Source organism: Rhizobium sp. BK212 (assembly GCF_014197475.1).
GTDB classification, from domain to species: Bacteria; Pseudomonadota; Alphaproteobacteria; order Rhizobiales; family Rhizobiaceae; genus Rhizobium; species Rhizobium anhuiense.
The window spans coordinates 672903-901460 of record NZ_JACIFS010000002.1; the positions used below are offsets into that span (position 1 = coordinate 672903).

At 60.3% G+C, this 228558-nt stretch carries 210 protein-coding genes, 1 tRNA gene and 4 pseudogenes (2 of these 215 running past the window's edge); 117 read left to right on the forward strand and 98 right to left on the reverse strand.

All coding sequences use genetic code 11. The features are described from left to right. Nucleotides 1–1644 carry the 5' portion of a TonB-dependent hemoglobin/transferrin/lactoferrin family receptor gene (locus tag FHT79_RS08335; protein WP_063474511.1) on the reverse strand. It extends 591 nt beyond the left edge of the window, so the window shows 1644 of its 2235 coding nt (coding positions 1–1644); its start codon is at nt 1642–1644; the stop codon falls past the left edge of the window. 270 nt (nt 1645–1914) lie between these two features. Here FHT79_RS08335 and FHT79_RS08340 point away from each other — a divergent pair, with 270 nt between their 5' ends. Next, nucleotides 1915–2862 (forward strand): extensin family protein, encoded by a 948-nt coding sequence (locus FHT79_RS08340; protein ID WP_183903229.1) that lies wholly within the window; start codon nt 1915–1917, stop codon nt 2860–2862. A gap of 67 nt (nt 2863–2929) precedes the next feature. Here FHT79_RS08340 and FHT79_RS08345 read toward each other — a convergent pair whose 3' ends face one another. Continuing rightward, complete coding sequence (locus FHT79_RS08345; protein WP_183903230.1) at nt 2930–4609, reverse strand: formate--tetrahydrofolate ligase; 1680 nt, start codon at nt 4607–4609, stop codon at nt 2930–2932. Between the two features lie 157 nt (nt 4610–4766). On the opposite strand from FHT79_RS08345, the gene FHT79_RS08350 reads away from it, so the two are divergent. Next, a complete protein-coding gene (locus FHT79_RS08350) occupies nt 4767–5297 on the forward strand; it encodes a TIGR00645 family protein (RefSeq protein ID WP_080759844.1) in 531 nt (176 codons plus the stop codon). Nucleotides 5298–5357: 60 nt separating this feature from the next. Here FHT79_RS08350 and FHT79_RS08355 read toward each other — a convergent pair whose 3' ends face one another. Further along, on the reverse strand, nt 5358–7007 hold the full coding sequence (locus tag FHT79_RS08355) for a hypothetical protein (protein ID WP_132572755.1): 1650 nt from the start codon (nt 7005–7007) through the stop codon (nt 5358–5360). A 332-nt stretch (nt 7008–7339) separates the two neighbouring features. Between FHT79_RS08355 and FHT79_RS08360 the strand changes: the two genes are divergently transcribed. Next, nucleotides 7340–8065: a LuxR family transcriptional regulator gene (locus tag FHT79_RS08360; RefSeq protein WP_183903322.1), complete on the forward strand. Its 726-nt coding sequence runs from the start codon at nt 7340–7342 to the stop codon at nt 8063–8065. 46 nt (nt 8066–8111) lie between these two features. Beyond that, complete coding sequence (locus FHT79_RS08365) at nt 8112–8573, forward strand: PAS domain-containing protein (protein ID WP_132572758.1); 462 nt, start codon at nt 8112–8114, stop codon at nt 8571–8573. A gap of 47 nt (nt 8574–8620) precedes the next feature. On the opposite strand, the gene FHT79_RS08370 is transcribed toward FHT79_RS08365, so the two are convergent. From FHT79_RS08370 to FHT79_RS08380, 3 genes are all read right to left on the reverse strand, one after another. After that, nucleotides 8621–9751, reverse strand: a complete 1131-nt coding sequence (locus FHT79_RS08370) for a DUF2333 family protein (protein ID WP_183903231.1) — start codon at nt 9749–9751, stop codon at nt 8621–8623. 148 nt (nt 9752–9899) lie between these two features. Next, complete coding sequence (locus FHT79_RS08375) at nt 9900–10973, reverse strand: hypothetical protein (protein ID WP_183903232.1); 1074 nt, start codon at nt 10971–10973, stop codon at nt 9900–9902. A gap of 65 nt (nt 10974–11038) precedes the next feature. After that, the gene (locus tag FHT79_RS08380) at nt 11039–11641 is read right to left on the reverse strand and encodes a thymidine kinase (RefSeq protein WP_047611321.1); all 603 of its coding nucleotides are present in this window, start codon (nt 11639–11641) and stop codon (nt 11039–11041) included. A 237-nt stretch (nt 11642–11878) separates the two neighbouring features. Here FHT79_RS08380 and FHT79_RS08385 point away from each other — a divergent pair, with 237 nt between their 5' ends. From FHT79_RS08385 to FHT79_RS08410, 6 genes are all read left to right on the forward strand, one after another. After that, nucleotides 11879–12835, forward strand: a complete 957-nt coding sequence (locus FHT79_RS08385) for a choline ABC transporter substrate-binding protein (RefSeq protein ID WP_183903233.1) — start codon at nt 11879–11881, stop codon at nt 12833–12835. A gap of 73 nt (nt 12836–12908) precedes the next feature. After that, complete coding sequence (gene choW, locus FHT79_RS08390) at nt 12909–13754, forward strand: choline ABC transporter permease subunit (protein ID WP_024319499.1); 846 nt, start codon at nt 12909–12911, stop codon at nt 13752–13754. Next, on the forward strand, nt 13751–14803 hold the full coding sequence (gene choV, locus FHT79_RS08395) for a choline ABC transporter ATP-binding protein (RefSeq protein ID WP_029867902.1): 1053 nt from the start codon (nt 13751–13753) through the stop codon (nt 14801–14803). Before choW ends, choV begins: the two co-directional genes overlap by 4 nt. Nucleotides 14804–14834: 31 nt before the next feature. Beyond that, on the forward strand, nt 14835–15584 hold the full coding sequence (locus tag FHT79_RS08400; RefSeq protein ID WP_183903234.1) for a pyridoxamine 5'-phosphate oxidase family protein: 750 nt from the start codon (nt 14835–14837) through the stop codon (nt 15582–15584). A gap of 116 nt (nt 15585–15700) precedes the next feature. After that, nucleotides 15701–16018, forward strand: a complete 318-nt coding sequence (locus tag FHT79_RS08405; protein WP_003561417.1) for a metalloregulator ArsR/SmtB family transcription factor — start codon at nt 15701–15703, stop codon at nt 16016–16018. A 357-nt stretch (nt 16019–16375) separates the two neighbouring features. After that, complete coding sequence (locus tag FHT79_RS08410) at nt 16376–17701, forward strand: aspartate aminotransferase family protein (protein ID WP_183903235.1); 1326 nt, start codon at nt 16376–16378, stop codon at nt 17699–17701. Between the two features lie 104 nt (nt 17702–17805). Here the strand turns inward: FHT79_RS08410 and FHT79_RS08415 are convergent, their stop codons facing one another. Then, on the reverse strand, nt 17806–18720 hold the full coding sequence (locus FHT79_RS08415; protein ID WP_047614315.1) for an HD-GYP domain-containing protein: 915 nt from the start codon (nt 18718–18720) through the stop codon (nt 17806–17808). A gap of 486 nt (nt 18721–19206) precedes the next feature. Between FHT79_RS08415 and FHT79_RS08420 the strand changes: the two genes are divergently transcribed. Both FHT79_RS08420 and ade read left to right on the forward strand, forming a co-directional pair. Beyond that, the gene (locus tag FHT79_RS08420) at nt 19207–20295 is read left to right on the forward strand and encodes a branched-chain amino acid ABC transporter substrate-binding protein (RefSeq protein WP_183903236.1); all 1089 of its coding nucleotides are present in this window, start codon (nt 19207–19209) and stop codon (nt 20293–20295) included. Nucleotides 20296–20414: 119 nt separating this feature from the next. Next, nucleotides 20415–22112, forward strand: coding sequence for an adenine deaminase (ade, locus tag FHT79_RS08425; RefSeq protein ID WP_183903237.1), 1698 nt, complete (start codon nt 20415–20417; stop codon nt 22110–22112). Nucleotides 22113–22183: 71 nt separating this feature from the next. On the opposite strand, the gene FHT79_RS08430 is transcribed toward ade, so the two are convergent. After that, a complete protein-coding gene (locus FHT79_RS08430; protein WP_183903238.1) occupies nt 22184–23830 on the reverse strand; it encodes an alpha-glucosidase family protein in 1647 nt (548 codons plus the stop codon). 285 nt (nt 23831–24115) lie between these two features. On the opposite strand from FHT79_RS08430, the gene FHT79_RS08435 reads away from it, so the two are divergent. The 7 genes from FHT79_RS08435 (at nt 24116) to FHT79_RS08465 (ending at nt 31178) form a co-directional block, all read left to right on the forward strand. After that, on the forward strand, nt 24116–25696 hold the full coding sequence (locus FHT79_RS08435) for a peptide ABC transporter substrate-binding protein (protein WP_132572770.1): 1581 nt from the start codon (nt 24116–24118) through the stop codon (nt 25694–25696). A 48-nt stretch (nt 25697–25744) separates the two neighbouring features. Further along, nucleotides 25745–26668, forward strand: coding sequence for an ABC transporter permease subunit (locus FHT79_RS08440; protein WP_132572773.1), 924 nt, complete (start codon nt 25745–25747; stop codon nt 26666–26668). Then, on the forward strand, nt 26665–27582 hold the full coding sequence (locus tag FHT79_RS08445; protein ID WP_183903239.1) for an ABC transporter permease subunit: 918 nt from the start codon (nt 26665–26667) through the stop codon (nt 27580–27582). The genes FHT79_RS08440 and FHT79_RS08445 overlap by 4 nt, the downstream gene beginning before the upstream one ends. Further along, on the forward strand, nt 27583–28575 hold the full coding sequence (locus FHT79_RS08450; protein ID WP_047611339.1) for an ABC transporter ATP-binding protein: 993 nt from the start codon (nt 27583–27585) through the stop codon (nt 28573–28575). Then, nucleotides 28568–29554 (forward strand): oligopeptide/dipeptide ABC transporter ATP-binding protein, encoded by a 987-nt coding sequence (locus tag FHT79_RS08455; protein ID WP_132572779.1) that lies wholly within the window; start codon nt 28568–28570, stop codon nt 29552–29554. Before FHT79_RS08450 ends, FHT79_RS08455 begins: the two co-directional genes overlap by 8 nt. A gap of 166 nt (nt 29555–29720) precedes the next feature. Further along, a complete protein-coding gene (locus FHT79_RS08460) occupies nt 29721–30062 on the forward strand; it encodes a hypothetical protein (protein WP_183903240.1) in 342 nt (113 codons plus the stop codon). A 195-nt stretch (nt 30063–30257) separates the two neighbouring features. Next, nucleotides 30258–31178 (forward strand): sugar kinase, encoded by a 921-nt coding sequence (locus FHT79_RS08465; RefSeq protein ID WP_127430172.1) that lies wholly within the window; start codon nt 30258–30260, stop codon nt 31176–31178. A gap of 143 nt (nt 31179–31321) precedes the next feature. On the opposite strand, the gene gstI is transcribed toward FHT79_RS08465, so the two are convergent. Then, nucleotides 31322–31510 carry a glutamine synthetase translation inhibitor GstI gene (gene gstI / locus FHT79_RS08470; RefSeq protein WP_063474502.1) on the reverse strand — a complete coding sequence of 63 codons (189 nt, stop codon included), beginning with the start codon at nt 31508–31510 and terminating at the stop codon, nt 31322–31324. A gap of 433 nt (nt 31511–31943) precedes the next feature. On the opposite strand from gstI, the gene FHT79_RS08475 reads away from it, so the two are divergent. Together FHT79_RS08475 and FHT79_RS08480 are read left to right on the forward strand one after the other, a co-directional pair. Beyond that, nucleotides 31944–32984, forward strand: a complete 1041-nt coding sequence (locus FHT79_RS08475; protein ID WP_047611346.1) for a glutamine synthetase beta-grasp domain-containing protein — start codon at nt 31944–31946, stop codon at nt 32982–32984. A 238-nt stretch (nt 32985–33222) separates the two neighbouring features. Continuing rightward, complete coding sequence (locus FHT79_RS08480) at nt 33223–34404, forward strand: glycosyltransferase family 1 protein (protein ID WP_183903241.1); 1182 nt, start codon at nt 33223–33225, stop codon at nt 34402–34404. A 5-nt stretch (nt 34405–34409) separates the two neighbouring features. Here FHT79_RS08480 and FHT79_RS08485 read toward each other — a convergent pair whose 3' ends face one another. Beyond that, complete coding sequence (locus FHT79_RS08485) at nt 34410–35423, reverse strand: alpha/beta hydrolase (protein WP_183903242.1); 1014 nt, start codon at nt 35421–35423, stop codon at nt 34410–34412. A 161-nt stretch (nt 35424–35584) separates the two neighbouring features. Between FHT79_RS08485 and FHT79_RS08490 the strand changes: the two genes are divergently transcribed. Beyond that, nucleotides 35585–36022 (forward strand): MarR family transcriptional regulator, encoded by a 438-nt coding sequence (locus FHT79_RS08490; protein ID WP_183903243.1) that lies wholly within the window; start codon nt 35585–35587, stop codon nt 36020–36022. A 290-nt stretch (nt 36023–36312) separates the two neighbouring features. On the opposite strand, the gene der is transcribed toward FHT79_RS08490, so the two are convergent. The 3 genes from der to FHT79_RS08505 form a co-directional block, all read right to left on the reverse strand. After that, nucleotides 36313–37734 (reverse strand): ribosome biogenesis GTPase Der, encoded by a 1422-nt coding sequence (gene der / locus FHT79_RS08495; RefSeq protein ID WP_183903244.1) that lies wholly within the window; start codon nt 37732–37734, stop codon nt 36313–36315. A gap of 16 nt (nt 37735–37750) precedes the next feature. Further along, a complete protein-coding gene (locus tag FHT79_RS08500) occupies nt 37751–38434 on the reverse strand; it encodes a tetratricopeptide repeat protein (RefSeq protein WP_183903245.1) in 684 nt (227 codons plus the stop codon). 206 nt (nt 38435–38640) lie between these two features. After that, entirely contained in the window at nt 38641–39225 is a 585-nt protein-coding gene (locus FHT79_RS08505; RefSeq protein ID WP_183903246.1) for an NnrU family protein, read from the reverse strand. A 121-nt stretch (nt 39226–39346) separates the two neighbouring features. Here FHT79_RS08505 and FHT79_RS08510 point away from each other — a divergent pair, with 121 nt between their 5' ends. After that, nucleotides 39347–40336, forward strand: a complete 990-nt coding sequence (locus FHT79_RS08510) for a polysaccharide deacetylase (RefSeq protein ID WP_183903247.1) — start codon at nt 39347–39349, stop codon at nt 40334–40336. Nucleotides 40337–40562: 226 nt separating this feature from the next. On the opposite strand, the gene sbmA is transcribed toward FHT79_RS08510, so the two are convergent. Next, nucleotides 40563–41828 (reverse strand): peptide antibiotic transporter SbmA, encoded by a 1266-nt coding sequence (gene sbmA / locus FHT79_RS08515; protein ID WP_047611359.1) that lies wholly within the window; start codon nt 41826–41828, stop codon nt 40563–40565. Between the two features lie 126 nt (nt 41829–41954). Further along, nucleotides 41955–43139, reverse strand: coding sequence for a YbfB/YjiJ family MFS transporter (locus FHT79_RS08520; RefSeq protein WP_183903248.1), 1185 nt, complete (start codon nt 43137–43139; stop codon nt 41955–41957). Between the two features lie 166 nt (nt 43140–43305). On the opposite strand from FHT79_RS08520, the gene FHT79_RS08525 reads away from it, so the two are divergent. Beyond that, a complete protein-coding gene (locus FHT79_RS08525) occupies nt 43306–43881 on the forward strand; it encodes a PadR family transcriptional regulator (RefSeq protein ID WP_047611365.1) in 576 nt (191 codons plus the stop codon). 231 nt (nt 43882–44112) lie between these two features. On the opposite strand, the gene map is transcribed toward FHT79_RS08525, so the two are convergent. From map to glpK, 6 genes and pseudogenes are all read right to left on the reverse strand, one after another. Continuing rightward, complete coding sequence (gene map / locus FHT79_RS08530) at nt 44113–44871, reverse strand: type I methionyl aminopeptidase (RefSeq protein WP_047611367.1); 759 nt, start codon at nt 44869–44871, stop codon at nt 44113–44115. 39 nt (nt 44872–44910) lie between these two features. Further along, complete coding sequence (locus tag FHT79_RS08535; RefSeq protein ID WP_183903249.1) at nt 44911–45972, reverse strand: LLM class flavin-dependent oxidoreductase; 1062 nt, start codon at nt 45970–45972, stop codon at nt 44911–44913. A gap of 239 nt (nt 45973–46211) precedes the next feature. Further along, nucleotides 46212–46680: pseudogene (locus FHT79_RS08540) on the reverse strand (SRPBCC family protein). Nucleotides 46681–46780: 100 nt separating this feature from the next. After that, nucleotides 46781–48040 carry an RNA polymerase sigma factor gene (locus FHT79_RS08545; protein WP_047611372.1) on the reverse strand — a complete coding sequence of 420 codons (1260 nt, stop codon included), beginning with the start codon at nt 48038–48040 and terminating at the stop codon, nt 46781–46783. Beyond that, nucleotides 48037–48411, reverse strand: a complete 375-nt coding sequence (locus tag FHT79_RS08550) for a YciI family protein (protein ID WP_011653034.1) — start codon at nt 48409–48411, stop codon at nt 48037–48039. The genes FHT79_RS08545 and FHT79_RS08550 overlap by 4 nt, the downstream gene beginning before the upstream one ends. A gap of 160 nt (nt 48412–48571) precedes the next feature. After that, nucleotides 48572–50065 (reverse strand): glycerol kinase GlpK, encoded by a 1494-nt coding sequence (gene glpK, locus FHT79_RS08555; protein WP_063474492.1) that lies wholly within the window; start codon nt 50063–50065, stop codon nt 48572–48574. 159 nt (nt 50066–50224) lie between these two features. Here glpK and FHT79_RS08560 point away from each other — a divergent pair, with 159 nt between their 5' ends. From FHT79_RS08560 to xdhC, 4 genes are all read left to right on the forward strand, one after another. After that, nucleotides 50225–51001, forward strand: a complete 777-nt coding sequence (locus FHT79_RS08560) for a 3-hydroxybutyrate dehydrogenase (protein WP_183903250.1) — start codon at nt 50225–50227, stop codon at nt 50999–51001. A gap of 28 nt (nt 51002–51029) precedes the next feature. After that, entirely contained in the window at nt 51030–52496 is a 1467-nt protein-coding gene (xdhA, locus tag FHT79_RS08565) for a xanthine dehydrogenase small subunit (protein WP_183903251.1), read from the forward strand. 79 nt (nt 52497–52575) lie between these two features. Continuing rightward, the gene (gene xdhB / locus FHT79_RS08570) at nt 52576–54915 is read left to right on the forward strand and encodes a xanthine dehydrogenase molybdopterin binding subunit (protein WP_183903252.1); all 2340 of its coding nucleotides are present in this window, start codon (nt 52576–52578) and stop codon (nt 54913–54915) included. Between the two features lie 107 nt (nt 54916–55022). After that, on the forward strand, nt 55023–55841 hold the full coding sequence (gene xdhC, locus FHT79_RS08575; protein ID WP_183903253.1) for a xanthine dehydrogenase accessory protein XdhC: 819 nt from the start codon (nt 55023–55025) through the stop codon (nt 55839–55841). Here the strand turns inward: xdhC and FHT79_RS08580 are convergent. Next, a complete protein-coding gene (locus FHT79_RS08580) occupies nt 55814–56005 on the reverse strand; it encodes a hypothetical protein (RefSeq protein WP_047611388.1) in 192 nt (63 codons plus the stop codon). The genes xdhC and FHT79_RS08580 overlap by 28 nt on opposite strands. Nucleotides 56006–56106: 101 nt before the next feature. Here FHT79_RS08580 and FHT79_RS08585 point away from each other — a divergent pair, with 101 nt between their 5' ends. Then, nucleotides 56107–57003 carry a LysR substrate-binding domain-containing protein gene (locus FHT79_RS08585; RefSeq protein ID WP_183903254.1) on the forward strand — a complete coding sequence of 299 codons (897 nt, stop codon included), beginning with the start codon at nt 56107–56109 and terminating at the stop codon, nt 57001–57003. An 87-nt stretch (nt 57004–57090) separates the two neighbouring features. Here FHT79_RS08585 and FHT79_RS08590 read toward each other — a convergent pair whose 3' ends face one another. Then, on the reverse strand, nt 57091–57423 hold the full coding sequence (locus FHT79_RS08590; protein ID WP_018243137.1) for a hypothetical protein: 333 nt from the start codon (nt 57421–57423) through the stop codon (nt 57091–57093). Between the two features lie 368 nt (nt 57424–57791). Here FHT79_RS08590 and puuD point away from each other — a divergent pair, with 368 nt between their 5' ends. The 3 genes from puuD (at nt 57792) to FHT79_RS08605 (ending at nt 61602) form a co-directional block, all read left to right on the forward strand. Continuing rightward, nucleotides 57792–59030 carry a urate hydroxylase PuuD gene (gene puuD / locus FHT79_RS08595; RefSeq protein ID WP_183903255.1) on the forward strand — a complete coding sequence of 413 codons (1239 nt, stop codon included), beginning with the start codon at nt 57792–57794 and terminating at the stop codon, nt 59028–59030. Continuing rightward, the gene (gene guaD, locus FHT79_RS08600) at nt 59027–60337 is read left to right on the forward strand and encodes a guanine deaminase (RefSeq protein ID WP_183903256.1); all 1311 of its coding nucleotides are present in this window, start codon (nt 59027–59029) and stop codon (nt 60335–60337) included. Before puuD ends, guaD begins: the two co-directional genes overlap by 4 nt. Before the next feature lie 122 nt (nt 60338–60459). Continuing rightward, on the forward strand, nt 60460–61602 hold the full coding sequence (locus FHT79_RS08605; protein WP_183903257.1) for an alpha-hydroxy acid oxidase: 1143 nt from the start codon (nt 60460–60462) through the stop codon (nt 61600–61602). 221 nt (nt 61603–61823) lie between these two features. Here FHT79_RS08605 and FHT79_RS08610 read toward each other — a convergent pair whose 3' ends face one another. From FHT79_RS08610 to FHT79_RS08620, 3 genes are read right to left on the reverse strand one after another with little or no spacing between them, the layout of a single operon-like run. Next, the gene (locus tag FHT79_RS08610) at nt 61824–62264 is read right to left on the reverse strand and encodes a hypothetical protein (RefSeq protein WP_183903258.1); all 441 of its coding nucleotides are present in this window, start codon (nt 62262–62264) and stop codon (nt 61824–61826) included. Continuing rightward, nucleotides 62261–63589 carry a phosphatase PAP2/dual specificity phosphatase family protein gene (locus FHT79_RS08615; protein WP_183903259.1) on the reverse strand — a complete coding sequence of 443 codons (1329 nt, stop codon included), beginning with the start codon at nt 63587–63589 and terminating at the stop codon, nt 62261–62263. Before FHT79_RS08615 ends, FHT79_RS08610 begins: the two co-directional genes overlap by 4 nt. A 9-nt stretch (nt 63590–63598) precedes the next feature. Then, nucleotides 63599–65383 carry a bifunctional alpha/beta hydrolase/class I SAM-dependent methyltransferase gene (locus FHT79_RS08620; RefSeq protein ID WP_183903260.1) on the reverse strand — a complete coding sequence of 595 codons (1785 nt, stop codon included), beginning with the start codon at nt 65381–65383 and terminating at the stop codon, nt 63599–63601. Nucleotides 65384–65586: 203 nt separating this feature from the next. Between FHT79_RS08620 and FHT79_RS08625 the strand changes: the two genes are divergently transcribed. From FHT79_RS08625 to FHT79_RS08640, 4 genes are all read left to right on the forward strand, one after another. After that, on the forward strand, nt 65587–66198 hold the full coding sequence (locus tag FHT79_RS08625; RefSeq protein WP_097542052.1) for a CDP-alcohol phosphatidyltransferase family protein: 612 nt from the start codon (nt 65587–65589) through the stop codon (nt 66196–66198). Nucleotides 66199–66281: 83 nt separating this feature from the next. Beyond that, nucleotides 66282–67433 (forward strand): PspA/IM30 family protein, encoded by a 1152-nt coding sequence (locus FHT79_RS08630; RefSeq protein WP_028759151.1) that lies wholly within the window; start codon nt 66282–66284, stop codon nt 67431–67433. A gap of 5 nt (nt 67434–67438) precedes the next feature. After that, nucleotides 67439–68086 carry an OB-fold-containig protein gene (locus tag FHT79_RS08635; RefSeq protein WP_028759150.1) on the forward strand — a complete coding sequence of 216 codons (648 nt, stop codon included), beginning with the start codon at nt 67439–67441 and terminating at the stop codon, nt 68084–68086. Continuing rightward, the gene (locus tag FHT79_RS08640) at nt 68083–69828 is read left to right on the forward strand and encodes a flotillin domain-containing protein (protein ID WP_047611406.1); all 1746 of its coding nucleotides are present in this window, start codon (nt 68083–68085) and stop codon (nt 69826–69828) included. The genes FHT79_RS08635 and FHT79_RS08640 overlap by 4 nt, the downstream gene beginning before the upstream one ends. Nucleotides 69829–69948: 120 nt before the next feature. Here FHT79_RS08640 and FHT79_RS08645 read toward each other — a convergent pair whose 3' ends face one another. The 8 genes from FHT79_RS08645 to FHT79_RS08680 form a co-directional block, all read right to left on the reverse strand. After that, nucleotides 69949–70689, reverse strand: a complete 741-nt coding sequence (locus FHT79_RS08645; RefSeq protein ID WP_063474476.1) for a metallophosphoesterase family protein — start codon at nt 70687–70689, stop codon at nt 69949–69951. A 273-nt stretch (nt 70690–70962) separates the two neighbouring features. Continuing rightward, nucleotides 70963–71319: a hydroxyisourate hydrolase gene (gene uraH, locus FHT79_RS08650; RefSeq protein WP_028759000.1), complete on the reverse strand. Its 357-nt coding sequence runs from the start codon at nt 71317–71319 to the stop codon at nt 70963–70965. Further along, entirely contained in the window at nt 71316–71837 is a 522-nt protein-coding gene (locus FHT79_RS08655; protein WP_174824437.1) for an ureidoglycolate lyase, read from the reverse strand. Before FHT79_RS08655 ends, uraH begins: the two co-directional genes overlap by 4 nt. Then, nucleotides 71821–72183 (reverse strand): HepT-like ribonuclease domain-containing protein, encoded by a 363-nt coding sequence (locus tag FHT79_RS08660; protein ID WP_047611413.1) that lies wholly within the window; start codon nt 72181–72183, stop codon nt 71821–71823. Before FHT79_RS08660 ends, FHT79_RS08655 begins: the two co-directional genes overlap by 17 nt. Beyond that, the gene (gene uraD / locus FHT79_RS08665; protein ID WP_028758997.1) at nt 72180–72680 is read right to left on the reverse strand and encodes a 2-oxo-4-hydroxy-4-carboxy-5-ureidoimidazoline decarboxylase; all 501 of its coding nucleotides are present in this window, start codon (nt 72678–72680) and stop codon (nt 72180–72182) included. The genes FHT79_RS08660 and uraD overlap by 4 nt, the downstream gene beginning before the upstream one ends. Continuing rightward, entirely contained in the window at nt 72680–73603 is a 924-nt protein-coding gene (gene puuE / locus FHT79_RS08670; RefSeq protein WP_028758996.1) for an allantoinase PuuE, read from the reverse strand. Before puuE ends, uraD begins: the two co-directional genes overlap by 1 nt. A 111-nt stretch (nt 73604–73714) precedes the next feature. Continuing rightward, complete coding sequence (locus tag FHT79_RS08675; RefSeq protein ID WP_028758995.1) at nt 73715–74422, reverse strand: DUF1045 domain-containing protein; 708 nt, start codon at nt 74420–74422, stop codon at nt 73715–73717. 114 nt (nt 74423–74536) lie between these two features. Next, on the reverse strand, nt 74537–75715 hold the full coding sequence (locus FHT79_RS08680) for an FAD-dependent oxidoreductase (protein WP_028758994.1): 1179 nt from the start codon (nt 75713–75715) through the stop codon (nt 74537–74539). On the opposite strand from FHT79_RS08680, the gene mnmD reads away from it, so the two are divergent. Continuing rightward, a complete protein-coding gene (gene mnmD, locus FHT79_RS08685) occupies nt 75714–76454 on the forward strand; it encodes a tRNA (5-methylaminomethyl-2-thiouridine)(34)-methyltransferase MnmD (RefSeq protein WP_168332795.1) in 741 nt (246 codons plus the stop codon). The genes FHT79_RS08680 and mnmD overlap by 2 nt on opposite strands. Here the strand turns inward: mnmD and FHT79_RS08690 are convergent. Further along, nucleotides 76451–79816, reverse strand: a complete 3366-nt coding sequence (locus FHT79_RS08690) for a response regulator (RefSeq protein WP_183903261.1) — start codon at nt 79814–79816, stop codon at nt 76451–76453. The two genes, mnmD and FHT79_RS08690, sit on opposite strands and share 4 nt — an antisense overlap. A 295-nt stretch (nt 79817–80111) precedes the next feature. Here FHT79_RS08690 and FHT79_RS08695 point away from each other — a divergent pair, with 295 nt between their 5' ends. Then, nucleotides 80112–80420, forward strand: a complete 309-nt coding sequence (locus tag FHT79_RS08695; RefSeq protein WP_047611419.1) for a hypothetical protein — start codon at nt 80112–80114, stop codon at nt 80418–80420. 172 nt (nt 80421–80592) lie between these two features. On the opposite strand, the gene FHT79_RS08700 is transcribed toward FHT79_RS08695, so the two are convergent. Continuing rightward, the gene (locus FHT79_RS08700; protein ID WP_097542045.1) at nt 80593–81978 is read right to left on the reverse strand and encodes an MFS transporter; all 1386 of its coding nucleotides are present in this window, start codon (nt 81976–81978) and stop codon (nt 80593–80595) included. A 197-nt stretch (nt 81979–82175) separates the two neighbouring features. Then, nucleotides 82176–83123, reverse strand: a complete 948-nt coding sequence (locus tag FHT79_RS08705) for a dihydrodipicolinate synthase family protein (protein ID WP_047611424.1) — start codon at nt 83121–83123, stop codon at nt 82176–82178. A gap of 160 nt (nt 83124–83283) precedes the next feature. Here FHT79_RS08705 and FHT79_RS08710 point away from each other — a divergent pair, with 160 nt between their 5' ends. From FHT79_RS08710 to FHT79_RS08720, 3 genes are all read left to right on the forward strand, one after another. Continuing rightward, the gene (locus tag FHT79_RS08710) at nt 83284–84312 is read left to right on the forward strand and encodes a LacI family DNA-binding transcriptional regulator (RefSeq protein WP_183903262.1); all 1029 of its coding nucleotides are present in this window, start codon (nt 83284–83286) and stop codon (nt 84310–84312) included. Nucleotides 84313–84451: 139 nt separating this feature from the next. After that, a complete protein-coding gene (locus FHT79_RS08715; RefSeq protein ID WP_183903263.1) occupies nt 84452–85567 on the forward strand; it encodes a DNA alkylation repair protein in 1116 nt (371 codons plus the stop codon). Nucleotides 85568–85813: 246 nt separating this feature from the next. Then, entirely contained in the window at nt 85814–87493 is a 1680-nt protein-coding gene (locus FHT79_RS08720) for a DEAD/DEAH box helicase (RefSeq protein WP_063474464.1), read from the forward strand. 160 nt (nt 87494–87653) lie between these two features. Here the strand turns inward: FHT79_RS08720 and FHT79_RS08725 are convergent, their stop codons facing one another. After that, nucleotides 87654–88556 carry a DMT family transporter gene (locus FHT79_RS08725; protein WP_183903264.1) on the reverse strand — a complete coding sequence of 301 codons (903 nt, stop codon included), beginning with the start codon at nt 88554–88556 and terminating at the stop codon, nt 87654–87656. A gap of 362 nt (nt 88557–88918) precedes the next feature. On the opposite strand from FHT79_RS08725, the gene FHT79_RS08730 reads away from it, so the two are divergent. The 3 genes from FHT79_RS08730 to FHT79_RS08740 are packed head-to-tail and all read left to right on the forward strand — an operon-like array spanning nt 88919 to nt 92106. After that, nucleotides 88919–90328 (forward strand): circularly permuted type 2 ATP-grasp protein, encoded by a 1410-nt coding sequence (locus FHT79_RS08730; protein WP_047611432.1) that lies wholly within the window; start codon nt 88919–88921, stop codon nt 90326–90328. After that, nucleotides 90328–91269, forward strand: a complete 942-nt coding sequence (locus tag FHT79_RS08735) for an alpha-E domain-containing protein (protein ID WP_047611433.1) — start codon at nt 90328–90330, stop codon at nt 91267–91269. The genes FHT79_RS08730 and FHT79_RS08735 overlap by 1 nt, the downstream gene beginning before the upstream one ends. A gap of 12 nt (nt 91270–91281) precedes the next feature. Continuing rightward, the gene (locus tag FHT79_RS08740) at nt 91282–92106 is read left to right on the forward strand and encodes a transglutaminase family protein (protein ID WP_063474461.1); all 825 of its coding nucleotides are present in this window, start codon (nt 91282–91284) and stop codon (nt 92104–92106) included. A gap of 136 nt (nt 92107–92242) precedes the next feature. On the opposite strand, the gene araD is transcribed toward FHT79_RS08740, so the two are convergent. The 6 genes from araD to chvE all read right to left on the reverse strand — a co-directional run bounded on the left by araD (nt 92243) and on the right by chvE (nt 100568). Next, nucleotides 92243–93982, reverse strand: coding sequence for an L-arabinonate dehydratase (gene araD, locus FHT79_RS08745; protein WP_047611438.1), 1740 nt, complete (start codon nt 93980–93982; stop codon nt 92243–92245). 61 nt (nt 93983–94043) lie between these two features. Continuing rightward, nucleotides 94044–95477 carry an aldehyde dehydrogenase family protein gene (locus tag FHT79_RS08750; protein WP_047614342.1) on the reverse strand — a complete coding sequence of 478 codons (1434 nt, stop codon included), beginning with the start codon at nt 95475–95477 and terminating at the stop codon, nt 94044–94046. Between the two features lie 68 nt (nt 95478–95545). Then, on the reverse strand, nt 95546–96541 hold the full coding sequence (gene araD1 / locus FHT79_RS08755) for an AraD1 family protein (protein ID WP_183903265.1): 996 nt from the start codon (nt 96539–96541) through the stop codon (nt 95546–95548). 119 nt (nt 96542–96660) lie between these two features. Continuing rightward, nucleotides 96661–97872: a multiple monosaccharide ABC transporter permease gene (mmsB, locus tag FHT79_RS08760; RefSeq protein ID WP_047614346.1), complete on the reverse strand. Its 1212-nt coding sequence runs from the start codon at nt 97870–97872 to the stop codon at nt 96661–96663. Continuing rightward, nucleotides 97869–99407 carry a multiple monosaccharide ABC transporter ATP-binding protein gene (gene mmsA / locus FHT79_RS08765; RefSeq protein WP_047611458.1) on the reverse strand — a complete coding sequence of 513 codons (1539 nt, stop codon included), beginning with the start codon at nt 99405–99407 and terminating at the stop codon, nt 97869–97871. Before mmsA ends, mmsB begins: the two co-directional genes overlap by 4 nt. Before the next feature lie 96 nt (nt 99408–99503). Continuing rightward, nucleotides 99504–100568, reverse strand: coding sequence for a multiple monosaccharide ABC transporter substrate-binding protein (chvE, locus tag FHT79_RS08770; protein WP_047611463.1), 1065 nt, complete (start codon nt 100566–100568; stop codon nt 99504–99506). Between the two features lie 271 nt (nt 100569–100839). On the opposite strand from chvE, the gene FHT79_RS08775 reads away from it, so the two are divergent. After that, entirely contained in the window at nt 100840–101844 is a 1005-nt protein-coding gene (locus FHT79_RS08775; protein WP_047614481.1) for a LysR family transcriptional regulator, read from the forward strand. Between the two features lie 184 nt (nt 101845–102028). Beyond that, on the forward strand, nt 102029–102499 hold the full coding sequence (locus FHT79_RS08780; RefSeq protein WP_132573001.1) for a hypothetical protein: 471 nt from the start codon (nt 102029–102031) through the stop codon (nt 102497–102499). Here the strand turns inward: FHT79_RS08780 and FHT79_RS08785 are convergent, their stop codons facing one another. Continuing rightward, the gene (locus FHT79_RS08785; RefSeq protein WP_097542039.1) at nt 102500–102787 is read right to left on the reverse strand and encodes a hypothetical protein; all 288 of its coding nucleotides are present in this window, start codon (nt 102785–102787) and stop codon (nt 102500–102502) included. A 313-nt stretch (nt 102788–103100) separates the two neighbouring features. Here FHT79_RS08785 and iolG point away from each other — a divergent pair, with 313 nt between their 5' ends. Then, the gene (gene iolG, locus FHT79_RS08790) at nt 103101–104093 is read left to right on the forward strand and encodes an inositol 2-dehydrogenase (protein ID WP_047614355.1); all 993 of its coding nucleotides are present in this window, start codon (nt 103101–103103) and stop codon (nt 104091–104093) included. Between the two features lie 129 nt (nt 104094–104222). Here iolG and FHT79_RS08795 read toward each other — a convergent pair whose 3' ends face one another. Further along, nucleotides 104223–105446, reverse strand: a complete 1224-nt coding sequence (locus tag FHT79_RS08795) for an ROK family protein (RefSeq protein ID WP_132573004.1) — start codon at nt 105444–105446, stop codon at nt 104223–104225. A gap of 229 nt (nt 105447–105675) precedes the next feature. Here FHT79_RS08795 and xylF point away from each other — a divergent pair, with 229 nt between their 5' ends. The 5 genes from xylF (at nt 105676) to FHT79_RS08820 (ending at nt 111896) form a co-directional block, all read left to right on the forward strand. Further along, complete coding sequence (gene xylF, locus FHT79_RS08800; RefSeq protein WP_047614359.1) at nt 105676–106716, forward strand: D-xylose ABC transporter substrate-binding protein; 1041 nt, start codon at nt 105676–105678, stop codon at nt 106714–106716. Nucleotides 106717–106980: 264 nt separating this feature from the next. Beyond that, nucleotides 106981–108294: a sugar ABC transporter permease gene (locus tag FHT79_RS08805; RefSeq protein ID WP_047611475.1), complete on the forward strand. Its 1314-nt coding sequence runs from the start codon at nt 106981–106983 to the stop codon at nt 108292–108294. A 14-nt stretch (nt 108295–108308) separates the two neighbouring features. Then, a complete protein-coding gene (locus FHT79_RS08810) occupies nt 108309–109091 on the forward strand; it encodes an ATP-binding cassette domain-containing protein (protein ID WP_047611477.1) in 783 nt (260 codons plus the stop codon). A gap of 205 nt (nt 109092–109296) precedes the next feature. Beyond that, nucleotides 109297–109373 (forward strand) — tRNA-Arg (locus tag FHT79_RS08815). Nucleotides 109374–109820: 447 nt separating this feature from the next. Beyond that, entirely contained in the window at nt 109821–111896 is a 2076-nt protein-coding gene (locus FHT79_RS08820) for an ATP-binding protein (RefSeq protein WP_183903266.1), read from the forward strand. A 717-nt stretch (nt 111897–112613) separates the two neighbouring features. Here FHT79_RS08820 and FHT79_RS08825 read toward each other — a convergent pair. From FHT79_RS08825 to FHT79_RS08850, 6 genes are all read right to left on the reverse strand, one after another. After that, nucleotides 112614–113414, reverse strand: coding sequence for a hypothetical protein (locus FHT79_RS08825; protein WP_348649668.1), 801 nt, complete (start codon nt 113412–113414; stop codon nt 112614–112616). Nucleotides 113415–113449: 35 nt separating this feature from the next. Beyond that, nucleotides 113450–114997 (reverse strand): AAA family ATPase, encoded by a 1548-nt coding sequence (locus FHT79_RS08830; RefSeq protein ID WP_183903268.1) that lies wholly within the window; start codon nt 114995–114997, stop codon nt 113450–113452. Nucleotides 114998–115167: 170 nt separating this feature from the next. Next, entirely contained in the window at nt 115168–115497 is a 330-nt protein-coding gene (locus FHT79_RS08835; RefSeq protein ID WP_183903269.1) for a hypothetical protein, read from the reverse strand. Next, complete coding sequence (locus FHT79_RS08840) at nt 115485–115703, reverse strand: dehydrogenase (protein WP_183903270.1); 219 nt, start codon at nt 115701–115703, stop codon at nt 115485–115487. Before FHT79_RS08840 ends, FHT79_RS08835 begins: the two co-directional genes overlap by 13 nt. 794 nt (nt 115704–116497) lie before the next feature. Continuing rightward, complete coding sequence (locus FHT79_RS08845; RefSeq protein WP_183903271.1) at nt 116498–116989, reverse strand: type II toxin-antitoxin system YhaV family toxin; 492 nt, start codon at nt 116987–116989, stop codon at nt 116498–116500. A 2-nt stretch (nt 116990–116991) separates the two neighbouring features. After that, nucleotides 116992–117324 (reverse strand): type II toxin-antitoxin system PrlF family antitoxin, encoded by a 333-nt coding sequence (locus FHT79_RS08850; RefSeq protein ID WP_183903272.1) that lies wholly within the window; start codon nt 117322–117324, stop codon nt 116992–116994. 346 nt (nt 117325–117670) lie between these two features. On the opposite strand from FHT79_RS08850, the pseudogene FHT79_RS08855 reads away from it, so the two are divergent. From FHT79_RS08855 to FHT79_RS08865, 3 genes and pseudogenes are all read left to right on the forward strand, one after another. Beyond that, nucleotides 117671–118363, forward strand: a pseudogene (locus tag FHT79_RS08855) (class I tRNA ligase family protein); the annotation flags it as partial. A gap of 97 nt (nt 118364–118460) precedes the next feature. After that, entirely contained in the window at nt 118461–118946 is a 486-nt protein-coding gene (locus tag FHT79_RS08860) for a DUF4231 domain-containing protein (protein WP_183903273.1), read from the forward strand. Nucleotides 118947–119769: 823 nt separating this feature from the next. Continuing rightward, nucleotides 119770–119934, forward strand: coding sequence for a hypothetical protein (locus FHT79_RS08865; RefSeq protein ID WP_183903274.1), 165 nt, complete (start codon nt 119770–119772; stop codon nt 119932–119934). A gap of 369 nt (nt 119935–120303) precedes the next feature. Here the strand turns inward: FHT79_RS08865 and FHT79_RS08870 are convergent. Both FHT79_RS08870 and FHT79_RS08875 read right to left on the reverse strand, forming a co-directional pair. Then, nucleotides 120304–120444: pseudogene (locus FHT79_RS08870) on the reverse strand (transposase domain-containing protein); the annotation flags it as partial. A gap of 64 nt (nt 120445–120508) precedes the next feature. Next, complete coding sequence (locus FHT79_RS08875) at nt 120509–120958, reverse strand: hypothetical protein (protein ID WP_183903323.1); 450 nt, start codon at nt 120956–120958, stop codon at nt 120509–120511. Between the two features lie 224 nt (nt 120959–121182). Here FHT79_RS08875 and FHT79_RS08880 point away from each other — a divergent pair, with 224 nt between their 5' ends. Further along, nucleotides 121183–121509 (forward strand): RT0821/Lpp0805 family surface protein, encoded by a 327-nt coding sequence (locus FHT79_RS08880; RefSeq protein WP_244604773.1) that lies wholly within the window; start codon nt 121183–121185, stop codon nt 121507–121509. A 324-nt stretch (nt 121510–121833) separates the two neighbouring features. Here the strand turns inward: FHT79_RS08880 and FHT79_RS08885 are convergent, their stop codons facing one another. Beyond that, nucleotides 121834–122070: a hypothetical protein gene (locus FHT79_RS08885; RefSeq protein ID WP_183903275.1), complete on the reverse strand. Its 237-nt coding sequence runs from the start codon at nt 122068–122070 to the stop codon at nt 121834–121836. A 209-nt stretch (nt 122071–122279) separates the two neighbouring features. Here FHT79_RS08885 and FHT79_RS08890 point away from each other — a divergent pair, with 209 nt between their 5' ends. Together FHT79_RS08890 and FHT79_RS32070 are read left to right on the forward strand one after the other, a co-directional pair. Next, entirely contained in the window at nt 122280–124262 is a 1983-nt protein-coding gene (locus FHT79_RS08890; RefSeq protein ID WP_348649669.1) for an alpha/beta fold hydrolase, read from the forward strand. A 1071-nt stretch (nt 124263–125333) separates the two neighbouring features. Continuing rightward, nucleotides 125334–125660 carry a hypothetical protein gene (locus FHT79_RS32070; protein ID WP_047614374.1) on the forward strand — a complete coding sequence of 109 codons (327 nt, stop codon included), beginning with the start codon at nt 125334–125336 and terminating at the stop codon, nt 125658–125660. A 74-nt stretch (nt 125661–125734) separates the two neighbouring features. On the opposite strand, the gene FHT79_RS08895 is transcribed toward FHT79_RS32070, so the two are convergent. Then, complete coding sequence (locus FHT79_RS08895) at nt 125735–126673, reverse strand: sialate O-acetylesterase (protein WP_127430163.1); 939 nt, start codon at nt 126671–126673, stop codon at nt 125735–125737. A gap of 416 nt (nt 126674–127089) precedes the next feature. Between FHT79_RS08895 and FHT79_RS08900 the strand changes: the two genes are divergently transcribed. Further along, nucleotides 127090–128466, forward strand: coding sequence for a DUF882 domain-containing protein (locus FHT79_RS08900; RefSeq protein ID WP_132573130.1), 1377 nt, complete (start codon nt 127090–127092; stop codon nt 128464–128466). Nucleotides 128467–128511: 45 nt separating this feature from the next. Here the strand turns inward: FHT79_RS08900 and FHT79_RS08905 are convergent, their stop codons facing one another. Then, nucleotides 128512–128787 (reverse strand): DUF982 domain-containing protein, encoded by a 276-nt coding sequence (locus FHT79_RS08905; protein WP_047611492.1) that lies wholly within the window; start codon nt 128785–128787, stop codon nt 128512–128514. A gap of 244 nt (nt 128788–129031) precedes the next feature. Between FHT79_RS08905 and FHT79_RS08910 the strand changes: the two genes are divergently transcribed. The 11 genes and pseudogenes from FHT79_RS08910 (at nt 129032) to FHT79_RS08955 (ending at nt 142274) form a co-directional block, all read left to right on the forward strand. After that, entirely contained in the window at nt 129032–129304 is a 273-nt protein-coding gene (locus FHT79_RS08910) for a BON domain-containing protein (RefSeq protein WP_063474447.1), read from the forward strand. A gap of 140 nt (nt 129305–129444) precedes the next feature. Continuing rightward, nucleotides 129445–129840, forward strand: a complete 396-nt coding sequence (locus FHT79_RS08915; RefSeq protein WP_063474446.1) for a DUF1236 domain-containing protein — start codon at nt 129445–129447, stop codon at nt 129838–129840. Nucleotides 129841–129939: 99 nt separating this feature from the next. Beyond that, entirely contained in the window at nt 129940–130800 is an 861-nt protein-coding gene (locus FHT79_RS08920; protein WP_028759114.1) for a DUF1236 domain-containing protein, read from the forward strand. A 329-nt stretch (nt 130801–131129) separates the two neighbouring features. Beyond that, nucleotides 131130–131258: pseudogene (locus FHT79_RS32495) on the forward strand (UDP-glucose 4-epimerase); the annotation flags it as partial. A 373-nt stretch (nt 131259–131631) separates the two neighbouring features. Then, nucleotides 131632–132588, forward strand: coding sequence for an NAD-dependent epimerase/dehydratase family protein (locus FHT79_RS08925; protein ID WP_028759115.1), 957 nt, complete (start codon nt 131632–131634; stop codon nt 132586–132588). Between the two features lie 31 nt (nt 132589–132619). Continuing rightward, nucleotides 132620–133840 carry a glycosyltransferase gene (locus FHT79_RS08930; protein ID WP_183903324.1) on the forward strand — a complete coding sequence of 407 codons (1221 nt, stop codon included), beginning with the start codon at nt 132620–132622 and terminating at the stop codon, nt 133838–133840. Further along, nucleotides 133834–136836 carry a trifunctional glycosyltransferase/class I SAM-dependent methyltransferase/polysaccharide deacetylase gene (locus FHT79_RS08935; RefSeq protein WP_028758121.1) on the forward strand — a complete coding sequence of 1001 codons (3003 nt, stop codon included), beginning with the start codon at nt 133834–133836 and terminating at the stop codon, nt 136834–136836. Before FHT79_RS08930 ends, FHT79_RS08935 begins: the two co-directional genes overlap by 7 nt. 2 nt (nt 136837–136838) lie before the next feature. Then, complete coding sequence (locus tag FHT79_RS08940; RefSeq protein WP_028758122.1) at nt 136839–137912, forward strand: glycosyltransferase family 2 protein; 1074 nt, start codon at nt 136839–136841, stop codon at nt 137910–137912. After that, the gene (locus tag FHT79_RS08945) at nt 137905–139656 is read left to right on the forward strand and encodes an ABC transporter ATP-binding protein (RefSeq protein WP_028758123.1); all 1752 of its coding nucleotides are present in this window, start codon (nt 137905–137907) and stop codon (nt 139654–139656) included. The genes FHT79_RS08940 and FHT79_RS08945 overlap by 8 nt, the downstream gene beginning before the upstream one ends. Continuing rightward, entirely contained in the window at nt 139653–140777 is a 1125-nt protein-coding gene (locus tag FHT79_RS08950) for a glycosyltransferase family 2 protein (protein WP_183903277.1), read from the forward strand. The genes FHT79_RS08945 and FHT79_RS08950 overlap by 4 nt, the downstream gene beginning before the upstream one ends. Before the next feature lie 1290 nt (nt 140778–142067). Next, nucleotides 142068–142274 (forward strand): hypothetical protein, encoded by a 207-nt coding sequence (locus FHT79_RS08955; protein ID WP_028758125.1) that lies wholly within the window; start codon nt 142068–142070, stop codon nt 142272–142274. Nucleotides 142275–142682: 408 nt separating this feature from the next. Here the strand turns inward: FHT79_RS08955 and FHT79_RS08960 are convergent, their stop codons facing one another. The 7 genes from FHT79_RS08960 to FHT79_RS08990 form a co-directional block, all read right to left on the reverse strand. Then, a complete protein-coding gene (locus FHT79_RS08960; RefSeq protein WP_028758126.1) occupies nt 142683–142931 on the reverse strand; it encodes a hypothetical protein in 249 nt (82 codons plus the stop codon). 102 nt (nt 142932–143033) lie between these two features. Then, the gene (locus tag FHT79_RS08965) at nt 143034–143741 is read right to left on the reverse strand and encodes a TfuA-like protein (RefSeq protein WP_028758127.1); all 708 of its coding nucleotides are present in this window, start codon (nt 143739–143741) and stop codon (nt 143034–143036) included. Next, complete coding sequence (locus FHT79_RS08970) at nt 143738–144910, reverse strand: YcaO-like family protein (RefSeq protein ID WP_028758128.1); 1173 nt, start codon at nt 144908–144910, stop codon at nt 143738–143740. The genes FHT79_RS08965 and FHT79_RS08970 overlap by 4 nt, the downstream gene beginning before the upstream one ends. A 42-nt stretch (nt 144911–144952) precedes the next feature. Continuing rightward, entirely contained in the window at nt 144953–145165 is a 213-nt protein-coding gene (locus FHT79_RS08975) for a hypothetical protein (RefSeq protein ID WP_028758129.1), read from the reverse strand. A 20-nt stretch (nt 145166–145185) separates the two neighbouring features. After that, entirely contained in the window at nt 145186–147030 is a 1845-nt protein-coding gene (locus tag FHT79_RS08980) for a peptide antibiotic resistance protein (protein ID WP_028758130.1), read from the reverse strand. A gap of 9 nt (nt 147031–147039) precedes the next feature. After that, nucleotides 147040–147465, reverse strand: a complete 426-nt coding sequence (locus tag FHT79_RS08985) for a helix-turn-helix transcriptional regulator (RefSeq protein ID WP_028758131.1) — start codon at nt 147463–147465, stop codon at nt 147040–147042. Nucleotides 147466–147636: 171 nt separating this feature from the next. Beyond that, on the reverse strand, nt 147637–148329 hold the full coding sequence (locus FHT79_RS08990) for a class I SAM-dependent methyltransferase (RefSeq protein WP_246713958.1): 693 nt from the start codon (nt 148327–148329) through the stop codon (nt 147637–147639). Between the two features lie 514 nt (nt 148330–148843). Here FHT79_RS08990 and FHT79_RS08995 point away from each other — a divergent pair. After that, the gene (locus FHT79_RS08995; RefSeq protein WP_028758132.1) at nt 148844–149731 is read left to right on the forward strand and encodes a DUF6030 family protein; all 888 of its coding nucleotides are present in this window, start codon (nt 148844–148846) and stop codon (nt 149729–149731) included. Between the two features lie 8 nt (nt 149732–149739). On the opposite strand, the gene FHT79_RS09000 is transcribed toward FHT79_RS08995, so the two are convergent. Beyond that, nucleotides 149740–150114: a hypothetical protein gene (locus tag FHT79_RS09000; RefSeq protein WP_028758133.1), complete on the reverse strand. Its 375-nt coding sequence runs from the start codon at nt 150112–150114 to the stop codon at nt 149740–149742. Between the two features lie 204 nt (nt 150115–150318). Here FHT79_RS09000 and FHT79_RS09005 point away from each other — a divergent pair, with 204 nt between their 5' ends. From FHT79_RS09005 to FHT79_RS09060, 12 genes are all read left to right on the forward strand, one after another. Next, entirely contained in the window at nt 150319–151392 is a 1074-nt protein-coding gene (locus tag FHT79_RS09005; protein ID WP_028758134.1) for an endo-1,4-beta-xylanase, read from the forward strand. 31 nt (nt 151393–151423) lie between these two features. After that, the gene (locus FHT79_RS09010) at nt 151424–152575 is read left to right on the forward strand and encodes a glycosyltransferase (protein WP_028758135.1); all 1152 of its coding nucleotides are present in this window, start codon (nt 151424–151426) and stop codon (nt 152573–152575) included. Beyond that, nucleotides 152575–153081: an acyltransferase gene (locus FHT79_RS09015; RefSeq protein ID WP_028758136.1), complete on the forward strand. Its 507-nt coding sequence runs from the start codon at nt 152575–152577 to the stop codon at nt 153079–153081. Before FHT79_RS09010 ends, FHT79_RS09015 begins: the two co-directional genes overlap by 1 nt. Continuing rightward, complete coding sequence (pssM, locus tag FHT79_RS09020) at nt 153078–153980, forward strand: exopolysaccharide glucosyl ketal-pyruvate-transferase (RefSeq protein WP_028758137.1); 903 nt, start codon at nt 153078–153080, stop codon at nt 153978–153980. The genes FHT79_RS09015 and pssM overlap by 4 nt, the downstream gene beginning before the upstream one ends. 151 nt (nt 153981–154131) lie before the next feature. Next, nucleotides 154132–155634 (forward strand): lipopolysaccharide biosynthesis protein, encoded by a 1503-nt coding sequence (locus tag FHT79_RS09025; protein WP_028758138.1) that lies wholly within the window; start codon nt 154132–154134, stop codon nt 155632–155634. 30 nt (nt 155635–155664) lie between these two features. Next, complete coding sequence (locus FHT79_RS09030; protein ID WP_183903278.1) at nt 155665–156696, forward strand: polysaccharide pyruvyl transferase family protein; 1032 nt, start codon at nt 155665–155667, stop codon at nt 156694–156696. A 12-nt stretch (nt 156697–156708) separates the two neighbouring features. Further along, nucleotides 156709–157530, forward strand: a complete 822-nt coding sequence (locus FHT79_RS09035; RefSeq protein WP_028758140.1) for a galactosyl transferase — start codon at nt 156709–156711, stop codon at nt 157528–157530. 84 nt (nt 157531–157614) lie between these two features. Further along, the gene (locus tag FHT79_RS09040) at nt 157615–158559 is read left to right on the forward strand and encodes a glycosyltransferase family A protein (protein WP_028758141.1); all 945 of its coding nucleotides are present in this window, start codon (nt 157615–157617) and stop codon (nt 158557–158559) included. Between the two features lie 24 nt (nt 158560–158583). Next, on the forward strand, nt 158584–159468 hold the full coding sequence (locus FHT79_RS09045; RefSeq protein WP_028758142.1) for a glycosyltransferase family 2 protein: 885 nt from the start codon (nt 158584–158586) through the stop codon (nt 159466–159468). Then, entirely contained in the window at nt 159465–160448 is a 984-nt protein-coding gene (locus FHT79_RS09050; RefSeq protein ID WP_028758143.1) for a glycosyltransferase family A protein, read from the forward strand. Before FHT79_RS09045 ends, FHT79_RS09050 begins: the two co-directional genes overlap by 4 nt. Nucleotides 160449–160658: 210 nt before the next feature. After that, a complete protein-coding gene (locus tag FHT79_RS09055) occupies nt 160659–161117 on the forward strand; it encodes a glucuronosyltransferase (RefSeq protein WP_025554622.1) in 459 nt (152 codons plus the stop codon). Beyond that, nucleotides 161114–161590: a glycosyltransferase gene (locus tag FHT79_RS09060; RefSeq protein ID WP_025554624.1), complete on the forward strand. Its 477-nt coding sequence runs from the start codon at nt 161114–161116 to the stop codon at nt 161588–161590. The genes FHT79_RS09055 and FHT79_RS09060 overlap by 4 nt, the downstream gene beginning before the upstream one ends. 43 nt (nt 161591–161633) lie before the next feature. On the opposite strand, the gene FHT79_RS09065 is transcribed toward FHT79_RS09060, so the two are convergent. The 4 genes from FHT79_RS09065 to FHT79_RS09080 all read right to left on the reverse strand — a co-directional run bounded on the left by FHT79_RS09065 (nt 161634) and on the right by FHT79_RS09080 (nt 167784). Then, nucleotides 161634–162329: an SGNH/GDSL hydrolase family protein gene (locus FHT79_RS09065; RefSeq protein ID WP_028758144.1), complete on the reverse strand. Its 696-nt coding sequence runs from the start codon at nt 162327–162329 to the stop codon at nt 161634–161636. Nucleotides 162330–162571: 242 nt separating this feature from the next. Continuing rightward, the gene (locus FHT79_RS09070; RefSeq protein WP_025554628.1) at nt 162572–163882 is read right to left on the reverse strand and encodes an HlyD family type I secretion periplasmic adaptor subunit; all 1311 of its coding nucleotides are present in this window, start codon (nt 163880–163882) and stop codon (nt 162572–162574) included. Nucleotides 163883–163897: 15 nt separating this feature from the next. Further along, the gene (locus FHT79_RS09075; protein ID WP_028758145.1) at nt 163898–165664 is read right to left on the reverse strand and encodes a type I secretion system permease/ATPase; all 1767 of its coding nucleotides are present in this window, start codon (nt 165662–165664) and stop codon (nt 163898–163900) included. A 494-nt stretch (nt 165665–166158) separates the two neighbouring features. Then, on the reverse strand, nt 166159–167784 hold the full coding sequence (locus FHT79_RS09080) for a right-handed parallel beta-helix repeat-containing protein (protein WP_183903279.1): 1626 nt from the start codon (nt 167782–167784) through the stop codon (nt 166159–166161). Nucleotides 167785–168474: 690 nt separating this feature from the next. On the opposite strand from FHT79_RS09080, the gene FHT79_RS09085 reads away from it, so the two are divergent. Beyond that, complete coding sequence (locus FHT79_RS09085) at nt 168475–169185, forward strand: Ig-like domain-containing protein (RefSeq protein WP_028758148.1); 711 nt, start codon at nt 168475–168477, stop codon at nt 169183–169185. A 117-nt stretch (nt 169186–169302) separates the two neighbouring features. Here the strand turns inward: FHT79_RS09085 and FHT79_RS09090 are convergent, their stop codons facing one another. The 5 genes from FHT79_RS09090 to FHT79_RS09110 all read right to left on the reverse strand — a co-directional run bounded on the left by FHT79_RS09090 (nt 169303) and on the right by FHT79_RS09110 (nt 176062). Then, a complete protein-coding gene (locus FHT79_RS09090) occupies nt 169303–170007 on the reverse strand; it encodes a hypothetical protein (protein WP_028758147.1) in 705 nt (234 codons plus the stop codon). Continuing rightward, the gene (locus tag FHT79_RS09095) at nt 170007–172283 is read right to left on the reverse strand and encodes a polysaccharide biosynthesis tyrosine autokinase (RefSeq protein ID WP_183903280.1); all 2277 of its coding nucleotides are present in this window, start codon (nt 172281–172283) and stop codon (nt 170007–170009) included. The genes FHT79_RS09090 and FHT79_RS09095 overlap by 1 nt, the downstream gene beginning before the upstream one ends. A 51-nt stretch (nt 172284–172334) precedes the next feature. Beyond that, nucleotides 172335–173063 carry a sugar transporter gene (locus tag FHT79_RS09100; RefSeq protein WP_183903281.1) on the reverse strand — a complete coding sequence of 243 codons (729 nt, stop codon included), beginning with the start codon at nt 173061–173063 and terminating at the stop codon, nt 172335–172337. A gap of 73 nt (nt 173064–173136) precedes the next feature. Then, the gene (locus FHT79_RS09105) at nt 173137–174348 is read right to left on the reverse strand and encodes a polysaccharide biosynthesis/export family protein (protein WP_047611536.1); all 1212 of its coding nucleotides are present in this window, start codon (nt 174346–174348) and stop codon (nt 173137–173139) included. A 289-nt stretch (nt 174349–174637) separates the two neighbouring features. Next, nucleotides 174638–176062, reverse strand: a complete 1425-nt coding sequence (locus FHT79_RS09110; protein WP_183903282.1) for an O-antigen ligase family protein — start codon at nt 176060–176062, stop codon at nt 174638–174640. 309 nt (nt 176063–176371) lie between these two features. On the opposite strand from FHT79_RS09110, the gene FHT79_RS09115 reads away from it, so the two are divergent. Continuing rightward, a complete protein-coding gene (locus FHT79_RS09115) occupies nt 176372–176971 on the forward strand; it encodes a transglutaminase-like cysteine peptidase (protein WP_047611539.1) in 600 nt (199 codons plus the stop codon). A 267-nt stretch (nt 176972–177238) separates the two neighbouring features. Next, nucleotides 177239–178567 carry a UDP-glucose/GDP-mannose dehydrogenase family protein gene (locus FHT79_RS09120; RefSeq protein WP_183903283.1) on the forward strand — a complete coding sequence of 443 codons (1329 nt, stop codon included), beginning with the start codon at nt 177239–177241 and terminating at the stop codon, nt 178565–178567. A 223-nt stretch (nt 178568–178790) separates the two neighbouring features. Here FHT79_RS09120 and FHT79_RS09125 read toward each other — a convergent pair whose 3' ends face one another. Beyond that, complete coding sequence (locus FHT79_RS09125; RefSeq protein WP_168332820.1) at nt 178791–179582, reverse strand: metallophosphoesterase; 792 nt, start codon at nt 179580–179582, stop codon at nt 178791–178793. Nucleotides 179583–180195: 613 nt separating this feature from the next. Between FHT79_RS09125 and FHT79_RS09130 the strand changes: the two genes are divergently transcribed. Then, entirely contained in the window at nt 180196–180447 is a 252-nt protein-coding gene (locus tag FHT79_RS09130) for a KTSC domain-containing protein (protein ID WP_029868399.1), read from the forward strand. 208 nt (nt 180448–180655) lie between these two features. On the opposite strand, the gene FHT79_RS09135 is transcribed toward FHT79_RS09130, so the two are convergent. The 3 genes from FHT79_RS09135 to ung all read right to left on the reverse strand — a co-directional run bounded on the left by FHT79_RS09135 (nt 180656) and on the right by ung (nt 183042). Continuing rightward, complete coding sequence (locus tag FHT79_RS09135) at nt 180656–181261, reverse strand: alpha/beta hydrolase (RefSeq protein ID WP_183903284.1); 606 nt, start codon at nt 181259–181261, stop codon at nt 180656–180658. Nucleotides 181262–181272: 11 nt separating this feature from the next. Beyond that, nucleotides 181273–182205: a VOC family protein gene (locus FHT79_RS09140; protein WP_183903285.1), complete on the reverse strand. Its 933-nt coding sequence runs from the start codon at nt 182203–182205 to the stop codon at nt 181273–181275. Between the two features lie 135 nt (nt 182206–182340). Continuing rightward, complete coding sequence (gene ung / locus FHT79_RS09145) at nt 182341–183042, reverse strand: uracil-DNA glycosylase (RefSeq protein WP_063474424.1); 702 nt, start codon at nt 183040–183042, stop codon at nt 182341–182343. Nucleotides 183043–183281: 239 nt separating this feature from the next. Here ung and FHT79_RS09150 point away from each other — a divergent pair, with 239 nt between their 5' ends. The 3 genes from FHT79_RS09150 (at nt 183282) to FHT79_RS09160 (ending at nt 186595) form a co-directional block, all read left to right on the forward strand. Beyond that, on the forward strand, nt 183282–184706 hold the full coding sequence (locus FHT79_RS09150; protein ID WP_183903286.1) for a phosphomannomutase: 1425 nt from the start codon (nt 183282–183284) through the stop codon (nt 184704–184706). A gap of 39 nt (nt 184707–184745) precedes the next feature. Further along, nucleotides 184746–186173: a mannose-1-phosphate guanylyltransferase/mannose-6-phosphate isomerase gene (locus FHT79_RS09155; protein ID WP_028758581.1), complete on the forward strand. Its 1428-nt coding sequence runs from the start codon at nt 184746–184748 to the stop codon at nt 186171–186173. Between the two features lie 116 nt (nt 186174–186289). After that, a complete protein-coding gene (locus tag FHT79_RS09160; RefSeq protein WP_028758582.1) occupies nt 186290–186595 on the forward strand; it encodes a hypothetical protein in 306 nt (101 codons plus the stop codon). A gap of 56 nt (nt 186596–186651) precedes the next feature. Here FHT79_RS09160 and FHT79_RS09165 read toward each other — a convergent pair whose 3' ends face one another. Next, entirely contained in the window at nt 186652–187608 is a 957-nt protein-coding gene (locus FHT79_RS09165; protein ID WP_028758583.1) for an endonuclease/exonuclease/phosphatase family protein, read from the reverse strand. A 282-nt stretch (nt 187609–187890) separates the two neighbouring features. On the opposite strand from FHT79_RS09165, the gene FHT79_RS09170 reads away from it, so the two are divergent. After that, the gene (locus FHT79_RS09170; protein ID WP_028758584.1) at nt 187891–188907 is read left to right on the forward strand and encodes an NAD-dependent epimerase/dehydratase family protein; all 1017 of its coding nucleotides are present in this window, start codon (nt 187891–187893) and stop codon (nt 188905–188907) included. Between the two features lie 30 nt (nt 188908–188937). On the opposite strand, the gene FHT79_RS09175 is transcribed toward FHT79_RS09170, so the two are convergent. Next, complete coding sequence (locus FHT79_RS09175; protein ID WP_028758585.1) at nt 188938–189252, reverse strand: hypothetical protein; 315 nt, start codon at nt 189250–189252, stop codon at nt 188938–188940. Between the two features lie 248 nt (nt 189253–189500). After that, a complete protein-coding gene (locus FHT79_RS09180) occupies nt 189501–189653 on the reverse strand; it encodes a hypothetical protein (protein ID WP_009988813.1) in 153 nt (50 codons plus the stop codon). A gap of 448 nt (nt 189654–190101) precedes the next feature. Here FHT79_RS09180 and FHT79_RS09185 point away from each other — a divergent pair, with 448 nt between their 5' ends. The 6 genes from FHT79_RS09185 (at nt 190102) to FHT79_RS09210 (ending at nt 196327) form a co-directional block, all read left to right on the forward strand. Continuing rightward, nucleotides 190102–190803 (forward strand): CerR family C-terminal domain-containing protein, encoded by a 702-nt coding sequence (locus FHT79_RS09185; RefSeq protein WP_028758586.1) that lies wholly within the window; start codon nt 190102–190104, stop codon nt 190801–190803. Then, complete coding sequence (hlyD, locus tag FHT79_RS09190) at nt 190800–191810, forward strand: secretion protein HlyD (protein ID WP_028758587.1); 1011 nt, start codon at nt 190800–190802, stop codon at nt 191808–191810. The genes FHT79_RS09185 and hlyD overlap by 4 nt, the downstream gene beginning before the upstream one ends. Then, nucleotides 191807–193564 (forward strand): ATP-binding cassette domain-containing protein, encoded by a 1758-nt coding sequence (locus FHT79_RS09195; RefSeq protein WP_028758588.1) that lies wholly within the window; start codon nt 191807–191809, stop codon nt 193562–193564. The genes hlyD and FHT79_RS09195 overlap by 4 nt, the downstream gene beginning before the upstream one ends. Continuing rightward, complete coding sequence (locus FHT79_RS09200; RefSeq protein ID WP_183903287.1) at nt 193561–194688, forward strand: ABC transporter permease; 1128 nt, start codon at nt 193561–193563, stop codon at nt 194686–194688. Before FHT79_RS09195 ends, FHT79_RS09200 begins: the two co-directional genes overlap by 4 nt. A 1-nt stretch (nt 194689) precedes the next feature. After that, complete coding sequence (locus FHT79_RS09205) at nt 194690–195802, forward strand: ABC transporter permease (protein WP_028758590.1); 1113 nt, start codon at nt 194690–194692, stop codon at nt 195800–195802. A 129-nt stretch (nt 195803–195931) separates the two neighbouring features. Then, the gene (locus tag FHT79_RS09210; protein WP_028758591.1) at nt 195932–196327 is read left to right on the forward strand and encodes a DUF1236 domain-containing protein; all 396 of its coding nucleotides are present in this window, start codon (nt 195932–195934) and stop codon (nt 196325–196327) included. Here FHT79_RS09210 and FHT79_RS09215 read toward each other — a convergent pair whose 3' ends face one another. The 6 genes from FHT79_RS09215 to FHT79_RS09240 all read right to left on the reverse strand — a co-directional run bounded on the left by FHT79_RS09215 (nt 196328) and on the right by FHT79_RS09240 (nt 201231). Next, entirely contained in the window at nt 196328–196540 is a 213-nt protein-coding gene (locus FHT79_RS09215) for a hypothetical protein (RefSeq protein WP_028758592.1), read from the reverse strand. 98 nt (nt 196541–196638) lie between these two features. Beyond that, complete coding sequence (locus FHT79_RS09220) at nt 196639–198174, reverse strand: winged helix-turn-helix domain-containing protein (RefSeq protein ID WP_028758593.1); 1536 nt, start codon at nt 198172–198174, stop codon at nt 196639–196641. Between the two features lie 103 nt (nt 198175–198277). Beyond that, nucleotides 198278–199321, reverse strand: coding sequence for a Gfo/Idh/MocA family oxidoreductase (locus FHT79_RS09225; RefSeq protein WP_028758594.1), 1044 nt, complete (start codon nt 199319–199321; stop codon nt 198278–198280). Nucleotides 199322–199330: 9 nt separating this feature from the next. Beyond that, nucleotides 199331–200116: a ThuA domain-containing protein gene (locus FHT79_RS09230; protein WP_183903288.1), complete on the reverse strand. Its 786-nt coding sequence runs from the start codon at nt 200114–200116 to the stop codon at nt 199331–199333. Between the two features lie 192 nt (nt 200117–200308). After that, nucleotides 200309–200650, reverse strand: coding sequence for an SMR family transporter (locus FHT79_RS09235; protein WP_028758875.1), 342 nt, complete (start codon nt 200648–200650; stop codon nt 200309–200311). A gap of 17 nt (nt 200651–200667) precedes the next feature. Further along, nucleotides 200668–201231 carry a TetR/AcrR family transcriptional regulator gene (locus FHT79_RS09240; protein ID WP_028758874.1) on the reverse strand — a complete coding sequence of 188 codons (564 nt, stop codon included), beginning with the start codon at nt 201229–201231 and terminating at the stop codon, nt 200668–200670. A gap of 166 nt (nt 201232–201397) precedes the next feature. Here FHT79_RS09240 and FHT79_RS09245 point away from each other — a divergent pair, with 166 nt between their 5' ends. Both FHT79_RS09245 and FHT79_RS09250 read left to right on the forward strand, forming a co-directional pair. After that, nucleotides 201398–201811: a group II truncated hemoglobin gene (locus FHT79_RS09245; RefSeq protein WP_183903325.1), complete on the forward strand. Its 414-nt coding sequence runs from the start codon at nt 201398–201400 to the stop codon at nt 201809–201811. A gap of 9 nt (nt 201812–201820) precedes the next feature. Then, nucleotides 201821–202192, forward strand: a complete 372-nt coding sequence (locus FHT79_RS09250; protein ID WP_028758872.1) for a DUF423 domain-containing protein — start codon at nt 201821–201823, stop codon at nt 202190–202192. Between the two features lie 137 nt (nt 202193–202329). Here the strand turns inward: FHT79_RS09250 and FHT79_RS09255 are convergent, their stop codons facing one another. The 5 genes from FHT79_RS09255 to FHT79_RS09275 all read right to left on the reverse strand — a co-directional run bounded on the left by FHT79_RS09255 (nt 202330) and on the right by FHT79_RS09275 (nt 205250). After that, on the reverse strand, nt 202330–202644 hold the full coding sequence (locus FHT79_RS09255; RefSeq protein ID WP_028758871.1) for an antibiotic biosynthesis monooxygenase: 315 nt from the start codon (nt 202642–202644) through the stop codon (nt 202330–202332). Nucleotides 202645–202653: 9 nt separating this feature from the next. Beyond that, a complete protein-coding gene (locus FHT79_RS09260; RefSeq protein ID WP_028758870.1) occupies nt 202654–202926 on the reverse strand; it encodes a hypothetical protein in 273 nt (90 codons plus the stop codon). Further along, entirely contained in the window at nt 202923–203330 is a 408-nt protein-coding gene (locus FHT79_RS09265; protein ID WP_028758869.1) for a DUF2325 domain-containing protein, read from the reverse strand. Before FHT79_RS09265 ends, FHT79_RS09260 begins: the two co-directional genes overlap by 4 nt. Nucleotides 203331–203438: 108 nt before the next feature. Continuing rightward, a complete protein-coding gene (locus tag FHT79_RS09270) occupies nt 203439–204770 on the reverse strand; it encodes a TonB C-terminal domain-containing protein (RefSeq protein WP_028758868.1) in 1332 nt (443 codons plus the stop codon). Nucleotides 204771–204827: 57 nt separating this feature from the next. Further along, entirely contained in the window at nt 204828–205250 is a 423-nt protein-coding gene (locus FHT79_RS09275; RefSeq protein WP_028758867.1) for a hypothetical protein, read from the reverse strand. 156 nt (nt 205251–205406) lie between these two features. Between FHT79_RS09275 and FHT79_RS09280 the strand changes: the two genes are divergently transcribed. From FHT79_RS09280 to FHT79_RS09310, 7 genes are all read left to right on the forward strand, one after another. Continuing rightward, on the forward strand, nt 205407–205589 hold the full coding sequence (locus FHT79_RS09280) for a hemin uptake protein HemP (protein WP_028758866.1): 183 nt from the start codon (nt 205407–205409) through the stop codon (nt 205587–205589). 8 nt (nt 205590–205597) lie between these two features. Continuing rightward, nucleotides 205598–206647, forward strand: coding sequence for a hemin-degrading factor (locus tag FHT79_RS09285; RefSeq protein ID WP_028758865.1), 1050 nt, complete (start codon nt 205598–205600; stop codon nt 206645–206647). Between the two features lie 11 nt (nt 206648–206658). Then, a complete protein-coding gene (locus tag FHT79_RS09290; RefSeq protein ID WP_028758864.1) occupies nt 206659–207588 on the forward strand; it encodes an ABC transporter substrate-binding protein in 930 nt (309 codons plus the stop codon). A 2-nt stretch (nt 207589–207590) separates the two neighbouring features. Beyond that, a complete protein-coding gene (locus FHT79_RS09295) occupies nt 207591–208700 on the forward strand; it encodes an iron ABC transporter permease (RefSeq protein WP_183903289.1) in 1110 nt (369 codons plus the stop codon). 24 nt (nt 208701–208724) lie between these two features. Then, a complete protein-coding gene (locus tag FHT79_RS09300) occupies nt 208725–209519 on the forward strand; it encodes a heme ABC transporter ATP-binding protein (protein WP_132573189.1) in 795 nt (264 codons plus the stop codon). A gap of 147 nt (nt 209520–209666) precedes the next feature. After that, complete coding sequence (locus tag FHT79_RS09305) at nt 209667–210011, forward strand: DUF883 family protein (RefSeq protein WP_132573191.1); 345 nt, start codon at nt 209667–209669, stop codon at nt 210009–210011. Nucleotides 210012–210020: 9 nt separating this feature from the next. Continuing rightward, the gene (locus tag FHT79_RS09310; RefSeq protein WP_132573193.1) at nt 210021–210422 is read left to right on the forward strand and encodes a hypothetical protein; all 402 of its coding nucleotides are present in this window, start codon (nt 210021–210023) and stop codon (nt 210420–210422) included. Nucleotides 210423–210805: 383 nt separating this feature from the next. Here FHT79_RS09310 and FHT79_RS09315 read toward each other — a convergent pair whose 3' ends face one another. Both FHT79_RS09315 and FHT79_RS09320 read right to left on the reverse strand, forming a co-directional pair. Further along, the gene (locus FHT79_RS09315) at nt 210806–211363 is read right to left on the reverse strand and encodes an RNA polymerase sigma factor (protein ID WP_007630757.1); all 558 of its coding nucleotides are present in this window, start codon (nt 211361–211363) and stop codon (nt 210806–210808) included. Between the two features lie 9 nt (nt 211364–211372). Further along, a complete protein-coding gene (locus FHT79_RS09320) occupies nt 211373–211579 on the reverse strand; it encodes a NepR family anti-sigma factor (RefSeq protein WP_024319398.1) in 207 nt (68 codons plus the stop codon). A 256-nt stretch (nt 211580–211835) separates the two neighbouring features. Between FHT79_RS09320 and FHT79_RS09325 the strand changes: the two genes are divergently transcribed. The 4 genes from FHT79_RS09325 (at nt 211836) to preA (ending at nt 216914) form a co-directional block, all read left to right on the forward strand. Then, nucleotides 211836–212630, forward strand: coding sequence for a response regulator (locus FHT79_RS09325; protein WP_047618726.1), 795 nt, complete (start codon nt 211836–211838; stop codon nt 212628–212630). A 190-nt stretch (nt 212631–212820) separates the two neighbouring features. Then, on the forward strand, nt 212821–213816 hold the full coding sequence (locus FHT79_RS09330; RefSeq protein WP_047618776.1) for a sensor histidine kinase: 996 nt from the start codon (nt 212821–212823) through the stop codon (nt 213814–213816). Between the two features lie 407 nt (nt 213817–214223). Then, nucleotides 214224–215585, forward strand: a complete 1362-nt coding sequence (locus FHT79_RS09335; RefSeq protein WP_132573195.1) for an NAD(P)-dependent oxidoreductase — start codon at nt 214224–214226, stop codon at nt 215583–215585. Between the two features lie 15 nt (nt 215586–215600). Further along, nucleotides 215601–216914 carry an NAD-dependent dihydropyrimidine dehydrogenase subunit PreA gene (gene preA, locus FHT79_RS09340; protein WP_047618719.1) on the forward strand — a complete coding sequence of 438 codons (1314 nt, stop codon included), beginning with the start codon at nt 215601–215603 and terminating at the stop codon, nt 216912–216914. Between the two features lie 64 nt (nt 216915–216978). On the opposite strand, the gene ftrA is transcribed toward preA, so the two are convergent. Beyond that, on the reverse strand, nt 216979–217980 hold the full coding sequence (ftrA, locus tag FHT79_RS09345; protein WP_183903290.1) for a transcriptional regulator FtrA: 1002 nt from the start codon (nt 217978–217980) through the stop codon (nt 216979–216981). Nucleotides 217981–218051: 71 nt separating this feature from the next. On the opposite strand from ftrA, the gene FHT79_RS09350 reads away from it, so the two are divergent. Beyond that, complete coding sequence (locus FHT79_RS09350; RefSeq protein ID WP_047618717.1) at nt 218052–218462, forward strand: rhodanese-like domain-containing protein; 411 nt, start codon at nt 218052–218054, stop codon at nt 218460–218462. 103 nt (nt 218463–218565) lie between these two features. On the opposite strand, the gene FHT79_RS09355 is transcribed toward FHT79_RS09350, so the two are convergent. Next, nucleotides 218566–219588, reverse strand: coding sequence for an NAD(P)-dependent alcohol dehydrogenase (locus FHT79_RS09355; protein ID WP_168333385.1), 1023 nt, complete (start codon nt 219586–219588; stop codon nt 218566–218568). Nucleotides 219589–219689: 101 nt separating this feature from the next. On the opposite strand from FHT79_RS09355, the gene FHT79_RS09360 reads away from it, so the two are divergent. The 3 genes from FHT79_RS09360 to FHT79_RS09370 all read left to right on the forward strand — a co-directional run bounded on the left by FHT79_RS09360 (nt 219690) and on the right by FHT79_RS09370 (nt 223878). Beyond that, nucleotides 219690–220589, forward strand: coding sequence for a LysR family transcriptional regulator (locus FHT79_RS09360; protein ID WP_025570381.1), 900 nt, complete (start codon nt 219690–219692; stop codon nt 220587–220589). 158 nt (nt 220590–220747) lie between these two features. Next, on the forward strand, nt 220748–221314 hold the full coding sequence (locus tag FHT79_RS09365; RefSeq protein WP_025570383.1) for a biliverdin-producing heme oxygenase: 567 nt from the start codon (nt 220748–220750) through the stop codon (nt 221312–221314). Further along, nucleotides 221311–223878: an HWE histidine kinase domain-containing protein gene (locus FHT79_RS09370; RefSeq protein ID WP_025570385.1), complete on the forward strand. Its 2568-nt coding sequence runs from the start codon at nt 221311–221313 to the stop codon at nt 223876–223878. The genes FHT79_RS09365 and FHT79_RS09370 overlap by 4 nt, the downstream gene beginning before the upstream one ends. Nucleotides 223879–223881: 3 nt before the next feature. Here the strand turns inward: FHT79_RS09370 and FHT79_RS09375 are convergent, their stop codons facing one another. Beyond that, nucleotides 223882–224532: a TetR family transcriptional regulator C-terminal domain-containing protein gene (locus tag FHT79_RS09375; protein ID WP_025570386.1), complete on the reverse strand. Its 651-nt coding sequence runs from the start codon at nt 224530–224532 to the stop codon at nt 223882–223884. 301 nt (nt 224533–224833) lie between these two features. Between FHT79_RS09375 and FHT79_RS09380 the strand changes: the two genes are divergently transcribed. Both FHT79_RS09380 and hydA read left to right on the forward strand, forming a co-directional pair. After that, nucleotides 224834–226087, forward strand: a complete 1254-nt coding sequence (locus FHT79_RS09380) for a Zn-dependent hydrolase (protein ID WP_025570388.1) — start codon at nt 224834–224836, stop codon at nt 226085–226087. Between the two features lie 52 nt (nt 226088–226139). Next, on the forward strand, nt 226140–227594 hold the full coding sequence (hydA, locus tag FHT79_RS09385; protein ID WP_025570390.1) for a dihydropyrimidinase: 1455 nt from the start codon (nt 226140–226142) through the stop codon (nt 227592–227594). Nucleotides 227595–227652: 58 nt separating this feature from the next. Here hydA and FHT79_RS09390 read toward each other — a convergent pair whose 3' ends face one another. Further along, nucleotides 227653–228066 (reverse strand): cupin domain-containing protein, encoded by a 414-nt coding sequence (locus FHT79_RS09390; protein WP_025570392.1) that lies wholly within the window; start codon nt 228064–228066, stop codon nt 227653–227655. Nucleotides 228067–228160: 94 nt separating this feature from the next. Here FHT79_RS09390 and FHT79_RS09395 point away from each other — a divergent pair, with 94 nt between their 5' ends. Continuing rightward, nucleotides 228161–228558 carry the 5' portion of an ABC transporter ATP-binding protein gene (locus FHT79_RS09395; RefSeq protein ID WP_025570393.1) on the forward strand. Its footprint extends 388 nt past the window's final position, so the window shows 398 of its 786 coding nt (coding positions 1–398); its start codon is at nt 228161–228163; the stop codon falls past the right edge of the window.

The following is a 228558-nucleotide window of genomic DNA, read 5'->3' on the forward strand; positions in this document are numbered from 1 at the left end:
GCCGATTTCGACGCCGCGGCCGATTTCCGGCTCCAGATCGGGATTGCCGAGCTGGGCGTAGCGGCCCGTCGGGTTATAGAAGCGGCTGTAGAGCTCGTCCACGGTGGGTGCGCGGAAGCCAACGGCCAGCTGTGCGTAAAGCTGCACGTCGGGCGTCAGGTCATATGTGGCAAGGATCTTCGGCGATAGGCCGGCTTCCGTCCGGTCGTTCAGGTCCCCGAAACGAGTAAGCCCGGTATTGCTTGCGAAACTTCCGCCGGTCGACGGATTGTAGTTGAACCAGTCGAAGCGGAAGCCGGGTGTCAACGCTAAGCCGGTATTGCCGATTTCGATCTTGTCTTCGAAGGTCAGCCCCAGGTTCTGGCTGTCGACATTGGGCACTTCCGCCTGGTTGTTCAGCGCCGGGCACGTTGTGGGCGTCGGGCAAAGTGCCCAGCTATACTGGCTCCAGCTGGAAATGCCGACGTCGAGGCCCACGCGAACGGAGTGGCTGAGACCGGAATATTCGAAATCCTTCGTCGCCGTGCCGCTGAAGCCCCAGGTTTCGTTTTCTATCTGGTTGTTACGGCCATAGGCCACATTGGCGGTCGTACGGCCCCGGCTGCCGGCTTCCTTCTTCAAATCCAGCCAATAAAGCGTTGCGCGCGCACTGCTGAAGAATGCGTCGGAAGACTGCGCCTCATAATCGTAATCGAGAGAAACGCGGTCGCGGTCGCGCAGTTCGCGGCCGTCATAATTGTCGATCCGGAAGTTGCGCGGCGTCGTGCCGCCCTGGAGCTCGCGCAGGTCGGTCTTGAGATCGCGGCGGAAGCGTTCGGCCGTCAGGCCGATGCGATGACCGCCTTCCAGCTCCTGTCGCAGCTTGAAGAGCAGGTTGTGCTGGTCGAAATCGGCGGGATCCGCCTCGGTGCGAGAGCGGCCATAGCTGTCGTTGTCGCCCATATTGTCGCGTTCATGGCCCTTGCGGTAGCCGCCCTGAAACAGGATCGACGTGTTGCCGATCTTCTTGGCAGCGGCGGCCGAGCTGGAAATGCTGCGATCCTCGCTGTCATATGTCGACTTGACGATCGCACCCCAATCCCGGCCTTCGGGAATGAGATCCTCCGGCTCGAGCGTATTGAGAACGATGGCGCCACCGAGCATGCCCGAGCCGCCCTTGCTCGAATCTGCGCCGCGCACGATATCGAGCGACGACAGCGAATCGAAATCGAAGGTATCGCCGCCGCCATTGGCGTTGGCCGGCGCGAAAGCACCCTGGCGCGAACTGTTCGAAATATACGGGATCGGAATGCCGTCAATGGTGGTCAGGATGCGAGCGCCGGAGAGGCCGCGCAGGTTGAAGCCCGCGTCGCCACGCGAGTAGTTCACACCTGCATCGACGCTGCGGCCAATATCGTCGAAATTGGTGACCTGCTTCTCTTCGAGCGTCTTGGCGGTGATCTCGGTCGCAAGCGGCGTGTCGGCGACGCTGCCCGGCGCCACGCGTTTGCCCTTGACGACGATCTTCTGCAGGACGGTGCTGTCTTCTGCGGTGGCTTGCGGCGTCGTTGCCGGAGCGCTTTGCGCGAAGGACTGCGAAACAGGAAAAACAACTGTGGCTGCCGTGCAGACCAACAAAACCGAACGCCAATGCCGGACGATCATAACCTACCCTCTAATGATGATTACCGGGCTGGCTGGTCGTGGCGCGTCAAACGCTCGAGGGGCTGGCTGGGCTTTTGCGGATGAAGGCGACGCAGAATTTCGCATTCTTTTTGCCGCATAAAAAACATGAGTTCTATTGTCAACATAATCCGGCGATTTATGTTGAATAATATTATCAAGTTTTAACGATCTTCCTAAACGTTGCGCATTTGCAACGAAAACCGCCCTCGCGCATTATCCCTAACTATCGGCAGCAGGGAATCGGATGCGTTGAGAAAACTTTCGATACTGGCGATCCTGATCGCCGCTACCGCCTTTCTTGCCGGCGCCCGCTTGCCCCCACAAGGTCCATTGCCCCAACCTCGGCCCGATGCCAGCGAGACGAGCAGCCCCACCTCTGTCCCGCCTTCGGAGGCGGAACCGCCCGCGCCTGAAGAGGTGCCGGCCCCTCAGCCGAAACCTGATGTAAAGGCTCCGGAGGCACCGAGCCAGTCGTCGACGCCGGGGGCCGAACCGGCACAGCCTGCGCCGGCCGAACCCATGCAAGGCCCGCCGCTGCCCCCGGGCAAGCTCGAAAGCCCGCAGACCCCGACTGAAGAAAACAAGCCGCCAGCCGAGCAGACGCTCGAAGAACAGCATCTGACGATCGAACCCGAAAGCGACACCGAGCACGCCGAATGCACGGCCACACTCCGGGCCTTGGGCGTCGCCTTCAAGGAAACGCCGCGCATCGACGACGGCAACGGCTGCGGCATCGACAAACCGATCATCGTCTCCGAAGCCCTGCCCGGCATCAGCCTGAAGCCGGAAGCGACGCTCCGCTGCCCGGCAGCACTCGCCCTTGCCCGCTGGATGAAGGAGAGCGTCATCCCGGCCGCCTCCGCCGCCTTGCCGGAGCAGGGCCGCATCACCACCGTCAACCAGGCAACGGCCTATATGTGCCGCCTGCGTAATGGCGCCGGAACAGGCAAGATCTCCGAACATGCCCGCGGCAACGCCATCGATATTGCGAGCTTCCATTTCGAAAAGGGCGAGGATGTCGCCGTCCGCTCCCGCCGCGAGGATCCGACGCTCACCGGCGCCTTCCAGCGCACCGTCAGCGCCGCCGGCTGCCTCTATTTCACCACCGTCCTCGACCCCGAAAGCGACGCGGCCCACGAGACCCATTTCCATCTCGACGTCATCGAGAGGAAGGGCGGCTATCGCTATTGCCACTAATCATTTCAACGAGTTGCGGTTCACGCTTGAATCAGGCCGTCGAACAGATGAGCAAGCGTTCTGAAGATCAGAACAAGCCCTCGATATAACCCTGATCGTTCAGGAAAATCCGCTCCGCCGACGGCGATTTCGGCAGGCCGGGCATCGTCATGATCTCGCCGGTGATGGCGACGACGAAGCCGGCGCCCGCCGAAAGCCGCACCTCCCGCACGGTGACGACATGGCCTTCCGGCGCGCCGCGCAGGTTCGGATCGGTGGAGAAGGAATATTGCGTCTTCGCCATGCAGATCGGCAGATTGCCGTAGCCCTGCTCCTCCCATGTCTGTAGCTGGTCGCGCACCGCCTTGTCGGCCGTCACCTCGCCGGCATGGTAGATCTTCGAGGCGACGATCTCGATCTTCTCGAACAGCGAAATGTCGTCGCCATAGAGCGGCTGGAATTTCGCTTGGCCGGATTCAGCCAGTTCCACCACCTTGTGCGCCAGTTCCTCGATGCCGGCCGAACCCAGCGCCCAGTGGCGGCAGAGGATCGCCTCGGCGCCGAGTCTTGAGACGAATTCCTTGACCGCCGCAATCTCGGCGTCGGCATCCGAGACGAAATGATTGATCGCCACGACGACGGGCACGCCGAACCGGCGCACATTGGCGACGTGCCGTCCAAGATTGGCGCAGCCCTTCTTCAACGCCGCCACGTCCTCGGTGCCGAGATTCTCCTTCTTCACCCCGCCATTCATCTTCAGCGCCCGGACGGTCGCGACGATGACCGCCGCATCCGGTTTCAGCCCGGCCTTGCGGCATTTGATGTCGAAGAATTTCTCCGCTCCGAGATCGGCCCCGAAGCCTGCTTCCGTCACCACATAGTCGCCGAGCTTCAGCGCCGTCTTCGTCGCCGTTACCGAATTGCAGCCATGGGCGATGTTGGCGAAGGGTCCGCCATGCACGAAGGCCGGATTGTTCTCCAGCGTCTGCACGAGGTTCGGCTGCATCGCATCCTTCAAGAGCACCGCCATGGCGCCGTCGGCTTTCAGGTCGCGCGCATGCACCGGCGTGCGGTCGAAGCGATAGCCGATGATGATGTCGCCGAGCCGCCGCTCCAGATCCTTGAGATCGGTGGCGAGGCAGAGGATCGCCATCACCTCGGAAGCGACGGTGATGTCGAACCCGCCCTGGCGCGGGAAACCGTTGGCGACACCGCCGAGCGAGGAGACCATGCTTCTGAGCGCCCGGTCGTTCATGTCCATGACCCGCCGCCAGGTGATGCGGCGAATGTCGATATTCTCTTCGTTGCCCCAGTAGATATGGTTGTCGATCATCGCCGCCAACAGATTGTGCGCCGAGGTGATCGCATGGAAATCGCCGGTGAAATGCAGGTTGATGTCTTCCATCGGCACGACCTGCGCATAACCGCCGCCGGCCGCCCCGCCCTTGACGCCGAAACAGGGGCCGAGAGAAGCCTCGCGGATGCAGATGATGGCTTTCTTGCCGATCCGGTTCAGCCCGTCGCCGAGCCCGACGGTGGTCGTCGTCTTGCCCTCACCCGCCGGTGTCGGATTGATCGCAGTGACGAGGATCAGCCTGCCGTCCTTCTTGCCTGCCTGCGCCGCGATGAACTCAGCGCTGACCTTCGCCTTGTCGTGACCATAGGGAGCGAGTTGCTCAACCGGAATGCCGAGTTTCGCCCCGATCTCGAAGATCGGCTTCTTGGCAGCTGCGCGCGCGATTTCGATATCGGATTTGATGGCTGGCATGGATGTCTCCCGTCCGACCTCCGCGGACGCAGAGTCGTTGTTTTCCCCTTATCGAGATAGCGAAATATCGGCGAAGTGTGAATAGCGCCACGCCTTGCGGCAGCCACGCTGGGCGTTTATGTGGCGGTCAACGATTGCGGTTTCACAGGGTGAAAACATGAAGTCACTGGAACTCATCATTGAGCGCATCATCCTGTCGAGCCGCTGGCTCCTCGTCGCCTTCTATATCGGCCTGGTAGCGGCGCTCGCCGTCTATGCCGTTTCCTTCGCCTACAAGCTCCTGAAGATCGCCTCCGGCGTCTTCGAGCTCGACGAAGCGGAGATGATCCTTGCCATGCTCAGTCTGATCGACGCAGCCCTCGTCGCCAGCCTGATCGTCATGGTGATGATCTCGGGCTACGAGAATTTCGTCAGCCGCTTCGATGAGGCCAGTGAGGCTGACAACGAGGTTTCCTTCCTCGGCAAGCTCGATTCAGGCAGCCTGAAGATCAAGGTCGCCTCCTCGATCGTCGCCATTTCCTCCATCCATCTGCTGCAGGTCTTCCTTAATGCCGACAAATATGCCGACGGCAAGATCATGTGGCTGACCTTCATGCACCTCGCCTTCGTCGCCTCCGCCGTCATGCTCGGCTTCCTGGAGAAGCTGATGAGCGTGACGTCGAAAAATGATTTGAAGGACAAGGGGTAAAGGGACGACGAACTGATTGTCCCACGTCAGTGAGTGGGCACACCGGCGTTCTTTTCCGCATCAATTCGAGGCCGCAGCAACAGGAGCGATCTCTGCCTCAGCTTTTCTGGGGCATCGAAGACTTTCCTTGGCATCGGGTCCACATAGGCGATCACCGGGCTCATCACCGTAAGGGATGATCCCGTTGACGATGCCAAGCTCGAGCGCCTGAGAACGAGGAATATTCTTTCGCTCAATCGAGGTCGCGAGCATCATCGTCTCGAAAGACTCGGCATTAACGCCCATCTCGTCGAAATAGGCGAAGAATTTCCTATCTTCAGCCGTCGTGGGTCTGACAAGGCCGATATCGGAATATCCGACAATCCGCGGCGTTCCGCTCATCAAGACGAGAGTACAGGTCGAAAGGCAGTATGCACCGCCGGCAGAGACCTCCCCCTCCGTCGGACCGCTTTTGGCCATGCTCGCCTTGCAACGCGGATCGAGCGTCGGGCAATTCGGCAACCGCGTTCTGCCAATCGAGGTCTCCAGACCTGCCGCACGGATCACACGCCCCATCGCGAAAGCCGCATCCATGTCCCCGCCATTGGACTGAAGAACGAGCGGCAGCTTTCTTTCGCCGAGCGTCTTCAAGATTGCCGCCAGCCGAGCCGGGGTATCCGGCGTGATGTCTCCTTCCGCAGAAATCCACTGCGTGCACTCCTCCTGGCAATTGCCATGATACATCAGGAGAAAGTCCATCGGCAGGGTTGTCGGCTGTTTCTCGCTTGTGTCTGCAGTTGCGGGCGCCCCAGCCGCTTCGACCGCCGAATGGCCGTGGCAGGCGGCATCAGTGGCTGCACCCGCCACGCAGAGCGGCATGCCCGGCCACTCATTGTAAGCCAACATGTCGGTGTTCAGCCCCATGCGAAGTGCATCTGCTGGCGGTACGATAGTGATGCGATCAGGAGGGGTACTCATCATCAAACCGATCAGATCGGCACTGACGCCCATCTCCTTCAAATAGCCCGTCAGGGCAGCGGCCGCCTTCTTTCCAAGTTTAGTGGAACTACTCTGCCCCGCGGATTTGCGTCCAACCTCCTTGCGGGAAATTTCCGTCTTCTTGCCATTCACGATCTTGTATTCGATGCGATAGGAGACACGCTCTCTCTTGTAGACAGTCGTGATCTGGTGGACACCGATGAAAGCCCATTGCGACGAGACGCGCGAGGTACCGCCGGCGAAAGCCAGAGGACATGCGGAAAAGCAGTATGCGCCATCCGAATAGGTGACGCCGACCGAGCTGCCATCCTTTTCGATAGCGGCGGCGCAGCGCGTATCGTCCGCTGGGCAATCCTTCAGTCGCGTGCCTCCTACGGCTGTTTCCAGACCGGCCTTGCGGATCATCCGGCCCATCGCATAGGCAGCATCGACCTCACCACCTTCCGACTGAAAGACCACCGGCAATTTCCGATCCCCGATTTTCTTCAGAATTTTTCGGAGCTGGCCGGGAGTATCGGTGGTTATGCGCCCCTCTGCCGATATCCATTCAGGACAGTCTTCCATGCAGAGGAGGCTTCGTACGATGATGAAACGCATTGGCGCCTGCCCCGCCTGCTTCTTCTTCTCGGCAGCCTGTGAGATCGCGGCACCGATCGGCAAGCTCAAAAATAACAGGGCAAGTAATATAAGGAAAAACAGATGCTTGCTAAAAACAAAAATTGCAAAGCGCACGATTAAATCGCCTCAGTTATACATGAGATTACGATTAGCAATTGCACCGAACCGCAGCAAGCCAGATTTCGCTGGTGGTTACCGCCCAACCTCTTTCCCGAAGTGATTCTCTTCCTGTCCAGCTGCGTGAGATCCATCGCTCTGCGGCCACGCGGAAGCCAAAGATACCGCAACGCTATTTTTGCAAGTCGAAACTCAACCAAGACGCGATCTACTGTGACTAATTTTTCACAATTTGAATGAATCGGCTTGCGCCAAGTCGGTTGGGACTAGCATCCCGCCGCTTTTCTGTGTTTGATAGCGGTAACATTGGGGCTGCCGGAGGCGTACAAATGTCTTACATGACTACCTCTGAAAGACAGTCATTGCTTTCGGCAGAGCTTGCGACTGCACGAACACGTGGCCTCTTTGCACAGGCGCTCGGCAGAATCTCCACAGCCTTCGGATTGTCGCATGCGACGCTGATGCACGCCCCTTCTCCCGAAGACCTTCTTTTGAAACCGCTGCTGATCGAGAGTTCGCTTCCGGCCGCCTATGTCAGGGAGTTTGATCGCGCCCACATGATGCGCGGTTGTCCATTTGGCGTGCGGCTGAGAGAGTCCGCTGTGCCGCCGGTCTGGCACCTCAACGACACCGTCAATGGTCAGGCCTTTCCTGCCGAACTGCGTGCCCTGATGCTGCGCCATGCCATACCGGCAGGCGTCGCCATGCCGACCATCGCAGCCGATGGCCAACGGTTGGTCTTCTGGTTCTGCGGCGACCGCGTCGCACTCGGCCAGAGCGAGATCAATGAGTTGGCAATGATCATTCTGCATGCACTCGATGCATACAATGCAGTCAAACGCAACGAGGAATGCGCGCATAACGCGCTGTCGACTCGCGAACTAGAAGTTGTGCGCTGGACTGCCCAAGGCAAAACCTCGATCGAAATCGGCCAGATCCTGGCGCTCTCGGACCATACGGTGAACGCCTACATGACGAACGCGATCAAAAAACTCGATTGCGTCAACCGCACCCAGTTGGTAGCTAAGGCAATTCGATTGAAGCTGATCAACTGAGGCATCAGAAGAGAGTCGGCACGTCGTCCCGTGATCTGGGGGAATCGTGTCTCTTCGTTTCGAACAGCCCGTCATTGACAAGACAGCGCAATCCCGCGCCCACATCGGCATCACCGATGCGGAAATTGTCCAGATGCTTGCTGCCTATCGCCTTTTCGGCTTCTGGCGCATCGACATCGAGACTGGACATTTCTTTGCAAGCGAGGATGTGCACGCGATCTTCGATCTCCCCTACAGCGACGGCCCCGTCAATCTGACAGAGCTGATGTCGCGCATTCATGAGGAGGACCGCAGCCTCATCGCGCAAACCTTCGAAGAGGCGAGCCTTCACCGCGCCGGTTTCCATTTTGTCTATCGTGTCGACAACCGGCTTGGCGGCTACAAGGTGGTGCGCAGCGTCGGCCGCTTCCGTGACGATGAAAGTGGCAGCGGCATCGTCGGCATCACCTATGAATTCGTCGAGAAACTGCGTGTCGTCGGCTTCGAGGACAACACGGCGTTTCGCTGACTCGACAGCGATAACGCCTGATTAGCTCGTCTGTTGGACGCGCGGCACTAGCGGTCGAGCACCGAGCGGATTTCGACGAGGTTCGAGCGCACCCTCAGAATATAAAAGCCCATGGTGGCGAGATGGCTCGGCATGATCCAGCCATCCTCGCGCCCGTTCGAGATGATCGCCGGCTGGATGCGCAGCGCCGCCTGGAACTGTCGCATGGTCCCGCCCCAGATCGCTCCGAGATTGCGCTCCGACACAACTTGCGAGAAATCGGCCTGGGCAGCCGCCATGATCGCGTAATAGCCGTAGAGCTGGCCGTAGGCGAACCAGAACCGGTCGTCGGCGCGGGTATCGAACCAGCCGCGATTGTGGTTTTCCGAGCGCTCGGCAAGCATGTCCGAGGTGCCGCCGAGATCGTTGGCGATGCGGTCGATGAACTGCACCAGATTGTCGGCACGGCCATCGAAAATGGCGTTGCAGAGGGCGAGATCAGTGTTGAACTTGCGCAGGCTGCCGATCGCCGAGCGGTAATAGGAAGGCGTCGGCGTCTTCGGCCCGAAGGGATTGAACCCGAAATACCAACTATATTCGTCGAACTGCAGATTGCCCCGCGCGCGCTGCAAGTCGTTGTTGATACCCGATGTGCCGCGCACGCGCCCGAGCGTGTCGACAAGCTCCACCGAGGTCCGCCGGACCGCCTGGTTGACGCCGCGCTGGAACGACGCCTTGTTGTCGAGGAAGGGCGTGTGATCCCAGTCGATGCCGAAGAAGCCCATCTTGTAGAGCAGCATGGAGGAAATCCATGCGTTCTGGTTGACATTGAAATCGGTCAGATCGGCCGCGACGTCGACGATCGCCGAGCGCTGGCAGGTCTTTGGCGCGGTCGCATCGGCTCCTTCAGCGACCGGCACGTCCTGCCCGGCGGCAACCTTGCGTTCGGAAAGCCGGTACTGGTCGACGAAGGCGGTGTTGAAATTCGTCCAGATCTGCGTCTGCCAGAAGAAATAGCCGTAAAGCACGACGAACAGCGCCACGAACGCGATGACCGGCAATCGGATCATCCAGCTCCGGCGCTGATACCAGCCATGCGCGGCAAGAAAAGGCCAGAAGGCCCAAGCGGCAAACAGGCGGGCCCAGCGGCCGATCGTCTGGCCGATCAGCCTGAAAAAACCGGCAATCCGGTCAAGCATCGTCGTCTCCTGTCAGGGCGAGGCGAACATCGGGACATTGCCGCCCCGCTGCTTCCACATATGCGCTCGATGGCCCGAGCACAACAAGAGCCTCTCGATTTTTCGGATTGAAGTTATGGCGAAAAAGGGCGCGCAACGCGCCCGGCGATCAGGAACGCAGGAAAGGCAGGTTGAAACGGAAGGACCTGCGCGCCGCGTCGATCAGAGGTGCTCCCGATTTTGCCGGCAGCGGCTCGGCATAGGTCGGAAACCTCCTGGCGAATTCGAGATCGGCGCGGCTCTTGCGCCGCTCCAGATCCTGGGCGACCAGCATGCCCTTTTCGAACAGCCGGATCGGCGCGGCGATATCGGGAAAGAGTTCCGGCTTGATCCGCATCTTCATGCCCGGCCGGTCGGTATCGACCTGCGCCTGGTAGATGATCAGCCGCTCCTCGACATCGATCATCAGCTTGCGCAGCAGCACGTTGCAGGCGGCGATCCGGCCGTTCAGCGAATCGACAAAAGCCTGGAACAGGCCGATGAAGCGCTCGCGCCGCTGGCTATCGTCGCGCATCTCGTGCTCGCCGGCGGAAATCCGCTCGGCCTCCGCCTTCAACGCCCGCCGCTCCGCCTCCATCTGCTCCCAATGCGCCCTGTTGCCATAGACGCCGATACGGCCCTGCGTCGTCAGCGCCTTGGCATTGAGCTCCTTCATCTTGAGGCGGGCGATATCGATGGAAACGACCAGCCGGCGCCGCTGCTCGACAATGTCGACGAGGCTGAGTTCGGCTGCCTTGTGCCGTTCGGTGAGCAAGGCGCGCTGGCCGGCGATCAGCCTGGCGAGCGCGTCCGATTTCGCCAAAAGATCGAGCAGCCGTTCGATGACGGGCGCCTCACGTACACGTGAGGTATACATGCGCCACATCCGCTGGCGCGACAGCCAGCCGGCCATCTTCTCGCGCAGCGTCAGCCCCCGGAAGCTGTCGAGATCGGCCGAAACCTCGGCCGTCAGCCGGTCGAGGGCAAAGACCAGCTCGGCCAGTTGGGCGTCGAGCCCCGCAGCATCGGCGATATGGGCCTGGAAGCGGACATTCTGCTCGATGAAGATCTCGTCGGCCGACCGTGTTTCGTCACCGCTAAAGGCGCCGATCGCAGCCACGCAATAGGCTCCCTCCGCCGCAATGCTGTCGGCAAGTCTGCCTGCGACTTCGTACTGGCCGTCGAATGGCGGGGGTTTGCGCACCTGATCTCTCCAGGGAATCTCCTGCTCAAGCTAGTCGCTTGCGGCGCCAAAGAAAACAGGCGGCTTCAGACCGGCTCGGCGATCCAGGCACCGTTCATCGCGTCGTCCCAATGCCTGCGGCAGAGCGAGACATATTTCTCGTTTCCGCCGACATCGATCTGCGCGCCTTCGTGCAACACTTTTCCGTCTGCGTCGTGTCGCACCACCATCGTCGCCTTGCGCCCGCAATGGCAGATGGTGCGCACCTCGCGCATTTCGTCGGCGATCGCCAGCAGTTCCTGCGAGGCCGGAAACAGCTTGCCCTGGAAATCGGTTCTCAGCCCGTAGACCATGACGGGGATACCGAGCCTGTCGACAACCCTGGCAAGCTGCCAGACATGGACCGGCGTCATGAAATGCGCCTCGTCGACGAAGATGCAGGATATCGGCGCCCCTTCGCCGCTCAACGTCGCGACCAGCCGAAACAGATCCTCGTGCGGCTCGAAGGGAATGGCGCTGGCCTCCAAGCCGATCCGCGAGCCGATGACGCCCCGGCCCGCGCGCTCGTCGAAGGCGGCGATCAACTGCACGGTGCGCATGCCGCGCTCCTGATAATTATAGGAGGCCTGCAGCAGCATCGTCGACTTGCCGGCATTCATCGTCGAGTAGTTGAAATAGAGTTTTGCCATCCGATTTCTCCTTGATCGGCTTATTGAAAGCTCGGAATGGCAAAGAAAAGCCCCGTGGCGGCGATAATCACAGGAATCCACCCTCAAAAACCGCCGAAAGCCCCGAAAACAGGGCGTCGCGAAAAAATCCGCCGACGTCGCAATCGCATGGGTCGATACGACGCAAACGCACTGAGGTCGCTTGTCAAACTCGGTTATTGATGGTTGGCTTGGGAACTTAAAGACTGGGAGTCTAAAATGAAAACAACAAGCACATTCAAACTCGTCACTGCTACTGCCGTCGCCGCCCTCTCCGCTGCGACCGCCGCCTTCGCCGCAGATCCAGACAGCTGCTCTACGGTGCATTTCTCTGATGTCGGCTGGACTGACATCACTGCCACCACCGCCACCGCATCCGTCATTCTGAAGAGCATCGGCTATCAGACCGATGTTAAGGTCCTTTCGGTGCCGGTCACCTACACCTCGCTGAAGAACAAGGACATCGACATCTTCCTCGGCAACTGGATGCCGACACAGGAAAAGGATGTCCGTCCCTACCTCGACGATAAGTCGGTCGAATCCTTCGGCCCCAACCTTGTCGGCGCCAAGTACACGCTCGCCACCAACGCCAAGGGCGCCGAGCTCGGCATCAAGGACTTCAAGGACATCGCCGCTCACAAGGACGATCTCGACGGCAAGATCTATGGCATCGAGCCTGGCAATGACGGCAACCGCCTCGTCATGGACATGATCGAAAAGAACACTTTTGACCTGAAGGATATGGAAGTCGTCGAATCCTCCGAGCAGGGCATGCTCGCTCAGGTCGCGCGTGCCGACAAATCCGGCAAGCCCGTTGTCTTCCTCGGCTGGGAACCCCATCCGATGAACACCAACTTCAAGCTGACCTACCTCACCGGCGGTGACGATATATTCGGTCCGGATTTCGGCGGCGCCAAGGTCTACACCAACGTGCGGGCCGGTTACCTCGACGAATGCCCGAATGTCGGCGCGATGCTGAAGAACCTGACGTTCTCCCTCGACATGGAGAACCACATCATGGGCAAGATCCTCAACGACGGCAAGGAGCCGGAGGCTGCGGCTTCCGAATGGCTGAAGGCGAACCCCTCGGCGATCGAACCCTGGCTTGCGGGCGTCAAGACCCGCGACGGCAAGGGCGACGCGCTGGCGGCCGCCAAGACCGGCCTCGGTCTCTGATGACATGAACGGGGCGGCTCGCCGCCCCGTTTCATTTTTGTCCGATTGTTGTTTTTCTGGATAGGCGCGCCCCTTGAATTGGATCACCGAATTTAAGATTCCCGTTGGCCCCTGGGCCAAATCCTTCGTGGACTGGCTGACCTCGAACGGCGAATGGTTCTTCAACCAGATCGCCTTCCTGCTATCGAGCGCCATAGACGGCCTGCTCTTCGTGCTGCAGAAGCCTCATCCGCTGATCGTCATCGCTGCCATCACCGCCATCGCCTTCTGGCTGCGCCGGTCGATCGCGGTCGCCGTCTTCACCTGTCTCGGGCTGCTGCTCATCGTCAACCAGGACTATTGGAAGGAAACGACGGAGACGCTCGCCCTCGTGCTCGCCGCCACCTTCGTCTGTATGGTGATCGGCATTCCGCTCGGGATTGCCGCCGCCCGCCGCCCTTGGGTCTATGCCGCCATGCGCCCGGTGCTCGATCTCATGCAGACCATCCCGACATTCGTTTATCTGATCCCGGCGCTGATCCTGTTCGGCCTCGGCATGGTGCCCGGGCTGATCGCCACCGTCATCTTCGCAATCCCCGCACCGATCCGGCTGACGCGGCTCGGCATCATCTCGACGCCGCCTTCGCTCGTCGAAGCCGCCGTCGCTTTCGGCGCGACGCCGATACAGGTGCTACGCAAGATCGAGCTTCCGTTCGCCACGCCGCAGATCATGGCGGGCCTCACCCAGACCATCATGCTGTCGCTGTCGATGGTCGTCATCGCCGCCCTTGTCGGCGCTCCCGGGCTTGGCGTGCCGGTCGTCCGCGCGCTGAATACCGTCAATATCGCCAAGGGTTTCGAGGCGGGTTTCTGCATCGTCATCCTGGCGATCATTCTCGACCGGATGTTCCGCACGGCGGGTGAAGGAGGCGGCGCATGACCGCGGTAAGCTTTAACAATGTCAGCATCATCTTCGGCGACCGGCCGGAAACCGCGCTTGCCATGGTCGACCAGGGCAAAACGCGCGACGAAATCGGCGCCACGACCGGCCTGGTGCTCGGTGTCGCCAATGCCTCGCTGACGATCGAGGAGGGCGAGATCCTGGTGCTGATGGGCCTTTCCGGCTCCGGCAAATCGACGTTGCTGCGCGCCGTCAACGGGCTCGCGCCCGTGGTCCGCGGCGATGTCGCAGTCTCGGCCGCCACCGGCTCCGTCAACCCCTACAAATGCAATGCCAAAGCCCTGCGCGACCTGCGCACCCACACCGTCTCCATGGTGTTCCAGCAGTTCGCCCTCCTGCCCTGGCGCACCGTCGCCGACAATGTCGGCTTCGGTCTCGAGCTCGCGGGCATGCCGGAGGCCGAACGCAAGGTCCGCGTCGGTGAGCAGCTCGAACTCGTGAACCTGACGAAATGGGCGGACCGCAAGGTCAACGAACTGTCAGGCGGCATGCAGCAGCGTGTCGGCCTTGCCCGCGCCTTTGCCACCGGCGCCCCGATCCTGCTGATGGACGAGCCCTTCTCGGCACTCGACCCATTGATCCGCACCCGCTTGCAGGACGAACTCCTGGAGTTCCAGCGGCGGCTGAAGAAGACCATCCTCTTCGTCAGCCATGATCTCGACGAGGCCTTCCGCATCGGCAACCGCATCGCCATCATGGAGGGCGGCCGCATCATCCAGTGCGGAACGCCGCATGACATCGTCAAGAACCCGGCCGATCAGTATGTCGCGGATTTCGTGCAGAACCTCAATCCGATCAATATGCTGACGGCGGCCGACGTGATGCAGCCCGGCCTCGGCCAGACTGCCGCCGGTATGAGCGTCAGCGCCACGGCCCGCGCCGCGACGCCACTCGTCGATGTCCTCGATGCCCTTGCCCGCCAGCCGGGCAGTATCGGCATCGTCGAGAACGGTGCGATCGTCGGCACCATCTCGGCCCAGGATATCGTCGCCGGCCTCACCCGCCATCGCCGCAAGCAGGACGCTTGATGTTTTCCATCCGCTTTGCCACAAAGCGGATATGAAAGATCAGCCCTCGCCTTTACGCGAAACCGACGACGAGGCCCGCAAGCTCGCCCGCGTGCTGCTGCGCTCCGCGCGGCACGCGGCGATTGCCGTTCTCGACCCCGAGACCGGCTTTCCCTTCGCCAGCCGCGTGCTGGTAGCGACCGATATCGACGGCACACCGGTCATCCTGGTTTCGAAGCTGTCGGCCCATACCAGGGCGCTCGGCAGCGATCCGCGCGCCTCGCTCCTGACCGGTGAGCCCGGCAAGGGCGATCCCCTCGCCCACGGCCGCCTGACGACCCAATGCCTGGCGGAAGCCGTCGAGCGCGGTCACCCGTTTTACGAACGTATCCGCACACGTTTTCTCGATCGCCACACCAAGGCAAAGCTTTATATCGACTTCCCTGATTTCCTCTTCTTCCGTCTCAAGCCGCAGCAGGCCAGCCTCAATGCCGGCTTCGGCCGCGCCTACCAACTCGATGGCAACGATCTGGTAATCCAGTCGGCCGCGAATGAGGAGATCGCCGCCGCAGCGGCAGCAACAGTGCGAGATTTAGTAGAACGTCACCCCGATGTGGCGGAAAGGCTCGCTGACCACCTAAAGGCGCCGGAATCGGGTTCTTGGCGCATTTGTGGTATCGATCCCTCAGGTTTCGACATGATTTCCGGCGATTTTTTGCTGCGATACGAGTTCGAAACCCTCACTGTGGATGCCGATCACATTTGTTCAAACATATCTAAAATAGCATACTCGATACCTTAAATTTAGGTATATACAATCTTCGACCCCAGTTGCTAGTTTTTGGCATCAGTCAAAATCCCGGCTGAGGGGCCAGTGCCAGCACGCATGATGTACGTTTCGCATTAGGAAGATAACATATGGAAACCTCTGATTTGGCCGATCACACGAACGTGGCGGCAGCTTTATTGTCGGCCATGGCCAACCCGAAGAGATTGCTGATCCTGTGCAGCCTCGTGAAGGGCGAAGTCGCCGTCGGCGTGCTGGCGACACAAGTCGGCCTCAGCCAGTCGGCTCTCTCTCAGCACCTGTCGAAACTGCGCGCTCAAAAGCTGGTCAAGACCCGGCGGGACGCACAAACCATATACTATTCGAGCACCTCCGAGCCGGTCATGAAAATTCTGGCAACGCTCGAAGACATCTACCTCGTGCAAAACAGGAATAGATCCGCCGCTTGATGATAGCGCTGACATGAATGTCGGCCGATGCCCTGCCGCAAGGGGATGTTCCCGGAGGCGTGGCAGCGATATTTCAGCACCTGAACCTTAATGGCACGACCGGCAAATTTGCGATTTGCCGGTCGTGCTTTTTTCTTGAAAGCCATATTCTTCCTGCTCCCCTCGCCGGAAAGTCTTGCAGCATGACCGCGCCGAGGCGCTCGCCCGTGATCGAGCGAAGCAGCTTGAGCCTGCCGTCAGGAGGGGCTTCGGGACTTTTCCCGTTGACGCCTTGGGAAGCCCTGATAATTTGACCGGGCAGTAAAAATATGGGCGAGAAGCCCCCGGGAAAGGGCCGTCAGCGGCCAGGAGAACAGCATGTCCAACCGCCTCAACGCACCGAACGATCTTCGCGCCTTCTGGATGCCGTTTACGGCAAACCGCCAGTTCAAGAAGGAGCCGCGTTTGTTCGTCGGCGCCAAGGACATGTATTATACGACCCATGACGGCCGTCAGGTGCTGGACGGCACGGCTGGCCTCTGGTGCGTCAATGCCGGCCACTGCCGTCCGAAGATCACCGAGGCGATCCGCGAGCAGGCCGGCGAACTCGATTACGCGCCGGCCTTCCAGCTCGGCCACCCCAAGGCCTTCGAACTGGCAAACCGGCTGGTCGACATCGCCCCGGAAGGCCTGAACCACGTTCTCTACACCAATTCCGGTTCTGAATCCGTCGAGACTGCGCTCAAGGTGGCGCTCGCCTATCACCGGGTGAAGGGCAATGGTTCACGCTTCCGCCTGATCGGCCGCGAGCGCGGCTATCACGGCGTCAATTTCGGCGGGATCTCGGTCGGCGGCATCGTCACCAACCGCAAGATGTTCGGCACGCTTCTGACCGGCGTCGATCACATGCCGCACACCCACCAGCCCGGCAAGAACAGCTTCACCCGCGGCGAGCCCGAGCATGGCGGCGACATCGCCACCGAACTCGAACGTATCGTTACTCTGCATGACGCCTCTACCGTCGCCGCCGTCATCGTCGAGCCGGTGGCCGGCTCCACCGGCGTCTTGATCCCGCCGAAGGGCTACCTGCAGAAGCTGCGCGAGATCTGCACCAAGCATGGCATCCTTCTGATCTTCGACGAGGTCATCACCGGCTTCGGACGCCTCGGCGCCCCCTTCGCCGCGCAATATTACGACGTCAAGCCTGACATGATCACCGCCGCCAAGGGGTTGACCAATGGCGTCATTCCGATGGGCGCCGTCTTCGTCACCTCCGAGATCCATGATGCCTTCATGAACGGCCCGGAGCACATGATCGAGTTCTTCCACGGCTATACCTATTCCGGCAACCCGATCGCGTCTGCCGCAGCACTCGCCACGCTCGACACCTACAAGGAAGAGGGTCTGCTGACACGCGCCGCCGAGCTCTCCGACTACTGGGCCGATGCTCTGCACTCGCTGAAGGACTGCCCCAATGTCAGCGACATCCGCAACACCGGCCTGATCGGCGCGATCGAACTCGACCCGATCGCCGGCGAACCGACCAAGCGCGCCTTCACCGCTTTCCTGAAAGCCTATGAAAGCGGCCTGCTGATCCGCACCACCGGCGATATCATCGCGCTCTCTCCGCCACTGATCATCGAGAAGCAACACATCGACGAGCTCTTCGGCAAGCTGCGGACGATCCTGCAAAACAACATCTGAAAAAGCTCGCAAGCTTCCGGCAACAGCGCCTGCGTCGCGCGTCAGAAAAGAGGCGCGGCGCTGTAAGCCCGTGCAGGCCCTTTTGTTGCGAAGATGGGTAGATTTCAGTTCACGGCGGCGACGGAAAGGCAGAGGGCGAATTTCTTCAGGAGCCGGCGATCAAAATGCCCTTCATTGCCAAGCATCCACTTCAATGCCTGGCTCGCGCTCCATGGCGCTCTGTATGGCCGCACGGAGGTGATGGCGTCATAGACGTCGCAAATCGCGGCAAGGCGCGAATGGAAGCTGACCTGCTCTTCGGAAAGCTTGCGGGGATAACCCTTGCCGTCGATACGCTCATGATGATTGAGGCAGACGTCTAGAACGATCTCCGATATGCCTTCCTGGCGTGACAGGATTGCGTGTCCCTTTTCCGGATGGTCGCGGATCATCTTGATCTCGTCCTCGTCCAAGGGACCTTCCTTGTTCAGTATCTCGAGCGGAATTTCGAGTTTACCGACATCGTGCAGCAATCCCGCCGTGCCGAGCGCCTGCACGGTTGCCTCGTCAAGCCCGAGATGACGGCTGAAAAGGATCATCAGCGCACTCACCGAAATGGAATGCAGGAATGTCGCCTCGTCCCTGGATTTCAGACGCGTAACGCTCAAAAAGACAGTGGGATTCTGATCTATCGACTTGGAGACCGAGGAAATCACCGGAGCCACCTGATCGATGCTGATCCCGTCGCCGTGCTGGAGTCGACCAAAAACACTTTCCAGCACCTGCACGGATTTCTGGATGGTCTCGCGTGCCGCCTTGGTATCGATCTCGATATTGCCGCCCGGCAGGCCATCAATGTCGAGGCCTCTGCTGGTGTTGATGATAACACCTGTCATGCCGCTCTTGCGAAGCTTCTGGGCATCGATTTCACGGCGCAGGAGAAATCTTCGTTTAGACAAAAGAGGATCCTGCCAGGCACCCTCGATCGCCTCTACAAACATTCCGGTGCGCACCTGTCTGGCTTCGACCCGCTTGAGCATCCAGCTCTCTATTCCTGAAAATATCTCTCTGTTTATTTCGACCGCTCTTTTGCATCGCAGCAATATATGCGCGCACAATGGTTCTACACTAACTGGTAGAATCAAGTGTTAATCTCAAAGCGGAATTCAAATAGTCAGACAGATAGAGAGCTTCCGCGAAATTCGGGAGGGTTCATCGGCACGCCGCTGACGCGGGGTACCAGCACCCCGTAAAAATAGGAAAACGGCGCCGAGATCGATGATTTTTCGACGATTCGCGCCGAATCGGCTCGATTTTCGTTTCATTTTGTTATCATCTTGCGGAATCTCACCAAAATTTCTAGAAATCTTGGCGTTGCGCCCGTTCGAGCCAAACATGGCCGGAGGGCGCATTGATCGCGCCGATATCGATCGTCCTTGGCACGGCCTGAGGGTCGTTGAACGATCCGGAAAAACCGGCGCGGCACCTCATCGTGGGTCGAATGACCCCATCCAAGGAGACAGACATTGACGGCGACCCTCGTCGCGTCACTCGCCTTTGCGCCGCTCGCCCATGCCGATATCACCATCGGCCTGATCGCGCCGCTGACCGGCCCCGTCGCGGCCTATGGCGATCAGGTGAAGAACGGCGCTCAGACCGCCGTCGACGAGATCAACAAGAAGGGCGGGATTCTCGGCGAGAAGGTCGTCCTCGAACTGGCCGACGATGCCGGCGAACCGAAACAGGGCGTTTCCGCCGCCAACAAGGTCGTCGGCGACGGCATCCGTTTCGTTGTCGGCCCGGTGACCTCGGGCGTCGCCATCCCGGTTTCGGACGTGCTTGCTGAAAACGGCGTGCTGATGGTCACTCCGACTGCGACGGCCCCTGACCTGACAAAGCGCGGTCTCACCAACGTGCTGCGCACCTGCGGCCGCGACGACCAGCAGGCCGAAGTCGCCGCCCAATATGTGCTGAAGAATTTCAAGGACAAGCGCGTCGCCATCGTCAACGACAAGGGCGCCTACGGCAAGGGCCTTGCCGACGCCTTCAAGGCGACGCTGAACGCCGGTGGCATCACCGAAGTGGTCAATGACGCGATCACCCCAGGCGACAAGGATTTCAGCGCGCTCACCACCCGCATCAAGTCCGAGAAGGTCGACCTCGTCTATTTCGGCGGTTATCACCCGGAAGGCGGTCTGCTCGCCCGCCAACTGCATGACCTCGCCGCCAACGCGACGATCATCGGCGGCGACGGCCTCTCCAACACCGAATTCTGGGCAATCGGCACGGATGCCGCCGCCGGCACCATCTTCACCAATGCCTCGGACGCCACCAAGAACCCGGACTCCAAGGCCGCAGCCGAGGCGCTCGCCGCCAAGAACATCCCGGCCGAAGCCTTCACCCTGAACGCCTATGCCGCCGTCGAAGTGCTGAAGGCTGGCATCGAGAAGGCTGGCAGCGCCGAGGATGCGGAAGCCGTCGCGACCGCGCTGAAGGGCGGCCAGGAGATCCCGACCGCCATCGGCAAAGTCACCTACGGCGAAACCGGCGACCTGACCTCGCAGAGCTTCTCGCTCTACAAATGGGAAGCCGGCAAGATCGTTGCTGCCGAATAAACCATCGCTGACCGTCGACGACCGGGCGCCCTTACGGCGCCCGGTTTCGTTTTGCGGCACTCGCTTGTGGCGGCAGATCGGTTATAAGTTTCGGAATCGGTTGTAATGTGAGCAATGCCATGACCACCAAGCTCGAACGTCTCATCGACCAGGGCGTCGGCCGCGTGCCGGCCGATATCGTGCTGAAGGGTGGCCGCTTCTTCGATCTCGTCACCGGCGAACTCGTCCTCTCCGACATTGCCATCGGCGCCGATCGCATCGTCGGCACCTCAGGCAATTATGATGGCGAGACCGAGGTCGATATTTCGGGCAGGATCGTCGTTCCCGGCTTCATCGACACGCATCTGCACATCGAATCCTCGCTGGTGACGCCGCATGAATTCGATCGCTGCGTCTTGCCCTATGGCGTCACCACCGCGATCTGCGATCCGCACGAGATCGCCAATGTGCTCGGAAGCGCCGGCATCGAATTCTTTCTCGAATCGGCGCTGGAGACGATCATGGACATCCGCGTCCAGCTCTCCTCCTGCGTTCCGGCGACCCATCTCGAAACCTCCGGCGCCGATCTGCCGATCGAGCGCCTCCTGCCCTACCGCCACCATCCGAAAGTCATCGGCCTTGCCGAATTCATGAATTTCCCCGGCGTGATCCACAAGGATCCCGTCTGCATGGCCAAGCTCGAGGCCTTCCAGGGTGGCCATATCGACGGTCACGCGCCGCTGCTGTCCGGCAACGACCTCAACGGCTACCTCTCGGCCGGCATCCGCACCGAGCACGAATGCACGACGGCCCGCGAAGCACTGGAAAAGATCCGCAAGGGCATGCATATCCTCGTGCGCGAAGGTTCGGTCTCCAAGGATCTCGCCGCGCTGATACCCATAATCACCGAGCGGCTGTCGCCCTATCTGGCGCTCTGCACCGACGACCGCAATCCGCTCGATATCGCCGAACAGGGCCATCTCGATCACATGATCCGCACGGCGATCGCAAGCGGCGTCGAGCCCCTGGCGATCTACCGCGCCGCCTCGATCTCGGCTGCCCGCGCCTTCGGCCTCAGGGATCGCGGTCTGGTCGCACCGGGCTGGCGCGCCGATCTTGTGGTTCTCGACAGCCTGGAAAATTGTCGCGCCGACATGGTCTTCTCCGCCGGCCGCCGGGTCACCGATGCACTCTTTTCCTCGCGCAGACCGGTTGCTCCGATCGGCCTCGACAGCGTCAAGGCCCGGCCCGTCAACGCCGCCCATTTCGGCGTGCCGGTCGCCGAGGGTGAAACGCCTGTCATCGGCGTCATGCCGGGCAAGATCATCACCGAACATCGCCGCTACCGCCTGCCGGTCAGGGGCAACGAGACGACGGTCGATCTTGCCAATGATATCATCAAGGTCGCCGTCATCGAGCGCCATGGCAAGAACGGCAACCATGCCAACGGCTTCGTCCAGGGCTTCGGCCTGAAGAAGGGCGCGATCGCCTCCACCGTCGGCCATGACAGCCACAACATCTGCGTCGTCGGCGTCAGCGAGGACGATATGGCGCGCGCGGCAAACCGTCTCGGCGAGATCAAGGGCGGCTTCGTCGTCGTCGAAGACGGCAAGGTCACCGGCGAAATCGCCCTGCCCATCGCCGGCCTGATGAGCCTTGAGCCCTATGAGACGGTCCGCGATACACTGCACCACCTGCGCAAAGCCGCCTTCGCGCTCGGCGCCACGCTGGAGGAACCCTTCCTCCAACTCGCCTTCCTGCCGCTGCCGGTCATTCCGCACTTGAAAATATCCGACCGCGGCATGGTTGACGTGGACAAGTTCGCGCTGATCGGGTGATGCAATTCCGGGGTTGATTCCGCAGTGGGCGACCTTTGACTGTCGCCTTCATGGTTACGGCAGCAAGAACATCAAACCCGCGCGCAAAACCCGTCGAGCGCCGCAAGCTTCACCGATCCCACGCCAGCCACCGCCGCGAAGCCCGGCATCTCGAGCGGTTCCTCAAGCACCACGCCATCAGGCAGGTGGAATTCCGCCGGTTCGCGCGTCAGGTTGAAGACGAAGAGCAGTTTTTCTCCGTCCTTTTCGCGGGTGAAGGCGAGCAGATCCTGGTTGGTGCCGATGAAGGTCATATCGCCGTCGATCAGTGCCGGATGGCTCCTCCGGAAAGCAAGCGTCCTGCGGTAGTGATGCAGCACCGAGCCGTCGCTTGCCTCCTGCATATCCACGGAAAGTGCTGCCTGCTCGTAAGGCACCGGCAGCCAGCTCTTTTCCGCCGAGGTGAAGCCCGCATGCGCTTTGCCGGCCTCCCAGGGCATTGGCGTGCGGCATCCGTCGCGGCCCTTGAAGGCCGGCCAGAAGCGGATGCCATAGGGGTCACGCAGATCCTCGAAGGCGAGTTCGGCCTCCGGAAGCCCGAGTTCCTCGCCTTGGTAGAGGCAGATCGAGCCGCGCAGCGCCGCAAGCACCGAGATCGCCAGCTTGGCGATGACAGGCCGCTCTTCCTCCGTCCGCGCAAAGCGGCTGACATGGCGCATGACGTCGTGGTTGGAAAAAGCCCAGCAGACCCAGCCGTCGGTCACCGCTTTCTGAAAAGCCTCAACGCAGCCGCGAATATGCTCGGCAGTGAAATCCGGTCCGAGCAGATCGAATGTGTAGCACATGTGCAGCTTGTCGCCGCCGCTTGTATAGGCGCCAACCGTCTTCAGCGAACGCGCGCCGTCGCCGACCTCGCCGACGGTCGTGCGATCCTCGTATTGGTCGAGCAGCGCCCGGAAGCGCTTGAGGAAATCGACATTTTCCGGCTGCGTCTTGTCGTAGAGATGGTTCTGCATGCCGTAGGGGTTGGTGTCGGGCGCATCGAGGCCTGCGTCGTCCTCATCCGGCTCGTGCGGCGGATTGCTCCTGAGCTGCTTGTCGCAGAAATAATAGTTCACTGTGTCCAGCCGGAAGCCGTCGACGCCGCGGTCGAGCCAGAACCTCACTGTCTCCAGTACCGCATCCTGCACTGCCTTGCTGTGGAAGTTGAGGTCCGGCTGTGAGGTCAGGAAATTATGCTGGTAATATTGGCGACGCACGCCATCCCATTCCCAGCCCGGTCCGCCGAAGATCGACAGCCAGTTGTTCGGCGCCGTACCGTCAGGCTTCGGATCGGCCCAGACATACCAATCCGCCTTGGAATTGGTCCGGCTCGACCGGCTCTCGACGAACCAGGGATGCCGGTCTGATGTGTGCGAGATCACCTGGTCGATGACGACCTTGATGCCGAGCCTGTGCGCCTCGGCCATCATCTCGTCGAAATCGGCGAGCGTCCCGAAGATCGGATCGACATCGCAATAATCGGAAACGTCGTAGCCCATATCGGCCATCGGCGACTTGAAGAAGGGCGAGAGCCAGATCGCGTCGACGCCGAGGCTGGCAATATGCGGCAGCCGGCGGGTGATTCCCCTGAGATCGCCGAGCCCGTCGCTGTTGGTATCCTGAAACGATCGCGGATAGACCTGATAGATCACCGCGCCGCGCCACCAGTCCGCACTCCCGCCTGCCTGCAATGCCATCGGCTACATCTCCTGCCTCGTTTGCGCCCGCCACACTAAAGCGGAAGAAACAAAAGACAACCATGTGAAGCCGTTATGAAGGCGCTGCGAAGGCCGGGAGGCATCGTCGCGATCCGACAAGGGGGAGACGTATATAGGCTTGTCCACAACCCCTTTCCACCCACCGGATTTGGGGTTGCAACGCAAAGCCTTTGCGATAATGTGCGCACTGACCTGCACGTAAGAGGTCAAACACCGGGAACAAATGTCTAATAAAGGCGCAAAGCCTAGAAAGGTGGACCCACCATGAACCAATTCACGAAAAAATTTCTCGCCTCTGCAATGCTTGGCACATTGCTGGCGTTTTCGGCGCATGCGGCCACGCTGAACATTCACAATGGTGGCGACCCGCAGTCGCTCGATCCGCAGAAACTGTCAGGCGACTGGGAGAACCGTATCGCCGGTGACATCTTCGAGGGCCTCGTCACCGAGGACGCCAAGGACAATCCGATCCCAGGCCAGGCCGAAAGCTGGACGATTTCGCCTGATGGCAAGGTCTACACCTTCAAGCTTCGCGACGGCATCAAGTGGTCCGATGGCCAGCCGGTAACGGCAGGAGACTTCGTCTTCGCCTTCCAGCGCCTCGTCGACCCGAAGAACGCCGCTGACTATGCCTATCTGCAATTCACCATCAAGAATGCGGAAAAGATCAACAAGGGCGAGATCACCGATCTCAACCAGCTCGGCGTCAAGGCGATCGACGACAAGACGCTCGAAATCACGCTCGAAAATGCCACGCCCTATTTCCTCAATGCCCTGATGCATTACACCGCCTATCCGCTGCCGAAGCATGTCGTCGAGGCGAAGGGTCAGGATTGGGTCAAGATCGGCAACATCGTCACTAACGGCCCTTACAAGCCGGTCGAATGGGTTCCGGGCTCGCATGTCACGACGGTCAAGAACGACCAGTGGTACGACACCAAGGACCTGAAGATCGACGGCGCGAAGTTCTTCGTGCTCGAAGACCAGGAAGCCGCGCTGAAACGCTATCGCGCCGGCGAATTCGACATCCTCACCGACTTCCCGACCGACCAGTATGAATGGATGAAGAAGAACCTGCCCGGCCAGGCGCACGTCGCCCCCTTCTCCGGCCTCTACTATTACGTCGTCAACTCGCAGAAGCCGCCCTTCAGCGACAAGCGCGTCCGCCAGGCTCTCTCCATGGCGATCAACCGTGAAGTGATCGGCCCGCAGATCCTCGGCACCGGCGAATTGCCGGCCTATTCCTGGGTTCCGCCGGGCACAGCGAATTACGGCGAGCCGGCCTATGTCAGCTGGAAGGACCTGCCCTATAGCGAGAAGGTCGCCGAAGCCAAGAAGCTTCTGACCGAAGCCGGTTTCGGCCCGGACAAGCCGCTGCACGCGGTGCTCAGCTACAACACCAACGACAACCACAAGCGCATCGCCGTCGCCATTGCCTCCATGTGGAAGCCGCTCGGCGTCGATGTCGAGCTTGTCAATGCCGAAACCAAGGTGCATTACGACCAGATGCAGCGTGGCCAGGTGGAAATCGGCCGCGCCGGCTGGCTCGCCGACTATAACGACCCGGACAACTTCCTGAACCTCCTGGTGACAGGCGTACAGATGAACTATGGCCGCTGGTCCAATCCCGAATACGACAAGCTGATCAAGGAAGGCAACGCCGAGACGGACCTCACCAAGCGTGCGGCGATCTTCAAGAAGGCCGAACAACTGGCGCTGGATGAATCCGCCGCCCTGCCGATCTACTACTATGTCTCGAAGAACGTCGTTTCGCCGAAGATCGAAGGCTTCGTCGACAATATTCAGGACATCCACCGCACCCGCTGGCTGTCGATGAAAGAGTAAGGGAAAACGGTCCTTTCCGCGCATTGCGGAAAGGACCGGCCCACGATCATGATCAAATACGCCCTCCGTCGCCTGCTATCGACGATCCCCGTTCTGTGGATCGCCGTCACAGCCTGCTTTTTTGTTTTGCGCCTTGCCCCCGGCGGCCCTTTCGATGGCGAAAGGCCATTGCCGCCGGTGATCCTGAAGAACCTTGCGATCCACTACAATCTCGATAAGCCGCTCATCCAGCAGTACCTGATCTATGTCGGTGACCTGCTCCGGGGCGATCTCGGCCCCTCCTTCGCCAGCGAGGATTTCACCGTCGCCCAGCAGATCATGATCGGTCTGCCCTACACCTTCACCATCGGTACGGCTGCCTTCCTGATTGCCATCATTGTCGGCGTGGCCGTCGGCTGTCTTGGGGCTCTCTATCAGAACAAGGCACCGGATTATATTCTGGGCGCGCTCATTCTGGTGGGCGTCGTGCTGCCGAACTTCCTGATTGCGCCCATCCTGCAGCTCGTCTTCGGCATCCATCTCGCTTGGTTTCCGGTCGGCGGCTGGGGTGACGGCTCGATCAAATACCTCATCTTGCCGATCGTCGTTCTGGCGCTGCCGCATGCCGGCCGTATCTCGCGCATCACCCGCGGCTCGATGATCGAGGTGATGAATCAGAACTTCATTCGCACCGCCAAGGCCAAAGGCATCGGTCCCCGCCTGACAGTCATGCGCCATGCGCTGAAGCCCGCCATGATGCCTGTCGTCTCCTATCTGGGTCCAGCGGCAAGTTACCTTCTCACCGGCTCGCTGGTTGTCGAGAGCATCTTCGGATTGCCCGGCATCGGCCGCTATTTCGTCAACGCAGCGCTGAACCGTGACTACGGCATGGTTCTCGGCACGGTCATCTTCTACATGGTGCTGATCGTGTTCCTGAACCTTCTCGTCGATATCGCCTATGCGTGGCTCGATCCGAAAGTGAGAAACCGATGATTCTCAATCCCGCAAAACGCGAGTTGCTCGCCCAGGAACTGCTGGAGGCGGAGGGCCTTGCGCCCGAAAGCCGTTCGCTCACCAGGGATGCGTTACGCCGCCTCGGGCGCAACAAGGCAGCCGTCCTGTCGATTTTCGTCCTGGCGCTGCTGATCCTTGCGGCCTTCCTCGGCCCCTGGTTCATTCCCTTCAACTATGAGGATCCGGATTGGGCGGCCTTCCGCATACCGCCCTCGATCGAAACCGGCCACTATTTCGGTACCGACCCGAACGGCCGCGACCTTCTCGCCCGCGTCTTTTACGGCACCCGCGTCTCGCTTGCCGTGGCGCTGACGGCGACCGTCGTCTCCGTCTTCATCGGCGTGCTCTACGGCGCGGTATCGGGCTATATCGGCGGCAGGCTGGATGCGATCATGATGCGCTTCGTCGACATCATGTATGCGCTTCCCTATATCCTCTTCGTCATCCTGCTGATGGTGATCTTCGGCCGCAACGTCTATCTGCTCTTTGCGGCGATCGGCGCGCTGGAATGGCTGACCATGGCCCGCATCGTGCGCGGCCAGACGCTGTCGATCAAGCATCGCGAATTCATCGAGGCGGCCCGCGCATCCGGGCAGCGGCCGTTCAAGATCATCATCAAGCACATCATCCCGAACCTCGTTGGCCCCGTGGTCATCTTCGCGGCGCTGACGGTGCCTGAAATCATCGCCACCGAAAGCTTCCTTTCCTATCTCGGCTTCGGCGTGCAGGAGCCGCTGACCTCGCTCGGCACGCTGATCGCCGAGGGGACCGATGCCATGGAAAGCATGCCCTGGCTGCTGGTCTTCCCGGCCAGCTTCCTCGTGGCCCTGCTGCTCAGCCTGCTGTTCATCGGCGACGGCCTGCGCGACGCGTTCGACCCGAAGGATCGTTAAATGACGGACACCCTCCTCGAACTCAAAGACTACTCGATCACCTTCAAGACGCCGGATGGAGAGGTGAAGGCGGTCTCGAACATGAACCTGACGGTCAAGCGCGGCGAGCGCATCGCCATCGTCGGCGAATCCGGCTCCGGCAAGAGCCAGACCTTCCTCGGCATCATGGGCCTGCTCGCCAAGAACGGCAGAACGACGGGACAGGCGCTGCTCGAAGGCAAGGACGTGCTGGCGCTGAAACCGCGCGAACTCGACCAGATCCGCGGCAAGGACATGGCGATGGTCTTCCAGGACCCGATGACCGCCCTCAATCCATCGCTGAAGATCTCCCGGCAGTTGACGGAGCAGCTCGAGGTTCACGGCGGGCTCACGGCGCGCGCCGCATCCGCCGCCGCACTCGACATGCTGAAACGCGTCGGCATTCCCGACCCGACCCGGCGCTTCCACCTCTATCCGCACGAGCTATCCGGCGGCATGCGCCAGCGCATCGTCATCGCCATGGCGCTGCTCACCCGGCCGAAACTTCTGATCGCCGACGAACCGACGACGGCGCTCGACGTCACCATCCAGGCGCAGATCCTCGATCTCTTCAACGACCTGACGGCGGAGATGAACACGGCGCTCGTCATGATCACCCACGATCTCGGCGTCGTTGCCGGCCTCGCCGACCGCGTCGCCGTCATGTATGCCGGCCGCATCGTCGAGGAGGCTCCCGTCGACGAGCTCTTCGACAACCCGGCCCATCCCTATACCGCAGCACTGCATGCCTCGATCCCGCGCCCGGACCAGGATGTCGACGACCTCGTCGTCATCCCGGGCCGCCCGCCGAACCTGCAGCACCTGCCGAAGGGCTGCAATTTCTCGCCGCGCTGCTCGCAGGTCCAGGACGATTGCATCGATCGCCCGCCGCCGCTCGAAACGCTGGCGCCGCACCATTGCGCCGCCTGTTACCACCCTTTCCCGCGTCGCGAGGAGCTGCTCAACCATGGCTGAACGATCGCTTCTGAGGGTCGAGAACCTGACGACCCAATTCGAACTGCCGGCGAAAGGCCTCTTCAAGCCGCCGATCTTCCTGACTGCCGTCAACAATGTCAGCTTCGACCTCAGCGAAGGCCGCACGCTCGGCATCGTCGGCGAATCCGGCTGCGGCAAGTCTACGCTCGGCCGCTCCATCCTGCGGCTGCTGAAATCGCAGAAGGGCCGCATCCTCTGGCAGGGCCGCAACCTTCTCGACCTCACGGACGAGGAAATGCGCGCCGCCCGCCGCGACATGCAGATCATCTTTCAGGATCCGATCGCCTCGCTCGACCCGCGCATGACGGTCGGAGACATCATCGCCGAGCCGCTCACCGTCTTCGAGCCGAAACTCTCCAAAACCGAGCGCACCGAGCGTGTCCGCGAGATCATGACCGCCGTCGGCCTGGTGCCGGAAATGATCAACCGCTATCCGCACGAATTCTCCGGCGGCCAGGCGCAACGCATCGGCATTGCCCGCGCGGTCGTCACCAAACCGAAACTCATCATCTGCGACGAGCCGGTTTCGGCCCTCGACGTCTCGATCCAGGGTCAGGTCATCACGCTTCTGCGCAAGCTGCGCAAGGAGTTCGGCCTGACGCTGATCTTCATCAGCCATGACCTTTCCGTCGTGCGCCTGATCTCCGACGATGTGCTGGTGCTCTATCTCGGCAGGGTTGTCGAAGCCGGCGACTGCGCCACCGTCTTTGACCATCCCGCCCATCCCTATACGCAGGCACTCTTCTCCGCCGCGCCGATCCCGGATCCGAAGCTCGCGCGCCTGCGCACCCGGATCCGGCTGCAGGGTGATCCACCTTCACCGCTCAACCCACCGAAAGGCTGCGTCTTCTCACCGCGCTGCTGGAAGGCGACCGACATCTGTCGCACCGAAATGCCGCCGACCGAGGAGGTCCGTCCCGGCCAGAAGGCCGCCTGTTATCATATGGACAGGCCATGAACGGAACGAGGGCCGCGTGAGAGCGGCCTTCGCCCTGGATGCCTGATGCGCCATCCATTGTCAGAACGAAGCGGACTATTTTTGGATCTAAAGTCCCCAATAAGAAAGATTTTATGAGCGCGTGCTATCCCATTTCGGCCTAATCGCAAGCCAGGGGAACGCTTACATGAAATCGAAAATATCAGCTTTGATCGCACTCGCCGCCACGATGATCGCCGCCTCCGCCGGTTCGTCGCATGCCGAAGATCTGAAGTTCAAGCTCACCAACGGAACGAACTCCGTCCTGACGCGCTTCTACAGTTCGCCGACCGGCGTCGGCGAATGGGAAGAAGACGTCTTCGGCGACGACGTTCTCAATCCGGGCGAGAGCATCGATATCACCATCGCCGATGGCCGCACCGTCTGCAAATACGACATGCGCTTCGAATTCGAGGAAGGCTCAAACCTCGCAACCACAGAAGATACGCAGGATCTTTGCGCGATGGGCAGCTATACCATCCACGAATAGGCATCCTTCTGAAAGCCCGCCTTCGCCTCGTCGGTGAAGGCGGGCTTTCATCTCCCGTGATATCGGCGCTTGTCACTCCGCCCGGCTCCGCGTATCAGCGAATGAAGAGCAGCGGATAATCCGCCAATTCAAAGTGATAGAGCGTCCGTAGCGTGTCCTGTTGGATCTGCAGCGCTCTCATGCCGGGAGGACAAGGTGAGCAGACGGTTTCTATCGATCGGTGAATGCATGGTGGAGCTCTCGCAGGCAGGCGATGGCCTGCTGCGCAAAGGCTTCGCCGGCGATACCTTCAACACCGCCTGGTATGCCCGCGCCTGCCTTGCCGCCGATTGGTCGGTCGATTATTTCACCGCTCTCGGCGACGATGCCATGTCGGACGAGATGCTGGCCTTCATCGACAAATCAGGCATCGGCACGAGCCTGATCCGCCGCATCAGGGGCAGGACGCCCGGCCTCTATATGATCAACCTGAAAGACGGCGAACGCTCCTTCAGCTATTGGCGCGACAGCTCTGCCGCCCGCAGCCTGGCCGCCGACCCGGATCGTCTGCGCGAGGCGGTGGAAAGCGCTGCCGTTATCTATTTCTCGGGCATCACCCTTGCCATCCTGCCGCATGAGGATGCTGAGACGTTGCTCGCCGAGGTCCGCCGCGCCAAGGCCGCCGGCAAGCTCGTCGTGTTCGATCCGAACATCCGTCCCCGCCTCTGGTCGAGCTACGACGTCATGCATACGACGATCAGCGAGGGCGCCCGCTCCTCCGTGATCGTCATGCCGAGCTTCGACGACGAGGCCGCCCATTTCGGCGACGATTCCATCGAGGCAACGATCCACCGCTATCGCACGCTGGGCGCTGTCGATATCGTCGTCAAGAACGGCGCAGACGGAGTAAGGTTGAATTTTGCCGGCGAGGAGACCTTCGTTCCAGCCGAAAAGGTAAAGAAAGTGGTGGACACCACCAGCGCCGGCGACAGTTTCAACGGCGCCTTCCTTGCCCGCTACCTTGAGACCTCGGACGCACTGGCCGCCGCCCGCTTCGCCGCAAAGGTCGCAGCCCGCGTCGTCAGCGAACACGGCGCATTGGTCGCAAAGGAAAAGCTTGGATTGGATCGCGGCTGAACCCGCGCTGACAACACCCTACGAACGCTGCCCCCGCCTTGTCGGCATCTCCTGCACCGCGCGCCAGGGAAGCACCGCTGCCTTAGATCCCCGCACGAGCCAAAAACTCCGCTTTACCGGGTCGGGTGCCAGGAAAATCGAAATCAGGACTTCTTCGGCCGATCGGACTCGCGAACCGCCTCGTCATGATACCAGCAGCTGTCGAGCGCATCGCAGACATCGGCCGCCTCACGCTCCATCAGCCGGGCGCGTTCGAACCGGTTGGTGGCCCGCATCGGCTTGACGGGAAACTGGTAGATCGTTGCGGATTCACGATGGAAACCGGTGGGCATGAGATCGCCTCCATTCAGCACGGCGCATCAATATTCAGGACCATTACCATAGCACGATGCACATAGTTTATGCAAATTGCACAATATATATGCATTGTTGTAATTATAGCCGCTCAACATGCTGACCAGGCCGAAAGCTTCCGCCTATTTGTTCAACACTTCATCATTTCAGCCCTAACGCCTCAAATTTCATCCGGTTCCGAAGCGGAAAAGCCGCGTTCTGCTTGAAGATAGGGCCCTCGACCGTCAAATCGGGCTGTTTTTGGAAAAAGAAAAATGCGCGTCGACTGGCTGATTCGCGATTTTTCTTTGGCCCGGCAGCTGAACTGGCACGCTACATGCTTTTAAAGCGTCATCCCCTGGCGGTCGGATGCGCTTGCGCGCCGAGATCGTCTCCGGATTTGCTCACCTTCGTAGCATTGAGAGAGTCACGATGACAAAATATAAGCTCGAGTATATTTGGCTCGATGGGTACACTCCGGTACCGAACCTGCGTGGCAAGACGCAGATCAAGGAATTCGACGCATTCCCGACGCTGGAACAGCTTCCGCTCTGGGGCTTTGACGGCTCCTCGACGCAGCAGGCTGAAGGCCGTAGCTCCGATTGCGTGCTGAAGCCGGTCGCCATCTATCCCGACCCGGCCCGCACCAACGGCGCTCTCGTCATGTGCGAAGTCATGATGCCGGATGGCGTCACGCCGCACGCATCGAATGCCCGCGCCACCATCCTCGACGACGAAGATGCCTGGTTCGGCTTCGAGCAGGAATATTTCTTCTACCAGAACGGCCGTCCGCTCGGCTTCCCCGAGCAGGGCTACCCAGCTCCGCAGGGTCCGTACTACACCGGCGTCGGCTATTCGAACGTCGGCGACGTTGCCCGCGAAATCGTCGAAGAGCATCTCGACCTCTGCCTCGCTGCCGGCATCAATCACGAAGGCATCAACGCCGAAGTGGCCAAGGGCCAGTGGGAATTCCAGATTTTCGGCAAGGGCTCCAAGAAGGCGGCCGACCAGATCTGGATGGCACGCTACCTCTTGCAGCGCCTGACCGAAAAGTACGGCATCGACATCGAGTATCATTGCAAGCCGCTCGGTGACACCGACTGGAACGGCTCGGGCATGCATTGCAATTTCTCGACCAAGTACATGCGCGAAGTCGGCGGCAAGGCCTATTTCGAAGCGCTGATGGCGCAGTTCGAAAAGAACCTGATGGACCACATCAACGTCTACGGTCCTGACAACGACAAGCGCCTGACCGGCAAGCACGAAACGGCTCCGTGGAACAAGTTCTCCTACGGCGTTGCCGACCGTGGTGCTTCGATCCGCGTTCCGCACTCCTTCGTCAAGAACGACTACAAGGGCTATCTGGAAGATCGCCGCCCGAACTCGCAGGGCTGCCCCTACCAGATCGCTTCGCAGGTTCTGAAGACGATTTCGGAAGTTCCGACAGCAAGCTCGGCTTCCGCTGCCGCTTAACCTCCCAAACGGCGCCGGTCCACGACCGGCGCCGTCATCCTTTCCGTAAGAGAATTGCGATCGACCGCTGACATATTCGCGGGGATCGAGCCGCTAAGGCCCTCTAGATGCTGGCATGCGGCTGTAATATTTCCATCATGGTCATGCCTCAAAATAGAGAAGCGGGAATCGCCGTTCCGGAACCCCGCTTTGGGGTTGAGCGTTGCCAGATCACTGCAACGCAGATGGAAATCGTGACATGTTGCAACGTCCGGCAAACACTTATAGCGGCGAAAGCTGGGCCAATGCCGCAGCCGCCGGCAATCTGCCGGAACGGCTGGTAATCGTCACCGACGCCTGGCATCCGCAGGTCAACGGCGTCGTGCGCTCGATCGAGAACACCAATCGCGAGCTGGCGAAGATGGGCGTCGAGGTTTCGATGGTGACGCCGGAGCGCTTCCACAGCATCCCCTGCCCGACCTATCCCGAGATCCGCCTGTCGATCGCCAATTACCGCCGCGTCGCCCGCGAGATCGAAAAGCACAATCCTTCCTACGTGCATATCGCCACCGAAGGCCCGCTGGGGCTCACTGCCCGGCGCTGGTGCCTGCGCAAGCGCATGCCCTTCTCGACCAGCTATCACACGCGTTTTCCGGAGTATGTTTCTGCCCGCTTGCCGATCCCGCAGAGCTGGCTCTATGCCTTCGTGCGCTGGTTCCATAATGGCGGTGCCGGCTGCATGGTGGCGACACCGAGCCTTGCCCGCGAGCTATCGGCGCGCGGCATCAAGAACCTGATGCCTTGGACCCGTGGCATCGACGCCTCGCAATTCCACCCCATGCCGCTTGAAGACGAGCCTTTCGGCCTCCCCCGTCCGATCTTCATGACGGTCGGTCGCGTCGCCTTGGAAAAGAACCTGCCGGCCTTTCTCGATCTCGACCTGCCCGGCTCGAAAGTCGTCGTCGGCGACGGCCCGGCGCGCGCCGAACTGGAGCAACGCTATCCCCAGGTACACTTCACCGGCGTGAAATTCGGTGAGGATCTGGCGAAAATCTATGCCCAGGCCGATGTCTTCGTCTTTCCCTCGCTCACCGACACCTTCGGCAATACCATCCTCGAGGCGCTGGCATCGGGCGTTCCGGTCGCAGCTTATCCGGTCACCGGCCCGCTCGACATCATCGGTGAGGACAGCGAAGTCGGGGCACTCGATGCCAACCTGCAGGTCGCCTGCCTTGCCGCCCTCTCCGCCTCGCGGCAGAAGGCGCGTGAGCTCGCCATGCAATATTCCTGGGAAGCAGCGACCCTGCAGTTCATCAACAATATCCGCGCCGCCAACGGCGTCATCACGCCGAAATGGAAGAAGGCCTGGCAATTTGCCAAATCGCTTCCAAGAAGCAGAAAGCCCGGCGAAACCGCCGGGCCTCTCCCGTCCGCAGACTGATTGGTTTATTTGTGAAGCGCGCTGCGAAGCGTGTCGTTGGCGACCGCAATCGCGCTGCGTGCGGCAGGCGTTTCGGCAATCGCGTTCAGCAGCACGAAGTCATGGATCGTGCCGTTATAGCGCATCGACGTGACCTTGACGCCAGCTTGGCTGAGCTTGCGGGCATAAGCCTCGCCCTCGTCGCGCAGCACGTCGTTCTCGTCGACGATGACGAGCGCCGGCGGCAGGCCGTTCAACTGCTCCAGCGACGCCTGCAGCGGTGAGGCCGTCGGCTCCTTGCGCTTGGCTTCATCAGGCAAATAGGCGTTCCAGAACCACTTCATCGCTTCCTTGGTCAGCCACGGGCCATCGGCGAACTGCTTGTAGGACCCGTTGTCGAAATTGGCGTCGGTGACGGGGTAGAACAGCACCTGCTGATCGATGGCAGGACCGCCGCGTTCCTTGGCAAGCAGTGTCACCACCGCCGCCATGTTGCCGCCGACGCTATCGCCGGCGACCGCGAGCCTGCTGGCGTCGACCTTGAACTCCTTGGCATGTTCGGCGACATATTTGGTAGCGGCATAGGCCTGCTCGATGGCGACGGGATAGCGGGCTTCCGGCGAGCGTTCGTAATCGACGAAGACGACGACGGCATCGGCGCCGTTGGCGATCTCGCGCACCAGCCGGTCATGTGTATCCGCATCGCCCAAAACCCAGCCGCCGCCATGGAAATAGAGAATGACCGGCAGCGTGCCCTTGGCATGTTCCGGGCGGACGATGCGCAGCTTGATGCTGCCTGTCGGGCCTGTCTTGATGACCCTGTCCTCTTCCTGGGCAGCAAGCATCTTTACGTCGCCCTTCTGCGCCCCGGCTAGGACATTGCGGGCATCGGCCGGCGACAGCGTGTAGATCGGCGCGCCGCCGGCAAGCCCGTCGATGAATTTCTGCGTTGCCGGTTCCAGTACCGGATCGGCAAGCGCGCCAGCGGCGGAAGCTGCGAGCAGTGCGACTGCGGAAACTGCGGTCTTGATGGTCGACATTGTCTTGTCCTCTCGGTTTCGATGTTCGTTGTGAACACCGGATTTATATCGCGCGCGATTATTTATTGAGCAATTTAAATTTACGCATAGCTGCCATGCATAAAAATCGCTTCCGATTATTTATTGCACGATATAAATTTCGCCAGTTCTGGAGACAAGCCATGCAGGATCAGCTGAAGCTCGACAATTTCATCTGCTTCGCCGTCTATACGGCAGGCCACGCACTGAACCGCGTCTACAAGCCGCTGCTCGATGCTCTGGGCCTCACCTATCCGCAATATCTGGCGATGGTTTCTCTCTGGGAGCAGGACGGCCAGACCGTCGGAGGCCTCGGCGAAAAGCTCTTCCTGGAGTCGAGCACGCTGACCCCGCTGCTGAAACGCCTGGAAACCGCTGGTTATGTCAGACGCGAACGAAGCCGGGAGGACGAACGCGTCGTCGTCATCCGCTTGAGCGAAGAAGGCCTCCGCCTGAAGGAAAAAGCGATCGGCATTCCCGGCTGCATCGCCGCTGCCAGCGGCCGCGATGCCGTCGATCTCACCCGGTTGCAGGCCGAGATCGTGGCGCTGCGCGAGGCGTTGAATAGAAGCGTGGCTTAGCTGCTGAAAAGCAGATGGCTATCACAGAGCTTGTGATACCCCCCTCTGCCCTGCCGGGCATCTCCCCCACAGGTGGGAGGTGGGGAGATCGGCTGGGCGTGATGGCTTTCCCAAACAACTGGCCATCACATGAACCGCAAATTTAGGGCGAGGTATAGCTTTTGCCGATCTCCCCCTTGTGGGGGGTCCGAAGGACGGGTCGAGACCCGTGGCTCGACCCCGGGGCCTGGCAGGGCAGAGGGGGGGTGGCCACACGACGTGCCGTCAGACCAATCAGCGCAAGCCCAGCCCTACGTCCGCCTCTTCTTGCCTTCGAACGGATTGTCAGGTGAGCGGAAATGGATGCGGATCGGCACGCTCGGCATGTCGAAATCGGCGCGCAACCCATTGATCAGATAGCGCGTATAGGATTCCGGCAGCGCATCGGAGCGGGTGCAGGAGATCATGAAAGCCGGCGGGCGGGCTTTGACCTGCGTCATGTATTTCAGCTTGATCCGACGGCCGGAAACGGCCGGTGGCGGATGCTGGATCTGCTGCGTCTCCAGCCAGCGATTGAGCCGCGCCGTCGAAATCCGCTTGTTCCAGACCCTGTCGGTGTCGATGATCGACTGCATCAGCTTGTCGAGTCCCCAGCCGGTCTGGCCGGAGATCGGCACGGCGCGGATGCCGCGCGCCTGCGGCAGCAGCCGGTCGGTCTTTTCGCGGAGATCCGCAAGCACCGCCTGTCGGTCTTCAATCATGTCCCACTTGTTGAAGGCGAGTACCGCCGCACGGCCCTCGCGCAGCACCAGGTCGACGATCTGCAGGTCCTGCTTCTCGAAGGGGATCGTCGCATCGAAGACGATGACGACGGTTTCGGCGAAGCGGATGGCGCGCAGCGCATCGGCGACCGAGAGCTTCTCCAGCTTCTCGATCACCCGCGCCTTGCGGCGCATGCCTGCGGTGTCGAACATCTTGATGGTGCGGCCACGCCAGTCCCATTCGACCGAGATGGAGTCGCGGGTGATGCCGGCCTCCGGCCCGGTCAAAAGCCTGTCCTCGCCGAGGAAGCGGTTGATCAGCGTCGATTTGCCGGCGTTCGGCCGGCCGACGATCGCCACCCTGAGCGGCTTGGTGTCGTCATAGGCGGGCTCTTCGTCCTCGTCCTCACCCTCGCCCGCAGTCTCGGAAATGTCGACGTCGGTGACGGCAACATCTTCCTTCGCATAGGCCCGGTCCTCGCCGATCGCCGCGACGATCGCGTCGCGCAGGTCGATCATGCCCTGTCCGTGTTCGGCCGAAATCGGCGTCGGTTCACCGAGGCCGAGTGTATAGGCGTCGTAAAAGCCGCTGTCGGATCCGCGCGCTTCGGATTTGTTGGCGACCAGCACCACCGGCTTGCCGCGCCGGCGCAGCATTTCCGCAAGGGCGGTGTCCACGGGCGTCAGCCCGCTTTTGGCGTCTACGACAAAAAGCGAAAGATCTGCCTCATCGATCGCCGCTTCCGTCTGCGCGCGCATCCGGCCCTGCAGGCTTTCCTCGTCAGCCTCTTCCAGACCGGCGGTATCGATGATCGTGAAGGTCAGGCCCATCAGCCGCGCATCGCCCGGCCGGCGGTCGCGGGTCACGCCCGGCGTGTCATCGACAAGCGCCAGCTTCTTCCCCACCAGTCGGTTGAAAAGCGTCGACTTGCCGACATTCGGACGACCGACGATGGCGACCGTGAAACTCATTCTTTTTCCTTAAAACTCAGCCCTGTGCGGCGGGCGCCTTGCCGGATGCGGTAATGAGATCAAGCATCATATGGGCGCGATTGGCAACATTGCGCGGGCTATCGGTATCATTGACGATCGACTGGAACCACTGGCGCGCCTGCGCCATGTTGCCGGCCTTATAGGAGGCAAGGCCGAGCGCTTCGCGCGCCGAATGCCGGAAGGCGTCGCCCGGCACGGCCATTTCCTCGATCGCAGCCGAAACCTGCTCGTAGCTGCCATTTTCGATGAGCAGCCAGCCGGCGCGCATTCTGGCGGCATCGCGCACGGCGGCAGGAACACCATTGTCCTTGCCGATCTCGTTGAAGGCGGCGATCGCCGCGCTAGCGTCGCCCTTTTGCGCCTGGACCGTCGCGGCCCGCATGCGCGCCAGCACCGGATAGGCGCCGTGGCCTTCCTTCTCAAGCTTGTCGAGCGCGGCCAGCGCCTCGTCGTTCTTATTCTCGTCGGCAAGCTTCATCGCCGCCAGGAACTGGTCGCCGGTGCCGGAGGAGCGGTTGTTGTCCCAATATTCGTAGACGACCTTGCCGGCGGTGCCGACGACGATCAGGATGGCGACGGCAATGATATAGCGGCCGAACCGGCGCCAGACGCCCTTCATCTGGTCGGATCGCAATTCCTCATTGACTTCACGGATGAAGCTGTCGTCGTTGAATGCCATTCTCGTCTCCGGCCGCGGAAATACCTATACGCTGTGCAAAAAGCACATTGTCGGGCCTTCTACTCCATTTTGCCGCCGTTGTAAGGGGGATGTGAAAGATTAGAGCGCCGCGTGTCCAACAGGACGCGCTGAGGACGCTCTAACACCTTGAATCCGCGTATAAGCCTTTCCAAAAATCACAATCGATTTTTGGAGTTATGCGCAGGTCACATGACGAGCGGCGAAACCCCGATCAACCATTCATGCAGCTTCCAGATGATCAGCGCCCAGACGACGATGCCGATGACGATGGCGTAGAGGTCGTATTTGGCCGAGACGAACGGCCGGAGCGTGATCTCGCCCGCCCGCTGCCGCCGTTTCAGCGAGATGCGGAGGATAACACCCCAGGCGAGAAAGGCGGCAAACAGCAGAACCGACGAGGTCTCGCCATTGGCGAGCAGGTGCGCCAGCGCCCAGATCTTCACCGACAGCACCATCGGATGTTTGGTCTTGGTCGCGATGTGCCCCGCCGGCAACAGCGAGGCGACGAGACAGATCATCGCGATCAGCATCAGCGTGATTGCTATATGCGCCGTCCAGATCGGCGGATTGTAGAGCATGCCGGTAACCTGTCGTGCCTGCCCGAAGCCGTAGATCAAGAGGATCAGCGTGGCCAGACTCGCGATCGAATAGGCCGCCCGCCAGCCCGTCTCGCCGAGGCTTGCGATCATCGAACGCCGGAAACCGGGAGCCACCACCCGCACCAGATGCACTCCGAGGAAAAGTATGATGCCGACGATAAGCAATGTCATTGCGGGTCCCTTCCGTGCGGTTTGTCATGGCTTAGCTGCTGACGCGAAAAAATGCCAGTAAGACCGCAGCTTCGCCGCAATTCTATCGGAGGGAAACCGCGAACAAATTGTCGCGGTGTCCATGTCTCGTCTCGCCCTCTCCGCCTGTCTGTCTGCCTCCTTCCTCCTGCCTGTCATGGTGCAAGCGGCCGACCGGCCGAAACAGCTCGTCATCATTTCCTTCGACGGCGCCCACGACAATGCGCTCTGGTTGAAGAGCCGCGAGATGGCCGCAAAGAACGGCGCCCACTTCACCTATTTCCTCTCCTGCACCTTCCTGATGAACGATGCGGCGAAGAAGGCCTATCAGGCACCGCACCAGAAACGCGGAAAATCCAATGTCGGCTTCGCCCAGAGCGACGACGAGATCCGCGAACGCCTTGGCAATATCTGGCACGCCCATCTTGAAGGCCACGACATATCGAGCCATGCCTGCGGCCACTTCGACGGCCGCCAGTGGAGCGAGGCCGACTGGTCGGCCGAATACGCGACCTTTCATGCGACGCTGAAGAATGCCTGGAAGAGCGTCGGCCTCGAGGAGCCGGCCGGCTGGCAGGACCTGGTCGACCACGGCGTCAAGGGCTTTCGCGCCCCCTATCTCTCGGCGACAGCGGGCGCTGACATGATCGCCGCCGAAAAGAAGGCGGGCTTCACCTATGATGCGAGCCTCGTCACCAAAGGCCCGGCCATGCCCGTCGAGGAAGACGGCATCATCCGCTTCGGCCTGCCGCTGATCCCCGAAGGTCCGAATGAAAAGCCGATCATCGGCATGGACTACAATCTCTTCGTCCGCCATTCCAAGGGCGAGGAAGACACGGCCGATTCCGCCGAATTCGAGGCTCGCGCCTATGCCGCCTTCAAGGAGGCATTCGACAAGCAGTATGCCGGCGCCCGCATCCCGCTCCAGCTCGGCTTCCACTTCGTCGAAATGAACGGCGGCGCCTATTGGCGCGCCCTCGACCGATTGGTCAGCGACGTCTGCCACCGGGCTGACGTCGCCTGCGTCAGCTATTCGGAAGCGATCCCGATGATCGAGGCGCGCGGGAAACTGGAGCGCGCGTCGGCGCTCTGACGACGGCCATAGGGACTGCCGAGACGACAAGGTATCCGCGGGTTCCATTGAATGAAATGCCGTGCGGCCCCCTCATCCGCCTGCCGGCACCTTCTCCCCGCTGGGGCGAAGGGGATGTGTCGCGAGGTCTCGATCCCTCTTCTCCCCAGCGGGGAGAAGGTGCCCGTAGGGCGGATGAGGGGGCCGCAAACGCCAACCTTTCGATCGCTGCGAAATCCCCCGTCCATCAACCGTCAGCATGCACGACGCCCGCGTCACGCTCCAGGTAGCGCTGGTCGATATCCGGCAGCGGCTCGTCGTCGATTGCCGCTTCGAAGGCCTTGAGGCGCTTGTGGATGGAGAGCAGCTCGATGATCGTCGTCCAGGAGTTGACGAGATACTGGAACGAGTTGCTGACCTGTCCGAAGGCGGTCGAGATCTGCTGGAAGATCCCGTAGGTGATGGCGCCCGCCACGATCGTCGGCACCAGCATGAAGACCACGAAGAGCGCGTCGGCCTGGATATAGAAATAGCGGGCGACATTGAAATACATGTAATGAAAATACATGCGGTAATAGTTCCGGCGAACGTTGCCGAAGAGCTCACTGACTGTCAGCGGCTGAGCCCGTTCCGCATGGTCCTCGCCATAGACCAGTTCCTTGCGATAGGCTGCTTCGACGCGCTGGTTGCGGAAGTTCAGGCCCGGCAGCTTGACACCGGCGACCGCCAGCAGAACCGTGCCGAACGCCGACCAGAAGAGCGCCAGCCAGAAGAGTGAATTCGCCACCGGCCCGACGAATGGCAGTTCCGTCACATAGTGCGATAGCGCCAGAAGGATCGGCAGGAATACCACAAGCGTCATCACCGAGTTGATGAGGCTGATACCAAGACCTTCGAGCGTGCTCGAAAAGCGCATCGTGTCTTCCTGAACGCGCTGTGAGGCACCTTCGATGTGACGCAGCTTTTCCCACTTCGACATATAGAAATTGTTCATCGCCGTTCGCCAGCGGAAGATATAGTGGCTGGTGAAGAAGTCGGTCATGATCGACACGAACATGCTGAGAAATGCGATCTGACAAAAGATCCACATCAGGCTGTAGAAATTGTCGACGGAAATGCCCGGCTGCTTCGACAATGCGTTCTGCAGAAGATCGCCGAACGGCCGGCGCCAGTTGTTGATCACCACGGTAATCTGAACGCCGAAATAGGTCACGAAGATGATTAGTGCCGAACCCCAGATCGACCACAGTTTCCAGGGGTGGCGCAGCGCCTTTAAATGCCATGCGCCGCAGAAGATCACTGCTGAAAGGAGGAAATAGCTGTAAAACCAGACGTTTTCTGGGAGCAGGAAAAACGAGAGATCAATCGGCTGCTGCTCTTCGGGAACGGGTGCGAAGCCCAGCGATGCACCGAGACCGGAGGCGAAAAGGTACCAGCCGGCAATGGAAATCAGAGTCCAAACGACGAGCGAAGTAAAGAACGCCTTTGGCTGCGGAAAAAACGAATGAAACACGGGAGGGCTTTGCTTTCCTGAACTGTGAGTCTCGGGAGTGTCGTGGAACACTGATTGTGCCGGAAACTAAGGCAGTTCCAAGGAAGCAGCAATGGGTTCGGCCCATTGTTACAGAGATGTAACCGGTTAAGCGATTTTCCTGATCACCGGCATGACAAGCGCTGCGCAGGTGACGAGCGCGATGGCGGCAATCACCGTCGGGACGGTGAAACTGCCGCTGCGCTCGGCAATCCAGCCGGCAACAACAGGCCCGACAATCTGGCCGACGCCGAAGGCGGCCGTCATCATCGCCAGGATCCGCCGCGGGCTCTGTGGCGAAAGCTTGCGGCCGATCTGCAGCCCGTAAGCCGTGATCGCCAGGAAGGTCGCCCCAAACAGCGCCCCGCCAATCAGCGGTGCCACGGCAGGCGGCAGCGCCACGGTCGCGGCCACGCCCGCGGCCTCGACCAGAAGGGCCGCGACATAGACGCCGCCAAGCCCCAGCGGTCTGACCAGTGGCTTCCAGGCAAACAGCGCCACCGCCGCCGTCAGGCCGGCGATGAACCAGCAGAGGAATTCGACGAAGGGCCCGGTTGCAGAAAGGCGCGCGATGGTGACGAGGAAGGTCGCGGTGATGACGTAGCCGAAACCGAACAGGCCGTAGGAGAGCGTCAGCAGCACCATCGGCCGGTTCCAGACCAGCGCCGGTTCCCTGCCCGCCTGCGCCGATTGCGCCGGCGCCGCCGGCAGCAGCAGGAAAACGACGACGAGGCTTGCCGCGCAATAGAGCGCCCCGCCGATCCAGTCGGCCCGCCAGCCGCCCGACCCATCGTGAAAGCCGAGGCCGATCAGAAACACCATGACTGAGGACAGCGCGATACCCACTCCCGGCCCACCAAAATGCGCCGCCTGCACGTGGTCATTGCCGGCAGCAGCTCCGTGACTGAGCACGATCGACGAGGTGAAGACCAGCGCAAAAGCGCTGGCGAGGCCGGCCAGGAAGCGGATGACAGAGAAGATCGCGACGGAATCGGTGGCAGCCATGGCGGCAAGCAGGATCGCCGTTGCCAGCAGCGACAGCAGCGCAACCAGCCGCTCCCGACCCGCCGCCCAGCCATAGGCGGCAAGCACGGCGCCGACGAGATAACCGACGAAATTCGCCGACGCAATGAAGCCGGCATCCGCGGCCGAAAGCGGCACGCCGCTGATCATGCCCGGCAGGATGGGCGTATAGGAGAAGCGCCCGAAGCCCATGGCGGCGGCCATCGCAACGGCGCCGGCAGCGGCAGTGGAGACAAGGTTCGGCCGGGAGTGACGGGTGCGCTCGAGCATGCAGCGCTTATCGCGCCGCAACATCCGCACCACAATCAAGTAATTCTGATCGATCGATCAATTTCCCCGAACATCAAGAATTCTCGGCCGCACTTGAAAGCAGTTATCGTAAGATATATGTTTTACGACATAGCTAACGATACATCCAACGATGAAAGGAAGGGCAATGAGAGGTTTTAAAGGCGGCATGTTCGGCGGAGATTTCCGCATGGGCCGCAAATTCGCGGCGGGCGATCTGCAGCTCGTCATCCTGGCACTGCTCGCTGAGCAGCCGCGCCACGGCTACGAATTGATAAAGATATTGGAAGAACGTTCGGGCGGCTTCTATGTGCCGAGCCCAGGCGTCATCTATCCCGCACTCACCTATCTCGAGGAAACTGGCCTTGCCGAGGTGGAGGCTGAGGGCGCCAAGAAGCTCTACCGCATCACCGAGGCCGGCCGCAGCCGCGTCGAGGAAAACCGCGCCATGATCCTGCATACCTTCGCCAAGCTGGAACGCATCGGCGAGAAGATGGCCCATGTGAAGCGCGTCTTCGAAACCGATCGCCACGGCGCCGACGAGGGCGATGACGGCGATTTCATGCAGGATGGCGGCGATATTCGCGCCGCCCGCATGCTGCTGCGCTCAGCCCTGCGCATGCGCTATCCCTGGTCGAAACCCGAAGCCGCCCGCATCGCCGGCATATTGGAACGTGCCGCCACCGAAATTCTGCAGGGCGGCAGGCCGGAAACGCGGGGGTGAAGACGGGGTTGGCGCCGACGTGCGTCGGGTTCGAGGACGCCGCGCCGCGCCCCCAAGAGAGCCTCTCATCCTGGTGCGCCCCGCAGGGGCCTCGAAGGGCGAGGCGGGTGTACTGACGCCGGATGAATGCAAGAAGCGACAAGCAAGTATGATCCTTCGAGGCTCCGCCCTACAGGCTGCGCACCTCAGCAACGGCAACCTACAAGGATGAGGAACGTTGGCGAGCTGCCCCTACCCCCGCGCATCCGGCAAGGTCAAAACCACCGGGCCGTTGCGAGTCGCCACCACCGTGTGCTCATATTGCACGGTCGGCGCCTTGGGATCGGCATAGAGTGTCCAGGCATCGTCGCCGCCCTCGGCCCATGTCGCGCCGAGCGAAAGGAACGGCTCGACGGTGAAGACGAGGCCTTCCGTCATCATCCGCTTTTCCGAAGGGTCCGGCCAGGTCGAGAGCTCGGCCGGCTCCTCGTGCAGCGATCGCCCGACCCCGTGGCTCGCCAGATTGGCGACCAGCGTATAGCGGTTCTTCTGCGCAAAGGCGCCGACTGCGGTGCCGATCTTGGCCAGCGGTTCGCCCGATTTCACCTGGTTGAGCCCGACCCAAAGCGCCCGCTTGCCGTCGCGGCAAAGCCGTTCGATCTTCGGCTTGACCGGCGGCATCGCGAAGGAGGCGCCGGTATCGGCGAAGAAACCGTCCTTCTCCGCCGAAACGTCGATATTGATGAGATCGCCGGCCCGGATGACGCGCGGGCCGGGAATGCCGTGGGCGATTTCCTCATTGATGCTGATGCAGGTCGCACCCGGAAACTGGTAGCAGAACTCCGGCGCCGAGCGCGCACCTGAATCCTCGAGCACCTTGCGGCCGATCCCGTCGAGCTCCAGCGTCGTCATGCCGGGCTCCATCGCTGCCGCCATCACCTGGATGGCGTTGGCGCAGATGCGGCCGATCTCCTTGAGCTTCGTCAGTTCGTCGTCGTTTGCGATAACCATTCGTCTGTCCCGGCCGTGCGCAGGGCGGCCGCGGCCACCTCAAGCTGAGGCTTTCGCCCCTTCACCCTTTTCAGTCAATGCCTTTCTGACGATCGGCGCGACTTTCGTCCCGTACAGTTCGATACCGCGCATGATCTGATCATGCGGCATCAGGCCGATCGCCATCTGCAGCAGGAAGCGATCGTTCCTGAAAAGCGCGTGATGGGCGATGATCTTTTCGGCGACCACCTCGGGATCGCCGACGAAGAGCGCGCCGTTCGGCCCGCGCGACATATCGAAATGCGCCCGGTTCGTCGGCCCCCAGCCGCGCTCGCGGCCGATGCGGTTCATCACTTCGGCCTGCGGCCCGTAAAACTGGTCGGCGGCGGCCTCCGTCGTATCGGCGATAAAGCCATGGACATTGATGCTGGTCTTCAGCTTCGCCTGGTCCTGCCCCGCCCGGCGCGCAGCCTCGCGGTAGAGATCGAAGAGCGGCGCGAAACGGCGTGGCTCACCACCGATGATCGCCAGCGCCACCGGCAGCCCGAGCGCGCCGGCGCGCGCCACCGACTGCGGCGTGCCGCCGACGGCGACCCAAAGCGGCAGCGCATCCTGCAGCGGTCTGGGATAAACGCCGCGCCCGTTGATCGGCGCGCGAAGCTCGCCTTTCCACTCCACAACCTCGCTGTCGCGCAGCGCCAGCAGCAGATCGAGCTTCTCCTCGAAAAGCTGGTCGTAGTCTTCGAGATTATAGCCGAACAGCGGGAAGGACTCGATGAAGGAGCCACGCCCGGCCATGATCTCGGCCCGGCCGTTTGAGAGCAGGTCGAGCGTCGAAAACTGCTGGAACACTCGCACCGGATCGTCGGAGGAGAGCACGGTGACCGCACTGGTCAGCCGGATGTTCTTGGTTTTGACCGCGGCCGCGGCCAATACGACAGCAGGAGCGGATGCCGCATAGTCCGGCCGATGATGCTCGCCGAGCCCAAAGACATCGAGTCCCACCTGATCGGCGAGCTCGATTTCCTCGATCAGGTTCTTCAGCCGCTCCGCCCCTTCGACACCTCTGCTGCCGGCAGGGCTCGGATTGACGTCGGCAAATGTGTAAAGCCCCAGTTCCATCATCGGCATCCTGTTGAATTCCCGGCTGAGATAAGGATGGCTGGGATGGAGCGCAAATACAAATTGTGGAACGGAATGTTCGAGAATTTCGATGGCGGCATGATGTGTTTGGTGATCAGGCAGAGCGATCGATTAATTCGAATCTGAATTCAACCACTTCGAAGCGCCGGCGGATTCATCTTTCGAACCGCCTTAGATCGTACTTGAAGCGGCTGGACGGCGCACCGTCCAGCCGCCGCTCACATCTTCGCCAGCAGCTCCGCCAGCTGATCGGCAGCCTTGCCCCACCCTTCGTGGAAGCCCATCTTCTCATGCGCTTCCTTGTCCTCGGCGCGCCAGTGCAGCGCCTTGGCCGTATATCTGGTGCGACCGTTGCCGATATCCTCGAGCAGGATGACACCTGTGAAGAAAGGTTTCTCGGATGGTACCCAGCCGCTGGCATAGGCATCGGTGAAGACGATCTTCTCATTCTCGATAACCTCGAGATAGACCGCCGCGGTTCGGGTATTGATTGCCCTCGGGATCATGCATGACGACGACACTGGAACCGCCGGGGCGGACGTCGAGCGTTGCTTCCGCCACACCCCAGGGACGCGGCACGAACCACTGCTTCAACAGATCGGGATCGGTCCATGCCCTGTAGATCTTCTCGCGTGGCGCGTCGAATTCGCGAACGAGGACGAGTTCATGTTGCGTGCTGGCGGTCATTGCGACATCTCTCCATTTGAATGAAACCTGTCTCCTGTCAGGTTGTTACAAGGACGTATCGACGTTCGCCGTTCCGACAGCGTACCGGCCTTTTCGCATTTTATTTTGCGATCGGCTGCGTGGCCTCTTCCTGCATCTTGTCGATCTGCCTGCGGATATGGGCGGCCTCGGCAGCCGAGTGGGCCAGGGCAATGGCGCGGTCGAAGGCTTCGCGCGCCTGGCTGGTCAGGCCAAGCTGCTTCAGCAGCCCGCCCCGTAAGCCGTGGTAGTAAAAATAGCCGCCGAGTTTTTCGCCAAGCGGATCGATGAGATCGAGCGCATCCTGTGCACCTTGGAGCTTGGAGACGACGACGGCCCGGTTGAGCGTTATTACAGGCGACGGCTGAAGGCGCTCCAGCGCGCGATAGAGCAGGTCGATCTCTACCCAGTCGGTATCCCCAGCGCGTTTTGCCCGGGAGTGAACGGCGGCGATGGCTGCCTGCAACTGATAGGGGCCGGGCCGACGATGGCGCAGCGCCTTGTCAAGCAGCGCTAAGGCCTCGTTGATGAAGGGCTGGTTCCAGAGCGACCGGTCCTGATCCTCGAGCAACACGATCTCGTCCTCGGCGCTGAAGCGCGCCGGCCGGCGCGAGATCTGCAGGAGCATGAGCGCAAGCAGCCCCATCAGCTCCGGTTCCGACGGGAAGATATGCAGCATCAACCGAGCCAGCCGGATCGCCTCGTCGCTGAAGGCAGCCGCCTCATGCCGGGGATCGGCCTGGCTGTAGCCCTCGTTGAAGATCAGATAGATCATCGTGCTGACGATCGAGAGCCGTTCGGCCCTTTCCTCAGGGCTCGGCGTTTCGAAAGGCACCCCTGCCTTGGCGACGCGCGCCTTGGCCCGGGTGATGCGCTGCTCCATGGCGCTTTCGGACACCAGGAAGGCACGCGCGATCTGCGGCACCGAAAGGCCGGAGACGATGCGCAGCGCCAGGGCGATCTGTTGGGTCGCCGGCAGGTCCGGGTGGCAGCAGATGAAGAGAAGCCGCAGAATATCGTCGCGATAATGGGAATCATCGAGCCGCTCGACAATATCGCTTTCGGCATCCTCGGTATCGGAGATGACGTCCTCATCCGGCAGAGCCTGGGTCTTCGCCCGCTTGCGCACAGCATCGATGCCGCTGTTTCGACCGACGAAGATCAGCCAGGCTGTGGGGTCACGTGGCGGCCCTTTCTCCGGCCATGTCCGGATCGCCCTCAGGCACGCCTCCTGAAACGCCTCTTCCGCGATATCGAGATTGCGGAAATAGCGCAGCAGCGCGCCGAGCGCCTTCGGGCGGGCCGATGCAAGCGCGAGGTCGATCCAGGCAATGTCTGTCATGATGAAGCATCTCCGGGCCTGAAGACGTAGAAAGGCCGAATTTCGTAAGAGGTGGAACCTGGATTGACGGATGAAAGCTGCTTCGAGAAGGCGATCGCCTCGTCGAGCGTTTCGAAGTCGACCACATAGAAGCCGAGAAGCGCCTCCTTCGTTTCCGCAAAGGGCCCGTCGATGACCAAGGGTTCGTCCTTGCCCTTGCGCACGGTGGTCGCAGCGGTCGTCGGCATCAACCGGCCGACGGGGCCGAGTTTGCCGGATGCGGCAAGCGGCTCCTGCACGGCATAGAGTTTCTCCATGACGGCAGCTTCCTCCTCCTTGCTCCAGGCAAAGACGGTTTCCTCATGGGCGTAACAAAGGATTGCATAAAGCATCGCTCACTCCTCTTTCCGAATGACGAAGGAGTACCGCCTTGACCGACAGCGCGCATCAAAAAATTATGGGCGGAGATTCGTGATCTCCGGAGCACGGGCGGCGCCGTAGCTGAAGAATAGCGGTGCATCTCCTGGGACGAACGGAACTACATCCCGCTGATCACCCCTCGCTCAAGGTCCGCTTGACCGCGTTCTTCCAGCCCTTGAGCTTTGCCGCCCGCAGCTTCTCATCCATATCGGGCTCGAACCGCCGATCCCGCTTCCACCTCGCCGAAAAACCGTCCTTGTCCGGCCACACCCCTGCCCGGCTGCCGGCGAGCCAGGCGGCCCCCAGCGCCGTCGTCTCGAGAATGACCGGGCGGTCGACCGGGGCATCGAGCAGGTCGGCAAGGCGCTGCATCGTCCAGGTTGAAGCGACCATGCCGCCGTCGACGCGCAGCACCGTGTCTTCCGTGCCGTTCTTCCAGTCCTTTTGCATGGCGTCGAGCAGGTCACGGGTCTGGTAGCAGACGGCTTCCAGTGCCGCCCGGGAGAGCTCCGCCGGACCGCTGTTGCGCGTCAGCCCGAAAATTGCACCGCGCGCCTTGGCATCCCAGTGCGGCGCGCCGAGGCCGGTGAAGGCGGGCACGAGATAGACTTCCTGTGTCGGATCGGCCTTTTCGGCCAGCGCGTTGGTTTCGGCGGCGCTGTCGATGATGCCGAGCCCGTCCCGCAGCCATTGCACGGCGGCACCCGCGATAAAGATCGAACCCTCCAGCGCATAGGTCGTCTCCCCGTTCAGGCGATAGGCGATGGTGGTCAGCAGCCGGTTTCTGGAACGCACCATATCGGCGCCGGTGTTGAGCAGCGCGAAACAGCCGGTACCGTAGGTCGATTTCATCATGCCCGGCGCAAAACACGCCTGGCCGATGGTCGCCGCCTGCTGGTCACCGGCAACACCGAGAATCGGGATCGCTGCACCGAAGATGTCGGGATTGACCGTGCCGAAATCGGCGGCGCAATCCTTGACCTCCGGCAGCATGGCGGCCGGCACCCTCAGAATATCGAGCAGATCCTCGTCCCACGCATTTTCGGCAATATTGTACATCAATGTGCGCGAGGCATTGGTGGCATCGGTGACGAAGCTCTTGCCACCCGTCAGGCGCCAGATCAGGAAAGTGTCGATCGTGCCGAAGCAGAGATCGCCCCTGGCGGCGCGTGCCCGCGCGCCTTTTACGTTAGCCAGCATCCAGGAAAGCTTCGTGCCGGAAAAATAGGGATCGAGGATCAGGCCGGTCTTCTTGGTGAACAGCCGCTCCAGATCCTGCCTTTTCAGATTGTCGCAATAGCTTGCCGTGCGCCGGTCCTGCCAGACGATGGCATTCTGGATCGGTCGCCCTGTTTCGCGCTCCCAGACGACGACGGTCTCGCGCTGGTTGGTGATGCCGAGTGCTGCGAGATCCTTGGCCTCGATCCCGGCGTCGCGCAACGCCATGTGGACGGTGGAGACGACCGAATCCCAGATTTCCTCGGGATCATGCTCGACCCAGCCGGAACGCGGATAGATCTGGGTGAATTCCTTCTGGCCCTTGCCGGCGATACGCATATCGCCGTCAAAGACGATCGCCCGCGTCGATGTCGTTCCCTGATCGATCGCCAGAACATATCCGCTCATGAAAACCCTCCCTCAACATGTCAATTGTCGAGGCAAATCAATAGGACACGGATGCGGGCGAGAAAAGCGAATAAAGCGGAATTGCCAGCCCGACGGCTTTGGGCATAACCTCGCAAATAACGCTGCAACGCAGCATCGCGATTTCAGGGAGTGAAAAGCATGAGCAGAACAGTCGTCGTCACCGGCTCCACCAGCGGCATCGGCCTTGCGATCGCCACGGCCTTCGCCGAAATGGGCGACAACGTCGTCATCAACGGCTTCGGAAAGGCCGATGAAATCAAGGCGATCGTCGAGCGGCTTGAATCATTGTCCAAAGGCCGGGCGATCTATCATCCGGCCGACATGACGAAGCCCGCCGAGATCGCCGACCTGATCGAAACGGCTGACAAGACCTTCGACACCGTCGACGTCCTGGTCAACAATGCCGGCATCCAGCATGTCGAGAAGATCGAGGATTTCCCGATCGAAAAATGGGATCAGATCATCGCGATCAATCTGTCGAGCTCCTTTCATACCATGCGCGCCGCGATCCCGCTGATGAAGGCCAGGAAGTACGGCCGCATCATCAACATCGCCTCGGCCCACGGGCTCGTCGCCTCCCCCTTCAAATCCGCCTATGTCGCGGCAAAACATGGTATATTAGGCCTGACGAAGACGGCAGCGCTTGAACTTGCCGAATTCGGCGTGACCGTAAACGCCATCTGCCCCGGCTATGTGCTGACACCGCTCGTCGAGAAGCAGATCCCGGATACCGCCAAAGCCCGCGGCATGACCGAGGAGCAGGTGAAGAGCGAAGTCATCCTCAAGGCGCAGCCGACGCGTGAATTCGTCAAGGCCGAGGAAATCGGTGCACTGTCGCTCTACCTCGCCAGCGACGCGGCCCGCCAGGTGACCGGAACGCATATCTCGATTGACGGTGGCTGGACGGCGGCTTAACCATTTGGAAAAAATAACCGGGAATATCATGAACGACAGCATCCGCTTCATCCTGAATGGCGAGGACATCACGCTCACCGATGTCAAGCCGACCGAGACGCTTCTCGATTTTCTGCGGTTGAAGCGACGGCTGACAGGCACCAAGGAAGGATGTGCGGAAGGCGATTGCGGCGCCTGCACCGTGCTCGTCGGGCGGCTTGCCGACGGTAAGCTCGCCTATGAATCCGTCAATGCCTGCATCCGTTTCATCGGTTCACTGCACGCCACCCATGTGGTGACGGTCGAGCATCTCGCCGGTAGGGACGGCGCGCTGCATCCGGTGCAACAGGCATTGGTCGATTGTCACGGCTCGCAATGCGGCTTCTGCACCCCGGGCTTCGTCATGTCGCTCTATGGCCTGTGGCTGACCAGGGAAAACCCCAGCCGCTACGAGATCGAAAAGGCGCTGCAAGGCAACCTCTGTCGTTGCACCGGCTATGAGCCGATCGTCAAGGCTGCCGAGCAGGTGAGCCTGATGCGGCCAAGCACCCTCTTCGATCCGCTGGAACGGACGCGATCCGAAATCGTCGCCCGGCTCTGGGCGATGCAGGCGAGCGGCACGATCCGGATTGCCAATGGCGACGACCGGCTGATCGTGCCGGCTTCGGTCCAGGCGCTCGCCGAAGTCCTCTCGCAGGAGCCTGATGCGATTATCGTCGCCGGCGCGACGGATGTCGGCCTCTGGGTGACGAAGCAGATGCGCAGGCTGAGCCCGGTGGTTTTCATCAGCCACCTCAGCGAATTGCAGTCGGTTGGGGAAGGCGAGGACGGCATCACCATCGGCGCCGGCGTCAGTTACACCAAGGCTTTCGAGGCGATCTCCAAGAAAATCCCGGCGCTCGGGCGGCTGATCGACCGCATCGGCGGCGAGCAGGTGCGCAATATGGGCACGATCGGCGGCAATATCGCAAACGGCTCGCCGATCGGCGATAGCCCACCGCCGCTGATCGCGCTCGGCGCGACGCTGACGCTGCGGTCCCTGCAAGGCCAGCGCAGAATGCCGCTCGAGGATTTCTTCATCGCCTATGGCAAGCAGGACCGGAAACCCGGCGAATTCGTCGAAAGCGTTTTCGTGCCCTATCCGGCAGCAAACAGCCGCTTTGCCGCCTACAAGATCACCAAGCGTCGCGACGAGGACATCACCGCCGTGCTCGGCGCCTTCCTGTTGACGCTCAACGATGCCGAGATGATCACCGACATCCGCATCGCCTACGGTGGCATGGCGGCAACGCCGAAACGCGCCCGCACGCTGGAGGCCGAACTGATCGGCAAACCATGGACGGAAGCGACGATCGAGGCGGCTCGCCCCGCCTTCGACGCCGATTACCAGCCGCTGACCGACTGGCGCGCCTCGGCGGAATACCGCCAGCTGACGGCAAAGAACCTGCTGACGCGATTCTATCTCGAGACCGTCGGTGCGCCGGCCGAGTTGAAGCGGTTCGAGGAGATGGCGTGATGGAAAGATTGACCGTCGGCGCTGAGCCGCGAGCGCCCGGAGCATCGGCTGCGGGCAATCTCTCGACAGGGAGGCGCTAATGGACAAGTCCACCTTCGACGACCGCAAGGTTATCATATCAGGCCCGATGCACGGCGCGCTGCGGCATGATTCCGCGCATAAGCACGTCACCGGAACCGCCGATTATATCGACGACATTCCGGAACCCGCAGGCCTGCTGCACGGCGCCCTCGGCCTCTCCGACCGGGCGCATGCCGAAATCGCCGGCATCGACCTTTCCGCCGTCGCCGCCTATCCCGGCGTCGTATGGGTCTTCACCGGCAAGGACGTGCCCGGCGTCAACGACGTCAGCTCGAACGGCAGCCATGACGAACCGCTGCTGGCCGAAACTTTAGTTCAGTTCCACGGCCAGCCGATCTTTGCCGTCATCGCCGAAACGCGCGACGCTGCCCGCCGCGCCGCGCGGCTGGCAAAGATCGACTATCGCGACCTGCAGCACTGGAGCGATATCGATGGTGCGCTCGCCAATGGCAGCCCGCTGGTCATCACCCCGATGACGCTCAGGCGCGGCGAGCCGGAAACGGAAATGACCAATGCCGCCATGCGTCTGAAGGGTCAGATGCGCATCGGCGGACAGGAGCATTTCTACCTCGAAGGCCATATCGCCGTAGCGATCCCCGGCGAGGACGACGAGGTCACCGTCTGGTCCTCGACGCAGCATCCGAGTGAAATCCAGCACATCGTCGGCCATGTGCTTGATGTCCCGTCCAACGCTGTGACCGTTAATGTGCGCCGCATGGGAGGCGGCTTCGGCGGCAAGGAGACGCAGGGCAATCAGTTCGCAGCACTCGCCGCCATCGCCGCCAAGAAGCTCGGCCGCGCGGTCAAGTTCCGCCCGGACCGCGACGAGGACATGAGCGCCACCGGCAAGCGCCACGATTTCCTTGTCGATTACGAACTCGGCTTCGACGCCGAAGGTCGCATCCACGCCGTCGACGCGACCTATGCGGCCCGCTGCGGCTTCTCCTCCGACCTCTCCGGACCGGTGACCGACCGCGCCCTCTTCCATGCCGATTCCAGCTACTTCTATCCCCATGTGCATCTGGTCTCGAAACCGCTGAAAACGCACACCGTTTCCAACACCGCCTTCCGCGGTTTCGGCGGGCCGCAGGGCATGCTCGGCGCCGAGCGCTTCATCGAGGAGATCGCCTATGCCCTCGGCAAGGATCCGCTCGACGTCCGCAAGCAGAATTTTTACGGCCAGCCGGGCTCCGGGCGCACGCTCACCCCTTACCATCAGGAGGTCGAGGACAATATCATCGCCCGCGTCGTCGAGGAGCTGGAAGAGACCGCCGGATACCAGGCGCGGCGCAACGCCATCATCGCCTTCAACCGCGACAGCCGCTATATCAGAAAGGGTATCGCGCTGACGCCGGTCAAATTCGGCATCTCCTTCACCATGACCGCCTTCAACCAGGCCGGCGCCCTCGTCCATATCTATCAGGACGGCTCGATCCATCTGAATCATGGTGGCACCGAAATGGGCCAGGGCCTCTACACCAAGGTGGCGCAGGTACTGGCCGACAGCTTCCAGGTCGATATCGACAGGGTGAAGATCACCGCGACGACGACGGGCAAGGTGCCGAACACTTCGGCGACGGCGGCCTCCTCCGGCTCGGATTTGAACGGCATGGCAGCCTTCGACGCCGCCCGCCAGATCAAGGAACGGCTGGTGGCGTTTGCTGCCGAAAAATGGGATGTGGCGCCTTCCGACATCGTCTTCCTCCCGAACCGGGTGCGCGCCGGCGAGATCGAGATTCCCTTTCCCGATTTCATCAAGCAGGCCTATTTCGCCCGCGTCCAGCTTTCCGCCGCCGGCTTCTACAAGACGCCGAAGATCCACTGGGACCGCAAGGCCGGCCGTGGCACGCCCTTCTATTATTTCGCCTACGGCGCCTCCTGCACCGAGGTCTCGATCGACACGCTGACGGGCGAATATCTGATCGACCGCACCGACATCCTCCATGATGTCGGCCGCTCGCTGAACCCGGCGATCGACATGGGCCAGGTCGAAGGCGCCTTCGTGCAGGGCCTGGGCTGGCTGACGACGGAAGAACTCTGGTGGGACGACAAGGGCCGGCTGCGCACCCATGCCCCCTCGACCTACAAGATTCCGCTCGCCTCCGACCGTCCAAAGATCTTCAACGTGCGCCTCGCCGAATGGTCGGAGAATACCGAAGCCACCATCGGCCGCTCCAAGGCGGTCGGCGAACCACCCTTCATGCTGGCGATCTCGGTGCTGGAGGCACTGTCGATGGCGGTGGCGAGTGTGGCCAACTACAAGGTCTGCCCGAGGCTGGATGCGCCGGCGACGCCCGAGCGGGTACTGATGGCAGTCGAGCGGATGAAGCGGGTGTAGGAGATGCGAATGCGTCCCGCTTGTTTATTGGCCTCGGCGGCTGATCGGGGCGGGCAGAGAGACTGGAACCGCCGTGAGACACCCACGAACCTGTCGGTCATTCACCCATGACCGCCATCCGCCGCTTCCTCGCCGCCCACCCGGACAGCATCCTCATCGACATCACCGGCACACAAGGTTCGACCCCGCGTGAGGTGGGCGCTTTCATGCTGGTCTCGCAAACCGCCTTATGGGGCACGATCGGCGGCGGCCAGTTCGAGTTCATGGCGATCGGCAATGCGCGAGACATGCTGGCGGGAACCGGCGGGATGGCGGAGATGGATATCCCGCTCGGGCCCGACATCGGCCAGTGCTGCGGCGGGCGCACGCAATTGCGGTTTCGCCGGGTGACACAGGCGGTTGCCGAAGAAATCGAAGTCAGGCTTGCCGGCGAGACCGAGCGTCTGCCGGAGGTCTATCTCTTCGGCGCCGGTCATGTCGGTCGGGCGCTGGCCGCGGCCTTGGTGCCGTTGCCGCTGTCAATCACGGTCGTCGAGACGCGGCAGGAAGAAATGACCAGCCTGCCTCCCGAAACGAAGACGCGGCTCGTGCCGATGCCGGAAGCGCTGGTGAAGGATGTTGCGGCCGGCGGCGCGCTGGTCATCCTGACGCACGACCATGCGCTGGATTTCCTCATCGCCCGCGAGGCGCTGGAACGGACCGACCTCGCCTATATCGGCATGATCGGCTCGGCGACGAAGCGCGCCACGTTCGTAAGCTGGCTTTCCCGCGAGGGCGGCGGAGAACGTGGCTGGACAGAACGCCTGACGCTGCCGATCGGCGGCTCGGCGGTCAGGGACAAGCGCCCTGAGGTGATCGCCGCCATGACCGCCGCCGAAATCCTGACGGCGCTTGCGGTCTACCGCATGCGTTCGTCCTCGCAGTAGGGATCGCGCCCGTCGAGGAAACCGAGATCGCGCTTTACGCGATCCGGCGCCGTGTCGAGATCGAGGCTGGGCATGCGCCAGATCCGCGCCAGCTGGCCGCCGATGCGCCGGAAAATTCCGATGGTCGGCTGCGGCGGGCTTTGTTCGATAGCATAGCAATCCATGACATCACCTCAATGGTTTGATGGTATGAGTTGCAGTTTGCAGCTAAAAATGCTGCAATTCCAATCGAACGACCGTCTGCATGCATCAAGAGAGCTTATCCATGAAACTTTCCAAACAATTTCCACTGAATGCGCTGCGCGTCTTCGAGACCGCTGCCCGGCTCGGAAGTTTCACCAAGGCAGGCGACGAACTCGGTATGACGCAGACGGCCGTCAGCTACCAGATCAAGCTGTTGGAGGAGAATGTCGGCGAGCCGCTCTTCCTGCGCCGTCCCCGCCAGATCGCGCTGACGGAGACCGGCGAGCGACTGGCGCCGAAGGTAACCGAAGCCTTTGCCATGCTGCACGACGCGATGGCGACGGCCCGTGACAGCGTCGAAGGCACGCTCGCCATCAGCTCGACGCATACCTTCGCCTCGAAATGGCTGGCGCCGCGCCTCGGCTCTTTCCACTTGAAGCATCCGGCGATCGCGGTGCGCTTTCAGGCAAGCTCTGACATCATCGATTTCACCCGCGAGCAGATCGATGTCGGCATCCGCTGGGGCGACGGCAACTGGCCGGGGCTGACGCTGCACCGGCTGATGGGGCTGGAGTTCACGCCGATGCTGAGCCCGAAGCTGGCGGAATCCGCCGGCGGCATCAAGGAGCCGCGCGATCTCCTGAAGCTCGATCTCTTCGACGCCGGCGATATCTGGTGGAAACAATGGTTCGAGGCAGCCGGCGTCACGGAGACGGATCTCGATCGGCGCCCGCGCAACCAGCTTGGCTCCCAGGCCGTGGAAGCCGATGCGGCCATCGCCGGCCATGGCGTCGCCATCCTCCATCCGGCCTTCTATGAGGCCGAGATCGCGCTCGGCCGGCTCTACCAGCCCTTCGAACTGACCCGCAGCGACGGCAAGGCCTACTGGCTCGCCTACCCCGAAAACCGTCGCAACGTGCCGAAGATCAAGGCCTTCCGCAACTGGATCCTCGAGGAGATGAAGGCAGCCGGAAATTGATGCACGCCGCCTGAATTGTGCGGTGATTTTCTGACGACGCCATGTCGGACCCGGTTCGCGAGCCGGGTCCGGTCCCGTGGTCCGCCTTTAATATCCCATTTCCGGCGCATAGAAACAGCGCGGCGTATCCTCGTTCGGGAACAGACAGAGATGATAGTCGTTATCGCCGGATTGCATCGCCTTCGTCATCGGCAGCAGGAAGACATGAGCATGCGTGACCAACCGGTGGTCGCCAGGCATCAACGTCACACGATATCCGCCCGGCGTCACCGCCACGCTTTTCGAAGGGATCATCTGGCAATCGCCATTATGACTGTCGCCGTTGCAACAATAGGGGTCATAACTCCACCCCGAAGGTGCGTCGTGGGCCGTCGCCAACGACGCATACGCAATCATCACACACGTCAGAATGCTGCGCATGGGCATCTTCTCCGTCGATGAATGCGCCGCCGATGATCCAACGGTTCTTATTTTATTCCGGCGGCCTGCAAAAATAATTGTAATCGAGTCGTCGTAGTTCAAGGCCTGCTATTTTAGCAAGCGCAGTATAAGTCAGGGATAATGCACAGTCTTCTCGGCAGCTTTTAGGCACGCGACAGCAGATCGGCGGCTTCGGCATAACCGCGGCAAATCATCAGTGGGGTGCGAAGATCTCGACGAGGGCGGTGATCATTCCCTTGCTCCTTTGGCCACGCCGGTCGTCGCGCGTGTGCAGTCCTTCAATCTCCTCTTCCCTCTCCGCCAAAATTTCCGCAATGTCACGAGTCGGAGGAAGATAGGGGAACTCGATGTATGAATATGCCATAGCATGGGAATGGTTCGCCTTCGCGGCGCGCTGGTTTCATGTCATCACCGCGATCGCCTGGATCGGATCGTCCTTTTATTTCATCGCGCTCGATCTCGGACTGGTGAAACGCCCGCATCTGCCGCCCGGCGCTTATGGCGAGGAGTGGCAGGTCCATGGCGGCGGCTTCTACCATATCCAGAAATATCTGGTGGCGCCCGCTCAGATGCCCGAGCATCTGACCTGGTTCAAATATGAGAGCTATTTCACCTGGCTTTCCGGCTTCCTGATGCTGTGTATCGTCTATTACGGCGGCGCCGATCTCTTCCTGATCGATCGGCATGTGCTCGATATCAGCCCGCCCGTCGCGATCCTGATCTCGCTGGCGTCGCTGGCGCTCGGCTGGGTCGTCTACGATCTGCTTTGCAAATCCCCGCTTGGGCGGCACACCTGGGGACTGATGGCGGTGCTCTATATCGTGCTCGTCTTCATGGCCTGGGGCTATACGCAGCTTTTCACCGGCCGCGCCGCCTTCCTGCATCTCGGCGCCTTCACCGCGACGATCATGTCGGCCAACGTCTTCATGATCATCATCCCGAACCAGAAGATCGTCGTCGCCGATCTCATCGCCGGCCGCACGCCCGACCCCAAATATGGACAGATCGCCAAGCAGCGCTCGCTGCACAACAACTACCTGACGCTGCCCGTCATCTTCTTCATGCTGTCGAACCACTATCCCCTGGCCTTCGGCACGGCGTTCAACTGGGTGATCGCCGCCCTGGTCTTCCTGATGGGCGTCACCATCCGCCACTGGTTCAACACCACGCATGCCAGGAAGGGCCGACCAACCTGGACCTGGATCGTCACCGTCATCCTCTTCATCCTGGTCATGTGGCTTTCGACCGCGCCGAAGCTGCTGACCGGCGAGACGGATGCGGCAGCGGTCGCGCCCGCCTTCCAGCAATTCGCCGGCGACCCGCATTTTCCCGCCGTCAAGCAACTGGTCTCGACGCGCTGTTCCATGTGCCACGCCGCCGAGCCGGTCTATGAGGGCATCGTGCGGCCGCCAAAGGGCGTAATCCTTGAAAACGACGCCGAAATCGCCGCCCATGCCCGTGAAATCTATATACAGGCAGGCCGCAGCCATGCCATGCCGCCCGGCAACATCACCGACATCACGCCGGACGAGCGCAAGCTGCTCGTCGCCTGGTTCGAAAGCGCAGTCGAAGGCAAGAAACAATGACGACGACACTCCTGCGCGGCCGCCTGCTGTCCTTCCATCGCGCGCCGCTGAGCCTGACCGACAGCCAAAGCTATCTCTATGAGGAGGATGGCGGCCTGCTGATTACGGACGGGCTGATCTCGGCAATCGGCCCCTATGCCGATGTCAAGGCAAAAGCAGCCGCTGATGTGGCCGAGATCGACCACCGCCCGCATCTGATCATGCCTGGCTTCATCGACATGCACTTGCATTTTCCGCAGATGCAGGTGATTGCCTCCTATGCCGCCAACCTGCTCGAATGGCTGAACACCTACACTTTTCCCGAGGAATGCCGCTTCGTCGAAAGCAGGCATGCTGAAAGGATCGCCGTGCATTTCTACGACGAGCTGATCCGCCACGGCACGACGACGGCGGTTGCCTATTGCTCCGTGCACAAGACCTCGGCCGACGCCTTCTTCGCCGAGGCGATGAAGCGCAACATGCGCATGGTCGGCGGCAAGGTGATGATGGACCGCAATGCCCCGCAGGGCCTGCTCGACACCCCCGAGATGGGTTATGACGAAACCCGCCAGGTGATATCGGACTGGCACGGCAAGGGCCGCAATCACGTCGCCATCACCCCGCGCTTCGCCATCACCTCGACGCCGGCGCAGATGGAGGCGACATCGGCCCTGGCCCGTGAATTTCCCGACCTGCATATCCAGACGCATCTTTCGGAAAACCACGACGAGATCAAATTCACCTGCGAGCTTTATCCCGAGGCGCTCGATTATACCGACATCTACGCCCGCTACGGCCTGCTCGGGGCGAAAAGCCTCTTCGGCCATGCCATCCACCTGTCCGAGCGCGAAGCCGATGCCATGAGCGAGGCGGGCGCCGTCGCCGTCCACTGCCCGACCTCGAACCTCTTCCTCGGCTCGGGCCTGTTTCCGCTGAAGGCGCTGGCGCGGCGCCAAAAGCCGGTCCGTATCGGCGTCGCCACCGATATCGGCGGCGGCTCCAGCTATTCGATGCTCAGGACGATGGACGAGGCCTATAAGATCCAGCAGTTGCTTGGCGAACGGCTGAACCCGCTGGAAAGCTATTACCTGATGACGCGCGGCAATGCCGAAGCGCTGTCGCTGACAGACCGGATTGGCACCATGGAACCTGGCACCGAAGCCGATCTCGTCGTGCTCGATGCGACGGCGACACCGGCCATGGCGCTGAAGATGGAGGTGGTGAAGACGCTGCCCGAGGAGCTATTCCTGCTGCAGACGATGGGCGACGACCGGGCGATTGCCGAGACCTATGTTGCAGGTGTGGCGCTGAAGGCGGGACTTCGATAACGCGCGCCGTTGCTCTCGAAATCGGTCCGTGAAAAGCTGCCTCACACGGCCAATTTCCCATAACACTGCCGCCAAATTCATGTTATGGCCGATGGCCGCATTCAGATGTGAAGGTTCAATTCATGGCCACCCCGCTCACCATCGCCGACCTGAAAAAACTCGCACAGCGCCGCGTGCCGAAGATGTTCTTCGACTATGCGGATTCGGGCGCCTGGACGGAATCGACCTACGCGGCGAATGAGAGCGATTTCAATCAGATCAAGCTGCGCCAGCGGGTGATGGTCGACATGACCGACCGCACGCTGGCAACGACGATGGTTGGCCAGAAAGTGTCGATGCCGGTGGCTCTGGCGCCGACGGGCCTGACCGGCATGCAGCATGCCGACGGCGAGATGCTGGCGGCGCGCGCCGCCGAAGAATTCGGTGTTCCCTTCACGCTCTCGACGATGAGCATCTGCTCGATCGAGGATGTCGCTTCGGTGACGACCCGCCCCTTCTGGTTCCAGCTCTACGTGATGAGGGACAAGGATTTCGTCCTCAACCTCATCAACCGCGCCAAGGCGGCCAAATGCTCGGCGCTGGTGCTGACGGCCGATCTGCAGATTCTTGGCCAGCGCCACAAGGATCTGCGCAACGGCCTGTCGGCGCCGCCGAAATTCACGCCGAAGCATATCTGGCAGATGGCGACCCGGCCCTTCTGGTGCCTTGAGATGCTGCAGACCAAGCGCCGCACCTTCGGCAATATCGTCGGCCATGCGAAGAATGTTTCCGACCTCTCGTCCCTCTCTTCCTGGACGGCCGAACAGTTCGATCCGCGGCTGTCTTGGGCGGATGTCGCCTGGATCAAGGAACAATGGGGCGGCCCGCTGATCATCAAGGGCATACTCGATCCGGAGGATGCGAAGGCAGCCGCCGATACCGGCGCCGATGCGATCGTCGTCTCCAATCATGGCGGTCGGCAGCTTGACGGCGCCTCCTCCTCGATCAGCATGCTGCCGAAGATCGTCGACGCCGTCGGCGACCGTATCGAGGTCCATCTCGACGGCGGCATCCGCTCTGGCCAGGACGTGCTGAAGGCCGTGGCGCTCGGCGCCAAAGGCACCTATATCGGCCGCCCCTTCCTCTACGGCCTCGGCGCCATGGGCAAGGAAGGCGTGTCGCTGGCGCTCGGCATCATCCGCAAGGAGATGGACATCACCATGGCGCTCTGCGGCAAGCGCGACATCAACGACGTGAATTCGTCGATCATCGACGGACGGCAGTGAAGCTGCTGGAGAAGCCAGCTGAGAGCGGTTCAACTTTTCATGGAAACGCAAAACCGCTCTAAGCTCTTGTTTTGACGCAATTCCAGCCGGAATACCGCTTCGCACTTTTCCTGGAATTGCTCTAGAAGGGTCACGGATCCCGGAATCGCCGTCGCGTTTGGCGCGCGCAAGACCTGCCGCACACGTGCCGGAGCGCTTGCATCAATCGCCTGCCGTCATATTCAGCAGAGCGGCTGCCCATCGGTCGCATCGAGCACCAGGATCGCGAAAATCACGAGACAGATGGCGAGCGCAAAACGCTGCCGCCAGATGATGCGGCGCGATCCGGCAATCCGCCTCTCGAGCCCAGACGGTGTCCCGTCAGGCTTGCGAAGCCGCATGCGGGACAACAGGTCGTCGACGGCAGCAAGACCGGCCGTCTCGGTCTCGTGGCTCGCCGCGAGGCGAAACAACAGCGCATCGAAGAGAAGATGGATCGCCAGCGCAAGAACAATCACGCAGAAAACCAGCATCAAGAGCCAGCCGAGCTGTGGAACGAAGCCTCGATATCCCGCGGTGATCGGGCCGACAATTAGTGGCAACAGTGCCGTCAGCCCGCAAAAGATTGAATTGCGGCCGAGATTTCGCGCCGCCGCCGAGGCCGTGCTATTCCACTGCGTCATTGCACGCCCTCCGTCACGGCATGGATACTTTCCGCGGGCAGATGAACACGCCGCCCCGCCCGTTCGATTAGCCGCACTGCTTCGGCCGGATCTTCGCAACGTCGGCTGATGAGCAGCCAACGCAGGATGACGCAAGCGCTCCGCTGGAAACCTAGCGCACAGCAGACGAGAACCGGTCCCTGCTCGCGCGCAGCCTCGACGAGGTTCGCCGCGGCGAGCGTCTGGATCTTGTCGAGGGCGGTAAGATCAAGGGTGGGAAAGCTGCACCAGCGCGCGCGTGTCGTGCCGGGGCGCTGAAGTTCGCCGGTAATGTCGATCACCGTGGCAAAACGGTCGGCCTCGTAGCGACGCGGAAAACGACCGAGATGGACGCCGTCGGCGATCGCCACCGATGCCGGCATTCTCCGGGTCCAGAGCCAAATATTGATGTGAGCGCCGAGCCGGTAGGGTGCCAGCAGCCAGCGGCTGGCAAGCGTGGCCCGGCCATCGACGCGTTTCTGGAATATCTGCGGGCCGGCGCCGAAATATCCGAGCGAGACGATCGCCAGCGCAACAGCCGGCCAGAGCAACAGCAGGGCCGCGGCCGATAGAGGAGTGCAGAGCGTTGCAAGGCCGAGAAATGCGATGGCACCGCACAGATAATAGGTGCCGAGACGGCGCGACTTCGGATCGCCGCTCATCGCAAAATTCGCGAGAGGGGAACCGGCATCGCGCGGAAAAAGCCAGGCGGCAAACAGGCCGAGCAGCATGCCGGTCGGTATGTCGATGGCGTGATGCTGCCACGTGGTCAGCACGGAGGCGCCGATCAGGAGGCACCAGAAGTGCCACAGAAGCCGTGCCTTGCGCGGCAGCCGGCCGCGCAGATGGTCCCAGATCACAACCAGGAGCGCGATATGCAGCGACGGCGCCTGGTTGAACGGCTTATCGAAGCCGCCGAGCACGGCGAACATGAAACCGGGCAGGCCGCTCGTTGCCGGCCGCACGAAGGTCGCTTCAAGCGGAAACGCGACAAAGCAGGCGACGGCTATTATCTGGATCGTTAGATAACGCCTCGCCAGCATATCCACACCGCGCGGCGTCGTGTTGATGAACAGGCAGAGTGCATAGAACAGATTGATCGACCAATAGGGAATGATCGTCCATCCGAGGAACGGAATGGCGCTTTCCCATGCGAAGGCGACGTTCGGCACATGAGCGCGCTGCGACGCCAGCCAATTGGCGCCGCCATAGCTCAGATAGAAGAACGGTCCCAGGAAGACGAGCCAGAGCGCCGCCCGTTTCGGCACCGGTGCTGCCCGGGAAAAAGGTGAACGTGCCTTCTCCACGCTTTGCCCTCAGACTCTTTCGGCCAGCGAGACAGTGAAAATGCCCCACTGGTCGATGCGCTGTTCGATCTTGCGGAAACCGGCTGCGGCGACCAGTTGGTCCATTTCCTCTTGCGTCCGCCGCCGCATCACCCACGCCTCGCCGCCGCGGTGGGAGGTCAGGGCGCGGGCAATCATCTCCAATTGTGGATGCCATGGCTGGTTGGTGTAGACTAGCAGACCACCGGGCCGCATCGCGCGGGCGATCCCGTTGAGGGAAGCGGCGATCATCGCATTGTCGGAAAACAGCTCGTAAAGGCCGGAGACGATCGCGAGATCCGGAGCCGGCGTGGTTGCAGCCAGCCCCTCGCCATCAAAGGCATCCTGCTGGCGGAAGTTGACGAAATCGCCCAGTCCACGTGCGGCAATGCTGTTGCGGCCGGCGTCGACGTTAATGGGGGAATAGTCCTGCAGCCGCGCACTGTCGGGACGCACGGCAGCCGTCTCGATCGCATCAAGCACATAACGGCCGTGCCCGGCCGCTATGTCGAGCATATGGGTGCTGCGGCCGGCTGCTTTGAGGCGCTGCAGCGCGCGGTCGATCAGTTCCTGCAAGTGCAGCTTTCGCTGCCTGATACCGCGCCAGCCGATCGCCTCGAGGAACACCTTGTCGATCAAACGCCCGCCGGGACCGAGCCCGCGCGGCTTGTTCTCGTAGACGTAGTCGAGCGTCGAGCCGGAATCAAAGCCGGTCTTGACCCCGGTCTTGATGCCCTCGGACACCAAGGCGCCGATCTTGATGTTGAGGCGGCTGAGGGCCCAGTAGATGCCACGTGGGGATGTCGCGTCCAGCGGGCTCGCAAGCCGGTCGGCCTCGTCCTTTGTATAGCCCTGGATATGGGCGTTGCGAAGGTCGGCAGGTGCCCGGGGCTCGGCAAAACGCGCATCTATAAAACGGCGGACCTCGGCGAGCGCAATCGCGCGGTCCTTTTCGCCAAGCGTATCATGGTAGAAGCCGGCAAGCACATGCCGTTCCTTGATCCGGCTGCCGAGGTTTTCGTAAAACCGGTGCTGCGGCGCGTGTCGCACCACCCAGTCGCTGCCGGAGATCAGCAGTTGGGTCGGGACGGTGATGGCGCGGGCGTCGCCGACGACGCGGGCTGCCGCCTCATAGAGCTGCACCAGGATGTTGGAGGCAATCGGCCTAGATATCAATGGGTCGGTTTCGTAGGAGGCGATGCGCTCGGGATCATGCGTCAGGAACCTCGCCTTGACATAGGAATTGACGAAGAATGTACCTTTGAGCTTTTCCCAGAACGCGATGCCTTCTTTGGCAAAAGGCACGTAGAGCTTGACGCTGAAGGCCGGCGAGGCAAGCACGAGCGCACGGATCGGCGGCGCATAGTCGTGCACCCAGGTGCTGGCGAGGACCGCGCCGACACTCTGCGCAATGACGGCGATGTCTTCGACTGAAGTACCGCTTATCTCGCTGACATGGCGGACGAAGCAATCGAGATCATGCGCCGAGGCAGCAAAGGATGGAGAATAACCGCGCTCTCCCGGTGAACGCCCGTGGCCGCGTGCGTCCCAGGCGTAGAAGGAAAAATCATCGAGACCGAGTTCGGTGGCGAGATGAGCGACGCGGCCACTATGCTCGTGGCCGCGATGGAGAAGAATGATCACGCCCTTCGCTGCAGCGCTCGTCGAAGGCCACGCCCGATAAAACAGCCGAGTGCCATCATGCGATGCGAATTCTGATTCATGCATTGGTCTGGCCGTCGAGGACGGTTGCCCACTATCGGCAGTTTGCAGCACGCTCTTCTCCAATTCTGATTGGTGGGTGGGTTGCAATCATTGGCGGGTACGGTGATTTGCCTTGATTGCAAAAGTCTAGTTGCAAATGTAAGTCCTTTGCGAGAACCGATATGAAGTGTGGCTTTCCTCATAAGTACGATGATCTGCACCCGCCGGTGTCGGGGATAGACTATTTCCGATGCACGAAATTCCAATGAGGTAGCATGTCTGTCTATCAATTGAAGTCCCGATTTCAGAATATTCTTCGCCCTCTGGTGCGTTCCCTCGCGTCGCGAGGCGTCACCGCCAATCAGGTGACTTCAGTTGCAGCCGCCGTCTCGGTTGCATTGGGCCTTTTTCTGAGCGTCGCTCCGCTTCCGCACTGGTTCCTGCTGGTGCCGGTATGGTTTCTCCTGCGCATGGGCCTCAACGCCATCGACGGCATGCTCGCGCGCGAACATGGGCAGAAGAGCATTTTAGGCGCCTATCTGAACGAGATCGGTGATGTCGTGTCGGATGTCGCCCTGTATTTGCCGTTTGCGCTCATCGATCCGAACGGCTTGGTGCCGGCGTTATCAGTCATATTCCTCTCGGCGCTGACGGAATTTGCCGGCGTTCTGGGTCAAACGGTCGGGGCAAGCCGGCGTTACGACGGGCCGCTGGGCAAGAGCGACCGCGCGGTGCTTTTCGGCGCGCTCGGCATCTTTGTCGCGGTTGGCGGTACGTTTGCAGCATGGACTTCGTGGCTCTGGGCGGTGGTGGCTCTCCTTCTCATATGGACCATCATCAACCGTATCAGCGCCGGTATTCGCGAGGCGCATACCGCCGCCCGTTAGGACGCTGCCTCTCCTTCTAACGCCATGTTAAGCTTAGGTTGTATTTTTAGCACAACCCCTTGAAAGCACCAAAGCGGTGCTTTATGTTTTATCCTATGGCGAACACAGGCAAGACACCGCACCTATCGCTGCTGCGCTACACGCTGGCGCCTGATGAACAGGCCCGGCAGGCGCTGGACGATACTCTTGCCGCCTATCGCAGGATGATCGACATCCTGAACGAACGCATCGACGACAGGGCGGGCGCCAATCTCGTCCTCCTGCATGAACTTGCCTATGAAACCGTCCGCGAGCAGACGGGGCTGCCGGCGCGGCTGGTGACACTCGGTCTTCGCGATTTCGCCGCCAATCGCGGCGCGAGTGCCGATCCCCCGCTTCTGCCGCTCGACGACAAGCTTTTCGCCATCAAAGGCCCCGCGGATCTGACGATCGCCACAGTGCACGGGCGCGTTGCCGTACCCTTCGATGTCGCGGGCTATTCCAGGGGATGGGAGAGTATTTTTCCGGCCTATCTTGTGGCCGGCCAGGATCGTTACGAGATTCACATCGGCGTCACGCCGAATTCCGCTCGGATGGAGGAAAACATGACGAATGAAGGCATTCTTTCCCGCATGGGCCGCCTGATCGCGGGCATCGCGAATGCGGCGGTCGACAAGGCGGAAGGCGTCAACAAGATCGCCGTCATCGAACAGGCGATCCGCGAGATCGATGCGGCAGCGGACGAGGCCCGCACCGATCTCGGCAAGGCGCGTGCCGAGGAATATCGCATCCAGAGCCGCAAGGACGAGATCGTCGGAGACATGAACGCGCTCGACCAGAAGATCCGCCTCGCCGTCTCTTCCGGGCGCGATGATCTGGCAAAGGCCGGCGTCGCCCGGCAGATCGATCTCGAATCCCAGATCGCGGCGCTCGACAAGGCGTTGGCCGATGCCAGGGAGCAGCTGGACGAGGGCCAGAAAGCCCTTCAGGCCGTGCTCGCCACGCGCCGCGAGGCCGACGCCCGCCTTGCCGATTTCAAGCGCAGCATCGCCAGGCATCCCGAAGACGCCGCAGCAGGTCACAGCCGGCCCGCGCCGGGCGCCGATGCTGCCCGGGCTGCAGCGGCAGTGTCGCGGCTGACCGGTGTTCCATCAGGCGAGCACGCCCATAGTTCGGAGCTGGACGAACTCGACCGCTTGCACCGCGAACAGGCGATCGAAGCGCGCCTCGCGCGCTTCAAGGCGGATAACCGGTAACGGCGATGGCACTTCTCTTCGCCCCCGAATGTGCCCCCTTCGCCATCGCCGCCGCGGTCCTCGCCGGCCTGACCGCGATCGAGATGCTCGCGACCGTCATGGGTTTTTCGATCATGGAATTTCTGGGAAAACCGGATTTCCATGGCCATGACGGGTTTGCGGGCTACCTGTCCTGGCTCAATCTCGGCGGTGTTCCCCTGCTCATCCTCATCATGCTGGCGCTCGGCTTCTTCGCCATGACGGGCTTTGCCATACAGGCCGTCGCCAATGCCTTCTGGGCACCGCTTCCCGCCACCGTCGCCGCTCTTCCCGCCATCTTGGTTGCCATCCCCATGGTCAGGGCGTCGAGCAGGACCGTGGCGCGGCTCGTGCCGCATGACGAGACCTATGCCGTCGATCTCGACGCGCTCATCGGCCGGACCGCCGAAGTATCGCTCGGCCCGCTCGATCAGGGGCTGCCAGGACGCGTCCGCGTCAAGGACCAGCATGGAAACTGGCACGTGCTGAGAGCCAAGGCCGCCAGAGATCAAGAGCCTCTCAAGGTCGGCACCGAGGTTCTCCTCGTCGACCGCACGGCAGATGTATTTATCGCCATTCCCGCACTGGCCGACCCGACCGATGCGGACAATCAATCTTTGAGGGACCAGCAATGATATACGACGTTATTCTACCAGCCGGCATTGGGATTGTTCTGATCTTCGGCATCGGTTTTGTCCTCGCCTCTCTTTACACACGCTCCAGCCGCGATGAGGCCTATGTGCGCACCGGCCTCGGTGGCCAGAAGGTCGTGCTCGACGGCGGTTCGGTCGTCCTGCCGATCTTCCACTCGATCGCCAGGGTCAATTTGAAGACGCTGCGGCTCGAGGTTCGCCGCGGTGAAGGTGATGCGTTGATCACCAAGGACCGGATGCGCGTCGATATCGGCGCCGAGTTCTATGTGCGCGTAAAACCCGATGCCTCCTCGATTGCGCTTGCCGCCCAGACGCTCGGCAACCGGACCAATGATGCCGAGGCGCTTCGCATCCTGATCGAAGCGAAATTCGTCGACGGCCTTCGCTCGGTGGCCGCGACGATGAACCTCGACGCGCTGCAGGAACAGCGCATGGATTTCGTCAAGGCCGTGCAGGAAGCCGTCGGCGCCGATCTCCAGTCGAACGGCCTCGAGCTCGAATCCGTGTCGCTGACGCGCCTCGACCAGACCGATATCAAGCATTTCAACGCCAACAACTTCTTCGATGCGCAAGGTCTCGCCGCATTGACCCGCATCACCGAGGGACGCAAGAAGGAGCGAAACGAGATCGTTCGCGATACCGAAGTCGCCATCGCCCAGAAGGATCTCGAGGCCCGCCAGCAATCGCTGACCATCGAGCGGACGAAGCGGGAAGCCGAGCTCAGCCAGGAACGCGACATCGCCAACAAATCCGCGGCGACACGCGCCGAAACCGCGCAGCAGGAACAGGCCGCCAAACGCGCCGAAGAGGAAGCCCGCATCGCCTCCGAACAGGCGATCGCTGAACGCGAGGCATCCGCTAAGCAGGCCCGCGAAAGCGCCAACATCGATTCCGCCCGCGCCGTCCAGCAGCGCGACACCGAAGCCAAGCGCGATCTGCAGATCGTGGCGCAGGAAAGCGCCATCGCCGTTGCCAACAAGAGCCGCGAAGAATCCGAAGCGAAGGCAGCTGCGGAAGCGGCCCGCGCGCTGGCGATCGCGGCGGAGGAAAAGGTCGGCACCGCCAAGGCGATCGAGATCGCCGAACGCGAAAGGCAGATTGCCGTCATCGACGCGCGCAAGAAGGCCGAGACGGAAGCAACCGCCGTCACCGTCGGCGCCGAGGCCGAAAAACAGGCGGCAAGCGACCAGGCCGAGGCCATCAAGACGCTCGCGACCGCCGAGGCGGATGCGGCGATCATCAAGGCCAAGGGTATTCTCGAAACCGGCAAGGCCGCCGCCGAGAGCGAGGCATTGCTCAACGACGCCCGCAACAAGTTGAGCGCTGCCATCATCGAGTTCGAGATCACCCGCGAGCGTATCCGCATCATTCCCGAGGCGCTCGCCGAGGCGGTCAAGCCGATCGAGAAGATCTCCGATATCAGGATCTTCGATACCGGCGGCATGCTCGGCCGCGGAAACGGCGCGACCGGAGGAAACGGCATCGGCCTCGGCGAAGGACTGGCAGGCCAGCTCCTCTCCTATCAGGCCAACAAACCGATCCTCGACAAATTGTTGAAGGAGGCCGGCTTCGAGGGCGACGACGCCATCTCGTCCCTCCTTGGAAATCTCGATGGCGCAAAACCGGCAAGACCGGCAATGCCTGCCGCAGCCCCGGTAAAGCCGGCAACACCGGCTGCAGCCCCGGCAAAGCCGATCGTCCCCCCGGCACCAAAGGAGAAATGATCGCCGCGCTGACGGGTCTGGACTAGATCAGGCCGGTTCGGCCTAAAATCTGAATCCTGTTCTAAATTAAATAGTTAGCGCACGATGCCGAAAGCCGTTCACACTTTTCGGCATCGTGCTCTATCTCACCCAACCCGCTGCTAGCGCGCCTGCCCAGTCGGCACGGCCCCTTTCGGCGGCCAGTGCCGACATCGCCTTATGGTCATAGGCGACGGCTCGGAACTGCCATGTCCATCCGGTCGCCGTCTTTTCCAGAATGGCATAGCTGGCCAGCGGATGACCGGCCTCCACCTTGTGGTAATAGGGCAGTTCGTCGTCATAGGCCGGGCAGCCGACGCTGCCGGGATTGACGATGAGGCGGCCGTCGGAAAGCATGATAGCTCGGGGAATGTGACTGTGACCGCAGAGGATCAGCGGCAGGTCGACGCCCTCCGCCAGCGCCTCGATCGCTTCGATCGGTTTCTGGAAGACGAAGCCCTCCGGGGAAACCGATTCCAGCCAGTAGAGATTGTCGTCCTTCGGCGTCGCATGGCAGAGATAGACCTCGCCGCGATAGACGGTATCGAACGGCAGGCTACGCACCCAATCGAGATGCGACGACGACAATTGCCGATAGGCGGCGGCATCCGAGGCATGCATGGAAGCCGGATCCTGTTCGATGAGGTAGCGGTCGTGATTGCCGCGAACCGAGGTCAGGCTAAGCGGCATCAGCAGGTCTGCCGTCTTGCCCGCCTCGAGCGGTCCGCTGAAGAAATCGCCGAGATTGACGATCTCATCGATGCCCTGCGCACGAATATCCGCAAGCACCGCCTCCAACGCCAGATGGTTGCCGTGGATATCCGCAATTGCCGCAAACCGCATTTTTAGAGCCTTTCCTGGTCAGATTGAAGCATTCTGCCGGAGCAGGTTTTCGTCAGGGCAGAGGCGATTGGCGAAGGGCATACCTCTTGGTACGTCCGAGCCGATCGCCTTTGATCCTGGCGGAAAGATGCCCAGCCCCTCGGGTTGGCTGAAACGGGCCGGCTGATCGACCGGCCGGCTTGGCCGTAGAGCTGGGCTACGACGCGCGCCGGCCGGTCGACCATCCAACTCCGTTTGAGCCAACAGAATGCTTCAATCTGACCAGGAAAGGCTCTAACTCCCTCGATAGGTGGAATAGCCATAGGGCGAAATCAGCAGCGGCACATGGTAGTGCGCCGTGACATCGGCGATACCGAAGCGGATCGGCACGATGTCGAGGAAGGCAGGATGCGGCAGCGGCGTGCCGCTCGCCCTCAGATAGTCGCCAGCATGGAAGACCAGTTCATAAATGCCGGCCCGGAAGCCTTCGCCAACCAGAATGGGGCCACCGTCGACCCGGCCGTCGGCATTGGTCTCGACCGTCTTCAGATGTCTGCGGATCTCGCCGTCGAGCTGGAAAAGATCGATCCTCAGACCCTCGGCAGGCTTGCCGAGGGCGGTGTCGAGAACATGCGTGGTCAGTCCGGTCATGGGGCTGGCTCTTTGATGATGTAAGGGGTTTCGAAGAAGAATTCTTCCAGATTATTGCCCGTCCCATCGCGGTCGACAACCAGGAAATCTGAGGCTTGGCCGAGCACCATCAGCGGATGATGCCAGACGTTGCGGCGGTAGTTCACGCCCTGATCGCCACGCGCCAGAAACACCTGCGGCCTGTGCGGACGGCCGTTCTCGTCCTCGGAAACGACGACGAGAAAGGAACGGCCAGAGACCGGCGAGAAACTCTGGCTGCCGAATGGGTGCCGCTCCATCATGGTGATTTCATAGGGGAAGGCACGCGGCTGGCCACGAAAGAGGTTGATGATGACGCGTGCGCCTTCGCCCGTCGCTTCAGCGGCGGCCAGCGCGTGAAAACGCTCCGTCGTGCCGCCATTGATGAGCCGCATCGAGGCCGGATCGGCTTCGATCACCTCGCCGAAGGGTGCGAAGGCGGATTTGGTGAGCGGGCGGATCTCGAGAAATTCGGACATGGCTTCACTCGCCTTGGGCATGCCAGTAACGGACAGCGTCGATCGCGGAAAGAAGTTCCGGCAGCGTGCGATACGTCGCCTCCCAGATTTCGGAGGGATTGAGATCGAAGACGTCCTCGAGAATGCGATTGCCCGTGCCACAGATTTTCGTCCATGGCAGGTCGGGATGCTCGGTCGCAAATTCCGGATGTGTGACGAGCAGGCGGGACGCCGCAGCACCGATGGTGAAGTGGCAGAAGGCAACCGCCTTGAAGGTGAGCTTGTCCCCGGCGAACGCCGCCTCATCCATTCCGCCGACGAAAGACAGCGCTTCGGATGCTGCCTCATACATCTCGTTGAGATAATCGATAGCGCGCCGCTCTTTCATTCAGCCTCCGGCAGCATCGATGTCAGCCGTAGCAGCGCGATACGCTCGACCTGCGCCGTCGCGGTCGCAAATTCCTCGTCCCGATCGTTGCCGATGCGAGTTTCGAACGCCGACAGGATGTCGTCTTTGCCGAGCCCCTTGACGGCGATGATGAAGGGAAAGCCGAATTTTTCGACATAGGCCGAATTGAGTTCGGTGAAGCGGCCGTGTTCGGCCGGGCTCAGCCGGTCGAGACCGGCGCCGGCCTGCTCCTTCCGGCTGTCTTCGGTGAGTTCGCCTGCTATGGCGAGGCGCCCGGCAAGATCGGGATGAGCCAGCAGCACGCCGAGACGCTCCTCTCGGCTTGCCGCCCGGAAGACGGCCACAAGGGCCGCATGCACGCCTGATGCCGTCAGCGGCGCCGGCAGGTGGCCGGCGTCATAGGCGCGCTCGGCAATAAAAGGCGAATGTTCGAAGACGCCGCCGAAGCGGGAGACAAAATCCTCGCGCGACATCATCAGAGCGCATCCGGCTGATGATGCTTGTGCCAGTGCTCGGCGATCTCAATGCGGCGCGGAATCCAGACCTTGTCGTGCTTCAGCACATATTCGATGAACCGCTTCAGTGCCGCCGCCCGGCCCGGGCGCCCGACGAGACGGCAATGCAGGCCGACCGACATCATCTTCGGGCTGCCCGCCTTGCCTTCCTCATAAAGCGTATCGAAGGCATCCTTCAGATAGGTGAAGAACTGATCGCCGGCGTTGAAGCCCTGCGGCGTCGCAAACCGCATGTCGTTGGTTTCGAGCGTATAGGGGATGATCAAGAAGGGTTTCCCGTCGACGCCCTTCACCCAATAAGGCAGGTCGTCGGCATAGGAATCGGAGGAATAGAGAAAACCGCCCTCCTCCTGCACCAGCCGAAGCGTATTGTCGGAAGGCTTGCCCTGATACATGCCGTAAGGCCGCTCACCGGTGAGTTCGGTGTGCAGCCGCACGGCTTCGAGGATATGCTTGCGCTCCAGATCTTCAGGAAAATCCTTGTATTCCAGCCAGCGGTAGCCGTGGCTGGCAATTTCCCAACCGGCCTCCTTCATCGCGGCGACGGCCTCGGGGTTGCGGGCCATTGCCAGCGTCACGCCGTAGACGGTCGCCTGCACCTTGAGATCGGTGAACATCCGCCAAAGCCGCCAGAAGCCGGCACGCGAACCATACTCGTAGATCGATTCCATGTTGAGGTTGCGCTGCCCAGGCCAGGCGGCTGCGCCGACGATTTCCGACAGCAGGTTTTCGGAAGCCGGATCGCCGTCAAGGATCGAACTCTCGCCGCCCTCCTCGTAGTTGATGACGAACTGCACGGCGACGCGTGCCTCGTCCGGCCATTTCGGATCGGGCGTCAGACGCCCATAACCGACAAGATTGCGCGGATAGGTCTCGGATACCATCAAATCACCTTCTGAAAAGACGGGGAACGGTAGCATCCGCAGCCGGAATGTCGAGACGGAAACTGCGCAACGGGATTTTCCCATTACGGAACAAACCTTTAGCCTGGATATTCAGGCGATCTTGCGCGCGCTGACCTTGCCCATCGGATGCAGCGAATGAACGCGGAAAGGGCCGCCGGTGCCCTCCTCGATCATCAGCGCCACGTTGGAAACCGTGACCGGCTCGCATAACACAGGCTCGAAGATCGTCTGCAGCGCCGGCTCGATGCGCGGCATGTCGATCGCGTTGACAGGGCCTGTCACCGGCATATGAAAGCGGAACTCCTCCATCACGTAAGGGCTACCCCAGCGATGCAGATTGGCAAATTGCGTCGCCGACAGCCCGTCCGGATCGCTGCGTTCGATCTCGGCCTCGCTCAGCGGCGCGCGGAAACGATCGAATTCCTGCACGATCGCCGAGGCGAGATGCTGGATCTGCTCGCAGGGAATACTCGGCAGCAGGCTGTAGAAATTGCCGAGCCGGGCGACTTCGATACGCGGAATCTGGAAGGGAACGAAGGTCCCGGAAAAACGCATCAGATCGCGCAAGAGTTGCGCTTCCGACATCTCGTGAGACAAGTGAAATGGCGCCTTCAAAACGCCGTGAAAACCATAGCGCCGCGGCACGGCGGTATGGAAGGCGATCTCGTGAATGCCGAGACCACGAACGGCCGGAGGCTCCACCATATCGCCCGAAAACACGTTGCGGCCAAGCCAATTGGCGGCCACGAGCGATAGCGGGTCGCTCGCCGGGGGCGTGAAGCAAATGGCATAGCGCATGCAATTTCCTCCATCAAGGAAGTGAGCGCCGCTGCCTTCAGGCGCTGTCGATGTGCAAGCAGATAGGTGATTTGCATGACAGAATAACGAAACGCAGCGGCGCCTAATTCACGTTTAACGTGAAGCCGCCGCGATGTGGCTTGAAATTGCGAAGCTTTCCGGCAACAAAAATCCGCAATCTGTATCGCCTGCGATTGCTATCGCCGCCTCCGCCAGCCGGTGCGCCAGGCCGAAGCTGACCTTGAAGCCGCCGGTCAACGCGATCAGGCGTGGGTGATCGGGGTGGCGACCGATCATCGGATCCCGGTCGATCGCCTTCGGGCGAAGCCCCGCCCAGCGCTCGACGACCGGGGCGTCGCGAAGGCTTGGCACGATCACCCGCGCCGTCTCGATCAGCATGTCGAGCTGGGCGTCGGTCGACATGGGATCGTCAAAGCGGTTCTCACTGGTGCTGCCGATCGCCACGTGCCCGCCTTCATGTGCGACGACATAGAGCCCGTCGAGAAAGATCGTCGGCAGCGACGGGACGATATCGGCTTTCAACAGAGCCGCCTGCCCTTTCACCGGCTGGCCGAGCGGCTGCTTCAGCCCGGGCGTCAGCTCCTGCAACAGCGGAAAGGACTGATAGCCGGCGGCAAGGATGCAGCGGCTGAAAGCCAAGCTTTCGCCGCCTATTTCGGCGGTGCCGCGATCGGGATCAAGGCCTGCAACCCTGGCATGTTCGATGATCCGCACGTGTCTTGCCTGCCGCAGGAAGGCAACAAGCGCCGCGATCAGCAGCCGCGGTGCAACGCGCGCGGCGAGCGTGTCGTGCACGAAGCCGCTCTCGCCGGCGGACGCCTCGATCCAGCCATCGACCGGCGGACTGTCGAGCACATGCCAGTGGAAGCGGCGCTCGCCCGCCCGCCAATGGCGCTCGGCGTCCTCGAAATGGCCGCACGCTATGCGGTTGAGATGCGGCTTCGGCAACGGGATCAGCCGCCCCGACCTGGTATAACCGGCGGAAAGCCCGGTCATTGCTTCGAGCGCTGCGATTTCGGCTTCGAGTAGGACCAGCGCATCGAACTGGAACTGCTTCTTTTCAGACCACCGATCCGGCATATGCGGCATCAGCGCGCCGAGCAGGCCGCCGCTTGCGCCTTCGCCCAATCTGCCGGCGTCAGCAATAAGCGTACGGATGCCCCGGCGCTCGGCGTGGACGGCCGCCCAGAGACCCATGATGCCGCCGCCGACGATCAGCAATTCCGAGGATGATTGACCTGAGACTTGCTGAGGATTATCGGCTTTTTCCATGACAGACGTGAACCCCGATCAGATTGGCGCAGGCGCGCCGCAGCCGCTCGAATGGCGCGACGGCGATATGCCCTATTCCACCGCCTTTGGCGATCATTTTTATTGCCAGACGGATGGCCGGCTGGAATGCGGCCACGTCTTCCTCGCCGGCAACGGCCTGCCGGCGCGCTGGAACGGGCGGCAGGAATTCGTGATCGGCGAGCTCGGCTTCGGCACCGGCCTGAACTTCGCCGAGACCTGGCGGCAGTGGAAGCTCCACCGTGCCGGCGGCCAGCACCTGCATTTCATCTCCTTCGAGCTCCATCCGATGCGTGGCGAAGAGATCGGCCGGGCGCTGTCGCATTGGCCGGAGATCGATAGCGAGCGCGAGGCGCTGACGGCGGCCTGGCCGCAGACGCCTGCTGGAACCGTCTCGCTCGATCTCGATCCTCAGACGCGGCTCAGCGTCGTCTGCGGCCGCGCGCTCGACGGTGTCGCCGCGGCAAAGCCCGGCTTCGACGCCTGGTATCTCGACGGCTTCGCCCCGTCACGCAACGGCGACATGTGGTCAGAGGAACTGATGCGGCTCGTCTGCGAGAAAAGTGCCGCCGGCGGCACGTTCGCCACCTATGCGGCGGCCGGCTTCGTGCGCCGCAACCTCATTGCCGCCGGTTTTGCCGTCGAGCGCCGCCAAGGCTTCGCCGGCAAGCGCGAAATGCTCTGCGGTATCAAGGCGTCCCCGGGTCAGCGCGCGGATTAATAGCTGCTGCGCTCCGGCTGCTGCTCGCTCGTTCCGAGCCATTGCCGGATTTTCTCTTCCAATAGTTCAGGGCTGATCGGCTTCGACATGTAATCGTCCATGCCGGCGTCGAGGCAAAGCTCGCGGTCGCTTTCGAGCGCATGGGCGGTGACCCCGATGATCGGCACGCGGTGCCCCTGGCCCTTTTCCCTTTCGCGGATCGTCTGGGTCGCCTGATGGCCGTTCATGACGGGCATGGAGACATCCATCATGATGATGCGCGGCGTATGCCGCTCCCAGGCAGCGACCGCCGCCTGACCATTCTCGACGACGAGGAAAGAAAGACCCGTTCCCTGCAGGATCTGCGTGAAGACGATCTGGTTGACCTCGTTGTCCTCGGCAACGAGCACGTCGACGAATTCGGCCGCCCGCTTCTGCGGCGCGGGTGCCGGCGGCTTTGCCGGTGCCGCCGCTTCCCTCTGCAGCCGGGCAATCTCGGCCTCGGAGGCCTGCTTGACGCGGCTGGCGCGCACCACTTCGACGACGGTGTTGCGCAGCACGTTGGCGCGCGCCGGCTTCATCAGATGCGCGTGGCCGTTGAGCGCCGCGAATTCCTTTTCCGTGCCGGAAATATCCATCGACGTCAGGAAGATGATCGGCAATTCGACAAAGCGGGGATCGGCGCGGAGCCGGCGCGCGACATCGGCGCCGTTCATATCAGGCATGTGATAGTCGAGCACCACGGCATCGACGGCAATGCCGAGATCGGCCGCCGCCTCGAGGATCGCAAGGCCGGTACCGCCGCCTTCGGCGGCCACGCCATCGAAACCCCAGAGAGCAAGCTGCTCGGTCAGAATGCGCCGGTTCACGTCATTGTCGTCGACGACGAGGACGCGCGCGCCCTGCACGTTGATCGGCAACGGCTTCGGTTCGATGCGGGCGGCCGCCACCGCAAACGGCAGATTGACGGTGAAGACCGAGCCCTTGTTGCCTTCGCTTTCGACGTTGAGATACCCGCCGAAAAGGTCGACGAGCCCGGCGGTGATCGCAAGGCCGAGGCCCGTTCCCTCATGCCGGCGGGTCGAGGAGGCGTCCACCTGCGAAAACTTGTCGAAGATCGATTCGAGCTTCTCCGGCGGGATGCCGATACCGGTATCCTCGATGCGGATGCTCGCCATGATCTCGCCGCCGTCGGCGGCCTGAAAGCCGAGATCGACGAAGACGTGGCCACGCTCGGTGAACTTGACGGCGTTGCCGACGAGATTGGTGACGATCTGGCGGAAACGCCCGGCATCGCCGATCACGGCGGCAGGCAGGTCGGGTGCGGCCCGCACCAGCAGCTCGATGTTCTTCTCGGCGGCATGCGAAGACAAGAGTGTCGCCACGTCCTCCACCGCTTCGGTAATATCGAAGGCGGCCTTGCGCAGTTTCATCTGTCCGGCATCAATCTTCGAGAAGTCGAGGATGTCATTGATAATCGTCAGCAGCGCATTGCCCGATTTGACGATGATGTCGACGAAAGTCTTCTGGCGCGTGTCGAGATTGGTTTTGGCAAGCAGCTCCGCCATGCCAAGCACGCCGTTCATCGGCGTGCGGATCTCGTGGCTCATATTGGCGAGGAATTCGGATTTGGCGCGGTCGGCGGCTTCGGCGCGCGACAGCAGCTGCCGCAGTTCCTCCTCACGGCTCTTCAGCTCGGTGACGTCGGTGAAGAGCGCCACCCAATGCTGCCCCTCGCTGACCGTCGCCTCCATGTTGACCCAGCGTTCCCCGGCGACATGGAAGACGGTGGAAATCGGCTGCCGCGCCGCAATATTGGCGCGCCAGCCCTGCAGGATCTCGGCCGCCGCATCATGGAAATCGCCGCGCACCGCGCAGAAATCGAAGAGCCCGAGCCAGCTCACGCCTGGCTCGATATAGGGGGCCGGAATGCGCAGGATCTCTGAAAGCGCTTCGTTGGATAGCTTGATGATGCCGTCCTGGACGATGGCGATCCCCTGCGACATGGCGCGCGTTGCATCGCGCATCATCTCGCCGACCTGCTCCAGCGCCGCACGCGCCTCGTGGATTTCCTTTTCCCGTTCGCGCACCGCCGAAATATCGGCATAAGAAAGCAGGATGCGGTCGTGGGAGAGGCGGCGGCTGTCGAAGATGACGGATTTGCTGCCCGCCCAGCCGAGTTCGATCGGCTCCGGCTCATCTGTCTCGAACAGGTGCTTGCGGAAGGCGTAGATTTCCTCCGGCGTCTGCGTGCCGTCGTAGCGACCGAGCTCGTAATTGCGGCGGATGACGTCGATGAAGTGGCGACCGTCGAAGCGATCGTCGAGCGGCAGATCCCAGATGCTGTAGAATTCGTCGTTGACGTAGAGAATCCGATGGTCGTTATCGAGGATCAGCACGCCGACCGGCAGCGAACGCAGGATGCTTTCGATATCCCGGTGCAGGATTTCTTCCTGCTTGCGCGACGCAATCAGCGCCTTTTCGCGTTCCTTGAGCGGCGAGATGTCGGAAAAAGAGCCGACGACATAAGTGCGGCCGTCCGCCGTCATGACGCGGTTGACGCGCGAGATGACGGGATAGACGTGGCCGCTCTTGCTCGGCATTTCGCTTTCGATCTCCACCGACGTGCCGTACTTCAACGCCAGCAGGTTTTCCTGGTAGATCGCCTCGCCACCTTCCGGCCCGAACATTTCATATTCGGTCATTCCCAGTATCTGGGAGCGGTCGTGGCCGCTGAAGGTGTCGTAATATTTATTGGCATAGACCAGGCGGTGCCCGTCATCGCGCACGAAGACTGCAACCGGTAGGTCCTCCAGGACAGTGCGGAGAACGTCGAGTTCGTTGACGCTCTCGCCCCAGGCCGAATCTCCGGCGGCCGCAGGCTTGGCGCCATTACGGTAGGCGGCGTTGACGACCAGCGGGCGGCCGTCCCCGGCAAAGATGCCGATCGGATGATCAAGCTTTTCCAGCACCTCGCGCACGCGAGCGAAATCGGCGGCGACACCGCTATCGCCAACGGCGCGGCGCGGCGCCTCGCGCACTTCGAAAATGCCGAGCACATAGGCCCGCTCCGGCGACGGAGAGAAGCTTTCGATCTGAATGCGCTCATGGCCAAGGCCTGCCGCATCGAAACAGATGGCGCTTTCCTCGGTGCCGAACACCAGCGCGCGGCGTTCCCTGTCCTCGCGCTCCTCTTCCTCGGGACGGTCGAAGAGTTCGCGGCTGCGTCTGCCGATGAAATCGGAGATTTCGCGGCCCAGAAAACGGGCATAGGCCTCGTTGACGGCGATATAGCGCAGCTCGCTGTTCTTGACATAGGCCGGGGTATCCAGATCAGCGATCCGGCGGCAAGCCAACTCCAGAAGGTCCCCGGCTGATTTCAAAAATATAGCTCCAGCAATGAATGAAATATCGACTACAAAAACTATAACGCCAAGGCTTCTAACAAGGTTTTAACCATAAATTTCGATAGCGAAATTTTACGGGCCGGCTCGCCAATTTCCGGCTCGCCAAGTTGAAGACAACTCACCTTGACCGCCCAGACTTGAAAGCAGGGGATCCGCTGAAATCATGACAAAAATTTAATGCCGAAACCGCTTGCGCGGCCATTGCGGCGCCGTGATCCAGGCCGAGTCTCGACATGGCTTTATTGGAAGCCAGCCATGAAAGGAAAATAGCATGTCCGTTTTTCATAAGACCATGGCGACGGGCCTGATCGCGCTGACCTTTGCCGGCGCCTCGCTCGCCACCGCTACCACCGCCGATGCCCGTCCACGCGATGCCTTCTGGGGCGGCCTTGCCGCCGGCGTCGTCGGCGGCGCGCTGCTGTCCGAGGCCGCCCGTCCCGCCTACCCTGTCTATCCCGCCTATCCTGTTTATCGCCCCTATCCCGTCTATAGGACCTATTACCGGCCGTCCTATTGCCATCTCGAATGGCGGCATGATCGCTGGGGCGAGCCCTACCGCGTCAAAGTCTGCCCGGAATAGAGAAGCCTCAATTCGGCGCCGCTTGACCTTCGCAGACGCCGGTCCATGACAGCGCCGCGCGGCTTTCAGACGTGCGGCGCTGTAACACTTTGAATTGCTGCAACGGCAATCAAATGAAACTGGCGGATTTTCATCCGCCAGATCAAAGCCAATCAGACCACATTTTGAACCGTTACGGAGAAAGCTCCTCCAGCACGCGATCCTTGGTTTCTATTGCAAACAGCATGGTGATGATTGCACCGACGATCAGAATGGCTGCGAAGCTCACGAAGACATACTGGATGCCCATGGAAGACATCACCGTGCCGACGAGGATCGGGCCGGTCGATGACCCCAAGCGAAGCCAAGCGCTACCGGTTCCTGTTCCCAGTGCCCTGAGGCGCGTCGGGTAGATCTCTGCCGAGTACAGGTACAAGGAAAATGTGACGGTCTGGACGATCGCATAAGCGAGACCGGCAAGAACCAAAACCTGGATGGGCGAGGTCGCGCCGAGCCATGCGAGGGCCAGCAGCGGCACGGGAGCGAGAAGCAGCGCACCCGTGTACCAACGCTTGCGCCCCACTTTATCGATGAGCAGCGCGCAGATGACAGCCGCGATCACGCCGCCGACTGACGTCAGGAAACCATAGAAGATGCTGGTTTGAAGCGGCAGGTTGAAGACCTGTCGATAAAGGGTCGGCAGCCAGGTGATCGTACCGTTGGCCACCGTATAGGCGGTAAACCACATTGCCCAGATGGAAAGCGTCCGCTTCAGGTAAACGCCCTGGAAGAGCTCGCGCCAGTCCGACGTGCGGCGGACCGGCGCTTGGATGAGCTTCGGTTCGGGCAGTTCCTTGCCGGCGGCACGAGCGCTTTCTTCCATGCGGGTGACGATAGCGTTTGCTTCGCCGTATCGGCCGTTGGCAGCCAGCCAACGCGGTGATTCCTTGAGGAACCAGCGCAGCGGAATCATTAGGATTGCGGGAACGAGGCCGACGACGAACATCGCCTTCCAACCGTAAACCGGTACCATGAAGTAGCCGATCAGCCCGGCGCCGACGAGGCCCAACAAGAACATGACCTCATAAAGGAGGAAGAACTTGCCGCGCCCCTTCGACCCGATCAACTCGTTGATATAGGCGCTGGCGACCGGGACCTCGCCGCCGGTGCCGATCCCCTGGACGAAACGGAAGGCCATCATCATGCCGGCCCCGGCAGCGAACAGGCATGCGACATCCATACTGACGAAGAGCAGGATCGTGAAGAGAAGAACTTTCAGCCGGCCGACCTTCTCGGCAAGCCAGCCAAACAGGATCGCACCGATCAACTGTCCCAAATAGCCCATCGATAGGATCATGCCGGTCTGTGAGGGGCTCAGGCCCCACTCGCGGACGAGGACGGGCATGGCATAAGCGATAGCGATGACCGTGTAGCCGTCGAAGAACGTTGCGGCGCCGACGATATTGCGCGCCCAGAACACCTCGCGGGTGATGGGGAGGCGCTCCAGACGAGCGCTGATTTCGGCCTGAGGATCAGCGGCATTCGCCGTCTCAGCCGGTATAGGCTGCATGACATTCATTGGTTCCTCCTTCTCGCCCCGTGGCCTACCACTCTCCCGGCCAGGGGCGCTCCTGCTTGATGGTTGCTACTGCGCGTCAGTTTGTCCTGTCAGAGCAATGGCCTTCAAAGACGTTCAAACCTGCCTCGGCGGGTTTCCATGACTTCCTCCTCCCTTTGCAATGCGCCCCTGCGACCTGCGCAGGGGCGTCAAAGAGGTCACTCGGCAGCCAGCAGTTGGTCAACGCGACCAATACCGGCAGCGTCGAAGGCAGCAAAAATCTCCGCTTCTGCCTTGTCGCCAAGGCTCTTCAGCGGCTCGCGGATCGTGGCGTGGTCCAAGATACCGCGGTGCACGAGGCCGAGTTTCAGGGCCACGGTGCCTTCCATATGAGAGCCGCGATGATAGACGGCACGCGTCACCGGAAGAAGGCGCTCGAAGATCTTGCGCGCTTCCGGATAGTCCTGCGCCTTGCCGGCTTTGATCAGGTCGATGAGCAACTCCGGCGCGATATTGCCATAGCCGACGAGCAGGCCATCGACATCGAACATGGTTGGCAGCAGCCATTCATCGTGGCAGCTCAGAACCTGCAGCTTTGGATTGGCCTTCTTCAGCTCTGGAATTTCGACATACCAGCGCTTCATATTGCGCACGCCGTTCTTGGTGGCGACGACGCCTTCCTGTGTGGCAATCGCAAGCTGTGTATCCAGATCGTAAGATGCCTTGGTGGCGTCGGGATACTGGAACAGGATGCACTGGAGGCCGGACTCCTGCCAGATTGCCTTGTAGCGATCCTGAGGCGCTCCCTTCTGAAAGCCGAAACGCAGCCAGCCGTGGTTGGGATAGACGAGTGCGCCGGTGGCACCCGCGGCTTTGCATTTCCTGGCCTCTTCAGCGGCGACCTTCGTGCCTTCACCGGTAATCCCGGCAATGATCGGAACGGCACCGTCGACTGCTTCAACATATGTGCGGATGAGAGCAAGGCGCTCCTCTTCCGTGAGGAAGGTGCCCTCGCCGGCATGGCCGAGGATGACGAGGCTTTTGACGCCTTCCATCGAGACCAGCCATTTGGCGAGCTTGGCGTTGGCTTTGTGATCAACTTCGCCGTCACGGGTGAAAGCGGTAACGGGGGCCGGGCTCAGCCCGCGCATATCCATCGGTTGCATATTGGTCTCCTCCTTCGTGCGATCGCGGTTCTCTCGCGATCGCTATAGGATCGTTTACGGGAACGTTCCCACTATCGTTCTTGAATTTCCTGGAGTCAATATCTTTTTTGGTGCATGCTGAGAGCGGCGGCCCAATGCCGACTCGTATGGAAAAGGCTCAATGAATTCAAAAGCGGATGAAGTTCCGGGACAGACCCGCGTCACTATTCACGGCGTGGCTGCCGCAGCCGGCGTCTCCAAGTCTACCGTGTCCCGCATTCTGGACGAGAGGCTTCCGCGCTCCGACAGTGAAACCGCGCGGCGCGTGCGCAAGGTTGCCGAAGAGCTCGGATACGTTCGGGATGTTTCTGCAGCGAGCCTCAGGCGCGGCAACACGATGACGGTCGGGGTGATTGTACCCAGGCTGACGGATACGGTCATGGCCATGCTTTATGAATCGCTGGCCAAGGCGTGTAGCCGTAGTGGCCGCTTCGCGATTGTCGCAACGACCGACGACAAGCCAAGAGCAGACCGGCTTGCGGCCGAGTCTCTGCTGAAGCGGGGTGTCGATGGACTGATTCTTTCGACGGCGCGGGAAGACGATGACTTTCCGGACGAGCTGGCAAAGCGCGGCATTCCTTATGTCCTGGCGCTCCGGACGGATGGCCACAGCCTCTCGTCAGTCGGCGATGACAGGCTCGGTGGCTACCTCGCGGCCCGCCATCTCCTCGATCTCGGCCACCGCAGAATTGGCGTCATTGCCGGTCCATCCTATGCCTCCAGTTCTCGGGGGCGCGTGGAGGGTTTCCGCCACGCCCTGGAAGAGGCTGGATTGAATGCGGATCCCTCATACATCATTCCCTCGACATTCGGCATCGAGTCCGGTGCGGTAGCCGTCGAGACACTGATGCATCTCAGTCCACGTCCAACCGCCGTTTTCGCCGTCAACGACAATACTGCCATCGGCGCTTTGTCGGGACTGACGAAACTTGGCCTTTCCGTGCCGCAGGACATCTCGATCGTAGGCTATAACGACATTCCGATTGTCAGCCACCTCCCCACACCGCTCACGACTCTACGGGTGCCGTTCGAGCAAATTGCATCAAACGCCCTTGATCTTCTTGCAGGTGACAACAGTCCTGCCGAGGAACGCATTCGGATCTCGGCCCCAACCCTCATTCCAAGGAAATCGACGGCACCGTTGCGTTGAAAGGTCGCGAAGTCGCGCGCTTCCGCTATCTGCACCCGATTGCTCGGGTGGATGCGATCACTCGATTCTCCAACAAAGGCCAGCTGTTTCGCAGACCAAGCCGCCCTCATGCGGCCGCCGCATAGAGGAAGGACCCAGCATGCCGGAACCGCTCAAGAACCTGCTGCATGAAGCGCTGGTCGGCGATATGGCCGATCGTATTGGTGGCAACGCGTCGGCTTTCGACAGAGACCGTTTCGTGACGCTGGCGACCAATGGCCTCGCGGCGCTGGAACTGATGGAGCGCTCGGCGCTGATCCGCGACGCCCTGTTTGCCACGCTTCCCGATGATTTCCGCGAGGCCGCAGCCATTCTGATGGCAAGCCTGCCCGCCACCGGCAGGCCGGGGCTCTCCGGCTGGATGCTGTTGCCGGTCAATCAGTTCATCGCTGCGCGCGGCCTTGATCATTTCGATCTCGGCCTCGACCTGCTGAAGGCGCTGACGCCGCATTTCACGGCCGAATTCGGCATCCGGCAATTCATCCACCGCGACCAGCAACGTGCACTCGCCATCATTTCCGGCTGGGTCGGCGATCCCGACCGGCATGTGCGCCGGCTGGCGAGCGAGGGAACGCGGCCACGCCTGCCCTGGGCCATGCGCCTGCCGCAGCTCGTAAAGGACCCGGCGCCGATCCTGCCCATCCTGACCGCGCTGATGGATGACCCGGAGGATTATGTACGCCGTTCCGTCGCCAACAGCCTGAACGACGTCGCCAAGGATCACCCCGATATGGTCGCCGCCTTTATCGCCGCCCATATCGATGCCGCTTCGCCCGAACGCCGCTGGCTGCTGAAACACGCCTCGCGCACGCTTCTGAAGAAGGGCCACGCGCGGGCGCTCGCCAATTTCGGCTTCGCCGCCACCGCTTCGCTCCAATGCGAATTACGGCTCGTAAACGGTGAGGTGATGTTCGGCGAAGGGTTGGATTTCGAAATCCGGTTGACGAATGCCGGCGAGGTCCCGCAATCGCTGATGATCGACTACGCCATCCACCATGTGAAGGGCGACGGTTCGCTCTCGCCCAAGGTCTTCAAGTGCAAGACGATCACGCTCGCGCCCGGGCAAAGCCAGACGATTGAGCGCCGCCACGCCATGCGGCCAATCACGACGCGGCGCTATTATCCCGGCAAACACCACATCGCCATCCTCGTCAACGGCGCGGAGACCGCATCGGAAAGCTTCGTCCTCGTTATGCCCTCAGCTGACCCAGGCTAAGGCTTTCTTGTGCACCGCACTTGACTTTCCACGCGAACTAGCCCAAATGCGGATCAGCTTTCACCCTTCCGGCCGCCGCGTGAGCGTGCCCCTGCTAAAAAATACGGACGCAGGAAGAAGGGACAAAAGCGCATTTCGATAGAGCGCCGCACTCCCATGAGCGGCCAGAAGCGCTGGAAAGCTTTTTTCAACTCACAAGTTCCCACTTCACGCGGGGTTCTTGACGCCAGAATGAAACCGGATCGCATGGTGCGTTCCGGCAATAGTCGTTGTGGCGCCCCGAAAGGTTATGCCTTGACTAATTTTGAATCGCTTGGTGTCTCCAAGCCGATCGTCGCTACTTTGTTCCAGCTCGGCATCGAAACGCCGACACCCATCCAGGAACATGCCATTCCTCTCCTCCTCGAAGGCCGCGACCTGATCGGCCTCGCCCAGACCGGCACAGGCAAGACCGCCGCTTTCGGCCTGCCTCTCATCGAAAAGCTGCTCGCCGACGAACGGCGTCCCGACAACCGCACGACGCGGACGCTGATCCTGGCCCCGACCCGCGAACTGGTGAACCAGATCGCCGAGAGCCTGAAGAAGTTCATCCGCAAGTCGCCGCTGCGCATCAATGTCGTCGTCGGCGGCGTTTCGATCAACAAGCAGCAGCTTCAACTCGAAAAGGGCACCGATATCCTCGTTGCCACGCCTGGCCGCCTGCTCGACCTCGTCAATCGCCGCGCGATCACGCTGACCACGGTCCGCTATCTCGTGCTCGACGAAGCCGACCAGATGCTCGACCTCGGCTTCGTGCATGATCTGCGCAAGATCGCCAAGATGGTGCCCAAGAAGCGCCAGACCATGCTCTTCTCGGCCACCATGCCGAAGGCGATCGCCGATCTCGCCGGCGAATACCTCGTCGATCCCGTCAAGGTCGAAGTTACGCCTCCGGGCAAGGCTGCCGACAAGGTCGAACAATACGTCCATTTCGTCGGCGGCAAGAACGACAAGACGGAACTGCTCCGCAAGTCGCTGACTGAAAACCCGGATGGCCGCGCCATCGTCTTCCTGCGCACCAAGCACGGTGCGGAAAAGCTGATGAAGCATCTCGAGAACATCGGCTATTCCGTTGCCTCGATCCATGGCAACAAGAGCCAGGGTCAGCGCGAACGGGCGCTGAAGGCCTTCCGCGACGGCAGCATCAAGACGCTGATCGCCACCGACGTCGCCGCCCGCGGCATCGATATCCCGGCCGTCAGCCACGTCTACAACTACGATCTGCCTGAGGTGCCCGACGCCTATGTCCACCGCATCGGCCGCACGGCGCGCGCCGGCCGCGACGGCATCGCCATCGCCTTCTGCGCCCCTGACGAAGCCAAGCTGCTGCGTGACATCGAACGCCTGATGGGCATCGATATCACCGTCGCAAGCGGCGAACCTCCGGCAAACATGAACGCCACACCCCGTCGTGCCAACGGCAACGGCAACAACCGCAATCGCAATGGCGGCCAGGGTCGCGAAAGTAATGGTCGCGGCGAAGGCCGTGGCGACCAGAATCGCTCCGAGCATCGCGGCAGCCGCCAGGAGCGCCGCCCGCGCCCCGAGCGCCCGACCAGCCGTAACGAGGATTTCCGCGGCCAGCGCCGCGGCGAAGTGACCCCGGATCTCGGTCCTGATAACGATCTGGTCGCAACCTCCGACTTCCGCCCCTCGGCAAAGCCGCAGCGTCCGGCGCATCACGGCGCCCACGCCAATGGCGAACCGAGCGGTCATCACCGCGGCAATAATCGCCATGCCCACGGCCGCCCGGCCCGCAAGCACGGCGAAGACCGCGGCCCGCAGCAGGCCCAGGGCGGCGAACCACGCCGCGACGGCAACGGCGGCAACCGCCGCGGTGGCTCAGGCTCCCGCAACGGCAGCGGCCAGCGCCGCGAACGCGCCTGATCGTTGAACGACTGAAAAGCGGAAAGGCCGGGGATATCTCCGGCCTTTTTGTTATCTCCGCATCATGCTTTCCGAGAATCGGAATCGATTTTCAGAAAGCATGATGCGAGGGTTGAAAGTGTTAGGGTGTCTTTTCTGCGTCCGAAAGAACGCACAGGCTCTATACCTCGACCGGCCTATGCTCGCTGACCGCCCGGCGGTTGGTGAGATAAACGCCTGTCACGACCACCACGGTGCCGAGGATCAACGGCAGGGTCAGCGGTTCCCCGAAGGCGATGAAGGCCTCGAGCGCGACGGTCGGCGGCATCAGGTAGATCAGCGAGGCGGCGCGGGACACCTGGCCGCGACGGATCAGATGAAGCAGCAGTCCGACCCCGCCCATCGACAGGCCGAAAACCGACCAAATGAGCGCGCCATAGGCCTGCGCGGCGCCGTCGAAATGCTGATGCTCGAAGATGAGCGAAAGCGGCAGGGTGAGGATCAGCGCGCCGATATATTGCAGGGTCGCGATCGTTCTGAGGTCACCGGATTGCAGGTGTTTCTTCTGGTAGAGCGTGCCGTAGGTGACGGCCGCCATGGCGACGAGGTTGATCGCCAGCGGCAGGGCGGCATGGGTGAGATCGGCGGTCGCCGGATCGAGCAGCTTCGGCGAAATCGCAATGGCAATGCCGATGAAGCCGAGAGCAAGGCCAAGTTTCTGTGCCTGCTGCAAGCGCTCGCCGATGAGGAAAGGAGCCGCCATCGCCGTCAACAGCGGCTGCAGCGCCGCGATGATGCCCGATATGCCGGCCGGCACCCCGTTGGCGATCGCCCACCAGAGACCGGCGAGATAGAAACCATGCAGGAAGAAACCGGAATAGATGGCGCGCAGCGCTGTCGCCCGGCTTTTGGGCCATCGCGCCCGCACCGCCAGGCAGAGCGCCAGAAACGCCGCCGCCGACAGCGCGTAACGTATCGAAAGAAAGGTGAAGGGCTCGGAATGCAGCGAGGCATATTTCGCCACCACCCAGCCCGTGGACCAGAGCAGGACGAAAACGGCGGGGGCAAGGCGATCGAGGGACATGGCGGCTCGCAATAAAAGCTTCGCTGTGCTGATAGCGGCACCCCGTAGCCGCAGTCAAAGACGAAGCGTTGATGCTTATTTGAAATTTCGCTGATGCAAGGACCCGATGGCGGTTCTGCAGAGGTCGGCGAGCCTCGCGCGCATGGCCATATTCGATCGCCTTGGCTGAACGAAAAACGGTCATATGCTCAGATTTTACGCAGGCACCTTGGATGAATATCCGTCATGCCGCAGCGCATCACGTTAAATGCCCAGATTTTCACCCGTTTCTCGCAGCGCAAAATCTTTTCCCCGAACTGCGCATGGTTCTTGCATTGCCATTTGCGTTGTATTCAAATGAACAAAAAAGGGGAGCCGCGCTTTTGGCATTTGATGAAATGATTACCGGGGACGAAAGCCCTCGCCCGCCTTATGACAAATACTTCGAGTGGTACAACAGCCAAGACCGGGCGCATCTGATTGCCAAGTCCCGCGATGCGGAAAACATCTTCCGGAAGACCGGCATCACATTCGCGGTCTACGGCCATGCCGACAGTTCCGAAAAACTCATCCCCTTCGACATCATTCCCCGCATCATCTCCGCCCGCGAATGGCGCAAGCTCGCCCAGGGCATCGAGCAGCGGGTAATCGCACTCAACGCTTTTCTGGACGATATCTACCATAAGCAGGAGATCATCCGCGCCGGCCGCATCCCGCGCGAACTGATCGAGAACAACGTCACCTTCATCCCCGAGATGATCGGCTTCCGTCCGCCCGGCGGCGTCTACACCCATATCGTCGGCACCGACATCGTGCGCACCGGCGAGGACCAGTTTTACGTGCTTGAGGACAACGCCCGCACGCCCTCCGGTGTCAGCTACATGCTGGAAAACCGGGAAACCATGATGCAGATGTTCCCGGAACTGTTCCACAAGAACAAGGTGCAGCGTGTCGAGGATTATCCCTATCTCTTGCGCCAGAGCCTCGCCTCGCTTGCTCCTCCCGGCTGCACCGGCAAGCCGCGCGTCGCGGTGCTGACCCCCGGCATCTACAATTCGGCCTATTACGAGCATTCCTTCCTCGCCGACATGATGGGCGTCGAACTGGTCGAGGGCTCGGATCTGCGCGTCATCGACGGCAAAGTGAAGATGCGGACGACCCGCGGTTACGAGGCGATCGACGTGCTCTACCGCCGCGTCGACGACGACTTCCTCGATCCCCTGACCTTCCGGGCCGATTCCGCGCTCGGCATTCCCGGCATCATGGATGTCTACCGTTCCGGCAACATCACCATCGCCAATGCGCCGGGCACCGGCATTTGCGACGACAAGGCGATCTATTCCTATATGCCCGAGATCGTCGAATTCTATACCGGCCGCAAGGCCCTGCTCGAAAACGTGCCGACCTGGCGTTGTTCGGAAGCATCAAGCCTGAAATACGTGCTGGAACATCTGGAGGAGCTGGTCGTCAAGGAAGTGCACGGTTCCGGCGGCTACGGCATGCTTGTGGGACCGACGGCATCGAAGAAGGAACGCGCCGATTTCGCCGAGAAGCTGAAGGCCAAGCCGAACAATTACATCGCCCAGCCGACGCTGTCGCTCTCTACCGTCCCGATTCTCGTCAACAAGGGCATCGCGCCGCGCCATGTCGACCTTCGCCCCTATGTGCTTGTATCCGACAAGGTTCAGATCATTCCGGGCGGGCTCACCCGCGTGGCGCTGAAGCAAGGCTCGCTGGTGGTCAATTCCAGCCAGGGCGGCGGCACCAAAGACACCTGGGTATTGGAGGACTGATGCTCGGAAGAACCGCAAACGGCCTCTACTGGATGTTCCGTTACATCGAGCGTGCCGAAAATATCGCCCGCCTGATCGATGCCGGGTTGCGCATGTCGCTGACCCGCAGCAGCACAGGCGATGACAACTGGGATGGCGTGCTGCAAAGTGCCGGCGTGCGCGAGGCCTATGACGAGGGCCACACGAAGCTGACGAACGCCGACGCGATCGACTATCTCCTGCGTGATCGCGCCAATCCGTCGAGCGTCATGTCCTGCATCGAGTCCGGCAGAAACAATGCCCGCATGGTGCGGACGGCTCTGACGCGCGAAACCTGGGAAGCCACCAACGAATGCTGGATCGAGCTGAAGTCTCTGCTCGAAAAGCGCGTCAAGGCGGCCGACATGCCGGAGGTGATCGACGTCATCAAGCGCCGCGCCGGCCTCATCCGCGGCGCCTTCCACGGCTCGACACTGCGCAACGAACTCTATAATTTCGCCCGCATCGGCACTTTCATCGAGCGGGCCGACAATACCAGCCGCATCCTCGACGTGAAATATTACGTGCTGCTGCCCTCGGTCTCATCAGTCGGCTCCTCTCTCGACAATGTGCAGTGGGAATCGATCCTGCGCTCGGTCTCCGCACACCGGGCCTATAGCTGGGCCTATGACGGCGAATACCGTGCGATGAACATCGCCGACTTTCTGACGCTGAATGTGCAGATGCCGCGCTCGCTTGCCTATTGCTATGAGAAGATCGTCAGCAATCTCGGCTATCTCGCCACGGATTACGGGGAGCGGCTCGCCGCTCACGATACGGCGGACGCAATCCGCACCACACTGCAGACGAGAGCGATCCGGGATATCATGGATCAGGGCCTGCACGAATTCCTGGAGGATTTCGTTGCGCGCAACAACAAGCTCGGTGCGGAAATTTCCGACGGCTACCGGTTCTATGTATAAGCGGATCAGAACATGAGAATGAAGATCAGCCATCTCACCGAATACCGCTACGACGGACCGACGCAGTTCTCGCTGCAACGGCTGAGGTTGACGCCGCCGACGAGCCCCCATCAGAAAGTCCTCACCTGGGCGCTGAACGTCGAGGGTGCCGTACCCGAGGTCGAGTATGACGACCAGTACGGCAATCACGTCAATCTGGTCTCGCTGGAAGGCGAGCAGGACGTGACGCGCATTCTCGCCGAAGGCGAGGTCGAGACGGAGGACAACAACGGCGTCACCGGCCCGCATACCGGCTTCTGCCCGCTTTGGCTGTTTCTGCGCGACACGCCGCTGACCAAGGGCGGCAAGCTGGTCAAGGAACTGATCAAGGGTGTCGGAGGCGATAACGAGCTTGCCCGCATGCATGCGCTGATGGCGGCAATCCACGAGACGGTCGACTACAAGCCCGGCACCAGCAACACCGAGACGACGGCCGAACAGGCGCTGGAGAAGAAGAGCGGCGTCTGCCAGGACCACGCGCACATTTTCATTGCCGCCGCCCGCGCCCTGCAGGTGCCGGCGCGTTACATCTCGGGCTATCTTATGATGGAAGAGAAGGTCGAGCAGGCGGCGACCCATGCCTGGGCCGAGGCCCATATTCCCGGCCTCGGCTGGGTCGGCTTCGATCCCGCCAACGAGATCTGCCCGGATGCCCGGTACGTCAGGATCGCCTCCGGCCTCTGCTACCGCGACGCCGCGCCGATTTCAGGCATGCGCATCGGTACGCCGGGCGAAACGTTGTCGGTCACCGTGAAGGTAGAAGACGGCGGCCAGATGCAAAGTCAAAGCCAGAGCTGACTGGACACTCCCGAAATCCACCTTATTTCGGGAGGCGTCGCACGTCAAAATTGCCGCCATCTTCTCATTGAACAAGTGCAAAAAAGGCGGGGTGATGCCCCGCCTTTCATCGATTTCCAATCCTGGATCTACGCTGTCAGTGGCTGTCCTTACCGACAGCGTTTCCGCGACATCCCTTGAGGAAGTCGAGGTCCGCACCGGTATCGGCCCCCTCGACATGCTGCTGATGCAGGAAGGCATAGCCTGATTTGGGCAGATCGTGGTTCGGCTGCCATTCGGCGAGCCGCCGCGCCAGTTCTTCCTCGGAAATGTCGAGATGCAGGCGACGGTTCGGCACATCCAGCTCGATCATGTCGCCATTTTTCACGACCGCCAGCGGTCCGCCGACGGCTGCTTCCGGAGAGGTGTGCAGCACGACGGTGCCGTAAGCCGTTCCGGACATGCGCGCGTCGGAAATGCGCACCATGTCGAGGATGCCCTTCTTCAGCACCTTCGGCGGCAGCCCCATGTTGCCGACCTCGGCCATGCCGGGATAACCCTTCGGCCCGCAGTTCTTCATGACCATGATGCAAGTTTCGTCGATGTCGAGATTATCGTCGTTGATCTTGGCCTTGTAGTCGTCGATGTCCTCGAACACCACGGCCCTGCCCCGGTGCACCAGGAGATGCGGCGAGGCGGCCGAAGGCTTCAACACCGCGCCCTTCGGCGCGAGATTGCCGCGCAGCACGACGATGCCGCCCGAAGATGTCAGCGCCTTTTCAGCCGGCAGGATGACGTCCTCGTTCCAGTTGATGACCTCCTTGACCTCGTCCCAGACGGTTTCGCCGGAGACCGTCAGCGCATCCTTGTGCAGAAGACCTGCCTCGCCGAGGCGCTTCAGCACCACCGGCAGGCCGCCCGCATAGAAGAACTCTTCCATCAGGTATTTGCCCGACGGCATCAGGTTGACGATTGTGGGAACGTCGCGGCCGCAGCGGTCCCAGTCATCAAGCGAAAGATCGATGCCGACACGGCCGGCGATGGCGAGCAGGTGGATGACGGCATTGGTCGATCCGCCGATGGCCGCGTTGGTGCGGATGGCGTTCTCGAAAGCCTGCTTCGTCATGATGTCGGAGGGCTTCAGGTCGTCCTTGACCATCTGGACGATGCGCCGGCCGGTGAGCTGCGCCATGACCTTGCGGCGGGAATCAACGCCCGGGATCGCGGCATTACCTGACAGTGCCATGCCGAGCGCCTCGGCCATGGAAGCCATGGTGGACGCGGTGCCCATGGTGTTGCAGGTGCCCGACGAACGGCTCATCGAGGCTTCCGCCTCGAGGAATTCGGCCTGCGTCATCTCGCCGGCCTTCACCATTTCGGAAAACTTCCACAGATGCGTGCCCGAGCCGACGCGTTCGCCACGGAAATAGCCGTTCAGCATCGGTCCGCCGGTGACGACGATCGACGGCAGGTCGCAGGAAGCCGCTCCCATGAGAAGCGACGGCGTGGTCTTGTCGCAGCCGACCAGCAGCACGCAGCCGTCCATCGGCTGGCCGCGGATCGCCTCTTCCACCGCGAGCGCGGCAAGGTTGCGATACATCATCGCGGTCGGGCGGAAGGTGTTTTCCGACGCCGAGAATACCGGCACCTCAAGCGGGAAGCCGCCGGCCTCCCATACGCCCGCCTTCACCTTTTCGGCGAGCTCTCTGAGATGACCGTTGCACGGGGTCATATCCGACCAGGTGTTGAGGATGCCGATCACCGGCCGGCCGTCGAACAGGTCGTGCGGATAACCCTGGTTCTTAAGCCAGCCGCGGTGATAAATCACATCGCGGCTCGTGCCGCCGTACCATTCCTGCGACCTCAGCTTGCGCGGCCATTCCGCTTTCTTCTTCATCGTCTCTATCCTTCAGGATGTCGCCGGACCGCCTCGTACGGTCCGGGTCATCGCCTTTGTCTCAAGCCAGCGTGTAGGCGGTCTTGACGGTTGTGTAGAATTCGGCGGCGTACTTGCCCTGCTCGCGCGGGCCGTAGGACGAACCTTTGCGGCCGCCGAAGGGAACGTGGAAATCGACGCCTGCCGTCGGCAGGTTGACCATCACCATGCCGGCCTCGGAATTGCGCTTGAAGTGCGTCGCATGTTTCAGGCTGGTCGTGGCGATGCCGGCCGAAAGGCCGAACGGCGTGTCGTTGGCGATGGCGAGCGCCTCGTCGTAATCCTTCGCCCGGATCACCGAGACCACAGGTCCGAAGATCTCCTCGCGCGAAATCCGCATCTGGTTGGTCGCTTCGGTAAACAGCGTCGGCTGCAGGTAGAAGCCGGGCGTGTCGCGCGAGATGACCTCGCCGCCGAAGGCGAGTTTGGCGCCTTCCGACTTGCCGATCTCGATATAGTCGGTATCGGTCTTCAGCTGCCGCTCATCGACGACCGGGCCGATATGGGTGCCGGCCTTCAGCGCGTTGTCGACGACCAGCGTCTTCAGCTTGTCGGTGAGTGCTGCGACGAACTTGTCGTGGATGCCTTCGGTGACGATCAGGCGCGACGACGCCGTGCAGCGCTGGCCTGTGGAGAAGAAGCCGGAATTGGCGGCAGCCTCGACGGCGACGTTGAGGTCGGCATCGTCGAGCACGACCATCGGGTTCTTGCCGCCCATTTCCAGCTGAAACTTGCGGTTATGCTCGATGGAGGCGGCGGCGACACGCCGGCCGGTGCCGGTGGAACCGGTGAAGGTGATGCCGTGAACGTCGGGGCTTTCGAGCATGGCCTGGCCGACGACCGAGCCCTTGCCCATGACGAGGTTCAGCACACCCTTCGGCAGGCCGGCGCGGTTGAGGATATCGACGATCGCCCAGGAACAGGCGGGCACCAGTTCGGCCGGCTTGAAGACGATGGTGTTGCCGTAGCAGAGCGCCGGCGCGATCTTCCAGGCGGGAATGGCGATCGGGAAATTCCACGGCGTGATGATGCCGATGACGCCAAGCGCCTCGCGGGTGATCTCGACGCCGATGTTCGGGCGAACCGAGGGGAGGACCTCGCCGGCCAGCCGCAGCGCTTCACCGGCGAAGAATTCAAAAATCTGCGAGGCGCGGATCACTTCCCCGGTGGCTTCCGGCAGCGTCTTGCCTTCCTCGCGGGCGAGCAGCGCCCCGAGCTCGTCCTTGCGCGCCATGATCTCGTCGCCGGTCTTCTTCAGGATGACGTGACGTTCCCAGATGCCCGAGCGCGACCAGGCCGGGAAGGCGGCCTTGGCGGCGGCAATGGCGTTTCTCGTGTCATCAGCGCTGCCGTCGGCATAGAGGCCGACGACTTCATTCGTATCCGACGGGTTGATGTTCTTCGTCGCGTTCGAGCCGACCCATTCGCCGGCGATCAGGTTTTGATAAATGGTCATGGGCTTAACAAGCCTCCTTTACCGTTTACGAGCATGACTCGGCCGCCGAATGCGGCCAGGTCTTGAATTCAGAGCTGCCTGACGGCGATCTCTTCCTCGGCGGCCACCTCAAGCGGATTGCGGAGCGGCAGGCCGAATTCGGCGACTTCGATCTCGAAGACGTCGCCCTCTTCGGTCTTGACGCCGTCGGCAAAGGAAAGGGTCGCCGTGCCGAACATATGGACATGAACATCGCCCGGCACACGGAAGAGGCCGTATTTGAAATGGTGATATTCGAGATTGGCGAAGGTGTGCGACATGTTCGCCTCGCCCGACAGGAACGGCTTTTCGAAGATCACCTTGTCGCCGCGCTTGATGCGCGAGGTGCCGCGGATATCGTCCGGTGCGGCGCCGATGCGGATTTCCGGACCATAGGCGGCCGGGCGCAGTTTCGAGTGGGCCAGATAGAGATAGTTGATCCGCTCGGTGACGTGGTCCGAAAACTCGTTCGACAGCGCAAAGCCGATGCGGAACGGCGAGCCGTCCTTGGCGATCACGTAAATGCCGGCCATTTCAGGTTCTTCGCCGCCGTCGAGCGCGAAGGACGGCGAGATGAGCGGGGCGCCGGGGGCTGCCGTGCCATAGCCGTTGCCCTTGTAGAACCATTCGGGCTGCACGCCCTTCTCGCCTGATTTCGGCTTGCCGTTCTCCAGCCCCATCTTGAACATCTTCATCGAGTCCGTCAGGGTTTCCTCGGCGGCTTCGGTGGTTTTCTTGTGCATGGAATCGCGCGTTGCCGCCGATCCCAGATGTGTCAGGCCGGTGCCGGTCAGATGCAGATGGGCGGCATCGGGATGGGTGATCGGCGGAAGGAAGCGGCCTTCCGCATAGGCCTTTTCAAGATCGACGGCATCGCCGTAGCCATGCGCCTCGATGACCGCGGCAAGCGACTTGCCGCCGTCTGCGGCTTCCATCGCCAGCGCATAGACGCTGCCGGCATTGTTGACCGACTTTGCAGCGCCGCCCGGCTCACGCACGGCGACGACGATCTCTCCGTTGGCACCTTTGATCTGGGAAATAAGCACGTCTTCGATCCTTCTCGTTTCGGCGAAGACAGGAAAAAGCTCCGCCTGTCCGGCTCCATCAGGAGCCGGAATCCATCATTCATATGACTGCGAATGCCTGGCTGGCGCTTCGGAAGCGCTCAGCCCTTGTTCTTATTATAGACGTCGAAGAACACGGCGGCGAGGAGCACGGCGCCCTTGACCATCTGCTGCGAGTCGGTGCCGAGACCGTGGATCGACATGCCGTTGTTCATGATGCCCATGATCAAAGCGCCGATGACAGCACCGGTGACCTTGCCGACGCCGCCCTGGGCGGATGCGCCGCCGATGAAGCAGGCAGCGATCACGTCGAGTTCAAGACCGAAGCCGCCCTTGGCCGTCGCCGAGTTGAGACGCAGCGCGACGATCAGACCGGCCAGTCCGGCGAGCAGGCCCATATTGGCGAAGGTCAGGAAGGTCAGCCGCTCGGTGTTGATACCGGAAAGCTTCGTCGCCTTCTCATTGCCGCCCATGGCATAGATGCGGCGGCCGATCGTCGTGCGGCGGGTAATGAAGGCATAGGCAGCGACCAGGACCAGCATGACCATCAGCACGTTCGGGAAGCCGCGATAGATCGACAGCTGATAGCCGAGCGCCAGGATGGCGAGCGTGACGAGGGCGTTCTGGGCGAGGAAGAAGCCGAGCGGCTCGACATCGTTGCCATGCTTCTCATTCGACAGGCGCTTGCGCCATGCCAGATAGAAGAGGGCGACGGCGCCGACGACGGTGAGGATGATCGAGGTCGAGTTGATGCCGCCCATATCGAAAGCGTTCGGCAGGAAGCCGATGCTGATCAGCTGGAATGCCGGCGGGAAAGGACCGATGCTGGTGCCGGTCCCCGATGCCGTCATCACGAACAGCGTCAGGCCGCGGAAGACCAGCATGCCGGCCAGCGTGACGATGAAGGACGGGATCTTGTGATAAGCGACGAAATAGCCCTGGATGCCGCCGACAAGCGCGCCCATGGCAAGACATACGATACCCGCCAGGACATAATTCGTGTGCCATTGCACCGTCATCACGCCGGCGATAGCGCCGATAAAGCCGACGACCGATCCGACCGAAAGATCGATATGGCCGGCGACAATGACCAGAAGCATGCCGAGCGCCATGATGACGATGAACGAGTTCTGCAGAATGATATTGGTCAGGTTGAGCGGCCTGAAGAGAACGCCACCGGTCGAGAACTGGAAGAACACCATGATCGCGATGAGCGCGATGAACATGCCATATTCGCGGATGTTGCCGCGAACATAGTCTCCGATGGAGACGACACGCCCCTGCTCAGCGATGGGTTGATTGATCGGTGTCATTGCTTCTTCTCCCCTGAGCGCATGATAGCGCGCATGATGGTTTCCTGGCTTGCTTCTCCCTTCGGCAGTTCAGCGACGATGCGTCCTTCGTTCATCACGTAGATGCGGTCACAAGTGCCAAGCAGTTCGGGCATTTCCGACGAGATCATCAGAACGCCCTTTCCATCGGCGGCAAGCTGGTTGATGATAGTATAGATTTCGTATTTTGCGCCAACATCGATGCCGCGCGTCGGCTCGTCGAGGATCAAAACATCGGGATTGGAGAACAGCCATTTCGACAGCACCACCTTTTGCTGGTTGCCGCCGGAAAGATTGACCGTCTCCTGGAAGATGCTGGAGGAGCGGATGCGCAGCTTCGAGCGATAGTCGGTCGCAACCCGCGATTCCTTGACGCTGTCGATGACGGACGCATTCGACACCGCCTTCAAATTGACGAGCGTCGTATTGTGCAGGATCGTGTCGTTGAGCACGAGGCCGAGTTGCTTGCGGTCTTCGGTAACGTAAGCGAGACCCGCGTCGATCGCCCTGCGCACGGTGCTGACGTCGACCGGCTTGCCGTGCATCAGCGCCTCGCCCGAGATCTTGTGGCCATAGGCCTTGCCAAACAGGCTCATGGCGAATTCGGTGCGCCCTGCCCCCATCAGGCCGGCGATGCCGACGACCTCGCCCTTCCGGACGGTGATGTTGATATTGTGCAGAACCTGGCGGTCGCGGTGCTGCTGGTGATAGGCGTTCCAGTTCTTCACTTCGAGAATGGTTTCGCCGATCGGCACCGAACGCGGCGGATAGCGGTCTTCGAGATCGCGGCCGACCATGTTGCGGATGATGATGTCTTCGCTGATTTCGTCCGCGTGACAGTCGAGCGTCTTGACGGTCATGCCGTCGCGCAGGACGGTGATCTGGTCGGCGACCTTGCGGATCTCGTTCAGCTTATGGGAAATGATGATCGAGGTGATGCCCTGCTTGCGGAACTCCATCAGCAGGTTGAGCAGAGCGTCGGAATCGCTTTCGTTGAGCGAGGCCGTCGGCTCGTCGAGGATAAGCAGCTTCACGCTCTTCGACAGCGCCTTGGCGATCTCGACCAGCTGCTGCTTGCCGACGCCGATGTCGGTCACCAAAGTGTTCGGAGATTCCTGCAGGCCGACCTTCTTGAGCAGCTGCTTGGTACGGTTGAACGTCTCGTCCCAGCTGATGACGCCGCTCTTGGCATTCTCGTTGCCGAGGAAGATGTTTTCGCCGATCGACAGCAACGGCACGAGCGCCAGTTCCTGGTGGATGATGACGATGCCGATTTCTTCGGAGTCCCTCAGGGCCTTGAAGTTGCGCGTCTCGCCTTCATAGACGATGTCGCCGTCATAACTTCCGGTGGGATAGACGCCTGATAGCACTTTCATCAGGGTCGATTTGCCGGCCCCGTTTTCGCCCACCAATGCGTGGATCTCACCCTGGCGAACCTTGAGGTTCACGTTCTCCAGCGCCTTGACGCCCGGGAACGTCTTGGTGATGCTCCGCATCTCGAGGATGGTATTGTCCATAGTCAAAGTTCCAGCGCCCCCAGCCGTTAAATGGCCGGGTAATCATAAAATCGAAGGCCGGAACCCGCAAGCGCGGGCTCCGGCCTCCTGCTCAAGTTACTTCAGCTTGTCTTCGGTATAGTAACCGCTGTCGACGAGGATCTGCTTGTAGTTGGTCTTGTCGACGGCAACCGGCTTCAGCAGATAGGACGGAACGACCTTGACGCCGTTATCGTAGGTCTTCGTGTCGTTGACTTCAGGCTCCTTGCCGGACATCACGGCATCGACCATGGCAACGGTGACCTTGGCGAGTTCGCGGGTGTCCTTGAAGATCGTCGAATGCTGTTCGCCAGCAATGATCGACTTGACCGACGGGATTTCAGCGTCCTGACCGGTGACGATCGGCAGCGGCTGGGCCGCAGTACCGTAACCAACGCCCTTCAGCGAGGAAATGATACCGATCGACAGACCGTCATAGGGAGACAGGACGGCATCGACCTTGGCATCGGTGTAGTTAGCCGAGAGCAGGTTGTCCATGCGGGCCTGGGCCGTTGCCGGATCCCAACGCAGCGTGCCGACCTTGTCCATGCCGGTCTGGCCGGACTTCACGACGAGCTTGCCGCTGTCGATGTAGGGCTGCAGGACGGACATTGCGCCATCATAGAAGAAGAAGGCGTTGTTATCGTCCGGCGAACCGCCGAAGAGTTCGATGTTGAACGGGCCCTTGCCATCCTTGAGGCCGAGGCCGTCAACGATGGAGCCAGCCTGCAGAACGCCGACCTGGAAGTTGTCGAACGTTGCGTAGTAGTCGACGTTGCCCGAATCGCGGATCAGACGGTCATAAGCGATGACCTTGATACCGGCGTCGTGTGCCTTCTGGAGAACGTCGGAAAGCGTCGTGCCGTCGATCGAAGCGATGACGAGGACCTTGACGCCCTTGGTCACCATGTTTTCGATCTGCGAAAGCTGGTTCGGAATATCGTCGTCGCCGTACTGCAGGTCAGTGCCGTAACCGGCAGCCTGGAGCTGCTTGACGATGTTGTTGCCGTCGTCGATCCAGCGGGCCGAAGCCTTGGTCGGCATCGCGATACCGACAGTGCCCTTGTCCGCGGCGAGCGCCGGTGCAACGAACGAAGCGACGCCGAAGGCAGCCGCAGCCATCAATGAGATAATGGATTTCATTTCTCTCTCCCTTGTTAATAGAGCAGCGGACGAAAAATCGCCCGCCCCGAAACTGTGGCAGGTTCCGTATTGGATAGTTACTTCAGATGGTGAGAAACGAAGTAGGTCTCCTCCACGATCTCACACGTGTTGAGTGCCAACCAGCACACGGCGGCAAACTGGTATGGATTCCTATAACTGTCAAATAGAATAAGTGCTAACGTGCATAACAATTTTGGTATATCGTTAAAAAGTATTACTTTTGATGGAGCGCAGCGAGGAGGCTGCAACCATGACGATCGTTTCCGAGCCATTTTCGATGGACTACGTCGATATCCACAGTGATAGTTTCGGCGATGACAGCCTTCTACGTGCAGGACTTAAGCTGAATCACCTCCGGATGATCGTCGCAATCGAAGATAGTGGACAGATTTCCGCAGCTGCGGAAGTCCTGAACATCTCGCAGCCCGCCGCGTCGCGCATGTTGTCGGAAATGGAATCAATCACCAAGACATCGCTCTATGAGCGCGTGGCCCGCGGCGTGGTGCTGACGACCTTCGGCGCAGCGCTGGCGCGCAGGGCCCGGAAGATCCTTCTGGAGCTGCGCGAGGCGAGCCGCGAGATCGGCGAGCTGAAAAGCGGCAAGGGCGGCTCGGTCTTCATCGGCTCGGTGACCGCACCCGCCATGAGCCTCGTCGTGCCGGCGATCAACAAGGTGCGCAAGGCCTATCCCGGCATCGAGATCAACATCCAGGTGGAGACGAGCAACGTGCTTGCCCGCGAGCTGCTCGCCGCCCGCCACGACTTCATCATCGGCCGCATCCCCGACGATCTCAACCCGCGCCTCTTCGAGGTGACGGAGATCGGCATCGAGCGGGCTTGCCTGATCGTGCGCGACCGCCACCCGCTGATGAAGCAGAAGGTGAGCAGCCTTTCCGACGTCCGGGATTATGACTGGGTGTTCCAGCCGCCGGGCACGCTGCTGCGCCGCACGATCGAGGACGTTTTCCTGTCGCGTGGCGTGGCGCTGCCTGAGAACATCGTCAACACCTCTTCGCTGCTGCTGACCTGCGCCATCATCTGCGAGACCGATGCGATTGCTCCGGTCGCCGTCGACGTCGCCCAGTTCCTGGCCAGCCAGAGCTCGAATGCCTCGGATGTGCGCATGCTGCCGATCGATTTCGACATCAACGTCAAGCCCTACAGCATGATCACGGCGAGGGAACGGGCGCTGCCGCCGAGCGCAAGGCTGCTCTACGACATCATCCTCGAGGAGAGCCGCAAGCAGGCCGGCTGACACGCCGGCTGACAAGCCGGCTGACAAGCCCGCAAGCCCTGCGCCATCTTGCTCTCTTTTAATGCGCCTGGAGCAATTCCAGCAAAAGTGTGCCGCGGTTTTGCGTCCGGAATTGCGTAAAAACAAAGAGATAGAGCATTTCCGTGATTCGAAGAAAAACGGAGATGCTCTCAAGGAAGGCGTGATGCTGTTCGGGCAGTCGGTATTTCAATCAGTCCTCGAGCGGCTGAAGGCGGAGGACGAGACGGCCGAAGACGCCGATGCGCCGGCCGCCCATCGCGTCTCCGGCCTCGGCACCGGGCTTGCCTTCGATGTCATGGAGGGCGTCTCGGCTGCCTCGCAGCGCGTCGGCCAGGCCTATTTCGATAATCTGGATCTCGATGCTAGCGCCGGGGCCGTGGAAAAGCCGGCGGCTGCGCCTCCAGCCGAGCCCGCCATGCCGGATCATCTCGCCCGCACGACACCGCATGAGGTTGCCGCCGAACTGGCAATCTCCGCCGCCGATACGCCGCTGACACTGCGCGAGAAGCGCCGCGCCTTCGCCCGGGCCAATCATCCCGATGGCGTCGCGCTGCCCTTCCGCGACAATGCGACGAAGCGGATGATGCTGGCCAACCTGCTGATCGACGAAGCACTGCGCCGAATCGGCCGCTGACTATTCCGCGGGCCTGTCCTTCGAAGGCTTTTCAGCGGTCGTCGCGGGTTCGTCCTCGTCCTCGTCCTCGGCGTCGGGCTGCACGGGCGGCTCGATGACCGGCGGCTGCGGATTGAAGGTCCAGAACAATATATAGAAGGAATAGGCGCCTGCCCCGCCCGCGAGCACGCCCCAGAACGGATCGCCGGTGACGAATTCGACCACGGCCCAGCCGAAGCAGACGGCAATAATGGCAACACGCACCCAAAGATGACGGTATGCCGGATGGTTCGGATCGATGATTTGCATTCCTGCCCCGCGGTCGCATATGTCGCACTGCCTTCGGCCCGTGCTGCGATTGTCTCTAGAACCTTTCCTGATCAGATTAAAGTATTCTCTTGGCTGAAAGGCCGGGCATCTTTACGCCAGGATCAGAGGCTATCGGCTTTGCCCCGGGCAAAACCTGCACTCGCGGAAGACGTCAATCCGACGAGGAAGGCTCTGGTTCGAATCTTGCAAATGTGAAAGATCCGCGGGCTTGACGTGGTCCGCAGAAGATGGAATGAAAATTCCAGATTTTTGGCAATTCGGTTTATTTGTTCCGAATTCAAGGGAGGTTAGAATGACAGTGAGATTTGGTCTTCTCGGCGCCGGCCGCATCGGCAAGGTCCATGCAAAGGCCGTCAGCGGCGACGCCAATGCGACGCTCGTCGCGGTCGCCGACGCCTTTCCGCAGGCTGCCGAAGCGATCGCCTCCGCCTATGGCTGCGAAGTCCGCACCATCGAGGCGATCGAAGCCGCCAAGGATATCGACGCCGTCGTCATCTGCACGCCGACGGATACACATGCCGACCTGATCGAACGCTTCGCCCGCGCCGGCAAGGCGATCTTCTGCGAAAAGCCGATCGATCTCGACGTCGCCCGCGTCAAGGCCTGCATCAAGGTGGTGGAAGAGACCGGCGCCAAGCTGATGGTCGGTTTCAACCGCCGCTTCGACCCGCATTTCATGGCAGTGCGCAAGGTCATCGACGACGGCAAGATCGGCGATGTCGAGATGGTGACGATCACCTCGCGCGACCCCGGCGCGCCGCCGGTCGATTATATCAAGCGCTCCGGCGGCATCTTCCGCGACATGACGATCCATGATTTCGACATGGCCCGCTTCCTGCTCGGCGAAGAGCCGGTCTCGGTGCTGGCGACTGCCGCCGTACTCGTCGACAAGGCGATCGGCGAAGCCGGCGACTATGACAGCGTCTCGGTGATCCTGCAGACGAAATCGGGCAAGCAGGCGGTGATCTCCAACTCCCGCCGCGCCACCTACGGCTATGACCAGCGCATCGAAGTGCATGGCGCAAAGGGCATGGCTGCGGCCGAAAACCAGCGCCCTGTTTCGATCGAGGTGGCAAACGGCGACGGCTACACCCGCCCGCCGCTGCATGACTTCTTCATGACCCGCTACACCGAAGCCTATGCCAACGAGATCGCAGCCTTCATCGCCGCGATCGAGAAGGGTTCGAAGATCTCGCCGTCTGGCGCCGATGGCCTCGCAGCGCTGGCGCTCGCCGATGCCGCGGTTCAGTCCGTCAAGGAAGGCAAGCTCATCAAGATCGGCTGACGGCCCTCTCCCGACCGGAAGCCATGCATGAGATGGCCGGGCATTTGCCCGGCCATTTCGCGTTTGGTGGCGTTTGACTCTATGTCGGAGAGAGGACACCTGCTCCCCATGCATTTCAGCAACGCGCCCTCATTCCGCGCTCTGTACGCCCGAGAGTACGATATCCTGATCGATCACCGATAGCGCCCGGTTTAGATGGCCTTCGAAGACGAGGATCTGTTCTTCGGGGACCACCCTGATTTCGGGCATGCCCTCCATGCGCACGACATGCGATTGCCCGAGGCCCTCTTCGATCCCCTGGCGCAGCAGGTCGTAATAACGTGTGCCCGGGCCAGTGATGGCGATCGGCATGCGCTCGGTCAGGCTCAGCATGCGCGACAGGCCGTTGCCGAGCGCCAGCCCTGCCTGACGGAAAGCGAAGGCGGAGATGCGGTGACCCTGGCGCGCCTTGGCGGCGATCTTGTCGAGTTCCGCAACCGGCACGAATTTGGCCGGGATGGTATCGAGCGGCACTTCGAAGGCGCTGCGCAGGATGGCGTAAAAACCGGCATAGGCCTCGATGCAGCCGCGTGTGCCGCAGCGGCAGAGGCCGCCATTGGCCATATGCAGCATGTGCCCGAAATTGGGGGCCGAGATCTCCTGGCCCGTCTGGTTGCCGCGCCTGACGATGCCGAGCCCGATGCTGTGGCCGAGCGAAAGGGCGGCGAGCGAGCGGAAATCGGCGCCCTTCATATTCTCCTCACGCGCGCCGAGCGCTGCGGCGACCAGCAGCGTCTCGTTGTCGAGGATCACCTTGGCCTGCCATTCCGGCCGGAGTGCCGATTCGAAATCGATCTGGTCGCTGCCGAAGATCGGTGACCACAGAAGAACCGGCTCGGTGGAGTTGACCAGCCCCTTGCTGCTGATCGAGATCAGCAGCACCTTTTCTTGGCTGATCTTCGAACGATCGAGAATGCGCGAAAGCCCGGCGCGTACTGCTGCGACGAAGCGCACGGCACCCGCCGGATCATGCGAACGCTCCTCGCTGAAGCGGTCGATCAGCTTGCCGGCATAATCCACAAGCGAATATTGCACCGCATCCGAGGAGATGATGACGACGATGAGATAGCCGCAATCGCGCCGCTGGCGCAAAAGCACGCGCGGCCGGCCACGCCCGCTTGCCGGCTGCTGCTCGGATTTCTCGATGATCTGGGCTTTTTCCAGGTCAGCGGTGATCGCCGAGATGGTGGCTGAGGAAAGCCCGGTGGAATCGGATATTTCGGTATGGGCGAGCGCGCCGTGGCGGCGCAGCACGGACAGCACGAGCACGCTGTTTCTCTGCCGGACCAGCTCCGTGCTCGACTTGGTCAGCATGAATGCCGCCCTCTCCTCCTGCTTGCTCTTCCCGTGGTTTCCACTGCATCTCCGGTCGCTGTTGCGCAAGCGAATTAAGCCGGTAGTGCAGTGTTGACAGTTGAAAAAATCTCTGACACTAAATTTCTCGACTGTCGAGAAAAAAATCCAAATCTTTCCCGACAGGCTTTTTCGCGGTGGCCGGAGGAAGCATGGGCTGGGCCGGCCGCAACTCACTCGGGAGGACATTATGAAGTCTATTTTCAAATTGATGGCCGGTGCTGCCATCCTCGTTTCCGTACATACCGCTGCCATGGCTGCCGATCTCGTCGTTGGTGTTTCCTGGTCGAATTTCCAGGAAGAGCGCTGGAAGACGGACGAAGCCGCCATCAAGAAGGCTCTCGAAGCCAAGGGCGCCAAGTATATTTCCGCTGACGCGCAGTCTTCTGCCGCAAAGCAGCTCACCGACGTCGAATCGCTGATTTCGCAGGGCGCCAACGCGCTGATCATCCTCGCTCAGGACTCCGACGCGATCGGCCCGGCCATCGAAAAGGCCGCTGCTGAAGGCATTCCGGTCGTCGGCTACGACCGCCTGATCGAAAACCCGGCTGCCTTCTATATCACCTTCGACAACAAGGAAGTCGGCCGCCTGCAGGCTGAAGGCGTCTTCAAGGCCAAGCCGGAAGGCAACTACGTCTTCATCAAGGGCTCGTCTTCCGACCCGAACGCCGACTTCCTGTTCTCGGGCCAACAGGAAGTGCTGAAGGCCGCGATCGATGCCGGCAAGATCAAGAATGTCGGCGAAGCCTATACCGATGGCTGGCTGCCGGAGAACGCCCAGCGCAACATGGAGCAGTTCCTGACCGCCAACAACAACAAGGTTGACGCCGTCGTCGCTTCGAACGACGGCACGGCCGGCGGCGCGATCGCAGCGCTCGACGCCCAGGGTCTTGCCGGCTCCGTTCCGGTTTCCGGCCAGGACGGTGACAAGGCGGCGCTGAACCGCATCGCTCTCGGCACGCAGACGGTTTCCGTCTGGAAGGACAGCCGGGAACTCGGCAAGCGCGCCGCAGAAATCGCTCTCGACCTCGCCGGCGGCAAGGACATGAGCAAGATCGACGGCGCCCAGGCTTTCAAGGGCGGCCCGAAGGGTGTTGAAATGCAGTCGGTCTTCCTGAAGCCGCTGGCGATCACCAAGGACAACCTGAACGTCGTCATCGACGCCGGCTGGATCTCCAAGGCGGAAGCCTGCCAGGGCGTCAAGGCCGACACCGTCGCTGCCTGCAAGTAAGCCGCGGCTGTAATTGAAATTGCCGGCGCCGCAGCGCAACATCGCTGCGGCGCCGGACGCGGATGAGAATTCCAACGACGAAGTTTTCTCCGCCTCGCCGCACCATCGCGGGTTTTCATTCCCTGCCGGAAGGGTGTCGCGACGCCACGCGACCGGTTTCCGCAAGCATCGCGATGGTTAGTTGAAGAACAGACGCATGACGCCGATGGCAGATTCGGGCACGCCGGCGCGTCCGTCCAAACACAGTGGGGGAACGGCAAACCCATGGCCGAAATGGTAAAATCCACAACATCAAGCGGGCCGCGAACGGCGGAAGCCAATCCGGTGACCCGCTTCTTCCGCGCGACCGAGATCGACACACGCCTGCTCGGCATGATCGGCGCGCTCATCATCATCTGGATCGGTTTCCACATCATCACCGGCGGCCTGTTCCTGACCCCGCGCAATCTCTGGAACCTCTCGGTTCAGACGACCGACATCGCCATCATGACGACGGGCATGGTGCTGATCATCGTCACACGCAACATCGACCTCTCGGTCGGTTCCGTGCTCGGCCTCTGCGGCATGATCATGGGTGTCACCCAGGCCAAGATCCTGCCGGAATATATCGGCTTCGACAGCCCCTTCACCTGGGCGATCACGCTGCTGATCGGCATTGCAGCCGGCTTCCTGATCGGCGCCTTCCAGGGCATCATCATCGCCTTCCTCAACGTTCCCTCCTTCATCGTCACCCTCGGCGGCCTGCTCGTCTGGCGCGGCGCGACCTGGCTCGTCACCAGCGGCCAGACGGTTGCGCCGATGGACCAGACCTTCCGCATCATGGGCGGCGGCGCCGAAGGCTCGATCGGCGCCACCTGGAGCTGGGTCGTCGGTATCGGCGCCTGCCTCTTCGTCATCGCCAGCATCGTCGGCTCGCGCCGGCAGCGCCGTCGCTTCGGCTTTCCGCGCCGGCCGATGTGGGCTGAATATTTCCTCGCCATCCTGAGCTGCGTGCTCATCCTCGGCGCGGTCTCAATCGCCAACAGCTATTACTGGCCAATCAACATCGCCAAGAAATATGCCGAGACCAACAATATTCCCTGGCCCGAGACCGGCCTGGATATTCCCTACGGCATCGCCGTGCCGGTGCTGATCGCCATCGTCGTCGGCATCATCATGACCTTCATCGCGACACGCCTTCGCTTCGGCCGCTATGTCTTCGCGATCGGCGGCAACCCCGAAGCGGCCGAGCTCGCCGGCATCAAGACCCGCTGGGTCACCGTGCGCATCTTCGCGCTGATGGGCGTTCTGGCCGCTATCGCAGCCGCGATATCAACCGCCCGCCTCAACGCCGCAACGAACTCGCAGGGCACGCTCGACGAGCTCTACACCATCGCCGCCGCCGTCATCGGCGGAACGTCGCTGGCAGGCGGCACCGGCACCATCGCCGGCGCCATGCTCGGCGCGCTCGTCATGCAGTCGCTGCAGTCGGGCATGGTGCTCGCGCATGTCGATACGCCGCTTCAGAGCGTCGTCGTCGGCACCGTCCTTGTCGTGGCGGTCTGGCTCGACACCGTCTACCGCGCCCGTGCCAAGTGAGAGGAGCCCTGGATATGGCTGATCAACGCACTCCCCTCGTGGAACTGAAAAACATCTCGATCGCCTTCGGCGGCATTCACGCCGTGGACAATGCCTCGGTCGATCTCTACCCCGGCGAAGTGGTCGCCCTGCTCGGCCATAACGGCGCCGGCAAGTCGACGCTCATCAAGATCCTCTCCGGCGCCTACAAGCGTGATGGCGGCGAGATCCTGATCAACGGCGAGCCGGCCGACATCCGCAATCCGCGCGATGCCAAGAAATACGGGATCGAGACGATCTACCAGACGCTCGCCGTCGCCGACAATGTCGACGCCGCCGCCAACCTCTATCTCGGCCGCGAGCTGAAGACCCGCTGGGGCACGCTCGACGACGTGGCGATGGAGGCCTCGGCCCGCGAGGTGATGGGGCGGCTCAACCCCAACTTCAAGCGCTTCAAGGAACCGGTGAAGGCGCTTTCGGGCGGCCAGCGGCAATCGGTGGCGATCGCCCGCGCCATCCTCTTCAACGCCCGCATCCTGATCATGGACGAGCCGACGGCGGCACTCGGGCCCCAGGAGACGGCGCAGGTCGGCGAGCTGATCAAGCAGTTGAAGAAGGAAGGCATCGGTATCTTCCTCATCAGCCACGACATCCACGACGTTTTCGACCTCGCCGACCGCGTCTCGGTGATGAAGAACGGCCAGGTCGTCGGCCACGCCCGCACCGAGGATGTGACCAAGGACGAGGTGCTGGGGATGATCATCCTCGGCAAGGTGCCGCCAAAGGCGATTCCCGGCCCCGGCGCCATGCAGATCTGATCGCCGAAAGGCGACCGCCCACGACAACAACGCTCCGCCGCCCGCAAGGCCGGCGGAGTTTTCATATGCATTCGCCCGGGCTTACGGAGAAAAACGCCCGCCAAATCGCAAGCATCGGTATTTCCGAGAATTTCGCGATTGAAGCCGGCCGCAAGCTAGGCTAAGAACCACCCATCGGACAGGCGATTCAAACCGCCTCAAGCATGCACCCGTAGCTCAGCTGGATAGAGTGTTGGATTCCGATTCCAAAGGTCACAGGTTCGAATCCTGTCGGGTGCGCCATATCTCTTTCTCGGAGCCGCTTTGGAAGATCATCCGGTTGGTGAATCCGTATAGGTTCGCGCCTGAGAGCCGTGGTTTGGTAGTTTTTCCGCGATAGGTACGCGCCTGAAGAATAAGCGCCAGTCGACAATTGCGAGCCTTCTTCGAGCCACAGCTGCTGCGCGTGACGATCTTGAATTCTGACCGGGCCACTGCAATCATTCGCCCCGAGGATTTCCCATGAGATCATTGCTTGCGTGCCTGTTCGGCCTCATTGCGTCCAATGCTGCCGCCACCGACTAACTGCTCCGACAATAAGAAGTGCGACGCCGCAAAAAATGGCGCGGATTCTCGATCCTAGGAGGAAATTCCCATCTACAACCGCTTCGGAGTCATGGTAGCATCGCGCCGCGCCCGATGCGAACAACGTCAGCGCAATCAGATCACGCTGCCCATAGGCTGGACTTCATGAACCAAATCATCGCCCTGCAGCCGGGAATGCTCCGGACGAACCTTAGAGGTCAGATCCGGCAGACCCAGCTTCCAAAATGGAAGGCTCTGCTGCCGCTCTTCGAAGCGGTGATGAACTCATTTCAAGCGATCAATGACGAGAAGTCCGACAGGCGGCACCGTGTGACGATCGTAGTGGAGCGTGACGAAGACCTTCTTGGCGACGACAACGCTCCCATCACCGGCTTCGAAATTCGCGACACCGGGATCGGCTTCACCGACGAGAATTTCGACTCCTTCAACACTGCTTATTCGGAACACAAGTATGAGCGCGGCGGCAAAGGTCTCGGTCGGTTCATGTGGCTCAAGGCCTTCGAGACGGTCCACGTCAGGACAACGTTTCGGGCACAGGATGGCGACGACGAGCCGAGTCACTGGCTTCGGGATTTCGAGTTCGGCTTCAACTACGATCCCGACGCGGCCAGCGCGACACAGATCGACAGCGGTGCATCTGGAACCACAATCAAACTCGGAGGCTTCCTTTCACCCTATCGAGAGCAATGCCCCACGGACATTGAGATTTTGGCGCAGCGGCTTGCCGAGCATTTCATACTCGTTCTGATGCAGCCGGAATGCCCTGAAGTTGAGATCCACGATGGCGGCATCAAGCTGTCCCTCAACAAGGTTTTTGCTGAGAATTTCCAGCGCGGCGGACACAGCGAGAAGTTCGAGATCGGCGGACGCACTTTCCGCATCGACGGTTTCCGATTGCACTCACCTCGGGCGTCACAGCACAGGCTGATTTACGCCGCCAATTCGCGCGCCGTGATCACCGAAAGACTCGACCAATTCATCCCAAACTTCATCGGGAGATTGCAGAACGAAAACGGCGAGAGTTTCGTCTATCTCGCTGTAGTGCAAGGTGATTACCTCAACGACCGGGTCAACAATTTCCGCACTGACTTCGACATGATGCACGAAGAGCAGGACGACGGCCAAGGCGATTTGCTGCAGGTCGACGACCTGCGGCGGTCCGACATCCGGGAGGAATGCCTTGCGTTCGTGCAACGGGATCTCGCCGACCTTATCGACAGCCTCAATGCCGCGAAAGCCAAGCGGATCCGAGATTACGTCCGAACCGAGGCTCCGCAGTACAAGCCACTCCTCCGGTACCTGGATGAATTCATCGGCTCGGTGTCCCCAACCGCGTCCAAGATGGACATGGAGTTGGCGCTCCACCGGGAACTCCATCAACGCGAGGTCAGCCTGAAGAGGGAAGGTTCGCGCATCCTGACCGAGGCTGCGAAGCAGGACGACTACGAAGGATACCGCAGGCGCCTGTCTGAATTCATGGAGCGTTCAAACGAGCTCGGCGTCTCTGCGCTTGCCCAATACGTGTCGCACCGCAAAATTATCATCGAACTGTTGGAGAAGGCGCTTTCAAACGACAAGCGGACCGGGAAGTACCCGCTTGAAGAAGCAGTCCATAACATCCTCTTCCCGATGAGGGCGACGGATCAGGACATCCTGTATTCTCAGCAGAACCTTTGGATCATAGACGAACGCCTCAACTTCCACTCGTTCATTGCCTCCGACCGACCTCTGAATTCACACACCGACTTTGAGTCGGAATCCCGGAAGCGGCCGGATCTATTCATTTTCGATCGGAAGATTGCGTTCTCCGAAAAGCCCGATGACGGGATGCCTCTCAACAGCATCACGGTCATCGAGTTCAAACGACCGCAACGGGACGACTATTCCGGTGACGACAATCCGCTGAGGCAGGTTTTCGAACAAATACAGCTCATCCGTGGGGGTCAGTTCAAGGATGACAATGGTCGCCCGCTCTCGGTGGCCGGAGATAAGATCCCTGCTTTCGCCTATGTCGTCTGCGATATCACGCCGAGCATGCACGCAGAGCTCAAGATGTCGGATGCAATGCCGACTCCGGACCAGCGCTCGTACTACGGATATCACCGGGCATTCGGGATCTATTACGAGGTCATCGACTACGGCAAGCTTCTCTCCGACGCCAAGCGGCGTAACCGAGTGTTCTTCGACCGATTGAACCTCATGGATGCGCAGCGCCCGTAGAGCCGACTGTTGTCGCGTGGGGCCTTCGATATCCCGCGAGCCGAGTCCGCGTCCTCCCGAAAAGCCTAAGGTCGAGAAGCTGCCCTTTAATGTCTGTTCGCTCGACCTCGAACAACTTACAACCCGATCGAACCCGCGCCCGTCAGGACTATCATGTCGACCTCGGGAACTAAACAGGTTGCCATCTTTTCAACATACGAGACCTTCACCCGTTGAGGGCCATCCTGCAAGATCACACGGGCGTGGTAGTCGTCACCCTGGTTTGTTCGATCTATCGTCAGGGTGACTGCGACCGCGCATCTGCAGGCGTCATCGTCGCCCACTATGGCTGCGATCGTCTCCTCCAGTGTATCAGTGTTTCGGAATGAAGCGTCTGGTCCGCCGACTGCCCGAAGGCCGCCAAGACACAGAGCGGCGTAGCCCGCGAAGCCTATTGCAGTAGGTGCAAACCTTAGGACCGCACTCGCAATCTCCATATCGCTCAGTCGGACCGCCGCATTTTCCTTTCCCCCTGGAAGCAGGCCGAAGGCGCGCAGCCGTTCAAAACGTTCAAGTGTTTCGCTCAGGGGATCAGGCCGACACGAGAGCTTCGTGGAGAAGGAAGGCTAAGTTCTTTGCGTACATTTCTTACTTCGTACTCTTTCTTGTCTGGGCGCTGAAGCCAGCCTTGCCGAAATGCGCCAGAGGCGAACATTCCCTAGTATCGAACTGGCATTCCTACGCCCTGAAGCCGCCGGCGCAGAACCAATCCGAGGCCGCGAGGGCTTGGTACGTTGCCGTTTGCCATGAGTTGAGTTGAAAGTGTCGCGCACTCTCCGCGCGCTCATGCAGATCCAGCCGGACGTCATGCGGCGTACCCGTCCCAGCGATGCGTGCAAGGGAGTAGCGGATGTTGCTGATCTCGACGCCTGCGTGGCTGGCGTACAACGATCCAAGATGAAAAGCCTCGAAGTGCCGCACCGCCCGCGAGACCTTCGTGGCACTCCACCCCGCGGGGGAAGCTACCCAGAAGCGGACAGCGGCTGGCGACGTTTCGATAACCTCGGCTACCAACCACTGCGCGTCATCGAAATCGTCGAAATAGGGATGGAAGCTTTGTTGGGCTTCTGATGACGGCTGGTAGTCGAGTTTAAGCTTGTTGCATTCCGCACAAGCTGGGATCAGATTCAGTGGCACGACGGTCAAGGCCGGATGAAGCGCTTGCGCCAGGTAGTGATCTAGCGTTGATACCGTGCGCTGAGAACACAGGGGGCACATGTCATTGCGCGGCGCCGCCTTCAGAAGGTCGTACATGCCACGTGTCACCTTGCTCTTCACGAACGTGCCCGCATAGACGCGCTTCATGTCGGCTGTCGTCATTGCAGGAGGCACGTTGTCGGATCCCGGTATGGAGAAGAGGGTCATAGCAGGTCCACGGGCAAGATATTCCGCCTCCGCGAGAAAAATGGACGTGGAGGCGAGCAGGAGGTTCTTACTTAGCCCCTCGTCGCGGATGCTGTTGATGCAGGCGTCCAGCACGTTCTTTGCCGCAATCGGCGGCCTCGGAAGTGATCTCACTGCGTTCGGTCCCTTTCGAGAACCAACGCTCTGATGATCGCCCTCGCCTCCGTTCCCAGTTGATTGCCGAACTGGGCCACGGCCTGATCGTAACTAAGGTTGCGATCGAACACCGCCTCGACAAGCAGACGGTGAAATCCTGTTCGTGTCACCTCAAGGCTGAAGACCTCGCGTGTCAGAATACCTACGTTCTCACCAAACGTTTCGATCGTCGGGCGTTCCACTTCGGATTTCCTGCCCGATCGCCGAAGCTTCCAGGCACATGACCTCGGCACCTCCTGGAGGACGACGGGAGAATGCGTGGCAACAATGGCAACCCCATTGCGCGAAACTAGCAGCCTAGAAAGGCTCCTTATGAATGCCGAAAGAAGCGGAGGATGAAGATGGCCTTCAGGTTCGTCGATCATTACAAGTGTCCGCTCATCGACGAGTTCTACGAGCCGGGTAATTGTGAGCAGAACAATTGCGTGGCCGGAGCTCAAACGACCGAAACGCTCCTCGGTAGCGGCTGCCCAATCGTCGCCCTCGCCTCCAAGAAGGTCGCGGATGTCGGCTTCTGCGAAAAGGTCGTCGGCCTCGAGCGTTGACACCGCTTCTCGCCATCGCGACGCTCGTGCACCAGTCCTGCAGCGGTCGAGACTCTTTCGGAAGTCTTCAGCCAGAGCCTTCCCAATGGTCCGTGCCCGGCTGTCCGTAGCGGATGGCAGATTGTGAAGCCCCACTTGCTCGATAGGAATCGGATCGTTGACTGTCGGGACAATCGCAAAGTCATCGAACGCACTGAACGAAACAAGGACAAGGCTGGAGAACTGGCTTTCACCCGGACGCTCCGCGTTGAAAGTAACCTGTCCACCGGAATCCGGAGCTGCGTCGTGCCTATTTAGGAGAGCCTTTATCAGCCCCTTCATCGCCCGCGTTTTCCCGACGCCGTTTCGGCCGATGAGAACATGAACGTTCGACGGCGGTTCTGAATCCGGCACAACATCGAACGCCATCGTCGGCGAGGCGAAGAACAAACCCTCGGGGCTTATCGATGGCGGCAGCGTATAGAGAAAGCTGAACTTCGTCAGTTCGGCATCTCCGGTCGTCAGGCGGTGAAGACGCCCCGTGATGCTGATGGCACTCACGCTCCGTAGCAGTGAGGTCGTCATCGACGGCTCGTTTCGGAACTGGTCGAAGATGCTGTTGTTGAACGCGACGTCTCTCAGCCCGACCAGCATCTTCTGCCGCTGCGCATCGCTGAGCTTGTTCAAGGACTCATAGTAGTCCTCGCCCTGGCCCAGGGAGAAGTAGCCTTCGGGAAGCTCATCGAATTCAGGGAACAGCTCGGGTGCTCTCTGTCCCGGTTTAATCTCCCGCGCTGGCAGCAGTCCTGCGCGACCGATCTTGACTGATCCGATCTGATGTCTCGCACCCGCCTCGTCGATGACAAGCACTGTGAACATCGTTCTGAAAGAGAACCAGTCGTCCCAGTTGTCTACGATGAGGTAGGCGCAGTCTCGCGCATCCGGCGGAATAGCAGTGGAGAGTATCCGGAAGAACATGACGCGCGATTGATAGTTGATTCGGTCCTGACCAACCGTAGGCCGGATAGCGCGGGACTGCAACGTGAAGCAGTATTACCGACAAAAAGTCGTCAATAAGTTTAAGATCACGGATGCGCAAGGTCTCCAACCAGTCGGCCTTCACACTGTGTTCCCCGGCAGAAGAAAACTCAGGTCTCAGTCTCCTCTCTCGACGGAATTAGCCTGAGTTCAATGCCGCTATCGACAACGATCCACAATGTCCGGATTAGGTCCGCCGTTTCCGAGAGCGCCGCTGAAGCCTCGTCAGCGGAAAGTTTGTCGGCACCGGCGGCCGCACCGTTCAGTGTGATAATCATGTCTCGGTTGGTGCCGCTGCCAGGAATACCGACCTGTTCTCGAAGATCACTGATTGTCGTGATCCCGCGAAATAGGAGATGTTGAATTTCGGATACCGTTAAACGATCGGGCTCATTGGCCGCCCGTACGAGTTCTGAAACAAATCCTGTTACACTGTGCATTCTTCAGCTGTTTCGAATTCAGTACCCGGCAACCACCCCCTTGTGTAGCCTTTACTGATGCATGCTCTGGCGACGACAAGCTGCTCGCACAGTCGTCCGCGATCCTTCAGTAAAGCTTCAATGGTGGCGCGCGGATCTCCCCCATGCCAGGCCATGGCAGCATCTACCTGGTCGGCTTTAGAGATGGTTTCGCGTTCTGCAAGCATGGATGATCCTCTTCATTTCTGCGGACAGTCATTCGAGAGGTGCTCACTGACATCGAGTCAGGACTACGCTTCAGGTATGTTAATTTGCTCAGTTGCTATTGTTCTGTATTGAAGGCAGCTCTCAACGCAACCGACCACGCCAATTATGTGGCACGCATTCCCGCGCTCACGCTTTACCTAGAATTAGGCGCAGCATCTCAAACAATGATCCAGCTAGTGGGCCTAGGACTGTCGAGGCATACTGCAAATAATTTGGCATCGCTGACGATTAACAGAGATATGGACTTTGCTTCCGCTCGGAATTTCCTTTCACGAGTAAATCCGGTCACTGCAGGTCTGACTCCGTACGTGGTAAGCGAGCTGCGGAGAGTGCTCCCGGTAGCGTAACCGTCGTCACGCGACCGGATGATAGCGGAATCCAAATGATGTCCGTGCAGCGCCAGCTCGTATTCAAGTCTACGGCGGATAGCCTACAGAGCATCATATGACCAATGCGGAAGATCGCGACCGCATCTTCAACCACCTCTTCAGCCGGGCCTTGCGCGAGGTGCGTGAAACACCGACATCCTAATTCCAGTCGTCCTTGCGCAACGACGCGATGCGCTTATCACCGCCCTACGAAGACAAATTCGCCGGGATTACTTATTGCTCCGAACAATCCGCGTAGTCGTTGGCCTAATTCTACCAGACCTGCATATCACGGAAACACGCCACAGGCGTGGTTTCGGCGCAGCCGAAAGCGCGCCCAGAAGGGAGCCCTCCCTTGTTACCACCACCGATCATGAGCTCGTGCGTTATCGATTTGCGGGCGCAACGCTATCCAGCCGTTCAACCGCAGGGCGCTCGGACGCGGCCTTATGGAGCGCGGCCCAATCGTCAGGCGGATTGCCATCGTCCAACATTCCCTTGAAGACCTTATAGGCGTCGGTTTTCGCGCCGTACGTCCGCAGGGCCGTTTCATCGTTCACCCAGGCGAAGATGATGATCTTTGCGCTCGAATCATAGCGGAAGAACAGCCGGAACCGGCCGTTGCCGAACTTTGCCCGAAACCAGTGCTTGTGTCCGTCACCGAGCGTCGAGCCTTGCCGATACACGGTCGCGGTGGGATCAGCCGGTATCGTCTGGAAAACGAGCTTATTCAAAGCAGCCAGCAGCTTGGTGTTTGCGTTCTTTTGGTATTGATCGGGCTTTTTCGCCTTCAATGCCTCGACGGCTTCAACCAGCTTTTCCAGCTGATTGAGAAAGAGGGGATGCGCGAGAATGATCCAGCCATTGATCGTCAGCATGGCTAGAGTGCGACATCCCCGTCGATCTCGGCATCGAGATCAACGTCAACATTCCCGACAAGCGCCGCCATGCGGTCGCGCAGGCTGGCGGGCAGCGCGACGACGGATGTGCCAGGATTTTCGGCCATGTCCTGCGCGAGGAACGCAAGGAAGCGGTCGACAACCGGATCGCTCGCCTCTTCCGCAGCCTTCTCGACATAGACGCGGTGCTGATCGTCGATGAGGAAGGTGATGCGCCCGCCATAATCCACGCCCAACGCCTGCCGGACCGCCTTGGGAACGGTGGTCTGCCCCTTCGCGGTGATCGTGCTTTCTTCTTTCAGCAATGCAGCCATGGCCGACTCCCATTTGGTTCTCACCATATGTAAGGAATATTCCTTACATTGTCAAAGGATTTGGGATAGCTGCCGGGCTATCGGACCGATTGCCCCTTGTCGCCCGCCAGCCGTAATCGTGCCGATGCTTCCGATGACGCCACCGGCGTCTGGACAGCAAAGCGGTTCCGTGTCATCAAAAAAGACATGAACGCCGCGCGCACCAATTCAAAGCTCCTACTCGCCATCATTCCGATGGTGGGTTAGCACGCGCTCGCGTTTTTAAAGATGCAGCAACCCGCCGAAGAGGCGGGTTTTTTGTTGCCATTCCTCTTCGGTCAGGATTTCGAGACAGAAGGGAATTCCAATGCCATATGACCCCAAAACGATCGAGCCGCGATGGCAACGATACTGGGAGGAAAACCAGACGTTCAGGACCGAGGACGACCAAAGCCGTCCGAAGTATTATGTCCTGGACATGTTTCCCTATCCGTCCGGCGAAGGCCTGCATGTCGGTCATCCGGAAGGCTATACCGCGACCGACGTCGTCGCCCGATACAAGCGCATGATGGGCTTCAATGTCCTGCATCCCATGGTGTGGGATGCCTACGGGCTGCCCGCCGAGCGATACGCTGTGCGGACGGGCGTCCATCCGGCGATCACCACGCGGAGTAACATCTCGAATTTCAGGAAGCAGGTCCGGCGTCTGGGCTTTTCCTACGATTGGAGTCGGGAGATTTCGACCACCGATCCCGAGTTCGTACGATGGACGCAGTGGATCTTCCTGCAAATGTATAAGTTTGGCTTGGCCTACCAGGCGGACGTTGCCGTCAACTGGTGCCCCGCACAAGGCACGGTCCTCGCCAACGAGGAAGTGAAGGACGGCCGCTACGTGGAAACGGGAGACCCGGTGGAACGTCGCACGATGCGTCAGTGGATGCTGAAAATCACCGCCTATGCCGACCGCCTGCTCGTGGATCTGGACGAGCTGCACTGGCCGGAAGGCATCAAGGCGATGCAGCGCAACTGGATCGGCAGATCAGAGGGCGCTGACGTGCGTTTGGACGGAAGGCCCACCAAAGGGCCTAAGCTCCTACCTCTCGACACCCAGCGCATCCTGATGCAAGCTGAGATTGTCTTTTGGGGAGGGACGAGAAATGGCATCAAAGGATTGGGAGAGGGCGGATGCTTTCGACATATCGCCTGAGATGGGGCCCGAGCAATTGCGGAAGGCTACCGTAAAGTATGCGCAGGGGCATAGCCGCTGGTACGACGTTCGATCTCGCCGGATGAAGGCACTTTGGAACAACATAACCCTTGCGACAATCGTCCTGAGTGCCATTTCATCGGTTTTCAGCGCATACAACCTGGACCCTAAATTGCGTTTGATTCCGACCGTTTTATCCGCCCTTGCAACGTTTTGTGCTGCCTATCTCTCTCAGTTTCGTGTGCGCGATATGTGGCAGATTCGCGAAACGGGGCGCATTGATGCGGAGAGGTTGGTGGCGAAAGCACAGTTGATCGGCACAACAAACGAAAATTCGGCTTTCATCCAGGCTGTAGCTTTACGCAATGAATTGCACGATCTCGAACAGGATCAAAGCCAGCAGCATTTTATCGTGCCGAGGAACGCAAATCCGTGAAATTGGAGTTCCGCTCCTGCTGCAACGCGGATCACCGCCCTGCAAGAGGTGGAAACGCCGGCGCCGGCGAAGGAGGCGCCTGCGGAGCTTATCCGCAGGCGCAGTCGCTGGATAGGTCACTGCCATCCAGGGTCGCCGGCTGGGCCTCCCATACCGTTGCCGGCTGGGCCCGTGCCGCTCGGCGTGCTTGAGTGGGTCGGCGAGTTAGCTTGGCCCGGCGCGTCTTCAGCACTGCTTGCCGAGCCGCTTTTGTTCGAAAGAAGAAACTTGTCGCTCGGCCCAATTTTTTGGGCTTTCTGTGCATCACTCTGGCATCCCTGAAGGATGCTCGCGGCGCTTAGAAGAGCCGCCGAAATTACAAAAAAATATCGAGTCTGCCTTACTTGGATTGGCATGCGAGTGTTGTCCCCGGCTAAATCGCGCGATCTTTGAGTCAACGCGACAGAAAAATCTGCAACCAGTTGTTGCTATTACTCGTTACCAAATGGAATCCGGGAAGTATAGGGCGAGTTTCGCCATAGCTTGGTTGGACGTCCACCAAGCAATAAGGCCGGGAGGTATCCCCGCGAAAGATGCTGAAGCACAAAAACAAAATGACCTGCTTCGTCACCAGGCAGAAGAGGCCACGAAAGCTGCAGCAGAAGCGGAAAGAAGCGTCAGGATCAGATAAGGGCAATGAGTCAAATGAACATCGACCCATTAAGGAGCATTGGAGGCGGCGGATTTTTCGGCTTTTAAATGGAATTTGCGATGCGCGACGAAATGGACAAATCTCAGGAGCCGTTTGCGTTTCGCCATAGACCTGACCGAGGGAGAGTAGATCATGCCAATTTATGCGGTAGAGTTGAAACGACCAATCGAGCAAGCAGGCCACCTAGCCATTGCGGACGATCGATCGCTGATAGATCTGGCGGCCACCCTTCAAGGGGCAGGTTTCATAGAGACTACCGATGTGACCACCTTCCTTCCTGCACCTGATTTTTTGTAAGCACGTTGACCCTCGAAGCGCCCGCCACAACCCGGACGTAGAGGCACAATGCAACTCAATTGATGGTGTTACCTCGGCCACTGACATCGACGAATTATTGCGAGTGAGTCGGACTTCGGTCCGATGGTAGACAGCAATCTCTCTGCTAACTTCCGTTCCGCTGAGATTGCAAAACTCAGCACGAAAAGGGTGTCTGCCCCTGATCCGGAGCACCCTTTTCAAACTCGTTTCCGGGAATCCCCCTTACCCCTCGGCACAGACGGTTCGCGGGCGGCCAACCTCCCGATCGATCATGGGCATAGGTACTCTGTCGGAGCATCCTGCGTGCGATGGTGTTGCCAGTTCCAACGCATCTTAAGCGGGCCGTCGTCAAAGTCGAAGTCTGTGATTTCCTTTCCACGGCAATAGCTTATCTATGGCAGTGAGTGTGGCGGTGAGATAGGTCTGCGGATCGACGGCATTGAGTTTGCCGGTCTCGATGAGCGAAGCGATGGTCGCCAGTTCTCGTGCCTTGCCCTCGCCTTCAAATCGAACGTAGAACGGGTCGCGCGCGTGAGCACACGTCCTCGCAACATCAGTCCGGGTTTGGTACCGGCTTACCTTCGTAGCGCACGCGAAAATTCCTCCTGTGAAAATCCTGCTCGAAGCAGACGAAGACGAGTTCCAGGTCGTTGGCGCTGTCACGCTTCCCGAGGAGGCTGAGCGTAACAACGATAACGCCGCTGTATCCGCGCGTCAGGCGGAAAGCCGCGTTACGAATGTCAGTCCCTTCTGGATCCTTCCGGTCTTCGCGGCGCTCATAAATGACCCAGAAGCGGGCAGCATCCCAAGTCTGTCGCAGGCTTTGGCTGACTTCTGCCTTGAACTCTTCGGCATGCATTGCCGGACCCCACGACAATGCCGTCTCGCCCGCATCGCTAACGACATTGAGATAACCGTCATATTCGTAAACGCCTGACAGTGACCGTTCGATCATCTCGAATGCGGTGTTTTCGCTGATTGTTGTTTTGAAGAGAATTGCCATGGAATCGATGCGTGCCACTGTCGATATGTCGATGAGACGGCGAGACTACTGGGTGTCGCTTGGGCGAGCAACGGAGACTTGGTCATCACGGTAATCGTAGCGAACGGTTGAAACGCGACCTCGTTTTCTTCAGACCTCGCCAGAATGTGAACTATTCGTAACTTGAAACACAACAGGCAAAGCGCTTTATCCGAGCGATGACTCCAAAGCACTTCATCTCGGCAATGAGCATCGCAGCCTTGGCGGCGTGCTCTCATATCGAGCCGCTTGAGACTCCCCTCGCCCAGTCAGCAATCCAGCACCAGACGCCTTTGACCGATCAAGCGGTGATCGCAGATACGGTCGGTCGCGGTGCTGTCGGTGCAACTGCGCTTGCTTGGGCCAACCCATCGACGGGCAGCGCGGGCGTTATCGAACAGATCGATGCCAGTAACGATGGGCCGGACGGATGTCGCGGTTTTGTAACCAGTCGGCAATCGCTCGACGGCATGACGCGCTTCAACGGCGTAGCCTGTCCGTCTGGGGACAGTTGGAAACTGGGCGGGCAATAGGGTAGCGCTCGACGTCCGGTCTCGCGTCAACGGCATCTTCGCCGTGCTCTCTTCGGATAACGATTAATCGCAAGGACTCCATTCCCCTGAGAAACTACCAGCTGTGTGGAAGAAGAGGCGCTCGGACCACATGGGGTGCGAGTTTTGCGTTCAGCCCGATCTGGCATATCTATCGCTAGATGTGAGCTTTGCGGATGTTGACCATTCGGACGCAAACCGGAAGCGGCCGATATAGTAGGTGCGACACAGCCAGTCGAAATTGCCCCGCAAGCCGCGAGGCGCGCCCCCCGGTAACCACAACTAGAACCGGTTGCCAAAGCGGGCCTATTCGCGATCTGGAAAACGAAAACGGCGGGACGAGCCAAAACTTCTGATGCAGGCCTCCCGCTCGGCATCGGCAGCGCTCTTGCCGATATCGCGCAAGAGATGTTCGTTCAGCCGGTGCCAAGGAACGACCGGATTTATGGCGGCAACCCATAGATCGTGCAGTCGCGCGCGCCAACGGACCCGCCCCTCGACTGCCTCTAGCATGCCTTCTTCGCCTTTACGGATGAAGCTCATTGCACTACCCTCCAACTTCGACGTGCGGCGCCGTCCGCAACGATCCTCCATCCCCGTCAAAGGGATGTGTGGCCGGATGTGATGGATTCGTAAAAGCGATGGCTATGGCGGATTCGAGGAAGCGCCCTTTCCTCTCCCTGCTGGGTGGGTTCGACTGCGCGGGCCTTGCCGCGGGGTCGCCAGCATCTACACGCAAGGCGCGTGCCTTGGTGGCCTATCTGGCGCTCCAGGCCGGACAGTCCCAATCGCGCGAGAACCTGGCCGCCTTGCTGTGGGGCGGGACGGGAGAAGAGCAGGCCCGCGCGAACTTGCGGCAAACCTTGTCCGTCCTGCGGCGAGCGCTGCGGGCGACCGGACGGGAATGGTTCCGGATCGAAGGCGACCGGGTGGCGCTCGATCTCGGCGACGCGGATCTCGACGTCAGGCGGTTTGAGGCCTTGGCTGCCGGCTCCGCGAGCGAGCACCTCGAACAGGCGATCGCTCTCTATACCGGGGAGCTCCTCGAAGGTTTCAACCTTGCGGAAGAGGCGTTCGAAGAGTGGCTTCGCACCGAAAGGGAACGGCTACGGATCACCGCCGTTGCCGCCCTGGAAAAGCTCATCACTTGCCACATCGGGGGGAATGAACCGGGCGCTTCCATCCCCGCCGCAACACGGCTGCTCACGCTGGAGCCGCTTCGGGAAGATGTGCACCGCACGCTGATGCGCGCCTATGCGGCGAAGGGACGTTTCAACCTCGCCCTCGCACAATACCAGAGTTGCGCCGATACGTTGCGCAAGCAGCTCGGCGTGCAGCCCGAGCCCGAAACCCGCGCGCTCTACCGAGACTTGCTGTCGCGCCGCATGGCGGCAGCGGCCGGGCGACCACCAGAGGAAGGAGCGTCGTTCGAGGCCCGTCCTCAAACCCGCTACGTGAAATCGGACGGGGTCAACATCGCTTACCAGGTGACGGGCGACGGCCCCTTCGACGTCGTTTATGTGCAAGGCTGGGTTTCTAATCTCGACTACGCTTGGGACTCGCCGAGACTGTCAGGCGTTCTGCACCGTCTCGGTTCCTTCTGTCGCCTCATCCGCATCGACAAGCGCGGCACGGGCCTTTCGGATCGTGGCACCGGCTTTCCGACGCTCGAACAGCGCATGCAGGATGTTCGTGCCGTGCTGGATGCGGTCGGATCGCAAAAGACGGTCCTGTTCGGCAGCTCGGAAGGCGGCGTCATGTGCATGCTGTTCGCCGCAAGCTATCCCGAACGCACGGCTGCCCTCATACTACACGGAGCCTATGCGCGGGGTCTGTGGTCACCGGACTACCCCTGGGGGCGTACCCGAGAGGAATTAGAAGAGGAACTGCTTGCCATCGAGCGGGAGTGGGGTCGCCCGTTGGACCTTAGACGGGCGGCCCCGAGCCTCACCGACAATATGGTAGAACGCGAATGGTTTGCGGGCTACCTGCGCAATTCGGCATCCCCCGCCGATGCGATCTCCCTGTGGCGCTGGAGCGTCGAGATAGACGCGTGCGATATCCTTCCAGCGATCCGAGTTCCAACCCTGATCACCCATCGAACCGGCGACCGCTGGGTCAAGCCCGAAGAAGGGCGCTATCTGGCAAGCCGCATTCCCGGCGCGATATATGTCGAGCTGCCCGGCGATGACCATATCATCTGGGGAGCCGACTCCGATCGGCTGATGGACGAAATCCAGCGGTTCCTAGTTTCCGCCCCGCTCGCCCCGACCGAGAGCGCCCTGCTGACGGTCTTGCACGTGGATGTTCAAGGCGCATTCTCCGGTCGGGCGAAAGATTGGCAGGACGATGCTATTCGACAGCTTCGCGCCGCCGACGGCGATGTGATCGACTTGCGGGAATCCGGACTTGTCGCCGCGTTCCGGCAGCCCAGCCAGGCGATCACTTGTGCATTCGATCTTCGCGGCCGCCTGCATCACTTCGGCCTGGATGTTCGCGCAGCCATTCACATCGGCGAATGCGAACGGCAAGGCGGCCTCTATGCGGGTCCGGTCCTGCGGCTTGCCGCAGGATTTGCCGACTGCGCGGGACCGGGCGATATTATCGCGTCCCGCACCGTGCGCGATCTCGTTATCGGTGCAAACCTCTCCTTTGATCTACGTGGACAGCTTGATCTGCCCGGAATCCCCGGGCCCTGGCCGTACTTCTCCATTGGGGCAGCGCCGAAGTCATAAATGTCGGCCGTCCCAGGCCAGCAATGCAATCACAGAACTACCTCTGGTCAGGGTGCACGGCGGCGGCAGAATCGTGAGCCTGGAACGAAAGCGATTTTCCTCACGAGCCTTCGGCCTTTCGAGTACACCGTCAACCCGTCAGGTTTGAGCTTCTTTCCTGGATGAAAACCACTCCGGATGACGCGCGAATTTTCGTTTTCGGAAATTATTTCCAGCTCGATGAATCACACTTGTGCCTAGGGCTCAGGTTTCAGAGAAAATCCGATGCCTCTATATGGCTGCGGGAAGCGACCTTTGGTTGAAAGACTGCTGGCCGAGCACGGCCTGAAGTCGACAAGAAGCTGCTAAAGGATGACTTCGCCAGGACGTGGAGCGCGAAGCGGCGGAACGAATGGTGCGACTGATTAAAAAAATCTGTCGGCGCGGAACAATTTGCTCCGTTGATCGTAATACCTTCGGGCCGTGCGGAGATTTGTTATACAACAGCCACACGACATTTAGCTGTTCGGCCCACCTCAACCTTAGCCCCGCTCAGAAGCGGGGTCCTTTTTTGGCATTAGCAGGTCTCTTGACGTCGACAATACTATTACCGTGCAGAATTGCACCGGAACTGTTGTCATACAAAAGTGTTACTTGGCTCGGAGCGGATCGCGCAGAGGAGTCTCCTGTCTCCAGCAGCACACCCCTTGCAATCTTCGCGATCCGCCCTCTCCTGCCGGTTCGGAGCCATTAATTGGTCAGGAACCTTAAGGAACTTTTCCGGCTATCTACTGTTAGAGCACAAGGATCGCACAGGCGCCCCATAACTGGGGTTGTCCGCTTCCCTTCCTTCCTGTGCGGTCCGTCCTTTCCACAAATAGCCGCGTTTCGGCGGGGCTCCTTTTTGATCCTCGGCGAGCAATGCCGGCGCAACCCGTGCCAATATCCGCAAATTGCCGCCGAAACCGGCGTTAGCACAGTGTTAGCGCGAGCCACTTAATGTGGCTGCGACGTCATGGGACACCCGGTTGTCCGTTGAAAAACAGAACAAGCAGAACGAAGACAAGCCCTGCCGCGGCTTACGGAGATGACATGAAACTGGTTTTAGGCAGCGTGATATTGGCATCTGGCATACTGCTATCCAGTCTGTCGGGATTCGCTGCTTCCGGCGGATGGCATTCGGATGGGCAAGGTACGAGATACTGGCATGTCACTCCGCCGCCCGGGCAATGCAATATAAGCCAAGCGAAAAACCGGGCGATTCGGGCCGGTATCTATCGTAGCGAGATTATACAGCAGGATGAGAATATCATCGTGCTCAGAGGTCTGGATGAATCCGGCGACCGGCGAACGATCGGTTTCGGCAACATCAGGGGGTGCCCTGAGTTGGAGGGCCACGAGAATAGTCCAAACTTCTGAGGACATAGAGTTTGTTCAGCTTTCAGAGCCCGAAGCTGAAGCTCGCTAAGGCGCGAAAACCGGTTCTGGGAAGATTATCGCGAGGTTTCCAGTCGGCCATCGCCGCGCAGAAGGTTCAGCCAGGCCCGCGACAGTTTCTCCGCGCCTGTGCCCCCGATATGGCAATCGTCGTAGCGGTCTTCTCCATCGAGCAACGCGTCGGAATTGACGCCCTCTCGGATACCGGGGCCGCTTCTTGATAGGGCCAGTTGCGCCCGTACTATCGCGTTGTCCGGAATATGCTCCTTGAAGCCGCCGTTGCTCGGTTCGAGGCATTTCGATGCGATCGAAATGTAAACCGGTGCTTCGACGCCGTGCTGACGCAATGTGTCAACCATCGACATGAAACGGTTCTGGTAGGCCTCCGCAGTGGTGCCGATAACGAGGTCCGCCTCTCCTTGCATCCAGAGGACGCTCGTTATCCGATAACCGGAATCCTGAAGCTGTTTCATTGTATCGACCAGCATAGGATTGAGGTCACCGCCTTTCGCCCATCGTGCGACCTCAGATCCGGAATATGCGAGGGGTGCGAGGATGACGCTGTCATTTTGTCCCGATGCGATCAAATTGTTGCCAAGAAGCGTCCAATACTCTCCCTTGGTATCGGTCGATCCAAGGAGTGGCGACGCGGCGATGAAGCACCGTTTGTCAAAGGCGTTTATAACGCGAGCGCCATAATTTGACTTGTACCGTTGTCCACTGTCGTTGGCCGCGTTCGATTGGCCAAGAATGAGTAAGACAGCCGTTCGGTCAGTTTGAGCCGGGCAGTTCACAAGCGTTTTTGATTCATCCCCGATGAGTCGTTCCTTGTCGTCGAACGTATAACGGCTTGGAGCAGTCGCCTTCTCTCCGCCAACCATTTTCCTCATCGCGGAAAGTTGTGGCCAAGGAAATGTCTCATGTCTCGCGCTCATGCCGCCGAGAAAGTACATGGCGATCAAGGCGGCGAGGCCGACTGCCATTGTTTTGCGCATGCCGTTACCTTCAAACATCATCCGATGACATGGAGCCTCAGACCGATCAAGGCTGCTCCAGCCATGAGGGTTCCTTTACACCAGCCACATCCGCTTGCTTCGGGCATGATCTTTAAAAGAGCGTTCGTCGCGAAGATCGAGCCCAATCGACGACTATTTCTCATGGGGTCGCCGAAACCTGCTCAACTATAGACCGGACCGGTGATTTCAATAATCCGGTTGGGTGAGAGATCGCGCCTGCTATGGAGAAAACTCCCGTTGCTCGTCCATAGAAAGGCGGATTGGGGCGGCGAGGACAGTGTAGGAGCGGAGCACCGGTTACGCTTGTTAGCGATTTGTTGACCATAAGCTGGCTTTACTGGGCGTGATGGATGCGGAGGTTCCCGCACATCGTCGCGTGTTTGGTGTAGGCGGGATTGTTCGTGTTAAAGTATCCAGTGCGAGGATTATCGGGCGCAGGCTTGGGCGGAATTGCCACGCTACTGTCGCGTGCGGAACGGTTGGTCGCCAAGACCATTCTGCCGGCTCTGTTTGCGCTGCCGGCGCTTGTCGGCTCGGCATCCTTTGCCTCGGCGGAAGACCGGGCCCTGAAGCTGTTCTTTACCCATACCGGCGAGCGGGCCACGATCACCTATAAGCGCGACGGAAAGTTCGATCCCAAAGGCCTTGCCCAGATCAATCGGTTTCTGCGCGACTGGCGAAGGAACGAGCCGACCCGGATGGATCCGCGGCTGCTCGACCTGGTCTGGGAGGTGTATAAGCGCAGCGGCGGCAAGGACTATATCCATATCGTCTCCGCCTATCGTTCGCCCACCACCAACAACATGCTCCGCAACCGCTCGCGCAGCACGGGCGTCGCCAAGAAGAGCCAGCATATGCTGGGCAAGGCGATGGATTTCTACGTTCCCGGCGTGAAGCTTTCGACGCTGCGGGCGCTGGCCATGCAGATGCAGGGCGGCGGCGTCGGATATTATCCGACCTCGGGATCGCCCTTCGTGCATCTCGACGTCGGCAATGTCAGGGCCTGGCCCCGCATGTCCCGGCAGGAACTCGCCCGACTGTTCCCGAACGGGCAGACGATGCATCTCCCTGCCGATGGCCGGCCGCTGCCTGGATACAATCAGGCGGTTGCGAACTACAAGAAGCGCGGCGGCCCCGCCTCGATCCAGATCGCCAGTGCCGCTGGCGAAGACGAAGAGGTGGGCGCATCGACCAGGCCGAGCGGCGATACTGGAGATAACAACCTCGTGACGGCGCTTCTGCCCACGCCCAAAAGCCGGGCATTGAGTGCGCTGGCGCTGCAGACCGGCGCAGTCGAGCGGGATGACAAACAGTCCGCTCCAGATGTTTCATCTTTGCCGATTCCGATACCGGCGATGCGGCCGGCCACCCTCGAACACGACGCTGATGTGGATGACAAACTGGAGACGGCATCGATCGGCCCAATTGAAGTGCTTCCGGAGAGACCTGCGCCTGCATTGCCGGGCTATGCGCGCTTCGAACCTCTCCGTGTTGCACACCAGGCCTCCAAGCAGGGCGCTGATATGATCGCCTCCCTGCCGATGACCGCTTCCTGGGAAGAAGCAAGTTTCTTTCAATCGACGTCCGAGGCGGCGCTGATGAAATGGGCGCTGCATTCTCCCGGCGAGGTGATGGAATTGAACGCGCCTCGCGTTTCCCCCCGCACGGTTCATCGTGAGGTCGATGCCGCGACCTCAGGTCAGGACATCACTCCGGTCGCCGCCATAGACCTGTTCGATGCGAGCCGGTTTGCGTCGCCCCCGGAGGGCTGACCGCAATCATCAAGGCTTGATGCGCTGCACGAGCTTGCAAAAATCTCAGTGAACGACCGCGATGACGCGAATTCCGGCTTCTTCCGCAGCGTGAATGAGTGCTGCGCGGGCTACCGTGGCCGGAATATTGCCCTGGATGGCATCCAGGCATGTTTTTATGGCTGCGATATATTCCTTGCCGTCGTCTGTCGGCCAGGCGGCAATAAGGGCGTCGGCGACCTCATGGAGAGAGCGAACCAGCCTGGGCTTGCCGCCGATGACAAGCATCACAGGCGCGAAGTCTTCGCTCCTGCGCCAATCCACTATGCCGATCTTTTGCATGGATAACCGCCTTTTATCTCGCGCCGATCGGCACCTGATGCTTCACCAGGGAGGTTCTGACTGGAGTTCAGCTGCAACGACCGAACCTCCCTGATGTCCTTTCAACAAGGATGAGGAGAATCTAGGCAGGATGGCAGCGAGGGAAAGCCGGACCTAAGTCGGACTGGCGGCCTGAGGACCCGCTGCTCATATAGTGGTTTGAGGCAACGTAAGGTCCGTGGAGGGGACGGAACAGGAGGAGTATATGAAGTTCGGCCCCGAAAACCACAGCCATGAAGAGCGCTGTCCGCAAGGCCATAGTTCGGCATCGACCATCGCAACAATCGAAGCAGCCCTTTCCGCCGATCCGGATCTCGACAGCAGCGCCATCGAGATCAGGATGCTCGGTCCTGTCGTGCTGCTCGAAGGCTATATAACAAAACCCGAAGCCCGGGAAAAAGCCATCTCGCTGGCAGCGATGATCGTCGGCCCGGAGAACGTTCAGGATCGGATGTTGAGTCGATTCCCGACGCAATGACGGACGCTGTCCGGCCGGGCTGGAGGCTCTAGGACCATAGTCCGGGCCAGCCCCGGCATGAAGTCCCAGCCCGGGAACACTTCCTCCATTTTCAGGTTTGGCTCACCAGCGGAACCAACCGCATTGAAGGAGGAAAACGGATGAATATCAAAGCAGTAGGAATTGCCGCCAGCGTCCTGTTGGCATCGACATCTGCCTTTGCGCAGTCATCGACGGTCACAGGCGCGGCGGGTGGTGCTGCAACGGGCGCGATTGTCGGCGGCCCGGTCGGTGCTGCTGTCGGCGGCATCGTCGGCGGCGTGGCGGGCAGCGTCATCGACCCGCCGCCGCAGAAGGTGGTGACCTATGTACAGCAGGCTCCGGCTCCGGCCGAACGCGTCGTTGTGAAGGAGAAGGTCGTCGTCGGGCAGCCTCTGCCGGAGACCGTCGTGGTGACGCCAATTCCCGACGATCCGAAATATGCATACGCGATCGTCAACGAACAGCGTGTGATCGTCGAACCTTCCTCCCGGAAGGTCATCCAGGTCATCCAGTGACCGACGGGCGGCTGCGGCCGCCCTTTCCAACCATTAGGGCACGCATGCGACGCATGGGAATGCGGGCGGTATGGCGTGTTCAAACTTCGGAGATCGATTATGAAAAGCAACCATCTCACCATGATCCTGGCCGCGCTGTCGCTTGGCGTATCGCCGCTTGCAGCACTGCCGGCCGCAGCCCAGCAGGACACCAAGAGCAGCGGCCAGGCGCAGCCCGGTTCTCAGATGGGCATGGACGCCGGTGCGCAATCCGGCGCCGGCAAGACAGGCACCGACTGCACCCCCGACGCTTCCGGAGCCTGCCCGCAAGGCAAGGGCCAGTCAACGCAGCAGAAATCCGGCCAGGGTTCCGACATGCAGAAGAACGCCGAGCAGCCTTCGAACGATAACGCGAAGAGCGGAAGTGCATCCGGCAAGTCTTCGACCGAAACCAAATCCGGATCGCAAGACGCCAGCGGCGGCGCCACGGCCGAACAGAAGCCAGCCGGAAAGTCCGCCACCACGGATGGCAGCGGCACCGCCACCTCGAAGAGCAGCATGCAGAATGCCAAGCCGGCGGAAGGCACGGATAGCGGCAGCGCCACCAAGAGCGGTGATGCGTCAAAGCAGCCCGCCGACCAGAACGCGACGACGAACAAGAGTTCGTCCGAAACCAACGTGAACAACACCACGACGAACAACCAGCCGAACACCAAGACCAACGTCAACATCTCGGTCGAACAGCAGACCGAAATTCGAACGGCGGTGAAAGAGGTGCATGTCGAGCCGGTGAAAGAAGTGAACTTCACGGTCTCCGTCGGAACGAAGATTCCGAAGAAGGTCCGGCTCGAGCGGTTGCCGACGCGCATCGTGAAGATCGTTCCGCAATATGAAGGCTACCGCTTCTTCATCCTTGCAGACGGCCGCATCGTGATCGTCGATCCCAATGCATTGACGATCGTCTACATTATCGAGGTCTAAACGAAGCAGACGGTGTCGGCGGCGTCTTTTGCGGCGCCGGCACCGATGAATGAAAGTTCGTTTCGGGCTATGCGGAGAGCCGGGCACCGCCACACGTGCTTTCCGAAAATCGAAACCGATTCTCGGAAACAATGAGCTTGATTCAATGCCTTAGCGCGTTATCTCCCCGCCTGAAAAAGACGCGCGGCGGATAGTCGAATGACGATGACGATCGTTTCCACGCGCAAAATTCAGACCAAAGTCCGACCCACCCCGGACTTCGTGCCCATACAAAACGTTCGATCACTGTAATAACAATACTATATCCTCAAGTAACGAAGCGAGATGGCGTGAGAAACGGGTTCGACTTCATCGGATCGTATTTATGTGACGACTTCTACTTGGAAAATGATACCCAGAGACTGGCTGTTGTTGACAATCATTGCAGCGGATCTTTCGAAAATATAGCGCACATCAGGCATGCGGTGTCTGCACCGACAGACATGCTTTTCGTTGAGACAACCTCAGCTCTCTGGGTCCGGAACGCGTCTGAGTGGTTGTCGATACCATGCCGACTCCTTCGTCGAACCGCAAATGGTAGGGCCGTCTCATGGAACGGATAGTCAAGTTCGGGCAGGTCGTGATGATCGCGCGACGATCATCGGCAGCATCCAGTCCGGCCCGGCGGCTCGTGATCGAGTGCGGAATCGGCAGAAACACTTTAAAGTAGGCACATCTAACAATTAACATTAATAGGCGAGTAATTCTTAGAACTCTTCTAAATAATTGTCATGCATTACAGGTAATGCTAATAAACAATCAGCTTAATCTCAAGTCACGAGGCACGAAGCAATGAAAAGCGTATTGATTTCTGGCGGGGCTGGCTTCATCGGATCCCACTTGTGTGATCGACTTTTGCTGAGGACGGATATTCAGAAGTTGGTCGTTGTTGACAACCTCTGGACGGGGCTTTTCGAAAATATCGCGCACATCCGGGATCCCCGTTTCCACTTCGTGAAATCCGACGTCGAGACGCTGCAGACCTCGGATAAGTTCGACGAAATCTATCACCTTGCATCCCCGGCATCGCCGCCGTGGTACATGAAGGAGCCGAAGAGGACGATCTCCGCCAATCTTCTCGGGGCATTCCGGTTGCTCGACTTGCTGAAGAAGGGCGGACGTTTCGGTTTCACCTCGTCTTCGGAAGTCTATGGCGATCCTCTGGTGTCGCCGCAGCCGGAATCCTACAAGGGCCAGGTCGACTGCACCGGTCCGCGCTCGTCCTATGACGAGAGCAAAAGGTGCACGGAGTCGCTGCTGTTCGAGATGCAGCGCACGCAAGGGCTCGATGTCAAAGTCGTCCGCCCCTTCAATATCTATGGTCCGCGGACACGCACCGACGATGGGCGCGCCGTCTCCAACTTCATCACCCAGGCGCTTTCGGGCCGCCCGATTACCGTGTTCGGCGACGGCCTGCAGTCGCGCAGCTGGGGTTATGTCGACGACATTGTCGACGGTTTCGCGCGCTATTTCTGGATCAATCAAACCGACTACAAGGGGCCCCTGAATGTCGGCAACGATCGCGAGATTTCGGTTCTCGAGGTCGCGCAATATGTCTCCAGACTCGTCGGCGGCGTGCCGATCGTCTTCGAGCCGTCACCGCCGCAGGACCCCACGAATAGACGGCCGGACTTGACCAACGCGCATTACGTCATGCCCGAGTGGTCGTGCAAAATCACCTACGAACAGGGCGTGGCGAAGACGCTCGATTGGTTCAGGAGCCAAATGAAGGCGCACGCGGCAGAATAAACCATGATGACTTTCGAGACTCGCGCCCCGGCTGCATGTGGCGTATGTTCACGGGGCGATTGAGAGAGTGACGATGCGAGAACCCATTCCGTCCGATCTGAAGGATATAAGTTTTCCCGTACCGATCCACTATCTTGATCTCGCCACGTCTCACCTCGATGCCGCTTCGCCTTTGGTCTCCGATGGGCTCGTGGTCTTTCTGTCGGATGGTCTTCCCGTCGGACAAGCCTATATCGAAAGGCCCGAGACGGCGGCGGCACTCGCCGAGCGTGTCGTACGACGCGAGACGCTCGAGCATGCGCGTCACGTTGCGCAAACCCCTGTGCGCAACCGCGACGTCAGCATTCTGATCTGCACCAAGGACCGGCCGGAGGAACTGCGCCGGTGCCTGGCCTCGATCCCCGAACAGTCGCTTCAGCCGGTCGAGATCATCGTGGTGGATAATGCCTCAGCAGGCGATGCGACGCGCCGCGTCGTGGAGGAAGCGGGCGCCACCTATGTCCGTGAGGACCGGGTCGGGCTGGATTATGCCCGCAATGCGGCGGTTCGGGCGGCGAGAACCGAATTCGTCGCCTTTACCGACGACGACGTCGTTCTCCACCAGCGATGGCTGGAGAACCTGATGAAGGGGTTCGATCTGCCTGAGATCGCCTGCGTGACGGGATTGGTCCTTCCCGGAGAACTGGCAACGCCGGCACAGTTCATCTTCGAAAAGCATTGGAGCTTCGGCCGGGGCTATCTCAGGCAGGACTTCAATCAGGATTTCTATACCAGGGACACGCGTTACGGCGCTCCGGTCTGGACGATCGGCGCCGGCGCAAGCCAGGCCTTCCGCCGCAAGGTCTTCGATGAGATCGGCCTGTTCGATGTCCGTCTCGACATGGGCGCTGCTGGCTGCTCGGGCGATTCCGAATACTGGAACCGGCTGCTCCACCATGGCCACGTCTGCCGCTACGAGCCGACGGCTGTGGCCTGGCACTTTCACCGCAAGGACATGAAGGGACTGGCCAGGCAGATCCACCAATATATGAGCGGCCATGTCGCAGCCCTGCTGGTCCAGTATCAGAACACCGGACATAACGGCAATCTCAGGCGCATCCTCATCTCCTTTCCGAAATATTATGCCGGAAGGCTAAGGAAACGATTTCGCAAAGGCGCGACATCGAACGACTTTTTCCTGAAGCAGGAGATGCTCGGCAGCGTGAATGGCGCTTTCTATGTTCTGCGACGATGGAAGATGCCTGCATGGTGAGTGCTGCGACACCTGAGATCTCATTCCTCATTCCTGCCTATAATGCAGACGATACGCTTGCCGAATGTCTTGCCAGCCTGCAGCAACAGGCACGCTCGAACTGGCAGGCCGTCGTCGTCGATGACGGTTCGAGCGACCGGACCTGGGAGGTTCTCGAGGCCATCGCAGGAAAAGACAGCCGCATTCTACCCGCCCGCCAGCCGAATGCCGGTGCGGCCGCGGCGCGAAATCATGCCGCACACCTGGCGGCGGCGCCCCTGCTCTGCATGCTGGATGCCGACGACTGGCTGGATCCGACCTTCATCGAAAGCATGCTGCCTGTGGCAGAGGATGCCTCCCCGCCTGTCATCGCCTATTGCGCCTACCGCCGGGTCGCCCCGGACGGCAGGCTGTTGCGGGTGGAGCAGCCCCCCGCCCTGGCGGGAGACGCCGCCAAGCGCGAGTTCTCCTCCTTCTGCGCGCTTGCCATCCATACGGTTGTCTTTCCCAAAAGCCTTTTCGAGCAGCTGGGAGGCATGGATGAGACCCTGCAGACCGGCGAGGACTGGGATCTCTGGCTGCGCATGGCCTTTGCAGGCGCAGAATTTCGCCGGGTCGACACGTGCCTGGCTTTCTATCGCATGAAGGCCGGCTCGCTCTCCGGCGATCCGGTCAAAATGGTGCGTGACGCCGTTCGCGTGACGACGAAGGCGCAAGCGCTTCTGAGGCAGCAGGGCTTGTCGGCCGAGGGGCCGCAGACAGGCTGGATCCCGCCCGCCGTCAGCCAGCTGCGCATGCTCGCCTGGGTCGTCGCAGCCAAGCTCGATCCGACCTTGGATGTCGCGGCCCTTGGCGCACTGCTGCCTGACATGCCTGATGCCACGGGCTATGAGGGCTTTCTTGTCGACGTGATCATGCACGGATTGCAGACGGGAGTGTTTTCCGATCGGGCCGACGATCTCATCGATGCACTCGACACATGGCGACCGACTTTTCTTTCGCTCATCGAGCTGATCCAGCGGCATTCCTTCCCCGGCACCGGGCGGAAGATCGTGGAGAACGTCGCTTGGCAGCTATCTGCCGCGAATCTCCTGCGATCTTTCACGCTCGGCAATGTCCAAGTCGTCAGCGTCGAGCTGGGCGCGCTTTCCAGGATCCTCAAGGCCGAGCAGGCCGATACGCTCGTCATGCACGCTTTCTCGGGCGGACAGCATGTCGGCACCTTTGTCGGGCCGCTCTGGGGCGATCTTTCGATCCGGGCGCAGATCCGGCTGATCATGCAGGAGATGCAGGCAGGCGAGCATCTGCAGACGCCGCCGACGCTCGCCTATATCGGTTCCTGGACGAGGGAGGCGCTGCGCGGATACCGAGCCTTCGGCGGGATCATCATCCGGCACGGCCGGCGGCGCGGCCGCCTGGAAAGACTGATGGTGGGCCTTGGGCGCAAAGCTCTCCTTGCCTCTGCGCCAAGCGACAGCGATGACAATGATGCACGGCTCTCCGACAGCCTGCGGACCCTCCAGCGCGACCCGGCGCCACGCCCCCTAAACCCCTCCGGGCCGCGCCCAGAGGAAGAAAAGGCAGCTCCTGCCGTTCACTCGGAGGAGGAATACTGGGAGCATATCTTCGAACGACCGGATCCGTGGAACTACGTCTCGGTCTACGAGCAGGTGAAATATACGCAGACGCTGAGCCTGATCCCGGAAGGGATCGAGAAGGTGCTGGAGCTGGCCTGCGCCGAGGGGATTTTCACCGAAAAGCTGGCGCAAAAGGTCGGCCGGCTGACGGCCACCGATATTTCCCAGCGGGCGATCGACAGGGCGGTGGAGCGGTGTCGCGACCATCGCAATATCGAGCTTCGCGTTCTCGATTTCGTCAGACAGGATCTTCCGCCCGAACAGGATCTCATCGTCTGCTCCGAAGTGCTGTATTACATGAAGGATGAGGAGATGCTCGCGGCTGCCTGCCGGAAGATGGCGGCCGCGCTGAAGGCGAACGGCTACCTCATCACCGCCCATGCGCATATCCGCCGCGACGAACCCAACCGGACGGGTTTCGACTGGGGCAATCCTTTCGGTGTCGGGACGATCCGGCAGGTGTTGGCCGCGCAACCCGGGATGGCCCTGGAAGAGACGATCGAGACCGAACTCTATGCCATCCACAGGTTCCGAAAAGGCCCTGTTGCCGCGGCTGTCCTACGCAGCGAGGGGCATGGAACCCCATTGGATGCGGATGTGGCAAAACACATCATCTGGGGGCCTGACGGCGTCGACCGCGAAGCGGCATGGACGACGGAGGTCACGACCTCGGTTCCCATCCTGATGTATCACCGGATCGCACGGGATGGCCCCGCCGCACTCCGGCGCTTCCGCACCTCGCCTGATATCTTCCGCAAGCAGATGCAGTTCCTTCGGCGCCAGGGTTATTACACCGTGACGGCGCAGACCCTGGCGGAGCTTTTGCGCAGCGGCAAGCCGATCCAGGGCCGGCCGGTCATGCTGACCTTCGACGACGCCTATCTGGATTTCCTGACGGACGCCTTCCCGATCCTGGCCGAGAATGGCTTCAGCGCCGAGGTGTTCGTCGTGACCGATAAAGTCGGCGGCCGGTCGGACTGGGATTCCGCCTATGGAGAGCCCGCGGCCCTGATGTCGTGGTCGCAGATTCAGGAGTTGCACCAAAAGGGCATCAGCTTCGGTTCCCATCTCGCATCCCACACACCGGCCACTGCGCTGGACAATGAAGCCCTGCTCGCCGAAGCCATGCTGTCGCGCAATGTGCTGCGGAACCGGCTGGGCGCCCCGGTCGACTCCATCGCGCTGCCCTACGGCGCGACGGACTTCAGGGTCCCGGGCATTCTGGCGCTTTCCGGCTACGGGGTCGGCTTCACAACACGGCCGGATAAGGCCGGCTTTTCCGACAATATCTTCGGTCTGCCGCGCCTCGAAGTGCGCGGCGATCATCCGCTCGAAGCCTTCCCTGAGCTTATTGGCCTGCCGGGAGCCTTTATCGGATGACAATATCAGGCGCAGCCGCCCCTCTCATCACCGTCGTCATACCGGCTTACAATGCCGAGAGGACGCTTGCCGAAACATTGCGAAGCGTCTCTGCCCAGTCCTACGACAAGCTCGAAATCCTGGTGGTCGACGACGGATCGCGGGATGGGACCTTCGAACTTGCGAGCGATTATGGCCTGAGCGACCGCCGTATCCGGGTTCTGCGCCAGGACAATGGCGGGGTTGCACGCGCGCGCAACCACGGCATAAGAGAGGCACGCGGCCCCTATATCGCTCCCGTCGACGCCGATGATGTGTGGCACCCTGAGAAGATCGAGCGCCAGCTTCAGGCGCTGAGGACATTGCCCGGCGGACACGGGGTCGCCTACAATTGGTATGCGGCGATCGACGAGAACGGCATCATCTTCGGCCATTCACGACCGGTCATGCATCAAGGAAATATCTTCGAGCCGCTGCTGCGGGAAAACTTCATCGGCAATGGCAGCACCCCCTTGATGCCGCGGGCGGAGATCCTTCGCTGCGGCGGCTATGACGCCGGCCTGCGCGACAATGGCGCCGAAGGCTGTGAGGATCTGAAGCTTTATCTGGCGCTCGCCGAGATCCTGCCCTTCGCCTTGGTTCCCGATTTCCTCACAGGCTATCGCTTCACCAGGGGCAACATGTCCAGCAACGCCTATCGGATGCTGAAGTCCCATAACCTGGTCATGGCCCCGATCATCGCGCGTTATCCGCAGCTTGCGCGGGATGTCCGGGCAGCCCAATTCCACACGGCGCACTGGTATTTCAACAAGGCGTTTTTCCAAGCCGATTACGCGCAGCTCAGCAAGCTGGCGCCGATGATGGCAAAAAAATACATCCCGCAGCTGACCCTTCATGGCATCAAGCAGGGCTGGCGCCAGACGAAACGCCAGGGCATGCGGATGGCAAGGCATGTTCTCGGAAAGCCAGCCCGGCAAAAGAAGCACTTCGCCGCGGAGATTCCGCAAATCGGAACGGCATTCAGCGATCGTTTCTCGGCCATGCCTGCCGAGCAGGCGATCAGCCCGACCTCTTCGCGGACGGCCGGCCATGAATAGGTTTCGAAAACCAGCTTCCGCTAAACCGACAGGCGCTTATCTGGTGGTCGCGGCCCGGTTCCGTGAGCTTCGCCAACTCGTTCCCTCGTTGCGGCTGAAGATGACGGTGATGATCGTCCTGGGCATCCTCACGGGCTTCTCGGAAATGGTCGGGATCACCTTTCTGGTTAGCCTCGTCTTTCTTCTCGGGCAGGAAGGCCCGGTTGCCGGCAGCGCCGTCGCATGGCTTCCGGCGTTTTTCGGCGGCATCGACCTCAGTCTTTCCAAGCCTGTGCTGATCGGCATCCTCATCAGCTCGATCCTGTTCCGGATTCTTCTCGGATGCGCCAATTCGCTCATTGCAAGCGCGGTCAACCATCGGATCAGCGACAGCATGCGGGACCGCCTCTACGCCAAGGTCCTGACCATGCCGTTCCAGCGCTTTCAGGACTATGAGCGCAGCGACCTGATCAATGTCATCGCCACCGAATCCTACGCGGTGTCGTCTGCCCACGCCAGCCTCGTCCGACTGGGGGTCAATTTCGGCACGATCGTGATCTTCGGCGTCGGCATGCTGGTCATGGCTTGGCCGATCGCCTTGCTCGGGCTGGCCTTCGGCTTCATCCATAATTTCGTACTGGGGTTCTTCGCCGGCGCCTACCGCCGTCTCGGCACCTCCGCCCTGGCCGCAGTCGAAGCCTTGACGCAGTTGAGCTGGACAACCCTGCAGACATTGAAGGCAGTCAAGAGCTTCGGCCTGGAGAAGCGCCACCAGCAGCTCTTCGAGACGCTTTCGAGAGACGTCGGCCAGACCTGGCGCCGGTCGGACTGGATGGGAGCGACGACCTCGCTTCTGAGCGAAATCCTGACCTTCGGGGTCATTCTGACGATCATCCTGTCCTCGGAATTCCTGCCGGTCGATTTCAAGGCAGCGCTCTCGGCCACCATCCTGCTTTATCGGCTTCAGCCGCATATCAAGGGATTCGACTCGCAGATCCTCAGCCTTTACGAGATGGAAGCGTCGCTGCAGAACGTCCTGGCGCTGCTTGCCGAAAAGGATGACATCAAGCAGACCGCGCAAGGGGAGAAGGTCACCCGCCTGGCCGAGGCGATCGTCTTTCACAATGTGTCCTTCGCCTACGAGCGCTCGAACGCGCCAGCGGTTCACGATCTGAGCTTTGCGATCAGGGCAGGCGAGACGACGGCTCTGACCGGGCCAAGCGGCTCCGGCAAGACGACCATCCTCAACATGATCCTCGATCTCAACCGGCCGACCCAAGGCGTGATCACGGTCGACGGCCGGGATCTGACAAGCATCGACCGCTCCAGCTGGCTGCAACTGCTCTCCGTATCCGGCCAGGACGTCGAGCTGATGGAGGGTACAGTCCTCGACAACATCCGGTTTCGTCGCGATATCCCGGAGGAGGATATCCGCTGGGCCGCCGATGTGGCGTGCGCCACGGAGTTCATCGAAGATCTGCCCTATGGCTTCGACGAATGGCTGGGCGACGAGGCGATCCGGCTTTCGGGCGGACAGAGGCAGCGCATCGGCCTGGCGCGCGCGCTCGCCGGCCGGCCCCAGATCCTGCTTTTGGACGAGGCCACGAGCGCGCTCGACGAAGACACCGAGATGCGGGTATTTTCGGCGATGAAAGAAGACGCGGGCAGAACGCTGATCGTCGTCAGCCATCGGCCGGCTGTGGCCAGGCTGATGAAGAACCGGATCGATCTGCGTCCGCCCGCACTCACATCCAAGCTCGGGTGACGGTGATGGAGATGCCAACCACATCCAACATTCCAGTGGCGGTGATCGTTCCTGCCTATAACGCCAGCTCCTACCTTGCCGAGACGCTGCGGTCGGTCGTCGACCAGACCCACAAGGCGCTGGAGATCGTCATCATCGACGACGGTTCGACGGATGACACCGCTTCCATCTGCCGCCGCTTCGCCGATGGAGATGCAAGGATCCGGATTCTGTCGACGGAAAACCACGGCGTCGCTGCCGCCCGCAACACCGGGATCCAGGCATCGAACTCCCCTTATATCGCTTTCCTCGATGCCGATGACATCTGGCATCCGACCTATATCGAAAGAATGCTTTCGGCGCTCTATCGCCTGCCGGACAGCTGGGGCGCGGTCTATTCTCTGCACCGCTTCATTGATCCTGAGGGATATTGCACGAAATCCGGCTCGTCGCTGAGCGCCCGGGATTCCATTCTGAGCCGTCATCTCGTATTCCGCTTCGTCGGCAATGGCAGCGGCTTCATGGTTCGCCGGGCCGTCGTCGACACGATCGGAGGCTACGATCCAAGTTATGCAAGACAGGGGATCGGAGGGTGCGAGGATTTCGATTTCGAACTTCGCACCGCCGAGCATTTCAAGATCGAGACGGTGCCGTTGGGGCTGGTGGGATATCGTGTTCACTCCGAAGCCATGTCCGCCGATAGATCGCGCATGGCGCGATCCCTTCTCGCTGTGAGCGAACAGTGTATTGCCCGAAATCCGACACTTCCGGCCTTTGTCGTCAGCTGCGCCCGCGCATCGGCGCATCTTTATGCATTTTCAAAATTTGCCGCGTTGAAAGATTGGCCGAGCGCCGCTGCCTCGCTCAAACAGATTTATCATCATAGCCCACTGCTTGCTTCTGGCATCATAGCCAAATTGATTCTGTCAAAAGCCAACAGGGCCGCACACAGGGTCTTGTCCAAAGCCTGGCCGGCCAGGCAACCAAAGCAAAAGAATTTCGGAAAATTCGAAGAGATAGACCCGCTTATCCCACTGGTTGGCGGCTGGTCGCGCTTTAGAACCAAGGCATTGCTCAGCCGCTTGTCGGAGATCGACCGGTCTGGTGAATCCTCGCCGGCGACCTCGCCGCAGGACGCCTGAGCCTGTCGGCTATTAGCTCTGGCGCCTTTAGCTCTGCGCCCATATCGCGCCAAAGGATCGAGCGTTGTCAAATGTCTAAAGCTTTGACAAATAACACTTCTACCATCCTCTGAATATCTCGTCATTACACATCCAAAAAATCGATATCAAAACAGAATAACCGCCAGAAAAAGACAATTAATCTACAAAAATAACAATCATCCCAATAATGATCTGTGACAATATCAAATTTAACTGTAATCATAGCAGCGCACTGTGCAAACATTCCTACCGGAGGACCCGTCATCCACCCCGACGGGTCCTCAACTTTGCCTGATGGCAGGTTGCCGCAAATACGATCACTGTTATCGCTGCATCAAAGCCCGTGGATCGGAGTGGGGGGTGACGATATTGCCCCATTGAGATCGGCCCGACGCGAAACTCCCGCAGCGGCAAATGCCGAAGCGCCGGCTCTCCTTGGTCGATATTTTAGCTAAGGCCCCAATCGATCTCAGGATATTTTCGGAGGCGAAACAGTCTTCATCAATCTGATATCATCACCAGATAGAATTTTATAAGTATCGCAAACCCATCAAGAACAATGCATCCTGAGACTATTGCAATAGAAGCTATATATCGTTTTGCAATTGATACTTAAATACAACCATTATTTGAAATCATAATTTTACCTTTTGATAAAATTTGATTTGTTTTGGTAAATTGACCATCTCAGTCTATTCCGTACATTTAATGTTCACGATGTCGGCTTTAGCTTTTCTTTGGAACCGGAAAATCTGCCGAAAGCGATGTCCGCTCCGAATTCTCAACATCCCCCGCAACCTGCCGGTATTACTGGTGAGGTTACGACAGCCGATGGTCCAAAATTCGGGGATGGCCGCGCCTCGGAAACTTGCCGATACAAAGCCACACGGCCAAGCAGAAAGTAACATATTGATAAATATAGATTTTTAATAGATTTCCGCGGGTTGAACCGACAAACCCGGCCAGCAACATTCGCTCTATCATTTCGAACGTCGGCATATGGGCTCGCCCTCGCCGCTTGAAATACCGACGCAAAATCCGCGACGTAGGAAGCATCGGCCGTCTTTGGCGAGTGTCCCGAAACGAAACAATAGATATGCCCGAGCGTAGTCGAAAATCCCTGTTTCAATACGCCGGATCCTCGACGACATGCTTAACCTGTGTCGAAATGGTCTCACCTCGGCAGCGAATTAACCGTTCATAAAGCATTTGCTTGCTCAACTTATAATTTGTGTCATGGTCACTGTAAGTAGTGAGGGAGCCGACCTGATGAGTGATATAGCATCGCAGATTCCGGAATTTGGTTACGATGAGCGCGTGATGATCTGCCGGAAGCAGATCGAGAAGGCGGTCTATCAGTTCATTGCAAATACCAAGGTCGACGGATGCGATCCGGCGGAAGTGGCAATGGCCATCGCAGACATTGCCGACGATTACATTTTGCTGCTGGCTCAGAAGCGCAATTTGACCCACTGAAAGCAGGGATCGGCCGGCAAGCGGCCGATGTCCAGAGCACAAGTGAAACCCGAAATCGCCGCCGCTTCCCTGCCGGGAGGCAACGTCAGCGAAGGCGCTTACCCCTCGCTTCGAAGCCATCCGTGAGATGGATATCGAACAGCTTCTAAACCAAGCGCCAGCGGCCGGAAACGAGCCGGCCTTCCCCAACCTAAAATCGACATTAAGCGCCGAAGCATGGCCCCGTACCGGGCGTCGGCTTCAGCGCGTTGCCCCACGGCGGTTGAAACAAGCGGATCCGTTCGATTGACGGTTGCCCGATTGCGCAAGCGCACAAAATAACCCCGAAAATCGAAGCCGATTTTCGGGGTTATGCGCGGGTTTGAAAGCGGTGGAGTTTCTTCAGCCCGTCCGATCGGACGCGCCGTACTAATGACTTCTCACACTCACTTGCGGAACCGGAGAACTTAATTCAGCCAGTTCCCTGGTCAAACCCTCCCCCACCTCCTGCTTGACGGCCTCAAGCGCCAGGTCGAGGCAATTCGTTGCGAATTGCAGTTTGACATCCTGAGCGACCTGTCGCGCATAGGCAATCATTCGCGCCAATGCGACAAGCTCCTCCAGACCGTCTTCCGCCCCTTGGTCTGCGTCTATCTTGACAACCGATGTCACGCCCATGCCCATTTCTCCAACGAATTGAAGGCATGATACGCGCGCAAACGTGATCGAGCCCGTGAAAAAAGCGTGACACAACCCCCGGTGACCATCGTCATCTTCGATTCACAATGCTGGGCGTGTCCGGAACGGGGTTTCGTGCAGTGTCCAGGGCAGGTCGGCATTCGAACGACTGTCGCCGGCCTCCTGCACGGCTTTCAGCAATGCCAAGGCATCGATGCGCTTTTGATCGACGGCATTCGACAGAAGGGCCGCCAACAGTCGCGGACGATCCGGTTCGGTCAGCCCTGCGCATTGCTCGACGATCGCCCGCCATGTCCGTTTCTTGAAAAAGATCGCGCCTGCGGCATCGTCGAGCTCCCGGCGCAACCCGCTTGCCAGCAGTCCGCCATCCTCCATCGCATCGAGCGTTGCGCTGACATTGACGAGGGGCACCGTCAGCGGCTTGCTGCCAAGCGCGCTTGGCGCGTGCGTAAGTGCGACGGCGGCATCGTCAACCAACCGGCCACTGCGATAATCGTCGAAAATGCGACCGATCCCGACCATGCCGAACGAATGGCATTCGGCAGCCCGCAACGCGCCCATGCTTGCCGCCCCGAGAACCGCGACGCCCAGCGAAAGAGCATGGAGAATTTCCTTGTGCCAGACCGGCGCGGCATATTCGAAGCCGCCGTCGATCAGGCCGATGACATTGGCGCCCTGCTCCACCTGAGCCAGGACATCGCCTTGCGTGGCAGGCGGCATGACGCGGATCCCCTCGCCGGCCAGCGACGTCGCATCGGGAAGACTGGGGCCTGCGAAAATGATCTTCAAAAGCCTATCGCCCTGGCAAGCGCCCGCGTTCCAAACCGCCGGGCGCGCGCGCCCTCCGGACTTTCGAGTTCGGGGATGACAACCTTGACGACACTGAAGGGAAGCGCCTCATCGCTGAGGCGCACGGCAATCACCGAAGCGATCTGCCTCTGTCGCAGCGCATCGAGCACGTGCTGCAGCAGCTGCGCCAGATCCCATTGCCGAGATCCGGCCTCCCCACCGCTACCAATGGCGGCAACAGGCGGTGCGGCAACAGCATCGAAGGCCCGCCGCATCAGCGGCGGCAACGATCTTGAGAAAGTTGCAGGGGTAATATCGTCCCTGGCTCCGCTGATATAGGTCAGCCGGGATTGCACGGCCTCCGTCACCGCCCGAATGGCCGCGCGCACGGGGGACGGATGCGCGCCGGCGCCGCCGGTCACCTCGACGAGGCGAATGTCCCTGCCGCCGCCAATATCCCGCGGGCCCAGCATGGCGGTGAAACAGGGGATGCCGATATCGCTGGTGATATCGAAGAGCCTCAGTGCCAATCCCGATGCTTCGATCTTGTCGATCAGCTCGTCTAGGGCGCAATCCTCAAAGCCGCGGGGATCGACGCAGCCGGCATAACGATCCGCTTCCCCGCTCACCTGCCACAGCACATGGGCATCACGCTCGATACGCTCAAGGACGCCGTGAAAGATTGCCTCCTCGACATTGTTTCCCGATGCCAGACCGTCCGAAGACATCCAGTATCGAGCGTCGCGTGTCCGGTCGAGCACCACCGCTTCAAAAGGGATATAAACCTCATCGCCGGTGAGGATATTGACGCCGGCAACCCATTCGGTCTCCTCGTCCGGTCCGAGATCGGATTTATGAAGAGCGGTCAGGCAGTTCAGCGTTTCGGCCTTGTGCCCCATCGCCTGCAGACGGGAAGCAGTGCCGCGGACGAGATCGACGGAGGGTTCGCCCGCAACCGCCCGCTCGAGCGCCTCCATGACGGTGGATACTTTGGCGTCGAGATCGGTCAGGCCCTTTCCCTGGGCAATCACGATCGACCGCGAATTCGGGGCGTATGCGCACCAGACGGGGATTCCGGTGTCATCCAGCCCGGTATGTCGCGCGATCCTGGTAATGCCGAACCTGGCCAAAAGAGGTTCGACGCGGGAAAGAGTTTCCCGCGGCGACATGCTTCTGTCGGAATATATCGACCGGTGCGTCAGAATGCCGGCTCAGCCGTCGACGTGACCGGAAAGGGCGACCTGCGCCGACGAAACGGCGACGCCGAGGTCGACGTTCTTTACGAATGTGCCGCCGGCTTTGCGCAGGCCGTTTGCGGTTGCCAAATCGCCCGTCGGATTGAGAGGCTTGACCGTGCCCGCATCGAGGTCGGCGAGCCAGAGACCTGCTTCGCCGGGTATTCCAATAATGACTGCCTTTGCCATGTAATGCCCCTAAGTGATTGTTAAAAACCAGCCCTCAACAGGCCCTCCCGATAAAGCTCCTTTTGCCATTGCTCCTTGAAGGGAACGATGGCGAGCCACTTCTCGACGTCGAACACCGGGTTGATGCTCTCGGCGCGCTGCCGATGGAAGAGCGCCCGTTTTCGATCGCCGATCATTGCGCAACTGGCCGCAGCGATGCGATGGGCCGGCGCTTTGTCTTTCATCGCCTCGACATAGGCAATGGCCTCCTCGTACTGTTCCAGAAAGAAGCTCGCTCCCGCAGCACACCAGAGATAGGCATCAGGCGCGATCGGATTGAGCGAAATCGCTCTCTGGATCTTGGCGAGCGCATCGCCCGGACGGGATGCATGCACGAGCGTGTCGGCATGGCTGTAGATGACGTCGGCAAAATGCGGGCTGAGCTCCTCCGCCAGATGAAGTGCGGCGACGCTGGCATCGACATCGCCGAGATAGAGTTTGGTGACGCCAAGCTCGCGATGGCCCGCCGCCGATGCCGGATCCCGCTCGATCGCCCGAAGCGCATTCTGCTCTGCCAGATGCAGCAGCTCATTGTTCCCCTGCGCCGTCACAAGCCATTCGCTGGTGAAGGTTCTCGCCAGTCCGGTAAACGATGGAGAGAAATCCGCCTTATGCGACAGCGACTGCTTGAAAGCCTTCCGTGCCCGGCGGATATGCGGCAATGTTAGCTTGCTCATCAGGCTCGAGCCGACGAGATAAGCGTGATAGGCCTCAGGGTTGGCTTCGAAGCGTAAGCGCTCTTCCTCCTTTTCAGCCAGTTCGCGGGCCACCGACAAGGTCAACTGCTGCGCGATCAGCCGTCTCTGCCGCGGCAGCGTATCAGGCGTCATCGCAAAGCGATGGGCCCAGATGATCTCGTCCGTGGGGAAGTAAATCAGCTGCGCGAACAATCCTTCGTCGGAGAACCGCGTATCCAGGAGATAGGCGATCGAATGGCGGGCGACGACGGTCGCCTTCTCGGAATCCCGGCGGATTTGTCCGGCCGTATGCGGCGCAACGATGGAAATGTTTCGAAGCGCGCAGAGTTCGATCGTGACGTCTTCGATCAGGGCGCTTGCAAGCGCCAGCCCGGCATCTGCGTGTTTCGATGTCGGAGGAAGCAACACCAGCCGAGGCAGGATCAGCGGCAGCGATATGCGTTCGATATCGGCAGAGGTCGCGCCACCGGCCTCGGAGCGCTTCACCTCGACCCTTGCAGGGCCATTGCCGCTTGGCAATCTCTCGCCGAACGATGAACCGCCCGATAGCTGTTGCAGCAAGGCTCGGACCTGCTCGTCGTTCGGATCCCGTTCGAGGATCTGCAGAGCGGCGCTCGAAATGATGCGCGCAGCGCCCGGCTTCTCTACATCAGGCAGCGCATCCAGCAATGCTTGCCGCAGTTGCAGCGCCTGAGCGTCCCGTTGCGCCCTCATCCAGGTATCTATCAGCTTTGTCGCTGGTTTGATATTTCCGATGAAGCCGCGCTGGGTCAGTTCGGCGATCGCATTCAGCCGCTCCAGCGGCGGACCGGCGGTGCGAAAGACATCCAGATCGCTGGAAACCGCCTGCGTGTTGAGACGAACCGCGGTGGCGGTGAAATCGAAGGGTATTTCGGCCCGCCCGCCGTCCGTCTCGCGGATGCGGGAAATCAGTTTGCGCAGATTGAGCCGCGCCAGTTCGGCTTCGACATCGCTCCATAGAAACTGCGCCAATTCATACCGGCTGAGCTCATGGCTCGCACCCGCGTAGAGATGGGCCATCATCAACAGGCCCTTGATCGGATAGCGAACCGGGTCGCCATTCGCGTCGATCAACCGTAGATCGCCGAACGTCTGCAAATGAAGCAAGGTGCACCTTCAGCCGTTCACAACCGGATCCTGCAACTCACCGTCGATGTCAGTCAATCCCGCGACCGCCAGGCTTTTGGCCAATGCTACCAGCTTTTGCCTGATATTCGGGTCCTCGATGGCGATGAACGCCTTGTTGAGCGCCAGCCCCTCCTTCGAGGACAAAAACTTGTTCAACTCGCTCGTCTCGCCCTCGATCGGTCCAGCGCCGCCGTTCTCGAAGAAAAAGCCGACGGGCACGCGAAGAATCTCCGATATGCGCTGAAGACGGCTGGCGCCGATTCTATTCGTTCCCTTTTCGTATTTCTGGATCTGCTGGAAGGTAATGCCCAGAAGTTCGGCCAAACCGTGCTGGGTCATCCCGAGCGTCTTTCGCCGAACTCTCACGCGATTGCCAACATAGACGTCGATAGAATTCGGCGATTTAGCCTTCATGTGAATAAGTCTCCCGCTTTATCAGCATGCCAGCTGTATAATGGAGAGTTTAAACAAGAATGCAACTAAAAGTAAATATTTCGTAAGGATTTTTTTCAGCATCACACACAGTAAAAAACAACCTGTGGATTATTACAGCGGGCGCCGCTTGGCGCGGATATGCGCTGCGCTCTATCGCCCATTTCGCGGGAACGAATGCTCTCTGGGAGATGCGCCACTGCGACGCCGCCGCCAAAGAGGTTTTTGAGCGACGGCGATCATCGACTTGGCGAAAACAGGAATCCTTCCGACATATTTAAAACGAATATTGTCGAAGCCGGCATCCAGCAGCAGCGTGCTCAATGTGCTTTTCGACCAGAACTTGATATCACCATGTTCCTTCAACGGCATGAAATGGTCGTCCATTTTCCCCAGCGCAGCCAGGGCAAGATTCTTCAGGTAACCATGATAGGGCGTCGACATGACTGCGATACCGCCCGGCTTCACGAGATCGTACACCGTCGAGATGAATGCCTTCGGATCGTAGACATGCTCCACCACCTCAAGGCTGATCAGGGCATTGAATGTGCCATATTCCCTGGAAAGGTCGTCATAGGCCGAGCCGACATTCAACGGCAGGTCGGGATAATTGACATTGGCCTTGGCGATGCCGTCGCTGGAAGGATCGACGCCGACGACATAATACCCATGTCGCGCAAGAGCCGCTGCTGCGCCGCCGGTGCCACATCCCAAATCAAAGACGTCGTTTTCTGCAGAACCTTCGAAATGGCTCTCCAGCACGTCGAGCACGGAAGGCAAGATGTAGGAATGCGCGGTTGTCGGCTTGGCGTGAATATAGGTGGTTGCGTCTAGCTCGACGGACATGCCCCTCCCCCTCGGCGATTGCGCGGCAGACCCTATCCAGGAATACGTCGAAAATTTGATTAAACCTGACCAGCAACCGACAGACAATAATAATAGTCAAATTATAATCTAAAGCTTTATAATAAAAAACAAAACCTATACGCGATAAAGGAATTTACAACGCAGAATAGGCAAAAACAATTATAAGTAATATTTACCTAAACTAGGTTATACATAAATAAACGCCCAACATCCGAAATAACGCTAAAAATCCGTGGGGTTGCCAAGAAAACAAAACGATACAATCGCTTCGAGGTCATCCTGGTATCCATCCCTGCAATTGCAGGGCTGCATTGAAGATTGTCGCGTGTGACGGTGTTGAAGCGTCCCTGCCGAAATCTGCAGCCCTCCCCTGATGCCGGCCCTTAAAGTGCCCAATTGCCGACACGAAGCCAAAGATATTTAACGGATGAATGTATACTGCTTGATTTAGACAGCCGATCGAAACCCTTCTCGCGTGCCGGAGAAGACAAGCTTGCCCGATAATTCGTCGTCCGCATATGCGAAACAGCCGTTGGGGAAACCGCGGGTTCCCGTGGTCTTCTGGTTGCTGCTGACGATTTCCCTCTCGCTAATCATGGGAACGGTGCTTCTTTCCAACGACATGAAACACTTGAAGACGGTCGGCCATTATTTTGGCTACGATCTCTTTCCTCCTGAGGTTAGGCCTCCGCCCAAAGCCCTTCCCCGCCCGAAACCACCTGTCACCTTCACGCTTCCCGTGCATCTCATCGAACCACCGGCGGCGCAGACCGCGTCGACTTTTCTACGGACATGGCGGATATCCGGCGCCGCAATGTGCGCGGCGCTGCGCGATGCCGGTATAGAAACCAGCGATTGGGCGGCGGCTAGCTTCAACGCCGATACGTTCGAATGCTTTTTTGAGCACAGCGGCAAGCGACAGAAGGACCAGCTCCCGAACTCTATCTTTGTGATCGTTCGGGGTGACGCCGCTGGCACGATCAACAATATGCGCGTGAAAATCATCAATCCCGAGACGGATCAAAATGGCCAGCTCGATCCCGGCATTCTGCAAATCTTCCAAATCATGCTGCGGCAGCCGCAATGGCTCGATTTTCACGAGACGCTCGACGCGATCAAGAATCTGAAGGACATCAAGGAAGACGGCTTCGGAGCGAGCATCAGCTTCACCCGCGAGGTGCTCAATCCCGGGAATTATAATTTTACACTGTCGTTGGATGCCACTTCAGGACCTCAGAAAAGAACGAGAAATTACTTTTCGAGCAAAATATGGCTTCCATCGCCGGACCCCGCAGCCGAGATCGGCAGCGAGCAACCCGAATCGGTCTCCAAGCCACCCGATGCCGAGGCGCCGGCAGAGAGCCGTGAACATCCGCATTAGAGCGCTGATCACGCCATGTAACTTGCATCGTCGTGATGTCTGGCCAGAAGCCTGTAAAGCTCTTTCAAACTGTCCGCACTCGGCCGTTCGGGGCTGTCCCCACCCGCCAGACGCCAGACACGCTCGACATTGAGATCCTGCGTGACTTGCGCAAGATCTTCGTTCAGCGAGCGGATGACGATCTCCGACCGACGCAGCCGCCACGACATTCTGACGACCGCTGCAGAGAGGAGGAAAATGATGCCGATGACGCCGAGAACAAGGGCCATGAACTGCCAGTCATCGAGAAGGGATAGAGCGTTTCGTGCAGTCGCCATAAAAAAAACGGCATTATGAAATGCCATAGAAAAACAGCTCATCAGATAGCTAAACCAATCTTCCATCACGAACGCCCTCTGCAAAGATTCATATCTTGGAGCATTCGGAAAAGTCTATCAGATACTGACAATATCCCCTGCGGCGAAAGTATATTTTAGGTTGCATTACTCTACTCAATTGAACGCGAACCCCGCGATGGATCATTGCCGACGCGCCCGGCCCTTCAACTTCCACAGCGGACATGAAAAAAGCCAACAGTGAGAGATAGAATGAATAGAAGACGTTTCCTCGCCTCGGTTCCGCTCGCTCTGTTATATGCCAGGGCGGGCCACGCCTTTGCACAGGTGCCTCCGGCTGCAGGGCTACGCGCCCTTGCCGACAGGAAGTCGTTCCGATTCGGATCGGCAATCGATCTGCAAAACATCGGCGATCCAATCGCTTCGGAGATCTACATCGACAACGTCAATTCAATAACGCCGCGAAACGAGCTGAAGTGGAATGCCACGGAAAAGAGACCCGGTGTTTTCAGCTTCGGCAGCGCCGACCGTATGGTTGCATTTGCACGCAAAAACAACATGAGGGTTTATGGACATACGTTGATCTGGTATCGCGTCCCGGAGTGGGTGTCTGATATCACGGATGCAAAGACCATTCAGGCGACCATGAACCGTCATATAAAACAGGTTGTCACTCGCTATAAGAACTCGATCGATGCTTGGGATGTGGTGAACGAGCCGTTGGAGTATGACGCACCGGACCTGCGGGATTGTGTTTTCCGACGCCTTCTTGGCGATGAATATATCCGCATGAGTTTCGACATGGCGCACCAGGCCAATCCCGACGCGACGCTGGTGCTCAACGAAACGCATCTGGAGAAAAAATCCGACGTGTTCGACCAGAAGCGCGCGCGGATCCTGAAAATCGTCGAGGATCTCGTCGCGAAAAAAACGCCGATCAATGCGGTCGGGCTGCAGGCGCATTTCCGCCCCGGCCTCGACCGGATCGATCCGGAGGGAATGGGGCGCTTCTGTGCGGCGCTGAAGGAGATGGGAATCGGCGTTTTCATTACCGAGCTCGATGCCTCCTGCCACTTCCTGAACCGCGACAAAGGCTTCACGCCGGCGTCCTACGCCGATATTTTCAGCGACGTGATCACCGTGGCGGCTGAGCATGGCGACTTGAAAGGCGTGACAGTATGGGGCATGTCGGAAAAATATGCCGATCGCGATGAGAAGGGGGCCGATCCCAATGCGGCTTGCACTAAGCGCGTTAATCTTTACGACGACAACAATACGCCGAGAAGTGCGATTGATGGTATCCGGCGGGCAATAGAGGCAATGTGATGCGCAAGACAACGGAGACGCGAACAGATTCATGAAAAAGGCCGTTATTTATGTGGAAAAATTTTTGCCTGCCAGCCAGGCATTTGTTCTCAACCAGGCAGTAGCGTTTCGTTCTTTCGAAGCTGAAATTCTTGCCGGCTCGCGCATTTCTTCGGCCCATACAAAAAAATCCACTGTTCCGGTTCATGACATCCGTCGATCCCCCGTTGCGCGAGTCGGTGAATTGCTTCTGAAAATCCCGCAGATCGGCCTTCCCTTCCTCTTTCCTGCGATCGGCAAAGCCGATCTCGTTCACGCCCATTTCGGCAAGAACGGTTATGTCATCGGTCCCTTGGCGCGCGCCGCCGGCAAGCCGCTGGTCACGACGTTCCACGGCTTCGACGCCACCTATGGCGGCGATCCGAAAAAGCCGGGCGGCTTCAATCAGGTGCGCTTCTTCGCCAAAGGCCGAAGCGAGATGGCCGGCTGGAACAGCTGGAACATCGCCGTTTCCGATTTCATCCGCGACCGGCTGCTGGCGCTCGGCTTTCGCGCCGAGCGCGTCTATCGCCATCATATCGGCATCGACCTCGACCTCTTCAAAATGGAGCCTCGTCCGCGAAAAAAAGGGCTCGTGGTTTCCATTGCCCGTTTCGTCGACTACAAGGGCCATCGTTTCATGATCGATGCGCTTTCGCGCGTGGCTGCCGCCGGTACCCCGGTCGAATTCGTCATGGTCGGCCAGGGTCCGTTGAAGGAGGAAATCGAAGCACTGGCACGTCGTTCCTTGCCAAGCGTCACGATCCATGAAAATCTGTCGCAGACTGAGATAAGGGATCTGCTCGCCAGTGCGGAGCTTTATCTCCATGGAAGCGTGACCCTCGATAATGGTCACGCCGAAGCTTTCGGCCTCGCCAATCTCGAGGCGGAAGCCGTCGGGACTCCGGTCGTCGCATTTCGCTCGGGAGGCGTGGGCGAAGCGATCGAAGAGGGGAAAACTGGTTATCTCGTGGAGGAGCGGGATGTCGCGGGAATGGCGGAGGCGGTCGGAAGGCTGCTCAACGACCAGGCCTTGTGGACAGCCTTTAGCGCGCGGGCACCGCTTCTGGTGGCCGAGCGCTTCGACTTACGTCGTCAGACGGGGATGCTCGAGGACTATTACAGTTCCGTGCTAGACGAATTTGCCAGCCGGGGTCGGACTTGATGGTGCAGACAGGAAAAAAGCCGAAGTGGGGACTGAACGTATTTCGCCCGCTGCGGAACGGATTTGTGAAAGCCAAATGGCTCTATTATACGAAGTTCTGGGGAATGGACATCGATCCGACGGCCAGCTTTTCGTTGAGCGTGCGGTTCGACAAGACCAATCCGAAGGGATTGCATATCGGCGCGGAAACCTATGTCGCCTTTGAGGCGGCTATCCTGACCCACGATCTCACACGCGGGCTCTATCTTCACACGAGAATCGGCAAACGCTGCTTCATCGGCGCCCGCAGCATCATTCTGCCCGGCGTCGAGATCGGCGACGAATGCGTCATCGGCTCCGGCTCGGTGGTGACCAAGAGCGTTCCGCCGCGCTCGCTTGTCGCTGGCAACCCGGCCAAGATAATCCGCAGCGACATCAAGATCATTTCGCGTTACGGACGCATGGCCCGAGAAGACGACACGATCTCGCAGATCGTGACGCACTTGCCGACTGGAGAAGCACGATGAAGATGTTTGCCTACCGGGGGAAGCACGAGAATTTTGGCGACGAACTGAACCATTGGCTTTGGGAGCGTTTGCTTCCGGGCTTCTTCGACGAGGACGAAAGCCAGCTCTTTCTCGGCATCGGCTCGATCCTCTACGACAATTTCGATCCGAAGATGCAGAAGATCGTCTTCGGCTCGGGCTATGGCGGATACACCAACCCGCCGAAAGTCGACGGCAACTGGACGTTCTATTTCGTGCGCGGAAAGAAGACCGCGGAAATCCTCGGCATCGACCCGAGCTACGCGATCGGCGATTCGGGCATCCTCACGCGCAGCTGCTGGGATGCCAAAAGCATCGAGAAGCGTTATCCCGTCTCCTTCATGCCGCATTATGAAAGCGCCATGTACGGCAGCTGGGATAAAGTCTGCGATCTCGCCGGCATCCACTATATCGATCCCCGCTGGTCGGTGGAAAAGGTTCTAACCGAGATCAGCGCTTCGCATAAGGTCGTCTCCGAGGCGATGCATGGCTGCATCATATCCGATGCGCTCCGCGTTCCCTGGCGGGCGATCCGGCCGATCGCGCCGGGCAATCGCGCCAAGTGGTATGATTGGGCGAGTGCGCTCGACCTGGAGATCGATTTCGATCCGATCGGCCCGTCGAACCTGGTTGAAGCAGGAGCGTCGCTGGTGCGCAAGAACACCTACCTGTTGAAGAACATAACGTTCCGTCACCGCCGCATCCGGCAGCTGACCGGCAACTATGTGTTCGGCTCGACGGTCAAGACGCTGCAGCGGGTGGCCGAGAAGCCGGGACAGCTCAGCTCCGACGAGGCTATAGTAAGAGCGCACGAGAAAATGCTGGTCGAGCTGAACCGGCTGAAGCAAGATTTTTCCAAGAAGGCGGTAAGCGCCCTGTGATGTCGCAAAGCCGGTTCGTGACGAGGCAACAAAGCATGATGCTTTCCAACTCCATCAACACCCTTTGCTCCTGCAAGAGGGAGAAGAACTCGGGATGGGCGCGCAGCCCGCTTGGATGGTCGATGTCCTCGGCCTCAGGAGCCGTTCGCCCATGAGCAGTGTTACCGACCGACTGATTCAGGGCAGCATGTGGCTGAGTCTGTCCCGCGCCATCGTCAACGGACTTTCGGCACTCAGCACCTTTGTGCTCGCATGGTATCTCGTGCCGGCTGATTTTGGTCTCGTCGCCATTGCAACGACGATCCAGGTCATCTTGAGTTCGGTCACCGAACTCTCGCTCAATCAGGCGCTTATCCGCCACGAATCTCCAAGCGAAACGCATTTCAGCGCGGTGTGGACGTTGAGCGTGACGAGAAGCGCGGTATTGGCGCTGCTGTTTGCCGCCGCCTCCTATCCGATCGCCGAATTCTATAACGAGCCGCGGCTGACGAGCGTGATGCTTGCCTTGAGTTTCAGCCTGCTGCTCAGCGGGCTAGCCAATCCGCGCCGTGTCATGCTCCAGCGTGACCTGATCTTCTGGCAGGAATTCGTCCTCAACGTCTCGCAAAAGCTGGTCGGATTTGTCGTCACGGTAGGAATCGCGGCCATCTATCATAGCTATTGGGCGCTCGTTATCGGCACCCTCGCCTATCAGGTGACCAATATTATCGTTTCCTATACCGTCCTGCCGTTCTGGCCTCGCATCACCTTCCGTCATGCACGCGAATTGTTTTCGTTCTCGGTGTGGCTGACGGCCGGACAGATCGTCAACACGCTGAACTGGCGCATCGAATATCTGCTGATCGGCAAGATGCTGGGCGCCACGCAGCTTGGCCATTATACGGTCGGCAACACCCTGTCGACGCTGCCGACGCGCGAGGCGACGGCACCGTTGAACCAGACGATTTACCCTGGCTTTTCGAAGGTCCGCAACGACCCGGTCCGCCTGATCGCGGCCTATCAGCGCGCCCAGGCGCTTTTGGCGGCGGTGGCGCTTCCGGCGGGAATCGGCATGGCCGTCGTGGCCGATCCAATGATGCGGCTTGCCCTGGGAGAGAAGTGGGTTCCCGCGATCTTCATCGTCCAGGCGCTCGCATCGGTCTTCGCCCTGCAGACCCTGGGTTCGCTCGTGCAGCCGCTGGGCATGGCAAAGGGCCATACCAAGATGCTGTTCATCCGCGACACGCAGATGCTGGTGGTTCGCGTTCCCATCATCATCGCTGGTCTCATGATGGCCGGGCTTCCTGGCGTCGTTTATGCGCGCGTGTTGACGGGCCTGATTTCCACCGTGGTCAACATGCTTCTCGTCAAGCGCTTGATCAACCTGCCATTCTTCCAACAGCTCGGCGCCAACTTCCGCGCGCTTGCCAGCGTTGCCTTGATGGCAGCCGGCGTCCTAGGATTGTCGCATTTCCTCAGCATGCCTACTGATAAGCTGGGCTTGACCCTTCATCTGGCCATTCTGCTCATCACCGGCGGCATCATCTATATCGGTTCCAGCTTTGTCCTTTGGCTCGCGATGAACAAGCCAAACGGGCCGGAAACCGAAGTTCAGCGTATCTTTGTCAAGTTCCTGTCAAAAGCCAAACGTATTGCCGTAGCCAAGTCGGCCTGAAGCTAAACGAACACAAACAAGAGAGGCAGAATGACCAGCCAATCCAGATCGGAGCTGATCGCAAAACTCAATGGCATGATCCATGATTGCCTGAAGGACTATGTCTCGCGCGACGAACCGCTTGCGATTCTCGATTTTCCCGACATCCGCAATTGCGGCGACTCGGCAATCTGGCTGGGTGAGATGGCCTATCTCAAGGATCGCTTCGGCAAGCGCCCGGACTATGTTTCCAGGCTATACGACTTCTCTGCCGACGAACTGAAACGGCGGGTACCGACCGGCCCGATCTTCATTCACGGCGGCGGCAATTTCGGCGATATCTGGGTTGCCCACCAGGATTTTCGCGAAGCCATCATGGAGCGTTTTCCGGATCGGCAGATCATCCAGTTCCCGCAATCGATCCACTACAGCTCGTCTGAACGCATCGAGCAATCCAAACGGGCAATCGGGCGCCACAAGAATTTCGTGCTGCTTGTGCGCGACGAGGAATCGAAGGAGTTTTCCGAAAAACACTTCGACTGCGCCGTACGACTGTGCCCCGATATGGCTTTTGCCATCGGCCCGCTGCCGGAAAGGGCGACACAGATCCCCGTCCTCGCCATGTTGCGCGAGGATGCGGAACGGGTCGGCGGTACCGATCGCAAGATTCCTTCCGATATTCCTGTGGAAGACTGGATTACCGAGTCGAAACGGAAGGTCGATATCGCCAAGAGGTTGGGCGTAGCTTCGGCTTATCTCGCATTGAAGCCGAGCGAAGTTGCCTTGCGCAGGTTGGATGCTGCGGCACACAACCGCTTCGAGCGCGGCATCAGTCAGATTTCGCGTGCCCGCGCAATCGTGACCGATCGCCTGCACGTCCATATCTGCTCGCTGCTGCTCGGCCGCCCGCATGCCGTGCTTGATAACAGCTATGGAAAGATCCGCCGCTTCATGAATGCTTTCTCCGGCGGAACCGACCTTTCATATAAGGCAACCTCGCTCGAGGACGGAATCGAATGGGCGCGTGGTCAGGCGTCCAAGGGGCGTGCCGATCAAAAAGAAGCTGTGAGCTTGCGGGCTTAAGGGGGTCATTCGATGCCACTTGTCACCTTCATTATCCCGGTCCGACATCAGGACAATGCCCGTGATTGGAGCAGGCTGAAGGCGAACCTCAGCCAGACCGTGACCTCCATTTCCAACCAGACCAATGGAGATTGGCGCGGAATCATCGTCGCAAACGAAGGGGCCGACCTGCCCGATTTGCCGGAGAAATTTTCCGCGGTGCGCGTCACCTTTCCGCCGAACGACCTGCATGAGCTCGGAAAGGGCAGCAAGGAAGACTTCCTTGATGCGTTCCGGGCAGACAAAGGCCGTCGCGTACTCAGTGGCATGTTGAACGCCACCGACAGTCGTTTCTTCATGATTGTCGATGACGATGACTTCGTCAGCTCCAGGATCGTTCAGCACGTATCCGATCATCGGGACGCCAACGGATGGACGATCGACCACGGTTACATCTGGGACGATGGCGGCAATTTCCTGTTTGGCCATGACGACTTCAGCCATCTCTGCGGTACCTCGTTGATCATTCGTGCCGATCTCTATGAACTGCCGGAACGCTTTGAGGATGCTTCGCTCGACTGGATCAAGTCGATGCTCGGCAGCCATGTCCGCATTGCGAACATCCTTGCCCAACGCGGAGCGCCGCTCACGAAGCTTCCCTTTCGTGGGGCGGTCTATCGGGTTGCCCATGGCGGATCGCATAGCCAGGCACCGAGCCTGCTACGACAGTATTTCCTGAACCGCGGCGTGCTGACCAAACCACGGCGGTGGTTGCGCAATCTTCGTAAGCTGAGGGTGCTCGGTGAAAGTCATAGGCGCGAGTTTTTCGGCAAGACGCGGTCGAACCCCGCGTAAGGAATCAATCCCGTTCGAACATCGCACAGGCAGTCAAAATATGACGCTTTTCTCTTTCGACTTCACCAAGAGGGTTGGTAACTGATGTCGGATCTATTCGTCAGCGTGCTCTTTGCATCCTACAATGGCGCCAGCCGCCGGCTGCGCCACATGTTGGATTCCTTGGTGCGCCAGGAGCTTCCCCATGACCGATGGGAATTGATTGCTGTCGACAACAACAGCAATGACGGCACCTTTGATCTTTTGAAATCGTATAGCGAGACGCTTCCAATCACCATCCTGCAGCAGCGCAAGCCGGGGAAATCCGGCGCGCTGAATTTGGGTCTGGATCGGGTAAAGGGAGATCTCGTTGTCTTTACGGACGACGACATACGCGCCGAACCGAACTGGCTGAAAGCGATCGTTGATTGCGCCATCGCTCATCCGGCCTACGGCGTTTTCGGAGGCCGTATCGTCCCCGATTGGGAGAAAGAACCGAAGGGCCGCTTTATCGACTGGATTCCGATGGGATCCACCTTCGCGATCGTCGACGAAACGCAAAGCGGACCGTGTGATCCGACGAAAGTCTGGGGTCCGAACACGATCATTCGGCGGGATCTGCTTGGAACGAGCGTGCGCTACCGGGAAGATATCGGTCCTCTTCCCGGAAAGATGTTCGCCATGGGTGAAGATGCGGAGATCATCATTCGCTTGGCGGCAAATGGTGCCAAATCCTATCGATGCGCCGAAGCTGTGGTCCATCACTGGATTCCGGCATCAAGTGTCACCGAGGATTGGGTACAGAAACGGGGCGAACGGCTCGGCTACGGCATGCCGGCACTCTTCCCGGACGAGGTTCCCGAAGGGATGAGGCTAAGTGGCGTTCCGCTGCAAACCTGGGTCGAAAGCGCGCAATGGGCTTGTCGGGCAGCCACGCTTTATCTCCTGCCGCAATCGAAGAAGCGTTTCTGGGCCATCTGGAAATATTACTACATGCGTGGTTATCGTGCCGGAATTCGCAGATACGCGCCCCAGACGCTGGCGCGGTGATCGATTGGTCCAGGAGACGATAATTTGAAACTCTCGGTGCTGATCAACAATTTCAATTATGGGCAGTTTTTGCGCCCATGCATCGACAGCGTTCTGTCGCAGAGCTACCCTGATTTCGAAGTGGTGGTGGTCGACGACGGGTCGACGGACGATTCCCGCGAGATCCTTGCTTCCTACGGGAAACAGATCCGGACCGTATTGAAGGAAAACGGCGGCCAGGCCTCGAGCTTCAATGCAGGCTTCGCGGCGGCAAGCGGCGACATCATCTTTCTCCTCGATGCCGACGATGCGTTTTTGCCCGGCAAGCTCGCGCGGATCACCGAGATCTACGATCGCAACGAGATCGACTGGTGCTTCGATCGGGTGACGACCAATGAAGGCGACCAGCCTCCTGCAGAACTGCAGGTGACGCTGTTCGACAAGCGGGAAACGCTTGGCAAAGGTGGCTTCCCCTCTCTTCCCGTTCCGACATCGGGCTTGAGCTTCCGCCGCGACCTGCTGCGCCAGATCCTGCCGATGTCCGCGGCGGATGGCGTCGTGCTCAGCGACAACTATCTCAAATTCGCCGCTGCCTTTCTCGGCCGCGGCGCCATCGTCGAAACGCCTCTGACATTCCAGCGCATTCATGCGTCGAACCGCTACACGGGCACAAGCAGGGCAAAAACGCTACGCCCGCAGATCATGATCGCGACCGGGCTGGAACTGGCGCGTCGCTATGATGGGCTGCAGGCGCTCGGCAAGAGCCTGGTCGCCGGCGGCATTGCCGAAACGACTTCGCTGCTGAAGCTTCGCAGCGAAGCACGCAACACGCTGGCCGGCGGTCCGTTCGGCGAGGATGCCGCAACCCAGGTGGCCTTGATGGCCGCGCGCAAGCGCTTGGGAAATATGCTGCGGAGAGGACGGTCATGAACCAGCAAGAAACCTTCCCGCATTCCTCCGTCGGCGCCGGTCAGGCAGGTGTTTCGCCGTTGAAGATCGCCGTCGGCGTGCTGACCTATCGGCGCCTGGACGGGATCGCCAAGCTGCTCGACGTGATGACGCGCCAGGTCAGGCATCCAGATCGTCCCTATCATCTCACCATGGTGATCGTGGACAATGATGCGACCGGCAGCGCAAAGGCGACAGTGGAGGGCTTTGGCCAGACAGGCGCCTACGACCTGATCTATGTCGTGGAACCGAACCAGGGCATACCCTTTGCGCGCAATCGCGCGCTGGATTCGGCGCCTCCAGGCACCGACCTCTTCTGCTTTCTCGATGATGACGAATGGCCGGTCGACGGCTGGCTGGACGCGATGCTGGAGACCCGGGAGAAAAACCGCGCAGATTGCGTCTACGGTCCGGTCCAACCGGTCTATCCGGAAAACCCGCCGGAATATTTCATCAGGGCAAGGGTGTTCGAGCGCAAGAAGAACACCGACGGTCAACGCATTTCCTATGCGGCCTCGAACAACGTCATGTTCGACTATCCGCTGATCCGCTCATGGAACCTGCGTTTTGAAGAGAAGATGCGCTTTACCGGGGGCACGGACTACCTTTTCTTCAACCAGGCCATCCGCCGGGGCATGCAGGTTTTCTGGGCTGACAAGGCACTTGTCTACGACATCGTGCCTGCGAACCGGATGACCTGGAAATGGGTGTTGCAAAGACAATACCGGCTCGGCAATACCTTCGCAGTCAGCGAAGTCCTGCACGGCAACCTGAAGCGCCGGATCTACCGCGCGGCCTATGGCGCCACGAGAGTCGTGCTTGGGTTGGTCATGCTGCCGGCGATCCTGATTTCCCCCTATTGGGGCATGCGTGCCCTCACCCATGTTCTGCGCGGCGCGGGCATGGTTAACGGGATTCTCGGACATGCATATCAGGAATATAGGCCCAATGCTGCTCACTGATATCGTATGCGGAGCGCGCTTGAGCGAGTTTTGGCCGTTATTCTGTTTCGGACGAAAACATCATGCGTAATTGGCGGTTTATCAACTTCAAGGCTTCAATCAACCGGGCCAAAAATGGTACACTTCCGCTGAACGATCGTGACACCACCGCTGTTCGAACAGAATGGTTTTTCGCTCTTATCATCGGTCAAATATAGGAGATGCCTGTCAATGACTGAGAAAAAATTGAAGGTTCTCGCAGCCTCGTCAGGAGGCGGCCACTGGGAGCAGCTGATGGCCATGCGCAGCGCATTCGAGGGCTGCGATATCATCTTTGCAACGACCATCCCCGGGCTGCTTGCCAAATACGACATTCGTGACGGTCTGGTGCTTCCCGATTGCAGCCGCGACTCGATTCCCATGTCGATCCGGTGTTTTTTCAGCGCCTTCTCGATCGTCCTCCGGCACAGGCCAGACGTTGTCATCTCGACCGGCGCCGCGCCCGGACTTTTTTGCCTGCTTGCCGGCAAATTGACAGGCAAGCGAACGATCTGGATCGACAGCGTCGCCAATGTCGAGAAGCTTTCCCTATCGGGTAAATTGGCCGGCCATATTGCGACACTCTGGCTCACGCAATGGCAGCATCTTTCACGGCCGGATGGTCCCCACTACGCAGGAGCTGTGCTTTGATCCTTGTCACCGTCGGAACGCAGCTGCCATTCGATCGCCTCGTCAAGGCTGTCGACACCTTCGCAAAGGATTTGTCCAAACCGGTTCTGGCACAGATCGGCAGAGGCAGCTACACGCCACAGAATATGAAGTGGATCAAGAATATCGAGCCGCAGGACTTCGACAGAGTCTTTCGCGATGCAACCATCATCGTTTCTCATGCCGGGATCGGCACCGTTCTGACGGCCAAGCGTTTTGGGAAACCGATCATTCTCGTCCCCCGGAAAGCGGCTCTCGGCGAGCACCGAAACGATCACCAGCTTGCCACGGTGAGCCAGCTTGCGGGCCGGCCGGGAATCTACGTCGCGCATAGCGATGACGATCTCAGAAACTATCTCCTCGAAGACCTGGATAGTCCGTCTCACGAAGACCCCTCGGAAGCCGGTCGGGCTTCGCTGGTCAGCTACCTGAAAAACTATATCGCAACGGCCTGAACCCGGCTGCAGTCACCGACGGTGACGGGCAAGTGAGGAATTTTCATTCTCCGCAATTGTTGCCAGCGATATGTTTGACAAGTTCAGGCGCGATGATCCTGGACGCGATGTCGGGCAGAGGATGCGAGCCATCAGGAATCGCCGCAGCCAGGTCATCCGGCGCAAGACGCTGCCAGTTGGGCCGGTGGTCGACAAACTCCAGACCCCGTTTTTGCGCCTCCGCCTGATGGGCCGAAATGTAGCTATCCACAAAGGGGCGGATCAGCCCACGTAATCCTGAAAACGGATTCATCGCCATGACGATGATCCGCGCTTGCGGCAGGCGCTGCCGAAGCTGGTCGAGAATGCCGCCTATATTCTTTCGGCTTTGTGCAAGCGACACGAACCGCTGCAATGACGCATCATTGGCGTAAAACTCGATGAGGATGATATCCGGCTGCTCGGCAACGACGCGATCAACTTGGGTAAGAGCCCATAGCGACGTCTCGCCGCTCTTTGCAACGCTGTCGACCTTCACGGGCCGGCGCAGACAGGCTGCAAGCTCGGCCTCCAAGGCGGGCTGCCATCCCCCGCGGGCCGTCAAGGATGTTCCGAAAGCCACTATTTTCAACGGCGCAAGACCCTCGGCATAACTGTTCCTGGTGATTGAAAACATCCCGAGGCAAGCCAAAAGCAAAACCAGCCCAGAAGCCCGTCGTCTCCGAATTCGCACTGTTCGCCAAAGCCGCAAACCAATCATCGGGAGACCCTGCAGCTGGCTTGAGACAATTTCGTGAAATGGCCGCTCATGCCTGTTCGATCGTGGCAAAATAACCAAACCCAAGCCTCGAGCATGTTCCGCAGAACTGTGCAGCGGTTACGATATCGACATGCATTAACATAAAGCGCGTCGCGAATCTGAAAGATTCTCGACACGCTTTAGCGGATGACAACGGCTACTTTGAAACGTTGGCGTTCTTGGCGATCCGATACGACCGCCAATCACTCCTCACGAAATACGTGCTGCATCTGATCGGTCAGCGGCTTCGTGAGATAGGAGATAACCGTCCTGTCGCCGATCTTGATAAAGACTTCAGCCGGCATGCCGGGATAGAGCTTTATTGACTTCAGCTTCGCGATGCTCGCAGCCTCCGGCTTGACGCGAAGAGGATAGTAGCTGATGCCGGTTCGTTCATCCTTGACGATATCAGGCGCAATGGAGGTGATCTCGCCACGCACATCGGGCGTCGTGCGCTGATCAAAGGCGCTGAATCGCACATCGACGAACTGGCCGACGTGAACCTGATCGATATCGCGAGTAGCGACTTTCGCCTCAACCGTAAGGTCGTCATTTTCAGGGACGACGAGCATCAGCGTCTGGCCCGGATCGATGACGCCATTGACCGTGTGGACCGAAAGTTCGTGAACCCGCCCGCTCAGCGGCGCGGTAATGTCGAGACGGCGGAGTTGGTCGACCGCGGCCCCACGGCGCTCTTCATTTTCGGCTATTTTCGCCTCGACGTCGGTCAGATCCTTTGCGATCTCCGAACGACGATCCTCGTCCAGCTGAATTGACTGACGATCGATCTCGATCGCCTTGCCTTCGGCTTCCGCCTTTGCGGCAATTTCCTGGCCACTATTGCCCTGGAGATCGGCGCGCGCGCGCTTGAGCTGATTCAAACGCTGAAGCGTTACGAGCCCCTTCTTGTAGAGAGTGTCGACTCCTTCGAGCTCCTCTTCGATCAAACCCAGGGAATCGTTGGTGGCATTGATCTGAACGACCAACCCTTTGACCTGCTCGGCCAGCTGATCCTTGCGCGACGCCAACTGGCTCTTCATTCCGATAAGCGCCGACCTGCGGCTGTCGAACAGTTTCCGCTCGCCATCGAGAAGATCCTGCGCGGCTGTGCCGGATGATGTCAGATCGCTGATGTTCTCCTGAACCTCGAACGAATCGGCGCCGATCCGTTCCGCCTTCAGACGGGCGCGGCGCGCATAGAGCTGGGCGAGCGTGCTTTCGACGATCGAAAGGTTCGCTCTCGTCGAGGTTCCATCGAGGCGTATCAGGACCTGCCCGGCCGACACGTGGTCATTTTCGGAGACCAGAAGTTCCGACACGATGCCGCCAGTCAGATGCTGGATTTTCTTGACATCGCCGTTGACGACAACCACGCCCTCGCCGATGACTGCGCTCGAAAGCTCTGTCGTCGCCGCCCAACCGCCAATGCCGCAAACGAGGGCTATCGACAATGCGCCGACAACCGCGACATGGCGATTAAGAGAGCGCCTGGATTCACTGATAAGCTTAGTCACAATCTTCCCTCCGGCCTATTCGGCCGCATTCATGCCGTCGACGACGACTTTGAGCTGAGCCACGCGCTCGGCAATCGGCGTGCGCGCCGTTTCCGGTCGGCTAACCCGCGCCATAACTTCCTCTTTGGGACCGAATGCGATCATCCGGCCGTCCTGCATCATCAGCACGAAGTCGCAGACCGCCAGAACGCCGGATCGATGCGCGATGACGACGACGATGCCGCCGCGTGCACGCACGCTCATGATCGCGGCACTCAGCGCCCGCTCGCCTTCCTCGTCGAGATTGGAGTTGGGCTCGTCGAGCACGACGAGGAATGGTTCACCGTAAAGGGCTCTTGCAAGTGCGATACGCTGCCTCTGGCCGGCGGAAAGCGCAGCACCGCCTTCGCCGATCTCGGTTTCATAACCATTCGGCAGACGAAGAATGAGATCGTGAACACGCGCCGCCCGCGCCGCGGCAACCACCGCCTCAGGTGACATTTCCTTCGCAAAACGGCAGATATTCTGCGCGACGGTTCCTGAGAAAAGCTCTACGTCCTGTGGGAGATAACCGATATGCCGGCCAAGTGCGTCGCCATCCCATTGGTCGAGTGCTGCGCCATCGAGACGAATGGATCCTCTGACGGTTGGCCAAATACCCATCATCGCCCGAGCCAGGGACGACTTGCCCGAGGCGCTGTAACCGATGATTCCAAGCGCGCTTCCTGCCCTCAGGCCGAAGCTGACATCGGAAATGACGAGGCGCTGGCCCGCCGGCGGCCCGCTTGCTACCCCCTCGACCGTGACCTGCTTGGTCGGAGCCGCAAGCGCAAGCGGAGTCGGAATCTCCGGAATTGTCTTCAACAGGTTCGACAGCCGCGCCCAACTCTGCTGGGCGGAAACGAAACCGCGCCAATTTCCGATCGCCGCTTCCACAGGCGCCAGAGCCCGAGACGTCAAGATCGAACCCGCAATGATAATGCCCGAGGACGCCTGCCCCTGGATGACCAGGATCGCACCGGTCGCGAGCGTTCCCGATTGCAGGGCAATACGGAAAATCTTCGACAGCGTAGCATAGCCGTTGCCGACATCCGAAGCTTGCCGGGTGATGCTGCGATATTCCGCGTTTTTGCGATCCCAGATTTCACCCATGGTGCCGGCCATGCCCATGGCATGAATGACCTCCGAGTTACGGATCGAGCTCTGCGCAAAGGCATTTCGCATATTGGCGGCTTCGGATTGCTGTTTTGAGAGCGTACGCGTTCCCTGGTTGGTCATGAACGTCAGGATGGCGAGAACCAGCGATCCGCCGATCGCGATATATCCGATCGCCGGATGGAACAGGAAACAGATCACAATATAGAACGGAAGCCAGGGCAGATCGAACATCGCCGTCGGGCCCATGCCGGACAGGAAGGTTCTGATCTGGTCGAAGTCGCGCAATGGCTGAAGCCCGTCCCCGCCGATTTTGACCTTCAATGGCGCCTTGATGAGCGCCCGGAACACACGTCCGTTAGTCATCTCGTCGAGTGCGCCGGCAACGCGCACGAGCATCCTGCTGCGCAGGACTTCGAACGCCCCCTGAAACGCGTAGAGAGCGAGCGCAAGTATTGCCAAAGCAGCCAGCGTCGGTATGCTTTTACTGGGTATGACGCGGTCATACACCTCAAGCATAAAGAACGAACTTGTAAGATAAAGGATATTGACAAGCGCGCTTGCTATACCAATGAAGACAAGCCCTCCCTTGCACTTCCGCAAGGCTTTGGATGGCTCGTTGACATCCGCTGCTGAACTCTGAAACACGAAATAATCCCTCTCTTACTGCATCGCACACAAGCAAATATGCGAGCGCGCACTGCAGCTACGGGTCCATCAAGCCCGATCAATCACACGACTGCCTTTGGATCCCGGCGTCGGCGCCGAACTCCGCTTGCAAGCCCATAGCTTATTGCATGAATCCAACCGAAAAGTGACCAAATATTCCAATTTATAGCGAGCGATTTCAGGGATTCTAGCCTAACGCTACGCTAAATACACCGGCCAAAGCAAGTGAAAATCGCAAACCGCCCAATAACGGCTCAGAAAGATGAACGTGTCGCGCGCATAGACCGGATGTTTACTAGGCTATTAACTATAAATTCGACCTATAGTTTATTCTTCTGATGAACGGCGGAAATCTTTTGTCATCGATCACCCACCCGATTCCCACGCTGGGCACCAATTCGTCATCGAGCTTTCCAGCCGGAGAAATTCGGCCGGCCGGAAGGTGACCGGCATTTTCCAGGCATGGGTCAGGTTCAGATCAGCAGGTGCGAGACCTGGCTGCTATGGAACGCATCCACGTTGATCGCGATGCTCAACGAGTCCGTATCGATGTGGGAAGCACCATCGGAAATCTTGTACTGGAAGGATTCGCTGACTTTTCCGCTAAGGCTGGCGAGTTTAGCGGCATCGACCGTATAGGTGAAGTCGCCATCGCTGTCGACATGGATGACTCCGTATTTCCCGGTCAGCGTCAGGCCATGCTTGTCCACCGCGCTGTCACCGAAGCGCCGCAGCAGCACGATCCCGTTGACGGCACTGTCGTTCTCAAGGAGATTGCCGTGATAGGCGCTGCCGGTATCGGCCGAGATCTTCAGGCTGTCATGGACCGCGACAATCTTCGGAACGACGGCCGCAGCCACCGTCGCGGTAGGCGTTTCGGTCGTAGCCGGCGGGGTGCTTGTCTGCGGCTGCGCCGGCACTTCCACATGCTGCTCGACGACGGGCGCTGCGGGCGTCTGCTCATTGTTCGATGACGTATTGCTGCTTGTGCTGCCAGCGGCGCTGTCGAGCTCGGCCTGCGCTTGTTCGAGCGTTTTGTTTTCGCCGATCGAGAACGTGTTCTGAGCAGCAATTGCTGCCGGCATCGTCAACGTCGAGACCAAGCTGTCGATGATATTGTCATAGAAGGACCCTGATGCAGGCCTGTCAACCTTCAGCGCTGACGAAGACAGGTCGTCAAAGACATTGTCATGGATATCGATGTTCTCACGGATATAGCTGGGATTGCCAGCGGCGCTGACGAGGACGCCATACACGCCGCCATGTACATAATTTCCGCTGATATCATAGTTCTTGGCGTCACCCTGATCGCCAAGGCCGATGCCGTAGGACCAGCTATAACCGCCGTATCCCGAGATATCATTGTCATGGATGGCGATGTTCGTGCCTGCCTGAGCACTCAACCCAAAGCCGCCGCCGACCAGCGTGTTGCCCTCGACCACGGCATTTACAGCCCGAACCAGCACGAGGACACCCTTGGCGCTGTTGGTCTCCGTCTGCTCCAGATGATTGTCCTTGACCAGGATATTGCTGCTGTTGTTGAGTTGGATGGCGTCTGCTGCTGCACCCTGGCTGTTGGTGACGGTATTGTTGATCAGGGTGACACCGTTGACCTTGTCCATCCAAATGCCATCGGCATGTACGCCGGTCAGGGTGCTGTTCTCAATCGTGATGTTTTGGCTGCTTTGGAAGCTGATCGAGCCGGGCTTTCCAGCAAGGCCCGTATTGGTCACCTCGACGTTGCGCACCGTCCAGTTCGACACATTCCCTGCATATATCGCATTGGCGCCGGTATCGGCGATCTTGATATTCTCGATGACGATATTCGAAGCCTTGGAACCGTGGATGCCATCATTGCTGCTGTGAATGACCGGCGCATCGCCGATACCGTAGCTGCCGATCGTGATCGGAGCGGCAATGCTGCCTGAATATTTCAGGTCGAACTGTTCATTAAATACGCTTCCGGCAGCAAGCAGCACGCTGTCGCCGGGGTTCAACCTCAAGGATTCGACGGCAGACAACGTCGCAAAAGCTGAACTCTCGCTGGTTCCGTTATTGTGGTCGGACCCTGTTGCTGAATTCACGTAATAGACGGTCATGTTGCGATCTCCCGGCGCTGATGGAAATCTTTTAAGCGGGGACCTCTCTCCGTCGGCTAAAATGAAACACTAAAATGCCGGACATTCCGCAATAATTCTTGATCTCTGAAGAATAGACATTTTCACGCGATACATATTTCGCATTGCAGAAAATTTGTACCGTATAGCGCACCTCGGTTACTCAGGCATCTGAGTGAACCAAGTTTACTTTCCAACTTACGAAGCGCTGGCAGAATGGAATTTCTGCCGATACCTGATCTCTCGTGATAAACGGATATGACGGGGAAGTGACAGCACATAACCCGACGCACTGCGCAGTTGCAATAATGGCACAAACAACGAAAAACTGAGAATTAAACAATAGCTCAATCTGGTTAGACGAAATATGACATTCATACCAAGAATCATATCGCGCTCCGATAAGTTGCTCCCCAATAAAGATTCTTGCATCAGGAAGAAATATGGAAATGAGACTATTATCCTATGCTCTCACTTATTATTAACGTAATATTTCTGAGGCCTTTCATCGTCTTATGCACATTTAAAGTGTGTCATTATTGCTCACCCCTCTCGGAAACTCTCACATTCTGTTAATTATGTTCTTGACTCTCCGCATTAGGAAATCCTTAATCGGGCGGCTCGCCAAAGGTCAGGGACGGCCGGCGAAGAATAATTCAAGGAGAGAAATCAATGGCTATTCACGCAACCGACGATAGTGCAACATTTCTGGAAACCGACGTCATCTCGGGAAATCTGCTTTCTAACGATTCATCCGACAACGGCCACCTGTTCCTGCGTGCCTTCGATCAGCAGGCCGTTGGCGCCAAGCAAGGCAACAGCCAGGTCACCGAAATTCAGGGCGACTACGGCACCTTCTTCGTCAAGCCGGACGGCAGCTACACCTATGTTCTGAGCGACGCTGCCAAGGTCAACTTCACCAATGGTGAGTTGCTTCAGGAAAAAGTCTCCTACAAGATTTCCGACGGCGCTGGTCATACCGACGTCGGCCTGTTCACCCTGAACATTCAGGGCGTAACCCAGGTGAAGCCGATCGCTGTCGACGACCACTACAGCTTCAACGAAGGCAGCGCCATCGCTGGCAACGCTCTGGACAACGACATTCCCGGCGACAATGGTCATCTCTTCCTCCGTCAGTTCGGCACGACGAACGTAAACGGCAATCCAAGCGCAACGACCGACGTCGCCGGCTCCTATGGCACGTTCCATGTCAAGTCGGATGGCTCATTCACCTATGACCTGGCAGCAGATATCGCCCCGGGCGATCACGTCACGGAAACCATCCAGTACTACAAGATCTCGGACGGCCAAGGTCACACGGATGTCGGCGTTCTGACGCTCAATATCACCGGCACGGATTTTGTTTCGGGCACCCCCGTCTGATCGTCAATAACCAATCGATGAGCAACGCCCGCCGCGTAAACGGCGGGCGTTGCTGCTCATAAGACTTGGTTCACGGCCATCTTGGGTCTGGAAGTGTCCTCAGAAAATTGCGGATGATTACTTGCTGCAGCGTTGCCCAAATCGCGCTGTTGCGCCGTCCCCGACGGCTGCCCAGGTTCGGTCGAAGACGGGGCGAAGTTGCGGGCTGATCTCTTTTATGGTGGCGTTGACCCGGCAGCGATCGCCCCGTTTCAGCATCGTCATAAGATCGCTATCGAGGGCACTCTTTGCCGCCACAAGCGTCGCATCGGTAAAATCGTTCCAGAAATAGAACCGGGTTAGAATCATCGACTCGTCGTAAGGCGCGAGAGCGACCGAACGCTTCATCATTCCCGCAAGCGAAAGCGGCTCTTCGGCGATGATCGACTGCACGGCCGCAAGACGAAGCCAAAAATTGCTGTTCGTCGGCATGCACGAAAGCGCATACCGTAGGTATCGGTCCGCACTCGACACCGCAGCGGCCCAGGCGTCGTAGTTGACATTAACGTTCTGGCGGTCAAGTTGCGCCAGAACAAGGGTCACGCCAGCAGCCACAATGTCGGATCGGCAGTAATGCTCGTCAACCACCTCGGCACTGCGTGACGCATATCTGGTCACGACATCGTCACTTACGGTGTCACCGCGCTCGATCCGTTCGGCGACGATCGAGATGCTGGCCGTTCTGATCGAAGCGTAGAGCTCCCGACCGGCCAGCATCACGAAGACGACGGTGACGATGATGAAAGCGATCCTGCTGACCGAAACGAACTGACTGCGGAGCATCAGCTTTCGGTATAGTATCGCGAATAACGCTTATAATAATATTCGCTCGAACCGAATGTCCGGTAAAGTTTCATCTGCGACGGGTCGACCTTGGTCAATATGGTGCCGACGCATTTCGCGTAGAGTTCCGGCTCGGACAGCAGGGTCGACTGCACAACTTTACGCGACGTCTTGCCCCACTCGATAACGAAAACCACCGCATCGAGCTTCGAATTGATTGCGCGCGCATCCACAACCGGCGCGAGGGGTGGAAGGTCAATGATAATATAATCGAAGCTTTGACGCGCCATTTCAAGAAGCTGATCCATGCCGCGTGACGCAAGCAGTTCCGACGAGTGAGGAACACGATACCGTGCCACCGTCGGCAAAAATGCAAGCTTAGTTTTCGGATCGAGAAGGATCAGATCCTTGAGCGGACGACCGTCGACGATCGCCTCGAGCAAGCCGGCCTCGGCATGGCGGCCGATCGCGCGGGTGGCACCAGGATTGCGCATGTCGCCATCGATAAGCAGGCAACGCGCACCCTGCATTGCCAGAAGCTTGGCAAAATTGATGGATGTCGTCGACTTACCCTCGCCGGGCAGGCTCGACACGACGCCGATGACCTTGCAGCGTTGATCGGCTGCACTGAGGTCGATGGCAATCTTGGCGCTTCGAAGCGTCTCGGCAAATGCCGAAAGTGGATGCTCCTCGACATAGGTCGTGGTCTTCCCGCCCCTGGCGATGCTGCGTGGATTGCTGGGATCAACGAGCGTCGGATCCTCGACGTTATTTTCAACCAGCGGCATGACGCCGAGAGACTCGACGTCGAGGACCTCGCGGACATCATCGCCGGTGCGGAAGAACCGATCCCGGAATTCACGGAAAGCGCCTATGCCGCTTCCGACTGCGCATCCCAGGAACATCGCAAAAGCGACGACCAAGGCGCGCTTCGGAGCACTCGGCTTCGTCGGGGTCTCCGCCGTCGTGATGATGCGTGCGGCGGTGATCGGAAAGCTCTGCTGCTGAATGGCTTCCTGGTAACGCGTCAGGAAGCTCTGGTAGAGGTTCTTGTAGGTATCGCGCGTACGCTCGAGTTCGCGAAGCTGCACCTGCGTTTCGCCGGCGCTTGCGGCAATGCCCGTCGCCTGTGTCACACTGTCGCGCAAGGAATTTTCGCGCGATTTCGCGACCTGCAGTTCGCTTTGGTAGCTCTCGGCGATGCGGTTCAACTCATCGAACATGAGCCGTTTATATTCTTCCATTTCCGCACGAAGCCGAACAGCCTGGACGTGATCGGGACCGAGCCGCGCTTCAATTTCGGTCTCGAGCTTGGAAGCCTCCAGATATTTCTTGCGCAGGTCGTTCGAAATCGAGCTGTCGAGCACATCCGTGACGATCGCATCGGTCTGCTTGGCATCGATGATCGACTTGACGCGGGCATATTTCGCCTCGGCCTTTGCCGTCTCGGCCTGTGCATTGATCAATTGAGTGTTGATCTCGGAAAGCTGCTGCTCGCTGATCAGTGTACCGGAGCCGGCCTCGACAAGCCCATGCTCGCTGCGGAATTTCTGAACCGCAAGGTCGGTGTCCAGCGCTTGCTGACGCAGCTCTTCGATACGCTCCTGCAGCCACTCGCCGGCCCGGCGTGTCGCCTCATATTTCGAATTGAGCTTGTCGACCAGATAGACGTCGGCGATGGCAGCCGCGATATCACGCGCCAGATCCGGCGACTGCGAGGTATAGCTGACATCGAGCACATAGGATTTGCCCACGCGTTCGACATCGATATTGCCTGCGACGGTCTCCGCAGCGCTTCGCCGCTTCATTTCCGGATCGGGTGCGACGACTGCGTCATCGGCAAACCATGACCGGAAATTCACAAAGGATTTCAGCGTCGAGACGGAAAAAAGCGAGCTTTTCGGCGCCATGAACACCGGATTGTCGACGAGTTTCAGTTTGTCGACGACGGCATAGGCGATCGTGTCGGACTTCAACAACTCGACCTGACTGAGGACAGTCCCTTCGTCATCGTCCATCTGACCGAAAGCGGCCAGCTGGTTGATCACCTGGTTGTCGCTGCGGTCGATCAGCACGCTTGTATCGGCAGTGTAGACCGGCACCGAGGTCAGCACATAGACAATGCCGAGAATGGCGAAGGCGAAACCACACGCCGCAACCATCCGCCACTGTCGGCGGGCAATTGCGATGAGCTTATCGAAATCGATGAAGTCAGCTTCGTTTCCGGTATCGCGGGAGGGGTCGATACGTGGCGTAAGTTTATCTGGCGATAGCAATTTCGATCTCCAACAAAGGCGTCAAGCGCTAAGATCTAAGGGCAATTCCAGCTATTGTATGACCGGCACACTCTGACTCGTCGACTGCGTCGTATCGGTAGACGACTGCCCTCCCGAGCCTGTGCTAACGATTATAGTCGCGGTCGTAGTCGTTGTCGTTGAACTCGAATCCGAGTCCGAGCCGGCATTCGAAACCTGCAGCGTACCGGCAGTCGTCGCGGCACCCTCGAAGGGCGTGCCATCATCGGCACCCGGCCCCGTCCGGCCGATCGACCCATTGTTGCCGATGCCAGATGCGGCGGCTGCCGCACTTCCACCCGGGCCGAGCGCCGCGGTTCCACCTTCGGCGAGAACCTTCGCAAAAGCGGCAAGGAGCGGCGCAAGATTTGGATCAGCGCTCGCCGCCTCGGCGACGGCCTTTTCGATGGCCAGCTTGAATTGCGGATCCGTTACCTGGCAGCTGTTTGCGGCCCTCCCAAGACCGGCACCGATAGCAGCCATCTGTGCGGCATCGGCCTTCTTGGCCTGCTCAATCACCGGCGACAGCGCGTCATTGCTGCTCCCTACCAGCGCGCGGACGTGCGACGACAGAACCAGCGGATCGGACATTTCAAGGAGAGCGGCGGGGTTGGCTGTAAATCCACTGATATCGACGGAACTCAGATTTGAAAGCCGCACGCAAGCTGCCGCAAAAGCGCTTGAGTTCATGCCGACAACCGTGGTGACGACAATTCCGCTATACGCAAGCTTACGATAAACACCTGACCTTGCCAAAACCATCGTCCTTCATCAAATCGCTATATAGGCCGCCGGCATTGATCATTGGTGATCGATGCCGGCCCGCCTATTTCAATCAATTTCCAAGATCTTGTACGGCGTTACGGGTATCATTCGCATCGTCGGCCACTCCGGAAACAGTGGACGATACCGAGTTTACGATGTCAAGGAACTTGACCAGTTCAACAGAGGCCGAATTGGAAATATAGATAATATCCTTGTCTTCCATCTTGAATTGCTGAGCAGCAAATAAGGTGGCCGGATCACGAAGGTTGGCTCGAACAATCACCGGAACCGTTTCACCCGCAAATCTCGTCGTGTCCACATGCATCGCCTGAACCGTTTTCTTGGGGACAAGGCGATAAAGCATGACCTGGGCCGGATCCGCGCGGTCGTCACGCAGGCCGCCCGCCTTCGCGATAGCCTCGCCAAGGGTCAGGTCGGATTCTTCGAAATCGAAGCGCCCGCTGGTACCTGCGGCACCCAGCGCAAGGAATGTGCGACGCTCATGATCGATCGAGATCGTATCATCCGGTGCGACGTAGATGTTTTCCGCCGGGTTCTTCAAGAGCGTGTTGTAGGCGACGGTCGCGATCTTGCCGCGGCGCTGCAGCGTCACATTCGTTTCGATATTGTTGGTCGTCAAACCGCCTGCGGCGGAAATGACATCGAGAACGCGCTCACCGGCCGGGCTGATCTCGATGCGCTGGGGATTGTTGACATCACCGAGCACAGCCACCTGGCTGGAGCGGCTCGTCGTCGTCGTAATGACCACCTGCGGCTCGATCGCGCGGCTCGCCAGGCGATCCTCGACATCCTGCTCCACGGTCTCCTTGAGGCGGCCGGCAGCCGGAACCCTGCCCGCATAGGGAATTGTGATCGTTCCGTTTCTATCGATAGTCTGGCTCGGCAGAGAGATGTAATTGCCGGGTCGGCTGCCGGCATCGGACGGAATGAACAGACCGCCGGACTGAGCTTCGAAGATGGCGACCTCAACGACGTCACCGTACCCAAGCGGAATTTCGGGCGCCCCGCCTCGACCGCCGCCAAAGCCCTTGAAGGAAGTTGGCTGGGGAGAAGTAAAATACGGGAGAACGTTCTTGCTGAGATCAATCAGGGCGTAGTCGATACCGACGCGACGCTCCTTCGTTGTCACTTTCACTGCCGCATCCCGATCAACATCTTTGTGATCAGGACCGGATCTTGGCAACGAGGTGCAGCTTGCCAATATAGTCGTTAGCGCTACAACAATGGCGACGCGTGTACTACCGATACGAGAACAACCCATAGAATAACCTGTGTTGACGCCCCTGAAGCTACTGCCCCGCAATCTGACAAAATACAAGACGATCCCCGATCAATAACACTGAAAGCCGATTAACATTCCCCTAACTGTGGCAGGCTGGCAACGCCGAGCCCCTTAGGAAGCGAAAAACGACTTCGGTCCGACTTTTCTGGCGTCGCAACAATCCGAAGGCTGCCCCCGCTATAAAATTTCTTGGGTTTCAGAGTCAACCGTTCGCACCTGCACAATCGATCTTTTCCGAAAATCTTATTAAAATCCATCCATTTAAACTTTAAGTGGTTAACGGCCGCTCATATGCCATGTCCGCCTCTCCATTGTTGCGCCCGAGACTTATCGCGACAACCGCACTGAGAAAGGCCGAATAAAACACGGCGAAACCCGGTATCTGCAGCGAGAAATCGACCGCTGCATGAAGGGCGACCAAAACCGTCCCCGCCAGGCCAAGAAGAACAAAATGCCTGAGGCGCCGCCTTTGGGCGAACCCGCGCCAGAAAACTTTGGCAAGGACCGAGAAGGCAAGGATCGCCGCTATCGGGAACAATATTCCGAGGCCCAGAAATCCTTCCAGATAGAAATTGTGTGCGCGGTCGAAGATGCCGAAAATCCCGCAGGCCGGATCGCGGTAGGCGGAAAACACGGTCCGGAAGGTTCCAAGCCCCGTCCCCGTCAACCAATGGTCCGAAACGGCACGCAATATGCCCGGCAGGATACAGAACCGATCATCATCCTCGAGCCGCCGCTCTTGCGCACGCAAAATCGCCTGGCCTGCAAACATCGCCAAGAGCACCACGACGAAAACAATCGCCGAAAGGAATTTCAGCGTCGAACGCCATTTTGGCGCCGGTTTCAGATGACGCCTCGATCCGCGCCAATTGAGAACAAGCCATGGAAAATAGATGAGGGCGGCAACAAAGGTGGCAAATATCCCGGCGCGTGAGCGGCTCAGCATCAGCGCGGTGAAGCATGCGCATAAGAGCAGGATGTAGATCCACAATCTCAAGAGAAGCGCGTTTCGGCCCGGTTCGCCGGGCGGATAGTTCGAATAGGTACGGACAATGTCCCGGACCAGGGTCAGCATGAGCAGCGTTCCAAGCCCGAGGAAGGTCGCAGCGGTATTGCGGTTGACGAAGACGGCGGTCAGGCTGTCGAGATAGGCGTGTTTGTCCACGACGATCAGGACGTTGGGAAACAGCGAAAACTGCAGCAGACCGAAAACAGCGATGATGCCTGCCGAAAGCCCGAGGCCGGCGAGCACTTTCCGCGCGCGCTGATCTGTATCGCATAACAGAAGCCCGGTCAGGAACGTGACGAAAGGCAGCGCGACCCAGAGGGTCGACGCGAGCGTATCGGCCGGTTCGACCGAGATCGCCGCATACTGGACACCTGCCAGGTCCCGGGCAGCATTCCAGGCAGGGTTTGCCAGCCAATCGGAAGGCAGCTCGATGGTCTGGACGAAGGTCCACCCCGTCAGCACGACAAGCAAAAGCAAAGCGACACTGAAAACCCATCGGCTTTGTCGCGGCTCGCCGAACAGCAGTGCCGAAATGATGGCAAGCGCAAACATTGCGATCGCGGCGAAGGCGAAGGGAAAGGGCGTGACGCTGCCGAACGGAATGAGTGTCAGTATAACCAGGCTAATAAAGGCGGAGAGAAGAACCTCTCGCAAGACCGGCCTGTTGATCAGAGTGGACAGCATCAGAGTTTATTTACCAAAGCAAACGCGATCAAAAGCCATGAGGCAACCGCTGCGATCATTTATTCATGCTAATTTAAGTTGCAGATCAAGCGCTTGAATGTTAAGGTCTGACAGAAATCCATATCGTTTAAAATTGTCGCGAAAGGTTTAAACCAATCGAGACAAGCCCCGGCTATGCTCCTTCAAGCAGCAGGAACGGGACAGACGTTCTGCAGCCAATACTTGGCAGATCACTAAATCGCCATGCCATTGACTGAGACAAAAGGCAAGCCTGATCTCAATCGGTTGCCCGTAACGGGGATTTAAGAGATGAAGAAAACAGTCGTTACACTTCTCGCACTGGCCTTTACAGCCGGCAATGCATGCTCGGCATTTGCCGCCGGTCCCGCAGGATTTGCCCGCGGTCTGACCGATAGTTCGTCGGTCAGCTATATCTCGGAAAAAGACAAGATCATTCCGCCTTTTGCCCAGGTGCTGTTCTGCGCCCAGAACCCGGCCGAATGCCGCGACAACAATGGCGTGGCAGTCATTGCGCTGACGGACGAGCAAATGCTGCAACTGAAGGATGTCAACACCGCCGTCAATCGTACGATGATCGGCCGGAACGACTCCCGCAGTGAACTGAATGGCGACGTCTGGAAAGTGAATGTGCGCAGCGGCGACTGCGAAGATTTCGCATTGACCAAACGCAGCCGCCTGATAGCGATGGGCTGGTCGTCGCGCGCGTTGCGGATCGCGACCGCATATACGCCCTCCGGTGAAGGACATGCGGTCCTCGTCGTCAGAACCGACAAGGGCGATCTCGTCCTCGACAACAGGAAAAGCACCATCAAGAACTGGCGCGAGACCGACCTGCGCTGGGACAAGATTCAATCGGGAACAGACCCCTACGTCTGGTACCGGCTGTAGCAGCCGAGCAACGAGACAGACCGATTGATCCTGTTTCCGGATTGAAGTCGAGCCTCTCTGACGAGCGGCTCGACTTGTCATATCTTCCACATAAACCTATGTTTTGGCTGTCGACGGGGTAGCCGGCAGCAAGCTGCGATGCCCGGAGTTCGATGTCCGATGTGGGTACCAAGGCGATCTTCGGTATTGTCTTTTCGTCCAGATTAACTAAGACGAACTCATGCTGCGACGCAGCATGACGTTCTACTCTAATGATTTGAGGGAATTATGCGCATCACGATGATTGGATCAGGCTATGTCGGCCTCGTTTCAGGCGTTTGCTTTGCGGATTTCGGCCACGACGTCATCTGCGTCGACAAGGATCTGAGCAAGATCGAAGCCCTTCGCGAAGGGCGCATTCCGATCTACGAACCGGGTCTGGAGCAACTGGTCGCCGAAAATACCAGCACCGGCCGGCTGTCGTTTTCGACGGATGTCGGCGAAAGCGTCCGCAGCGCCGATGTCGTGTTCATCGCAGTCGGCACGCCGTCCCGGCGCGGCGATGGCCACGCGGATCTCTCCTATGTCTACGCCGCAGCGCGCGAGATTGCCACCTACGTGGAAGGCTTCACCGTTATCGTCACCAAATCGACGGTTCCGGTCGGCACGGGAGACGAAGTCGAACGCATCATGCGCGAAACCAACCCTGCGGCGGATGTCGCCGTGGTTTCCAATCCCGAATTCCTGCGCGAAGGCGCGGCGATCGAAGATTTCAAGCGCCCTGACCGCATTGTCGTCGGGCTGAACGACGATCGGGCGCGTGAAACCATGACTGAGGTCTATCGTCCGCTTTATCTCAATCAGGCCCCCCTGGTCTTCACCACCCGCCGCACCTCGGAACTGATCAAATATGCAGCCAATGCATTTCTCGCGATGAAGATCACCTTCATCAACGAGATCGCCGATCTCTGCGAACGGGTCGACGCAAACGTCCAGGACGTCTCGCGCGGCATCGGTCTCGATGGCCGTATCGGCGCCAAGTTCCTGCATGCCGGCCCGGGTTACGGTGGCTCCTGCTTCCCCAAGGATACGCTTGCCCTTGCCAAGACGGCGCAGGATTACGACGCGCCGGTCCGGCTGATCGAGACGACGATCTCGATCAACGACAACCGCAAGCGGGCGATGGGACGCAAAGTCATCTCGGCCGTCGGCGGAGACATTCGCGGCAAGAAGGTCGCGATTCTCGGCCTGACCTTCAAGCCGAACACCGACGACATGCGCGACAGCCCGGCGATCGCCATCATCCAGACCCTGCAGGATGCCGGGGCCCAGGTGGTCGGCTACGATCCTGAGGGCATGGAGAATGCCCGCAAGGTGATCGAGAACATCGAATATGCGAGTGGCCCCTACGAAGCGGCGACCGGCGCGGATGCGCTTGTCATCGTCACCGAATGGAACCAGTTCCGCGCGCTCGATTTCAATCGCCTGAAGCAGTCGATGCACGCTCCGATCCTGGTCGATCTGCGCAACATCTACCGCAGCGACGAGGTCCGCAAATACGGCTTCACCTATACCGGTATCGGCACCAATCTCTACCAGGACGTGACCCACTCCTGAAATAGATGAACATCTGATCGTCCTGACGCCGCGGAGCATAGCCCGCGGCGTTTGCTTTTAGAGCGTGATGTCGAAACAGTGTAAGTGGTTTTCGGCCGACACCAGGCTCGTCGATTTAGAGCGCCGTACGTCCTTTTCGGACGCACAAAGGACGCTCTAACACGTTGAACCTGCGCATCATGCTTTCCGAAAATCGATTTCGATTTTCGGAAAGCATGATGCGCTAGAGGATCCCGACCCGCGTCCCTTTTATCGTCAACACGGTCAGCCGACCCGTCGCCGAAACTGCAGTGTCGATGCCGATGCGTTGCGGACCGAAGGTCGGAGTCCGCGCCGGGGTATGGCCGTGAATCACGAGGACGGGAAGCTGCGGCCCTTCGTCCAGGAAGGGCTGACGGATCCACATGAGGTCGCTGTCCTTTTGCTTCTTGAGGTCGATGCCCGGCTTGATGCCCGCATGGACAAAGAGGACCCTTCCCATCCGCAGCATGATCGGCAGCGATTCCAGGAATTCGATATGCCGTTCGGGAATCATGTTGTGAATGACGCGGGCAATCGTTTCGCTTCCGGCCGCCGACTGCAGCAGATGCTCGATATCGATACCGTATGAGTGCAACGTCTCCGTTCCGGCAAAGCCGAGCCATTCGAGAATGCGCGCCGGTTTGCGATAGAGCTGCACCAGTTCCGAATCGTGATTGCCGCACAGGACGAACCGCTGAAATCCCGGCGGGGGGCTCTTGCTCAGGAACTCCAGCACAGCACTCGAATCAGGCCCGCGATCGACATAGTCGCCGAGCATGACGATGAGTTTCGGTCCCGGAATGCGGGCGGCGTCCGCCTCGATGCGGCGATGCGCCTCGACAAGCTCATTGTAACATCCGTGAACATCGCTCATCGCGTAGACCGCAGCGAATTCGCCTTCGGCAAACGTCAGCCGAGCGCGTCTTTTACGGTGGCCAGCCAGTATCGGTATCTGTTGTCGCCACGGCCCTAGATAGTTAAACATGTAACCCATTTATGAGACCCGACCGGATGACGGGCTGTCGGAAATAATCCATCTCTTGTCCATCGCTGCAACGGCATGAGGCTCAGTGAAGGATGATTGTCCATCCTTGTAGCTGCCGATTGAAAGCGCAAGGGAATCCTGCGTAGTCTTCGCCTGAGCGCGTAGCGCCTGACCGGTTTGCGTGTCGCGGTGAACGGACGACAATGCATTCTCGACCTCTTCGATGGCGCTTTCTCGAAATTTTGCAGGCAGATCGGTTGTCGGAGGCACGTGGCCACGCCCACTCAAGCAACTCGCCAGTGATAGTAACACTACTGTCGCGAGAAACAGCAATCTGTAATTGTTCATATCTGGGAGAGCGCTACGGTTAATATTCCGCTATATTTTAATATATGACGGTTAATCCGTCGTTAAGCGGAGCGCATATGGTGTTTCGCGTCATCTTTGCGGTTAATATTTCCCGAATGGAAGAATCGCGGCTGTCGGATTTCCACAGGAGAAACCTTCGAAAAAGCTGTATTAATCAACTATAACGAGAGCCTACACGAAAAAATGAACGTTAAAGAAGATCGCGCTTGACGCCCCCGCGGGGCAGCATAAAGATGGTGCGTTGCGAGCGTGAATGACATTCTTGATTGGGAATCTCAGATCCAAAATTGCGGGGTGCAAAGTGGAAACTGCGGTTGATTCGAAACTTATCGAGGCAATCACCTACGACGAAGACAGCCGGCATCTACGGGTCTATCTGACCAACGGTCAGAGACGAGAATATGAAGGCGTTCCCAAGGGTGTCGTCGTCGGGTTGACGATGGCGGAATCCCCGGGAAATTTTTACATGAAGGCAATCAGGGGCAAATATCCTCCTCGCCCCTGAAGTCTTATCGATAACGGACGATGGGATCATCGTGCCAGCAAAGATGCGGGACCGGCAATCGTCGGTCCCGCAAATCAGTCTCCCGCCAGCTAAAGCTTGTCGCCCAAAAGTGTGCAGCGGTTTTGCGACCACGACATGCGTAAAACCAAGGACCTAAAGCGCCAGGAGCGAATCTGAAAGATTGCGACGCGCTTTAGCGGTGTACGCTTCAATAATCGCCGAGAAAATCGCGGACCGCATTGATCTCAAGCGGCGCAATCTCGTGGCCACCGGGATGCCAGACCACCCTGACATCAGCCCCTCGGCTCTTAAGATGGTCGGACAGCGCCTCGGTCATGGGAACGGGAGCGATCGGATCTCGCTGCCCTGCCGTCACCAGCACCTTTTTTCCCGCAAGCGTCGACTGGGCTTCAGGTCGAAACGGAATGAGCGGGTGCATCAAAACCGCAGCATCGAAGATACCCTTCTCGACCAGCACGTTGGCAAGAATATTTGCGCCGTTTGAAAAACCCAGGCCGAGAATCTTGGAAGCCCGGTGCTCGTCGGCAAACGCCTTGACGTAGGCGGCCATCTTTTCCGTCGCTCGCAAGAGGTCGGGCATATCGTAGACCCCCTCCCCGGTGCGGCGAAAGAATCGTGCCGCGCCATGTTCGGAAACATCTCCGCGCGGCGAGAGAATCGTCGCCTCGGGCAGCAGGCGCCGGCCGAAGTCGAAGAACTGGTTTTCGTCACCGCCGGTGCCGTGCAGCACCAACAGGATGGGTTTATCCGGTGCACCGGCATACAGCCGGTGCACATATCCGGTTTCGGTCATATCGCCTCTCCTTACGCTTCGAGCGGCTGCAGATGCTGCTCGAGCAGCGCGCGAAGATGGGCGTGCTGCTGCGGCAGCTTCAGGGCTTCGCCGAGATGGGCCGTATCTTCGTCGCGATCGAAGCCGGGCTCATTGGTCGCGACCTCGAACAGCACACCGCCCGGCGTGCGGAAATAGATCGCCCAGAAATAATCGCGGTCGATCACTGGCGTGACCTGGTAGCCGGTGTCCATCAGTGCCTTGCGCACTTCGAGCTGCTTCTCGCGGTTTTCGACGGCGAAGGCGACATGGTGAACGGAGCCGGCGCCGGGAAGCGCGCGGGCAATGTTCGGCATGGTTTCGAGATCGATGAGATGCGCGCCATTGCCGGAGGGTTTGATCAGCCGCTTGACGCCATCCCTTTCCTCAGAGACCTCGTAGCCCATGAACTTCAGGAGTTCGGCCGTGGCGCCCTCGTCCCTCAGCCGCATGGCGACAGAGTGGAAGCCGCGAATGGCATGGTCCTCGCTGATGCCGCCCTGTGTCCAGGGCTGACGCGCATCATCCCTGACCTCGACGAGCGCGAAGCCGTCGCCATCGGGACCGGAGAAGTTCAGCCTCTTTTCACCGAAACTTTCCTCCGCCTTCAGTCCGCCAAGACCAAGCGCGGCCAAGCGATCGCTCCAGAAGCCGAGCGAGCCTTGCGGAACGGAAAACACCGTCGTGCCGACCTCCCCGGTGCCGGGACGGCCCTGCGCCATCTTCGGGAACGGGAAATAGGTCATCACGCTGCCGGGCGTGCCGATCTCGTCACCGTAGTAAAGGTGATAAACGTCAGGCGCGTCGAAATTGACAGTCTTCTTGACCCGGCGCAGGCCGAGCGCACTGGTGAAAAACTGGTTGTTGGTGCGGGCGTCCTGCGCCATCGACGTGACGTGGTGCAGACCTTTGATCTGATCGAGCATGTGAGACCCCTTTCATGCCCGCCGTTGCGGGCTTTCGATGAGGCTAAGATGCGCGCTGCAGCTCCTGCGGAACAGACCCTTAGATCAAAACGCATTGTCTTCTTTTAGTGAACGAATGCTCGCTTACGTTCACATCTAGGCTTCGTGGGGATTGGCCGGCAATTGCCAGTCGATCGGTTCGCGTCCGCGCGACTGCAGGAAGGCGTTCGCCTTCGAAAAATGCCCGCAGCCAAAAAAGCCGTTATGGGCGGAAAGCGGCGAGGGATGCGGCGCCCGGAGCACGAGATGCCGCGTTGTATCGACGAAGGCGGCCTTGCGCTGGGCATAGGAACCCCAGAGCATGAAGACGACGGATTCGCATTCATCATTGACTTTGCGGATGACGGCGTCGGTGAAGCGCTCCCATCCCTTGCCCTGATGAGCCGCCGCCTGTCCTTCCTCGACCGTCAGCACGCTGTTCAGCAGGAGCACGCCCTGTCTTGCCCAATGCTCGAGAAAACCGTGAGGTGCCGGCACTATGCCGAGATCCGTTTCCATCTCCTTGTAGATATTGACGAGGGAGGGCGGGATGCGCACACCCGGCCGGACACTGAAGCACAGCCCATGGGCTTGCCCGAGCCCGTGATAGGGGTCCTGGCCGAGGATGACGGCCTTGACGTTGGAGATCGGCGTCAGATCGAGGGCGCGGAAATATTCGCTGCCCTTGGGGAAAATCCGCTTTCCGACTTGCTTCTGCGCGACGAGGAAAGATTTGAGTTGTTGCATGTAGGGGCTTGAAAACTCCCCCTCCAGCGCAGCCTTCCAACTCTCCTCGAGACTGACGGATGTATCGCTCATCTAGGAAAATCCTTCGCATAGGACGAAACAACAGACACACGGTTCTAACAAAATCGATCTACGCTGCAATGCCTGCTGGATCAGCAATGGGTCTACGCCCTCAGAATTCAGCAAGAGAAGATTGCAAAAGCCTGCGTGAAACATCATCCTCCGTGTTTAACTATATGTGAGCTTTGGTGTTTACGCCGGCAGGCGGCCTGAGTAGAAACTTGATCGTGCAATCGGAGCCATGTCTTCCTATGAAATTCGGCACGAGCGGCCTTCGCGGACTTTCAGTCGATCTCAAGGGACGCGCCTCTGCTCTCTACGCCACCGCGTTCGGCAAATATCTGTTGCAGACCGGCAAGGCGCAGGCCGGCGACGTCATTCTGATCGGCCGTGATTTTCGCGATTCAAGCCCCGAAATTTCGGGAAATTGTGCAGATGCGCTCGCCGCGCTCGGCTTCCGGATATTCGACTGCGGCAATGTCCCCACACCCGCTCTTGCCCTCTATGGCCTCGAGAGCAACGCCGCATGCCTGATGGTTACGGGCTCGCATATTCCGGCGGACCGCAACGGCATCAAGTTCTATCGTCCCGATGGCGAGATCGACAAATCGGACGAGACGGCAATTACCGCATCGGCGGCCGAGATCGAGCGAACCGGTGAAGCGGTGACGCAGGCGCCGGCCGAGACGGAGGATCATGAAGCGATCTGCCGGCAGCTCTTTTTTGAACGCAATGCCGCCCTGCTTCCGCAAGGCGCGCTGTCCGGCATGAAGATCGGCGTCTACCAGCACAGCACTGTCGCCCGCGATCTGCTGGTTGACGTTCTCGCTCATTACGGCGCTGAGATCACCGCTCTCGGACGTTCGGAGAGTTTCATCCCCGTCGATACCGAGGCTGTTTCCGACGAGACGATCACGCTGATGAAGCGCTGGGTGTCCGAGCACAAGTTCGATGCAATCGTCTCGACCGATGGCGACGGAGACCGTCCGCTGGTCGCTGACGAAACCGGTACCCCCTTGCGCGGCGACCTTCTCGGCCTTGTGGCAGCCAATTTCTTGCGCGCCGGGACGGTGGTGACGCCGGTTACGTCAAATTCCGGCATCGAGGCCGCAGGCTCTTTCGCCGTCAGGCGCACCCGCGTCGGCTCGCCCTTCGTCATATCCGGTATGGAAGAGGCCGTAGCGGCCGGCGAAGATCATGTCATGGGCTTTGAAGCCAATGGCGGGCTGCTGACAGCAACCCCTTTCGATATCAACGGCAGAGCCGTGCGCGCCCTGCCGACGCGTGATTGTTTTGTCCCGATGCTCGCAATCCTGTCGCTCGCCGCTATCCGCAGGCAGCCGCTCTCAGCCATTGCCGCCTCCTATCACCTGCCCTTTGCCGCTGCCGATCGGCTGGAGAATTTTCCGGTGGAGACGAGCGCGGCACTGATGGAGCATCTGCGCGCCTCGGAAGAAAATCTCCGGGCTTTCCTGCAGCCGATCGGCGAGGTGGCCGCAAAATCCGATATCGACGGACTTCGGGTGACGCTAGGAGACGGCGGGATCATTCACTTCCGCCCATCCGGCAATGCGCCTGAGATGCGCTGCTACGTGGAGGCCGGCAGCGAAGCTGCAGCCCTGGACTTGCTGAAGACAGGGCTCAATCGAATAAGAGACTGGGCAGGCGCCCGGTGACATGTGACGAACAAGCCGTTTATCTCAAGGAACCCGCCTATGACGCAGAAAATCGTTCCCGTGATCATGGCCGGCGGCAAAGGCACGCGGCTCTGGCCGCTTTCCCGTGCCACCGCACCGAAACAATTCATCCAGTTCGTCGGCGACAAGACGTTGTTTCAGGAAACTCTCGAACGCGTTTCCGATCCCGAACTCTATGAAGCCCCGATCGTCGTCACCAATGAGGAATTCCGCTTCCTGGTCGCCGAACAGGCTCGCGAGCGTGCCATCCCGCTCGCAGCGATCCTGCTCGAACCGGTCGCCCGCAACACAGCCGCAGCGGTGGCCGCGGCCGCAACGCTTGCCGCTGACCTCTTTGGCAAGCACACCATCATCCAGATGCTCGCCTCGGATCACGAGATCCTCGCCGACAAGAGCTATTTCGATTGCATCCGCATCGCCCGCGACGCCGCTGCCGACGGCAAGCTCGTAACCTTCGGCATCACCCCGACGGAGCCAGCGACGGGTTACGGCTATATCGAGATCGGCGATGCCCTCGAAAACGGCGCGCACAAGGTCGTCCGCTTCGTGGAGAAGCCGGCATTGGAAACGGCCGAACGGATGCTCGCCGACGGCGGCTTCTACTGGAATTCAGGCATCTTCATGTTCCCGGTGGCGGAGCTCATCGCCGAACTGCAGGAATTTGCGCCCGATGTGCTGAAGGCGGCCAGCAAGGCCGTTTCGAAAGCAAGCCGCGACCTCGATTTCACCCGCCTCGACGCCGACCATTTCGCCAAGAGCCCCGATATCTCCATAGACTATGCGATCATGGAAAAAACGTCCAAGGCGGCTGTCGTCCCCTCACCGTTCAAATGGTCGGACATGGGTAGCTGGGATGCCGTCTGGAAATCAGGCGCACGCGACGACAACGGCAACGTCGCCGCCGCCAACACCACCGTCGTCAATACCCGCAACTCGCTCGTCATGACCCATGGCGTGCATCTTGCCGTCCAGGGCATGGACGATGTCGCCGTAATCGCCAGCGAAGACGCCGTCTATGTCGGACCGCTCAAAGACAGCCAGAATGTCGGACAATTGGTCAAGATGCTGGCCTCTAAGTCCGCCACGGCGAAATTCGCCGAAACCCATCCGACGTCCTACCGTCCCTGGGGCGGCTATACCTCCATCTTCAACGGCGATCGTTTCCAGGTGAAGCGCATCTTCGTCACGCCGGGCAAGAAGCTATCGCTGCAAAAACACCACCATCGCTCCGAACACTGGGTCGTCGTCAAGGGAACGGCCGAGGTGACGGTCGGCGAGACCGTGCGGATGCTGCGCGAGAACGAGAGCGTCTATATTCCGCTCGGCGAAGTTCATCGTCTCGCCAATCCCGGCAAGATCGTCCTCGAACTCATCGAGGTGCAGACCGGCTCTTATCTCGGCGAAGACGACATCATCCGTATCGTCGATGAGTTCGGAAGAACGTGAAGCTGCAGTCGCAGCCGCTGGTCGGCCTGCGGCGCGACCACCTTCGCTGTTGAATTCGCTCTCGGAGTTCTCGTAGAATGGGCGCACCGAAAGACATGACTGGAGATATCCCCCTGATGCGTATCATGACCGCCCTCGCCGGATTTCTTTCAGTCATGTTGCCCGGAATGGCGTTTGCCGAAACGGGAAAGATGCGAACCGCAAGCGAGGCTGAAATTCGCCTCCACCTGCCGGGCACGTCGGAGCTGAAAGAAAGCAGCAACGGTTACGAATATCGCAAGGGCAACGCCAATGGCTATAAGATCACCAACGGCCAAGTGTGTGTCCGGTTTCCCAACAAGTCGACCGACTGCGTCAGCGTGAAGACCGACGGCGAGAAATTTCAGATGATCGACAAAAAAGGCGGCAGAACGAGATTTTGACTTTGCCCCGGGCAAGCTCTCTTGCCCCCAGCAAGGTCATCTTGCCCCCGGCAAGCTCACTTTGCCGGTGAAGTTTCGCCATCCTTGTCGAGAACGAATTCGGCGATAAGGCCTGAATGGTTCGAGCCGAGATTGTCATCGAGACGTTTCAGCGATCGCAGATGAAGCGGCGCGCGGGCAAATATGTGGTCGATGGCGATCCCGAGCGCGCCGGCGGCAACCGGCCATGTTGCCGGTTCCGGCACGATCGTTTTCAGCTTCTGTTCACGCAGAAAACCTTGGATGCTGGGAGCGATCACCGAGGAGTTGAAGTCGCCTGACAACACCAGAGGACCGTCGATCGAACCCAGCACTTTGCCGAGATCTTCCAATTCGGCCATCTGGAAATCGTCGAAATATGGTTTGGTCAGGTGCGCCGACACCAGATTGATGGTCTCGCCGCCGAAGTCGACGCTCGATATCACCAGCCTGTTTTTTCGGAGGCTGCCCATGCTTGCGACCTGCCGGCTGACGAACGGGCGCTTGGAAAGCACCAGCGTATCGCACGTATCTTTCCCACTGTCGCAGCCGATATGATAGGGATAGGCCTTGAACAATTGCTGCAGATGGAATGTCAGCGGCTTGGCTTCGAGCAGATTGACGACATCGGCATTCGACGCAATCACCATATCGGTAATTTCGGTCGAGTTTTTCCAGTTGTCGATCGCAATGTTGAACGACATCAGACGAAAAAGCGGCGGCGTGTCCGCTGCTCTGCCATCCTGCGAGAACTCGCGCAGCATGACGACGCCGTGAGCGATGAGAAGAAGCGAGACAAGCAGAAGGATAAAGCCGTAGATCTGTCTTTTGACGGCCAGAATGACGAGGCTGGCGGCAACGAAGACGACACCGAGGTGGAGTTGAAAGCTGTAGACGAAGGACAGCAGCCAAAAGTTCGTCACATAGCGCAGCGACACGATCGCGATGGCAACGGTCAGAAACGCGCAGAGAATCCAATAGATTATGTTTCTCATCGATCCTGACCTGCTTGCAGACGACCAGCCGGCCATAACATGCAAGCCTCAATGTTGCAATGCAGCATAATGCCCGGGAGGGATGGCTGCCGGCAGGGCAAAGATCGGCGGCCGGCCGTCATCCGGCAAGACAGCGGCGGGCGGGCCGACGGCAGCCGAGACGAAGCTCTTGCCGTCTCTTTCAAAGACCTATCGACTCGGCCTCTTTTTATCTTGTAAGTGGGGGCACTTTGATGCGGAATCGGCTCTTTGCCGTCGGCAGGGAGCCGAGAAAAGGTGGGAATGCGCTACTTCATTACCGGTACGGCCGGCTTTATCGGTTTTCATCTGGCCAGGCGCCTGCTGCAGGAAGGGCATGACGTCACCGGCTTCGATGGCCTCACTCCCTATTACAACATCAAGCTCAAGGAGATGCGCCATGCGGCACTCTCCCAGTTTCCGGCGTTCAAACCCGTCATATCAATGCTCGAGGACCGGCCGGCGCTGGAATCGGCTGTTCTGGCAGCCAAGCCCGACATCCTGATCCACCTCGCCGCGCAGGCCGGCGTGCGTTACAGCCTGGAAAATCCCGAGGCCTATCTCCGTTCGAACGTCGAAGGCTCGTGGAACATCATGGAAATCGCGCGGCGCGTCGACGTCCGTCACCTGATGCTGGCTTCCACGTCATCGATCTACGGCGCCAATGAGACCGTCCCCTTTCGCGAGACCGATCGGGCCGACGAGCCGCTGACCATCTATGCCGCGACGAAGAAATCGATGGAGCTGATGGCGCACAGCTATGCCCATCTTCACAAGATTCCGACCACGGCCTTTCGCTTCTTCACCGTTTATGGCCCATGGGGCCGGCCCGACATGGCGCTGTTCAAATTCGCCAAGAACATGCTGGAAGACCAGCCGATCGAGATCTACGGCGAAGGCAATATGAGCCGTGACTTCACCTATATCGACGATCTCATTGAAGCGATCGTCAGATTGTCGGCAATCACCCCGAGCGAAGAAAACCGCCTCGACGACGCGGGCATCGAAACGCTTTCGCGCCAGGCACCCTTTCGTGTCGTCAATATTGGCGGAGGCCAGCCGGTCAGCCTGATGAATTTTGTCGAAACGGTGGAAAAGGCGCTCGGCCGTCCCGCTATCCGCAAGATGCTGGCGATGCAGAAGGGTGATGTGCCGCGCACATTCGCCGCCCCCGATCTGCTCGTCGCGTTGACGGGATACAAGCCGGATACGACCCTGGATGTCGGCGTCAAGGCCTTCGTCGACTGGTATCTCGACGTACGCGGCGAACTTGGCGCCTAATTATTGCTGAACTGTTTCCAGTCGATCCCGTCAGCGGAGAAATGTCACCGCGCTCACGACATCGACCGCCTTCGAAAACATATAGTCGACGACAACGCTCAGGCTCCGCGAATAGGTCTTGAGCCGATAACCCTCACCCTCGACCGTCACGGGGCTGCGCAGGACGAGGGGAATGCCGGGGCGCACGAAACCGGCGCGTGTGGTCAAGGGAACCTCAGGCGAATGGCCGATGGCGGATGTGTACATCAGGTCGCGGGCAAGGCTGGCGGGGCCCATAGCGAACGCCGGCCCGGCAGCGGCACTGATGGTCACGGTCAAGGCGATGGCGGCAAGAGTTCTGCGCATGTCGAGGTCCCCGTTTGCGGATCGGCGGGCTTTCAGCCCGGCTCCAAACGATCGATGCGTCTGTCCACGCTTCGGTCGCTTTCATGAGATCACTCTACACATCAGTATTTTCAGCGCTTTTAAGCGGATCGGTCAAATTTTAAGAAATTTGATTTTCTGTCCGGCAGGGCTCGATACGCAGAAAGAAACAGGGTCCCGGCCGCGGGCCGAGAACGCAATCGGCAAGGACCTGGGAGCTACATCGCAGTCTACAGAATGCGATCCAGCTTCTTGTTGATATGCAGGTTCGGCATCAATCCCGCGCTTTGCGCGGCATGATAGGATTCCCGGGCCGCATCGAATGAGATCGACCACATGATGGCGCTGAGCAGGAGCGCAATGATATAAATCTGAATACGCATCGAACCGGCGATACGGAAAGAGCAAGGCAGTTTTGTGTCAAAACATGGCCATAGGCTTCACGAAAAAGTGGCAGGCTTTTGGGTCGCAGCCGGCTGGTACCAGACACATTAGCGTCGTGAAAATTAGCGATATTGCAGCGCTACCCTGTTAGCAGCCGACCCCGAGGCTTGGTTCCTCTTCCCACTCCGAGAACCCTGAGAGGTCCGTTCCCCACGGGCCTCTTTGCTTTCTTTCGAATCGTTTTCCAGAACAGCCGAGATCACCTGTTCCGATCGACGTTGAACCGCTGAACGGCACATTTCGATCCCAATCCGATCATGCAGCCGCCACGAGCGATGCCACGTTCCTGTCTTGCTACCTTTGCACCAGTGAAGGCATAAACCGCCAATTCGGCCAAAAATATATCAATCGATTGACTTAATTACCTAACGGCGTTATAAATCCGTCATGACCCAAGAACATGACGCACAGCCACCGGCCTCCGCCCGCGCCGATATCGCGCGGCAGAAGATGCTCTCCGCCGCTCTCGACGTCTTCGGTCGGTACGGCTTCGACGGTGCTTCGACACGCCAGCTGACAGAGGCCGCCGGCGTGAACCTGCAGGCAATCCCCTACTATTTCGGCAGCAAGGAAGGTCTCTACATCGCCACCGCCGAGTATCTGATGGCCCGCATCGACACGCATGTCGGCGACATGAGGGCGCGCATCGGCACGCATCTGCTGGCGCTCGACGCCGCGGGCGAACGCCTCGCCGAAGCTCAGGCCCGCCTCTTCCTCACCGAAATTCTACAGACCATGGTGACGCTTTTCGTCGGCAAGGAATCCGAATCGTGGGCGCGCTTCCTGATCCGCGAGCAGATGGAGCCGACCGAGGCTTTTGCGAAGGTCTACCAAGGTATTATGCGGCCGATGATCGAGATGGGCCGGCGGCTGATCGGCGCGATCCTTCGCGAAGACCCCGCCTCGGAACATGTGCGCCTGCGCACCTTCAATCTTCTCGGCAGCATCCTGGTCTTTCGCGTCACCCACGCGGCCGTGCTTGCTCAGATGGAATGGGACACCATCGGCCCGGAACAGGTGGAAACCCTGCGCGGCCTCGCCGCCGAACTGGTTGATGTCCTCGGCCCGCCGAAGGGAGGCGCCGCATGAAACGCATCCTTCCTCTCGCCATCCTCCTCCTTGCGGCGAGTGCCGCCGCCTGGTGGTACGGCCTGCCCGAAAAGCTCGGCTGGCAAGCCGAGGCCCGCCGAGAATTCGTCCTTTACGGCAATGTCGATATCCGCCAGGTCTCGCTCGGCTTCCGCGTCAGCGGACGCCTCTCCGAACTGCGCGTCGACGAGGGCGATGTGGTCAAGAGCGGAACGGTTCTGGCGAAACTCGACGCCGCCCCCTATCAATTCGCCGTCCGCTCCGGAGAGGCCAATGCAGCAGCCCTTCGAGCGACGCTCGACAAGCTGAAGGCCGGCCCACGGCCGACCGAAATCGCCCAGGCGCGCGCCGCCTATGACGAAAGCCTCGCCGATCTCCAGAATGCCAACCTTGCCTATGACCGCGCCCGCCAGTTGCGCCCGCAGGGCACGATTTCCGAGGCGAGCCTCGACCAGGCGACCGCTGCACGGGCGATGGCCGCCGCCCGCTCCCAATCCGCCAACGAGGCGCTGAAACTGCTGCAGGAGGGGTCACGCGTCGAGGATATCGCCGCCGCCGACGCGCAGGTGAAGGCCGCCGAGGCAACCCTGGCCTCGGCCCGCACCTCGCTGGAAGATGCCGAACTGCGCGCCCCGAACGACGGCGTCATCCTTTCCCGCGTGCGGGAAAATGGCGCCATCGTCTCGCCGGCGGATACCGTTTTCGTGCTGTCCCTGACCGAGCCCGTCTGGGTGCGCACCTATGTTGCGGAGCCCGATCTCGGCCGCATCCACCCCGGCATGAAGGTTTCGGTCGCCTCCGATACGGCGCCCGACAAGCCCTACGAAGGCACGATCGGCTTCATCTCGCCGGTCGCCGAATTCACTCCGAAATCGGTGGAGACGCCGGAACTCCGCACCGACCTCGTTTATCGCCTGCGGATCGTCATCGACAAGCCCGGCCCGGATCTGCGCCAGGGCATGCCGGTCACCGTGCGCCTTCCCAGGCCGACGGCAGGCGGACAATGATTGCCGCCGAGACCGGCTCGCTGACAGGTTCGGACGACAAGCCGCTCGTCCGGATCGACGGCGTCACCAAGCGCTTCGGCGACGCACCCGCCGCCCTCGACACCGTCTCCGGCACGATCGGCGGCGGCGCGATCACCGGCCTCGTCGGCCCTGACGGCGCCGGCAAGACGACGCTGATCCGCCTGATGACCGGTCTGATGCTGCCCGACACGGGAACGATGGAGGTTCTCGGCTTCGACACCAGGAAGAATGCAGCCGGCATCCAGGCGGCGATCGGCTACATGCCGCAGCGCTTCGGCCTCTATGAGGATCTCTCGGTGCGGGAAAATCTCGATCTTTATGCCGATCTGCGTGGCTTGCCGAAGAGCGAACGCGCGAGCGCCTTCGACGAACTACTCACCTTCACCGATCTCAAGCGGTTCACCGGCCGGCTGGCCGGGAAACTCTCCGGCGGCATGAAGCAGAAGCTCGGCCTTGCCTGTGCGCTTCTGAAGAAGCCGCGCCTGCTGCTGCTCGACGAGCCGGGCGTCGGCGTCGATCCGATCTCGCGCCGCGACCTCTGGAAGATGGTCGAGAACCTGACGAAGGAAGGCATCGGCGTGCTCTGGTCGACCGCCTATCTGGACGAAGCGGAAGCCTGTGATCACGTGCTGCTTTTGAACCAGGGCAAGCTGCTCTTTTCGGGAAAACCGATGGAGATGACCGAGCGCGTCAAGGACCGGGTCTTCAGGGTATCCAATGTCACCGGCCGCCGCCGGCAGGTGCTCGCCGAACTCCTGCAGGCCGATGGCGTCATCGACGGCGTGATCCAGGGCGAGGCGATCCGCCTGGTCGCGGCGAAGGACAAGAAGCCCGATATCGGCAAGGCCGGCGATGGCGCAACACTCGCCCCTGCACCGCCGCGCTTCGAGGATGCCTTCATCGATATGCTGGGCGGCGGTCCGGGTGGCCGCTCCAGGCTCGCAGAGGCTCAGCAGTCGCTGAAGGCTGAGAACGACCGGCCGGTGATCGAGGCCAAGGGCCTGACCAAGCGCTTCGGTGATTTCACCGCTGCCGATGACATCAGCTTCGATATCCGCCGCGGCGAGATCTTCGGCCTGCTCGGTCCGAACGGCGCCGGCAAGTCCACCACCTTCAAGATGCTCTGCGGCCTGCTGAAGCCGACCGGCGGCGAAGGCCGCGTTGCCGGTTACGATCTTCGCCGTGATGCCGCCGAAGCCCGCAACCAGCTCGGCTACATGGCGCAGAAATTCTCGCTCTACGGCGATCTCACCGTCATGCAGAACCTCGAATTCTTCTCTGGCGTCTATGGCCTTCGCGGAAAACACCGGCGCGAGCGCATCGACCTGATGGCGGGCATTTTCGATTTCGGTCGCCATGCCGGCGAACCCGCCAAAGATCTGCCGCTCGGCCTGAAGCAGCGCCTGGCGCTTGCCTGCGCCGTTATGCACGAGCCGCGCGCCCTCTTCCTCGACGAACCGACCTCCGGCGTCGATCCGATCACCCGGCGTGAATTCTGGACGCATATCAATGCGCTGGTCGAGAAGGGCGTCACCGTGCTCGTCACCACCCATTTCATGGACGAGGCCGAATATTGCGACCGAATCTCACTGATCTATCGCGGCCGCTCGATTGCGCTCGGCTCGCCCGATGAATTGAAGGCGCGGGTCGCGACCAAGGAGCAGCCGGACCCGACGATGGAGGATGCCTTCATCGCCCTCGTACAGCAATCGGAAGTGGAGGATGCCGCATGAGTGTCTCCTCCGGTCGGCTTCGGCGTCTTTCAGCCCTGGTGCACAAGGAAAGCCTGCAGGCGATCCGCGATCCGAGCAGCATCCTCATTGCCTTCGTGCTGCCGCTGATCCTGCTTTTTCTGTTCGGCTACGGCGTCTCGCTCGATACCACCCGCACCCGCATCGGCCTCGTGACCGAGGAGATGACGCCGCTGACGCAGGATCTGTCGGCCAGTTTCCAGGCCTCGCGCTATTTCGATGTGGCGATGGGCCGTGACCGGCGTCTGTTCGAAGAAGACCTCGTGGTCGGCAAGGTGCGCGGCGTCGTCGTTATCCCGGCCGATTTCACCACGCGCTACACCGCCGGCAACCGTCCCGATATCCAGGTGATCGTCGACGGCTCCGATCCGAACACGGCGAATTTCGTGCAAAATTATGCCCAGGGCGCCGTCGCCAACTGGGAGCGGCAGAGACAGGCGGACGTCGCCTCGCATAGTCCCGCCATCGCGGTCGAGCAGCGCTTCTGGTTCAATCCTGAACTGACCAGCCGCAATTTCCTCGTGCCGGGCTCGATCGCCATCGTCATGACGCTGGTTGGCACGCTTCTGACCTCGCTCGTCGTCGCCCGCGAATGGGAGCGTGGCACCATGGAGGCGATGATGGCGACGCCGGTGACGGCAGTCGAACTGCTCGCCGGCAAGATCCTGCCCTATTTCCTGCTCGGCCTCACCTCGATGACGCTCTGCGTGCTGCTTGCGGTCATCCTCTTCGGCGTGCCGTTCCGCGGCTCCGTCGCCGCCCTTTATACACTCTCGGCCGCCTTCCTGATCCCGGCGCTCGGCCAGGGCCTGTTGATCTCGACGGTAACGAAGAACCAGTTCCTCGCCTCGCAGTTGGCGCTGATTACAGCCTTTCTGCCGGCCTTCCTGCTGTCGGGCTTCCTCTTCGAGATCAATTCCATGCCGACCGTGATCCAGTGGATCACCTTCATCGTGCCGGCACGTTATCTGATCCCCAGCCTGCAGACGGTGTTCCTCGCCGGCGACATCTGGCCGATGTTCGTGAAGGCGATATCGGTCATGCTGACGATCGGCGCCATCTTGTTCATGCTTGCCGCCCGCAGCACCAGAAAGAGGATCGGCTGAGATGGGATGGACAAGGCTTTACGCCCTCATCGTCAAGGAACTGCTGGCCGTGCTGCGCGACCCCAAGGGTCGCGCCATCCTGATCGGCCCGCCGATCGTCCAGCTTCTCGTCTTTTCCTATGCCGCAACTCTCGAAGTCCGCAATGTCGATATCATGATCCTCAACCGCGACAGTGGTCACTGGGGCCAGGAACTGATCGAGCGCATCGATGGCTCGCCGACCTTTCGCCAGATCGAGATGGCGGGAAGCCAGGCGGATATCCAGGTGGCGATCGATACCCAGACAGCCATTGCGGCGATAGAGATCGGCCCGGATTTTTCGCGCAATATCGAGGCGGGAGCGCCGGCCGACCTGCGGGTGGTGCTCGACGGCCGCCGCTCCAACGCCTCGCAGATCGTCGCCGGCTACCTCTCACAGATCGGCGCCGGCCTTGCTGCCGAGACGCCGGCCGGCAAACGCGCCGGCACCGACATTGTCTCGACAGTGCCGCGCAACTGGTTCAATCCGAACCTCACCTACCAATGGTTCATGGTGCCGAACCTGATCGCCAGTATCGCGCTCCTGATCGGGCTTATCGTCACGGCGCTGTCGATTGCTCGCGAACGCGAGCTCGGCACCTTCGACCAGCTGATGGTCTCGCCGCTGCGCATGCACGAAATCCTGATCGGCAAGCTGATCCCGCCGATGATGATCGGCCTCTTCCACATCACCGTCTATATCCTGGCTGCCGTCTTCCTCTTTGAGGTGCCGCTGCGCGGCTCGCTCTTCCTGCTTTATGGCAGCGCGATCTTCTATCTCGGTTCGGTGGCCGGCCTCGGCCTGTTCATCTCGGCGCTGTCGATGACGCAGCAGCAGGCGATCCTCGGCGCCTTCCTGTTCATGGTTCCGGCCATGCTGCTCTCAGGCTTCGCCACGCCGATCGAGAACATGCCGAGCTGGCTGCAGCCGATAACCCTCATCAATCCGCTGCGCTATTTCCTGGTGATCGTCAAAGGCGTTTTCCTCAAGGATATCCCCTTGAGCGAGGTGGTGAACCAGACGATCCCGCTGGCGCTGATCGCCGCCGTCACGCTCAGCGCCGCCGCCTGGCTCTTCCGCCGGCGGCTGGAATAAGGCATCCCGACCCATGCCTGGGCTACCTCACACAATGTGAATCAGCCTTCCAAAGCGTGACCCTCTCCTGCTGGAACCTCGAATTGGCGCGGTCGTTACCCAAACGCAACCCCAGTAAGGAGAAGCAAAATGTACAAGGTCCTACTTGTCTCCAGCGCTCTTGCGCTGTCGTCTCTTGCAACCAATGCGCTCGCTGATGGCGCCGTGACCGGTGCAGCCGGTGGCGCCATCACCGGCGCGATCGTCGGCGGCCCCGTGGGTGCTGCCATTGGCGGCGTGGCCGGCGGTGTCGCCGGTGCCGTTGTCGACCCGCCGCCGCGCGAGGTCGTGACCTATGTCCAGCAGCAGCCGGCCCCGACTGCTTCCGTGGTCGTCCAGGAACCGATCGTCGTCGGCAAACCGCTTCCGGCAGACGTCGTCGTAACGCCGGTCCCTGACAACCCGAAATATGCTTATACGGTCATCAACAATCAACGCGTGATCGTCGAACCCCGCACCCACCGTGTGGTGCAGGTCATCGAATAATCAGGCAACCGAAGCCGCCTGCTGCGGCTCGGCAACTTCCGGCCCCGCTTCGGTGGGGCCTTTTTTCGTACGCTCGCGCCAGCTACCGATCAGCGAGAACAGAAGAATAAGGCGCTGTGGCAACTTGAACTCCTGCGGTAGCGTCTCTATCGGAATTCGCTCGCCATAAAGCTTGCCCTGTTTGAGCGACAGAATATGCATGCTGGAAAGCATCAGCCGACCCTCCATCCCGATTGATGGGATCAGCGTGGCTGACGCAACGGGGCTGGGTCCTTAAAGTCCGACTAAAAACTGCAAAAACTTGCAAAAGCCTATGGCCGCGGCCGCATCCCGGCGCGCGCCAGCCCTTCCAGAACCGGCGCAAAACGCTGGGGATTCTTGGCCGGCTGACCCGCCAGAATGCCTTCCAGCGTCACATCAGGTGCCATTTTCTCGAGCGCGCGCAGGAACTGCCGCGCCTGCTCCATATTGCCGAGATGCGCGTGTGCGGCGATCAGCATCCAGTAAGTCGGATCGAAATGGGCGTTCAGCGCCAGCGAGCGTGACGCAAATGAAAGTGCTTCCTCGTAATTGCCGCGAAAGATTTCGGCCATGGCGATGCCCGTCAGAGAAAAACGCGCATCCGGATCGCGGGGTCCCAATTTCAGGGCGCGATGCAGGCGCTCGAGCGCATGCTCGATATCGCCGCAGTGCAAAGCCGCAATGCCGGAGCAAGCCGCGACCAGAAGATCGTTGGGATTGGCGGCAGCGGCCGCCTCCAGCACAGCCATGCCGCCTTCATAATCCTTGCCTGTCTGCAGCAACGCCATGCCGCAATGGGCCATCACGCGGGGATCGCCGGCCGAATGCTGAAGCCCGCGCCGGGCAAGACTGACGCATTCCGCCTTGTCGTCCGTCCCGAGCCGCGGCCAGCCCATGGTAATGCGATGTTCGAGTACCCAGGCGGCATGCGAAAGCAGCATCGCATTTTCCGGCTCCATGGCGAGCGCCTCCTGCAGCAAGGCATAGGCGGCGGCATTGCTTTCGATCGACTCGTCGATGATCGCGGCAAGGGCGCGCAGATAGAGATCGTAAACTGCCGGACTGTTCGGCCGGTCACGTCGTGACCTCTGGATTTCGGCGATCTCGATCGCCGGCTCGACGATCGAGGCGACGCGTTCGGTGATATGGTCCTGGAAAGCGAAGACGTGGCTGATGCCGTCTTCAAAATGATCGGCCCAGAGATTGGTCGCGGTCACGCCGTCGACCAGTTGTACATTGATACGCACCTGCGCCCCTTCCCGCCGGATGCTGCCTTCGAGCACATAGCGCACGCCCAGTTCTCGGGCCACCTCTCGCACATCGACACTGCGTCCTTTGTAGACGAAGGCGGAATGACGCGAGACAACGGAAAAGGAGCGGAAGCGCGCAAGGGCGGTGATGATCTCCGCCACCACACCATCGGCAAAATAATCCTGGTCGGCATCGCCGCCGAGATTGACGAAGGGAAGAACCGCAACGGAAGGCGGCTGCGACGCCACGGGCGCCATCCTGCCATCCTCCTGGCGCGGCAGGCGGTAGCCGACCCTGGGAACGGTGACGATCCACTCCGTGCCATCCGGCCGTGCGCCGAGAAGCTTCCTGAGCGCGGCAATCTGAACCGTAAGGTTGCCTTCCTCCACGGCAAGCCCCGTCCAGGCCCGGTCCATCAAATCCGCCTTGGTGACGACCCGGCCCTCAGCTTCCAGCAGCAAGCCGAGCAGCGCGGCCGGTCGCGGTCCCGCCGCAACGGATTTCCCGTCCCGCCACAGGCTTCCTGTCACGGGATCGTAAAGGAACGGACCAAACGAAAGCCTCGAGCTGCCCATGCAGAAGCATAGCGTCAAAACCTCGCAAACGAAAAGCCGATGACGCGCCGATGCGCTCCATAAGCCGCCGTCGGATGAACGGCGGCTTATCCAGCGGACAGGATCAGACCTTCAGCTCGCGCCGCTCGCGCTCGGTCACCATGGCGAGGTCGAGCACCTTCTGCAGGTTGGCGGCGTGGCGGAAGTTCGGGTCCGGCTGGATCCCGCTTGCCACGGCCTCGGCAAAACGCTCGTAGTTGGTCGCGACCGGTTCAACCTCGATCTTCGTCCAGGTGGCGGTTTCGACATCCTCGCCGAGGCAGCCATGCAGCTCGGAACCGTTGGGACGATGGATGACCTCGAGGCTGCCCCTCTCGCCATAAATGCGCAGCTTCAACTCGTTCAGATGCCCTGTCGCCCAGCGGCTGGCATGAATGACGCCGAGTGCGCCATTGGCGAAATCGACGGACATGGTGAAGCTGTCATTGGCGTCGAGCAGGTATTCGCCGATCTGACCGCCCGGCGCCTTGTTGAAGGTCTTCAGCCGCGCAAAGACGTGGTCGATGTCGGTCGCCGCGCCATAGGCGGCGAAATCCAGAATATGGATGCCGACATCGCCGAGCACGCCATTCGAGCCGTGGCCGGTGGAAAGCCGCCACAACCAGGTGGACTCGGTACGCCAGTCGCCCCAGGCGCGCGACACCAACCAGCTCTGGAGATAGGATGCTTCCACGTGTCTGATCGTGCCGAGCTCGCCGGCGAGCACCATCTCACGGGCGCGCTGCAGCGGCGCGACGTTGCGATAGGTAAGGTTCACCATGTTGATGACGCCGGCCTTTTCGGCCGCCTCCGTCATCTCCAGCGCCTTCGCATAATTCTCCGCCAGCGGCTTTTCGCAGAAGACGTGCTTGCCCGCAGCAATCAGCGCCATCGTCGTCGGGTGATGGATGCGGTCGGGCGTGACGTTCGTCGCCGCATCGAACTCACCCCAGGCGATCGCCTCCTCCAGGGAAAGAAACCGCTTTTCGATGTTGAATTTGTCGGCGAAGGCCGAAAGCCGATCGGGATCGGTGTCGACGGCGCCAACCACTGTCACGCCATCGATGAGGGGGAAGCGGGCGAGCTGGTTTTTCGCCATCACGCCCGTGCCAAGAACGAGTAATCGCATGGATGCTCCTCAGCGGTAACCGGCTTCGCCGGCTTGGTGTAGTTTCGGGCCGCGTTCGACGATCGGCTCCAGTGCTTTTTCTACCGGCACATTTGGAGCGTCGGTGATACCCGTCAACGAGCCCTCAGGGTTATAGGCCCACTTCACGCCGTTGATCAGCACCTTCTGGACATTGACGTCGTGATAGGTCGGATAGGTCTCGTGGCCGGGGCGGAAATAGAAGATGTTGCCGGCGCCACGGCGCCAGGTCAGGCCCGAGCGGAACACTTCGCCGCCCTGGAACCAGGAGATGAACACCGTTTCGAGCGGTTCCGGCACCGAGAACTGCTCACCGTACATTTCCTCGTTCTCGAGCTCGAAATGTTCGCCGATGCCGGCGGCGATCGGATGGCGCTGGTTGATCGTCCACAGACGCTCGCGCTCACCCGCCTCGCGCCATTTCAGCGCGCAGGGTGTGCCCATCAGCCGCTTGAAGATCTTGGAGAAATGGCCGGAATGCAGCACGAGCAGGCCCATGCCTTCCCAGACGCGCCTGGCGACACGCTCGACGACGACATCGGAGACGGCGCCATGATCCTTGTGGCCCCACCAGGTCAAGACATCGGTTTCGGCAAGGCGGGCTTCGCTGAGGCCGTGTTCCGGCTCCTGCAGCGTCGCCGTCGTCGCCGAGATGCTGGGGTCGGTATTCAGCGCGTTGGCGATCGTCGTGTGCATGCCTTCGGGATAGATGCCCCGGACGATGGCATTGGTATTCTCGTGGATATTCTCTCCCCAGACGACGGTGCGAATGGCCATGATGTGCTCCTGTAGAAACCTGGAAGTATCGATAGGCGGGAAGGCAGGATTCAAAGCGCTTTGGAAAACGGCGCTGGCTGCGCCTCGTCTCCTCCACGTCCAAGGAACACATAGACCTTTGTCAGTATTTTGACAAAGGGGAAAATTTGTCGGACGAAGGCGGAAAATCCGCCTGGAAATACCACAGCAATATCAATGTGAAACGGATTTCGAGAAGAGATTGACGACCATAACGCCTGTTACGATCAGCCCGAGCCCGACGATGGCCGGCAGGTCGAGGCGCTGCTTGAAGAAGACCAGACCGACCGAGGAAATCAGCACGATTCCCAAAGCGCTCCAAATCGCATAGGCGATGCCGACCGGGATGCTCTTCAGCGTCAGCGACAGGCAATAGAAGGCGGCCGCATAACAGGCGACGACGAATGCCGTCGGCCCGATGCGGGTGAACTGCTGCGACAGTTGCAGCGCGGTCGTGCCGATGACCTCGAGCACGATGGCTGCAAACAGCAGCCCGTAGACGGCAGCTTGGCTCATGGCGAATTCCTTTCGGACTACTTGCCGGTCAGTTCGACAAGGCGATCGATGAGATCCCGCCTCAGAACGCCGTTGATATCATGGCTTTCTAACGTATCTGCGAACCAAAGTCCGTCGGCGGCGAAACGCACGACCTGCGCATCGAGGGAGGAGTCGGTGCCGATATACTCCTCCGCCCGTGCCTGCACCCATTGGCGCCAGCGAAGACGCAGCCGGGGTTCGGCCAGAAGCGCGATCGTCACCTGCGTCCAACCCCTGGAATCGTCGGGACGATCCTTGAGACCGGCTACCGCCCTGAGATAGGCGCGGGTAAAGCGGCCCTGCGGCTGCGGATCGCCGCGCATCAGTTCCTCAATATCAGCGTCGAACTTTTCGAGCAGGCTCTCGAACAGGGCATCGAGCAGCGCATTCTTCGTCGGAAAATGATGCAGCAGCCCGCCCTTGCTGACGCTGGAGGCAGCCGACACCGCATCGAGCGTGACCGCGGCCATGCCTTCGCTGGCAGCAAGGCGGGCGGCGACCTCCAGCAATTGCTGGCGCACGAGAGCGGGCTGTTTCTTGCGATGATGAGCGTTCGACATGCGAGTTAAAAGATACCGTCTGGACGGTTTTGTCAAGAAGAATCGATTGGAACCACTGCGATACCGGGATTATGCGCGAAATGCCGCGGCACCTTGATGACGGTTGCGATCGTTTTCCCAGAGGTGCATGTAGAGGCGGGGACAGATGGTATTCAGGGATGGTTTCGTGACGGAGAAAGTCACCACACTTTACGAGGCGATCGGCGGCGATCCCATCGTGCGGGCGCTGACGCACCGCTTCTACGAACTGATGGACAGGCTGCCGGAGGCGAGGAACGTGCGCGCCGTGCATCCGCCGAGCCTTCAGGGCAGCGAAGAGAAATTCTACGAATATATGACCGGATATCTCGGCGGTCCGCCGCTTTATACCGACAAGCGCGGCCATCCGCGCCTGCGCAGCCGCCATTTCGTCGCCGAGATCGGCCCTGTCGAGCGCGATGAGTGGCTGCTCTGCTTCCGCCGTGCCATGGATGAAACCATTGCCAGCCAGGCGCTGCGCGATCTCATCTGGGCGCCGGTCGAACGGCTCGCCTATCACATGCAGAACAAGGCCCCTGACGATAAGGCCATCTGGCGATAAGGATTGACCATGAGCTTGAACGCGCGTCTGGAGCCGGTGCTCTATCTCTTTGCCGGCCTGTTCGGCGTCGCCGGCGTGGGGCTCGCCGCCCTTGCTGCCCATGGCGGCGGCGAAGCCAATCTTGCGGCATCCGCATCAGCCATGTGCCTTGCCCACGCCCCGGCCCTGTTGGCATTGGCTCTCGGCAACGCCAGGCTCAGAACCGCCTGGCTGGCCGGTTTTCTGATGATTGTCGGAACGCTGCTTTTTGCCGGCGATCTCGTCACCTTGCGCTTTACCGGCTCCAGCCTCTTCCCCTATGCCGCGCCGACCGGCGGCTGGGCGATGATGCTTGGCTGGCTGACCGTTGCCGCGGGCGCTGTCTTCCGGGTTAAGGCTTGAGAGAGTTTTTGCTGACTGCTCACGTCTTCTCCTCCTTCATTCCTGTGCCTGTCACAGGAATGAGGGTGTGCGTGGGGCCATGCTGAAGACAAAATCAAGATTTCGCTGAGAGCTAAATCACGCCGCACCAACCGCAATCAAACGCCATCAACCACATTGAAGCCTTCGAAAACCGGCGGCCCCTTGTAGATCGCCTTGTGATCGCCGGCATTGCGGTGCGCCGCGCGAAAACTTTCGGACTTCGTCCAGTTCTGAAAATCCGCTTCGCTTTTCCAGACCGTGTGCGAGGAATAGAGCGTATAGCCCTCCTCTTCGTTGACCTTGCCGCGCAGCAGCCGGAATTCGACGAAACCGGGCACCTCCGGCAGGCTGGAATCGCGGTTGCGCCAGACCGTCTCGAAATCACCTTCGCTTCCGGTTGCGACCTTGAAGCGGTTCATTGCGATATACATGGAATCTCCCTACGCCTGCCTCTTGCCCGCCCTTGCGGAACGCGAGGGAAAAGCAAGGATATTATTACCGTTTGCCGCCGCTTGGCCAAGCGGTCTTGTTGCGGCTTCTCCGGGCATACGCGCTTCCCAGGTCGGGAACAGCGTCACGTTCTGGTGGATATTCTGGCGTTCGGCATGCTGCCGGAAAAGTGCGTAGAGCTCGGGCACGAGGCCCTCGCCGGTCTGCGCGGCGAGCTTGTGCAGGCCGATCATGGTGAAGCCGTCGGGGCGCTGGTCGTTCATCTTGCATTGTCTCGTTCGTTCATCGTCTGCAGCGCACGCTCCAGGCTGGATTTGCTGCCGTTGCGAAGCGGGATGAAGGCCTTGCCGAACTTCTTGCAGCCGGTCTTCACCCGCAGGCAGGCATCGTGGCTGATACAGTCGATCGGGCAGAACACGCAGTCGACCGAGGGAAGAACGGTATCGATGCGGGAAACCGCTTCGCGCAAGCCGCCGTCGTGATGAATGAGCTCGGCGCCGAAATTGCTGCAGATCTGGCGAAGATGCGCCACCTGGCAGTCGCGGCCGCCGACATAGAGGAAACTGCGGCCATCCAGTTTGGATCGCCCGGTGGATGCCTGAGCAGCGTCCTCACCCGCGCTGTCGCGGACCTCCCGGTTCGAACCCTTCTTGCCCTTGCGAGCCATATACCACCCGTTCACTCGTTGATCGTCACACGATTCCTGCGTGTGCGGGTGGACCTTATTAAACTTGATTTTTAGAGTAAAGTATAAAGTTGATTATTTTTATCATATTTATCGAGCAGTGACTTGAACCGGAAAGGTGTAGGTGCGCGAGGACCCGGCCCAGTCATCTGGCATCGCGGGAAGATTACAGGAAGAGATCCGGGACATAACGGCACCGTCCACCTCGCCCAAGCCCGAACCTCGGACAAGGCCAGATGCGGTGATACCGCCGCTACGGTTGATCGTGATGCGAACATTCAGGGACGCAGAATCGCGACGATAGCGCGATTCCAGCCGGTCAACACAACGGAACAGTCGCGAGACGAGCTTGCCTTTGTAATTGGCTTCAGATGCGCCACCCGCCCCACTCCGTCCACCCGACGTGCGTGAATTATTGTCAGAGTTGGCGTCAGCCTGCCCGTCAACGGCGCCCATGCGCGACTCCTGTTTGGCGTCCCCCTCTGAACCCTGCGCCTTCTTTGGAGGCCGTTTTCTTTCCACCAGCTTCTTTTCCGCGGGCTTTTCCAGCTTCGGTTTGGGCTGCGGGGTGACGATCTCCACCGGCGGTTCCGGCTCGGGAGAAATCGCGGCCGTCTCGACAGGCTTGATCTCTTCCGGCTCGGGTTGCAGCGCGGTTGCAACGGGTGGTTCGGCGGATGTTACCGGTATCTCCGGAGCCTGCTCCGGCACCACTGTCGACATTGGCTGCGCAACTGAAGTTTCAGCAGGGGTTTCCGACACGAGCACCTCTGGTTCCGCAGTCGTCACCGTCTCCGCTGACTGGCGCGTAACCTCCTGCGTGGGCTGCACGGCCTCAACCGGCGCCGCATCAGTCGGCTGAACAGTTTCCGGTTGGACAGCCTCTGGCTGTACCACTGCCGTGTCCACTGGCTGGACCGTCTCGGGCTCGACGGTTTCGGGAACAATTTCTTGCTGTATGGTCACTTCGGTCTCGCCGGCGGCACTCTGATCGGCGTCAGAGCTACCGAGCATGACGACGCTGATCGCTTCGCCTGCCTCCATCAGTGTCTCATCCGAAGGCTTGGGTATGACCAGAAACAGCGTGACGGCTAATGCAGCATGAAAGAAAAACGAACCAATACACGTCAGCGCCACCCGCCGCCGCACCGGCGTCTTCTCATCCTCCTGCTTTTCCACCGCCGCATCCATCGGCGGCGCTGGAACAGAGGCTATCGGCTCTGCTTCCGGATGGTCGGGAAAGGAGGGTATTTGCGCGAAACGCGCATAGTGGACCACCGCCTCGCCGGCCGGCTGCCGCTGCACATTGCGCAGGTCGGACAGCTCATGGCCGGGATGCATGTTATTGTCGTTCAGACTGCCGTCAGCGTCCGGCTCCGCGATGAGCACCTGTCTCGATCTGGACTTCGCTGAAATTGCCATTGTGTATGCCTCGGACAGCCTGAAACATGTCCGCCGGAGTTCATCCCCGGCGTATTTTTAGCCCTCGAAGGGAACTGAAATCTGCGAGCGGGTGACCAGACCCTTCATGCATTCGCCGGCAACAGGTCCGTCGCAGACCGGCGTGTCGTTGATGATGATGCGCGTGACCGTCTCGCACTTCACGTTCGGCATATCGAACTGGCGCACGCGCTTCTTGCCCTGCGGCAGATCGCGGAAGTCGAGCACGGTGATGCGGTCGACGGCATTCTTGTCGTTGAAGAAGGCGAGCTCGAAGGAGATCTTGTTGATCGGCGCCTGAAGATTGTTCTCGGCGACGAAGGTCATCATGCAGCCCTTCTGCGATGGCGCCAGAGCGTTGAGTTCGATATCCAGCTTGGCGGTTGCCGCATCCTGCGCCTGGCATATGCTTGAAACCGCCATCACCATGCCAGCCGTAACAGCCGCAAACCTAACCGCCATAATCTTCTCCGCCATTGTCCCGATATCAGCAATCTCAAAAACTTGACTGCATTAGTCTCCTATTGCGTCTTTAAAAAACTATGAGTAAGAAAGTCAAGTTAATTGTCATCAAAACCGGCGATCCCGATCACCGGCTTCACGGAATTGCCAACCGAAATGATGGTTGAAAAGCCAGATAACTTTAAGCACGTGCCGCTGCAGAGCGAGCCTGCGGCGCAGCACCGGATCGTCGAAAGCCCGGATCTTTTCCGCGGCACGAACGAGATCATGATTCGACATGACGGCGTGGTCTACCGCCTGAAGATCACCCGTCAGGGCAAGCTCATTCTCAATAAGTAGGGTAGGACATGACCGAGCAGACAAGACCGGCGCCAGCCGAAATCCGTGCGTTTCGCGCTGAAAATCCGAAGATGCGCGAGCGCGATATCGCCGCCCAGCTGAAGATAGCAGAGGCAGCCCTCGTCGCCGCCGAAACCGGCATCAGCGTCACCCGCATCGACGGCAGCGCACTGAAGCTTCTCGAACGCGTCGCCGGTCTCGGCGAAGTGATGGCGCTGTCGCGCAACGAAAGCGTCGTGCACGAGAAGATCGGCGTCTTCGAAAACATCAAGAGCGGCGCGCAGGCCGCCATCGTTCTCGGCGAGAATATCGACCTGCGCATCTTTCCGAGCCGCTGGGAGCATGGCTTCGCGGTCTCCAAGAAGGATGGCGACCAGGAACGCCTCAGCCTGCAATATTTCGACAAATCAGGCAACGCCGTGCACAAGGTGCATCTGCGCCCAAGCTCGAATGTCGAGGCCTATCACGCGATCGTCGCCGAGTTGAAGCTGGAAGACCAGTCGCAGGAATTTATCGAGGCCGAGACCTCGAATGCCGTCGATGAAACCGCCGACGTCAGCCGCGACGAGCTGCGCGACAACTGGAGCAAACTCACCGATACACACGAGTTCTTCGGCATGCTGAAGCGCCTGAAGATCGGCCGCCAGGCGGCCGTACGCAGCGTCGGCGACGACTATGCCTGGAAACTCGACAACACAGCGACGGCAGAGATGATGCATGCCTCGGTAAGGTCAGGCCTGCCGATCATGTGCTTCGTCGCCAATAACGGCATCGTCCAGATCCATTCCGGACCGATCTTCAACGTGCAGCCGATGGGTCCGTGGATCAATATCATGGACCCGACCTTCCATCTGCATCTGCGCCAGGATCATATCGCCGAGACCTGGGCCGTGCGCAAGCCGACCAAGGACGGGCACGTCACCTCGCTGGAGGCTTACGATGCCGAGGGCGGAATGATCATCCAGTTCTTCGGCAAGCGGCAGGAAGGTTCCGACGAACGCGTCGAGTGGCGCGAGATCATGGAAAACCTGCCGCGGGCAGCAAGCGTGGCCGCATAAGGATCATAGCGATGACGATGCGTAACAATCTGCGCCGGATCCGTGCCTGGCAACTGGCTCTGACGGCGGCCGTCATGGCGCTGCCGTTGATCCCGACGGCGCGGCCGATCGAAGGCTTCGCCTTCGTGCGCGCCGCCCATGGCGAGGAAAAGAAGCTCGACACGTCACGCCTGGTTTCGGTCGGCGGCGACATCACCGAGATCGTCTATGCGCTCGGCGAGGAAAGCCGGCTGCTCGCCCGCGACACGACGAGCATCTATCCGGAGGCGGCGCTGAAGCTGCCGAACGTCGGCTACATGCGTGCACTCTCGCCGGAAGGCATCCTCGCCATGAACCCGACGGCGATCATCGCCGTCGAAGGTTCAGGCCCGCAGGAGGCGCTGGCTGTGCTGAAGAATGCCAGCGTGCCCTTCGAGACCGTGCCGAGCGCCTTTACCCGCGACGGCATCATCGCCAAGATCGACCGCGTCGGCACGCTGCTTGGCGTGCCGGACAAGGCGAAGGCACTTGAAGAAAAGGTCGCGGCCGATCTCGACGCGGCGATCGCCGATGCCGAAAAGCGCCCGGAGGCCGAACGTAAGCGCGTTCTCTTCATCCTCAGCGCCCAGAACGGCCGGATCATGGCATCGGGCACCGGCACCGCAGCCGACGGCATCGTCAAGCTCGCCGGCGCGGTCAACGCCGTCGGCGCATTCCCAGGCTACAAGCCGCTGACGGACGAGGCGATCATCGAAGCCAAGCCCGACTTCATCCTGATGATGAACCGCGGCGATGGCGCCGGCACCAAGAACGAGGACCTGCTGGCGCAGCCGGCGATCGCGCTGACGCCGGCAGGCGAGAAAAAAGCGATCATCCGGATGGACGGCGTCTACCTGCTCGGCTTCGGTCCGCGCACGGCAGCCGCGGCGCGGGATCTCAACACGGCGATCTACGGGGGCTGATCATGGCCCTGCCGCAAGCCATGGAACGAGGGCGACACGTCTCGATGGCAGACATGCGCGAACTCAGGCCGGCGGGCGACCGGACGCGGCTTGCCTTGCTGGCAATCGTTCTGCTTGCCGCCGGCTCGGTCTTCTCGATGCTGTTTTCGGTGACGACAGGCGCTTCAGATGCCTCGATCCTCGACGTTATCAGCAACATGGCCGGCTCCGAGACGGCGCTCAGCATGCGTGACCGGATCATCATCTTCGATATCCGCCTGCCCAGGGCGATCCTCGGCTTCCTGATCGGCGCCTCGCTCGCGGTTTCCGGTGCGGTGATGCAGGGCCTGTTCCGCAATCCGCTGGCCGATCCAGGCCTCGTCGGCGTCTCCTCCGGCGCAAGCCTCGGCGCAGTCACCATCATCGTGCTCGGCGGCGGCATCGCAGCCCCGCTCTCAGCCCTTCTCGGCATCTACGCTCTGCCGGCGGCCGCCTTCGGCGGCGGTCTCGTCACGACGCTGCTGCTCTACAGGATCGCCACCCGTCACGGCCAGACCTCCGTGGCAACGATGCTGCTTGCCGGCATTGCACTCGGCGCGCTTGCCCTCGCCATGATAGGATTGCTGATCTACATGGCCAACGACCAGCAGCTGCGCGACCTGACCTTCTGGAGCATGGGCTCGCTTGCCGGCGCCACATGGACGAAGATCGCCGCGGCCGGCCCGATCATCCTGTTGTCCTTCACCGCCCTGCCCTTCATGGCGCGCGGCCTCAATGCCATCACGCTCGGCGAGGCGGCCGCCTTTCATATGGGCGTGCCGGTGCAACGGCTGAAAAATGTCGCGATCGTCGGGGTCGCCGCGGCGACCGGTGCGTCCGTCGCCGTCAGCGGCGGCATCGGTTTCGTCGGGATCGTCGTGCCGCATATCCTGCGCATGGCGATCGGCCCGGACCATCGTTTCCTGTTGCCGGCCGCAGCGCTTCTCGGCGGCTCGCTGCTGATCTTCGCGGATGTCCTGGCGCGCACCCTGGTTGCGCCGGCCGAACTGCCGATCGGCATCATCACCGCGGCGGTCGGCGGGCCGTTCTTCCTGTGGATCCTGCTGAGGCAGCGTTCGCGTCTTGCGCTGTGAGCGGATGTTGTGAGTGACGTTCAGATGATCGAAGTTTCCGGCGTCTCCGTGCGCCTTTCCGGCAAGGCCATCATCAGCGACGTTGCCTTCACCGCAAAGGCCGGCGAACTGACGGCGATTGCCGGACCGAACGGCTCCGGCAAGACGACGACGATGAAAGCCATCTCCGGCGAACTTGCCTATGGCGGCTCGGTGCGCATCGGCGGCGACGAGGTCAAGGGGTTGAAACCCTGGCAGCTTGCCGCCATCCGCGGCGTGCTGCCGCAGGCAAGCACCATCTCCTTTCCCTTCACCGTGCGCGAGATCGTCCGCATGGGCCTGACATCGGGTCTCAACCTGCATCCCGACAAGGCCGAGCAGACGGCGGCGGCCGCGCTCGCCTCCGTCGACCTGACCGGCTTCGAAGGCCGTTTCTATCAGGAACTCTCCGGCGGCGAGCAGCAGCGCGTGCAGCTTGCCCGCGTGCTCTGCCAGATCGCCGAGCCCGTCGTCGATGGCAAGCCCTGCTGGCTGCTGCTCGACGAGCCGGTCTCGAGCCTCGACATCAGCCACCAGCTGACCATCATGACGCTCGCCCGCAACTTCTGCCAACGCGGCGGCGGTGTCATCGCCGTCATGCACGATCTCAACCTGACGGCGCTCTTTGCCGACCGCATCGTGCTGATGAAATCCGGCCGCCTCGCCGCCGCCGGCAGCATCGGTGACGTGCTGAACGACGAAACGATGCTGTCGGTGTTCGGCTGCGCGCTGCGGATCAATCAGGTGCCGGCCGACGGCACCCCCTTCGTACTCGCCCACAGCGCCGTTTCCCGCCCCTGAGCCTGCCTGCACGGAACTTTTGACCGTGCGACACGTTGTCGGCAGTGATCTGGGTCAATGCCGGGCGATTTGATTCATGCAACGGACGGTGGTGACCCACGTGCGAAACAGGCGGGCTTGCGCGCGCCCCAGCCAATGGAGACAGCCATGAGCTATTCTATCTTCCAGTCCGGCCGCAGCCGCCGCAACGGCACCTTCCACAATTTGGAATCCGGCATCGAGGAGCAGATCGAAGCGTTACGCGACGAACTCGCGGAACTGACCCGCCTCGTTGGCAAGAGCTCACGCCACCAGGGCGACAAAATCCGCGGCCAGGCCAGCGCCGGCTACGAGGAACTGCTCGGCCGAAGCGAGGATCTGCTGCGCGAATTGCAGCACGGCTATGAGCGCGGCGCAACCGAAATGCGCGAGACCGTGCGCAAGCATCCATTGGCAACGATCGGCGCCGCAGCCGCTTTCGGCCTTGCCATCGCCTTCCTCGCCCGGCGCTGAGGAAGCGCGATGCTGTTATCGATCCTCAGCCTGCTGACGGGCGCAAGCGTGCACCGCACCGTTGCGCGCGCCAAGCGCAATGGCATCTTCATTGCGCTTGCCGTGCTCTTCCTCCTCACCGCCTACGCGCTGGCCGTCACCGCCGGCGCCATCTGGCTCGCCGGCATCTACGGCCCGGTCGGCGCGGCCCTCTTCCTGGCCGCCTGCGCGCTGCTGATCGCCGTCATCGCGCTGGTGGTGATGGCGGTCATCAACGCCCGGGAAGCGCGCCGCGCCCGTGAACGCCGCGCGGCACTGGAATCGCTGGCAACGGTCGGGCTCGGCCTCGTCCGCGCCCAGCCGCTCCTGACCGCCGGCGTCCTGGCGGCAATTGTCGCGGCCAATCTGGTGGGCTCGAAGCGCGAGGATTGATTGAGGTGGCAACCCACCTGCTCCTATCCCGCAACTGTCACGAGAATGGAGAGGGGAAAGTATTTCCTCTTCAGATTACCAGCGGAAGATTAGGCATGACTCCCACCTCGCTCTCCCTCATTCCTGTGCTTGTCACAGGAATCCAGCTACGGCGCGTTCCGCGCGGTGAATGAACCGACACGGCAGGTGGGAAAAACCTTTCGCGCCCAAGGACTTGGGCGCACTGGATTCCTGTGACGAGCACAGGAATGAGGGACGAACACTAGTGCGCGTTAGACAACTATCCACCACTTTTGGATACACGCCCTTCTAACACTCCCACGAACGCAAAAAAGCCGGCGCCCCGAAGGGGCAGCCGGCCTTCCTCCCAGGTATAACTCTTGTCAGAAGGCAAAGGCCTTCGACGTCAGCGGCGCCGACGTGGCGTCGGGGCCGAAATCCGCCTCGCCTGATATCTGCAGCAATTCCTGCAGTCGCTGGCGGGCCCGGTTGACGCGGCTCTTGATGGTGCCGACGGCGCAGCCGCAGATTTCGGCGGCCTCCTCATAGGAGAAACCCGAGGCGCCGACGAGGATGATCGCTTCGCGTTGGTCCGGCGGCAGCTGGTCGAGCGCCTTTTTGAAGTCCTGCAGATCGAGCGCGCCATATTGCGAGGGATGCATCGCCATCGATTCCGTGAACAGCCCGTCGCTGTCCTGAACCTCGCGGCCGCTCTTGCGCATCTGGCTGTAGAGTTCGTTGCGCAGGATCGTGAAGAGCCAGGCCTTCATATTGGTGCCCATCTCGAAATGATCCTGTTTGGCCCAGGCTTTCATGATGGTGTCCTGGACGAGATCGTCGGCACGGTCGTGCCGTCCGATGAGCGAGATCGCGAAGGCGCGAAGACTGGGGAGTGCCGCCAGCAGTTCCCGCTTGAAGCTGGGTTGCGCTTTGTCTTCCATGCGGCGATCCTATTCGGCCATTTTGGCGGAAGCCATCATTTCAGCATGGTCGAGCTTTTCGAGAAGGTCGAGAAAACGATCGGGAATCGCTTCATCCTGTGCGGCCGCATAAAGCGACCGCAACCTGACGCCGATCTGATTGTTCGGGTCCAGGATGTCGCTTGCCCGCAGCTCCAGCTTTCGCTGATCGGCTGCCTCTTTCTTGCGTGTAGTCATCAATTCGTCTTCTCGCCGGTTGTCTGTTAGAGGGGCGTGCAGGGGATCAATCATGATTTCAACCATCGACTCCGAACGTTCCAGTGTCGATGTCGCCAGTATTTGCCGTTGCATGGGTCAAAACGCTACGCCCTTTCATTGTCGGCTGGAATAATGCGGCGCGACAAAAAAAGTTCCTCCCGTTCCGGAACTTTTTTAGCAAGGCGACGTTAACCGCTCATTGAAGCCAATGCCGGCCTGTATGCAGGAGCCATTAATGACACTTTCTACTCGAATTGCGCCGCACCTTCCTTATCTGCGCCGCTATTCCCGCGCCCTCACCGGCACCCAGACTTCGGGCGACGCCTATGTCGCCGCCGTCCTCGAAGCCATCATCGCCGATCTGTCGATTTTCCCGGATACGGCGAACGACCGGGTCGCACTCTACAAACTGTTTACGCAACTGTTTGGTTCCACCGCAGTCCAGATTCCAGAGCCGACTTCGCCCTATGCCTGGGAGCAACGCGCCACACTGAACCTTTCCAAGGTTTCGCCTCGTGCCCGTCAGGCCTTTTTGCTCGCCTCCGTGGAAAATTTTCGCGTCGCCGAAATCGCCGATATCCTGGAAACCGAGGAACAGGACGTCATGCATCTGCTCGACGTGGCCTCGCAGGAAATTTCCCGTCAGGTCGCCACCGATATCATGATCATCGAGGACGAGCCGCTGATCGCCATGGATATTGAGCAGATGGTCGAAAGCCTCGGCCATCGCGTCACCGGCATCGCCCGCACGCATGCCGAAGCCGTCGCGCTCTACAATAAGACCAAGCCGAGCATGGTGCTGGCCGACATCCAGCTTGCCGACGGCAGTTCCGGTATCGACGCAGTCAACGACATCCTGAAGACGTCGAGCGTGCCGGTGATCTTCATCACCGCTTTCCCTGAACGGCTTCTGACCGGCGAGCGCCCTGAGCCGACTTTCCTTGTCACCAAGCCCTTCAATCCGGACATGGTCAAGGCACTGATCAGCCAAGCTCTTTTCTTCAACGAATCGACCAGAGTGGCCGCCTGAGACGCAATTTTCCGGACTTCGGAACCAAATCGCCAAAGCATACGTTCCGGTGCTACCGGGACTCCGGTGGCTTTAACGGTTTTTGCAGCGCTTTGTTCTAGAGTTGACAGGCGGTGTCTGGAAGGGCGCTCCCTTCAGCGACGTTCAAGATGTCACAAGGAAAGGCGGTCGAGTGAATACGACTGAACCATTGTCCGGCGTGCCTTTCACCTTCGAAGGCAAAGCCGCAATGATGGAACGCGCGCTCGGCAGCGCCGGGATTTCAATCCTCTGCCAAGACGCCCGGCTGTCGATCTTCTACGCCGAAAATCTGCCGCCGCATTTTGCAGCGCTCTTTATGCCCGGCAACAGCGACGCTGCCCTTTTCGGCGACGCCCATGGGCGATATCTGACAGCGCTGAAACACAAGGTGCTGGAAACCGGGATCCCCAACAATGCCGAGGTCGAGATCGACGTCGACGGCGAAAGGCGTACCTATGAACTGAAGATCCAGCGCACCGGTGAACGCGGCGCGCACGGACTTCTCTCCGTCATGGCCGAAGTGACCGAAAGCCGGCACCGCGAAAAAGTGCTGAAATCGCTGCTGCGCGAACTCTCACACCGCTCGAAGAACCTTCTCGCCATCATCCAGGGGATTGCCACGCAGACCGCGCGCAACACGCTGTCTCTCGACACCTTCCTCCTCAAATTCCGCGGACGGCTGCAATCGCTTTCCAACTCGCAGGATCTGATTACGGATTCGAGCTGGCGCGGCGCCTATCTCTTCGAACTCGCCGAAAAGCAGTTCGCCCCCTATTGGCCGGAAACATCAGGCTCCATGCCGATCTATGGCATCAATGCGCATCTGACGCCGAATGCCGCCGTGCATCTCGGGCTCGCCCTCCACGAACTCATCGTCAACTCCGCCTCCTACGGCGCGATATCAGGCGGCGCCGCCTCGATCACGCTGAATTGCCGCGAAGCCGCAATCGGCGACAGGAAGGCGATCGAAGTCGCTTGGGCGGAGGTGCTTCATGATCAGTCGGAAGTCCACGAATTCAGCGACAACAGCTTCGGCCGCACCGTGCTGGAGCGGGTCGTGCCTTCGTCGGTCAATGGCAAGGCGGAGCTGAAACTCGTTCCCGGCCGCATCGAGTATCGCCTGACCATTCCGGAAACCGAATTCGAGATCTTCAAACGCGTGTGAAAGCCTGGAAATAGGCGCCAAACGGAAAAACAGCCGGTGCGAGGGCGGCGCACCGGCTGTCTTCACTCACCGGGAGGGGACCGTGAGTACGTCCGGATAGTGGGTTGGGGGCGCGCATGTTGGGTCGATGCGATCACCATCCGGATATCGCAATAACGGCGACATCAAACTTTGGTTCCCTCCGATCGGAAAAAAATTCGACTTTTTTGAATCTTTTTTCCGATGCCCTTGGCGCGGGCGCGTCCAGCCATTTCACGAATGCGGACCAGATAAATTCTTCCAATAAAAACAATTGATTACTTGGCATCCAACAAGAGAAAACCGTCAAAATTTTACCGTTTGATAAATTTTTAAACCTGAGTTACGCTTTCCCTCACAGGCCGTTTACCAATAATGAGGGAACTTCAATGGAACGACTGGAAACTGGGATTCATGCTGGCCGGCTTTCGCCCGCCGAGTATGAGGCTAATTTTTCCGATCTGCATCCGCGCCTCGACAATCACGAGGCGCTGGTCGCCGCCGACCGCTGTTATTTCTGTTATGACGCGCCGTGCATGACGGCCTGTCCCACCTCGATCGACATTCCGCTGTTCATCCGCCAGATTTCGACGGGCAATCCGATCGGCTCGGCAAAGACGATCTTCGATCAGAACATCCTTGGCGGCATGTGCGCCCGCGTCTGTCCCACCGAAGAACTCTGCGAACAGGCCTGTGTGCGCAACACGGCCGAAGAGCGGCCCGTCGAGATCGGCCGCCTGCAGCGTTATGCGACAGATGCCGCCATGCAGGCCGGCAAGCAATTCTATGCCAGGGCCGAACCGACCGGAAAGACGATCGCCGTCGTCGGCGCAGGCCCAGCCGGCCTTGCCGCCGCCCATCGCCTGGCCGTGAAAGGCCATTCCGTCGTCATCTATGATGCCAGGGAAAAATCCGGCGGCCTCAACGAATACGGCATCGCCACCTATAAGACGGTCGACGATTTCGCCCAGAAGGAAGTCGACTACATCCTCTCGATCGGCGGCATCGAGGTCCGGCATGGGCAGCTTCTCGGCCGCGATTTCTCGCTTGCCGATCTGCAGGCCCAATATGACGGCGTCTTCCTCGGTATCGGCCTTGCCGGCGTCAACGCGCTGCGCATCGAGGGCGAGAACCTCGCAGGCGTCGACGACGCCGTCGATTTCATCGCGGCACTGCGTCAGGCTGAAAACAAGAGCGAAATCGCCGTCGGCCGCCGCGTCGTCGTCCTTGGCGGCGGCATGACGGCGATCGACGCTGCCGTGCAGGCAAAGCTGCTTGGCGCCGAGGAGGTGACGATCTGTTATCGCCGTGGCAAGGAACACATGAACGCGTCGGAATTCGAGCAGGATCTGGCAAGCTCCAAGGGCGTCATCATCCGCCACTGGCTGGCGCCGAAATCGATCCTGTCGCAGGACGGCAAAGTCGCCGCCATCGAAGTGGAATATACCAAGCTTCTCGAAGGCCGCCTGGTCGGCACCGGCGAAACCGGCGTCATTGCCGCCGACCAGATCTTCAAGGCGATCGGCCAGACCTTTGACGCCTCCGGTCTCGGTTCGCTGCGCATGGAAAGCGGCCGCATCGCCGTCGATGGCGAAGGCCATACCTCGCTCGACGGCGTCTGGGCCGGTGGTGACTGCGTCTTCGGCGGCGACGACCTCACGGTTTCCGCCGTCGCCCACGGTCGCGACGCGGCTGAATCCATCCACCGCACCCTCACCGCGGCCGCCGCTCCGGCTGTCGCGGTTGCATGAAGGGGAGAATGAACAATGGCTGATCTCCGCAATAATTTCGTCGGCATCAAGTCCCCGAACCCGTTCTGGCTGGCGTCGGCGCCGCCGACCGACAAGGCCTACAACGTCGAGCGTGCCTTCAAGGCCGGTTGGGGCGGCGTGGTCTGGAAGACGCTGGGCGAGGAAGGCCCGCCTGTCGTTAACGTCAACGGCCCGCGCTACGGCGCGATCTGGGGCGCCGACCGCCGCCTGCTGGGGCTGAACAATATCGAGCTCATCACCGACCGCGACCTCTATACCAACCTGCGGGAAATGAAGCAGGTGAAGATGAACTGGCCGGACCGGGCGCTGATCGCCTCGATCATGGTACCCTGCGAGGAGCAGGCCTGGAAGGCGATCCTGCCGCTGGTCGAAGAGACCGGCGCCGACGGCATCGAGCTCAATTTCGGCTGTCCGCACGGCATGTCCGAGCGCGGCATGGGTTCCGCGGTCGGCCAGGTGCCGGAATATATCGAAATGGTCGTGCGCTGGTGCAAGCAGTACACCCGGATGCCCGTCATCACCAAGCTGACGCCCAACATCACCGATGTCCGCCGCCCCGCCCGTGCCGCCAAGGCGGGCGGCACCGATGCCGTCTCGCTGATCAACACGATCAATTCGATCGTCTCCGTCGATCTCGACAACTTCGCCCCCAACCCGACGGTTGGCGGCAAGGGCAGCCACGGCGGTTATTGCGGCCCGGCGGTCAAGCCGATCGCGCTCAACATGGTGGCCGAGATCGCCCGTGATCCCGAAACCTACGGCCTGCCGATCTCGGGCATCGGCGGCATCACCACCTGGCGGGACGCGGCCGAATTCCTCGTTCTCGGCGCCGGCAACGTCCAGGTCTGCACAGCGGCGATGACCTACGGCTTCAAGATCGTCCAGGAGATGATCACGGGCCTCTCCGACTGGATGGACGAAAAGGGCCACCGCAACCTCGACGACATTACCGGCCGCGCCGTGCCCAACGTCACCGACTGGCAGTATCTGAACCTCAACTACATCGCCAAGGCCAAGATCGACCAGGACGCCTGCATCAAATGCGGCCGCTGCTACATCGCCTGCGAGGATACCTCGCACCAGGCCATCACCAACTTCGTCAACGGCGCTCGTCATTTCGAGGTGATGGACGAGGAATGCGTCGGCTGCAATCTCTGCGTCAGCGTCTGCCCGGTCGAGAACTGCATCACCATGGAGCAGCTTCCCGCCGGCACCCTCGACAAGCGCACCGGCCGCGTCGTCGACCCGAACTATGCCAACTGGACGACGCACCCGAACAACCCGATGGCCCGCCAGGCGGCGGAGTGACGGGCTTGCAACGCCGCGGAGAACATCGATCCGCGGCGTTGCAGTCTTCCCGGCAACGTTCGATCTAACCGCCGAACGACTTCCGATAGGCATTGGGGCTCGTCCCGAGCCGTCTGCGGAAATGATGCCGCATCGTTGCCAGTGTTCCAAAGCCGCTGGCGACGGCGATATCGTCGAGTGAAACGGCAAGTTCCCTCTCCAGCAGATCGCGGGCATGGCGCAGCCGCTCCGTCAGCAGCCATTCGCCGACGCTGAGACCCGTCGTCGCTTCGAAGCGCCGCTGGAAGGTGCGCATGCTCATGCCGGCTCTTTTGGCAAGCAGGCTGATCGGCTGGTCCTCGGAAAGGCTCTCGCGCATCCATTCGATCAGCGGACCCAAGCGGATGCCCTCGCGTTCCTCGGGAACCGGCGCGTGAATGAACTGCGCCTGTCCGCCTTCGCGGTGCGGCGGCACGACGAGGCGACGGGCGACGCTGTTTGCCGCCTCCGAACCGAAATCGCCGCGCACCACATGCAGGCAGAGATCAATGCCGGCAGCACTGCCTGCCGCCGTCAGCAGGCTGCCTTCGTCCATGTAGAGAACGTCGGCATCGAGCGTGATGTCGGGATAACGCGCGGCAATCGTGGCGACATAGCGCCAATGTGTCGTCGCCCTGCGGTTGGCAAGCAGTCCCGATCCGGCAAGAACTGCAACGCCCGAGCAGAGCGACATGATGCGCGCGCCGCGCTGATGCGCTGCCGTCAGTGCTCTCGCGAGGGGTGCCGGCACCGGCGCATCGATCGCCCTCCAGCCGGGCACGACGATCAGGTCCGCCTCATCGAGCACCTCCAGGCCCTTGTCGACGGCGACCGTCAGCCCTCCGGCGGCGCGAAGCGGCCCCGGCGCGATGCCGCAGACCGAGAAGCGATACCAATCCTCCCCCATCTCCGGGCGTGGCAGGCCGAAGACCTCATAGACGATGCCGAATTCGAAAGTGCAGAGCCCGTCATAGGCAAGCGCTGCGACCAGCGGTCCTTTCGTCTGCTGCGGCGAGGAGTTTGGCATGATCTTTACGCTGTCAGTCATGATGGCCAATTTCGCAAAGCTTTAGCATCGGCGATACCAGGCTGCAATTCGAACCAAAAAGGAAATCGCAAATGCCAAGCCCCGTCGCAGACATCCCCGCCGCCGCTGCTGATATCGCCACTGCCCATTTTGCCGCCAAGCTTGCCTTCGAGACCGATTGCTCCGACGTCCAAGCAGCCTTTGCATCTGGCAAGGTCGATTTCGTTCTTCTCGACGTACGCTCGCCGACGCTCTTTGCACAGTCCCACATTCCCGGCGCCATCAACCTGCCGCATGGCAAGATGACGGCGCACCGCATGTCGGCCTGGCCCGCCGACACGCTCTTCGTCGTCTATTGCGCCGGCCCGCATTGCAACGGCGCTGATAAGGCCGCACTTCGCCTCTCCCGCCTCGGCCTGTCCGTGAAACTGATGATCGGCGGCATGACCGGCTGGGCCGATGAAGGCTTCACCTTCGAACAAGGCGTTCCAGCCGCGGCCTGAGCGGCTCCCTTCTCCACCGGCAGCGCCGCGCGTCTTTTCAGATGCCCGGCGCTGTCGCCCTTTGAATGGCCGCATAACTTAATCGAACGGAAGATCGCGACCGTCAGAACTCGACGACCACCTTGCCAAAGGGCCCGCGATAGAGATGATCGAGCGCCTGCGGGAATTCGTCGAAGGCATAGCGCTTGTCGATCACGGGCTTCAGCCCGGTCTGGTCGACTGCCCGCACCAGGTCTTCCAGCGCGCGGCGATGGCCGACAGAAATGCCCTGCACGACAGGCGCCTTGAGCAGCAGCGGAGCGGCCTGGCCGGAGACTTCGAAGCCTTCGAGCACGCCGATCACGGAAATGCGGCCATTGATCGCCACCGCTTTCAGTGCCAGGTCGAGATGCGGGCCGCCGACGATCTCAAGCACGTGGTCGGCGCCATAGCCGCCGGTCAGTTGGTAGAGTTGCTCAACCCAGTCGCCCTCGCGGCGGTTGATCGCGTGATCGGCGCCGAGAGCAACGGCGCGCTCGAGCTTCTCCGCGCTGCCTGAGGTGATGAAGACCTCGGCGCCGTGCGCCTTGGCGATCTGCAGGCCGAAAAGCGCCACGCCGCCGGTGCCTTGCACCAGCACCTTGTCACCGGCCTTCAGACCGCCGCGTTCGATCAAGGCGAACCAGGCAGTCAGCCCGGCGCAGGGCAAGGTGCTCGCCTGTGCTGCATCGAGCGTATCGGGTGCGCGCGAATACCATTCCTCCGACAGAACGGTGTATTGGGAAAGGACGCCGGGATAGACGCCGCCGCGTGTCTTGTAAGGCGGCGTGCGGGCATCACCCAACCCGCGTCCGTCGATCCAGTCGGGCGAAAAGGTCGAAATGACCCGGTCGCCCGGCTTGAAACGGGTGACCTCAGGCCCGACCGTCTCCACGACCCCCGCCATATCGGAGGCCGGCACGAAGGGAAATTGCAGCGGCAATCCCATGCCGCTCTCCATCACCAGCCGGTCGCGGAAATTGAGCGAGACAGCTTCCGTCCGGACCAGGATCCTGTTTCCCGAAACCGGTTCGAGCCTCCGCTCGCCGACCGTGAGATTGTGCTCCGATCCAACCGCATCGATCTGCCATTGCCGTGTTGTCTGCATTGTCTTGCTCCTTGTCCATTGCAGGGAGCGAAAACATATCGTTGAATATTTTACGCCAGTTGCGATATTAATTCGCCAGAATGGTTCCAAAGAGGAAACAAATGGAACAGCTGAAGGGGATCTCGATTTTTGTCGAAGCCGTCGAGGCAGGCGGCTTTTCGGCTGCCGCCGAGCGGCTCCACCTCACGCGCTCGGCCGTCGGCAAGACGATCGCACGTCTGGAACAGCGTCTCGGCGTTCGGCTTTTCAACCGCACGACGCGCATGCAGAGCCTGACCGAGGAAGGCCGTTTCTTCTACGAGCGCTGCCTGCGCGCGGTCGAGGAAATCCGCCTCGGGGAAGCCATGCTGGAATCCGGCCGGCGTGATGTGCGCGGCCGGTTGCGCATCTCCATGCCCGTGCTTTTCGGCCGCCATTGCATCGCGCCGATCCTCGCAAGCCTGCTCGATGTACATCCGGATCTCGAACTCGACCTATCCTTCAGCGACCGGATCGTCGACCTGCTCGAGGACGGCTTCGACCTTGCCATCCGCAACGGACCGCTGAAGGACAATCCGGATCTGATGGCCCGGGCGATCGCCCGCCAGCGCATGACCGTCTGCGCATCGCCCGCCTATCTGGAACGATATGGCGCGCCGCAGGCGATCTCCGATATTCCGCTGCATGAAGGCATCGTTTACAGGCGGGGCGATGACGACAAAGGGTGGATATTCCCCACTGCAGCCGATCCCGGACGGCGGATGCAGCCGAAGGCACGGCTGCGGCTCGACGACCTCGCGTCGATTTCCGATGCCGCCGTCGCCGGGCGCGGCCTGGCCTGGCTGCCTTGCTGGCTGGTACGCGAGCAGGTGCTGGCAGGCCGGCTCATTCAGGTGCTGAAGCACGAACCGGCCAATGTCTTCGATGCCCATGCCATCTGGCTACGCTCCCCGGTCATGCTGCCCAAGGTGAGGCTCGCGATCGACACGCTCGCCGCCAGACTGCCCGCAATGATGGGCTGAACGTTGGGTGCTGATCGCCAATGGTGGATTGCAGCCACCAGCTGGCGAGAAACCTATGTTATTCCTGGCCGTTTCTCTGGAAATAACTCGATACCGCAGTATATCGCTAGTTCGTCGCCCCTCATAGCGCACGCCATATCACTCGGAACACGGTCAGCATGTCACTTCGCAGCGCCCTCCGCGCACAAACAGCAGATTGCCACGCCGCGGTCGACACTCTCTTCGGCAGTTTCAACCTCTCACGCCCCCAGGATTACAAGGCCTTCCTGCGCGCCCATGCCCAGGTCGTACCATCGGTCGAACATGCGCTTGAGCAAGCCGGAATCGCCCGCCTGCTGAACGACTGGCCGGAACGAAGGCGCGCGCACCTGCTCGCTGCCGACATAAGGGCGCTCGACGATCGATTGCCCCCGCTCCTTCCGCAACCGGCATTGCATTGCGACGCGGCGGTCTGGGGGGCCGCCTACGTCCTTGAAGGCTCCAGGCTCGGCGGCGCCCTGCTCGCCAAGGCCATCCCTGATCACTTGCCCAGCAGCTACCTGAGCCCCCAAGGCCCGAAGAGCGCCATGCGGCTCTTCATGGATCGTCTTGACGGGAGCAACGTGGACGATCCCGCCGCTGCCATAACCGCTGCCCGCGATGTCTTCGACCTCTTCCTCAACGCCGGGCAACTCACGCTGGAAGCGGCCCCGATGGAAGCGGTCCCCACGGAAGCTGTCCAATGACCGGCACGCACGAACCCGTCGATCTCACCAATTGCGACCGCGAGCCGATACACCAGCTCGGCTCGGTTCAACCCTTCGGTTTTCTCTTGGCGGTATCCTCAGACTGGATTGTCACGCGCGCCTCTACAAATCTGGTGGAGTTCCTCGGTGTTGCGCAGACCGACGCGATCGGCCGTCCCATTGTCTCCCTGATCACCCCTGAAGCACTCCACACGGTCCGCAACAAGCTGACCACGTTGCGCAGCTCCGACGTCGTCGAGCGCATTTTCGGCATTGCTCTGACGTCTGATCAAAACAGGTTCGACGTTGCCGTGCATCTGAACGAAGGTCAGGTCATCATCGAAGGCGAGCCCTGCCAGGAAGACAGGCGCGACGCCGCTTCCCTCTCGATGCGCAGCATGATGTCGCGCCTCGATCACACGGAAACAATGGAGGCTTTTTTCCGCGAAGGAGCAAGACAGGCGCGCGCCCTCACCGGCTTCGATCGGGTCATGGTCTACCGTTTCGATGAAAGCGGTTCCGGCGAAGTCGTGGCGGAAGCCGCCCGGGCCGGGATCGGCTCGTTTCTCGGGCTGCACTACCCGGCTTCCGACATTCCGGTGCAGGCACGCGCGCTTTATCTGCGCAACCTGTTCCGCATCATTGCCGATGTCGACGCCGTCCCGGTCCCGATCCTTCCGCCGCTCGACGAACACGGCCAGCCGCTCGATCTTTCCATGTCGGTCTTGCGTTCGGTCTCGCCGATCCATATCGAATATTTGAAAAACATGGGCGTTGGCGCCTCGCTCTCCATATCGATCGTCGTCGACGGCAGGCTCTGGGGCCTGTTTGCCTGCCATCATTACGGCCCGCGTCTGCCTTCGGCCCAAAGCCGCTCTACTGCCGAACTCTTCGGCCAGATGTTTGCTTCGCGCCTTGAAAGCCGCGAACGGCGGCAGGCTCTCGACTACGAGACCAAGGCGCGCCGCATCGCCGACCGGCTCCTCACCTCCGTGGCGGACAATGCAAGCCTGCTCGACGATCCCGCCTGGCTGATCGAGGCGCTTGCCAACGCCATTCCTGCCGACGGCATCGGCGTCTGGATCAACGGCCGGCTGGCACTTGCCGGCATCGGGCCGGACGAGAGAGGCTTCACAGCCCTCGTCCGCCACCTCAACCGCAATGCCGCCGGACGCATCTATGCCGTGGACAGGCTCGCAGAAGCCTATCCGGATCTTGAGGTCGACGACGCGGTGGCGGGCATGCTCGCCATCCCCATCTCGCGTTCGCCGCGCGATTATGTCGTGCTTTTCCGTCAGGAATTGGTGCGCACCGTCCGCTGGGGCGGCGACCCGTACAAGCCGGTGGAGTACGGCCCCAACGGCCCGCGGCTGACGCCGCGCAAGAGTTTCGAAGCCTGGTCTGAACTGGTGCGCGGCCGCTCGCTGCCCTTCACCGAAGCCGAGCACCGCGTCGCCGAAACCATCCGCGTTACATTGATCGAGGTGGTGCTGCGCCTGACCGACGAGGTCAGCATGGCGCGCCAGACGGCAAACGAGCGCCAGGAACTGCTGATCGCCGAACTGAACCACCGTGTCCGCAACATATTGAGCCTCATCACCGGTATCGTCCGGCAGTCACAGGCAACCTCCGTCAGCCTTGGCGACTACATCCGCCAGCTCGAGGGCCGCATCCAGTCGCTCGCACGAGCCCATGACCAGATCACCCGCGACCACTGGGCGCCCGCTTCGCTCCGGCAATTGCTGCTGGCAGAGACAGCCGCCTATCTCGGGAAAAACGCACAACGTATCCGGATGAGCGGCGAGGACGTATTGCTGGAACCGCAGGCATTCTCCACCGCCGCCCTTGTTTTCCATGAGCTGATGACCAACAGCGCCAAATACGGCAGTCTTTCCGGCAACGGCAGCGGCACCGTCGAACTCGGCTGGCGGCGCGACGACGAGGGCAATCTGCACATTGACTGGCACGAAAAGGACGGCCCGCCCGTCATCGAACCCAAACGCCACGGCTTCGGTTCGACCATCATCCGCCGCTCGATTCCCTATGACCTCGGCGGCAAGGCGGAGGTCCGCTACGCCAAGGACGGGCTCGAGGCGGATTTCTGCATTCCCGCGCGACATGTCGTCGGCCCGACGAGCGAATCGTCAAAGCCGGCTCCGGTCGGAGCGGCCGATCGCAAGACGATTGCCGACGCTCAGCCACTCTCCGGCCTGAATGTTCTGCTGGTGGAAAACAACCTGATCATCGCCATGGATGGCGAGGACATCCTGCGCCGGCTCGGCGCCGAGGTGGCAACGGCGCCAAGTGTCACCGAGGCGATGGAAATCCTGGCTGGCCAGTCCTTCGATCTGGCGCTTCTCGATGTCAATCTCGGCGATGAGACGAGTTTCGGGATCGCCGACCGGCTGGCAGCTGACGGCGTGCCCTTCATTTTTGCCACAGGTTATGGGGAAGGCATCGCCCAGGCGAACAGCCATTCGGACGCACCTGTGCTGCAGAAGCCCTATACGATGGAAGGCATGACGGACATACTGGGCCGCGTGCCGCTTCCTAAAAGGCAATAGACCTCAGGTCTCGGAACGATCCGGTCGCAGCCCGCCGATGAAGAGCTGCTCCAGAAACCGCGCCGCATCCTCGAAGCGGCCCTCACCGGAATGCTCCTGTCCGAGCACGGCCCGCACCTGGACGTCGAAATCTGCGTAGTGCTGCGTCGTCGACCAGATGGAGAAGATCAGGTGGTAGGGGTCGCATTTGACGATCTTGCCGGCTTTCGCCCAGGCGCGGATGACCTCCGCCTTCTCGTCGACCAGTTCCTTCAGCGGCCCCTTCAGCTCGTCCTCGATATGCGGCGCGCCCTGCAGCACCTCATTGGCGAAGAGCCGGCTCTCGCGCGGAAAATCGCGGGCCATCTCCAGCTTGCGTCTGATGTAACTGCGGATTTCCTCCTCGGGATTGCCCTCGGCGTCGAAGGCCCGCAGCGGCTCCAGCCAGGTGTAGAGCACCCGGTCGATCAGCGCCCGGTGCATGGCTTCCTTGGTGCGGAAGTAATAGAGCAGATTGGGTTTCGACATGCCGGCCACTTCGGCGATCTGGTCGATGGTCGAGCCGCGGAAGCCGCTTGCCGAAAACACGTCGAGCGCCGCCTCCAGGATCTGCTCTTCCTTCTCCTCCTGGATTCGCGTCCGCCTCAGGGTTTTCGCTGCTCTCGGTATGGTCACAGGCTGTTATTTCCCCTTGAAATTCAACTTCTTCGCTCAAGTTTTGCCCGGAGACACCTCCTGCCGCTTTGTTGAGCAACTGCCCGTATTTTTATCGGCGATTTTCGTGATTTTCGTCTTGAGCCCGGCGGTGGAAGTTGTAATGTTTACCAATCGGTCAAATTATCCGCCAGATGAAAAACAAAGGCAACTGGCGATTTTCCGGCGCTCGACAAAACCAATAAGAAGCGCAGGAATAGACCACGGGAACAGGCAGGCATGCCCTTTGCATGACTGCCGCAAACAGGTGAGGGCATAGGAAATGGTGGCAGCACCAGGCGAGAACATGCGCGTCAATGGCGACCGTCTCTGGGACAGTCTCATGGACATGGCGAAGATCGGCCCCGGCATCGCTGGCGGTAACAATCGCCAGACGCTGACGGATGCCGATGCGCAAGGACGCGGCCTCTTCAAGACATGGTGCGACGAGGCCGGCCTGACCATGGGCGTCGACCGCATGGGCACGATGTTCGCCACCCGCCCCGGCACCGATCCCGATGCCCTGCCCGTCTATGTCGGTTCGCATCTCGACACCCAGCCGACCGGCGGCAAATATGACGGCGTGCTCGGCGTGCTCGCGGCCCTCGAAGTCGTACGCACCATGAACGATCTCGGCATCAAGACCAAACATCCTGTTGTCGTCACCAACTGGACGAACGAGGAAGGCGCCCGTTTCGCCCCCGCCATGCTGGCGTCGGGTGTCTTTGCCGGCGTGCACAGCCTGGATTTTGCCTATAATCGCAGGGACCCGGACGGCAATTTGTTCGGCGACGAGCTGAAGCGCATCGGCTGGGTCGGCGACGAAGAGGTCGGCGTCCGCAAGATGCATGCCTATTTCGAATATCACATCGAGCAGGGGCCGATCCTCGAGGCCGAGGAAAAGCAGATCGGCGTCGTCACCCATTGCCAGGGCCTGTGGTGGCTGGAATTCACGCTGACCGGCAAGGAAGCCCATACCGGTTCGACGCCGATGAACCTGCGCGTCAATGCCGGCCTCGCCATGGCCCGCATCCTGGAAATGGTCCAGGACGTGGCAATGGGCGAACAGCCGGGCGCCGTCGGCGGCGTCGGCCAGGTGTTCTTCTCGCCGAATTCCCGAAACGTGCTGCCGGGCAAGGTCGTCTTCACCGTCGACATCCGCTCGCCCGACAAGGAGAAGCTCGACCGGATGCGGGCCAAGATCGAGTCGAAGGCGCCCGAGATCACCGATGCGCTCGGCGTCGGCTGCTCGATCGAGGCGATCGGCCACTTCGAGCCGGTCACCTTCGATCCGAAACTGGTCACCTCGGTGCGCGATGCCGCCGAGAGGCTCGGCTACAGCCACATGAACATCATCTCCGGCGCCGGCCACGACGCCTGCTGGGCCGCCAAGGTCGCGCCTGCAACGATGGTCATGTGCCCCTGTGTCGGCGGCCTCTCGCACAACGAGGCGGAAGAGATCTCCAAGGAATGGGCGACGGCGGGCGCCGATGTGCTCTTCCACGCGGTGGTCGAGACGGCGGAGATTGTGGTGTGAGGTAATCGCCGCGAAGCTCGCCTTTCAAATCATTAAGGAATGGGGAACGATCATGACCACAGTCATCAAAAACGGCACCATCGTCACCGCCGACCTGACCTACAAGGCTGACGTGAAAATCGACGGCGGCAAGATCGTCGAGATCGGGCCGAACCTCTCGGGCGACGAGACGCTGGATGCCTCCGGCTGTTATGTCATGCCGGGCGGCATCGATCCGCATACCCATCTCGAAATGCCGTTCATGGGCACCTATTCCTCCGACGATTTCGAGAGCGGCACGCGCGCGGCCCTTTCCGGCGGCACGACGATGGTGGTCGATTTTGCGCTCCCCGCCCCCGGCCAGTCCCTGCTCGAAGCGCTGACCATGTGGGACAACAAATCGACCCGGGCCAATTGCGATTATTCCTTCCACATGGCGGTTACCTGGTGGAGCGAGCAGGTCTTCAAGGAGATGGAGACCATCGTCCGCGACAAGGGCATCAACACCTTCAAGCACTTCATGGCCTATAAGGGCGCGCTGATGGTGGACGACGACGAGATGTTCGCGTCTTTCCAGCGCTGCGCCGAACTCGGCGCCCTGCCGCTGGTGCATGCCGAAAACGGCGACGTCGTCGCCTCGATGTCGGCAAAGCTGCTGGCCGAAGGCAATAACGGCCCCGAGGCGCATGCCTATTCGCGGCCCGCAGAAGTCGAGGGCGAAGCCACCAACCGCGCCATTATGATCGCCGATATGGCCGGCTGCCCGGTCTATATCGTCCACACCTCCTGCGAACAGGCGCACGAGGCGATCCGCCGCGCCCGCGCCAAAGGCATGCGTGTCTATGGCGAACCGCTGATCCAGCACCTGACGCTCGACGAGAGCGAATATTCCAACCCCGACTGGGATCACGCCGCCCGCCGAGTGATGTCGCCGCCCTTCCGCAGCAAACAGCATCAGGACTCGCTTTGGGCGGGCCTTGCCTCCGGCTCGTTGCAGGTGGTCGCCACCGACCATTGCGCCTTCACCACGGCGCAGAAGCGCTTCGGCGTCGGCGATTTCACCAAGATCCCGAACGGCACCGGCGGCCTCGAAGACCGCATGCCGATGCTCTGGACGCATGGCGTCAACACAGGCCGGCTGACGATGAACGAATTCGTCGCCGTCACCTCGACCAACATCGCCAAGATCCTCAACATCTATCCGAAGAAGGGCGCGATCCTGGTCGGCGCCGATGCCGATATCGTCGTCTGGGATCCGAAACGTTCCAAGACCATCTCGTCCAAGGCCCAGCAGTCGGCGATCGACTACAACGTCTTCGAGGGCAAGGAAGTGACCGGCCTGCCGCGCTACACGCTGACGCGCGGCATCGTCGCGATCGAGGAAAGCACCATCAAGACCCGCGAGGGCCACGGCGAATTCGTCCGGCGCGAGCCGGTGACGGCCGTCAGCAAGGCGCTGTCCACCTGGAAGGAGATCACCTCTCCGCGCAAGGTGGAGCGCAGCGGCATTCCGGCAACCGGCGTATGATGATGGTGCGTAACGATACGGCCATCAACCGGGGACCGACGCCTCCATGCCAATGACCTCACGCCGGCACCAAAGCGTCCAACTCCGGCAGCAGCACGACGCTCTCCTGCTCGTTCGGATCGGTGCGCGCGATGACCGCCGTGCACGGCGTGCTGCTGAGGTTTGCCGGCAGATGCGGCACGCCGGCCGGAATATAGAAAAGTTCGCCGGCATGGACGACGACGTGATGCTCCAGCCGGTCCCCGTACCAGGTATGCGCCTCGCCGGAGAGCATGTAGATCGCCGTTTCGTGCGCCTCATGCAGATGCGCCTTGGCGCGCACGCCGGGCGGGATCGTCAGGAGGTGCATGCAGATGCCCTTGGCGCCGACCGTCTCGGCCGCGACCCCTTCGAAATAACTGAGCCCCTGCTTGCCGTCATAGGCATGATTGGGGCGAACGATGTGGCAGGTGGGCTTTGATGTCACGTCCATCCTCATCCTCCATGAAGTGTATCGTCGATAAAACCGGCGGTAATGATAACACGCAAACCGCGTTCCCGCGGGGAAAACAAGACTGGTCGCATTGATGCAAGCACCCTCCGTCGTATCCGCCAAGGATCTCTGTCTCACCTACCAGGCGAATGACGGCCCGGTGCGTGCGCTGAGCGATGTCAATCTCGATGTCCGCAAGGGCGATTTCGTCTCCTTCATCGGCCCGTCGGGCTGCGGCAAGACGACCTTCCTGCGGGTCATCGCCGATCTGGAGAAGAGCACGTCGGGCGAGATCTCGATCAACGGCATGACGCCGGAGGAGGCGCGCAAGGCCCGCGCCTACGGCTATGTCTTCCAGGCGCCGGCGCTCTATCCCTGGCGCACCATCGAAAACAACATCGCCCTGCCGCTGGAAATCATGGGATATTCTGGCGCCGACCGGACGAGGCGCATCGCCGAAGCGCTCGATCTCGTCAGTCTTTCCGGCTTCGA

What these genes read in the sequence shown, in the direction of transcription:
- FHT79_RS08545 (WP_047611372.1), bottom strand. Translation starts at nt 48,040, where the DNA reads ATGACAGACATTGCCTGGATCGACCTCGCGCTTGCATCGGCCCGCCCG.
- choV (WP_029867902.1), top strand. Translation starts at nt 13,751, where the DNA reads ATGACCGCGGTAAGCTTTAACAATGTCAGCATCATCTTCGGCGACCGG.
- mmsA (WP_047611458.1), bottom strand. Translation starts at nt 99,407, where the DNA reads ATGGACAATACCATCCTCGAGATGCGGAGCATCACCAAGACGTTCCCG.
- hlyD (WP_028758587.1), top strand. Translation starts at nt 190,800, where the DNA reads ATGAAACGCATCCTTCCTCTCGCCATCCTCCTCCTTGCGGCGAGTGCC.
- FHT79_RS08440 (WP_132572773.1), top strand. Translation starts at nt 25,745, where the DNA reads ATGATCAAATACGCCCTCCGTCGCCTGCTATCGACGATCCCCGTTCTG.
- pssM (WP_028758137.1), top strand. Translation starts at nt 153,078, where the DNA reads ATGAAGATGTTTGCCTACCGGGGGAAGCACGAGAATTTTGGCGACGAA.
- FHT79_RS08805 (WP_047611475.1), top strand. Translation starts at nt 106,981, where the DNA reads ATGGCCGAAATGGTAAAATCCACAACATCAAGCGGGCCGCGAACGGCG.
- FHT79_RS08455 (WP_132572779.1), top strand. Translation starts at nt 28,568, where the DNA reads ATGGCTGAACGATCGCTTCTGAGGGTCGAGAACCTGACGACCCAATTC.
- FHT79_RS09300 (WP_132573189.1), top strand. Translation starts at nt 208,725, where the DNA reads ATGATCGAAGTTTCCGGCGTCTCCGTGCGCCTTTCCGGCAAGGCCATC.
- FHT79_RS08660 (WP_047611413.1), bottom strand. Translation starts at nt 72,183, where the DNA reads ATGAAAGAGCGGCGCGCTATCGATTATCTCAACGAGATGTATGAGGCA.
- FHT79_RS09285 (WP_028758865.1), top strand. Translation starts at nt 205,598, where the DNA reads ATGACCGAGCAGACAAGACCGGCGCCAGCCGAAATCCGTGCGTTTCGC.
- FHT79_RS08915 (WP_063474446.1), top strand. Translation starts at nt 129,445, where the DNA reads ATGAATATCAAAGCAGTAGGAATTGCCGCCAGCGTCCTGTTGGCATCG.
- FHT79_RS08705 (WP_047611424.1), bottom strand. Translation starts at nt 83,123, where the DNA reads ATGCAACCGATGGATATGCGCGGGCTGAGCCCGGCCCCCGTTACCGCT.
- FHT79_RS08520 (WP_183903248.1), bottom strand. Translation starts at nt 43,139, where the DNA reads ATGCTCGAGCGCACCCGTCACTCCCGGCCGAACCTTGTCTCCACTGCC.
- FHT79_RS09180 (WP_009988813.1), bottom strand. Translation starts at nt 189,653, where the DNA reads ATGCGTATTCAGATTTATATCATTGCGCTCCTGCTCAGCGCCATCATG.
- FHT79_RS08725 (WP_183903264.1), bottom strand. Translation starts at nt 88,556, where the DNA reads ATGTCCCTCGATCGCCTTGCCCCCGCCGTTTTCGTCCTGCTCTGGTCC.
- FHT79_RS08695 (WP_047611419.1), top strand. Translation starts at nt 80,112, where the DNA reads ATGTCCGTTTTTCATAAGACCATGGCGACGGGCCTGATCGCGCTGACC.
- FHT79_RS08895 (WP_127430163.1), bottom strand. Translation starts at nt 126,673, where the DNA reads ATGCGCAAAACAATGGCAGTCGGCCTCGCCGCCTTGATCGCCATGTAC.
- FHT79_RS09270 (WP_028758868.1), bottom strand. Translation starts at nt 204,770, where the DNA reads ATGGCAATTTCAGCGAAGTCCAGATCGAGACAGGTGCTCATCGCGGAG.
- araD (WP_047611438.1), bottom strand. Translation starts at nt 93,982, where the DNA reads ATGAAGAAGAAAGCGGAATGGCCGCGCAAGCTGAGGTCGCAGGAATGG.
- FHT79_RS08345 (WP_183903230.1), bottom strand. Translation starts at nt 4,609, where the DNA reads ATGCCAGCCATCAAATCCGATATCGAAATCGCGCGCGCAGCTGCCAAG.
- FHT79_RS08640 (WP_047611406.1), top strand. Translation starts at nt 68,083, where the DNA reads ATGATATACGACGTTATTCTACCAGCCGGCATTGGGATTGTTCTGATC.
- FHT79_RS09295 (WP_183903289.1), top strand. Translation starts at nt 207,591, where the DNA reads ATGGCCCTGCCGCAAGCCATGGAACGAGGGCGACACGTCTCGATGGCA.
- FHT79_RS09205 (WP_028758590.1), top strand. Translation starts at nt 194,690, where the DNA reads ATGGGATGGACAAGGCTTTACGCCCTCATCGTCAAGGAACTGCTGGCC.
- FHT79_RS09125 (WP_168332820.1), bottom strand. Translation starts at nt 179,582, where the DNA reads ATGGGTTACATGTTTAACTATCTAGGGCCGTGGCGACAACAGATACCG.
- FHT79_RS08500 (WP_183903245.1), bottom strand. Translation starts at nt 38,434, where the DNA reads ATGGCATTCAACGACGACAGCTTCATCCGTGAAGTCAATGAGGAATTG.
- map (WP_047611367.1), bottom strand. Translation starts at nt 44,871, where the DNA reads ATGGTTATCGCAAACGACGACGAACTGACGAAGCTCAAGGAGATCGGC.
- hydA (WP_025570390.1), top strand. Translation starts at nt 226,140, where the DNA reads ATGACCACAGTCATCAAAAACGGCACCATCGTCACCGCCGACCTGACC.
- FHT79_RS09195 (WP_028758588.1), top strand. Translation starts at nt 191,807, where the DNA reads ATGATTGCCGCCGAGACCGGCTCGCTGACAGGTTCGGACGACAAGCCG.
- FHT79_RS09320 (WP_024319398.1), bottom strand. Translation starts at nt 211,579, where the DNA reads ATGACTACACGCAAGAAAGAGGCAGCCGATCAGCGAAAGCTGGAGCTG.
- FHT79_RS08370 (WP_183903231.1), bottom strand. Translation starts at nt 9,751, where the DNA reads ATGCTTGACCGGATTGCCGGTTTTTTCAGGCTGATCGGCCAGACGATC.
- FHT79_RS08710 (WP_183903262.1), top strand. Translation starts at nt 83,284, where the DNA reads ATGAATTCAAAAGCGGATGAAGTTCCGGGACAGACCCGCGTCACTATT.
- FHT79_RS09350 (WP_047618717.1), top strand. Translation starts at nt 218,052, where the DNA reads ATGCCAAGCCCCGTCGCAGACATCCCCGCCGCCGCTGCTGATATCGCC.
- FHT79_RS09005 (WP_028758134.1), top strand. Translation starts at nt 150,319, where the DNA reads ATGAATAGAAGACGTTTCCTCGCCTCGGTTCCGCTCGCTCTGTTATAT.
- FHT79_RS08610 (WP_183903258.1), bottom strand. Translation starts at nt 62,264, where the DNA reads ATGACGCAGTGGAATAGCACGGCCTCGGCGGCGGCGCGAAATCTCGGC.
- FHT79_RS09065 (WP_028758144.1), bottom strand. Translation starts at nt 162,329, where the DNA reads ATGATTGGTTTGCGGCTTTGGCGAACAGTGCGAATTCGGAGACGACGG.
- FHT79_RS08715 (WP_183903263.1), top strand. Translation starts at nt 84,452, where the DNA reads ATGCCGGAACCGCTCAAGAACCTGCTGCATGAAGCGCTGGTCGGCGAT.
- FHT79_RS09325 (WP_047618726.1), top strand. Translation starts at nt 211,836, where the DNA reads ATGACACTTTCTACTCGAATTGCGCCGCACCTTCCTTATCTGCGCCGC.
- FHT79_RS08820 (WP_183903266.1), top strand. Translation starts at nt 109,821, where the DNA reads ATGAACCAAATCATCGCCCTGCAGCCGGGAATGCTCCGGACGAACCTT.
- FHT79_RS08945 (WP_028758123.1), top strand. Translation starts at nt 137,905, where the DNA reads ATGAATAGGTTTCGAAAACCAGCTTCCGCTAAACCGACAGGCGCTTAT.
- puuE (WP_028758996.1), bottom strand. Translation starts at nt 73,603, where the DNA reads ATGGTATCCGAGACCTATCCGCGCAATCTTGTCGGTTATGGGCGTCTG.
- ung (WP_063474424.1), bottom strand. Translation starts at nt 183,042, where the DNA reads ATGAGCGATACATCCGTCAGTCTCGAGGAGAGTTGGAAGGCTGCGCTG.
- FHT79_RS08485 (WP_183903242.1), bottom strand. Translation starts at nt 35,423, where the DNA reads ATGTCGACCATCAAGACCGCAGTTTCCGCAGTCGCACTGCTCGCAGCT.
- FHT79_RS09160 (WP_028758582.1), top strand. Translation starts at nt 186,290, where the DNA reads ATGCGTATCATGACCGCCCTCGCCGGATTTCTTTCAGTCATGTTGCCC.
- FHT79_RS08550 (WP_011653034.1), bottom strand. Translation starts at nt 48,411, where the DNA reads ATGCTTTATGCAATCCTTTGTTACGCCCATGAGGAAACCGTCTTTGCC.
- FHT79_RS09170 (WP_028758584.1), top strand. Translation starts at nt 187,891, where the DNA reads ATGCGCTACTTCATTACCGGTACGGCCGGCTTTATCGGTTTTCATCTG.
- FHT79_RS09110 (WP_183903282.1), bottom strand. Translation starts at nt 176,062, where the DNA reads ATGCTGTCCACTCTGATCAACAGGCCGGTCTTGCGAGAGGTTCTTCTC.
- FHT79_RS09380 (WP_025570388.1), top strand. Translation starts at nt 224,834, where the DNA reads ATGGTGGCAGCACCAGGCGAGAACATGCGCGTCAATGGCGACCGTCTC.
- FHT79_RS09305 (WP_132573191.1), top strand. Translation starts at nt 209,667, where the DNA reads ATGAGCTATTCTATCTTCCAGTCCGGCCGCAGCCGCCGCAACGGCACC.
- FHT79_RS08835 (WP_183903269.1), bottom strand. Translation starts at nt 115,497, where the DNA reads ATGCACAGTGTAACAGGATTTGTTTCAGAACTCGTACGGGCGGCCAAT.
- FHT79_RS08810 (WP_047611477.1), top strand. Translation starts at nt 108,309, where the DNA reads ATGGCTGATCAACGCACTCCCCTCGTGGAACTGAAAAACATCTCGATC.
- uraD (WP_028758997.1), bottom strand. Translation starts at nt 72,680, where the DNA reads ATGATGTCGCGCGAGGATTTTGTCTCCCGCTTCGGCGGCGTCTTCGAA.
- FHT79_RS08580 (WP_047611388.1), bottom strand. Translation starts at nt 56,005, where the DNA reads ATGGATTGCTATGCTATCGAACAAAGCCCGCCGCAGCCGACCATCGGA.
- FHT79_RS08405 (WP_003561417.1), top strand. Translation starts at nt 15,701, where the DNA reads ATGGAAACCTCTGATTTGGCCGATCACACGAACGTGGCGGCAGCTTTA.
- FHT79_RS09035 (WP_028758140.1), top strand. Translation starts at nt 156,709, where the DNA reads ATGCCACTTGTCACCTTCATTATCCCGGTCCGACATCAGGACAATGCC.
- FHT79_RS09165 (WP_028758583.1), bottom strand. Translation starts at nt 187,608, where the DNA reads ATGAGAAACATAATCTATTGGATTCTCTGCGCGTTTCTGACCGTTGCC.
- chvE (WP_047611463.1), bottom strand. Translation starts at nt 100,568, where the DNA reads ATGAAATCCATTATCTCATTGATGGCTGCGGCTGCCTTCGGCGTCGCT.
- FHT79_RS09315 (WP_007630757.1), bottom strand. Translation starts at nt 211,363, where the DNA reads ATGGAAGACAAAGCGCAACCCAGCTTCAAGCGGGAACTGCTGGCGGCA.
- xdhA (WP_183903251.1), top strand. Translation starts at nt 51,030, where the DNA reads ATGAACGACAGCATCCGCTTCATCCTGAATGGCGAGGACATCACGCTC.
- FHT79_RS08435 (WP_132572770.1), top strand. Translation starts at nt 24,116, where the DNA reads ATGAACCAATTCACGAAAAAATTTCTCGCCTCTGCAATGCTTGGCACA.
- FHT79_RS08990 (WP_246713958.1), bottom strand. Translation starts at nt 148,329, where the DNA reads ATGTCCGTCGAGCTAGACGCAACCACCTATATTCACGCCAAGCCGACA.
- FHT79_RS09310 (WP_132573193.1), top strand. Translation starts at nt 210,021, where the DNA reads ATGCTGTTATCGATCCTCAGCCTGCTGACGGGCGCAAGCGTGCACCGC.
- FHT79_RS08605 (WP_183903257.1), top strand. Translation starts at nt 60,460, where the DNA reads ATGGCCACCCCGCTCACCATCGCCGACCTGAAAAAACTCGCACAGCGC.
- FHT79_RS08560 (WP_183903250.1), top strand. Translation starts at nt 50,225, where the DNA reads ATGAGCAGAACAGTCGTCGTCACCGGCTCCACCAGCGGCATCGGCCTT.
- FHT79_RS08885 (WP_183903275.1), bottom strand. Translation starts at nt 122,070, where the DNA reads ATGAGCTTCATCCGTAAAGGCGAAGAAGGCATGCTAGAGGCAGTCGAG.
- FHT79_RS09015 (WP_028758136.1), top strand. Translation starts at nt 152,575, where the DNA reads ATGGTGCAGACAGGAAAAAAGCCGAAGTGGGGACTGAACGTATTTCGC.
- FHT79_RS09280 (WP_028758866.1), top strand. Translation starts at nt 205,407, where the DNA reads ATGATGGTTGAAAAGCCAGATAACTTTAAGCACGTGCCGCTGCAGAGC.
- mnmD (WP_168332795.1), top strand. Translation starts at nt 75,714, where the DNA reads ATGACAGACGTGAACCCCGATCAGATTGGCGCAGGCGCGCCGCAGCCG.
- FHT79_RS09215 (WP_028758592.1), bottom strand. Translation starts at nt 196,540, where the DNA reads ATGCTTTCCAGCATGCATATTCTGTCGCTCAAACAGGGCAAGCTTTAT.
- FHT79_RS08850 (WP_183903272.1), bottom strand. Translation starts at nt 117,324, where the DNA reads ATGGCTGCATTGCTGAAAGAAGAAAGCACGATCACCGCGAAGGGGCAG.
- FHT79_RS08880 (WP_244604773.1), top strand. Translation starts at nt 121,183, where the DNA reads ATGAGCATCGCAGCCTTGGCGGCGTGCTCTCATATCGAGCCGCTTGAG.
- FHT79_RS09085 (WP_028758148.1), top strand. Translation starts at nt 168,475, where the DNA reads ATGGCTATTCACGCAACCGACGATAGTGCAACATTTCTGGAAACCGAC.
- FHT79_RS09235 (WP_028758875.1), bottom strand. Translation starts at nt 200,650, where the DNA reads ATGAGCCAAGCTGCCGTCTACGGGCTGCTGTTTGCAGCCATCGTGCTC.
- FHT79_RS09255 (WP_028758871.1), bottom strand. Translation starts at nt 202,644, where the DNA reads ATGTATATCGCAATGAACCGCTTCAAGGTCGCAACCGGAAGCGAAGGT.
- FHT79_RS08960 (WP_028758126.1), bottom strand. Translation starts at nt 142,931, where the DNA reads ATGGGCGTGACATCGGTTGTCAAGATAGACGCAGACCAAGGGGCGGAA.
- mmsB (WP_047614346.1), bottom strand. Translation starts at nt 97,872, where the DNA reads ATGACACCGATCAATCAACCCATCGCTGAGCAGGGGCGTGTCGTCTCC.
- FHT79_RS08410 (WP_183903235.1), top strand. Translation starts at nt 16,376, where the DNA reads ATGTCCAACCGCCTCAACGCACCGAACGATCTTCGCGCCTTCTGGATG.
- FHT79_RS09155 (WP_028758581.1), top strand. Translation starts at nt 184,746, where the DNA reads ATGACGCAGAAAATCGTTCCCGTGATCATGGCCGGCGGCAAAGGCACG.
- FHT79_RS08840 (WP_183903270.1), bottom strand. Translation starts at nt 115,703, where the DNA reads ATGCTTGCAGAACGCGAAACCATCTCTAAAGCCGACCAGGTAGATGCT.
- FHT79_RS08350 (WP_080759844.1), top strand. Translation starts at nt 4,767, where the DNA reads ATGAAGTCACTGGAACTCATCATTGAGCGCATCATCCTGTCGAGCCGC.
- FHT79_RS08490 (WP_183903243.1), top strand. Translation starts at nt 35,585, where the DNA reads ATGCAGGATCAGCTGAAGCTCGACAATTTCATCTGCTTCGCCGTCTAT.
- FHT79_RS09120 (WP_183903283.1), top strand. Translation starts at nt 177,239, where the DNA reads ATGCGCATCACGATGATTGGATCAGGCTATGTCGGCCTCGTTTCAGGC.
- FHT79_RS09150 (WP_183903286.1), top strand. Translation starts at nt 183,282, where the DNA reads ATGAAATTCGGCACGAGCGGCCTTCGCGGACTTTCAGTCGATCTCAAG.
- FHT79_RS08925 (WP_028759115.1), top strand. Translation starts at nt 131,632, where the DNA reads ATGAAAAGCGTATTGATTTCTGGCGGGGCTGGCTTCATCGGATCCCAC.
- FHT79_RS08625 (WP_097542052.1), top strand. Translation starts at nt 65,587, where the DNA reads ATGTCTGTCTATCAATTGAAGTCCCGATTTCAGAATATTCTTCGCCCT.
- FHT79_RS08655 (WP_174824437.1), bottom strand. Translation starts at nt 71,837, where the DNA reads ATGCCCAAGGCGAGTGAAGCCATGTCCGAATTTCTCGAGATCCGCCCG.
- FHT79_RS09135 (WP_183903284.1), bottom strand. Translation starts at nt 181,261, where the DNA reads ATGACCGAAACCGGATATGTGCACCGGCTGTATGCCGGTGCACCGGAT.
- FHT79_RS08430 (WP_183903238.1), bottom strand. Translation starts at nt 23,830, where the DNA reads ATGGCATTGCAGGCAGGCGGGAGTGCGGACTGGTGGCGCGGCGCGGTG.
- FHT79_RS08920 (WP_028759114.1), top strand. Translation starts at nt 129,940, where the DNA reads ATGAAAAGCAACCATCTCACCATGATCCTGGCCGCGCTGTCGCTTGGC.
- FHT79_RS08385 (WP_183903233.1), top strand. Translation starts at nt 11,879, where the DNA reads ATGAAAACAACAAGCACATTCAAACTCGTCACTGCTACTGCCGTCGCC.
- FHT79_RS09055 (WP_025554622.1), top strand. Translation starts at nt 160,659, where the DNA reads ATGACTGAGAAAAAATTGAAGGTTCTCGCAGCCTCGTCAGGAGGCGGC.
- FHT79_RS09370 (WP_025570385.1), top strand. Translation starts at nt 221,311, where the DNA reads ATGACCGGCACGCACGAACCCGTCGATCTCACCAATTGCGACCGCGAG.
- FHT79_RS09050 (WP_028758143.1), top strand. Translation starts at nt 159,465, where the DNA reads ATGAACCAGCAAGAAACCTTCCCGCATTCCTCCGTCGGCGCCGGTCAG.
- iolG (WP_047614355.1), top strand. Translation starts at nt 103,101, where the DNA reads ATGACAGTGAGATTTGGTCTTCTCGGCGCCGGCCGCATCGGCAAGGTC.
- xdhC (WP_183903253.1), top strand. Translation starts at nt 55,023, where the DNA reads ATGACCGCCATCCGCCGCTTCCTCGCCGCCCACCCGGACAGCATCCTC.
- FHT79_RS08635 (WP_028759150.1), top strand. Translation starts at nt 67,439, where the DNA reads ATGGCACTTCTCTTCGCCCCCGAATGTGCCCCCTTCGCCATCGCCGCC.
- xdhB (WP_183903252.1), top strand. Translation starts at nt 52,576, where the DNA reads ATGGACAAGTCCACCTTCGACGACCGCAAGGTTATCATATCAGGCCCG.
- FHT79_RS09130 (WP_029868399.1), top strand. Translation starts at nt 180,196, where the DNA reads ATGACATTCTTGATTGGGAATCTCAGATCCAAAATTGCGGGGTGCAAA.
- FHT79_RS09010 (WP_028758135.1), top strand. Translation starts at nt 151,424, where the DNA reads ATGAAAAAGGCCGTTATTTATGTGGAAAAATTTTTGCCTGCCAGCCAG.
- FHT79_RS08480 (WP_183903241.1), top strand. Translation starts at nt 33,223, where the DNA reads ATGTTGCAACGTCCGGCAAACACTTATAGCGGCGAAAGCTGGGCCAAT.
- FHT79_RS08680 (WP_028758994.1), bottom strand. Translation starts at nt 75,715, where the DNA reads ATGGAAAAAGCCGATAATCCTCAGCAAGTCTCAGGTCAATCATCCTCG.
- xylF (WP_047614359.1), top strand. Translation starts at nt 105,676, where the DNA reads ATGAAGTCTATTTTCAAATTGATGGCCGGTGCTGCCATCCTCGTTTCC.
- FHT79_RS08460 (WP_183903240.1), top strand. Translation starts at nt 29,721, where the DNA reads ATGAAATCGAAAATATCAGCTTTGATCGCACTCGCCGCCACGATGATC.
- FHT79_RS32070 (WP_047614374.1), top strand. Translation starts at nt 125,334, where the DNA reads ATGAAACTGGTTTTAGGCAGCGTGATATTGGCATCTGGCATACTGCTA.
- FHT79_RS08400 (WP_183903234.1), top strand. Translation starts at nt 14,835, where the DNA reads ATGAAAGATCAGCCCTCGCCTTTACGCGAAACCGACGACGAGGCCCGC.
- FHT79_RS09250 (WP_028758872.1), top strand. Translation starts at nt 201,821, where the DNA reads ATGAGCTTGAACGCGCGTCTGGAGCCGGTGCTCTATCTCTTTGCCGGC.
- FHT79_RS08985 (WP_028758131.1), bottom strand. Translation starts at nt 147,465, where the DNA reads ATGAAGGCTAAATCGCCGAATTCTATCGACGTCTATGTTGGCAATCGC.
- FHT79_RS09200 (WP_183903287.1), top strand. Translation starts at nt 193,561, where the DNA reads ATGAGTGTCTCCTCCGGTCGGCTTCGGCGTCTTTCAGCCCTGGTGCAC.
- FHT79_RS09090 (WP_028758147.1), bottom strand. Translation starts at nt 170,007, where the DNA reads ATGCTCCGCAGTCAGTTCGTTTCGGTCAGCAGGATCGCTTTCATCATC.
- FHT79_RS08700 (WP_097542045.1), bottom strand. Translation starts at nt 81,978, where the DNA reads ATGAATGTCATGCAGCCTATACCGGCTGAGACGGCGAATGCCGCTGAT.
- FHT79_RS08955 (WP_028758125.1), top strand. Translation starts at nt 142,068, where the DNA reads ATGAGTGATATAGCATCGCAGATTCCGGAATTTGGTTACGATGAGCGC.
- FHT79_RS09355 (WP_168333385.1), bottom strand. Translation starts at nt 219,588, where the DNA reads ATGCAGACAACACGGCAATGGCAGATCGATGCGGTTGGATCGGAGCAC.
- FHT79_RS09100 (WP_183903281.1), bottom strand. Translation starts at nt 173,063, where the DNA reads ATGGTTTTGGCAAGGTCAGGTGTTTATCGTAAGCTTGCGTATAGCGGA.
- FHT79_RS08785 (WP_097542039.1), bottom strand. Translation starts at nt 102,787, where the DNA reads ATGCAAATCATCGATCCGAACCATCCGGCATACCGTCATCTTTGGGTG.
- FHT79_RS08905 (WP_047611492.1), bottom strand. Translation starts at nt 128,787, where the DNA reads ATGCAAAAGATCGGCATAGTGGATTGGCGCAGGAGCGAAGACTTCGCG.
- der (WP_183903244.1), bottom strand. Translation starts at nt 37,734, where the DNA reads ATGAGTTTCACGGTCGCCATCGTCGGTCGTCCGAATGTCGGCAAGTCG.
- FHT79_RS08775 (WP_047614481.1), top strand. Translation starts at nt 100,840, where the DNA reads ATGACGATCGTTTCCGAGCCATTTTCGATGGACTACGTCGATATCCAC.
- FHT79_RS09240 (WP_028758874.1), bottom strand. Translation starts at nt 201,231, where the DNA reads ATGTCGAACGCTCATCATCGCAAGAAACAGCCCGCTCTCGTGCGCCAG.
- FHT79_RS09275 (WP_028758867.1), bottom strand. Translation starts at nt 205,250, where the DNA reads ATGGCGGTTAGGTTTGCGGCTGTTACGGCTGGCATGGTGATGGCGGTT.
- uraH (WP_028759000.1), bottom strand. Translation starts at nt 71,319, where the DNA reads ATGACCGGACTGACCACGCATGTTCTCGACACCGCCCTCGGCAAGCCT.
- gstI (WP_063474502.1), bottom strand. Translation starts at nt 31,510, where the DNA reads ATGCCCACCGGTTTCCATCGTGAATCCGCAACGATCTACCAGTTTCCC.
- guaD (WP_183903256.1), top strand. Translation starts at nt 59,027, where the DNA reads ATGACGACGACACTCCTGCGCGGCCGCCTGCTGTCCTTCCATCGCGCG.
- FHT79_RS08910 (WP_063474447.1), top strand. Translation starts at nt 129,032, where the DNA reads ATGAAGTTCGGCCCCGAAAACCACAGCCATGAAGAGCGCTGTCCGCAA.
- FHT79_RS08505 (WP_183903246.1), bottom strand. Translation starts at nt 39,225, where the DNA reads ATGACATTGCTTATCGTCGGCATCATACTTTTCCTCGGAGTGCATCTG.
- FHT79_RS09290 (WP_028758864.1), top strand. Translation starts at nt 206,659, where the DNA reads ATGACGATGCGTAACAATCTGCGCCGGATCCGTGCCTGGCAACTGGCT.
- FHT79_RS08830 (WP_183903268.1), bottom strand. Translation starts at nt 114,997, where the DNA reads ATGTTCTTCCGGATACTCTCCACTGCTATTCCGCCGGATGCGCGAGAC.
- FHT79_RS09265 (WP_028758869.1), bottom strand. Translation starts at nt 203,330, where the DNA reads ATGGCTCGCAAGGGCAAGAAGGGTTCGAACCGGGAGGTCCGCGACAGC.
- FHT79_RS08630 (WP_028759151.1), top strand. Translation starts at nt 66,282, where the DNA reads ATGTTTTATCCTATGGCGAACACAGGCAAGACACCGCACCTATCGCTG.
- FHT79_RS09360 (WP_025570381.1), top strand. Translation starts at nt 219,690, where the DNA reads ATGGAACAGCTGAAGGGGATCTCGATTTTTGTCGAAGCCGTCGAGGCA.
- FHT79_RS08360 (WP_183903322.1), top strand. Translation starts at nt 7,340, where the DNA reads ATGTCTTACATGACTACCTCTGAAAGACAGTCATTGCTTTCGGCAGAG.
- FHT79_RS09175 (WP_028758585.1), bottom strand. Translation starts at nt 189,252, where the DNA reads ATGCGCAGAACTCTTGCCGCCATCGCCTTGACCGTGACCATCAGTGCC.
- FHT79_RS08415 (WP_047614315.1), bottom strand. Translation starts at nt 18,720, where the DNA reads ATGCTCAAGCGGGTCGAAGCCAGACAGGTGCGCACCGGAATGTTTGTA.
- ftrA (WP_183903290.1), bottom strand. Translation starts at nt 217,980, where the DNA reads ATGACTGACAGCGTAAAGATCATGCCAAACTCCTCGCCGCAGCAGACG.
- FHT79_RS09025 (WP_028758138.1), top strand. Translation starts at nt 154,132, where the DNA reads ATGAGCAGTGTTACCGACCGACTGATTCAGGGCAGCATGTGGCTGAGT.
- FHT79_RS08585 (WP_183903254.1), top strand. Translation starts at nt 56,107, where the DNA reads ATGAAACTTTCCAAACAATTTCCACTGAATGCGCTGCGCGTCTTCGAG.
- FHT79_RS09140 (WP_183903285.1), bottom strand. Translation starts at nt 182,205, where the DNA reads ATGCTCGATCAGATCAAAGGTCTGCACCACGTCACGTCGATGGCGCAG.
- FHT79_RS08975 (WP_028758129.1), bottom strand. Translation starts at nt 145,165, where the DNA reads ATGGCAAAGGCAGTCATTATTGGAATACCCGGCGAAGCAGGTCTCTGG.
- FHT79_RS09260 (WP_028758870.1), bottom strand. Translation starts at nt 202,926, where the DNA reads ATGAACGACCAGCGCCCCGACGGCTTCACCATGATCGGCCTGCACAAG.
- FHT79_RS08720 (WP_063474464.1), top strand. Translation starts at nt 85,814, where the DNA reads ATGGTGCGTTCCGGCAATAGTCGTTGTGGCGCCCCGAAAGGTTATGCC.
- FHT79_RS08970 (WP_028758128.1), bottom strand. Translation starts at nt 144,910, where the DNA reads ATGTCGCCGCGGGAAACTCTTTCCCGCGTCGAACCTCTTTTGGCCAGG.
- FHT79_RS09230 (WP_183903288.1), bottom strand. Translation starts at nt 200,116, where the DNA reads ATGGCCATTCGCACCGTCGTCTGGGGAGAGAATATCCACGAGAATACC.
- FHT79_RS09335 (WP_132573195.1), top strand. Translation starts at nt 214,224, where the DNA reads ATGGAACGACTGGAAACTGGGATTCATGCTGGCCGGCTTTCGCCCGCC.
- FHT79_RS08450 (WP_047611339.1), top strand. Translation starts at nt 27,583, where the DNA reads ATGACGGACACCCTCCTCGAACTCAAAGACTACTCGATCACCTTCAAG.
- FHT79_RS09390 (WP_025570392.1), bottom strand. Translation starts at nt 228,066, where the DNA reads ATGGACGTGACATCAAAGCCCACCTGCCACATCGTTCGCCCCAATCAT.
- FHT79_RS08845 (WP_183903271.1), bottom strand. Translation starts at nt 116,989, where the DNA reads ATGCTGACGATCAATGGCTGGATCATTCTCGCGCATCCCCTCTTTCTC.
- FHT79_RS08750 (WP_047614342.1), bottom strand. Translation starts at nt 95,477, where the DNA reads ATGACCATTTATCAAAACCTGATCGCCGGCGAATGGGTCGGCTCGAAC.
- FHT79_RS09115 (WP_047611539.1), top strand. Translation starts at nt 176,372, where the DNA reads ATGAAGAAAACAGTCGTTACACTTCTCGCACTGGCCTTTACAGCCGGC.
- FHT79_RS08645 (WP_063474476.1), bottom strand. Translation starts at nt 70,689, where the DNA reads ATGCGGTTTGCGGCAATTGCGGATATCCACGGCAACCATCTGGCGTTG.
- glpK (WP_063474492.1), bottom strand. Translation starts at nt 50,065, where the DNA reads ATGAGCGGATATGTTCTGGCGATCGATCAGGGAACGACATCGACGCGG.
- FHT79_RS09210 (WP_028758591.1), top strand. Translation starts at nt 195,932, where the DNA reads ATGTACAAGGTCCTACTTGTCTCCAGCGCTCTTGCGCTGTCGTCTCTT.
- puuD (WP_183903255.1), top strand. Translation starts at nt 57,792, where the DNA reads ATGTATGAATATGCCATAGCATGGGAATGGTTCGCCTTCGCGGCGCGC.
- FHT79_RS09220 (WP_028758593.1), bottom strand. Translation starts at nt 198,174, where the DNA reads ATGGGCAGCTCGAGGCTTTCGTTTGGTCCGTTCCTTTACGATCCCGTG.
- FHT79_RS08875 (WP_183903323.1), bottom strand. Translation starts at nt 120,958, where the DNA reads ATGGCAATTCTCTTCAAAACAACAATCAGCGAAAACACCGCATTCGAG.
- FHT79_RS09040 (WP_028758141.1), top strand. Translation starts at nt 157,615, where the DNA reads ATGTCGGATCTATTCGTCAGCGTGCTCTTTGCATCCTACAATGGCGCC.
- FHT79_RS08510 (WP_183903247.1), top strand. Translation starts at nt 39,347, where the DNA reads ATGTCTCGTCTCGCCCTCTCCGCCTGTCTGTCTGCCTCCTTCCTCCTG.
- preA (WP_047618719.1), top strand. Translation starts at nt 215,601, where the DNA reads ATGGCTGATCTCCGCAATAATTTCGTCGGCATCAAGTCCCCGAACCCG.
- FHT79_RS09185 (WP_028758586.1), top strand. Translation starts at nt 190,102, where the DNA reads ATGACCCAAGAACATGACGCACAGCCACCGGCCTCCGCCCGCGCCGAT.
- FHT79_RS08795 (WP_132573004.1), bottom strand. Translation starts at nt 105,446, where the DNA reads ATGCTGACCAAGTCGAGCACGGAGCTGGTCCGGCAGAGAAACAGCGTG.
- FHT79_RS08535 (WP_183903249.1), bottom strand. Translation starts at nt 45,972, where the DNA reads ATGGAACTGGGGCTTTACACATTTGCCGACGTCAATCCGAGCCCTGCC.
- FHT79_RS09000 (WP_028758133.1), bottom strand. Translation starts at nt 150,114, where the DNA reads ATGGAAGATTGGTTTAGCTATCTGATGAGCTGTTTTTCTATGGCATTT.
- FHT79_RS08935 (WP_028758121.1), top strand. Translation starts at nt 133,834, where the DNA reads ATGGTGAGTGCTGCGACACCTGAGATCTCATTCCTCATTCCTGCCTAT.
- FHT79_RS08675 (WP_028758995.1), bottom strand. Translation starts at nt 74,422, where the DNA reads ATGCGCTATGCCATTTGCTTCACGCCCCCGGCGAGCGACCCGCTATCG.
- FHT79_RS09080 (WP_183903279.1), bottom strand. Translation starts at nt 167,784, where the DNA reads ATGACCGTCTATTACGTGAATTCAGCAACAGGGTCCGACCACAATAAC.
- FHT79_RS08740 (WP_063474461.1), top strand. Translation starts at nt 91,282, where the DNA reads ATGAGAATGAAGATCAGCCATCTCACCGAATACCGCTACGACGGACCG.
- FHT79_RS09365 (WP_025570383.1), top strand. Translation starts at nt 220,748, where the DNA reads ATGTCACTTCGCAGCGCCCTCCGCGCACAAACAGCAGATTGCCACGCC.
- FHT79_RS08380 (WP_047611321.1), bottom strand. Translation starts at nt 11,641, where the DNA reads ATGGCAAAACTCTATTTCAACTACTCGACGATGAATGCCGGCAAGTCG.
- FHT79_RS08865 (WP_183903274.1), top strand. Translation starts at nt 119,770, where the DNA reads ATGCCAATTTATGCGGTAGAGTTGAAACGACCAATCGAGCAAGCAGGC.
- FHT79_RS08445 (WP_183903239.1), top strand. Translation starts at nt 26,665, where the DNA reads ATGATTCTCAATCCCGCAAAACGCGAGTTGCTCGCCCAGGAACTGCTG.
- ade (WP_183903237.1), top strand. Translation starts at nt 20,415, where the DNA reads ATGACCACCAAGCTCGAACGTCTCATCGACCAGGGCGTCGGCCGCGTG.
- FHT79_RS08525 (WP_047611365.1), top strand. Translation starts at nt 43,306, where the DNA reads ATGAGAGGTTTTAAAGGCGGCATGTTCGGCGGAGATTTCCGCATGGGC.
- FHT79_RS09105 (WP_047611536.1), bottom strand. Translation starts at nt 174,348, where the DNA reads ATGGGTTGTTCTCGTATCGGTAGTACACGCGTCGCCATTGTTGTAGCG.
- FHT79_RS08860 (WP_183903273.1), top strand. Translation starts at nt 118,461, where the DNA reads ATGGCATCAAAGGATTGGGAGAGGGCGGATGCTTTCGACATATCGCCT.
- FHT79_RS09225 (WP_028758594.1), bottom strand. Translation starts at nt 199,321, where the DNA reads ATGCGATTACTCGTTCTTGGCACGGGCGTGATGGCGAAAAACCAGCTC.
- FHT79_RS08475 (WP_047611346.1), top strand. Translation starts at nt 31,944, where the DNA reads ATGACAAAATATAAGCTCGAGTATATTTGGCTCGATGGGTACACTCCG.
- FHT79_RS08590 (WP_018243137.1), bottom strand. Translation starts at nt 57,423, where the DNA reads ATGCGCAGCATTCTGACGTGTGTGATGATTGCGTATGCGTCGTTGGCG.
- FHT79_RS08735 (WP_047611433.1), top strand. Translation starts at nt 90,328, where the DNA reads ATGCTCGGAAGAACCGCAAACGGCCTCTACTGGATGTTCCGTTACATC.
- FHT79_RS08780 (WP_132573001.1), top strand. Translation starts at nt 102,029, where the DNA reads ATGCTGTTCGGGCAGTCGGTATTTCAATCAGTCCTCGAGCGGCTGAAG.
- FHT79_RS09030 (WP_183903278.1), top strand. Translation starts at nt 155,665, where the DNA reads ATGACCAGCCAATCCAGATCGGAGCTGATCGCAAAACTCAATGGCATG.